Source organism: Pseudomonas putida (genome assembly GCF_050990305.1).
GTDB classification, from domain to species: domain Bacteria; phylum Pseudomonadota; class Gammaproteobacteria; order Pseudomonadales; family Pseudomonadaceae; genus Aquipseudomonas; species Aquipseudomonas putida_AH.
In genome coordinates this window covers 4,580,876-4,805,375 of the sequence record NZ_CP158817.1, presented here as the reverse complement: position 1 = coordinate 4,805,375, position 224,500 = coordinate 4,580,876, and the positions used below count along the sequence as shown (strand labels likewise).

222 protein-coding genes and 1 tRNA gene (2 of these 223 cut by a window edge) are annotated in these 224,500 nt (G+C 58.8%); 105 read left to right on the top strand and 118 right to left on the bottom strand.

From position 1 onward, the window contains the following. Positions 1-1,813: the 5' portion of a carboxy terminal-processing peptidase gene (locus tag ABTV22_RS21595; RefSeq protein ID WP_433736505.1), read on the bottom strand. It extends 269 nt beyond the left edge of the window; 1,813 of the gene's 2,082 nt are visible here — the first part of the coding sequence; it begins with the start codon at positions 1,811-1,813; its stop codon lies beyond the left edge, outside the window. 138 nt (positions 1,814-1,951) lie between these two features. On the opposite strand from ABTV22_RS21595, the gene ABTV22_RS21590 reads away from it, so the two are divergent. Beyond that, positions 1,952-2,914, top strand: coding sequence for a zinc-binding dehydrogenase (locus tag ABTV22_RS21590; protein WP_433736504.1), 963 nt, complete (start codon positions 1,952-1,954; stop codon positions 2,912-2,914). Positions 2,915-3,028: 114 nt separating this feature from the next. Here the strand turns inward: ABTV22_RS21590 and ABTV22_RS21585 are convergent, their stop codons facing one another. The 6 genes from ABTV22_RS21585 to ABTV22_RS21560 form a co-directional block, all read right to left on the bottom strand. After that, entirely contained in the window at positions 3,029-3,682 is a 654-nt protein-coding gene (locus tag ABTV22_RS21585) for an HAD family hydrolase (protein ID WP_433736503.1), read from the bottom strand. A gap of 34 nt (positions 3,683-3,716) precedes the next feature. Continuing rightward, positions 3,717-4,706: an ABC transporter ATP-binding protein gene (locus ABTV22_RS21580; protein WP_433736502.1), complete on the bottom strand. Its 990-nt coding sequence runs from the start codon at positions 4,704-4,706 to the stop codon at positions 3,717-3,719. Next, positions 4,703-5,503 (bottom strand): ABC transporter permease, encoded by an 801-nt coding sequence (locus tag ABTV22_RS21575; protein ID WP_433736501.1) that lies wholly within the window; start codon positions 5,501-5,503, stop codon positions 4,703-4,705. The genes ABTV22_RS21580 and ABTV22_RS21575 overlap by 4 nt, the downstream gene beginning before the upstream one ends. Then, positions 5,490-6,326: an ABC transporter permease gene (locus ABTV22_RS21570; protein WP_433741467.1), complete on the bottom strand. Its 837-nt coding sequence runs from the start codon at positions 6,324-6,326 to the stop codon at positions 5,490-5,492. Before ABTV22_RS21570 ends, ABTV22_RS21575 begins: the two co-directional genes overlap by 14 nt. 5 nt (positions 6,327-6,331) lie before the next feature. Continuing rightward, positions 6,332-7,138 (bottom strand): alkaline phosphatase family protein, encoded by an 807-nt coding sequence (locus ABTV22_RS21565; protein ID WP_433736500.1) that lies wholly within the window; start codon positions 7,136-7,138, stop codon positions 6,332-6,334. A 133-nt stretch (positions 7,139-7,271) separates the two neighbouring features. Further along, entirely contained in the window at positions 7,272-8,336 is a 1,065-nt protein-coding gene (locus ABTV22_RS21560) for an ABC transporter substrate-binding protein (protein ID WP_433736499.1), read from the bottom strand. A gap of 362 nt (positions 8,337-8,698) precedes the next feature. Between ABTV22_RS21560 and ABTV22_RS21555 the strand changes: the two genes are divergently transcribed. Beyond that, the gene (locus tag ABTV22_RS21555; RefSeq protein ID WP_433736498.1) at positions 8,699-9,412 is read left to right on the top strand and encodes a UTRA domain-containing protein; all 714 of its coding nucleotides are present in this window, start codon (positions 8,699-8,701) and stop codon (positions 9,410-9,412) included. Between the two features lie 85 nt (positions 9,413-9,497). On the opposite strand, the gene ABTV22_RS21550 is transcribed toward ABTV22_RS21555, so the two are convergent. The 8 genes from ABTV22_RS21550 to minC form a co-directional block, all read right to left on the bottom strand. After that, positions 9,498-11,657, bottom strand: coding sequence for a mechanosensitive ion channel family protein (locus ABTV22_RS21550; RefSeq protein WP_433736497.1), 2,160 nt, complete (start codon positions 11,655-11,657; stop codon positions 9,498-9,500). Positions 11,658-11,733: 76 nt separating this feature from the next. Next, entirely contained in the window at positions 11,734-11,910 is a 177-nt protein-coding gene (locus ABTV22_RS21545) for a hypothetical protein (protein WP_433736496.1), read from the bottom strand. A gap of 151 nt (positions 11,911-12,061) precedes the next feature. Continuing rightward, positions 12,062-13,351: a M18 family aminopeptidase gene (locus ABTV22_RS21540; RefSeq protein ID WP_433736495.1), complete on the bottom strand. Its 1,290-nt coding sequence runs from the start codon at positions 13,349-13,351 to the stop codon at positions 12,062-12,064. A 102-nt stretch (positions 13,352-13,453) separates the two neighbouring features. Then, a complete protein-coding gene (locus tag ABTV22_RS21535) occupies positions 13,454-14,296 on the bottom strand; it encodes a lipopolysaccharide kinase InaA family protein (RefSeq protein WP_433736494.1) in 843 nt (280 codons plus the stop codon). A 150-nt stretch (positions 14,297-14,446) separates the two neighbouring features. Beyond that, positions 14,447-15,082, bottom strand: a complete 636-nt coding sequence (locus ABTV22_RS21530) for an RluA family pseudouridine synthase (RefSeq protein WP_433736493.1) — start codon at positions 15,080-15,082, stop codon at positions 14,447-14,449. A gap of 191 nt (positions 15,083-15,273) precedes the next feature. Continuing rightward, positions 15,274-15,528: a cell division topological specificity factor MinE gene (gene minE, locus ABTV22_RS21525; protein ID WP_007974947.1), complete on the bottom strand. Its 255-nt coding sequence runs from the start codon at positions 15,526-15,528 to the stop codon at positions 15,274-15,276. Positions 15,529-15,531: 3 nt separating this feature from the next. Then, positions 15,532-16,344 (bottom strand): septum site-determining protein MinD, encoded by an 813-nt coding sequence (gene minD / locus ABTV22_RS21520; protein ID WP_433736492.1) that lies wholly within the window; start codon positions 16,342-16,344, stop codon positions 15,532-15,534. Between the two features lie 200 nt (positions 16,345-16,544). Next, positions 16,545-17,282, bottom strand: a complete 738-nt coding sequence (gene minC / locus ABTV22_RS21515; protein WP_433736491.1) for a septum site-determining protein MinC — start codon at positions 17,280-17,282, stop codon at positions 16,545-16,547. A 117-nt stretch (positions 17,283-17,399) separates the two neighbouring features. Between minC and ABTV22_RS21510 the strand changes: the two genes are divergently transcribed. Both ABTV22_RS21510 and ABTV22_RS21505 read left to right on the top strand, forming a co-directional pair. Further along, the gene (locus ABTV22_RS21510; protein ID WP_433736490.1) at positions 17,400-18,332 is read left to right on the top strand and encodes a lipid A biosynthesis lauroyl acyltransferase; all 933 of its coding nucleotides are present in this window, start codon (positions 17,400-17,402) and stop codon (positions 18,330-18,332) included. Between the two features lie 165 nt (positions 18,333-18,497). Next, positions 18,498-19,652, top strand: a complete 1,155-nt coding sequence (locus tag ABTV22_RS21505; RefSeq protein ID WP_433736489.1) for a patatin-like phospholipase family protein — start codon at positions 18,498-18,500, stop codon at positions 19,650-19,652. An 87-nt stretch (positions 19,653-19,739) separates the two neighbouring features. Here ABTV22_RS21505 and ABTV22_RS21500 read toward each other — a convergent pair whose 3' ends face one another. The 9 genes from ABTV22_RS21500 to puuE form a co-directional block, all read right to left on the bottom strand. Beyond that, positions 19,740-20,525: an outer membrane protein OmpK gene (locus tag ABTV22_RS21500; protein WP_433736488.1), complete on the bottom strand. Its 786-nt coding sequence runs from the start codon at positions 20,523-20,525 to the stop codon at positions 19,740-19,742. Next, entirely contained in the window at positions 20,506-20,898 is a 393-nt protein-coding gene (locus tag ABTV22_RS21495) for a hypothetical protein (RefSeq protein WP_433736487.1), read from the bottom strand. Before ABTV22_RS21495 ends, ABTV22_RS21500 begins: the two co-directional genes overlap by 20 nt. A gap of 1 nt (position 20,899) precedes the next feature. Then, entirely contained in the window at positions 20,900-21,685 is a 786-nt protein-coding gene (locus ABTV22_RS21490; protein WP_433736486.1) for an outer membrane protein OmpK, read from the bottom strand. Positions 21,686-21,858: 173 nt separating this feature from the next. Beyond that, a complete protein-coding gene (locus tag ABTV22_RS21485) occupies positions 21,859-23,211 on the bottom strand; it encodes a nucleobase:cation symporter-2 family protein (RefSeq protein ID WP_433736485.1) in 1,353 nt (450 codons plus the stop codon). Positions 23,212-23,350: 139 nt separating this feature from the next. Next, on the bottom strand, positions 23,351-24,652 hold the full coding sequence (locus ABTV22_RS21480; protein WP_433736484.1) for a urate hydroxylase PuuD: 1,302 nt from the start codon (positions 24,650-24,652) through the stop codon (positions 23,351-23,353). Positions 24,653-24,703: 51 nt separating this feature from the next. Continuing rightward, entirely contained in the window at positions 24,704-25,207 is a 504-nt protein-coding gene (locus ABTV22_RS21475) for an ureidoglycolate lyase (RefSeq protein WP_433736483.1), read from the bottom strand. A 119-nt stretch (positions 25,208-25,326) separates the two neighbouring features. After that, the gene (gene alc, locus ABTV22_RS21470) at positions 25,327-26,322 is read right to left on the bottom strand and encodes an allantoicase (RefSeq protein WP_433736482.1); all 996 of its coding nucleotides are present in this window, start codon (positions 26,320-26,322) and stop codon (positions 25,327-25,329) included. A 90-nt stretch (positions 26,323-26,412) separates the two neighbouring features. Continuing rightward, positions 26,413-26,928: a 2-oxo-4-hydroxy-4-carboxy-5-ureidoimidazoline decarboxylase gene (gene uraD, locus ABTV22_RS21465; protein ID WP_433736481.1), complete on the bottom strand. Its 516-nt coding sequence runs from the start codon at positions 26,926-26,928 to the stop codon at positions 26,413-26,415. Further along, positions 26,925-27,851 carry an allantoinase PuuE gene (puuE, locus tag ABTV22_RS21460; RefSeq protein WP_433736480.1) on the bottom strand — a complete coding sequence of 309 codons (927 nt, stop codon included), beginning with the start codon at positions 27,849-27,851 and terminating at the stop codon, positions 26,925-26,927. The genes uraD and puuE overlap by 4 nt, the downstream gene beginning before the upstream one ends. 433 nt (positions 27,852-28,284) lie before the next feature. Here puuE and uraH point away from each other — a divergent pair, with 433 nt between their 5' ends. Further along, positions 28,285-28,638, top strand: coding sequence for a hydroxyisourate hydrolase (gene uraH / locus ABTV22_RS21455; RefSeq protein WP_433736479.1), 354 nt, complete (start codon positions 28,285-28,287; stop codon positions 28,636-28,638). A 136-nt stretch (positions 28,639-28,774) separates the two neighbouring features. On the opposite strand, the gene ABTV22_RS21450 is transcribed toward uraH, so the two are convergent. The 5 genes from ABTV22_RS21450 to ABTV22_RS21430 all read right to left on the bottom strand — a co-directional run bounded on the left by ABTV22_RS21450 (position 28,775) and on the right by ABTV22_RS21430 (position 36,766). Then, positions 28,775-30,388, bottom strand: a complete 1,614-nt coding sequence (locus ABTV22_RS21450) for a hypothetical protein (RefSeq protein WP_433736478.1) — start codon at positions 30,386-30,388, stop codon at positions 28,775-28,777. Between the two features lie 43 nt (positions 30,389-30,431). Further along, positions 30,432-33,791, bottom strand: a complete 3,360-nt coding sequence (locus ABTV22_RS21445) for a calcium-binding protein (RefSeq protein WP_433736477.1) — start codon at positions 33,789-33,791, stop codon at positions 30,432-30,434. Between the two features lie 192 nt (positions 33,792-33,983). Then, on the bottom strand, positions 33,984-34,613 hold the full coding sequence (locus ABTV22_RS21440) for a LysE family translocator (RefSeq protein WP_433736476.1): 630 nt from the start codon (positions 34,611-34,613) through the stop codon (positions 33,984-33,986). A gap of 67 nt (positions 34,614-34,680) precedes the next feature. Continuing rightward, positions 34,681-36,030, bottom strand: coding sequence for an NCS2 family permease (locus tag ABTV22_RS21435; RefSeq protein WP_433736475.1), 1,350 nt, complete (start codon positions 36,028-36,030; stop codon positions 34,681-34,683). A 292-nt stretch (positions 36,031-36,322) separates the two neighbouring features. Then, complete coding sequence (locus ABTV22_RS21430; protein ID WP_433736474.1) at positions 36,323-36,766, bottom strand: MarR family winged helix-turn-helix transcriptional regulator; 444 nt, start codon at positions 36,764-36,766, stop codon at positions 36,323-36,325. An 81-nt stretch (positions 36,767-36,847) separates the two neighbouring features. Here ABTV22_RS21430 and ABTV22_RS21425 point away from each other — a divergent pair, with 81 nt between their 5' ends. Further along, on the top strand, positions 36,848-38,014 hold the full coding sequence (locus ABTV22_RS21425; RefSeq protein WP_433736473.1) for a PLP-dependent aminotransferase family protein: 1,167 nt from the start codon (positions 36,848-36,850) through the stop codon (positions 38,012-38,014). Positions 38,015-38,186: 172 nt separating this feature from the next. Here the strand turns inward: ABTV22_RS21425 and ABTV22_RS21420 are convergent, their stop codons facing one another. The 5 genes from ABTV22_RS21420 to ABTV22_RS21400 form a co-directional block, all read right to left on the bottom strand. Further along, positions 38,187-38,558, bottom strand: coding sequence for a glutathione S-transferase N-terminal domain-containing protein (locus tag ABTV22_RS21420; RefSeq protein ID WP_433736472.1), 372 nt, complete (start codon positions 38,556-38,558; stop codon positions 38,187-38,189). A gap of 105 nt (positions 38,559-38,663) precedes the next feature. Then, positions 38,664-39,209 (bottom strand): GTP cyclohydrolase I FolE, encoded by a 546-nt coding sequence (gene folE, locus ABTV22_RS21415; RefSeq protein WP_003204506.1) that lies wholly within the window; start codon positions 39,207-39,209, stop codon positions 38,664-38,666. A gap of 77 nt (positions 39,210-39,286) precedes the next feature. Next, positions 39,287-39,844, bottom strand: coding sequence for a Smr/MutS family protein (locus tag ABTV22_RS21410; RefSeq protein ID WP_433736471.1), 558 nt, complete (start codon positions 39,842-39,844; stop codon positions 39,287-39,289). 89 nt (positions 39,845-39,933) lie between these two features. Next, on the bottom strand, positions 39,934-40,254 hold the full coding sequence (locus ABTV22_RS21405; RefSeq protein WP_433736470.1) for a hypothetical protein: 321 nt from the start codon (positions 40,252-40,254) through the stop codon (positions 39,934-39,936). A 131-nt stretch (positions 40,255-40,385) separates the two neighbouring features. After that, positions 40,386-40,976 (bottom strand): cysteine hydrolase family protein, encoded by a 591-nt coding sequence (locus ABTV22_RS21400; protein WP_433736469.1) that lies wholly within the window; start codon positions 40,974-40,976, stop codon positions 40,386-40,388. A gap of 239 nt (positions 40,977-41,215) precedes the next feature. Between ABTV22_RS21400 and prmB the strand changes: the two genes are divergently transcribed. Further along, positions 41,216-42,124, top strand: a complete 909-nt coding sequence (gene prmB / locus ABTV22_RS21395) for a 50S ribosomal protein L3 N(5)-glutamine methyltransferase (RefSeq protein ID WP_433736468.1) — start codon at positions 41,216-41,218, stop codon at positions 42,122-42,124. 124 nt (positions 42,125-42,248) lie between these two features. Here prmB and ABTV22_RS21390 read toward each other — a convergent pair whose 3' ends face one another. Both ABTV22_RS21390 and ABTV22_RS21385 read right to left on the bottom strand, forming a co-directional pair. Further along, positions 42,249-43,040, bottom strand: a complete 792-nt coding sequence (locus tag ABTV22_RS21390; protein ID WP_433736467.1) for a hypothetical protein — start codon at positions 43,038-43,040, stop codon at positions 42,249-42,251. 89 nt (positions 43,041-43,129) lie between these two features. Then, complete coding sequence (locus ABTV22_RS21385; RefSeq protein ID WP_433736466.1) at positions 43,130-44,128, bottom strand: alpha/beta hydrolase; 999 nt, start codon at positions 44,126-44,128, stop codon at positions 43,130-43,132. 84 nt (positions 44,129-44,212) lie between these two features. Here ABTV22_RS21385 and aroC point away from each other — a divergent pair, with 84 nt between their 5' ends. The 5 genes from aroC (at position 44,213) to mtnC (ending at position 48,432) form a co-directional block, all read left to right on the top strand. Continuing rightward, positions 44,213-45,304 carry a chorismate synthase gene (gene aroC, locus ABTV22_RS21380; protein ID WP_433736465.1) on the top strand — a complete coding sequence of 364 codons (1,092 nt, stop codon included), beginning with the start codon at positions 44,213-44,215 and terminating at the stop codon, positions 45,302-45,304. A 29-nt stretch (positions 45,305-45,333) separates the two neighbouring features. Next, positions 45,334-46,482, top strand: a complete 1,149-nt coding sequence (locus ABTV22_RS21375) for an MFS transporter (protein WP_433736464.1) — start codon at positions 45,334-45,336, stop codon at positions 46,480-46,482. Then, positions 46,479-47,099, top strand: a complete 621-nt coding sequence (locus tag ABTV22_RS21370; protein WP_433736463.1) for a methylthioribulose 1-phosphate dehydratase — start codon at positions 46,479-46,481, stop codon at positions 47,097-47,099. Before ABTV22_RS21375 ends, ABTV22_RS21370 begins: the two co-directional genes overlap by 4 nt. Positions 47,100-47,198: 99 nt before the next feature. After that, complete coding sequence (locus tag ABTV22_RS21365; protein ID WP_433736462.1) at positions 47,199-47,744, top strand: 1,2-dihydroxy-3-keto-5-methylthiopentene dioxygenase; 546 nt, start codon at positions 47,199-47,201, stop codon at positions 47,742-47,744. Between the two features lie 4 nt (positions 47,745-47,748). Further along, on the top strand, positions 47,749-48,432 hold the full coding sequence (mtnC, locus tag ABTV22_RS21360) for an acireductone synthase (RefSeq protein ID WP_433736461.1): 684 nt from the start codon (positions 47,749-47,751) through the stop codon (positions 48,430-48,432). Between the two features lie 111 nt (positions 48,433-48,543). Here the strand turns inward: mtnC and ABTV22_RS21355 are convergent, their stop codons facing one another. After that, a complete protein-coding gene (locus tag ABTV22_RS21355) occupies positions 48,544-48,822 on the bottom strand; it encodes a DUF3509 domain-containing protein (RefSeq protein ID WP_433736460.1) in 279 nt (92 codons plus the stop codon). A 345-nt stretch (positions 48,823-49,167) separates the two neighbouring features. Between ABTV22_RS21355 and ABTV22_RS21350 the strand changes: the two genes are divergently transcribed. From ABTV22_RS21350 to ABTV22_RS21305, 10 genes are all read left to right on the top strand, one after another. Then, positions 49,168-51,006 carry a long-chain-acyl-CoA synthetase gene (locus ABTV22_RS21350; protein ID WP_433736459.1) on the top strand — a complete coding sequence of 613 codons (1,839 nt, stop codon included), beginning with the start codon at positions 49,168-49,170 and terminating at the stop codon, positions 51,004-51,006. Positions 51,007-51,102: 96 nt separating this feature from the next. Next, on the top strand, positions 51,103-51,621 hold the full coding sequence (locus ABTV22_RS21345) for an ankyrin repeat domain-containing protein (RefSeq protein ID WP_433736458.1): 519 nt from the start codon (positions 51,103-51,105) through the stop codon (positions 51,619-51,621). A gap of 170 nt (positions 51,622-51,791) precedes the next feature. Further along, positions 51,792-52,322 carry a hypothetical protein gene (locus tag ABTV22_RS21340; protein ID WP_433736457.1) on the top strand — a complete coding sequence of 177 codons (531 nt, stop codon included), beginning with the start codon at positions 51,792-51,794 and terminating at the stop codon, positions 52,320-52,322. Between the two features lie 82 nt (positions 52,323-52,404). Continuing rightward, positions 52,405-52,596: a PLDc N-terminal domain-containing protein gene (locus tag ABTV22_RS21335; protein ID WP_433736456.1), complete on the top strand. Its 192-nt coding sequence runs from the start codon at positions 52,405-52,407 to the stop codon at positions 52,594-52,596. A 238-nt stretch (positions 52,597-52,834) separates the two neighbouring features. After that, positions 52,835-53,710 (top strand): polyamine aminopropyltransferase, encoded by an 876-nt coding sequence (gene speE / locus ABTV22_RS21330; protein WP_433736455.1) that lies wholly within the window; start codon positions 52,835-52,837, stop codon positions 53,708-53,710. Between the two features lie 216 nt (positions 53,711-53,926). Then, on the top strand, positions 53,927-54,160 hold the full coding sequence (locus ABTV22_RS21325) for a hypothetical protein (RefSeq protein WP_433736454.1): 234 nt from the start codon (positions 53,927-53,929) through the stop codon (positions 54,158-54,160). A 212-nt stretch (positions 54,161-54,372) separates the two neighbouring features. Continuing rightward, on the top strand, positions 54,373-54,717 hold the full coding sequence (locus ABTV22_RS21320; RefSeq protein ID WP_053157306.1) for a ribonuclease E inhibitor RraB: 345 nt from the start codon (positions 54,373-54,375) through the stop codon (positions 54,715-54,717). Between the two features lie 362 nt (positions 54,718-55,079). Continuing rightward, on the top strand, positions 55,080-56,489 hold the full coding sequence (locus ABTV22_RS21315; RefSeq protein WP_433736453.1) for a circularly permuted type 2 ATP-grasp protein: 1,410 nt from the start codon (positions 55,080-55,082) through the stop codon (positions 56,487-56,489). 12 nt (positions 56,490-56,501) lie between these two features. Next, entirely contained in the window at positions 56,502-57,452 is a 951-nt protein-coding gene (locus tag ABTV22_RS21310; protein WP_175390617.1) for an alpha-E domain-containing protein, read from the top strand. Next, the gene (locus tag ABTV22_RS21305; RefSeq protein WP_433736452.1) at positions 57,449-58,252 is read left to right on the top strand and encodes a transglutaminase family protein; all 804 of its coding nucleotides are present in this window, start codon (positions 57,449-57,451) and stop codon (positions 58,250-58,252) included. Before ABTV22_RS21310 ends, ABTV22_RS21305 begins: the two co-directional genes overlap by 4 nt. Positions 58,253-58,351: 99 nt before the next feature. Here the strand turns inward: ABTV22_RS21305 and ABTV22_RS21300 are convergent, their stop codons facing one another. Continuing rightward, positions 58,352-59,173: a c-type cytochrome gene (locus tag ABTV22_RS21300; protein WP_433741465.1), complete on the bottom strand. Its 822-nt coding sequence runs from the start codon at positions 59,171-59,173 to the stop codon at positions 58,352-58,354. A 676-nt stretch (positions 59,174-59,849) separates the two neighbouring features. Here ABTV22_RS21300 and ABTV22_RS21295 point away from each other — a divergent pair. From ABTV22_RS21295 to ABTV22_RS21285, 3 genes are all read left to right on the top strand, one after another. Continuing rightward, positions 59,850-61,055 (top strand): acetyl-CoA C-acetyltransferase, encoded by a 1,206-nt coding sequence (locus tag ABTV22_RS21295; RefSeq protein ID WP_433736451.1) that lies wholly within the window; start codon positions 59,850-59,852, stop codon positions 61,053-61,055. 26 nt (positions 61,056-61,081) lie between these two features. Then, a complete protein-coding gene (locus ABTV22_RS21290) occupies positions 61,082-63,226 on the top strand; it encodes a 3-hydroxyacyl-CoA dehydrogenase NAD-binding domain-containing protein (protein WP_433736450.1) in 2,145 nt (714 codons plus the stop codon). A gap of 94 nt (positions 63,227-63,320) precedes the next feature. Beyond that, the gene (locus ABTV22_RS21285; protein WP_433736449.1) at positions 63,321-64,043 is read left to right on the top strand and encodes an amidotransferase; all 723 of its coding nucleotides are present in this window, start codon (positions 63,321-63,323) and stop codon (positions 64,041-64,043) included. Between the two features lie 134 nt (positions 64,044-64,177). Here ABTV22_RS21285 and ABTV22_RS21280 read toward each other — a convergent pair whose 3' ends face one another. The 3 genes from ABTV22_RS21280 to ABTV22_RS21270 form a co-directional block, all read right to left on the bottom strand. After that, positions 64,178-65,149, bottom strand: a complete 972-nt coding sequence (locus ABTV22_RS21280) for a magnesium and cobalt transport protein CorA (protein ID WP_433736448.1) — start codon at positions 65,147-65,149, stop codon at positions 64,178-64,180. Positions 65,150-65,473: 324 nt separating this feature from the next. Then, positions 65,474-66,196, bottom strand: coding sequence for a lysophospholipid acyltransferase family protein (locus ABTV22_RS21275; protein WP_433736447.1), 723 nt, complete (start codon positions 66,194-66,196; stop codon positions 65,474-65,476). 214 nt (positions 66,197-66,410) lie between these two features. Then, the gene (locus tag ABTV22_RS21270; RefSeq protein ID WP_433736446.1) at positions 66,411-67,100 is read right to left on the bottom strand and encodes a crotonase/enoyl-CoA hydratase family protein; all 690 of its coding nucleotides are present in this window, start codon (positions 67,098-67,100) and stop codon (positions 66,411-66,413) included. A 306-nt stretch (positions 67,101-67,406) separates the two neighbouring features. On the opposite strand from ABTV22_RS21270, the gene ABTV22_RS21265 reads away from it, so the two are divergent. Both ABTV22_RS21265 and ABTV22_RS21260 read left to right on the top strand, forming a co-directional pair. After that, positions 67,407-67,496, top strand: a tRNA-Ser gene (locus ABTV22_RS21265). Between the two features lie 207 nt (positions 67,497-67,703). After that, a complete protein-coding gene (locus ABTV22_RS21260; protein ID WP_433736445.1) occupies positions 67,704-67,922 on the top strand; it encodes a hypothetical protein in 219 nt (72 codons plus the stop codon). Between the two features lie 773 nt (positions 67,923-68,695). Here ABTV22_RS21260 and ABTV22_RS21255 read toward each other — a convergent pair. Next, complete coding sequence (locus ABTV22_RS21255; RefSeq protein WP_433736444.1) at positions 68,696-69,295, bottom strand: recombinase family protein; 600 nt, start codon at positions 69,293-69,295, stop codon at positions 68,696-68,698. Between the two features lie 694 nt (positions 69,296-69,989). Here ABTV22_RS21255 and ABTV22_RS21250 point away from each other — a divergent pair. After that, positions 69,990-70,400, top strand: a complete 411-nt coding sequence (locus ABTV22_RS21250; protein WP_433736443.1) for a response regulator — start codon at positions 69,990-69,992, stop codon at positions 70,398-70,400. Positions 70,401-70,755: 355 nt separating this feature from the next. After that, positions 70,756-71,211, top strand: coding sequence for an Hsp20 family protein (locus ABTV22_RS21245; RefSeq protein WP_272605997.1), 456 nt, complete (start codon positions 70,756-70,758; stop codon positions 71,209-71,211). A 486-nt stretch (positions 71,212-71,697) separates the two neighbouring features. Here the strand turns inward: ABTV22_RS21245 and ABTV22_RS21240 are convergent, their stop codons facing one another. Then, positions 71,698-72,060: an NUDIX hydrolase gene (locus tag ABTV22_RS21240; RefSeq protein WP_433736442.1), complete on the bottom strand. Its 363-nt coding sequence runs from the start codon at positions 72,058-72,060 to the stop codon at positions 71,698-71,700. Between the two features lie 253 nt (positions 72,061-72,313). Continuing rightward, positions 72,314-73,129 (bottom strand): diaminopimelate epimerase, encoded by an 816-nt coding sequence (gene dapF / locus ABTV22_RS21235; protein WP_433741463.1) that lies wholly within the window; start codon positions 73,127-73,129, stop codon positions 72,314-72,316. Positions 73,130-73,468: 339 nt separating this feature from the next. On the opposite strand from dapF, the gene ABTV22_RS21230 reads away from it, so the two are divergent. After that, a complete protein-coding gene (locus ABTV22_RS21230; protein ID WP_433736441.1) occupies positions 73,469-73,783 on the top strand; it encodes a hypothetical protein in 315 nt (104 codons plus the stop codon). A gap of 79 nt (positions 73,784-73,862) precedes the next feature. Here the strand turns inward: ABTV22_RS21230 and ABTV22_RS21225 are convergent, their stop codons facing one another. From ABTV22_RS21225 to ABTV22_RS21190, 8 genes are all read right to left on the bottom strand, one after another. Further along, positions 73,863-75,026: an Arm DNA-binding domain-containing protein gene (locus ABTV22_RS21225; RefSeq protein ID WP_433736440.1), complete on the bottom strand. Its 1,164-nt coding sequence runs from the start codon at positions 75,024-75,026 to the stop codon at positions 73,863-73,865. Positions 75,027-75,135: 109 nt separating this feature from the next. Next, a complete protein-coding gene (locus ABTV22_RS21220) occupies positions 75,136-75,303 on the bottom strand; it encodes a hypothetical protein (RefSeq protein WP_433736439.1) in 168 nt (55 codons plus the stop codon). A gap of 324 nt (positions 75,304-75,627) precedes the next feature. Continuing rightward, the gene (locus ABTV22_RS21215) at positions 75,628-75,921 is read right to left on the bottom strand and encodes a hypothetical protein (protein ID WP_433736438.1); all 294 of its coding nucleotides are present in this window, start codon (positions 75,919-75,921) and stop codon (positions 75,628-75,630) included. A 15-nt stretch (positions 75,922-75,936) separates the two neighbouring features. Further along, entirely contained in the window at positions 75,937-78,735 is a 2,799-nt protein-coding gene (locus tag ABTV22_RS21210; RefSeq protein ID WP_433736437.1) for a toprim domain-containing protein, read from the bottom strand. A gap of 5 nt (positions 78,736-78,740) precedes the next feature. Then, entirely contained in the window at positions 78,741-78,974 is a 234-nt protein-coding gene (locus ABTV22_RS21205; protein ID WP_433736436.1) for a hypothetical protein, read from the bottom strand. 71 nt (positions 78,975-79,045) lie between these two features. Next, positions 79,046-79,411 (bottom strand): hypothetical protein, encoded by a 366-nt coding sequence (locus tag ABTV22_RS21200; protein WP_433736435.1) that lies wholly within the window; start codon positions 79,409-79,411, stop codon positions 79,046-79,048. Then, positions 79,408-79,887, bottom strand: coding sequence for a YmfL family putative regulatory protein (locus ABTV22_RS21195; protein ID WP_433736434.1), 480 nt, complete (start codon positions 79,885-79,887; stop codon positions 79,408-79,410). The genes ABTV22_RS21200 and ABTV22_RS21195 overlap by 4 nt, the downstream gene beginning before the upstream one ends. Before the next feature lie 29 nt (positions 79,888-79,916). Then, positions 79,917-80,117 (bottom strand): DNA-binding protein, encoded by a 201-nt coding sequence (locus ABTV22_RS21190; protein WP_204931786.1) that lies wholly within the window; start codon positions 80,115-80,117, stop codon positions 79,917-79,919. 92 nt (positions 80,118-80,209) lie between these two features. On the opposite strand from ABTV22_RS21190, the gene ABTV22_RS21185 reads away from it, so the two are divergent. Continuing rightward, positions 80,210-80,557, top strand: coding sequence for a helix-turn-helix domain-containing protein (locus tag ABTV22_RS21185; RefSeq protein WP_433741462.1), 348 nt, complete (start codon positions 80,210-80,212; stop codon positions 80,555-80,557). A 340-nt stretch (positions 80,558-80,897) separates the two neighbouring features. On the opposite strand, the gene ABTV22_RS21180 is transcribed toward ABTV22_RS21185, so the two are convergent. The 3 genes from ABTV22_RS21180 to ABTV22_RS21170 form a co-directional block, all read right to left on the bottom strand. After that, positions 80,898-81,158: an ogr/Delta-like zinc finger family protein gene (locus tag ABTV22_RS21180; protein WP_433736433.1), complete on the bottom strand. Its 261-nt coding sequence runs from the start codon at positions 81,156-81,158 to the stop codon at positions 80,898-80,900. Positions 81,159-81,245: 87 nt separating this feature from the next. Beyond that, the gene (locus tag ABTV22_RS21175; RefSeq protein ID WP_433736432.1) at positions 81,246-82,088 is read right to left on the bottom strand and encodes a phage portal protein; all 843 of its coding nucleotides are present in this window, start codon (positions 82,086-82,088) and stop codon (positions 81,246-81,248) included. Next, entirely contained in the window at positions 82,015-84,054 is a 2,040-nt protein-coding gene (locus ABTV22_RS21170; protein WP_433736431.1) for a terminase large subunit domain-containing protein, read from the bottom strand. The genes ABTV22_RS21175 and ABTV22_RS21170 overlap by 74 nt, the downstream gene beginning before the upstream one ends. A 161-nt stretch (positions 84,055-84,215) precedes the next feature. Between ABTV22_RS21170 and ABTV22_RS21165 the strand changes: the two genes are divergently transcribed. From ABTV22_RS21165 to ABTV22_RS21065, 21 genes are all read left to right on the top strand, one after another. Further along, positions 84,216-85,088, top strand: a complete 873-nt coding sequence (locus tag ABTV22_RS21165; RefSeq protein ID WP_433736430.1) for a GPO family capsid scaffolding protein — start codon at positions 84,216-84,218, stop codon at positions 85,086-85,088. Next, positions 85,088-86,128, top strand: a complete 1,041-nt coding sequence (locus tag ABTV22_RS21160) for a phage major capsid protein, P2 family (RefSeq protein ID WP_433736429.1) — start codon at positions 85,088-85,090, stop codon at positions 86,126-86,128. Before ABTV22_RS21165 ends, ABTV22_RS21160 begins: the two co-directional genes overlap by 1 nt. Beyond that, positions 86,125-86,895: a phage terminase small subunit gene (gene gpM / locus ABTV22_RS21155; RefSeq protein WP_433736428.1), complete on the top strand. Its 771-nt coding sequence runs from the start codon at positions 86,125-86,127 to the stop codon at positions 86,893-86,895. Before ABTV22_RS21160 ends, gpM begins: the two co-directional genes overlap by 4 nt. A gap of 110 nt (positions 86,896-87,005) precedes the next feature. Then, positions 87,006-87,458, top strand: coding sequence for a head completion/stabilization protein (locus ABTV22_RS21150; protein ID WP_433736427.1), 453 nt, complete (start codon positions 87,006-87,008; stop codon positions 87,456-87,458). After that, on the top strand, positions 87,458-87,904 hold the full coding sequence (locus tag ABTV22_RS21145) for a phage tail protein (protein WP_433736426.1): 447 nt from the start codon (positions 87,458-87,460) through the stop codon (positions 87,902-87,904). The genes ABTV22_RS21150 and ABTV22_RS21145 overlap by 1 nt, the downstream gene beginning before the upstream one ends. Continuing rightward, complete coding sequence (locus ABTV22_RS21140; protein WP_433736425.1) at positions 87,894-88,586, top strand: phage virion morphogenesis protein; 693 nt, start codon at positions 87,894-87,896, stop codon at positions 88,584-88,586. Before ABTV22_RS21145 ends, ABTV22_RS21140 begins: the two co-directional genes overlap by 11 nt. Positions 88,587-88,596: 10 nt before the next feature. Next, the gene (locus tag ABTV22_RS21135; RefSeq protein ID WP_433736424.1) at positions 88,597-89,835 is read left to right on the top strand and encodes a DUF2586 domain-containing protein; all 1,239 of its coding nucleotides are present in this window, start codon (positions 88,597-88,599) and stop codon (positions 89,833-89,835) included. 3 nt (positions 89,836-89,838) lie between these two features. Further along, complete coding sequence (locus ABTV22_RS21130) at positions 89,839-90,294, top strand: phage protein (RefSeq protein ID WP_433736423.1); 456 nt, start codon at positions 89,839-89,841, stop codon at positions 90,292-90,294. Between the two features lie 70 nt (positions 90,295-90,364). Continuing rightward, the gene (locus ABTV22_RS21125; RefSeq protein WP_433736422.1) at positions 90,365-90,616 is read left to right on the top strand and encodes a hypothetical protein; all 252 of its coding nucleotides are present in this window, start codon (positions 90,365-90,367) and stop codon (positions 90,614-90,616) included. Between the two features lie 3 nt (positions 90,617-90,619). Next, positions 90,620-90,907, top strand: coding sequence for a putative phage tail assembly chaperone (locus tag ABTV22_RS21120; RefSeq protein WP_433736421.1), 288 nt, complete (start codon positions 90,620-90,622; stop codon positions 90,905-90,907). Positions 90,908-90,930: 23 nt separating this feature from the next. After that, positions 90,931-91,071 carry a DUF6890 family protein gene (locus ABTV22_RS21115; RefSeq protein WP_433736420.1) on the top strand — a complete coding sequence of 47 codons (141 nt, stop codon included), beginning with the start codon at positions 90,931-90,933 and terminating at the stop codon, positions 91,069-91,071. 30 nt (positions 91,072-91,101) lie between these two features. After that, positions 91,102-93,159 carry a phage tail tape measure protein gene (locus tag ABTV22_RS21110; RefSeq protein ID WP_433736419.1) on the top strand — a complete coding sequence of 686 codons (2,058 nt, stop codon included), beginning with the start codon at positions 91,102-91,104 and terminating at the stop codon, positions 93,157-93,159. Beyond that, a complete protein-coding gene (locus ABTV22_RS21105) occupies positions 93,156-93,473 on the top strand; it encodes a DUF2590 family protein (protein WP_433736418.1) in 318 nt (105 codons plus the stop codon). Before ABTV22_RS21110 ends, ABTV22_RS21105 begins: the two co-directional genes overlap by 4 nt. Further along, positions 93,470-94,645, top strand: a complete 1,176-nt coding sequence (locus tag ABTV22_RS21100; RefSeq protein ID WP_433736417.1) for a baseplate J/gp47 family protein — start codon at positions 93,470-93,472, stop codon at positions 94,643-94,645. The genes ABTV22_RS21105 and ABTV22_RS21100 overlap by 4 nt, the downstream gene beginning before the upstream one ends. Further along, positions 94,638-95,186, top strand: coding sequence for a phage tail protein (locus ABTV22_RS21095; RefSeq protein ID WP_433736416.1), 549 nt, complete (start codon positions 94,638-94,640; stop codon positions 95,184-95,186). The genes ABTV22_RS21100 and ABTV22_RS21095 overlap by 8 nt, the downstream gene beginning before the upstream one ends. Beyond that, the gene (locus tag ABTV22_RS21090) at positions 95,174-97,168 is read left to right on the top strand and encodes a phage tail-collar fiber domain-containing protein (RefSeq protein ID WP_433736415.1); all 1,995 of its coding nucleotides are present in this window, start codon (positions 95,174-95,176) and stop codon (positions 97,166-97,168) included. Before ABTV22_RS21095 ends, ABTV22_RS21090 begins: the two co-directional genes overlap by 13 nt. Next, entirely contained in the window at positions 97,168-97,776 is a 609-nt protein-coding gene (locus tag ABTV22_RS21085; RefSeq protein ID WP_433736414.1) for a tail fiber assembly protein, read from the top strand. Before ABTV22_RS21090 ends, ABTV22_RS21085 begins: the two co-directional genes overlap by 1 nt. A 449-nt stretch (positions 97,777-98,225) precedes the next feature. Then, complete coding sequence (locus tag ABTV22_RS21080; RefSeq protein ID WP_433736413.1) at positions 98,226-99,140, top strand: hypothetical protein; 915 nt, start codon at positions 98,226-98,228, stop codon at positions 99,138-99,140. Then, entirely contained in the window at positions 99,137-99,673 is a 537-nt protein-coding gene (locus ABTV22_RS21075; RefSeq protein WP_433736412.1) for a DNA-binding protein, read from the top strand. The genes ABTV22_RS21080 and ABTV22_RS21075 overlap by 4 nt, the downstream gene beginning before the upstream one ends. Further along, positions 99,670-100,359, top strand: a complete 690-nt coding sequence (locus tag ABTV22_RS21070) for a hypothetical protein (RefSeq protein ID WP_433736411.1) — start codon at positions 99,670-99,672, stop codon at positions 100,357-100,359. Before ABTV22_RS21075 ends, ABTV22_RS21070 begins: the two co-directional genes overlap by 4 nt. Next, complete coding sequence (locus tag ABTV22_RS21065; RefSeq protein ID WP_433736410.1) at positions 100,347-101,300, top strand: hypothetical protein; 954 nt, start codon at positions 100,347-100,349, stop codon at positions 101,298-101,300. Before ABTV22_RS21070 ends, ABTV22_RS21065 begins: the two co-directional genes overlap by 13 nt. Positions 101,301-101,470: 170 nt before the next feature. Here ABTV22_RS21065 and ABTV22_RS21060 read toward each other — a convergent pair whose 3' ends face one another. Beyond that, positions 101,471-102,397: a restriction endonuclease gene (locus tag ABTV22_RS21060; protein ID WP_433736409.1), complete on the bottom strand. Its 927-nt coding sequence runs from the start codon at positions 102,395-102,397 to the stop codon at positions 101,471-101,473. A gap of 1,206 nt (positions 102,398-103,603) precedes the next feature. Here ABTV22_RS21060 and ABTV22_RS21055 point away from each other — a divergent pair. From ABTV22_RS21055 to ABTV22_RS21040, 4 genes are all read left to right on the top strand, one after another. After that, entirely contained in the window at positions 103,604-103,924 is a 321-nt protein-coding gene (locus tag ABTV22_RS21055) for a YbjQ family protein (RefSeq protein WP_433736408.1), read from the top strand. 147 nt (positions 103,925-104,071) lie between these two features. Beyond that, complete coding sequence (locus tag ABTV22_RS21050) at positions 104,072-104,260, top strand: hypothetical protein (RefSeq protein ID WP_433736407.1); 189 nt, start codon at positions 104,072-104,074, stop codon at positions 104,258-104,260. Between the two features lie 325 nt (positions 104,261-104,585). Beyond that, positions 104,586-104,954: a glycine zipper 2TM domain-containing protein gene (locus ABTV22_RS21045; protein WP_433736406.1), complete on the top strand. Its 369-nt coding sequence runs from the start codon at positions 104,586-104,588 to the stop codon at positions 104,952-104,954. A gap of 317 nt (positions 104,955-105,271) precedes the next feature. Continuing rightward, the gene (locus ABTV22_RS21040; RefSeq protein ID WP_433736405.1) at positions 105,272-105,580 is read left to right on the top strand and encodes a class I SAM-dependent methyltransferase; all 309 of its coding nucleotides are present in this window, start codon (positions 105,272-105,274) and stop codon (positions 105,578-105,580) included. A 33-nt stretch (positions 105,581-105,613) separates the two neighbouring features. On the opposite strand, the gene greB is transcribed toward ABTV22_RS21040, so the two are convergent. From greB to ABTV22_RS21025, 3 genes are read right to left on the bottom strand one after another with little or no spacing between them, the layout of a single operon-like run. Continuing rightward, the gene (greB, locus tag ABTV22_RS21035) at positions 105,614-106,111 is read right to left on the bottom strand and encodes a transcription elongation factor GreB (protein WP_433736404.1); all 498 of its coding nucleotides are present in this window, start codon (positions 106,109-106,111) and stop codon (positions 105,614-105,616) included. 34 nt (positions 106,112-106,145) lie between these two features. Further along, on the bottom strand, positions 106,146-108,650 hold the full coding sequence (locus ABTV22_RS21030) for an ABC transporter permease (RefSeq protein ID WP_433736403.1): 2,505 nt from the start codon (positions 108,648-108,650) through the stop codon (positions 106,146-106,148). Continuing rightward, the gene (locus ABTV22_RS21025) at positions 108,650-109,333 is read right to left on the bottom strand and encodes an ABC transporter ATP-binding protein (RefSeq protein ID WP_433736402.1); all 684 of its coding nucleotides are present in this window, start codon (positions 109,331-109,333) and stop codon (positions 108,650-108,652) included. Before ABTV22_RS21025 ends, ABTV22_RS21030 begins: the two co-directional genes overlap by 1 nt. A gap of 10 nt (positions 109,334-109,343) precedes the next feature. Between ABTV22_RS21025 and ABTV22_RS21020 the strand changes: the two genes are divergently transcribed. From ABTV22_RS21020 to ABTV22_RS21010, 3 genes are all read left to right on the top strand, one after another. Then, positions 109,344-109,949 carry an arylesterase gene (locus ABTV22_RS21020; protein ID WP_433736401.1) on the top strand — a complete coding sequence of 202 codons (606 nt, stop codon included), beginning with the start codon at positions 109,344-109,346 and terminating at the stop codon, positions 109,947-109,949. 56 nt (positions 109,950-110,005) lie between these two features. Continuing rightward, a complete protein-coding gene (locus ABTV22_RS21015) occupies positions 110,006-110,299 on the top strand; it encodes a hypothetical protein (RefSeq protein ID WP_433736400.1) in 294 nt (97 codons plus the stop codon). Positions 110,300-110,401: 102 nt separating this feature from the next. Beyond that, on the top strand, positions 110,402-111,373 hold the full coding sequence (locus ABTV22_RS21010) for a L,D-transpeptidase family protein (protein WP_433736399.1): 972 nt from the start codon (positions 110,402-110,404) through the stop codon (positions 111,371-111,373). A 124-nt stretch (positions 111,374-111,497) separates the two neighbouring features. Here ABTV22_RS21010 and oprI read toward each other — a convergent pair whose 3' ends face one another. After that, complete coding sequence (gene oprI, locus ABTV22_RS21005; RefSeq protein ID WP_011335311.1) at positions 111,498-111,749, bottom strand: outer membrane lipoprotei OprI; 252 nt, start codon at positions 111,747-111,749, stop codon at positions 111,498-111,500. Positions 111,750-112,385: 636 nt separating this feature from the next. Between oprI and ABTV22_RS21000 the strand changes: the two genes are divergently transcribed. Then, positions 112,386-112,673, top strand: coding sequence for a GNAT family N-acetyltransferase (locus tag ABTV22_RS21000; RefSeq protein ID WP_008057026.1), 288 nt, complete (start codon positions 112,386-112,388; stop codon positions 112,671-112,673). Between the two features lie 71 nt (positions 112,674-112,744). Here the strand turns inward: ABTV22_RS21000 and ABTV22_RS20995 are convergent, their stop codons facing one another. Then, complete coding sequence (locus tag ABTV22_RS20995; protein ID WP_008009435.1) at positions 112,745-113,821, bottom strand: 3-deoxy-7-phosphoheptulonate synthase; 1,077 nt, start codon at positions 113,819-113,821, stop codon at positions 112,745-112,747. Positions 113,822-113,967: 146 nt separating this feature from the next. Continuing rightward, entirely contained in the window at positions 113,968-114,411 is a 444-nt protein-coding gene (locus tag ABTV22_RS20990; protein WP_433736398.1) for a PilZ domain-containing protein, read from the bottom strand. Here ABTV22_RS20990 and ABTV22_RS20985 point away from each other — a divergent pair. From ABTV22_RS20985 to cysB, 5 genes are all read left to right on the top strand, one after another. Then, entirely contained in the window at positions 114,410-114,796 is a 387-nt protein-coding gene (locus ABTV22_RS20985) for a thioredoxin family protein (RefSeq protein ID WP_433736397.1), read from the top strand. The two genes, ABTV22_RS20990 and ABTV22_RS20985, sit on opposite strands and share 2 nt — an antisense overlap. Continuing rightward, positions 114,793-115,749 carry a putative 2-dehydropantoate 2-reductase gene (locus ABTV22_RS20980; RefSeq protein ID WP_433736396.1) on the top strand — a complete coding sequence of 319 codons (957 nt, stop codon included), beginning with the start codon at positions 114,793-114,795 and terminating at the stop codon, positions 115,747-115,749. Before ABTV22_RS20985 ends, ABTV22_RS20980 begins: the two co-directional genes overlap by 4 nt. Positions 115,750-115,774: 25 nt before the next feature. Beyond that, entirely contained in the window at positions 115,775-116,680 is a 906-nt protein-coding gene (locus tag ABTV22_RS20975; protein WP_433736395.1) for a 5'-nucleotidase, read from the top strand. A gap of 94 nt (positions 116,681-116,774) precedes the next feature. Further along, positions 116,775-117,281 (top strand): universal stress protein, encoded by a 507-nt coding sequence (locus ABTV22_RS20970; RefSeq protein WP_433736394.1) that lies wholly within the window; start codon positions 116,775-116,777, stop codon positions 117,279-117,281. Between the two features lie 113 nt (positions 117,282-117,394). Next, positions 117,395-118,369: an HTH-type transcriptional regulator CysB gene (gene cysB / locus ABTV22_RS20965; protein WP_008057010.1), complete on the top strand. Its 975-nt coding sequence runs from the start codon at positions 117,395-117,397 to the stop codon at positions 118,367-118,369. A 16-nt stretch (positions 118,370-118,385) separates the two neighbouring features. On the opposite strand, the gene ABTV22_RS20960 is transcribed toward cysB, so the two are convergent. Both ABTV22_RS20960 and ABTV22_RS20955 read right to left on the bottom strand, forming a co-directional pair. Further along, complete coding sequence (locus ABTV22_RS20960; RefSeq protein WP_433736393.1) at positions 118,386-118,868, bottom strand: GreA/GreB family elongation factor; 483 nt, start codon at positions 118,866-118,868, stop codon at positions 118,386-118,388. 2 nt (positions 118,869-118,870) lie between these two features. Further along, complete coding sequence (locus tag ABTV22_RS20955) at positions 118,871-119,281, bottom strand: hypothetical protein (RefSeq protein ID WP_433736392.1); 411 nt, start codon at positions 119,279-119,281, stop codon at positions 118,871-118,873. 124 nt (positions 119,282-119,405) lie between these two features. Here ABTV22_RS20955 and earP point away from each other — a divergent pair, with 124 nt between their 5' ends. Together earP and ABTV22_RS20945 are read left to right on the top strand one after the other, a co-directional pair. After that, positions 119,406-120,563, top strand: a complete 1,158-nt coding sequence (gene earP, locus ABTV22_RS20950) for an elongation factor P maturation arginine rhamnosyltransferase EarP (protein WP_433736391.1) — start codon at positions 119,406-119,408, stop codon at positions 120,561-120,563. A gap of 48 nt (positions 120,564-120,611) precedes the next feature. Beyond that, entirely contained in the window at positions 120,612-121,181 is a 570-nt protein-coding gene (locus ABTV22_RS20945; RefSeq protein ID WP_137806769.1) for an elongation factor P, read from the top strand. Between the two features lie 189 nt (positions 121,182-121,370). Here the strand turns inward: ABTV22_RS20945 and ABTV22_RS20940 are convergent, their stop codons facing one another. From ABTV22_RS20940 to ABTV22_RS20925, 4 genes are all read right to left on the bottom strand, one after another. Continuing rightward, complete coding sequence (locus ABTV22_RS20940) at positions 121,371-122,381, bottom strand: alpha/beta hydrolase fold domain-containing protein (RefSeq protein ID WP_433736390.1); 1,011 nt, start codon at positions 122,379-122,381, stop codon at positions 121,371-121,373. Between the two features lie 36 nt (positions 122,382-122,417). Then, complete coding sequence (locus ABTV22_RS20935) at positions 122,418-122,837, bottom strand: organic hydroperoxide resistance protein (RefSeq protein WP_027613448.1); 420 nt, start codon at positions 122,835-122,837, stop codon at positions 122,418-122,420. Positions 122,838-123,133: 296 nt separating this feature from the next. After that, a complete protein-coding gene (locus tag ABTV22_RS20930; RefSeq protein ID WP_433736389.1) occupies positions 123,134-123,595 on the bottom strand; it encodes a MarR family winged helix-turn-helix transcriptional regulator in 462 nt (153 codons plus the stop codon). Between the two features lie 69 nt (positions 123,596-123,664). After that, positions 123,665-124,621 carry a LysR family transcriptional regulator gene (locus ABTV22_RS20925; RefSeq protein ID WP_433736388.1) on the bottom strand — a complete coding sequence of 319 codons (957 nt, stop codon included), beginning with the start codon at positions 124,619-124,621 and terminating at the stop codon, positions 123,665-123,667. 112 nt (positions 124,622-124,733) lie between these two features. On the opposite strand from ABTV22_RS20925, the gene ABTV22_RS20920 reads away from it, so the two are divergent. Continuing rightward, positions 124,734-125,483: a sulfite exporter TauE/SafE family protein gene (locus ABTV22_RS20920; RefSeq protein WP_433736387.1), complete on the top strand. Its 750-nt coding sequence runs from the start codon at positions 124,734-124,736 to the stop codon at positions 125,481-125,483. Here ABTV22_RS20920 and ABTV22_RS20915 read toward each other — a convergent pair. Beyond that, positions 125,473-126,327: a LysR substrate-binding domain-containing protein gene (locus ABTV22_RS20915; RefSeq protein ID WP_433736386.1), complete on the bottom strand. Its 855-nt coding sequence runs from the start codon at positions 126,325-126,327 to the stop codon at positions 125,473-125,475. The genes ABTV22_RS20920 and ABTV22_RS20915 overlap by 11 nt on opposite strands. 95 nt (positions 126,328-126,422) lie before the next feature. On the opposite strand from ABTV22_RS20915, the gene ABTV22_RS20910 reads away from it, so the two are divergent. After that, complete coding sequence (locus tag ABTV22_RS20910) at positions 126,423-126,638, top strand: DUF1127 domain-containing protein (RefSeq protein ID WP_433736385.1); 216 nt, start codon at positions 126,423-126,425, stop codon at positions 126,636-126,638. Positions 126,639-126,702: 64 nt separating this feature from the next. Then, positions 126,703-127,932 carry a winged helix-turn-helix domain-containing protein gene (locus ABTV22_RS20905; RefSeq protein WP_433736384.1) on the top strand — a complete coding sequence of 410 codons (1,230 nt, stop codon included), beginning with the start codon at positions 126,703-126,705 and terminating at the stop codon, positions 127,930-127,932. 94 nt (positions 127,933-128,026) lie between these two features. Here ABTV22_RS20905 and ABTV22_RS20900 read toward each other — a convergent pair whose 3' ends face one another. After that, positions 128,027-129,373: a class II 3-deoxy-7-phosphoheptulonate synthase gene (locus ABTV22_RS20900; protein ID WP_433736383.1), complete on the bottom strand. Its 1,347-nt coding sequence runs from the start codon at positions 129,371-129,373 to the stop codon at positions 128,027-128,029. Between the two features lie 149 nt (positions 129,374-129,522). Between ABTV22_RS20900 and ABTV22_RS20895 the strand changes: the two genes are divergently transcribed. Further along, positions 129,523-130,278, top strand: a complete 756-nt coding sequence (locus ABTV22_RS20895; RefSeq protein ID WP_433736382.1) for a spermidine synthase — start codon at positions 129,523-129,525, stop codon at positions 130,276-130,278. Positions 130,279-130,391: 113 nt separating this feature from the next. Here the strand turns inward: ABTV22_RS20895 and ABTV22_RS20890 are convergent, their stop codons facing one another. Next, positions 130,392-131,183, bottom strand: coding sequence for a crotonase/enoyl-CoA hydratase family protein (locus ABTV22_RS20890; RefSeq protein ID WP_433736381.1), 792 nt, complete (start codon positions 131,181-131,183; stop codon positions 130,392-130,394). A 421-nt stretch (positions 131,184-131,604) separates the two neighbouring features. Here ABTV22_RS20890 and ABTV22_RS20885 point away from each other — a divergent pair, with 421 nt between their 5' ends. Beyond that, entirely contained in the window at positions 131,605-133,278 is a 1,674-nt protein-coding gene (locus ABTV22_RS20885; RefSeq protein WP_110964179.1) for a DEAD/DEAH box helicase, read from the top strand. 154 nt (positions 133,279-133,432) lie between these two features. On the opposite strand, the gene ABTV22_RS20880 is transcribed toward ABTV22_RS20885, so the two are convergent. Further along, positions 133,433-134,200: a DODA-type extradiol aromatic ring-opening family dioxygenase gene (locus ABTV22_RS20880; RefSeq protein ID WP_433736380.1), complete on the bottom strand. Its 768-nt coding sequence runs from the start codon at positions 134,198-134,200 to the stop codon at positions 133,433-133,435. Positions 134,201-134,303: 103 nt separating this feature from the next. Between ABTV22_RS20880 and ABTV22_RS20875 the strand changes: the two genes are divergently transcribed. Then, complete coding sequence (locus ABTV22_RS20875) at positions 134,304-134,960, top strand: thiopurine S-methyltransferase (RefSeq protein WP_433736379.1); 657 nt, start codon at positions 134,304-134,306, stop codon at positions 134,958-134,960. Positions 134,961-135,154: 194 nt separating this feature from the next. Here the strand turns inward: ABTV22_RS20875 and htpX are convergent, their stop codons facing one another. Both htpX and ABTV22_RS20865 read right to left on the bottom strand, forming a co-directional pair. Further along, positions 135,155-136,045, bottom strand: a complete 891-nt coding sequence (gene htpX, locus ABTV22_RS20870; protein ID WP_433736378.1) for a protease HtpX — start codon at positions 136,043-136,045, stop codon at positions 135,155-135,157. A 318-nt stretch (positions 136,046-136,363) separates the two neighbouring features. Then, the gene (locus tag ABTV22_RS20865; protein ID WP_007983502.1) at positions 136,364-137,575 is read right to left on the bottom strand and encodes a pyridoxal phosphate-dependent aminotransferase; all 1,212 of its coding nucleotides are present in this window, start codon (positions 137,573-137,575) and stop codon (positions 136,364-136,366) included. A 225-nt stretch (positions 137,576-137,800) separates the two neighbouring features. Between ABTV22_RS20865 and msrB the strand changes: the two genes are divergently transcribed. The 3 genes from msrB (at position 137,801) to ABTV22_RS20850 (ending at position 139,326) form a co-directional block, all read left to right on the top strand. Beyond that, a complete protein-coding gene (gene msrB / locus ABTV22_RS20860) occupies positions 137,801-138,196 on the top strand; it encodes a peptide-methionine (R)-S-oxide reductase MsrB (RefSeq protein ID WP_433736377.1) in 396 nt (131 codons plus the stop codon). A 186-nt stretch (positions 138,197-138,382) separates the two neighbouring features. Continuing rightward, positions 138,383-138,868 (top strand): glutathione peroxidase, encoded by a 486-nt coding sequence (locus ABTV22_RS20855; protein WP_433736376.1) that lies wholly within the window; start codon positions 138,383-138,385, stop codon positions 138,866-138,868. After that, a complete protein-coding gene (locus tag ABTV22_RS20850; RefSeq protein WP_433736375.1) occupies positions 138,865-139,326 on the top strand; it encodes a MarR family winged helix-turn-helix transcriptional regulator in 462 nt (153 codons plus the stop codon). The genes ABTV22_RS20855 and ABTV22_RS20850 overlap by 4 nt, the downstream gene beginning before the upstream one ends. On the opposite strand, the gene ABTV22_RS20845 is transcribed toward ABTV22_RS20850, so the two are convergent. Beyond that, the gene (locus ABTV22_RS20845) at positions 139,310-141,673 is read right to left on the bottom strand and encodes a response regulator (protein ID WP_433736374.1); all 2,364 of its coding nucleotides are present in this window, start codon (positions 141,671-141,673) and stop codon (positions 139,310-139,312) included. The two genes, ABTV22_RS20850 and ABTV22_RS20845, sit on opposite strands and share 17 nt — an antisense overlap. 123 nt (positions 141,674-141,796) lie before the next feature. On the opposite strand from ABTV22_RS20845, the gene ABTV22_RS20840 reads away from it, so the two are divergent. Together ABTV22_RS20840 and ABTV22_RS20835 are read left to right on the top strand one after the other, a co-directional pair. Further along, positions 141,797-142,687 carry an ATP-binding protein gene (locus tag ABTV22_RS20840; protein WP_433736373.1) on the top strand — a complete coding sequence of 297 codons (891 nt, stop codon included), beginning with the start codon at positions 141,797-141,799 and terminating at the stop codon, positions 142,685-142,687. Next, complete coding sequence (locus tag ABTV22_RS20835) at positions 142,684-143,166, top strand: GAF domain-containing protein (protein WP_433736372.1); 483 nt, start codon at positions 142,684-142,686, stop codon at positions 143,164-143,166. The genes ABTV22_RS20840 and ABTV22_RS20835 overlap by 4 nt, the downstream gene beginning before the upstream one ends. A 7-nt stretch (positions 143,167-143,173) precedes the next feature. Here the strand turns inward: ABTV22_RS20835 and ABTV22_RS20830 are convergent, their stop codons facing one another. The 9 genes from ABTV22_RS20830 to ABTV22_RS20790 form a co-directional block, all read right to left on the bottom strand. Further along, positions 143,174-146,119, bottom strand: coding sequence for an HD domain-containing phosphohydrolase (locus ABTV22_RS20830; RefSeq protein ID WP_433736371.1), 2,946 nt, complete (start codon positions 146,117-146,119; stop codon positions 143,174-143,176). 48 nt (positions 146,120-146,167) lie between these two features. Continuing rightward, a complete protein-coding gene (locus ABTV22_RS20825) occupies positions 146,168-149,806 on the bottom strand; it encodes a transporter substrate-binding domain-containing protein (RefSeq protein WP_433736370.1) in 3,639 nt (1,212 codons plus the stop codon). Between the two features lie 8 nt (positions 149,807-149,814). Beyond that, positions 149,815-150,441 (bottom strand): response regulator, encoded by a 627-nt coding sequence (locus ABTV22_RS20820; protein ID WP_433736369.1) that lies wholly within the window; start codon positions 150,439-150,441, stop codon positions 149,815-149,817. 191 nt (positions 150,442-150,632) lie between these two features. Continuing rightward, entirely contained in the window at positions 150,633-151,073 is a 441-nt protein-coding gene (locus tag ABTV22_RS20815; protein WP_433736368.1) for a response regulator, read from the bottom strand. Positions 151,074-151,252: 179 nt separating this feature from the next. Continuing rightward, a complete protein-coding gene (locus tag ABTV22_RS20810; RefSeq protein ID WP_433736367.1) occupies positions 151,253-152,581 on the bottom strand; it encodes a deoxyguanosinetriphosphate triphosphohydrolase in 1,329 nt (442 codons plus the stop codon). Positions 152,582-152,749: 168 nt separating this feature from the next. Next, positions 152,750-153,913, bottom strand: a complete 1,164-nt coding sequence (locus tag ABTV22_RS20805; RefSeq protein ID WP_433736366.1) for an EAL domain-containing protein — start codon at positions 153,911-153,913, stop codon at positions 152,750-152,752. Between the two features lie 145 nt (positions 153,914-154,058). After that, the gene (locus ABTV22_RS20800) at positions 154,059-154,400 is read right to left on the bottom strand and encodes a hypothetical protein (protein ID WP_433736365.1); all 342 of its coding nucleotides are present in this window, start codon (positions 154,398-154,400) and stop codon (positions 154,059-154,061) included. Further along, the gene (locus tag ABTV22_RS20795) at positions 154,397-154,786 is read right to left on the bottom strand and encodes a phage holin family protein (protein WP_433736364.1); all 390 of its coding nucleotides are present in this window, start codon (positions 154,784-154,786) and stop codon (positions 154,397-154,399) included. The genes ABTV22_RS20800 and ABTV22_RS20795 overlap by 4 nt, the downstream gene beginning before the upstream one ends. A 2-nt stretch (positions 154,787-154,788) precedes the next feature. Next, entirely contained in the window at positions 154,789-155,103 is a 315-nt protein-coding gene (locus tag ABTV22_RS20790; RefSeq protein ID WP_433736363.1) for a DUF883 family protein, read from the bottom strand. 325 nt (positions 155,104-155,428) lie between these two features. On the opposite strand from ABTV22_RS20790, the gene ABTV22_RS20785 reads away from it, so the two are divergent. The 5 genes from ABTV22_RS20785 to ABTV22_RS20765 all read left to right on the top strand — a co-directional run bounded on the left by ABTV22_RS20785 (position 155,429) and on the right by ABTV22_RS20765 (position 158,837). Then, a complete protein-coding gene (locus ABTV22_RS20785; protein WP_433736362.1) occupies positions 155,429-156,637 on the top strand; it encodes an ammonium transporter in 1,209 nt (402 codons plus the stop codon). Positions 156,638-156,722: 85 nt separating this feature from the next. After that, positions 156,723-156,959: a glutaredoxin family protein gene (locus tag ABTV22_RS20780; protein WP_433736361.1), complete on the top strand. Its 237-nt coding sequence runs from the start codon at positions 156,723-156,725 to the stop codon at positions 156,957-156,959. A gap of 166 nt (positions 156,960-157,125) precedes the next feature. Then, positions 157,126-157,443 (top strand): transcriptional regulator, encoded by a 318-nt coding sequence (locus ABTV22_RS20775; protein ID WP_433736360.1) that lies wholly within the window; start codon positions 157,126-157,128, stop codon positions 157,441-157,443. A 71-nt stretch (positions 157,444-157,514) separates the two neighbouring features. Continuing rightward, positions 157,515-158,405: a pseudouridine synthase gene (locus ABTV22_RS20770; protein WP_433736359.1), complete on the top strand. Its 891-nt coding sequence runs from the start codon at positions 157,515-157,517 to the stop codon at positions 158,403-158,405. A gap of 150 nt (positions 158,406-158,555) precedes the next feature. Beyond that, complete coding sequence (locus ABTV22_RS20765) at positions 158,556-158,837, top strand: hypothetical protein (RefSeq protein ID WP_433736358.1); 282 nt, start codon at positions 158,556-158,558, stop codon at positions 158,835-158,837. 70 nt (positions 158,838-158,907) lie between these two features. Here ABTV22_RS20765 and ABTV22_RS20760 read toward each other — a convergent pair whose 3' ends face one another. Further along, entirely contained in the window at positions 158,908-159,129 is a 222-nt protein-coding gene (locus ABTV22_RS20760; protein WP_433736357.1) for a YgdI/YgdR family lipoprotein, read from the bottom strand. 78 nt (positions 159,130-159,207) lie between these two features. After that, positions 159,208-159,810 carry a molybdenum cofactor guanylyltransferase MobA gene (mobA, locus tag ABTV22_RS20755; RefSeq protein WP_433736356.1) on the bottom strand — a complete coding sequence of 201 codons (603 nt, stop codon included), beginning with the start codon at positions 159,808-159,810 and terminating at the stop codon, positions 159,208-159,210. 81 nt (positions 159,811-159,891) lie between these two features. On the opposite strand from mobA, the gene moaB reads away from it, so the two are divergent. Continuing rightward, positions 159,892-160,431 carry a molybdenum cofactor biosynthesis protein B gene (moaB, locus tag ABTV22_RS20750; protein WP_433736355.1) on the top strand — a complete coding sequence of 180 codons (540 nt, stop codon included), beginning with the start codon at positions 159,892-159,894 and terminating at the stop codon, positions 160,429-160,431. After that, positions 160,415-161,641, top strand: a complete 1,227-nt coding sequence (locus ABTV22_RS20745; protein WP_433736354.1) for a molybdopterin molybdotransferase MoeA — start codon at positions 160,415-160,417, stop codon at positions 161,639-161,641. The genes moaB and ABTV22_RS20745 overlap by 17 nt, the downstream gene beginning before the upstream one ends. A 64-nt stretch (positions 161,642-161,705) precedes the next feature. Here ABTV22_RS20745 and ABTV22_RS20740 read toward each other — a convergent pair whose 3' ends face one another. Beyond that, entirely contained in the window at positions 161,706-162,017 is a 312-nt protein-coding gene (locus ABTV22_RS20740) for a hypothetical protein (protein ID WP_433736353.1), read from the bottom strand. Between the two features lie 229 nt (positions 162,018-162,246). Here ABTV22_RS20740 and yegS point away from each other — a divergent pair, with 229 nt between their 5' ends. Further along, positions 162,247-163,164, top strand: coding sequence for a lipid kinase YegS (gene yegS, locus ABTV22_RS20735; RefSeq protein WP_433736352.1), 918 nt, complete (start codon positions 162,247-162,249; stop codon positions 163,162-163,164). On the opposite strand, the gene ABTV22_RS20730 is transcribed toward yegS, so the two are convergent. The 3 genes from ABTV22_RS20730 to ABTV22_RS20720 all read right to left on the bottom strand — a co-directional run bounded on the left by ABTV22_RS20730 (position 163,148) and on the right by ABTV22_RS20720 (position 165,670). Further along, a complete protein-coding gene (locus tag ABTV22_RS20730; RefSeq protein ID WP_433736351.1) occupies positions 163,148-163,804 on the bottom strand; it encodes a response regulator in 657 nt (218 codons plus the stop codon). The two genes, yegS and ABTV22_RS20730, sit on opposite strands and share 17 nt — an antisense overlap. After that, positions 163,801-164,694 carry a sensor histidine kinase gene (locus ABTV22_RS20725; RefSeq protein ID WP_433741460.1) on the bottom strand — a complete coding sequence of 298 codons (894 nt, stop codon included), beginning with the start codon at positions 164,692-164,694 and terminating at the stop codon, positions 163,801-163,803. Before ABTV22_RS20725 ends, ABTV22_RS20730 begins: the two co-directional genes overlap by 4 nt. 505 nt (positions 164,695-165,199) lie before the next feature. After that, the gene (locus ABTV22_RS20720; RefSeq protein ID WP_433736350.1) at positions 165,200-165,670 is read right to left on the bottom strand and encodes a hypothetical protein; all 471 of its coding nucleotides are present in this window, start codon (positions 165,668-165,670) and stop codon (positions 165,200-165,202) included. 466 nt (positions 165,671-166,136) lie between these two features. On the opposite strand from ABTV22_RS20720, the gene ABTV22_RS20715 reads away from it, so the two are divergent. Further along, positions 166,137-167,072 carry a chemotaxis protein CheV gene (locus ABTV22_RS20715; protein ID WP_433736349.1) on the top strand — a complete coding sequence of 312 codons (936 nt, stop codon included), beginning with the start codon at positions 166,137-166,139 and terminating at the stop codon, positions 167,070-167,072. 194 nt (positions 167,073-167,266) lie between these two features. Continuing rightward, positions 167,267-168,073 (top strand): MOSC domain-containing protein, encoded by an 807-nt coding sequence (locus ABTV22_RS20710; RefSeq protein ID WP_433736348.1) that lies wholly within the window; start codon positions 167,267-167,269, stop codon positions 168,071-168,073. Positions 168,074-168,145: 72 nt separating this feature from the next. Here the strand turns inward: ABTV22_RS20710 and ABTV22_RS20705 are convergent, their stop codons facing one another. The 8 genes from ABTV22_RS20705 to ABTV22_RS20670 all read right to left on the bottom strand — a co-directional run bounded on the left by ABTV22_RS20705 (position 168,146) and on the right by ABTV22_RS20670 (position 177,502). Then, positions 168,146-168,430 (bottom strand): pyrimidine/purine nucleoside phosphorylase, encoded by a 285-nt coding sequence (locus tag ABTV22_RS20705; protein WP_433736347.1) that lies wholly within the window; start codon positions 168,428-168,430, stop codon positions 168,146-168,148. 61 nt (positions 168,431-168,491) lie between these two features. Beyond that, positions 168,492-169,043, bottom strand: coding sequence for an exonuclease domain-containing protein (locus ABTV22_RS20700; RefSeq protein WP_433736346.1), 552 nt, complete (start codon positions 169,041-169,043; stop codon positions 168,492-168,494). Positions 169,044-169,114: 71 nt separating this feature from the next. Then, a complete protein-coding gene (locus ABTV22_RS20695; protein WP_433736345.1) occupies positions 169,115-171,076 on the bottom strand; it encodes an acetyl/propionyl/methylcrotonyl-CoA carboxylase subunit alpha in 1,962 nt (653 codons plus the stop codon). Positions 171,077-171,172: 96 nt separating this feature from the next. Beyond that, a complete protein-coding gene (locus ABTV22_RS20690; RefSeq protein ID WP_433736344.1) occupies positions 171,173-171,970 on the bottom strand; it encodes an enoyl-CoA hydratase/isomerase family protein in 798 nt (265 codons plus the stop codon). Then, positions 171,967-173,124, bottom strand: coding sequence for a citronellyl-CoA dehydrogenase (atuD, locus tag ABTV22_RS20685; protein ID WP_433736343.1), 1,158 nt, complete (start codon positions 173,122-173,124; stop codon positions 171,967-171,969). Before atuD ends, ABTV22_RS20690 begins: the two co-directional genes overlap by 4 nt. Positions 173,125-173,182: 58 nt before the next feature. Beyond that, positions 173,183-174,799 carry a geranyl-CoA carboxylase subunit beta gene (gene atuC / locus ABTV22_RS20680; protein ID WP_433736342.1) on the bottom strand — a complete coding sequence of 539 codons (1,617 nt, stop codon included), beginning with the start codon at positions 174,797-174,799 and terminating at the stop codon, positions 173,183-173,185. Between the two features lie 3 nt (positions 174,800-174,802). Continuing rightward, the gene (locus ABTV22_RS20675) at positions 174,803-175,687 is read right to left on the bottom strand and encodes an SDR family oxidoreductase (RefSeq protein ID WP_433736341.1); all 885 of its coding nucleotides are present in this window, start codon (positions 175,685-175,687) and stop codon (positions 174,803-174,805) included. Positions 175,688-175,699: 12 nt separating this feature from the next. Continuing rightward, positions 175,700-177,502 (bottom strand): acyclic terpene utilization AtuA family protein, encoded by a 1,803-nt coding sequence (locus ABTV22_RS20670; protein ID WP_433736340.1) that lies wholly within the window; start codon positions 177,500-177,502, stop codon positions 175,700-175,702. A gap of 177 nt (positions 177,503-177,679) precedes the next feature. Between ABTV22_RS20670 and ABTV22_RS20665 the strand changes: the two genes are divergently transcribed. The 3 genes from ABTV22_RS20665 to ABTV22_RS20655 all read left to right on the top strand — a co-directional run bounded on the left by ABTV22_RS20665 (position 177,680) and on the right by ABTV22_RS20655 (position 180,392). Then, positions 177,680-178,306: a TetR/AcrR family transcriptional regulator gene (locus tag ABTV22_RS20665; protein WP_433736339.1), complete on the top strand. Its 627-nt coding sequence runs from the start codon at positions 177,680-177,682 to the stop codon at positions 178,304-178,306. A gap of 92 nt (positions 178,307-178,398) precedes the next feature. Beyond that, a complete protein-coding gene (locus ABTV22_RS20660; protein ID WP_433736338.1) occupies positions 178,399-179,202 on the top strand; it encodes a substrate-binding periplasmic protein in 804 nt (267 codons plus the stop codon). A gap of 185 nt (positions 179,203-179,387) precedes the next feature. After that, positions 179,388-180,392 carry a GNAT family N-acetyltransferase gene (locus ABTV22_RS20655; protein WP_433736337.1) on the top strand — a complete coding sequence of 335 codons (1,005 nt, stop codon included), beginning with the start codon at positions 179,388-179,390 and terminating at the stop codon, positions 180,390-180,392. Between the two features lie 113 nt (positions 180,393-180,505). Here ABTV22_RS20655 and ABTV22_RS20650 read toward each other — a convergent pair whose 3' ends face one another. Continuing rightward, complete coding sequence (locus tag ABTV22_RS20650; protein ID WP_433736336.1) at positions 180,506-181,054, bottom strand: RNA polymerase factor sigma-70; 549 nt, start codon at positions 181,052-181,054, stop codon at positions 180,506-180,508. A gap of 398 nt (positions 181,055-181,452) precedes the next feature. Between ABTV22_RS20650 and ABTV22_RS20645 the strand changes: the two genes are divergently transcribed. Next, positions 181,453-194,448 carry a non-ribosomal peptide synthetase gene (locus ABTV22_RS20645; RefSeq protein ID WP_433736335.1) on the top strand — a complete coding sequence of 4,332 codons (12,996 nt, stop codon included), beginning with the start codon at positions 181,453-181,455 and terminating at the stop codon, positions 194,446-194,448. A gap of 120 nt (positions 194,449-194,568) precedes the next feature. On the opposite strand, the gene dsbG is transcribed toward ABTV22_RS20645, so the two are convergent. The 4 genes from dsbG to ABTV22_RS20625 all read right to left on the bottom strand — a co-directional run bounded on the left by dsbG (position 194,569) and on the right by ABTV22_RS20625 (position 198,863). Further along, positions 194,569-195,336, bottom strand: a complete 768-nt coding sequence (dsbG, locus tag ABTV22_RS20640; RefSeq protein WP_433736334.1) for a thiol:disulfide interchange protein DsbG — start codon at positions 195,334-195,336, stop codon at positions 194,569-194,571. After that, positions 195,312-196,166 (bottom strand): prolipoprotein diacylglyceryl transferase family protein, encoded by an 855-nt coding sequence (locus tag ABTV22_RS20635; protein ID WP_433736333.1) that lies wholly within the window; start codon positions 196,164-196,166, stop codon positions 195,312-195,314. The genes dsbG and ABTV22_RS20635 overlap by 25 nt, the downstream gene beginning before the upstream one ends. Then, positions 196,166-197,908, bottom strand: coding sequence for a protein-disulfide reductase DsbD (dsbD, locus tag ABTV22_RS20630; protein WP_433736332.1), 1,743 nt, complete (start codon positions 197,906-197,908; stop codon positions 196,166-196,168). Before dsbD ends, ABTV22_RS20635 begins: the two co-directional genes overlap by 1 nt. A gap of 109 nt (positions 197,909-198,017) precedes the next feature. Further along, positions 198,018-198,863, bottom strand: a complete 846-nt coding sequence (locus tag ABTV22_RS20625) for a tetratricopeptide repeat protein (RefSeq protein WP_433741459.1) — start codon at positions 198,861-198,863, stop codon at positions 198,018-198,020. 352 nt (positions 198,864-199,215) lie between these two features. Between ABTV22_RS20625 and ABTV22_RS20620 the strand changes: the two genes are divergently transcribed. The 5 genes from ABTV22_RS20620 (at position 199,216) to ABTV22_RS20600 (ending at position 203,672) form a co-directional block, all read left to right on the top strand. After that, complete coding sequence (locus ABTV22_RS20620; RefSeq protein ID WP_433736331.1) at positions 199,216-199,896, top strand: response regulator; 681 nt, start codon at positions 199,216-199,218, stop codon at positions 199,894-199,896. Then, positions 199,893-201,218, top strand: coding sequence for an ATP-binding protein (locus tag ABTV22_RS20615; RefSeq protein WP_433736330.1), 1,326 nt, complete (start codon positions 199,893-199,895; stop codon positions 201,216-201,218). Before ABTV22_RS20620 ends, ABTV22_RS20615 begins: the two co-directional genes overlap by 4 nt. A 199-nt stretch (positions 201,219-201,417) precedes the next feature. Further along, positions 201,418-201,939: a GNAT family N-acetyltransferase gene (locus ABTV22_RS20610; RefSeq protein WP_433736329.1), complete on the top strand. Its 522-nt coding sequence runs from the start codon at positions 201,418-201,420 to the stop codon at positions 201,937-201,939. Positions 201,940-201,978: 39 nt separating this feature from the next. Continuing rightward, on the top strand, positions 201,979-203,385 hold the full coding sequence (locus ABTV22_RS20605; RefSeq protein WP_433736328.1) for an aspartate aminotransferase family protein: 1,407 nt from the start codon (positions 201,979-201,981) through the stop codon (positions 203,383-203,385). 59 nt (positions 203,386-203,444) lie between these two features. Next, positions 203,445-203,672, top strand: a complete 228-nt coding sequence (locus ABTV22_RS20600; RefSeq protein ID WP_433736327.1) for an MbtH family protein — start codon at positions 203,445-203,447, stop codon at positions 203,670-203,672. A 674-nt stretch (positions 203,673-204,346) separates the two neighbouring features. On the opposite strand, the gene ABTV22_RS20595 is transcribed toward ABTV22_RS20600, so the two are convergent. The 9 genes from ABTV22_RS20595 to ABTV22_RS20555 form a co-directional block, all read right to left on the bottom strand. Then, positions 204,347-205,249 carry a metal ABC transporter substrate-binding protein gene (locus ABTV22_RS20595; protein WP_433736326.1) on the bottom strand — a complete coding sequence of 301 codons (903 nt, stop codon included), beginning with the start codon at positions 205,247-205,249 and terminating at the stop codon, positions 204,347-204,349. Beyond that, positions 205,250-206,149, bottom strand: coding sequence for a metal ABC transporter permease (locus ABTV22_RS20590; RefSeq protein WP_433736325.1), 900 nt, complete (start codon positions 206,147-206,149; stop codon positions 205,250-205,252). It lies immediately after the preceding gene. After that, positions 206,149-206,994: a metal ABC transporter ATP-binding protein gene (locus tag ABTV22_RS20585; protein WP_433736324.1), complete on the bottom strand. Its 846-nt coding sequence runs from the start codon at positions 206,992-206,994 to the stop codon at positions 206,149-206,151. Before ABTV22_RS20585 ends, ABTV22_RS20590 begins: the two co-directional genes overlap by 1 nt. After that, positions 206,991-207,917 carry a metal ABC transporter substrate-binding protein gene (locus tag ABTV22_RS20580; protein WP_433736323.1) on the bottom strand — a complete coding sequence of 309 codons (927 nt, stop codon included), beginning with the start codon at positions 207,915-207,917 and terminating at the stop codon, positions 206,991-206,993. Before ABTV22_RS20580 ends, ABTV22_RS20585 begins: the two co-directional genes overlap by 4 nt. A 35-nt stretch (positions 207,918-207,952) precedes the next feature. After that, positions 207,953-208,525: a DUF6162 family protein gene (locus ABTV22_RS20575; RefSeq protein WP_433736322.1), complete on the bottom strand. Its 573-nt coding sequence runs from the start codon at positions 208,523-208,525 to the stop codon at positions 207,953-207,955. Further along, the gene (locus ABTV22_RS20570) at positions 208,522-208,851 is read right to left on the bottom strand and encodes a hypothetical protein (RefSeq protein WP_433736321.1); all 330 of its coding nucleotides are present in this window, start codon (positions 208,849-208,851) and stop codon (positions 208,522-208,524) included. The genes ABTV22_RS20575 and ABTV22_RS20570 overlap by 4 nt, the downstream gene beginning before the upstream one ends. Continuing rightward, positions 208,848-209,390 (bottom strand): thiamine pyrophosphate-binding protein, encoded by a 543-nt coding sequence (locus ABTV22_RS20565; protein ID WP_433736320.1) that lies wholly within the window; start codon positions 209,388-209,390, stop codon positions 208,848-208,850. The genes ABTV22_RS20570 and ABTV22_RS20565 overlap by 4 nt, the downstream gene beginning before the upstream one ends. Then, positions 209,387-210,586 (bottom strand): PepSY-associated TM helix domain-containing protein, encoded by a 1,200-nt coding sequence (locus ABTV22_RS20560; protein ID WP_433736319.1) that lies wholly within the window; start codon positions 210,584-210,586, stop codon positions 209,387-209,389. Before ABTV22_RS20560 ends, ABTV22_RS20565 begins: the two co-directional genes overlap by 4 nt. Before the next feature lie 275 nt (positions 210,587-210,861). Then, the gene (locus ABTV22_RS20555) at positions 210,862-211,320 is read right to left on the bottom strand and encodes a VOC family protein (RefSeq protein WP_433736318.1); all 459 of its coding nucleotides are present in this window, start codon (positions 211,318-211,320) and stop codon (positions 210,862-210,864) included. A gap of 307 nt (positions 211,321-211,627) precedes the next feature. On the opposite strand from ABTV22_RS20555, the gene ABTV22_RS20550 reads away from it, so the two are divergent. From ABTV22_RS20550 to ABTV22_RS20540, 3 genes are all read left to right on the top strand, one after another. Further along, positions 211,628-212,851, top strand: a complete 1,224-nt coding sequence (locus ABTV22_RS20550) for an SfnB family sulfur acquisition oxidoreductase (RefSeq protein ID WP_433736317.1) — start codon at positions 211,628-211,630, stop codon at positions 212,849-212,851. Positions 212,852-212,853: 2 nt separating this feature from the next. Beyond that, positions 212,854-213,519, top strand: a complete 666-nt coding sequence (locus ABTV22_RS20545; RefSeq protein WP_433736316.1) for a methionine ABC transporter permease — start codon at positions 212,854-212,856, stop codon at positions 213,517-213,519. 82 nt (positions 213,520-213,601) lie between these two features. After that, positions 213,602-214,372: a MetQ/NlpA family ABC transporter substrate-binding protein gene (locus ABTV22_RS20540; protein ID WP_433736315.1), complete on the top strand. Its 771-nt coding sequence runs from the start codon at positions 213,602-213,604 to the stop codon at positions 214,370-214,372. Between the two features lie 49 nt (positions 214,373-214,421). Here ABTV22_RS20540 and soxR read toward each other — a convergent pair whose 3' ends face one another. Then, the gene (gene soxR, locus ABTV22_RS20535; RefSeq protein WP_433736314.1) at positions 214,422-214,877 is read right to left on the bottom strand and encodes a redox-sensitive transcriptional activator SoxR; all 456 of its coding nucleotides are present in this window, start codon (positions 214,875-214,877) and stop codon (positions 214,422-214,424) included. Between the two features lie 94 nt (positions 214,878-214,971). Here soxR and ABTV22_RS20530 point away from each other — a divergent pair, with 94 nt between their 5' ends. Then, on the top strand, positions 214,972-215,343 hold the full coding sequence (locus ABTV22_RS20530; RefSeq protein WP_433736313.1) for an antibiotic biosynthesis monooxygenase: 372 nt from the start codon (positions 214,972-214,974) through the stop codon (positions 215,341-215,343). 5 nt (positions 215,344-215,348) lie between these two features. Here the strand turns inward: ABTV22_RS20530 and ABTV22_RS20525 are convergent, their stop codons facing one another. The 4 genes from ABTV22_RS20525 to msuE form a co-directional block, all read right to left on the bottom strand. Next, positions 215,349-216,452 carry a sigma-54 interaction domain-containing protein gene (locus tag ABTV22_RS20525; protein ID WP_433736312.1) on the bottom strand — a complete coding sequence of 368 codons (1,104 nt, stop codon included), beginning with the start codon at positions 216,450-216,452 and terminating at the stop codon, positions 215,349-215,351. Positions 216,453-216,476: 24 nt separating this feature from the next. Then, a complete protein-coding gene (locus ABTV22_RS20520) occupies positions 216,477-217,664 on the bottom strand; it encodes an acyl-CoA dehydrogenase family protein (RefSeq protein ID WP_433736311.1) in 1,188 nt (395 codons plus the stop codon). A gap of 103 nt (positions 217,665-217,767) precedes the next feature. Then, positions 217,768-218,907, bottom strand: a complete 1,140-nt coding sequence (gene ssuD, locus ABTV22_RS20515; protein WP_433736310.1) for an FMNH2-dependent alkanesulfonate monooxygenase — start codon at positions 218,905-218,907, stop codon at positions 217,768-217,770. 10 nt (positions 218,908-218,917) lie between these two features. Further along, positions 218,918-219,481, bottom strand: a complete 564-nt coding sequence (gene msuE / locus ABTV22_RS20510; protein ID WP_433736309.1) for an FMN reductase — start codon at positions 219,479-219,481, stop codon at positions 218,918-218,920. A 406-nt stretch (positions 219,482-219,887) separates the two neighbouring features. Between msuE and ABTV22_RS20505 the strand changes: the two genes are divergently transcribed. The 4 genes from ABTV22_RS20505 (at position 219,888) to ABTV22_RS20490 (ending at position 224,112) form a co-directional block, all read left to right on the top strand. Then, positions 219,888-220,157, top strand: a complete 270-nt coding sequence (locus ABTV22_RS20505; protein WP_433736308.1) for a hypothetical protein — start codon at positions 219,888-219,890, stop codon at positions 220,155-220,157. Positions 220,158-220,258: 101 nt separating this feature from the next. Next, on the top strand, positions 220,259-220,873 hold the full coding sequence (locus tag ABTV22_RS20500) for a LysE family translocator (protein ID WP_433736307.1): 615 nt from the start codon (positions 220,259-220,261) through the stop codon (positions 220,871-220,873). Positions 220,874-221,078: 205 nt separating this feature from the next. Next, complete coding sequence (locus ABTV22_RS20495; RefSeq protein WP_433736306.1) at positions 221,079-222,236, top strand: aminotransferase class V-fold PLP-dependent enzyme; 1,158 nt, start codon at positions 221,079-221,081, stop codon at positions 222,234-222,236. Positions 222,237-222,303: 67 nt separating this feature from the next. Further along, a complete protein-coding gene (locus tag ABTV22_RS20490) occupies positions 222,304-224,112 on the top strand; it encodes an aminopeptidase P family protein (RefSeq protein WP_433736305.1) in 1,809 nt (602 codons plus the stop codon). Here ABTV22_RS20490 and ABTV22_RS20485 read toward each other — a convergent pair. Further along, positions 224,105-224,500, bottom strand: partial view of a LysR family transcriptional regulator gene (locus ABTV22_RS20485; RefSeq protein WP_433736304.1) — the 3' end only. 501 nt of this gene lie beyond the right edge of the window; the window shows 396 of its 897 coding nt (coding positions 502-897); the start codon falls outside the window, past its right edge — the gene reads right to left on this strand; the stop codon is at positions 224,105-224,107. The genes ABTV22_RS20490 and ABTV22_RS20485 overlap by 8 nt on opposite strands.

The window sequence follows — 224,500 nt, the reverse complement described above, 5'->3', positions numbered from 1 at the left end:
GAGCCAGGGCCAATTTGTCGCGGATAAACACGAACTCCGCGTCCTTGGCCGTACGCACATCATGCTCGGACTTGAGCTGGGTGATGTACGGTTTGAACGGGTCGACCGCAGGCTTGATCGCCGCGCGGATGGTGTCCCACGGCATGGCTTCCGGCAGGGCGCTTTCGCCGATTTCCTTGGTGTCGATGATCGACGGGTAATCGATGTCCGGCAGTACGCCCTGATGCTGGGTGCTCTGGCCGGAAACCCGGTAGAACTTGGCCAGGGTCAGTTTCAGTTCGCCATGGTTGAGCGGTTGGATGGTCTGCACGGTGCCTTTGCCGAAGGTCTGGCCGCCGATGATCAATGCGCGGTGGTAGTCCTGCATGGCACCGGCAAAAATCTCCGAAGCCGAGGCGGACAAGCGGTTGACCAGCAATGCCATCGGGCCTTTGTAGAACGCGCCCGGGTTTTCATCTTCAAGTACATCGACGCGGCCATCGGCGTTACGCACCAGGACGGTCGGACCTTTGTCGATGAACAGGCTGGTCAGCTCCGTGGCTTCCTGCAAGGAGCCGCCGCCGTTGTTGCGCAGGTCGATGACCACGCCGTCGACTTTCTCTTTCTGCAGTTCGGTCAGCAGTTTCTTGACGTCGCGGGTGGTGCTCTTGTAATCCGGATCGCCGGCACGGAATGCCTTGAAGTCCAGATAGAACGCCGGGATCTCGATGACGCCGAGTTTGTAGTCCTTGCCATCCTGCTTGAGGTTGAGCACCGACTTCTTCACGGCCTGGTCTTCAAGCTTCACCGCTTCGCGGGTGATCGGCACGATCTTGCTGGTCTGGTCGTTCGGCGCATTGCTGGCCGGGATCACTTCCAGGCGCACCACGGTGCCTTTCGGGCCGCGAATCAGCTTGACCACCTCGTCCAGTCGCCAGCCGACCACGTCAACCATCTCTTTGTTGCCCTGGGCAACGCCGATGATCTTGTCGGCCGGGGCGACCTGCTTGGTCTTGTCCGCCGGGCCTGCCGGCACCAGACGTACGACTTTCACTTGGTCGTTATCGCTCTGCAACACGGCGCCGATGCCCTCCAGGGACAGGCTCATGTTGATGTCGAAATTTTCCGCGTTATCCGGCGACAGATAGTTGGTGTGCGGGTCGTAGGACATAGCGAAGGTGTTGATGTACGCCTGGAAGATGTCTTCCGCGCGGGTCTGGTCCAGACGCGTCAATTGGTTCTTGTAGCGCTTGGTCAGGGTTTCCTGGATCTGCTTGGAGTCCTTGCCGGCAATTTTCATGCGCAGGACTTCGTCCTTGACGCGCTTGCGCCACAGGTCGTCAAGCTCGGCGTTGGATTTGAGCCAAGGGGCATCCTTGCGGTCGACCAGCAAGGTTTCCTTGGTGGTGAAGTCGATCTTGTCGACGCCCTTGTTCAGCTCGGCAAGGGCGAAGTCCAGACGCGCCTTGACGCGGTCCAGATAGCGCTTGTAGATGGTGAACCCGGCGTTGAGGTCGCCGCTCTTGAGGAAGTCGTCGAACTGAGTCTTCCACTTGTCGAATTCGGCAATGTCGCTGGCCATGAAATAGCTGCGCGAGGGGTCGAGCAACTTGAGGTAGCTGTCGTAGATGATCACCGAGCGCGCGTCATCGAGTGGCGGCTTGCTGTAGTGGTGGCGCTTGAGCAGCTCCACGACGTTCAGGCTGGCGATGACTTCGTCACGATCGGGTTGAAGTTTGTCCCAGCTATTGGCTGCGAATGAACTGTTCGACAGCGGCAAAAGGCCGATACCGATGAAAAGAGCGAGGGCGGTGCTGGGGAACAAACGCTTCATGTTGATTCGACGCGGGGACAATTGATAACGCATATTAGGCCGTCTTTGAAGTCGCCGGTTCCACAAGGGCCGGTCGCAAAATGCAAAAAGCCCGGCGCTAGCGCTTCGGGCTCAGTCCAGACTCACTATGGAGGCACTGTGAAAGCATTGCAAGGCGTTGACGGTCAAGTGGAGTGGGTTGAAGAGCCAAGTCCTGCCTGTGATGTAGGGCAAGTTCGTATTCGGGTGGCAGCTGCGGGACTCAATCGCGCCGATTTGTTGCAGAAGGCCGGTCTTTATCCGCCGCCGCCGGGGGCCAGTCAGGTGCTCGGTCTAGAGTGTTCGGGGGTGATCAGCGAGGTCGGCCCGGGCTCTTCGTGGCAAGTCGGTGATCGGGTTTGCGCCTTGCTGGCCGGGGGTGGGATGGCCGAAGAGGTGGTTGTCGACGGACGGCATGTGTTGCCGGTTCCCGACGAAATGTCATTGGCCGAAGCCGCAGCGTTGCCGGAAGTGTATGCGACCGTTTGGTTGAATCTGTTCCAGCTCGCCGGGCTCAAGCCTGGTGAAAAAGTTTTGCTGCACGCCGGAGCAAGTGGAATTGGTTCAGCGGCCATTCAGCTGTGCAAGGCGTTCGGCAATCCGTGCTGGGTCAGTGTCGGCTCCGCGGATCGTCTGGCGTACTGCGAAGCACTCGGCGCCCAGGGAGGCGTAGTGCGCACCAGCGATCTGGAAAGCCTGCGTGATCTGGGGCCGTTCGATGTCATTCTCGATCCGGTCGGCGGCAACTACGCGGCGTTGAACCTGAAACTGCTGGCCGGCGACGGTCGTTGGGTGCTGATCGGTCTGATGGGTGGCCGTGAGGCCAAGCTGGATCTGGCGCAGGTGCTGGCCAAGCGCGTGCAGCTGCTGGGTTCTACCCTGCGCAGCCGTGACGATCAGTTCAAGGCGGATCTGTTCAGCGATCTGAGCCAGCACGTCTGGCCGCTGTTTGCCGAAAAACGCCTGAGCCCGCAACTGGCCAAGGTCTTCCCGATCAAGGATGCGGAAGCTGCGTTTGCGGAGTTGGCGAGTAACACGGTGGCGGGGAAACTGGTGCTCTTGATTGATGAGAGCCTGACCTGACCACACAAAACCTGTAGGAGCGAGGCTTGCCCACGAAGGCGATCTGTCAGTCAACATAGTTGTTGAATGTTAGTCCGTCTTCGCGGGCAAGCCTCGCTCCTACACAGTTACGGGCTACTTCCAGAGATGGATCGGCCAGCCGGCTTTTTCAGCCTGTTCGCGCAATACCGGATCCGGGTTGACCACGTGTGGGTAGTCCACCTTCAGCAACAACGGAAGATCATTGCGTGAGTCGGAATAGAAGCTCGCGCCTTCCAGGTTTTCCTCTTCGGCATCCAGCCACTCCAGCAACCGGGTGATCTTGCCTTCGCGGTAGGTCAAGGTACCGACGGTATTGCCGGTATAAACGCCGTGCGCCACTTCCAGTTCGATCCCGAGAATCTCGTCGATACCCAGGCGTTCGGCAATCGGTGCGACCAGGTGCACGCCGGACGCGGAAATCACCAGGATGCGGTCGCCGGCCTTGCGGTGGGCGGCAATGGTTTTGGTGGCGTCGCTGAAGATGATGGGTTCAATGACGTCTTCCACCCACGGAGCGACCAAGTGCTCCACTTCTGCTTGTGTGCGACCGATCAACGGTTCGAGACTGAAGGCCATGTACTCTTCCATGCGCAGCTTGCCATGGCCATAGGCGTCCATCAGTTCGTTGTTTTTGCGCATGAAGGACTCGGGATCGACCCAGCCCAGGCGACCCATTTGTTCGCACCAGAGGGTGGCGCAATCGCCGTGGATCAGAGTGTCGTCCAGATCAAAAATTGCCAGGGCCATCAGTGCAGTTCTCTCGTAAGCGCAAGCGAAGCCATCAGGCTACCTCACGAAGGGCGGTTGGATCGATGGAAAGCGCCAGGCGCTGACCATCGGGATGCAGGTCGGCACCCGAGCGGTTGAGCACGTCCACCACCAGCTCCACGCCCCGGGCTTCGACCCGGTAACGGATCACGTTGCCCAGCAGGCTGTGGCTGCGAACCTGTGCGTCCAGTTCGCCGTTCAAACTCAGTTGAATGGCCTCCGGGCGAATCGCGATGCGATGGTTGATCGGGCGCTGCAGAAGTTTGGTCGCGCTCTCGGCGTCCAGCAGGTTGTAGTTGCCAATGAACCCTGCGGCGAACACATCCACGGGGGCGGTGTAGAGCGTTTCGGCGTCGCCGCTTTGTACGATTTTTCCCTGATTCATCAGGAAAATCCGGTCGGACATGGTCAGGGCTTCTTCCTGATCGTGTGTGACGAAAATCGTGGTCAGGCCGAGTTCGCGCTGGATCTGACGGATCTGTTCGCGCAAATGCTTGCGAATCCGTGCATCGAGGGCCGACAGCGGCTCATCCAGCAGCAACAGTCTTGGCCGGGTCACCAAGGAGCGGGCGAGGGCGACGCGCTGGCATTGGCCGCCGGACAGTTGATGCGGATAACGGGCGGCAAAATCCTGCAGCTCCACCAGTTTCAAGACTTCAGTGACGCGCTTCTGGCTGTCGTCAGCGTTGACCTTTTGCATACGCAAACCGAAGGCGACGTTTTGTTCGACGGTCATGTTGGGGAACAGTGCATAGCTCTGGAATACCATGCCGATTCCGCGTTTTTGGGGGCTTAAGGGCACGATGTCGACGCCATCGAGCAGGATCTTGCCGCCATCCACCGGCGTCAGGCCGGCGATGCAACGCAGCAGCGTCGACTTGCCACAGCCGGACGGGCCGAGCAAGGTGACGAATTCGCCTTTCTGAATTTCACAGTTGATGTCGCTGAACACCGTGGTGCCCGCATAGTCCTTTTTAAGATGTTGGACGCTGACATAGCTCATTCGCTTTTGTCCCTGTTCAAGATATTGGCCGCCCAGGTCATAACCAGCACGAAGAAAAAGTAGGAAATTACCAGCGCACTGGTGAAGTGGCCGCTGCTGTTGCGCATGTTGTTGAGGTAGACCTGCAGGGTTTCGTAACGGGTACCGACGAGAATGTTGGCGAACACGAACTCGCCGAACAGGAACGAGAACGACAGCAGCAACGCCACCATCAAGCCCTTGCGCAGGTTCGGCAACACCACCAGGATCGCCGCTTGAAAGGTGCTGGCACCGAGCAGTTGAGCAGCGTCCATCAGGTCACGCAGGTTGATTGCTTGCAGGTTGTTGGTGATCGCGCGGTACATGAACGGCAGTGCCACGGTGAAGTAGCAACCAATCAGAATCCACGGCGTGCCGACCATGGCGAACGGCCCTGATCCGTAGAGCTGCAGCAGCCCCACCGACGACACCACTGGCGGCACGGCAAAGGGCAGCAGGATCAGGATGTTCATCAGCGCATCGAGTTTCGGGAAGTGGTAATGCACCACGAACAGCAGCGGCAAAATCAGCACCACCGACAGTAGCAGCGCGCCGATGCAGACCAGCAGCGACTGGCCGAAAGCGCTGAGAAAGCGCGGGTCGCTCCACAGCTGCACGTACCATTTGATACTGAAACCGCTGGGCAGAATGGTGGCCGACCAACTGCTGGAAATCGAATAGATAAAGGTGCCGAGCAGCGGCAACAACAAAATGGCAAACAGCAGGTAAACCACTACCCGATGATAGATGCCCACGGGACCCAATTCAGCGCGAGACATGGTAGCTCCTCTTCAATAGCAGCTGATGCACGATGGTCACCAGAGTCATCAATGCCACCAGCACCACGGCCAAGGCGCTGGCCAGGTTCGGGTCCAGGGAGATATCGCCTGAGACCATGGCCGCGATACGGATCGGCATGACGTTGAAGTTGCCGGTAGTCAGGGCATACACGGTGGCGTAGGCGCCAAGGGCGTTGGCCAGCAGAATCACGAACGTGCCCAGCAGTGCCGGGGTCAGCACCGGCAGGCCGATGTGGCGCCAGAACTGCCAGCCGTTGGCACCGAGCAGCGCGGCGGACTCGCGCCAGTCTTCACGCAAGGCGTCGAAAGCCGGGTAGAGCAGCAGCACGCCAAGGGGAATCTGGAAGTAGGTGTAGAGGATGATCACGCCGGTTTTGGAGTACAGGTTGAAGTCCTGAATGAGTCCGGCCTGCTTGAGCATGATGGTGAAGCTGCCGTTGAAGCCCAGCAAAATAATGAACGCGAACGCCAGGGGCACGCCGGCGAAGTTGCTGGTCATGTTGGCGAAGGCGTTGACGAAGTTACGCAGTTTCGAGTCGACCCGGCGCAGGGAGTAGGCACCAAGCACCGCGATGATGATCCCGAATACGCTGGACCAGAAGCTGATCTCCAGGCTGTACTGGATCGCCTGCATATAAAACTTCGAGTTGAAGATCCTGGTGAAGTTGGCCAGTCCCCAACCGAACTCTTCCGATTCCAGGCTATTGATCATCACCCACATCAACGGGGCAATTTCGAACACGAAAAAGAACAGGGCGAAAGGCACGAGGCACAGGGCTGCCAGCCATTTGCCGCGTGTCATGGGGGTCACTTGAGCAGCTCCCTGCATACGGGTTTGTCGTGGGGTACGCCGAGCAGTTCGCAGACAGTGCCGCAAATCTCGGTCTGTTTTGGCGCCGCGTTGGCGTTGAAACTGAAGGCATCGCCGAGCACGAACAACGGCACTTCGCGTTCTTCGGGCAACAGGCCGTTATGGGAACGGTCGTTGTTCATGCCGTGGTCGGCCGTCACCAGCACCTGGTAACCGGCGTCGAGCCAGCCTTGCAGGTAGTCGGCGATGATGATGTCCACTGAACGGGCGCTGTTGCGGTATTGCGGCGTATCGAGACCGTGCTTGTGCCCGGCGTCGTCGATGTTCATGGGGTGCACCAACAAGAAATTCGGCGCATGGCGCAAGCGCAGGTTTTCGGCGTCGGCGAACAGGTGCGAATCGGGGTAGTGATCGTTCCAGTAGAAATGCCCGTGCTGAATCGGTAACTCAGGGGCGTCGGTGTGACGATCCCGGGCCGCCACGAATGGCGAACGGTTATACAGCTCACTGACCCAGTGATAGGCCGCCGCAGCGGTTGTAAGCCCGGCGTCGGTGGCGTAGTGGTAAATGCTGCGCTGGTTGGACAGGCGCGAGACGTGATTGTGAACGATGCCGCTGTCGATCGGCGTGACGCCGGTCAGGATGCATTCGTAAAGCGGTCGGGACAGGGCCGGCAGCTCACACTCCAGTTTGTAGAGCGCTGCGCGTTCTGCGCTGACATAGGCCTGCAGGTGCCCCATGGTGTGGCGTGCGACTTCGTAGTTGAGGCCGTCGAGCACGACAAGGATGACGTTGTGTTTCATAGGGGCGATGACTCCGAAAACGAGACTCAAGGTGATCGTTGTAGGAGCTGCCGCAGGCTGCGATCTTTTGATCTTGCTTCTTAAAAGCCAAGTCAAAAGATCGCAGCCTGCGGCAGCTCCTACGGAAGAAGCATTACTTCATTTCTACGATGACTTCTTCGTTCCACTTCTGAGGCAGGGCCTTGGAGGTCTTCTCCCAGGCATCCGCGTCCTTGATCGGCGTGACCTTTTTGTACTGCTCGTTTGGCAGCAGCTTGGCCTGTACCTCGGCTGGCAGGGTCAGGTGTTCAGCGCGGATCGGACGGGCGTTACCCTTGGCCAGGTTGATCTGGCCGGCGTCACTGAAGATGTACTCGCGGGCCAGTTTGGCGGCGTTCGGGTTCTTGGCGTATTTGTTGATGATGGTGGTGTAACCGGAGATCACCGAGCCGTCGGATGGGATCAGCACCACGTAGTCATCCGGATTGGCCATCTTGGCCTTGTAGCTCAGGCCGTTGAAGTCCCAGACCACGCCGACTTCAATCTCGCCTTTTTCCATGGTGGCGATGGTTGGGTTGGCCATCGACAGGCGGCCTTGCTTGGCGATATCGGCAAACAATTTCAGCGCGGGCTCGATGTTTTTCTCGTCGCCCCCATTGGCCAGCGCGGCAGCCAGAACGCCGTTGGCTGCTTGGGCGGCGGTGCTTACGTCACCGATGGATACCTTGTATTTTCCGCCTTTGAGGTCAGCCCATTTGGTCGGGGCTTCAGAACCGTGCAGCAGCTTCTTGTTGACGATGAATGCGATAGTGCCGGTATAGGCCAGGGCCCAGTGACCGTCCTTGTCTTTAGCCCAGGTTGGCACCTGGTCCCAAGTGGATGGCTTATAGGGTTGGGTAACGCCCTGTTTCGTCGCGATCGGGCCAAAGGCCGCGCCGACGTCGCCGATGTCGGCGCTGGCGTTGTCTTTTTCAGCGGCGAACTTGGCGATTTCCTGAGCCGAACTCATGTCGGTGTCGATGTGTTTGAGGCCATAGTTCTTGGCCAGGTCCGCCCAAGTGTCTTTCCAGTTGGCCCAGTCATCGGGCATGCCGACACTGTTGACCGCGCCTTCTTGTTTCGCAGCGGCTTCCAGGGTTTTCAAGTCATCGGCCGCCATGGCGGCCGTGCACATGGCGATGGTCGAACCTAACAGTGTTGCCAGGAAAAGCTTTTTCATTCCGAAGCTCCTATGGGCGTTTTCAACGCTGCGATTGCGGTTGTGTTGGTCTAGGTCAGCAATACCTGAGCCAATCTAAGGACGCTCGATGACACTTTGATGTCGTTCGTCGCCCGGCCAAGGCTTTATTTTCCCGGTGCTGGCGGGTGTCCGGTAAGCGTAGACCATCGGCAAAGGCCCGCTGCGCAAGGGACTTGGCCAGCGTATTGCAGGTTTTGAAAGCGACATTTCAGGCGACCGTTCGGTCCCTTGTCATCTCACAGTCATCTGCACTGCCTACGCTTGCAGGATGTTCAAAGTGCTGGTTTTTCGTGCGGTTGGGCCCCGAAACAGTGCTGGTCTAGTCCAGATAGGTAGCGTCGATGCGTGATGAGGCAACAAAAGCGGTAACAGCCATTGGCCAGGTGCTGCAGGAGCAGCTCGATCACGGGTTGCTAGCACCGGGGAGCAAACTGCCGGCCGAGCGCAAGCTCAGTGAATTGTTCCGGACCACGCGGATCACTGTGCGCGAGGCATTGCTGCAATTGGAGGCACAGGGGCAGATTTATCGCGAAGAGCGGCGGGGCTGGTTCGTTTCGCCGCCACGCCTGGCCTACAACCTGATGCAACGCAGTCACTTTCACGCGATGGTCAGCGCACAGGGGCGAGTGCCGTCCACCGAGGTGATTTCTGCGCGATTGCAGCCGGCATCGGCGGCAGTTTGTGCCTGGTTGCAGTTGCCGGCGTTATCCAGCGTGATTCAGATTTGTCGCTCCCGGCGCATCGATGGGCGGCTGGTGTTGTACGTGGAGCACTATCTGAACCCGCAGTATTTTCCCGGGATTCTGGATTTCGATCTGAATCAGTCGATCACCGAACTGTATGCGCGGCACTACGACCTGCATTACGGACGGGTGCGGTTCGAGATCGTGCCGACGGCTTTGTCAGTGGACGCAGCCGCGGCGTTGCGAGTGTCGGTGGGCAGTCCAGGGTTGCGCATTGCACGGGTCAATTACGATCAGCACGAGCGTCTGATCGATTGTGATCTTGAGTTTTGGCGGCATGATGCGATTCATGTCGGAGTGGATGTGGTCTGATTTCATGTAGGAGCTGCCGCAGGCTGCGATCTTTTGATCTTGCTTTTAAAAAACAAAATGAAAAGATCGCAGCCTTCGGCAGCTCCTACGCAGGGCGTTCTGGCGTGCTGCCGGCGGTGATCACCTGTACGCTCATCCGTGGCGTCGCCAAGTCCATCCCCGCTTCATCCAGATGCCGTTTCAGTGACAGGTTGAACGCCCGTGAAACCTCCCACTGTTTGATCGGCGCAGTCTTGAACCGGGCGCGCAGGATTGCGTTGCCGGATTCGAAACTTTCCACTCCTTGAATTTCCAGTGGCGACCAGATGTTGCGCCGTTGCAGCGGGTCGGTGCGCATTTTCTGGCCAACTTCACGCATCAGTTTGATCGCGTTGTCGATGTCCATGTTGGCGGGTACGGCCACGCGGAAGATCGCGTAGCCGAATTCCCGGGAGTAGTTCTTGATGCTTTTGATTTCGCTGAACGGAATGGTGTGAACGATGCCGTCGATGTCCCGCAGGCGTACCGTACGGATGGTCAGGCCCTCAACAGTGCCGAGGTGGCCGCCAACGTCCACGTAGTCATCGATCGCCAGGGAGTCTTCGATGATGATGAACAGGCCGGTGATCAGGTCGGCTACCAGCGACTGCGCGCCAAAACCGATGGCCAGACCGATCACGCCGGCACCGGCCAGCAGTGGCGTGACGTTCATGCCCATGTTCGCCAGGGCGACGATCAGCGCAATGATGAAGATCGCCACGAACAGCACGTTACGGATCAGCGGCATCATCGTTTGCGCACGGGCATTGGCCACGCCTTTGCGTGAGCGGGTGAGGGCGTGGTGAACGGCCGTGTCGCTGAGGATCCAGATCAGCCAGGCAAAGATCAGGGTGCCGCCAAGGCTGAACAGTTTGACGCTGACCTCATGGCCTTCACCCTCGGTGAACGCAATCAGTGACATGCCCCACACCCGCAGGCCGAGTTCGATGAAGGCCAGCCAGACCAGCAGGTGGGCGAGGGTGTAGAAGAAGCTTTTCAGGCGTTCGGAATACAGCGCGTGGCGTTTTGCGCCGCGCTGCGGCTTGAGGGAATGGCGGCGCACCAGGCCGTTGATGACCATGCACAGCACCAGCAGCACGGTGCAGATCAGCGACTGCCGCAATGCAGTGCTGGTATCGCCGGCCGAAATGAACGTTGCGAATAACGAAATGCCCACCAGCACAAGCGCCGGTACGTACCAAAAGGTGCCGAGAATTTCGATGGTATCGCTGAGGGCGCGGCGGGTCAGGCGCCGGGACAGCGGTTGGTTGCGGATCAAATGGGCAATCGGGCGGCGAAAGCGCAGGATGAACAACCCGGTGGACAGCGCTGCCAGGACGTTGGCTACGGTGGCGGCAGTATGGGCCAGATGCGCGCCCAGGCTTTGGATCAGGCGCGGGTCGTTCAGGGCTTCACCGAAAGCGGCGAAGCTGCCGATCAGCCAGAGCGGACGAAAGGCCTGATGCCGCAAAATGTATAAGGCGCGATGCCGGTGGGGGCCGTCGAGCAGGGAAAAGGCGATGACGCAAATCGCCGAAAAACAGGTGCCGACCACCAGTGCATAGGCCAGCACCATGGCCAGGCTCTTGCCCAATGACGAAGGCAGCGCATAGCTCATGTACACCGTGATGACCAAGGCAATCAGCCACGGACCGAGCTTGCGCAGGGCAAATCGCAACATGTCCAGGGCCTTGGGGTGTTGCGGCAGTTCTTCGGTCAGGCCGAAACGCATGCGTACTCGATGGCTGACCCAGATCAGCGCCGCCGCCAGCAGGCTCCAGACCATCAGGATCATGGCAAAGGCAAAGATGATCGGCAGCCATTCGTTGGCGGGCAACACCAGCGCTGTCAGTTCATCCTTGGCCTGGTCGAACTCGTTGGACCAACGCGTGAGCGGGCTGTCGGCACCGGTAAATTGTTTCTCGAAACTGGCCAGGGTCCCGCCGATCAAACCCAACACGCCCTGTTCGGTCGTTGGTTGGGCCTTTTTCGTGGCGTCGCGCAGTTTCTTCAGATCCGCCAGCAATTTGGTCCGTTGCTGATCGTTTTCCAGGGACTTGATCACTTCGTCCAAGGATTGCCCAAGGGGTTCCTGCGCCTCCGGCTGGGTCTTGTTTGAACCGTTGAGCAGGCTCGGCAAACCGGCTGCCTGGGCCGACGCCATCGGCACCAGCGTCATCAGGCAGACAAGAAAAAAGCAGGGCAAGGCAAAAAGACGAGCGAGCACTGGGCGGTCAACCTCGGAGTGAGCGGGTCGACCGAGTGTACGAGCCCGTCATATGCAATGCGAGTCGGGGGCGGATTTATTCGTTGAGCTTGGCGAGGATCTTGATCACCACCGTGGCGAGGATCGTCAGCATCCCGATCCACATGGCGAACACCCCGGCGTTCTTGTCGCGAAAGTTGAAGCCGATTGCCAGCAGGATCATACCGGCGAGAATCGGGATAAGCATGCCGTGGAACGAAGACAACGAGATCATGGGACAGCCTTGTCGAGTGAGGTGGTTGGAGTTTAGGTGCGTTTTTACCGACCGGTATTGATGTGTGTAGGAGCTGCCGCAGGCTGCGATCTTTTTAGTCTTTTTTAAACAAGATCAAAAGATCGCAGCCTGCGGCAGCTCCTACAGGGGATTACGGCAAGTCGTGGCAGGCGTAGAACGCGCTCAATACCTTGACCAGGTGCGCCAGGTCATGGCTGCCGCACAGTTCGCGGATCGAGTGCATGGCGAAGGTCGGCAGGCCGATGTCCACGGTGCGCACACCCAGGTGGCTGGCGGTGATCGGGCCGATGGTCGAGCCGCAGCCCATGTCGCTGCGCACCACGAAGCTCTGCACAGGGACTTCTTCGGCCATGCACAGGTGGCGGAAGAACCCGGCGGTTTCGCTGTTGGTGGCATAGCGCTGGTTGGTGTTGACCTTGATCACCGGGCCGGCGTTGAGTTTCGGGCCGTGGTTTGCATCATGTTTTTCGGCGTAGTTGGGGTGCACGCCATGGGCGTTATCGGCCGAAACCAGCAGGGATTTCTGGATGGTGCGTACGAATTCATCACCTTCTGGCAACAGGCGACGTAGCGTCTGCTCCAGCATCGGACCATCGGCGCCGCAGGCCGAGCACGAACCGACTTCTTCATGATCGTTGCACACCAGCACACAGGTTTCGTCGGTGTCGGTGGTCAACAGCGCTTGCAGGCCGGCGTAGCACGACAGCAGGTTGTCCAGGCGCGCACCGGCGATGAAGTCGCCATGCAGCCCGATCACTGCAGCGCTTTGCGTGTCGTAGAAGCTCAGCTCGTAATCGAGCACCACATCGGCGTTCAAACCGTGTTCGCGGGCCAGTTGGTCGGTGATCACGGCACGGAAGTCCACGCGCTCGTCGCCGGCAAATTGCGCCAGGACCGGTGGCAACTCAGTCTGGGCATTGATCGCCCAGCCCATGTTGGCTTCACGGTTGAGGTGGATGGCCAGGTTCGGAATGATTGCAATCGGTGCCTTGAAGTCGATCAACTGGCTTTCGACTTTGCCGTCACGACGGAAGGTGACACGCCCGGCGAGCGACAGGTCGCGGTCGAACCACGGTGCGAGCAGGGCACCGCCATAGACTTCGACTCCCAGTTGCCAGAAGCCGTGGCGTTGCAGCTCCGGTTGCGGCTTGACCCGCAGGCACGGGCTGTCGGTGTGGGCGCCGACCAGGCGAATCCCGCCGTGCAATGGCGAGTGACGGCCCATTTTGATCGCGACGATGGAGGAGTCGTTACGGGTGACGTAGTAGCGACCATTGGCCTCGGTGTGCCATGGCTCGCGTTCGTCGAGGCGTTGATAACCCGCCGCTTCCAGACGCTGAACAAGGCTGGCGGTGGCATGGAACGGGGTAGGGGAGGCCTTGAGGAAGTCGATCAGGCCTTGGTTCAACTCTTCGCGCATAAGTAGCTCCAGACAGCAATGGCGCCAGTTTAACGTATTGGCCCACGGCATTGCAGACACAATGCCGTGTGGTGCTCGGGAGCGAATGGCGAGAGTACTGGATCAACCGGTGATCAGGTTGCCATTGAGGAACACATCACGACGTTGCTTGCGACCGACGTGCTCATGCTTGCTCGCGCGGTACACCTGATCGAACTTGTTCCGGGAGAGGCTGCAGAACTGTCCGAGGTACTCATCGACCAGCCGATCGTAATCCGCTTCCGTGATGAATTTATAAATCTCCCGGCGGTAGAAAAAACCGAGCTGGAAGCCGAGGGTTTCGCTGAAGTGCGGCGTAGAACCGGCGAAGCAGTTTTCAAAGTCGATGGCTTTGAGCGGTTTCTTCGTCGATTTGGGGACCATGATGTTGCCGATCCAGAAATCCATGTGCGTGATGTCCTTTCGGGACAAGGAACCCAGCAATTCGAACGCTTTGAGAATGAAGGTTTCCACGTGTTCCGGATGGCGCTTCAGCCATTGCACGCCGTCGATATAGTCTTCGAGCAGGCGCGTCAGAATGAAATATTCCTGGGTCAGGCCCAGTCGGTCACGGGTGTATCCAAAACCTTGCAGCGGCGGCATTTGTACACCGCGGCGCTGAGCTTCAAGGGTATTCATCAGTTCTTCCAGTGGCCAGTCGAATCGGCCATTACGCTGAGGTTTACCCAGGGTTACCCGGACCTTTGCCTTGAGCGTGTCCAGCGGCTGAACCTTGGCAAACAGCGGTGTATCGCCCGAGGCCAGCGGCGCACTGGCGCGGGTAAGCTTTTGGGCGCGCCGTTTGTTGATCAGTTGCTCCAGGGATTGTCGGGCTTCGACACTGGGCTGCTCTGTCAGGTGAAGGGTGGTGTTGCCGAAAATGAACGTGATGGGGTAGTCGCTTTGAAGCGTTTTACTGCTGAGCACGGGGGCTTCCTGCCTGATATCTAATTGCCATCATTTTATATTTTATTACAGTTTTATGACAATATTTTCACACCTTTTTTATGCTTGCTCGACTGTAGCTACAGATGAAAAAGCCCTTCAAAGGAAGGGCTTTTTCAAGAGCGAAATTGTTCAAAAAGGCGCTGGGCACTCAAAGCGCAAGCGTTCACCGGTCTGAGGATGGGTGAAGCTGAGCATGCTGGCGTGAAGGCACAGGCGCGGCCAGGCGGCCAAGGCTTGTTCGTGAGCATAGAGGCCGTCGCCCAATAGCGGATGGCCGATCGACAGCATGTGCACGCGTAACTGATGGGAGCGGCCGGTGATCGGCGTGAGCTCCACGCGGCACCAGTCGCCGCAACGTTCCAGCACGCGCCAGAACGTCAGGGCATGTTTACCGAACTCATGGTCCACCACATGGCGCGGCTTGGTCGGTGGATCGTAGCGCAGCGGCAGGTCGATGCTGCCGCTGTCCAGTTCGGGTTGGCCCCAGCACAGTGCGGTGTAGGCTTTTTCTGTTTCGCGGTCGTGGAATTGCCGGGACAGTTCACGGTGCGTATCAGGATCGCGGGCCAGCAGGATGATGCCGGAGGTTTCCCAGTCCAGGCGATGGACGATTCGCGCTTCCGGGTAACCGTTTTCCTGCAGGCGGGTAATCAGGCAGTCCTTGTTGTCGTCGGCCCGACCAGGGACGGAGAGCAACAGGGTCGGTTTGTTCACCACCAGTATGGCGGCGTCCTGATAAATGATGTGGACGTTGGACAACGGCATTAAAACAGCCTCGTAACAAACGCCAACGGCGGCTCGATCACTCGTATCCCCTTTTTTGTAGGAGCCGGCTTGCTGGCGATGGCATCAATGCGTTGTATCTGATACAGCGCGTTGATGCCATCGCCAGCAAGCCGGCTCCTACAAGGTAGGGTGGCAAGTGATCGAGCCGCCGTGGCTCCAGCCGGATCGACTCAGCGATCTGGCAGGGTGATATTGAGTTCCAGAATCGAGCAGCTGCCCTGGCTTTCCAGTGCGACATGCACGTCATCGGACCCGATATTGACGTACTTGCGAATCACCTCGACCAGTTCCTTCTGCAAGGCTGGCAGGTAGTCCGGGGTGCTGCGTTGGCCGCGTTCGTGCGCCACGATGATCTGTAGACGCTCTTTCGCTACCGACGCGGTGCTTTGCTTTTTGTTGGCACGAAAGAAGTCAAAAAGGTTCATTGCTTAGTTGCCTCCAAACAGGCGCTCGAAGAATCCCTTCTTCTGTACATCAAGGAATCGATGTTCCACGGTTTTGCCCAGCAGACGGTCTACGGTATCGCTGTAGGCCTGGCCGGCATCACTCTGGTCGTCGAGAATCACTGGAACGCCCTGGTTGGATGCCTTGAGCACCGCCTGGGATTCAGGGATCACGCCGAGCAGGGCGACCGAGAGGATTTCCTTGACGTCTTCTACGCCGAGCATTTCGCCTTTGCTGACACGCTCAGGGTGGTAACGGGTAATCAGCAGGTGTTCCTTGATCGGGTCTTCGCCGCGCTCGGCACGGCGGGACTTGCTGGCCAGCAGGCCGAGCATGCGGTCGGAGTCTCGAACCGAGGACACTTCCGGGTTGGTCACGACAATCGCTTCATCAGCGAAGTACATGGCCAGGTGGGCGCCTTTCTCGATACCGGCCGGAGAGTCGCAGACCACGAATTCGAACTGCTCCTTGAGCTCCATCAGGACTTTTTCCACGCCTTCCTGGGTCAGCGCGTCTTTGTCGCGGGTCTGGCTGGCGGCCAGCACATAGAGGTTTTCCAGGCGCTTGTCTTTGATCAGGGCCTGCTGCAGGTTGGCTTCGCCGTTGACGACGTTGACGAAGTCGTACACCACGCGGCGCTCGCAACCCATGATCAGGTCGAGGTTACGCAAACCGACGTCGAAGTCGACGATCACTGTTTTGTGGCCGCGCAGAGCGAGGCCGGTACCGATAGCGGCGCTGGTGGTGGTCTTACCCACACCACCCTTGCCGGATGTAACCACGAGAATCTTGGCCAAGGTGTTTCACCCCTAAGGAAAAAGGACTTTTAGCCCCTGAAAATCATCTCTTGAAAACTACTGCAGTCGGACAGCCTTGGCTGGAATTCGGTTCTGGGCGGCGTTTACCCCCGGTAAACACTGCTTTTGGCCTGTTTCCTACTTCGTTTGAGCCGTTTTCGCTACGTTTTAGAGATGTTTGGAAAATGCGGCAGTATCCGTTAAAGCCGAATGATGTTCAACACATCGCCCGACAGGCTGACTTGCACGCCCGAACCCCACAAAGGGTCGCGACGCAGATCTTCAGACACTTTGTAATGACCGGCGATAGAGACCAGTTCAGCGCTCATTTGCTGACAGAAAATCCTGGCTTTCGTGTCGCCTTTCACTCCAGCCAATACACGACCGCGCATGGGGCCGTATACATGGATGTTGCCATCGGCGAGAAGTTCCGCCCCCGGGCTGACCGAGGAGATCACCACCAGATCGCTGCCCTGGGCATAAATCTGCTGCCCGCCACGTACTGGCGAAGTGATGATTTTCGTGGGTTTGATCGTGGGCTCCGGCGGCTTTTCCGGTTTTTTCGCAACCGCGCCTTCATTCAGGTCCAGCGAACGCTCACGGGCACCGGACGGTGGCAACACCGGCAAGTCGACGGCAATGGCGGCCGCGATGTCTTCGATGCGGCTGGCTCGGATCGCCAGGGTTCGCAGGCCGTGTTGGCGGCAGACACGCATCAGGCCCGGCAGATCAACCACGCCTTCGTTCGGCGACAGCTTGTCCAAGGCCAGTACCAGCGGTGCATTGCTGAAAAAACCAGGGGCTTGGGCGACCTTGGCGGCCAACTGTCGATCAAGGCTTTCGAGGTCGTTACGGGCCAGTTCCAGCACCGTAATGGCGAGCATGCTGCCCTTCAGCTGGAACACGGGATCTTGGTCTAGCGGTTCGGTTTGGCTCATGGTCGGCATACAACGACTTGTCACTAAAAGTGCCGAGACTTATAACGAGAACGCCCGCGGGCCGCAAGCCGGGTCGAACGATGTAGAATGCGCGGCCACTGTCTTTGGGAAGCTTCAATGGATCGCCCGAGCTTTAGAACATCCTTTCTATCTCCACGTTTCTGGCCGCTGTGGTTGGGCCTTGGGCTGTTGTGGCTGATTGTCCAGCTGCCGTACCCGGTCTTGCTATGGATCGGTCGTGTCCTGGGCGCCTTGATGTATCGAGTGGCTGGCGACCGACGGCGCATTGCCAAACGCAATCTGGAGCTGTGTTTCCCTGAAAAGTCCGCCGCCGAACGTAAGCGCCTGCTCAAGGAAAACTTCGCCTCGACCGGCATCGCGTTTTTCGAAATGGCGATGAGCTGGTGGTGGTCGCGCGAGCGCCTGGCAAAACTGGCCCATATTGAAGGCTTGGAGCATTTGCAGCAGGCCCAGGGCGAAGGCAAGGGTGTGATCCTGATGGCCGTGCACTTCACCACCCTGGAAATCGGTGCCGCGTTGCTGGGCCAGCAGCACACCATCGACGGCATGTACCGCGAACACAAAAATCCGTTGTTCGACTTCGTCCAGCGTCGCGGTCGCGAGCGGCACAATCTCGATTCGCTGGCGGTGGAGCGTGAAGACGTGCGCGGCATGCTCAAATTACTGCGCTCTGGCCGGGCGATCTGGTACGCACCGGACCAGGATTACGGCGCCAAGCAAAGCATCTTCGTGCCGTTGTTCGGCATCCAGGCCGCCACCGTGACCGCCACCAGCAAGTTTGCACGGTTGGGCAAGGCATTGGTGGTGCCCTTCACCCAGGAACGCTTGGCCGATGGCAGCGGCTATCGTTTGGTGATCCATGCGCCGCTCGAAGGCTTCCCGGGGGAAACCGAAGAGGAGGACTGCCTGCGCATCAACCAGTGGATCGAAGGCGTGTTACGCGAGTGCCCGGAGCAATACCTGTGGGCTCATCGCCGCTTCAAGAGCCGTCCACCCGGCGAGCCCAAGCTGTACGCCAAACGCGGTTGATCTATCCAGCCCTGTGTAGGAGCGAGCATGCTCGCGATGAACCCGAATACGCAGCGGGGTATCAGGCCGCCAGCGTTATCGTTGACCACCATCGCGAGCAGGCTCGCTCCTACAAGGAAGAGGTTGGAGCAATGAAGTCCCATCAAGCGGCATGGAGCGTTGTGCATGAGTCCTGCTGAACCGGTTACAGGGTTGATTCTTTCCGGCGGTGGGGCTCGGGCGGCCTATCAGGTCGGTGTGCTGGCGGCGATAGCCGAACTTTTGCCATTGGGTGCGGACAATCCGTTTCCGGTGATTGTCGGCACCTCCGCCGGGGCGATCAATGCGGTCAGCCTGGCCAGTGGGGCGATGGATTTTCGTGACGCTATCCAGCGCCTGACTGCATTCTGGCAGGGCTTTCGCAGTCATCTGGTGTTGCGTAGCGACTGGCCTGGAGTGATCCGCCAGGCCAGTCGCTTTGTCAGTCACAGTTTGCTCGGCCTTGGCGCACACGTCCCCGTGGCGCTGCTCAACAGTGCTCCGTTGCGCGGTTTGCTCAACGATAAATTGCACATGAACGGTATCGCCGAAGCCATCGCCCAAAAGCAATTGCATGCGGTGGCGGTCACGGCGTTCGGCTACGAGTCCGGGCAAGCTGTCACCTTCTATCAGGGCGGCGGCACCATTGATGCCTGGTTGCGTCATCGTCGAATCGGCGTTCCTACCCAATTGTCCGTCGAGCATCTGCTCGCCAGTTCGGCCATTCCACTGTTGTTCGCCCCGGTGAAAATCGGTGAGGAATATTTCGGCGATGGTGCGGTGCGCCAATCGGCGCCAATCAGCCCGGCACTGCACCTGGGCGCCAGCCGTGTACTGGTGGTGGGTGTCAGCGGCAACCCGCGTGGCATCGATCCTGAGCAACCGCTGCAACGTGCCTACACCGGCCAACAGCCAACCCTGGCGCAGATTGGCGGGCACATGCTCAACAGTACGTTCATTGACAGTCTGGAAAGCGATATTGAGCTCTTGCAGCGCTTGAACCAGTTCAGCCACCTCATGCCCGATGGCGCACCGATCCGTACGCTGGGGGTGGCGCCTGTGGAGGTGTTGGTGATTTCGCCGAGCCAGCCGATCGATGAGATTGCCGCACGTCACCGTCAGGAATTACCGGCGGCGCTGCGCCTGTTCCTGCGCGGGCCGGGGGCGACGAAGACGAGTGGGGCAGGGGTGTTGAGTTATTTGCTGTTCGAGGCGGGGTATTGCAGCGAGTTGATTGACCTGGGGCGGCGGGATGCGTTGGCCAAGAAGGACGAGTTGTGCCGGTTTCTCGGGTTGCCATAGGGCAAAAGATCGCAGCCTGCGGCAGCTCCTACATTGGAATGCGTTCCCTGTAGGAGCTGCCGCAGGCTGCGATCTTTTAATTTCAAATCAGAAGTGAACCTTGACCAGGAAGCTGGTCACGCTCTGATCGGTCTTGAAGCCCTCGCTGTCTTCGATACCGTATTTGTTTTTCCAGTAGTCATATTCGACACCGACGTACAACTGCTTCGCACCCAGATTCAGAGCCTTGCCCAAGTCGTACTTGATCTGTGGATTGAAGTGCAGGTTGGCGTGATACTCGCCTTTGCTGTTCACGTCATTGTCGACGACCCAGTCCATGTAACCGTCGATGAGCATGTCCGAACGACCCATCGGGATGGTGTAGGACCAGACCGGGGTGACTTGCCAGACGTTGTCGCCCGGACGGTCGCCTTCGGTATGCCGGTTGTAGAAGTTCAACTGGAAGTAGTCGAAGCCCGGGATTGCCAGGTCAAAGCCTGGACCGATCAGGTAGGACTCGGTGTCGTTCTCGCCGAACTCGTAGGTCATGGCCAGCAGCACGTCCTTGATCGGGCCGAACTCCAGCTTCTGATCAAAGATCTTGCCGAACGACAGACGCGGGCTGAATTCGCCGTAGTACGAATTGTTGCCGGCGAAGGCGTCTGGCTTGCCGTTGTAGAAGATCTTGTCGACGAAGAAGAAGTTGTCGCCGTATTTCCAGCCATCAGCGTGTTCGAAGGTCACCGTCTGCTGGATGCGCGGGTTGACCTGGAAGTCCTTGCCATAGAGGTAGGTCAGGCTGTTGTTCTGCCATTGCAGCAAGTCGCCGGCCATGGCCTGGCCCCCCGCCAGCATTGATCCCGCCAGCATCAGGCTAGTGCACGTGCGTTTCATTCGGTTGCTCCAAAAAGTAGTGGTGAAACGGTATTTTTTTAAGGTCGACGCTCTGGTGTGGCGTCTTGTTCTCAAGCGGTAAAAAAGTCATCCATTCGGTCAGCTTCAGTGCTGTCAGCAAGTGCTGCGCCAAGGTTTCAAAAAACAAAAAAACTCCCGCTCGGCTGCTCAAAAACAGTCGATTGAGAGGTGTTTGGGGATGCCTTGGTACCGTCCAGAGCCGGGATAAGTTGGCTTTCTGGTCAGGAATTAAATCCGGGCTTTTTTTTAAAGCGGATTCAGGCGGCCGCGGAGAATACTGACTCCTTGGCCAGGTCTCAAGTGCCCCGCAACAGCGCACCGACGACAGGTTTGGGGCACGGTTGCGGGCCATCCTAGAAATGCACCTTCACCAGCAGGCTGGTGGTGTTTTCATTGGTGTCGAAGTTGCTGGTGTTTTCGATGCCGTACTTGTCTTTCCAGTAGCTGTATTCGATGCCGGCATACACCTGCTTCTCACGCCAACCCAAGGCTTTGCCCAGGTCATATTTGACCTGCGGGTTGAAGTGCAGGTTGGCGTGATAGGTGCCGTGCGAGTTCTGGTCATTGTCCGTCACCCAATCGATGTAGCCATCGATCAACAGGCTCGAATTGCCCAGAGGCAGGGTGTAGGACCAGGCCGGTGTGATTTGCCACACGCCATCGCCGGGTCGCGAGCCCTCGGTAAAACGCTGGTAGATGTTCAGGGTGACAAAATTGAAGCCGGGCACTTTCAGATCAAAACCGGGACCGATCAGATAAGCCTCGGTGTCGTCTTCGCCATTCTCATAGGTCATGGCCAGCAACACGTCCTTGATCGGGCCGAGCTCCAGTTTTTTATCGAAGATCTTGCCGAACGACAGGCGCGGGCTGAATTCGCCGTAATAAGCGTGGACGCCTTTGTTCCGGTCTTTCTCGCCGTTGTAGTAGGTGCTGTCGATGAACATGAAGTTGTCGCCGTACTTCCAGCGGTCGGCGTGTTCGAAGGTGATTGTCTGCTGGATGTGCGGGTTGACCACGAAATCCTTGCCATACAGGTAACTCAGGCTGTTGGTCTGCCACAGCAGTAAATCCCCGGCCATGGCCTGGGTGGCGGCCAGAAGGCCAGCGCCCAACAGCATGCTTGTCTGTGTCCGAATCATCTGTTGCTCCTTCTTGTTTTTATATTGTTCAAGGCGCAGGCAACCCCGGCCCCTGTAGGAGCGAGCCTGCTCGCGATGGACTAAAAGGCGCCGCGTTTATCCAACAAATACGCGTTATCGTTAGCGACCATCGCGAGCAGGCTCGCTCCTACAGGGTTTCGTGTCTTTGCCTGTCAGTGGGCGTGACAGTCGTTGGCGGCGGCGCGTTCGGCTCCGCCAAGGATGTTGAACAACAGGTTCAGCGTCAGGGCGCTGAGGGTGGCCATGGCGATACCACTATGGGTGATCGGGCTCATCCACATCGGCAGGTGAGCAAAAAACTCCGGGCGCACCACAGGAATCAGGCCCATGCCGATGCTCACCGCCACCAGCAGTTGGTTGCGACGGTCACCGATGTCGGTTTCCTGCAGGATCTTGATCCCGGTGGCGGCGACCATGCCGAACATCGCAATGGCTGCGCCGCCGAGCACCGCCGGTGGAATCGAGGCCACCAGGAACGCGGCCTTGGGCAGCAGGCTCAGGACGATCAGCAACCCACCGGCAACGATGGTCACCGAACGGCAGCGCACGCCGGTCATTTGCACCAGGCCGATGTTCTGCGCGAACGAGGAATGGGTGAAGGTGTTGAAGAAACCGGCGAAGAACGAAGCACCGGCATCGCACAGCAAGCCGCGTCGCAGCATGCGCGGGCAAACATCCTGACCGGTGATCTTGCCCAACGCGAGGAACATCCCGGTGGACTCGACAAAAATGATCACCACCACCAGGCACATCGACAGGATCGGTGCCAATTCGAACTTCGGCATGCCGAAATGCAGCGGGGTGACGAATTGCAGCCAAGGCGCCTGGGCCATGCCGCTGAGGTCGACCATACCGATCAGGCCGCAGAGCACGTAGCCCAGGCACATGCCGATCAGAACGGAGATATTGACCCAGAACCCGCGCATGAAACGATGCACCAACAGGATGGTGCCCAGCACCAACGCGGCAATGGTCAGGTAGATCGGGGAGCCGAATTGAGTGGCCTGAGCGCCACCGCCGGCCCAATTCACGGCCACGGGGAACAGCGATAAGCCGATCGAAGTGATAACCGTGCCGGTCACCAGTGGTGGGAAGAAGCGTACGACTTTTGACATGAACGGCGCGATCAACATGCCGAAGAATCCGGCGGCGATAGTGGCGCCGAAGATCCCTTGCAAGCCAACACCGGGCATTCCCGCCATCGCGACCATGCTGCCGACGGCGGCGAAACTGGCGCCCATCATCACCGGCATGCGGATACCCGCGGGGCCGATGCCGAGGGATTGCACGATGGTGGCGATGCCGGCGACCAGCAGGTCGGCGTTGATCAGGAAGGCGATTTCTTCACGGCTCAGGCCAGCGGCCTGTCCGATGATCAGCGGCACCGCGATGGCTCCGCCGTACATCAGCAGAACGTGTTGCAGGCCAACCAGGATCAGTTGCAAGAGGGGTAAACGCTGAATGGCGGGTGCGTCGGGGATGCGTGCTTGGGATAGCTCGGACATGCAACACCTCGGATCTTTTTATTCTTGTGATTTTTTGCATCAGGCAACCGCTGCGCGGTTGATCGCCAGCAAGCCGGCTCCTACAGGCTTTGGGTGGATAAATCCGTAGGAGCCGGCTTGCTGGCGATGCTTTTATTGCTTAATTGGTCGGAGCGCCCTGAACGATCCAGGCGCCAATCAGGTCACGTTCCTGCTGGGTCATCTGGGTGATGTTGCCCAGTGGCATGATCTGGGTGGCGACGGCTTGAGCCTGGATCCGCGCAGCGTTCTGGCGGATCTGCTCAGGGGTGTCGAACATCACACCGGCCGGGGCCGCGCTGAACAGCGGGCTGGTCGGTTTGGCGGAGTGGCAGACGGCGCAACGTTCCTGGATCACGCTATGCACCTTGTCGAAGCCAGGGCCTGCGTTGGACGCTTGCGCCGGTGCGGCTGCCGGAGCTTCTGCAGGTTTTGCTTCTGCCGGTTTCAAACCACCGCCCAACGCCGTTTCCGGCAGTGGCTGGTATTCGATCTTCGCCGGCGCCTTGGCCACTTCAGGGCTGTTCATCGGCGCAGGGCCGGTGACGTAAGCCAGGCTGATCATGCCCACCGCTGCCACGGGCAGGGTCCAGGCAAACTTGTGGCTGTCATGGCGGGTGTTGAAGTAGTGACGCACCAACACCGCCAGCACCGCGATCCCGGCCAGGATCAGCCAGTTGTACTGGCTGCCATAGGTGCTCGGGAAGTGGTTGCTGATCATGATGAACAGCACTGGCAGGGTGAAGTAGTTGTTGTGGCGTGAACGCAGCAGGCCCTTGGCTGGCAGTGCCGGGTCCGGCGTGCGGTTCTCGGCGATGGCCGCGACCAGTGCCCGTTGCGCCGGCATGATGATGCGGAACACGTTGCCGACCATGATGGTGCCGATGAGCGCGCCGACGTGCAGGTACGCACCACGGCCGCTGAACACCTTGCTGAAGCCATAGGCCGCGCCGATGATCAGCACGAACAGGATTGCACCGAGCAGGGCAGGGTGTTTGCCCAGGGCCGAGTCGCAGAGGAAGGAGTAGACGAACCAGCCGATGAACAGCGAGCCCAGACCGATGGCCACGCCTTCAGGGCCGCTCAGGGTGCTGCCCGGAGCCAGCAGGTAGAGCGTGGGGTTGGAGTAGAACACCACGCACAGCAGCGCGATACCCGACATCCAGGTGAAGTAGGCTTCCCATTTGAACCAGTGCAGGTTGTCCGGCATGGTCGGTGGGGCCAGTTTGTATTTTTCCAGGTGGTAGATACCGCCACCGTGAATTGCCCACAAATCACCGGCCAGACCGCTTTTCGGGTTGACCCGATTGAGGTTGTTCTCCAGCCAGACGAAGTAAAACGATGCGCCGATCCAGGCCACACCAGTAATCATATGAACCCAGCGCACGCTCAGGTTCAGCCATTCCAACAGATGTGCTTCCACAGTCTTTACCTCTCGCCTGTCACTCTTGTTGTCGAGTGATCAGACCTTCTCTTATTGGTGGGGGGCGAGGATCAAACGTTCATCCTCTTTGAAAAAATGCTCATCGCAGTTATTGCCTGTGCCACTGCGATCAACCACCAGGAAGTCATCCCGCTTTTCGATCGTCAGCACCGGGTGGTGCCAGACGCCGCGATGGTAATTGATGCCCTGCCTGCCGTTGGTAACGAAGGCGCGGACCAAGCCTGATACAGGTTCATCGCCAAGTGGCGCGACCACGATCAGAAAGGGGTTGCCGAGCAGCGGAATGAAAGCCTGGCTGCCCAGCGGATGGCGCTCCAGCATGCTGACGGTCAGCGGCATGTCCTGCACGTCGGCGCGGAAAATGCTGATGATCGCGTTGTCCTCTGGCGTGGCGGTTTCGACCGTCGCCAGTTTGTGAAAGCGCATGGTCGAACCGTTGTTGATCATAAAGTGATCGCTGCCGTCGGTTTCGATCACGTCACCGAAAGGGGCGAAGGCTTCTTTTGTCAGCGGTTCAATCGTCAGTGTGCGCATGCTGTTCTTCTTATCCGAATTCGTTGTTGTGTAGCTTTTGTAGGAGCCGGCTTGCTGGCGATAGCGGCCTCACTGGCGCCATCGCCAGCAAGCCGGCTCCTACAGGTTTTCATCTGCCTTTATTTAGCGACCTTGCCCAGGACGCGCAGGCGGCTCACACCACCGTCCGGGAACACGTTCAGGCGGATGTGGGTGATTGGGCCCAGCGCCTTGATCTGCTCGGCGAAGGTGTGTTCGGCATGCATTTCCAGCTTCTGGCTTGGCAGCAGTTCGCGCCAGAACAGCGATTGGGTTTCGATCTGGCTGTCGGTGCCGCCTTTGACGAACGCGCCCTGGATCGAGCAGCTATCCGGGTAGTTGCCCTTGAAGTGCAGGGTGTCAACGATGACTTTCTCGACTTCACCGGCATGGCCCAGGGCGACGATCACCCAGTCATTGCCAGGGGTACGACGACGCGCGGTTTCCCAGCCGTCGCCCATGTTGATGCCGCGGCCCGGGTTGAGGATGTTGCTCATGCGGCCGAAGTGTTCGTCGGAGCACGCCAGGGCGCGACCGCCGTTCAGGGCAGCAGCCAGGTCGACCTGTTCGTTGTCGCCAACCTCCGACCAGTCGCGGAACGGCACGCCGTACACACGCAGACGGGCCACGCCGCCATCCGGGTAGATGTTGAAACGCAGGTGGCTGAAGGCCTGGTCGTTGCTGATTTCGTGGTAGTGATGGCTGTTGCCTTGCAGCTCGACGGCGGACAGCACTTCAACCCACTGGGTATTTTCGTTCGGCTCGCCTTCGGCCAGGAAGCAGGCTTCCAGGGAAGCCGATGGCGGGAAGTTGCCGGTGAAGAATGAAGTGTCGATGTCCACGCCCTTGATCGAGCCGGGCACGCCCAGGCGGATCACTGCGCTGTCATAGCCTTCGAAGCGCTTGCGGCGCGATTCCCAGCCATCCATCCACTTGCCGTTGTCATCGAACACGCCCTCCTTCCACACGGCCGGGGTCGGTTGGAACAGACGGTTGGCGTCTGCGAACCAGTCATCGGTGACCGAGATGATTTTGGTGCCCAGACGGGCGTCGGCCAGGTTGACGAACTTCTCGAAAGGTACGGCGTAAGCTTTCATTCTTCTTGTCTGCCTTTAATAAGTTGGCTTGGGATGCTCTCGGGGCCCTGGGTTCGTTCGGCGTTCTTGAATGAACTCGGGCCAGGATCGCTATAGGGTCAGTAATCGGAACAGGGCAATCTTGTTGATCTCCGCCAGCGCGCACTTGAACTCGGTGTCGACCGGGTTGTGGATGCGCGTTTCGAACGCTGCGAGGATCTGATGCCGGTTGCTGCCTTTTACCGCCATGATGAAGGGAAACTTGAACTTGGCCTTGTAGGCGTCGTTCAGCTCGGTGAAGCGCTGGAACTCTTCGGCCGTGCATTGGTGAATACCGGCGCCAGCCTGTTCATTGGTGCTGGCTTCGGTCAGTTGCCCCTGGACGGCGGCTTTGCCGGCCAGGTCCGGGTGAGCGTTGATCAGGGCCAGTTGGCTTTCGTGATCGGCGCTCAACAGGATGTCGCTCATGCGCTGGTGCAGGGTTTCGATCTGGTCGATCGAAGCGTCCTGGCCCAGGTCGAAGGCCTTTTCGGCCACCCATGGCGAATGTTCGTAGATGTCGGCGAAGGCGTTGACGAAGGCGTCGCGGCTCAGGGTCGATGGTTTCAATGTCTGGAAGGCGCTCATTTCGCGGCCCCTTGGTACGGGTGGGTTTCGTGCCAGTGGCGTGCAATGTCGACGCGACGGCTGAACCACACCTGCTCATGACTTTTAGCGTATTCGATAAAGCGCTTGAGCGAAGCCAGACGCGCCGGACGGCCGATCAGGCGGCAGTGCAGGCCAATCGACAGCATTTTCGGTGCCTCGGCGCCTTCGGCGTACAGCACGTCGAACGCATCCTTGAGGTATTCGAAGAAGTCGTCGCCCTTGTTGAAACCCTGGACCTGGGTAAAGCGCATGTCGTTGGTGTCCAGAGTGTACGGGATCACCAAGTGCGGCTTGCCGGCCGGGTTGTTCGGTTCCCAGTAGGGCAGGTCGTCGTCGTAGGTATCGCTGTCGTAGAGGAAACCGCCTTCTTCCATCACCAGGCGACGGGTGTTCGGACCGGTGCGGCCGGTGTACCAGCCCAGCGGACGCTCACCGGTGATTTCGGTCAGGATGCGGATCGCTTCAAGCATGTGCTCGCGTTCCTGGGCTTCGTCCATGTACTGGTAGTCGATCCAGCGGTAGCCGTGACTGCAGATCTCGTGGCCGGCATCGACCATGGCGCGGATCACGTCAGGGTGACGCTGGGCGGCCATGGCCACGGCGAAGATGGTCAGCGGAATGTCGAATTCCTTGAACAGTTTCAGAATCCGCCAGACACCGGCGCGGCTGCCATACTCGTAAAGCGATTCCATGCTCATATTGCGCGCGCCTTGCAGGGGCTGCGCCGAGACCATTTCAGAGAGGAACGCTTCGGATTCCTTGTCGCCGTGCAGGATATTGCGCTCGCCACCTTCTTCGTAATTGAGCACGAAGGACAGGGCGATCCGAGCATTGCCCGGCCAGTGTGGATGCGGAGGGTTACTGCCGTAACCGGTCAGGTCGCGTGGGTAGTCAGCGCTCACTGCAGTCTTCCTTCTTATTCGTGTTGACAGGTTGTGTGATGCGCCGGCGAATGTTGAGTGAGGCTGGCGTCACAGCGATGGACTGATTGTATACAACTTTATATTCACTTTGTAAGCCTGATTTTTTGCATTTTTCGCTAACGGTCATCTTCACGTGCTACCAGGATGAGCCTGCAAGAAATTTGCCCGGTCGGTCAGCTAACGGCTGTGAGGTCCAGCTATAGTGTGGTTTGGCAGCAAATTGGCAGGAATTCAGTCGATGAAAGCGCTGATCGTAAAAATGTCGCTTTTATTGTGTACAATTTTTTTGAAAAGTGTCTTAATCAATCGCTCGCCGCATCTTTTCGTGGTCCGAAACGGTGCGGTCTCCTTTTAACTGACTTCGGGAGGCGCGAGGTCTGACTGCTTCCTCGCAGGCAGGCGCGCAGAATCAATGGGACGTTTGACTACACACGTTTTGGACGCTGCACACGGTTGCCCGGGCAGCTCGATCAAGGTCGAGTTGTACCGCGTTGAAGGTTCGCACCTGGAATTGGTCGCCACTGCGACAACTAACAGCGATGGCCGTGTCGATGCACCACTGCTGCAAGGCGATGACTATCGCACCGGTGTCTACCAGGTTCAGTTTCATGCGGGCGATTACTACCGCGCCCGTGGGGTTCAATTGCCAGAACCTGCGTTCCTGGATGTGGTGGTGCTGCGTTTCGGCATCTCGGCGGAACAGGATCATTACCACGTACCGTTGCTGATTTCGCCCTACAGCTATTCGACATATCGCGGCAGCTGATCCCCCAAGCAGCTGCCTCACCCTGGAAGCGACTGCGCATATAGCTTCTTTGGTCTTTCGCCCGCTCACACTGCGGGCTTTTTTTTCTGTGAGCCCGTGCACTCGCCGGTATGGCCGGCGAGTGCACGGGTGGCTGTCAGCCTTCTCTGATGATGAACACCGACTGCCATCCGGAACTGGTTGTCTGGGTGCCGCCCAGCAGCCATATCACTTTGTTCTGGTCGTAAGCGGTGAGCAGTGTGGTTCGGGCTCGCTCGCCAATCCGGGCTGTAAGGTGCGGGTCGGAAAGCTCATTGCCCGGTGGGGTGATGTCTCTGATCGCATGGCCGTCAACGCGGCCGAGTTTCATGAAGAAAACCGCATCGTGGTTAGCTCGGGTGAAAACCAGCGTGGGGCCGCGGTGTTCGTGCGTCAGCGGAAAAACGTCATAGCCGTTGCGCACCAGCACGCTGCCCACTAGCCGCTTGAGGTTGTAGTTGGAAGGGGTTGCGGTGTAATTGTTCCACTCCGTGGAGAAGTGGTGTGGGGCGAAATCCAGCCGTCGCAATGTTCCAGCGGCATCGGAAGGCGTCAGTGCCAACCAGCCAGTGTCGGTCGTTCTGGTAATGACCGGCAGCATCAGGAGCGGGTCGGCCAGTTCCCTTCGCGGGATGCGGGCAGTGCTTGGATCCGCCCAGTTGCGAAAGGTCTGCTTCAAGACCATAAGGCCTGAGGCGTTGATGACGTTGGAATGATCGGCTTGGTTGAACACGCTTCTTGCAACGTCATTTAACGAAGCATCCGAGAAATCCCTGAAGGTTTCAGCGACATAAGCGGTCAAGCTCTTTTCGAATGGAAGGGGGTTGTCCAACACTTCCCACTGACCATTTTTTCTCACGGCCCATCGGGGTTGCAACGATGGATCGTCATGCAGCATCTGTTCGAAGTCGTCATAACGCGAGGGTGAAAACCGAGGGTGTTGAAGAAAGGCGATTTCAGTGCTGCGCAGAGATCCCGGGGGCACGACTCGATAGTGAAGGCCGTTGATCTCAAGGGACTCTGCCGATTGGGGTTTTGTCGAACTCCCCCAGTTTTTCCATAGTGCAGAAGACAGGTCTATGGGAGAAGAGGGCTGTGCGAGCAGGTTTGAGAGAAGGGGATACTCTTCGGCCAATAGGTTGGCGTCTTCATCCAAACGTGGCCGCTTGGACGTGCTGGGTCCGGGTTGTTCGTCTGTCGAACTTCCGGGCTGCGGGTTGCGACCAGGGTCGTCGGCAATACCCGTATCTTTCCTGCGCCAGAATCCTGTACCAGCGATTCTTTCAAGTATCGGACCTGAAGCTTTCAGCTCACTGGCCGATGAGGCCTGGTACTCGCCGTCATCTCTACGTCGCACCAGTGTGACGCCTTCATTTTCAACTTCTGCATACGTCGCGTTGCGTTGGCCATGCCGTAATCCGTTGGCATCGGGCGCGGATAATCTCGGTACCAGCATGGAAGGCAGAAAGTTGATGTCGGATGTGGTGCTGGTGGGGGGGATGACGGCCGGCCCGGGTGTGGAAATGTCGACCACCATAATCTGGGGTTGCTGCGGAGTATTGTCCGCGTCTACTTCAGGTCGTCGGCTTCCCGGCAATTCGATGGAAGGTCCGGGAGTGCTGGAATCAGGCAAGTTGAACCGGGGTGGTAAACCGTCCTCGGCTCCGTTGTTTCTAACAGGTTGGTCTGTGTCCGGGGTGCCGGGCCTTGGGACTTTTCTTGGTGGCTTCATGCCTTTTTTGCTCCATTAATAGCAATTAAATATTTGGGTGTTTTCAAGTTAAAGCGGGTCGAATAAAGCACTCAATTAAACTGAAGTGAATATCCATCGGGTTGCAGTGTTGTGGGTGGTAATTATGTAGTTTCATAGGGGTTGGTTTTTTTTTTGAGTGCATATAGACCTGCTCGAATAAGAGGTCGACTGCATAAGTGTCACCTGATGGAGTAATGACATATAACACTTCAACTGGAACGTTTTCGTCCTTGTAGTCTGGGAGGTGGATAATAAGATTGCGTCCGGCCATCAACTTGCCTTTCGATAATCGTATAAAGCCAGGGTGGTCGTCTCTTGAGTGGAAATACCAGGTCGAAGCGTCGGACGTTTTTGTGAATGCACCCGGCGTGAAAATTCGCAGAATGGCGTCAGCGGCGAAATACACATGATAGGTGGAGCCGCTCCCCTCAAGCGACACCACCGTATTGCGCAGTTGAAACGGGAAATCGATACGCTGTGGACGAGGGGGCAGCAAGATGGGGCTGCTGTCTGGCGGATCAATGAATAGATAGTTACCCGCCCGCTTTTTCAGCATTTGCCATCCGCTCAATTGTTTGACGCCAGGGCTTTTTACATCATTAACGTAGTCGGGCGAGGGTGCTTGAATTTTGTAAGACACACCGTCGCGCATCGTCAGGTTTATCGCCTGGTTCAATACCAGCTCTTTGACCTTGTAAGACGTATCTTTGATGTTGAAGTAACCGCCTGGCGCAGAGGCTGCCATGTCACGAAAGGTTATGGTTTTTCTTTGCAGCGTTAGTTCAAGGTTAATATCGCTGTACGTCAGATAGTGATTGCTGTGCTGGTTGTCCACTCGAACGGTGTAACTGGCTCGCGCTTCGGTTATTTCCGTGCTGTCGCAATCGATATAGAGGGTTTTTACCGTGTTGGAGTTTGTTTTTTGAAGGGTGAAAGATCTGATGTCGAAATCGCGGTCGATGAAATAACTTGAGTGTCTGGTGTCAGACATTTCATGTGAGCGATGGCTGATAATCAGAGGTGTTGGCTGTTTGCCCGTTGTCAGCATCAAAATTTCAATGCTGTGATTGCCGGGGCCGTCCAGTTCATCAGGAAAGTCGGGGGTGAGTTGAAATCCATCCTGGGTCAAGAAATGCAGTTTCTGCTCTTGAAACACGCGCTTGTTCGCCACTTTTTTATAAACGTCTTTGATGATCAGCTGACTGTCTGGCCATTCTCCATCTTTTCCGCAGCGCGACAGGATCACCAATGAGGTGTCGTCAACGAACCATTGGAGAATGTTTTCAAGCGACCAGTCCATGATGATCACGCTTTCTTCTCCCGCGTTCTCCCTGAGAGTGACCGCACCGCTTTTGTGAGCGATGAAATACTGGTCTTTTCCTGCATCGCCCGCGGCCTCCCCATAGCCGCTCATCAGGTAGATTGCGTCATCGCCAGCACCTGCGTTGATTTGATCATTGCCTCTGGAAACGATGCGATTTGCACTATCTGACCCTTGTACGACGCTGTTGGCGCCGGCCAGTGTTGCGACGTTTTCAATACTTTCCAGCGCGGCGTGGAGCGCCGAGGGATCATGCATAGAGTCGCCGCGCACGTGTACCCAACCTGTATCCAGGGCGATAAAAAAACCGCTGTAGGCGGTTTGGTCACGGCTATCCATTTGGCCATGGAACACCAGTGTGTCGTTGCCGCCTCCCCCGAAAACATAATTAAGAGGTTCAGTACGCCGCAGAGTCTTGAGTGCCTGTGAGGCTCCCTCGAACAGGAAATGATCGTCCTTTGCGCCACCGGTCAGGTGTTTAGTGCCTGTACCGTAGCTGAAATGGTTGGGTTTTTGTTCGATGCCGATAACGGTGTCTTTCCCGCCGCCCAGTAACCAGAGCGTCGCCTTCGATTCGCCGACGGTTCCCTTCACCACCCCGGAAAGTTCCGCAGGCACTCCGTTGCGGGCGTCAATGGTGTCGTCTGCGTCTTGAATCATTGGCACCTTGATTTCCTCGGAGTCTATTGAGTCACCTCCTTGGTTATCCTGCTTGAACCAATACACCTGAGCGGCCTTCAGAGACACCTCTGCCTTGCCATTCACAATGGCCTCGACACTGTCCTTCATTTGCCCGTCGAGCCATCTTCGGGCTCTGTTGGTGAGCATTTTCGAGTGCTGGTCTTTGGTGAAGGCGATGTCGAAGCGCTCCTGAATGCGTTGCGGTGGGCTTTGGTTCAGAAACGCAAGAAATCCAGTGACAAGGCGTTCGTCGGCGCTCAGTTCGATATAGTCGTCGATGTCGTCTACCTGGCGAACGGCGCTGTAGATCTGGGATCCGGTGATCAGAATGGCTGCTGCTGCGATTCCCAGTGGGCCGGCGTGGGCGAAGCCTGCCAGGGCGGCTGTGCCGAGAATTAGCGTCAATGCGGCGCTGGTCAGGTTCACGCCAGCAGCGACGTAATGGTCCAGGGCCTGCTTGCCGGTAGTCAGGGAAGCCTCGTTCAACGCATTTATCGCGAAATAGATGTCGAAGGGGAGAGTTAACGCACCTGCAATCAATCCTGCGCCGCGCGACAGGTGTAGACCAAATCGGGTCTTGGCAAAGCCCTGGTAGATGTGGGCGCTGTTTTCAATCAACTCTTGGGCGGTTTTCACCAGGCCTCGCTCAATGATCAGCGAGCCAAGCTCCGTTACCACTGCGCCAGCACTGACGGCCGCTTCGGTACGATCACCTTTTTTGATGGCATCGCTGATGCCCATCAAGCCACTGTAGATACCGAATGCTTGCAGCCCGACCCCCATGCTGTTCGCGACCTGGCTTTTTTGCTTGTTGACCCAACCGGGGACATTTTCGGGTAAGCGGGTATCGCGAATGTCCAGTTTCTGGGCTGAGCGCAAAAGCCTGTCGATTTTTTGCGTGTGGGTGCTTTGTGCTTCGCTGAACAGGGGTGGTGCGCTGACCGAGCGATGGGTGGCAATTTCGAACAGCAGGGTCGGTATTGTGTAGTCACCAACGTTGCCGCTCGCCCGGATACGCCTTTCAACATCAGTCGGGTTCAGTTGCAAGCCGTCAATGAATGCCTGGCTTGGCTGGCGAAAGTTGGTGTTGTCGATGTCCAGAGGCTTGCCGTGTACCAACGCTTCCATTAGGTGAAGCTCTACACGGCTGACCGTAAATTGGCCAAGGCGCAGCGGTCCATAATGCCGATCAAGCGCCCTCAGGACCCGTTCACGCTTGTTGGCTGATCGGGGGCGTTGCTCCTTTTCGGTCGACGCAGCGTTACTGCGAATAAAGTCGGCTATCTCCTGATCGGCTCCAGCCAAATCAGGTGGATCAATATCCGAGACTTTGACGGCGTCGTGGTCTGAGGGATCGAGTGATGTGAAGAGATGGGACATTACAGGCTTCCTTGTCGGGCAGTTTTGATAAACGTCGGCCCAAACTTTAGGTAAGCGTGATGTGCGTACTGCGATAAATATGTAGAGCGTGTGTGTCTGCCGATGACGTTGCGTCCGGCGCTCTATCACGCGAAGTGTGCGATTGCCCATCCGCGGCATCACTGTGCCGGGATGGGCGAGCGGGGAAAGGTATTAGTGGCCGCTCAACAGAGAGGCAGCACCTGCGCCACTGAATAAACCGGCACTGATCCGGTTGAACCAACTCTGGCCTTTACCCGAGCGCAGGTACCGGGCCGCACCGTGCGCACCGAGTCCGTAAGCGACCTTGCACAGCAAATCCAATACGGTCCAGGTCGCAATCATCACCAGCAACTGCGCCAGGAACGGTTGTTCGGCGCTCAGGAATTGGGGCAGGAATGCGGCGAAGAACAAGATGTCCTTCGGATTGCTGGCACCCAGCATGAACGCTCGCCCAAACAATGCGCGAAAGCGTGGTGCTGGCGCAGCCTGAGGCACTTCAGCCCCGTGGGATGGCTGGCGCGATTGCTGCCAGCTCTGCCAGGCGAGGTAGAACAGGTACAGCGCACCGACGATTTTCAAGGCGCTGAACAACTGCTCCGATGCCAGCAGCAATGCGCCAAGGCCCAGCGCCGAAGCGCTCAACAGGCAAATCGAGGCTGTCACGCCACCGAGAAACGCCGGATAGGAACGGCGCAGACCGTAATTCAGACTGTTGCTGATCATCAACAACGACAGTGGTCCCGGGATCAGGATTACCACCAGTGCAGCGCCGCTGAACAGCAGCCAGGTTTCCAGACTCATCACTTTCCTCCATTTGCACAAAAGCCCCACCCGACGGGGTGAGGCTGTTTCCGAACGTGTACCGCGATTACAAGAAGATGAACTTGGCGATGAAGATCGCGCAGAGCACCCACAGGCTCACGGAAATTTCCTTGTACTTGCCGGTGCCGGCCTTCAACGCCACGTAGGTGATGAAGCCCAGCGCAATACCGTCGGCTACCGAAAAGGTCAGGGGCATCATGATCGCGGTGACGATTGCCGGAATGCTGTCGGTCGCTTCGTCCCATTCAATGTGCGCCATGCCGCCCATCATCAGCATCGCCACATAAATCAGCGCGCCGGCGGTGGCATAAGCAGGGATCATCCCGGCCAGCGGGGCGAAGAACATGGCTGCAACGAAGAGCACACCTACGGTCACGGCGGTAAGACCCGTCCGACCACCCGCCGCGACACCCGCGGCACTTTCCACGTAGCTGGTGACGGGAGGAACACCGACCACGGCGCCAAATACGCTGGATGCACTGTCGGCTTTCATGGCGCGGGAAAGGTTTTCGATCCGGCCGTCAGCGCCCACCAGATTGGCGCGCTGGGCAACGCCCATCAAGGTGCCGGCGGTGTCGAACATGTGCACGAACAGGAACGCCAGCACCACGCTGATCATGCTGACGTTGAACACGCCGGCAACATTCATGGCCATCCAGGTCGGAGCCAGGCTCGGCGGGGCGGACATGATGCCCTCGTAGTGCACCAAGCCCAGACCCCAGCCGGCCAGGGTTACGGTAATGATGCTGATGAGGATTGCGCCGAATACCTTGTGGTAGCTGAGGATCGCGATCATCAGGAAGCAGACGGCGGCCAGCAGTGGGCCTGGCTCGCGCAGGGAACCGAGTTTGATCAGGGTTGCCGGGCTGTCGACGACGATGCCAGCGGTTTTCAAGCCGATCAGCCCCAGGAACAGACCCACGCCGGCGCCCATGGCAAAGCGCAAACTGACCGGAATACTGTTGAGCAGCCATTCACGGATCCTGGAAAAAGTCAGGATCATGAACAGCACACCGGACACGAATACCGCACCCAGCGCCGTTTCCCAGTTGTAGCCCATGGTGCCGACCACGGTGTAGGTGAAGAACGCGTTCAAGCCCATGCCTGGCGCCAGGCCGACTGGCCAGTTGGCGTACAGGCCCATCAACAGGCAACCCAGTGCAGCGGCGATACAGGTGGCGACGAACGCCGCGCCATGGTCGATCCCGGCGTCCGCCATGATGTTGGGGTTGACGAAGATGATGTAGGCCATGGTGATGAAGGTTGTCAGACCGGCAATCAGCTCGGTCTTCACCGTGGTGCCATGCAAGCTGAGTTTAAAGATGCGCTCCAGCCAGCCAGTGCGTAAAGGCGGCGAGAGATCCAGCGTCGATGCTTCGGATTTGCGGCTTTCCACAGCGAGTACTCCTCAAGAGTTTTATTTTTATTTCCAGGGCCGGACCCGAGGGGGTGGCAGCAGCCCTTTGAGGCACTTGCGAATTTGTTGACTTGTTGGTCAGGAACTCGCACGAAGTGGATTATGCTTTTGTATACAAAGAAAGCAAATAATGTTTTTGATTTTGTCGACGAAAATTCTGGAAATAGGGATATATCGTCTGTTCGGACGTCTTCGCGAGCAAGCCTCGCTCCTACGGATATGCGCTTAACCTGTAGGCGCGAGGCTTGCCCGCGAAAGCGGTCTGGAGAAATCACATCTTTTGCTGGTTCTCACCAAGGGCCAGATTCACTGCCAACCACCCATTCACCGCCGCCTCCCCGGCTTCGGCAAACACCCGCTCCAGCAATTTCACCTGCTCACGGCGCAGTGCCTGTTCAAATCGTGCACCGTCATCGGTCAGTTCCAGCAGCCGTTTACGTTTGTCGGTCTCGGACGCGACGCTGTTCACCAGATGCATTTCCACCAACTGCCGCAATGGCATGTTCAGCGCCTGCTTGCTGACGCCAAGCAGTTCGAGCAGCTCCTTGACGCTGAGGCTCGGATAACGGGCGATGAAAAACACGATGCGTTGATGCACTCGGCTCAGGCCACGACGCTCGAGCATTTCATCGGCTTTGGCGGTGAAGGCCTGGTAACCGAAGAAAAAAGCTTCCATGGCCTGTTGTTGGGAAATCGGGCTTTTAAGGTCAAGCATGTTGACGTATCCGCTTGGGCTGTCGTAATTTTGGTCAACAAGTTTGACTCATTTTCCTTTGGCCTCGCTACCGGTGATCCCATGGCTTTTTCCGAACGTGTCTCACGCCTTAAAAGTTCTCTGATCCGTGAAATCCTCGCCGCTGCCCAGCGCCCGCAAGTGATGTCGTTCGCCGGTGGCTTACCGGCCGAAGCCATGTTGCCCAAGGTCGAGTGGGCCGACATGCCGGTGTCCATGGGCCAATACGGCATGAGCGAAGGCGAGCCGGCGTTGCGTGAAGTTCTGGCGGCCGAGGCGCGGGCCTTGGGCTTGCCATGTGAGGCGAGTCAGGTGCTGGTGGTCAGCGGTTCCCAGCAAACCCTCGATCTGGCGGCCAAGCTCTACATCGACAAAGGCACCGAAATCGTCCTCGAGGCCCCGACCTATCTGGCGGCGTTGCAGATTTTCCAGCTGTTCGGTGCCGATTGCCTCACCGTACCGCTGGAGGCGGATGGACCGAACCTGACGCAATTGCGCTTGCGCCTGGAGCAACACCGCCCAGCGTTCATCTACTTGATCCCGACTTTCCAGAATCCGTCGGCCGTACGTTATAGCGAGGCCAAGCGCGAGGCCGTTGCGGCTTTGCTCGATGAGTTTGGCGTGACCTTGATCGAAGATGAGCCCTATCGCGAACTGACTTTCGATGGCGGCAGCGCCAGACCCATTGCCGGGCGCCTGAAAAAATCCAGCTGGATCTACACCGGTACGGTCTCGAAAACCCTGATGCCGGGGTTGCGCGTGGGTTACCTGATCGCCAGCCCGGATCTGTTTCCGCACCTGCTAAAACTCAAGCAGTCGGCGGATCTGCACACCAATCGGGTCGGTCAGTGGCAAGCATTGCAATGGATCGGCAGCGCGTCCTATCAGCAGCATCTGAGTGAGTTGCGTGATTTTTACCGGGAACGTCGCGATGCGTTTCAGGCTGCGCTGGAAAAGCACTTTTCCGACCTGGCGGATTGGGACATGCCACAGGGCGGGCTGTTTTTTTGGTTGACGCTCAAGCATCCGCTGGACACCCGAACCTTGCTGAACGGGGCGTTGGCCAACGATGTGGCGTTTATGCCGGGGGAGCCGTTCTTTCCCGAGCCGGATAACCATCATGGGCATTTGCGGTTGAACTTCAGCCACATCGACCCGGCGCGGCTGGATGAAGGGCTTGGGCGATTGGCGGCTGTTGTGCGGCAGGCTCAGGCGGCGAAAGCGGCGTGAGGGCAGGGTAGAAACGAATAAACCGGCTCAAGGGCCGGTTTATTTTTGTCTTGGAGTTTTCGGTGTTTGTGCTGGCCTCATCGCGGGCAAGCCTCGCTCCTACAAAAGATCACGTGTCCCTGTAGGAGCGAGGCTTGCCCGCGATGAGGCCATCAATCACACCACAAAACCATCAGACCGCTGCAAAGCGCTTATCCAGATAATCAATGATCACCTTGGACTCATACATCCAGGTGGTCTTTCCACCTTCTTCGATACGCAGGCAAGGCACCTTGATCTTGCCGCCTTGCTCCAGCAGGGCCTGGCGATCCTGCTCGTTGTTCTTCGCATCACGCAAGGCCACCGGCACGTTCAGGCGGCGCAGGGTACGGCGGGTCTTCACGCAGAACGGGCAAGCGTGGAATTGATAAAGGGTCAGGCCCTTGGCGGCGGCTTCGACCTGGGCTTGAGCGGCGGCGGGGCGCTGCTTCTTGCCAGGGCGAGTGAGAAAGTCGATGAAAATGATCAGTTGGCCGAGGCCGACACGAAGCGCTTTGACGAACACGTTGTAAGCCTCACGGGGCGAATGAAGAAAGGCGCGCAGCTTACCTGATTTTTCGCAGACGAAAAAAAACCGGCGATGAATGCCGGTTTTTCTTTGTGCAGCAAATTACTTGATGAGGCTGAGGAATTCGCTGCGGGTCGCGGCGTTCTCACGGAACTCACCGAGCATCACCGAAGTGATCATCGACGAATTCTGCTTTTCCACACCGCGCATCATCATGCACATGTGCTTGGCCTCGATCACCACTGCAACGCCCAGGGCGCCGGTGACTTGCTGGACCGCATCGGCGATCTGGCGGCTGAGGTTTTCCTGGATCTGCAGGCGGCGGGCGTACATATCGACGATCCGCGCGACTTTCGACAGGCCCAGCACTTTGCCGCTCGGGATGTAAGCGACGTGGGCCTTGCCGATGAACGGTAGCAGGTGGTGTTCGCACAACGAGTACAGCTCGATGTCCTTGACCAGTACCATTTCGCTGTTGTCGGAGCTGAACAAGGCACCGTTGGTGACTTCTTCGAGAGTCTGTTCATAGCCGCGGCAGAGGTACTGCATGGCTTTGGCGGCACGTTTTGGCGTGTCGAGCAGGCCTTCGCGGGACACGTCCTCGCCCAATTGGCCGAGGATCGCGGTGTAATTCTGTTCCAGGGACATGAAACTACCTGTGGGATTTTACGCAAAGAACAAGGGTACGGTGGCGGACACGGCGCTGCAAGCGTGACGCATCAGCTTTACTCGTCGCGACCTTCCATCATGGTGCGTTTGAGCATCACATAAACCGCTCCGGCCCCGCCATGTTTTGCCTGGCAGGAGGTGAAGCCAAGCACCTGGGGATGCTGGCGCAGCCATGTGTTGACGTGACTTTTGATCATCGGCCGCTTGCCGTCCAGGCGCACCGCCTTGCCATGGGTGACGCGCACGCAGCGGATTTCGAATTTGGTCGCTTCGGCCAGAAACGCCCAAAGCGTTTCCCGGGCCTTTTCCACGGTCATGCCATGCAGGTCGAGGCTGCCCTCGAACGGAATCTGTCCGATCTTGAGCTTGCGCATCTGGCTTTCCTGCACGCCGTCACGGGCCCACATCAGTTCGTCTTCAGGGCCGACATCGATGACGAACTGATCAGACAGTCCGTCGACGGTGGTGGTCTCGGTGCGCACGGTGGCGGCCTGCCGCAGCTTGGCGATCTGTGCGCGGTCGGCTTTGGGTTTGCCGGTTTCGGCGCGATCGTGCTTGATCGGCTTGACGCCTTGGATCGCGTTTTTGAAAAGGGAAAAATCGTCGTCTTGCATGTCAGCCTCCGCGAAGGGCGGCCAGTTTACCCAACTCGAGGCGAATGGGCGCGTAACAAAGTGCACAGCGTTCGGCTGCGACTTTGGGCTCAGTCGTGTTTTTTCATCAAATGCGGGGACATGGCTAGCTCCGCCGATTGACGCGAGCGACGCCGGCAGCGGCGCCATAACCATACGCCGAGGTACAGCACGAACAGGCCAATCGCCAGAATCACTGCTGCACCGGCGCGGTTGGTATTCATCTCGCCCAAAGCAGGCGCGTGGCCAAGCAGGCCGGCAACTCCGGCCATGGCGAGCAAAACACCGCACGTTGCCAACAACGCAGCGAACGCTGCGCCGATTCGAAAACGCCAGTTGCGTTGGCCTTTGGGCCGCAAGCGGCGAGCGTCAAAACCATCGGATAACTTCATTCCGACCTTCCTCAATGGGTATCGGCCCTTCGACCGGAAGTTGACCGGGATGTTCCTGAGGCTAAGACAATTGCAGCTATCGCGAGGCTTTTGCGGATGAGCGGCGCTATAGGCCGCTCATTAATCGTTGATCAGACCAGCACGTTGGTCAGGGCGACGGCGGCAAAGTTGTCCGCCATGATCGCCATTTCGGTCTGCTGCACATGCTCGGCGCTCAGGACACCGCCCTTGTATGGCAGATCGCGGGTGGCGCAGGCGTCTTCCACCAAGGTGCAACGGAAACCGAGGTTTTTCGCCGCGCGTACCGTGGTGCTGACACTGGAATGGCTCATGAAGCCGCAAACCACCAGGTCCACCGATCCCAGGTCCTCCAGGCGTTTTTTCAGGTCCGTGCCGTGAAATGCGCTTGGCAGGATCTTCTCGATCTTGATTTCACCGGCCAGCGGCTCCAGCCCTGGAATGAACTGGCCGCGCTCGCCGCGTGGATCAAACAGACCGCCGACGGTGCCGAGGTGGCTGACATGCACGATCGGCCGGCCGGCCGCACGGGCCGCGGTGACCAATTTCTTGATGTTCGCGACAGCCGCATCCATGCCGCTCAGGGCCAGGGGACCGCTGAGGTATTCTTTCTGGGCATCGATAATGATGAGGGTCGCATGACTCAGTTTGGCGGCTGGATAACCGCGGCCGCTGAGTTGAAACATCGTTTGTGGAACGGACATTCTGGGGCTCCTTGGAGTGGGGCTTTTGCGACATTGTCCTCTGGCTGAGCGCTTCTGTGAATCGCTACCATCGTAGGCACCGTCGTTACTGGCGTGCAGCGTTGTCAAGTGGTCCGTTTTGTTCAATCCCGAGCTAGAAAAAGAGAATAGTCCTACATCTGCCCCCGTGTTTTTCGTGCGTCGTCGTGGCGACGTTTGGCTGGTAGAATCGCCCGTCGATTTTTCTGGAGTTTGCCGTCGTGATCACTTCCCGCCTTCGTACCCTGCGTGACCATATCCGTTGGGCCGTCAGCCGCTTCCATGGGGAGGATCTGTTTTTCGGCCATGGCACCGACAATGCCTGGGACGAAGCCCGTCAACTGGTGTTGGGTGCGTTGCATCTGCCTTGGGAAATCTCCGACAGCTACCTCGACTGCAATCTGGAGGAAGACGAAATTGTCCACCTGCAGCTATTGCTCAAGCGCCGCATCGAAGAGCGCGTGCCCACGGCTTACCTGTTGGGCGAAGCCTGGTTCTGCGGCATGTCGTTCATCGTCGATGAGCGCGTGTTGATTCCGCGTTCGCCGATTGGCGAGTTGATCGAAAACCGTTTTACCCCATGGCTGGGTACCGAGCCGGCACGAATTCTCGACCTGTGCACCGGTTCGGGCTGCATCGGTATCGCCTGCGCCTACGAGTTCCAGAACGCCGAGGTGGTGCTGGCCGATTTGTCGTTCGAAGCGCTGGAAGTGGCTAATCAAAACATTGAGCGCCATGGCGTCGATGAGCGGGTGTACACGGTACAGGGCGATGGTTTCGATGGCCTGCCAGGGCAGCGTTTTGACCTGATCGTCTCGAACCCGCCCTACGTTGATGCTGAAGATTTCGCTGACATGCCGGACGAATACCAGCATGAACCGGAGCTGGGCCTGGCCTGCGGTGACGATGGTTTGAACCTGGTGCGACGCATGCTCGCTGAAGCGGCGGATCACCTGACCGAGAAGGGTTTGCTGATTGTCGAGGTGGGCAACAGCCAGGTGCACGTCGAGGCGTTGTACCCGGAAGTCGACTTCGCCTGGCTGGAATTCGAACGTGGCGGGCATGGCGTGTTCATGCTGACGGCCGAACAGTGCCGGGATCACCAGGCACTCTTCGCTTCTCGCGTCTGACCTTTAAAACATTCGCGGGCAAGCCTCGCTCCTACAGGTTTGTGTTGTCGCATCCGTTGGGTACGACACAAATCCTGTGGGAGCGCGGCTTGCCCGCGAATGGCGGCGCCTCGGTCTTGAAACGTTACCGGTGTGTCGCAATCCAGATCAACAACCCTGCCTGAAACACCGCAAACGCCACCAAACAGGTGATGGTGAACCGCAGCCCGGCGTCTTCGCGTTTGTACTTGCTGACTTTTTCTTCGTGCTTCTTGAGTTTGACTTCCTGCTCGGCCAGGTTCTGCTCGGCCTGCTGGAGCATCTGCGCGGCTTCGAGAATTTCCACGATTTGCAGTTTTTCCGTATTCCAGTCACCTAGCAGGTCGCCGACCTGAACCTCTTCGACACGACCCTTCAAGTGTTGGGCGTCGGCGTAAACCACATCGAAACCGTGAACGCGCAAAAAGTGATCGCGGCGCAGGCGCGTGTCTTCGTTCAGGGCGTCCTTGTTGTTCAAGTCGAAGCCGTCGACGGTGTAGCCGGGCCAGCGCTTCTTCGCCCAATTGATGCCTTGCGCCGCCATGAAGCGACCGATGCCGCGGTTTATCGGTTCGATCTGCAGGCCGCTGTCCGGACCGAAATGCACGCGTTTTTCACTGTGGTCGACCCACACGTCCAGATGATTCTGTTCCTTGCGCACACGCTGGCCGGGCAGGGAGATAGACATGCGCATCAGGCTGCGCTGTTTGTCATTGCGTTCGGCGTAACCGAATTCGACAAAGCGCAAGGGCCGCGCGCCGGTGTTGCGATCGGTCGTAAGCGGCGCCAGGCGGAGCATCTTGTGGTGCTCGACGCGCACGTCCGCCCATGGCAGCTCGACCGCTGGCGGTGCGTCTTTTTCAGCGGTGGTGTCGGGTGAAGTCGGGGTATCGGTCATAACGGCGAGATCCTGTCCAAGCTCTGCTTGTCGCCAGCCAGTGCGCTGGCGACAAAGGCTTATCGGCCGTTTTTTTCAGGACTGGAGGCTTAACTGGCGCGAAGTTCGTCAATAAACCCGAGAATGCGTGAACCCAGTTCTGCCGCCAGCGGCAAGTTCGGGTCTTTATAAGACGCCAACTGGCGTTTGACGTCGTTGGGCACGATGCGCATGACATGGTTCATGCCTTCGATCAGCGCCAATTCGGCGTCCGGCTTGGCCGCCTTGAGCAGGCGGGCATCGTTGACACCGACCTGGATATCGTTGCTGCCCTGGACGATCAGCGCCGGCATTTTCAAGCGGGCGAAGGCCGCCGCCGGGTCCTGGCGAAACAGTGAAATCAGATAAGGCTGCACGCTGGGGCGAAAAATCCCCTGCAAGGGTGGCGGTACGTTGTCGTCGGTTTTTCCGGCCTTGAGGCTGTCGAGCAGCTCGTTGCTGCGCAACATGAGCGCTGGCGGCAAGCTGCGAGCCAGTTGCTGGCGCAATACCTGATCGACCGGCCGGGCGCTGCCGGACAGGGATATCACTGCCGCCGCATCGGCGCCTGGCGCTGCGAGGCTGGCGATCAATGCGCCTTCGCTGTGGCCCAGCAAGATCAGTTTGCCAAAGCGCGGATCGGCCTTGAGCTTGCGACCCCAGGCCTCGGCGTCGGCGACATAGGCCTCCACCGTCAGGTTGCGTTCGTCCGGGGTAGCGGCCAGGCTCGCCGCCACGCCACGTTTGTCAAAACGCACGCTGGCAATGTTGTGTTTGGCCAGGACCCAGGCCAGGCGCTTGAGGCTGTCATTGCGCCCTCCGTCCGGGTTGTTTCCGTCACGATCCGTAGGGCCGGAGCCGGAAATGATCAGGACAACCGGTACCGGTTGGTCGGACTTTGGCAGCAATAGCGAACCGAAAAGCTCGCCGGTGCCGGTGTCCAGGGTGATGGGTCGTTGCAGGACAGTCGCCTGGGCGAAGCCGGATATCAGGGTAAGGGTCAAGATCAAAACTCGCAGCATCATCGCGCCATCATTCACAGGATGCCGGTTGGACTCGCAGGCACCCATAAGGTTCGAGGATGAACTACTTGGGTAGCCTGCGTATACTGGCGGCCATTACGTATTTGGGTTCGATTTCACGGAGCGTCCTGCATGTCCGGCAATACCTACGGCAAGCTGTTCACTGTCACCACCGCTGGCGAAAGCCATGGTCCGGCGTTGGTCGCCATTGTCGATGGCTGCCCGCCGGGCCTCGAGATCTCGCTGGAAGACCTGCAGCGCGACCTGGATCGGCGCAAGCCCGGCACCAGCCGTCACACCACCCAGCGCCAGGAAGCCGATGAAGTCGAAATCCTCTCCGGCGTGTTCGAAGGTCGCACCACCGGTTGCGCCATCGGCCTGTTGATCCGCAACACTGACCAGAAGTCCAAGGACTACTCGGCGATCAAGGACCTGTTCCGCCCGGCCCACGCCGACTACACCTATCACCACAAGTATGGCGAGCGCGATTACCGCGGCGGCGGCCGCAGTTCGGCCCGCGAAACCGCCATGCGCGTGGCCGCTGGTGCCATTGCAAAGAAATACCTGGCCACCCAGGGCATCGTTATTCGTGGCTACATGAGTCAGCTTGGCCCGATCGAAATCCCGTTCAAGACCTGGGACTCGGTGGAACAGAACGCTTTCTTCAGTCCTGATCCGGACAAAGTGCCGGAGTTGGAAGCCTATATGGACCAGTTGCGCCGGGATCAGGATTCGGTTGGTGCGAAGATCACCGTGGTCGCCGAAGGCGTGATGCCGGGCTTGGGCGAGCCGATCTTCGATCGCCTCGATGCTGAACTGGCCCATGCATTGATGAGCATCAACGCGGTGAAAGGTGTGGAAATCGGCGCCGGTTTCGCCTGTGTCGCCCAGCGCGGTACCGAGCACCGCGATGAAATGACCCCTGAAGGTTTCCTCAGCAACAACGCGGGCGGCATTCTCGGTGGTATTTCGTCCGGCCAGCCGATCGTCGCGCACCTGGCGTTGAAACCGACGTCGAGCATCACCACGCCGGGCCGCTCCATCGATATCCATGGCAATCCGGTGGATGTGATCACCAAGGGTCGTCACGACCCATGTGTCGGCATTCGCGCCACACCGATTGCCGAAGCGATGATGGCGATCGTGCTGATGGATCACCTGTTGCGCAACCGTGGGCAAAATGCCGATGTGCGCGTGACCACGCCGGTGCTGGGCCAGCTCTGAATGGCTGACTTGAAAAGCGCCGCAGTCTGATGGCTGCGGCGCTGCCGTACTGGCGGCTCTCCAGTTTCTACCTGTTCTATTTCGCCTTGCTCGGTTCGACAGCGCCGTTTCTGGCGCTGTACTTCGATCACCTGGGTTTTTCCGCCGCACGCATCGGCGAGCTGGTCGCGATTCCCATGTTGATGCGCTGTGTGGCGCCGAACATCTGGGGCTGGTTGGGTGACTACACCGGTCGACGCCTGGCCATCGTGCGCTTTGGTGCCGTCTGCACGTTGCTGACGTTCTCGCTGATTTTCGTCAGCAAGACCTACGCCTGGCTGGCGATGGTCATGGCCTTGCACGCGTTCTTCTGGCACGCAGTGTTGCCACAGTTCGAGGTCATCACCCTGGCGCATCTGCAGGGGCAGACTTCGCGCTACAGCCAGATTCGCCTGTGGGGCTCGATCGGTTTCATCATCACTGTGGTCGCGCTCGGTCGCCTGTTCGAATGGCTGAGCCTGGATATTTACCCGGCCGCATTGGTGCTGATCATGGCCGGGATCGTCCTGAGCAGCCTGTGGGTGCCGAACGCTCAACCGGCACAGGGCAATCGACCATCGGGGGAGGGCTTTCTCAAGCAGTTGCGCAGCCCCGGTGTGTTGGCTTTTTACAGTTGCGTGGCGCTGATGCAGATGAGTCACGGGCCGTATTACACGTTTTTGACCCTGCACCTTGAGCGCCTGGGGTACAGCCGTGGCGTGATCGGCATGCTCTGGGCCGTCGGCGTGGTGGCCGAGGTGCTGATGTTCATGGCCATGAGCAGGATCTTCGCGCGCTATTCCTTGCGCCGGGTGTTGCTGGCGAGTTTTCTGCTGGCGGCGCTGCGTTGGTTGCTGCTCGGTTCACTGGCCGAGTTCCTTTGGGTGCTGTTGTTTGCGCAAGTGCTGCACGCAGCGACCTTCGGCAGCTTTCACGCCGCTGCCATTTCCTTCGTGCAACGTAGTTTCGGTGCGCGCCAGCAAGGGCAGGGCCAGGCGTTGTACGCCGCACTGGCCGGCACCGGCGGTGCGTTGGGCGCGTTGTATTCCGGCTACAGCTGGAATGCCCTCGGCGCGGCATGGACCTTTAGTATTGCCAGTCTCGCAGCCGTCGCGGCTGCCGTTATCATTGCCACACGTATGCAAGAGGACAGGCCATGAGCCTTACCCGTGAACACCTCGCCCAGGAAATCATCGACGCCGGGCGTTTTCTGTATGGCCGCGGCTGGTCGCCGGCCACCAGCAGCAATTATTCGACCCGATTGTCGCCGACCGAAGCCTTGCTGACGGTGTCCGGCAAGCACAAGGGGCAATTAGGCCTGGACGATGTGCTCGCCACGGACCTGGCGGGCAACAGCCTGGAGCCGGGCAAGAAACCGTCCGCCGAAACCCTGCTGCACACTCAGCTGTATAGCTGGCGCCCGGAGATTGGCGCGGTGCTGCACACGCACTCAGTAAACGCCACGGTGCTGTCGCGCCTGACGCCGGGCGATTTCATCGAGTTCGAAGACTACGAACTGCAAAAAGCCTTCAGCGGCGTGTCGACCCACGAATCCCGGGTGCGAGTGCCAATTTTCGACAACGACCAGGACATTGCGCGGCTTGCCGCCAAGGTGCAGCCTTGGCTCGACGCCCATCCCGATTGTGTCGGCTACCTGATTCGCGGCCACGGCCTCTACACCTGGGGCGCGAAGATGAGCGACGCACTGCGGCAGATCGAGGCTTTTGAATTCTTGTTCGAATGCGAGTTGAAGACCCGCAGCGTGTTGAACCGTTAACGGCAGACTTATCCACAAGTCGCCCATCGCCTGATGCAACGCTGCGCCCGACCGGTGTCCACAAACCGGACGGCGCGGCCGAAACCGAGGAATCGCCCCATGAGCAGCCTGTCCGTCTATCACGTCTCCAGCCCTGAGATGCCCAACAAGGTGCTGACCCATTTCGAAGATATCGCATCGACCTTGGCCGAGCAGGGCGTGCGCTTCGACCGCTGGCAAGCCGCCGCGAAGATCCAGCCTGGCGCCAGCCAGGAAGAAGTCATCGCGGCTTATAAAGAGCAAATCGACAAGCTGATGACCGAGCGTGGCTACATCACGGTCGATGTGATCAGCCTGAACAGCGATCACCCGCAAAAAGCCGAACTGCGCGCCAAGTTCCTCGAAGAACACCGTCATGGTGAAGACGAAGTCCGCTTTTTCGTCGCCGGTCGTGGTTTGTTCACCCTGCACATCGATGACTACGTCTACGCCGTGCTCTGCGAGAAAAACGACCTGATCTCGGTGCCGGCCGGCACCAAACACTGGTTCGACATGGGCGAGCATCCGCATTTCGTGGCGATCCGCCTGTTCAACAACCCGGAAGGCTGGGTCGCCAACTTCACTGGCGAAGACATCGCCAGCCAGTTTCCGCGTCTGGAGGATTGAGTCGATGCCGATCAAAGCGATTCTCACCGACATCGAAGGCACCACCAGCGCGGTGAGTTTTGTGTTCGACGTGCTGTTTCCCTACGCCGCCAAGCATCTGCCGACCTTCGTGCGCGAACACGCCACGCGCGCAGACGTCGCCGAACAACTGGGCGCCGTGCGCCGGGACAGCATCGAACCCAATGCTGATGTCGAGCGCGTGATCGACATTCTGCTGGGCTGGATCGCCGAAGACCGCAAGGCCACGCCACTCAAGGCACTGCAGGGGATGGTCTGGGAACAGGGCTATCAGGCCGGGCAACTCAAGGGGCATGTGTACCCGGATGCCGTTGAAGCGCTCAAGCGCTGGCATCAGGACGGTTATCAACTGTTCGTGTATTCCTCGGGTTCGATCCAGGCGCAGAAACTGATCTTCGGCTGCTCGGAGGCTGGGGACCTGACGCCGCTGTTCAGTGGCTACTTCGACACCACGTCGGGACCCAAGCGTGAAGCGCAGTCATACGCCAATATCACTCAGGCGATGGGGCTTGGTGCGTCGCAGATTCTGTTCCTGTCGGACATTGTCGAAGAGCTGGACGCGGCGCGCGCGGCGGGGATGGCGACTTGCGGGCTGGCCCGTGAGGGTGGCGAGCTGGCGGGGCATGTCACCGTGGACAGTTTTGCGCGGATCGATCCTTCTACTTTTTAAACCCCCATACCCTGTAGGAGCAGAGCTTGCTCGCGATGGTGTGTCAGCCAAAAAGATGTCACTGACACACCATCGCGAGCAAGCTCTGCTCCTACAGGGGCTGCGTTGTTTCTAGGCCGAATGATAAGTCGGCAACGCAAACCGCTGCTGGCTCTGCAGCATGGAAATTTGCGGCAGTTCGCTGGCCTGTTCGGCGAGGTCGCGGCGAATCGCGCTGATGACCCACGACAGTTGATCGCCATTGTGCAGTTGCTGATAGGAAATCGAACGTTTGAAGACTTTGTCTTCGCCGCCTCGCAATGTCAGCAGAATCCCGCCGTCCGGGCGAGATTGCGTGGTCACTTCGAAGTTGGAGAACAGGGATGCAAACTTTTCCTGAATCAGGTTCATGTCTTTCAGCTCCGTGATGACTTGAATGGCAAGCGTGCACAGAACGTTGCAGTGATTGTGCCAGTACCTGATTTAGTAAAATATCCTTTAAAAACAATAACTTAATTTTTTGATTGATTTTCGGATTCGTGCAATTTGCAAGAATGGCCATCGTGCATCCTGCATTTTGCGTGGTCGTCGGCGATTCGATGGAACCTTTGTGCGTGCCCGTGCTCGCGATTTCCAACGGTACTGTCGTAGATACAAAACATTTCAAAAACCGCGTGTACAGCTCAAGAACCGTTGACGTATTTTCGGGCTTCAATCAGCGCCGCCCGACTATAAAAAGAGCGAACGGGAGCCATCATGAGCCGCACGCCAAGCGACACGATTACCTGGGGCATGATGCTCCGCAAACTGCCTTCTATTGCCAAAGCCATCCCGCGCGTGGTCAAGGGTATGAAAGCTGCCAACGTCAAGGACCCGACCCAATCGTGTGGCCTGGGCTGGAGTTTCGAACAGGCGACGCTGCGCAACCCAGACGGCCCGGCATTGCTGCACGGCGAGGTTTCACTGAGTTATGCACAGGTCAATCGTTGGGCCAATCGGATTGCCCATCACCTGATCGAAAAAGGCATCGGCAAGGGCGATGTGGTGGCAGTATTCATCGAAAATCGCCCTGAACTCTTGGTGACGATACTGGCGGTGGCCAAGGTCGGTGCCATCAGTGCCTTGCTCAATACTTCACAGACCCGAGATTCCCTCGTCTATAGCCTGAATCTGGTAGCGCCGGTTGCGATCGTGGTCGGCGAGGAACTGGTCCCGGCGTTTCTGGCGGTGCGTGAGCGGGTAGAGATCGAGAGCACGCGCACCTGGTTTGTCGCCGATCAGGACACCTACGACCATCCAGGCATCGCTCCCGAGGGCTTCATCAATCTGATGACTGCCAGTGTCGACGCCGACAGCGACAATCCGACCAGCAGCGCACGGGTTTTCTTCGACGACCCCTGTTTCTATATCTATACCTCCGGCACCACCGGGTTGCCCAAGGCCGGGGTGTTCAAACACGGGCGCTGGATGCGCAGTTCCGTGAGCTTCGGCATGATCGCGCTGGACATGCGCCCGCAGGACATCGTCTATTGTCCCTTGCCGCTGTATCACGCCACTGGTTTGTGTGTGTGCTGGGGCTCGGCCATCAGTGGTGCATCGGGATTTGCCATCCGCCGAAAATTCAGTGCGAGTCAGTTCTGGAGCGATGTGCGCAAGTACCGCGCGACGACCATTGGCTACGTCGGCGAGTTGTGTCGTTATCTGGTCGACCAACCGCCCAGTGCCGACGACAACCGCCACGGCGTGATTAGAATGATCGGCAATGGCTTGCGCCCTGGCGCGTGGCGCGCGTTCAAGACGCGCTTTGGCGTCAAGCACATCTGCGAGCTGTATGCCGCCAGCGACGGCAATATCGGTTTCACCAACATTCTGAACTTCGACAACACCGTCGGTTTTTCGCTGATGTCCTGGGAGCTGGCGGCGTACGACCACGACAGTGGTGCGCCGACCCGCCAAGCCAATGGCTTCATGCGCAAGGTCGGCAAGGGCGAGCAGGGATTGTTGCTGGCGAAAATTGACGACAAGGCACCGCTGGATGGGTACACCGACCCACAGAAAACCGAGAAAGTCGTCTGCCACGATGTCTTCGTGAAGGGCGACCGTTACTTCAACACCGGCGACTTGTTGCGCAACATAGGTTTCGGCCACGCACAATTTGTCGATCGTCTGGGCGACACTTATCGCTGGAAGGGAGAAAACGTCTCGACCACCGAAGTCGAGAACGCGCTGCTCAAGCATCCACAAATTTCCGAAGCCGTGGCCTATGGCGTGGAAATCCCCAACACCAATGGCCGGGCCGGGATGGCGGCGATAACGCCGGCCGAGTCCCTCGCGACCCTGGATTTCAGCGAATTGCTGGCGTTCGTCCGGCAACAGATACCGGCCTATGCGGTGCCGCTGTTTCTGCGGCTGAAAGTGAAAATGGAGACCACCGGGACATTCAAGTATCAGAAGGTCCGTCTTAAGGACGAAGGCTTTGACCCGCAGAGAACTGGCGATGACCCGATCTACGCTTGGCTGCCGGGCTCCGACACTTATGTACAGGTCACCGCGCAGGTGCTTTCGGACATCCGGGGTGGACAGTACCGTTATTGAATCTGGCTATGGCCCCACATCAGAAAAAAGAAGTGACAGTACCGGGGCTGCTCGGGAAACTGTCGGCTTTGCGAATAACTGAAAGTGGAGCGTTCAATGTCAGACAAAAGCCGCCAGATGACCCCCGAAGAAGCCGCTGAATTTGCCGAACAGGTATTCAACAAGGCACGGGAGGGCGATGCGGCCATGATGGCTGCGCTACTGACCAAGGGCCTGCCGCCGAACCTGCGCAATCACAAGGGCGACACCTTGCTGATGCTGGCCGCGTACCACGGTCATGTGGACACCGTGAAAGTGTTGCTCGAACACAAGGCTGACCCGGAAATCCGCAATGACAACGGCCAGAGCCCGATCGCTGGCGCGGCCTTCAAGGGTGACCTGGCCATGGTCAGGACGCTGGTCGAGGGTGGCGCGCAAGTTGACGGTTCGTCTTTCGACGGTCGGACTGCACTGATGATGGCGGCGATGTTCAACCGCGTCGAAGTCGTTGACTACCTGATCAGCAAAGGCGCCGACCCGAAAGCCAAGGACGCCAACGGCGTTACGGCGCTGGAGGCGGCCAAGACATTGGGCGCTGCCGACACCATTGCGCAGCTGGAGAAACTGCTGGGCTAACCCCTAAACCTGTAGGAGCGCGGCTTGCCCGCGAAGAACGATAACGCGGTCTACTTCTAAACCGCATAATCGTTCTTCGCGGGCAAGCCTCGCTCCTACGAAAAGCAAAAGCAGGGCGCAATGCGTTATCCTTCGCGCCCTCAAAATTCCCTCGCTACAGGATCCTCCCCATGAAAGCCGCACTCGTCGAACTCATCAGCAAAATCAGCTCCGGGTGCATGGGCGAAGACGAAATCCTCAAGGTGGCTGACGAGGCGGCCCAGGCTTACGCCGATCCACAGGGTTTTCTGACAGCCAACCCGGACATCAACTTCGACGACACCTTCCCGATCCCGCTGGGCGAGTGGGTGGTCGTTGGCAGCCTGCCGGACACCGTGCTGTTCCAGGCGGACACCTACATGGACCTGTTCGCCCAGATCGTTGCGTCGTTCGGTCCGGGTGTCGAGTTCAACCTCAAGCCCAAGCAGTTGGCCAAAACCGAAGCCCTGACCGCGCTCAATCGAATTCAGGTGCAAATGAGCAGCCTGAACAAGGAGAACGGTGGCTATGTGCTGATGAACTTCAGCCAGTTGCTCGACGACGAACTGCAAGTGGTGTTGGTCTACGGCAATGATGTGCCACGGGTGCTCGAGCTGTGCGCTGAAGTCGGCATCGCCGCTGCGCCTGCCCTGGAAGCCCTAAAAGTGGCGATCCACGTCTGAGGCGCTAAAGCTGTCAATTAAAAGGAACCCTCGCCACGGGCGGCTATCCTAAGGGGGCATACCACTCTTCGGGAGCGTCACCATGGGTTCCACCTTTAACAGCCTGGTCGGCTTGGTCATTCTGGCCCTGGACATCTGGGCCATCATCAACGTGCTGAAAAGTGGCGCCGAAACTGGGATGAAGGTCCTCTGGATATTGTTGATTGTCCTGCTGCCAGTGTTGGGCCTGATCATCTGGGCCATTGCCGGGCCGCGGGGGAACATCAGAATTTGATGCAGCCTGTAGGAGCAAAGCTTGCTCGCGATGACGTCAGTTCATTCACTGATGTGGCGCCGGATGCACCGCCATCGCGAGCAAGCTTTGCTCCTACAGGTCGGCGTGTTTCAGAAGGTTCGACCTGTCATGTTCCGCAACGTAGAATGCGCGCCTTTCCCGGGCAATCGAGGCATTCGATTGGCCATCATGGGCGGGTAACCGTCCGTTGCCACCCGCATTCATCGGAGCACTTCCCATGAGCATTACCCCAACCAACGACTACCTGGAAACCCTGTACGAAGGCTACGGCCAGCGTTTTCGCATGGACAAACTGCTGCACGAAGTGCGCACCGAGCACCAGCACCTGGTCATCTTCGAAAACCCACGCATGGGGCGGGTCATGGCGTTGGACGGCGTGATCCAGACCACCGAAGCCGACGAGTTCATCTACCACGAGATGCTCACCCACGTGCCGATCCTCGCCCACGGCCGCGCCAAGCGTGTATTGATCATCGGCGGTGGCGACGGCGGCATGCTGCGTGAAGTGGCCAAACACCGCAGCGTCGAGCACATCACCATGGTCGAAATCGACGGCACCGTGGTCGACATGTGCAAGGAGTTCTTGCCAAACCACTCCAAGGGCGCCTATGACGACCCGCGCCTGAATCTGGTGATCGACGACGGCATGCGTTTCGTCGCCACCACCACCGAAAAATTCGACGTGATCATTTCCGACTCCACCGACCCGATCGGTCCGGGTGAGGTGTTGTTTTCGGAGAACTTCTACCAGGCCTGTCACCGCTGCCTGAACGAAGGCGGCATCCTGGTGACCCAGAACGGCACGCCGTTCATGCAGATCGAAGAAGTCAAAACCACCGCCGGTCGCCTGCGCAGCCTGTTCCCTGACTGGCACTTCTACCAGGCGGCGGTGCCGACCTACATTGGTGGTTCGATGACCTTCGCCTGGGGCTCGACCGATACCGCTTATCGCCAACTGTCCCGTGAAACCCTGCAACAGCGTTTCGCTGGCAGCGGTATCGTCACGCGCTACTACAATCCGGAAGTACACATCGGTGCGTTCGCCTTGCCGCAGTACGTGCTGCAGGCTGTGGGCAAGCCAAGCAACGATTGATGGCTGACGCATGACCCCTGTAGGAGCCGAGCTTGCTCGCGATGGCGGTGTATCAGTCACTATCTCAATTGACTGATACACCGCCATCGCGAGCAAGCTCGGCTCCTACGGAGTGTGTGGTTGTAGGCAAAGATGCGGTATCAGGTTGAACGATCAATCAGTCTAAAAGTCGAGATAGGTGTAAGCCCATTTACGGGTTTGGTTGAGGAGGCTCCAATGTCAAAGTGGAAAGTCACTTTCGTGGATGATCATGGTGAAACGATCGACGAACTCTTCGAGTGCGAGCAATGCCCGAGTCATGAACAGGCCGCCAAACTCATCAAGGAACGGTTCCTTCCTGTCGCCGCCAAGCTGGATCTGAACGATCTGGAAGGGCGAACCGCTGATGCGACGGTTAAAAGCTTAAAAGCGCAGTACAGCATTCAAATCCTCGGCATCACGCCAATCTGAACATCTCCTGACACATTCTCAACCAGGCCTTGGCAGCGGCTCTGTCCTGGGGCTACTCTGCAAACGAGATCAGCGAACGGATCGCTAAGGTCTGGTCTTCACAGCTTCATGCTTGTTTCCCGCCGGCATATCGATTGCCGAAACGCCTGCACCCAAGGTTGCTCGCGCAGGGAGTACGGAAAGTCTATCCATCGGTTTGAGGAGGACGTTTCATGAGCACAGCCTATCAAGAAGACATCAGCAGCAGCGTGCTGCGCCGCATGAAAGAAGGCGGTTTCGATTTTTCAAGGTTCCATCCCATCGAGTTCTACGCCATTTTCCCGGACGAGGAGCGGGCACGCAGGGCGGCAGGTCATTTCCATCGAGGCGAATCCCTGAATGCGCAGATCAGTGTGCGTGATGACGGCGCATGGGCGCTGGAATTGAGCAAGGTGATGTACGCCACTTATGACGACATTGGCGATTTCGAGCAGGGTTTTGAAGCCGTGGTCGAGCCATTGGGCGGCATCATTGAGGGCTGGGGTGTCAAGCAGGAGGTACGAGGGCGACTCGCATAACCTCATGAACAGCAGCAACCGGCAATAACGGCTGACCTTCGGGTTGGCCGTTTGCGTTTGAGCAGATGTGAAATCGAACACGGACCTGTAGGAGCTGGCTTGCCAGCGAAGAAGGCAGTCCAGTCAACAATGCAGCGCCTGATACACCGGCTTCGCCAGCAAGCCGGCTCCTACGGGCTATGCTCGTGATAGGCAGCAACATTGCCTTGCAATGAAGCGGGGGCGATCAGGTTGGGGCAGTTACCGCACAGGAATGGTGCGGTGCCTGCGTATTGATTATCCAACCGATTGATATCAAAGCGTTTATGCCGATGGCGCGGGCCTTGCAGAGGCCCGTACGTCCGGGTGACAAGGAGTACGGCATGATCCGCACCTATTTTGATGAGATGTACGATGCCGGCGGCCAGGTCCGCCCGCATTATCGGGAGTTTGCCCGTTGGCTGGCCGAAACGCCTGACGAGCTTTTGGCACAACGGCGACGCGAGGCCGATCTGTTATTTCATCGCGCCGGGATAACCTTCACGCTCTACGGTGATGAGCAAGGGACAGAGCGCCTGATTCCCTTCGACACCATTCCACGCAGTATTCCAGCCAGCGAATGGCGCGTGGTCGAGCGCGGCTGCATTCAGCGGGTCAAGGCGTTGAACATGTTCCTCGCCGACCTCTACCACGAGCAGCGGATCATCAAGGCCGGCATCATTCCGGCCGAACAGGTGCTCGCCAACGAGCAGTATCAGTTGGCAATGCAAGGGCTGGACCTGCACCGCGATATCTATTCGCATATCTCCGGTGTCGATCTGGTGCGCGACGGCGACGGCACCTATTACGTGCTCGAAGACAATCTGCGTACCCCCAGCGGTGTCAGCTACATGCTCGAAGACCGCAAGATGATGATGCGCCTGTTCCCCGAACTGTTCGCGGCACAACGCATCGCGCCCATCGATCATTACCCGAATCTGTTGCTCGACACTCTCAAAAGCTCCAGTCCGATCGACAACCCGAGCGTCGTGGTGCTGACGCCGGGGCGCTTCAACAGTGCGTTCTTCGAGCACGCATTTCTGGCGCGGGAAATGGGCGTGGAACTGGTGGAGGGCGCGGACCTGTTCGTGCGTGACGACAAGGTCTACATGCGCACCACCGACGGGCCGAAAGCAGTGGATGTGATTTACCGTCGCCTCGACGATGCCTTCCTCGATCCATTGGCATTCAACCCGGAGTCGATGCTCGGCGTACCAGGGCTGCTGTCGTCCTACCGCTCCGGCAATGTGGTGCTGGCCAATGCCATCGGCACCGGCGTGGCAGACGACAAATCGGTGTATCCGTTCGTCACGGACATGATCCGTTTCTATCTTGATGAAGAGCCGATCCTGAAGAACGTGCCGACCTGGCAGTGTCGTAATCCCTCTGAGCTTTCCCACGTACTGGCCAATCTGCCGGAACTGGTGGTCAAGGAAACCCAGGGCTCCGGCGGTTACGGGATGCTGGTAGGACCGGCGGCAACCGCTGCGGAAATCGAAGCCTTCCGTGCACGCATCATCGCCAAGCCCCATGCCTACATCGCGCAACCGACGTTGTCGCTGTCGACGTGCCCGACCTTTGTCGAAAGCGGCATCGCGCCGCGCCATATCGACCTGCGTCCGTTTGTATTGTCCGGCCGCGAAACCCGGGTCGTGCCCGGCGGTTTGACCCGTGTCGCCCTGCGCGAAGGCTCCCTGGTGGTGAATTCCTCCCAGGGCGGCGGAACCAAGGACACCTGGGTGGTCGAGGATTGAAGGAAGCCTGTCATGTTAAGTAGAACTGCCTCGGATCTGTATTGGATGTCGCGTTACCTGGAGCGGGCGGAAAACCTCGCACGGATGCTCGACATCAGTTATTCGTTGTCTCTGATGCCACAGGATGGCCGTGGTAACGGTCTGCACGAACTGGCCATGCCGCTGCTGATCACTGGCACCCTGGACGATTACCTCGAACGCCACGGCGAGTTGCACGCTGAACGGCTGCTGCATTTTTTCGCCCTGGATGCGGCCAATCCGGCGAGCATTTACAGCTGCCTCGGCGCGGCGCGGGCCAGTGCTCACGCGGTGCGTGGGCGAATCACCGCCGACATGTGGGAAAACATCAACGCGACTTGGCTGGAAATTCGGGGGATCGCCGAGCAGGGCCTCAGCCGTTACGGTATGAGCCGTTTCTGCGAGTGGATCAAGGAACGTTCCCACCTGTTTCGCGGCGCGTCCTACGGCACCATCATGCGCAACGACGCATTCCGCTTCATTCGCCTGGGAACCTTCATCGAGCGAGCCGACAACACGTTACGCCTGCTCGATGCCCGCTACGAAATGGCCGGTGATCAGGCCGAAGCGGTCAGCGACGGCACAGCCCACGCCTACTACCAGTGGAGTGCGTTGCTGCGGGCGCTGTCGTCGTTCGAGGCGTACACCGAAATCTACCGCGACGCCCCTGGCGCCCGACACGTGGCCGAGTTGCTGTTGCTGCGCGCGGATGTGCCGCGCTCCCTGCGCGCCTGCACCGAAGAGATCGACCAGATCCTCGCCCAACTGCCGGGGGCCAATGGCCGTCCCGCACAGCGTCTGGCGGCGGAAATGGACGCGCGCCTGCGCTACACCGGTATCAACGAAATCCTCGACGAAGGCCTGCATGCCTGGCTGACCGAATTCATCCCGCTGGTACGCCAGTTGGGCAACGCGATTCACAGTTCCTACCTGGAGGCCGCATGAGACTTTCCATTAGCCACGAGACCACCTATCACTACGAAGATCAGGTACGGGCGAGCATCCAGTATTTGCGCCTGACACCCCACGACAGCGAGCGCCAACATGTCCTCAGCTGGCAGCTCGACCTGCCGCGCCCGGTGCGCGCGCAACTCGATCCCTTTGGCAATATCTTGCATGTGTTGACCATGGACGAACCCCACGAAGCGATCGTCATCGGTGCCCGTGGCCAGGTCGACATCGACGAGCTGCGCGAAGCCGAGCACGAGAGCCAGTCGGCGTTACCGTTCCTGCGCTTCACTCGCCTGACTGAAGCTGACGCGGCGTTGCGTGCGTTCGCCGAACAGGCGTGCAAGCAACGTCGGGACCGCACGGCACTGATCGACTTGATGCATGGCCTGAATCAGTACATGACCTATACACCGGGCGCTACCGAAGTGGACACCAGCGCCGCCCAGGCTTTTGCCGGGCGTTCGGGGGTGTGCCAGGACCACACCCATGCGTTTCTCGCCTGTGCTCGCAGCCTTGGCGTTCCGGCGCGGTATGTGTCGGGGTATCTGTACAGCGAAAACAGCGAGCACCTGGCCAGTCACGCCTGGGCCGAAGCCTGGCTTGAAGACGCCTGGTACAGCTTCGATGTGACCAACGAACTGGCCCGTCCCGAGCGTCACCTGAAACTGGCGGTGGGCCTGGACTATCTGGATGCCTGCCCGGTGCGCGGAATGCGCAGAGGCGGTGGGTGTGAGCAAATGCATGCCAAAGTGTTTGTCTCGCCGACGCCTGTGCTCTCTGTCCAACAACAGTAAATACCCGGATGCTCTTTGTAGGAGCTGCCGAAGGCTGCGATCTTTTAAAGCAAAATCAAAAGATCGCAGCCTTCGGCAGCTCCTACAAGGGCATCAATGTCAGGGTTTAACCTTGCGCCCCGCCATATGCTTCAAATACCCCACCAACATCCCCAGGTCCTCATCCGGCAGCACCTCGGTCGAGAAGCCGGGCATTTTCGCCTGCGGCCACTGGCGCAAACTCTGTGGATCGCGGATGTAGCGCTTGAGAAAGTCCTCGCCGAAATATTCGGTTGGGTTGTAGGGAATATTCAGGTCCGGCCCGAACTGCGCATCCCCGGCACCGTTCAACCGGTGGCAGGCCAGGCAGTTTTTCTGAAACAGCGCAAAGCCCTTATTCACAGGGTCGTCCGCCTTCAAGGCGGGATCCGGCAGCAGGGCAGGGAAGCGCTCGGCCACCGGCGCCAGGCGCTTGATGCTGGCGACTTCGAACGGCCATTGTTCCGGGCTGATGTTGCCCGCCTGCGGATCGGTCCAGACCAGGTAAAACGGCCCGGCGCTGTGTTTGCCTTCTGCTAGCGGCGGCCAGGGTTTCGTCGGATCTTCAATCGCCAGCCAAGCGCGCGCGCCCTGAGTATTGAGCAGCGGTGCCGCCGATAACTCCGCGGCAAAACCGTCGAGCGCAACAGCCTGCAAATGATCGTCAGGTTTAACGCCGGTCAACAACGCCGACAAGGGTACTGCGCGATAACTCATGTCGCGCTTGTAGGACACATCATTGGGGATGGTGATGGTCTGGGCCTGAGGATGCTTGAGCAATTCCTCGGTCTGCCAGGTGCGACCGTTCTCGCCCAGCTCCAGGTTCAGCTGTGCGGCAGACAGAGGCGTGCTGAGCAGCAAGGCCCCGAATAGAATGAGCGTTTTCAAGTGATCGCCGTCCATGTCGTGGAAGTGCCCAAAGATTGGCACAGCCACGCTGGCCCGGGTAGCGAGCCAGTCACATTTTTAACGTGGCGATATTAAAGTACGGGTGCCGTGTTTTTATACCGACTAACCGATCACCTTGGTCAGGTTGGGCAAGATCAACAACAGTGTGGTGGCGAAGAGAATGAGACCTGCTTGACGAACTTTCGATTGTTTGAACATGGCTGACCGCCTTTTTTTTGTTATTTCCTGATGCCTGCCTGCACGACTCCATGACGGCAAACGTTGCACTTCCTGTAAGACGAGCGCCTCGGCAAAACCCGACGACAACTTCGTACATGTTCACCTTAGAGGCCGCGTCACCCGTGGTTTAGATCCATTTAGTATGGTGCTCTTACTCAATGCTATTAAAAAAGCATGAGGCCTATTGCCAGCTTCTTGGGCGGCCTTTTGCTAGACACCTGCGCGTCAATAAATGGTTTGCCCGATTGTTGACGACCGTCCGTCTGAGCGTGGGCGTCAATGCCGGTGAGCGTTGCGGTCATTGAATCCCCGGCGGCTCGGAATCAAGGTGACAGTTCTTTAAAGATCAAAAGATCCCAGCCTGTGGCAGCTCCTACGAAGAGCGCGATTTGCTGTAGGAGCTGCCGCAGGCTGCGATCTTTTGCTTCACAACAACAAGATCGAGGACGTCATGACCCAAGCTATGATTTTCGACGCATTACGCACGCCCCGTGGCAAAGGCAAGGCCGATGGCGCCTTGCACAGCGTCAAGCCGGTGAATCTGGTGGCCGGGTTGCTCAGGGCGTTACAGGATCGGACAGCCCTAGACACCCGTCAGGTCGACGACGTGGTGCTCGGTTGCGTGACGCCCATCGGCGATCAAGGCGCGGACATCGCGAAAACCGCCGCTCAAGTCGCGGATTGGGATGTCAGCGTGGCCGGCGTGCAGATCAATCGCTTCTGCGCATCGGGCCTGGAGGCGGTGAATCTGGGGGCGATGAAAGTGCGTTCCGGCTTCGAAGACCTGGTGGTGGTCGGTGGCGTCGAGTCCATGTCACGCGTCCCCATGGGCAGTGATGGCGGGGCGTGGGCGCTGGACCCGGAAACCAATCTGCACAGCCACTTCACACCGCAAGGCGTGGGCGCCGACCTGATTGCCACCCTCGAAGGCTTCAGTCGTCAGGACGTCGATGCTTACGCGCTGTACTCGCAGCAAAAAGCCGCCCGGGCGCGGGCCGATGGTTCGTTCAGCAAGTCGTTGGTGCCGGTGCAGGATCAGAACGGCATTGTGCTGCTCGATCACGATGAGTTCATTCGTGCGCAATCCACCATGGAGGGCCTGGGCAAACTCAAGCCGAGTTTCGACATGATCGGGCAGATGGGCTTCGACGCCACCGCGCTGCGGGTCTACAGCCAAGTGGAGCGGATCAACCATGTCCACACCCCCGGCAACAGCTCGGGGATTGTCGACGGTGCGGCGTTGATGCTGATCGGCTCCGAGGCCAAGGGGCGGGAGCTGGGGTTGCAGCCACGGGCGCGGATCGTCGCCACGGCAGTGACCAGCACCGACCCGACCATCATGCTCACCGGCCCCGCGCCGGCCACTCGCAAGGCGTTGGCGAAGGCTGGGCTGCGGGTTGAGGACATCGACCTGTTCGAGGTCAACGAGGCGTTTGCCTCGGTGGTGTTGAAGTTCATCAAGGACATGGCCATCGATCCGGACAAGGTCAACGTCAACGGCGGCTCCATCGCCATGGGACACCCGTTGGGCGCCACCGGTTGCGCGATCCTGGGCACCTTGCTCGATGAACTGGAAAATCGGCGCCTGCGCTATGGCCTCGCGACCCTGTGTGTCGGCGGCGGCATGGGCATTGCCACCATCATCGAACGCCTCTGAGCTCCCCGACTTCAAGGAAACCTTCCATGTCACAAGCCATTCGTTACGAAAAGGGCCAGGACCGTATCGTCACCCTGACCATCGACATGCCTGGCCAGAGCGCCAACACAATGAATGCGATGTACCGTCAAGCCATGGCTGACTGCGTGTCCCGCCTGGAGGCTGAAAAGGACGACATCGCCGGTGTCATCATCACGTCGGGCAAGAAAACCTTCTTTGCCGGTGGTGACCTCAATGAATTGATCAAGGTCGGCAAATCCGACGCCAAGGCCTTTTACGACAGGGTGCTCAGCCTCAAAGGGCAGTTGCGCACCCTGGAAACCCTCGGCAAGCCCGTGGTCGCGGCAATCAACGGCGCAGCGCTGGGCGGCGGTTGGGAAATCTGCCTGGCCTGCCATCACCGCGTGGCGCTGGACAGCCCATCGGTGCAACTCGGCCTGCCGGAAGTGACTCTCGGTCTGCTGCCGGGCGGCGGCGGGGTGGTGCGCATGGTAAGAATGCTCGGTCTGGAAAAAGCCCTGCCGTATCTGCTCGAAGGCCAAAAGGTGCGGCCGCAACAGGCGTTGCAGGTGGGGTTGATCGATGAAGTGGCGGCGGATCGCGAAGAACTACTGGCCAAGGCGCGGGCCTGGATCGTTGCTAACCCGACCGTTGCGCAGCGTTGGGACGTGAAGGGTTACCAGATTCCAGGCGGCACGCCGTCGAACCCGAAAGTCGCACAGATGCTGGCCATTGCGCCGTCGATCCTGCGCAGCAAAACCCAGGGCTGCATGCCGGCCCCGGAGAAAATTCTCTGTGCTGCCGTCGAAGGCGCGCAAGTGGATTTCGACACCGCACATTTGATCGAAACCCGCTATTTCACAGAACTGGCCACCGGCCAGGTCGCGAAAAACATGATCGGCACGTTCTGGTTCCAGCTCAACGAGATCAATGCCGGCGGCTCTCGACCACAGGGCTTTGCCCCTTGTGCCACCCGCAAAGTCGGCGTGCTCGGCGCCGGGATGATGGGCGCGGGCATCGCTTATGTCAGCGCCTCGGCCGGCATCGACGTGGTGCTCAAGGACATCAACCTCGCCGCTGCCGAAAAGGGCAAGGCGCATTCGGCTGCGCTGTTGGACAAGAAAGTGGCGCGCGGGCAGATGAGTGTCGAGCAGCGCGAAACAGTTCTGGCGCGCATTCTTGCCACTGAAAGCGATGGTGATCTGGCCGGTTGTGATTTGATCATCGAAGCCGTATTCGAGGACCGCGAGCTGAAGGCCAAGGTCTCATTGGCCGCGCAAAAGGTTGTCGGCACTGACGCCGTGATCGCCTCCAATACCTCGACCCTGCCGATCAGTGGCCTGGCCACAGCCGTGCCGGACCCAAGCAAGTTCATCGGTCTGCATTTCTTCAGCCCTGTGGACAAAATGCCGCTGGTGGAAATCATCAAGGGCGCCCATACCAGTGACGAAACCCTGGCCCGCGGCTTTGATTTCGTACTGCAGATCAAAAAAACGCCGATTGTGGTCAACGACAGTCGGGGCTTCTTTACCTCGCGAGTGTTCGGCACCTTTACCAATGAAGGCATCGCGATGTTGGGCGAAGGTGTGAGTGCACCGATGATCGAGACCGAGGCGCGCAAGGCCGGGATGCCCATCGGGCCACTGGCGATCTCCGACGAAGTGTCCCTGAGCCTCATGAGCCATATCCGCCAGCAAACCGCCAAGGACCTGCAAGCCGAAGGCAAACCGCTGCCCGAGCATCCGGCCTTTGCGGTGATCGACTTGCTGCTCAATGAGTACAAACGTCCGGGCAAAGCCGCGGGCGGAGGTTTCTACGAGTACCCGGCAGGTGGCCAAAAGCATCTATGGCCGGAACTGAAAAAGCGCTTTGAAAAGGCCGACGGGCAGATATCGCCTAAAGATGTGCGGGACCGTCTGCTGTTCGTGCAAGCGATCGAAACCGTGCGTTGCGTGGAGGAGGGCGTGCTGACCTCTACAGCGGACGCCAACGTCGGCTCGATTTTCGGCATCGGTTTCGCTGCCTGGACCGGCGGTGCCTTGCAGTTCATCAACCAGTACGGGATCAAGGACTTCGTCGCCCGCGCCCAGTACCTGGCCGGGCAATACGGCTCGCGCTTCGCGCCGCCGGCATTGCTGCTGGAGAAAGCGGCCAAAGGGGAGGCGTTTTAGGGATCGGTGACACCTGGCGGGGCTTGCCTTGATGCGGTGTTTCGAGGCAGGCTCTGGGGTGTGCATTATTCCCATCACGTGTCAGGTATTTTTTATGTCGTTACGCATCTGCATTTTGGAAACCGACAACCTGCGTCCGGAATTGGTCGACCAATATCAGGGCTACGGGCAGATGTTCAAGCGCCTGTTTTCGCAGCAACCCATCGCCGCTGATTTCACGATCTACAACGTAGTGCAGGGGGACTACCCCAGCGATGACCTGACCTTCGATGCTTACCTGGTCACGGGCAGCAAGGCCGACTCCTTCGGCACCGACCCATGGATCCAGACCCTCAAGCAATACCTGCTGACCCGCTACGAGCGCGGCGACAAACTGCTGGGCGTCTGCTTCGGCCACCAACTGTTGGCGCTGTTGCTGGGTGGCAAGAGCGAGCGTGCGAGCCAGGGCTGGGGCGTTGGCACGCACAATTACAAACTCGCTGCCAAGGCGCCGTGGATGAGCCCGGTGCGCGAAGAGCTGACCCTGTTGATCAGTCACCAGGATCAGGTGACCTCACTGCCGGAGAACGCCACGGTGATCGCCTCCAGCGATTTCTGCCCCTATGCCGCGTACCACATCAACGATCAGGTGCTGTGCTTCCAGGGGCATCCAGAGTTCATCCACGACTATTCTCGAGCCTTGCTGGAGATTCGTCAGCAGGCGCTGGGCGAGCAGGTTTATTCCAAAGGCATCGCGAGCCTGGACAGCGAACACCACGGCACCACCGTGGCCGAGTGGATGATGCGGTTTGTGGCGCACAAGCCAGAGGCCGTATAACACGGATCCTCCTGCGAACGCGGTGTCCTGTAGGAGCTGCCGAAGGCTGCGATCATTTGATCTTGTTTTAGAAAATCAAAGGATCGCAGCCTCGTTGCACTCGACAGCTCCTACAAAGGAATGCGAGTTCGCTCCTATAACCACCCCGATTTCTTGAAACTCGCCCACAAGCTCACACACCCCACCGTAATGAGCCCCAGCACCCCGAAATAACCGTAATGCCAGGCCAGCTCGGGCATGTTCTGGAAGTTCATCCCGTAAATCCCGGCCACCGCCGTCGGGAATGCCAGGATCGCCGCCCACGCCGCGAACTTGCGCTGCACCACGCTCTGGCGTGACGCCTCGAGCAACACCCCAACCTCAATGGTCTGGCTGGCAATGTCCGCCAGTGTGGCCAAGTCCTCCATCTGCCGGGTGACATGAATCTGCACATCGCGGAAGTAAGGGCGCATGGTCTTGTCGATGAATGGAAAGCTCAGCCTTTGCAGTTCTTCGCCGATCTCCACCATGGGTGCCGCGTAACGGCGCAGGCGCAACACATCACGGCGAAGGCCGTGAAGGTCCTGGATATCGCGTTCGTTCAGCGTGCCGCACATGACGTTGCGTTCCAGCTCATCGATCTCGGCGTGGATCGCTTCGCCCATCGGCTGGTAGTTCTCAATGACGAAGTCGAGGATGGCATAGAGTACGAAATCTTCCCCGTGCTCCAGCAGCAGTGGACGCGCCTCACAGCGTTGTCGGACATAGGCGTAGGACGCCGAGTGACCGTTGCGCGCAGTGATGATGTAGCCGTTGCCGGCAAAGATATGTGTCTCGATGAACTTGAGCTTGCCTTCTTCCCGGATTGGGGAGTACGTGACGATGAACAGTGCGTCGCCGAAGGTTTCCAGCTTCGGTCGACTGTGTTTTTCCAGGGCGTCTTCGATGGCCAGTTCGTGGAGGTTGAACTGGCGTTGCAGGTTGTAAAGTTCCTCGGCGTTCGGCTCTTCAAGGCCGATCCAGACAAAGTGACCGGGCTTTGCAGCCCAGGCCGCGCCTTCGTCGAGGGTGATATTGGTGACTTTCTTGCCAGCGCTGTAAACCGCAGCAGCAACAACTCTACCCATGATGGTGATTCACTTCTTATTAGCAGGCGTTCATTAGCAAAAAGTAGCGAGCGATACTCAGCTTAGCCTTGTCTGCTACTGGAGCGTCAGTGAAATCTGTGCGGTTCAAGGGCAAAAGAAAGGTTACCCGAAATTCATGGTTTACCAGCAATCCCTGTAGCAGCCGGCTCGCTGGCGATAACGGTGTAACAGTCGACGTTAATGTTGAATGTCCGACCGCTATCGCCAGCAAGCCGGCTCCTACAACAGCGTGTTTTTACTGTATTTGTGTTTCCCGGGATTCCGTGAAGAATCAAAAGAAAACCCGCACAGGGCGGGTTTCGTTCAAGCGGCTTGCAGTTGCCGGTCCATCGAGTCGATGCACTCGCGCATCTGTTCGCGACACTGGGCAATCAGCATCGGCATGTCATCGAGCGTCAATCCCGCCGTAGGAATGGCCGGCAGCGATCGGATCAGAATGTTCCCACTGCGCCAGCGGTTCAAGCGCATGTGCTTGACGTAACTGCTTACACACACTGGCACGATAGGTACGCCGGCCGCGATGGCCATCTGGAAGGCGCCTTTCTTGAACGGCAACAACGCTTCGCCCAGATTGCGCGTGCCTTCCGGGAAGACCCAGATCGAGGTGTCTTCGTTTTGCAGGGTGTGGGTGGTGGTCAACATCGACTGTCGGGCTTTCTGCGCATTGCCACGGTCGATCAACACATTACCGGCCAGCCAAAACAACTGACCGAACAATGGCACCCATTTCAGGCTCTTCTTGCCGATGCACACGGTGCGACGGGGCACCACGTTGCCGAATACAAACAGGTCGTAGTTGGACTGGTGGTTGGCGATGATCACGCAGCTGTCGGGTTTATCCATCAACGGTCCGACATCGGCCTTCACTCGCAAACGTAGAATGCACATCGCCGGCCAGGCATAGAGGCGCGCGCACAGACGGCTGTTGTCCGGATTGAACGGGCGGCACAGCCCGAGAATCACACCCAGCACGCCCGCGACCATAAAGTGCAGGCCCATCAATGACATACGTAAAGCAAACAGCATTTTCAGGCCCCACCGGGACAAAAGGTGGCGCAGTGTACGGATGTGCACTGTTTTCGGCAATTGCCGCACAAGAAGCGGGAGATAGCCGATGTTTAAGTACATGTTTCCGACTGAAGGGTCAGGTGTGGGCTAGAGCGGTTACGGCATTTTCTACATCGTACGTAAGAAAAAGCCCGACGCGACGGTCGGGCTTTTCGTAGCGAAAGGTTTGGGCTTACCCCAAATGCTCCTGATCCTGGATGATCGCGTTGTCCAGGGTTTCCAGCAGCGCTTTGCGCACTTTCAGCTTGGTGTTCTTGTGGGCGGTCATGTTGATCTTCTTCAACTGACGAGCCACCGCCAATGCTGCACCTTGCAGCTCCTCGGCCGACACGACCAGGTCGAGGAAGCCGGCATCCACGGCGCTCTGCGGATTGAACATTTCACCGTTGATCACCGAGCGGTGGAACGCCGACTTGCGCAGTCGATCACGGGCCAGCTCGATTCCGGCGTGGTGCATGGTCATGCCGATCTGCACTTCGTTCAGGCCGATGCTGAAAGGGCCGTCGACACCGATGCGGTAATCGGCCGATAGCAGCAGGAACGCGCCCTTGGCCACCGCATGACCAGGGCACGCCACAATCACGGGAAAGGGGTGCGCCAGCAGGCGACGGGCCAGGGTCGAACCGGACGTTACCAGCGCAACGGCTTCTTTTGGGCCGGATGTCATGACTTTCAAATCGTAACCGCCGGAGAGAATTCCAGGCTGGCCGGTAATGATCACCACTGCGCGATCGGTTACTGCCTGATCCAGCGCCGCGTTGAAGGCAGCAATCACGTCCGGAGAAATGGCATTGACCTTGCCATTGCTCAGGGTCAGGGTCGCGATACCGTCTTCGAGATGGTAAGAAATCAACTCACTCATGACGCTATTCCTTTCAATAAAGTTGGGCAGAAGTTACCCACGGCCACTGGCCAGGTAAAGCGCTGTGACTGACCCGCCGGTCACCCTTTGCCTGCTCGACACGCGTAGCCCGCCGTGCCAACGGCACATTGCCCTCTTTATAGAGGCGCAGGCTGAACCAGAGATTGGCCGGTTTGCCATGACTCGACCGGCTTGAAACGACCAATTGCGTTAAGCGCATGAAAATTCTGAAAAAATATTTGCCATCGGAAAAGCTTTCGACTACATTAGCGCGCCTCGACAGACAGAACATGTTTGAAGAGATACGGTGAAGTGTCCGAGTGGCTTAAGGAGCACGCCTGGAAAGTGTGTATACAGGAAACTGTATCGAGAGTTCGAATCTCTCCTTCACCGCCAAATTTTTAAAACGCAAACCCCTGATTTTCCTAGAGAAAGTCGGGGGTTTGTGGTTTTTGGCGTCTGAAAAATAGCCAGATGGGACTGATATGGGACTGGCGCACTATTCTGGTGTGAAAAAATGAGCCTAATGAATGAGTGTTAGGGCCAATCTACTCCGGTCGCATGGACTAGGCTTTCCAAGCTCCCAGCTCCAGGACGGATCCCATGCCAGATAACTCAGACTCCAACATCGCCACGGCAGATGCTCTGACGTTGCTTCTGCACAACCAGCATGCAATCGGTGCGGCTATAGATGAGGTCACGAAATGGCTTTCAGAGAATGGCGTAGAGGATGTAGCCGGTAACGCAATCGTGGCCATGGAAACTCTGGACACAAATGCAAAAGCTATTGCTGATGCGATTATGCGACTACGTCAATTCTAGGGAGTCGTCCTGGCAGGCAGTAATCGGCCAAAGGTGGCCACTCGAAATCCTTTTCAATTCCGAAGCTGCTGCCGACGACAACTGTTTGTGTTGAGGGATTAAGCGACTTGGTTTGCTTTATGCCTATTGGTTATCTCACCCCCATTGAAAAATGATAATGCTCGCGGCCAATCCGAATAAAAGAATCACAAATCCACAGAAGATTCCTAGTAGCAGGGCATGTTTCCACAAGGCGCTATCTCCAGAATCGATCAACGAACTGTTGAGTACGAGCAGTTGAGCAACAACCAAACCACCCAGCTAGCATGGCCAGGCCTAGGCTTCTTGCCTGCGAGGGATCCCCACATAAAGTACAGAGCTCCCGAATATGGTGCCCACAATCGGGGGAGCATTCGGCCAGTAGCAGCCTCTCGCGAATGTCTTTAATGGTCGACTTGCGCCTAAACGGAATTCAACTAGACTCGTAAGCAGCTGATGGATCAGCACCGTTCGTTGCACCCCGAGCCCGCCCATGCGGGCTTTTCCATTTCAGTCAACAGCATCCAGAAGGATTAGCTGTTTGGGGTCTGTTTTGCCTGTCGCCATCATCACTTTTGGGGCTATTTCGGCCAGAGCACCGTGCACATTGTCGACGTGAAGCTCACACTGACAAAACGTCGTGTGTCGAGGGGGCGTAAATCGAAGAGATATGTCCGTCCGGGTTTCTTCGTCCAGAGATCAAAGCGACGCCGTAACCAGCGTTGCAGTCGAAATTCGCATCACTATATGAAAACCTACCTTCTAAGTGTACCTGCGGCCCTCGCCCTATCACGTATCCGCATGATGGTCTGTCGAGAGGTGTTGAACGTCTTCGCAAGCATTGGAACGGATGTGCCAGCAGAGAGTTGAGCCAACACCGCCTCCCGTTTTTCCGCTGACAACGCTTCTGGTCGTCCTATTCTCAAACCTTTTTCCCGGGCTCGGGATTGCGCCGTTAGGGTTCGCTCAACAAGCATGTCTTTTTCGAACTTGGCGACTGCCGCCAAAATTCCCATCGCCATTTTTCCTACTGGACTGGTTAAGTCCATTACGCCTAACGCTAGGCAATGCACGCCAATATCTTTGCTGGCTAACCGTTCAATCGTGGATAGAAAATCCGTGAGGTTCCGGCCCAGATCGTCCAGTTGAGTAACGATCAAAGAGCTGCCCGACTCCATACGATCCATGAGTTTTGAGAACCCCGATCGTTCATGCACTGCTACGCTGCCACTGATGCACTCGACAACAAGTCGGCGTTCGCTCACGGTAAATCCCGCAGTTTCGACTTCCCGAACCTGATTCGCGGGGGACTGATCCGGGGTACTGACGCGTACATACATGAAAGTGCGAGACATTAAATTCCCCCATTGAACGACGCGTATGGCTATAGCCGGCACTCCGTTGCCATCCTAACCGCGAGCGTCATCTTAACTCTCATTGGGGCCGTTTTCACTTTTAGATCAACCTGGGCGCGAGGTCCGATCGTTCAAGGTAGAACCAGATGAGCTTCAGTCCATGAATGTCAGCACTGAGTCGATCTGCGCCCTTCGCTAAGGGCGGCTTTGGGTCGGTTTCAGCAGGTCGTGGCAGGCAGAAAGCGGCCAGAAGCGAACGCTGGAGCAGGTCTTTTATTCGGGTTCACGCCAACGACTGCACGCTACTTGGGGTCGTTTGGTTATCTCAGCTGCCACTGGAACAGGATAAAGCTCGTGATCAATCCAACAGCGAGGATCGTAATTCCACATGTGATGCCTAGAAGCAGAGGATGTTTCCACAAGGCTCTAATCTCCAGTCGATCAACAAGTTGTTGAGCACGAGCATCTGAGCAATATCCAAGCCAGCCATCCGGCACAGTCAAGCCTAGGCCTCATGCCTGCGACAATTCCCCAAAAGCGGGGGAACTTCCTTACATACGGTGCTGAGTTCCCAGATTTGGTGTCGACATCGGGGCTATCTATCCAAGGCAGCAAACAGGGACAGCTCCGGAATAATGCCTACACTAAGACAACCGCAATCAATGCCTTGGTAGTACCTGAGTAAGGATCGAGCATGAAGGCAAAGTGGGAAAAACTCTTACCGCTAGATGGATGGGCCATCGTTGTCGAGAACGATCCCACGCAGAGGATGTTGATGGTGAACACTCTGGCCGAGATCGGACTTCACTCCTTGGATTTCCAGTCTGCCAACAATGCTTTGATCTACTTACTGGGAATGCCAGATGGTTGCCCGCTGGTGATCGTTGATCACGGCCTACCTGACCAGCTTAAGGGTGTAGATTTCATTAAGTTAGTAAAAATGAAATGGCCATCCACCGCCGCCGTTCTTACATCTGGCTACGAATCCGCCCCCTCAACTGTGCCCGACTCAACAATCTATTTACAAAAGCCTTGGACAATAGATGAACTGGTGATTGCGGTAGCGACGCTGGTTCAACCTAGTCATCCCATCAGCAAGACCTAAACAATAGAATTATTGAACGGCTGTTTCGAACCGACTTCTGCCCATGGCCAGCGGCAGCTATGGGTCGTTTTCTGCCTGTCGCGACCGGCTCAAAACGACCCATTGCTGCCAGTCATTTGCGTCTACAAAATCAGGGGCGATTCAAACCAGTCAGCTTTCGAAACTATAAAGGGCGTGCCAAGCCGATGCCTTTGGCCAATATAAATGACCTCGTTGATGCCTTCGTCTTTTGAGAATAAAAAATTATTTTTGATCCTCTTGAATCGTTTTTCTCACATCGCTATATATTTTTGTACGCGATGCCGAAACCGGGTCGCGCCATAAATCACTTGGAGAAATCTCAGGAGATTTAGCTATGGCTACTACCGTTTCGTTGGCCCCACTGTTCCGTCAGTCGGTAGGCTTTGATCGTTTCAACGACCTTTTTGAATCCGCGCTACGCAGCGAGGCGGCCTCGACTACCTACCCACCTCATAACGTCGAGAAGCACGGTGACGATCATTATCGAATCGTCATAGCGGCGGCAGGTCTGAGTGAGGAGGATTTGGACATTCAAGTCGAGAAGGAGGTTTTGACCATCGCCGGTGGCAAGCGAGAAAGCGATAAGGAGGCGATTTACCTTCATCAGGGAATCGCTCAACGTGCATTTCGACTGTCTTTCCGTTTAGCGGACCATATTGAGGTTCAAAATGCATCGTTGTCCAATGGGCTGTTGAGCATTGATCTGCTGCGAGTTGTACCAGAGGAAGCCAAGCCTCGGCGCATCAACATTGATGGCTCGGGGAAGTCTGATCTGAAACAAATCAACTGATAGCAGCAAACGAGGCGCTCTTCGGAGCGCCTTTCTTAATTGCAGAATCGGCCAATAGAAGACATTCTCTGGCCTCTCAAAAGATATCCCACGAATATCTCCTAATTGAACGATTCCACGAGCATAGTCTAGCTTTACGAACCACCAGATTGGAGTCGATGGCCTGGCAGATCAGGATGAATCGGTCCCGATATCGTAGATGCCATATGAGAGGCAGCTTTTGGCCGATTGTGTTGAAAAAGTCGACCCGGCCTGGCTACCCATGCATTGAGCGGTGAAAACGCCTTTTTTGCACGCCGCTACGTCAAATCTGAGCCCTGAGCCTTCTGCGCAAAACACGGATTTCAATCTCAGACGCGTACTTTTCTGCCGTGGAAACCGAAGCCGACTTTTTCAACACAATCGGCCGTTTTCTGCCCATCGCGACCGGCTGAAAACGACCCAATACGGCCACTCGGAATGCTGCAATGGAATGATTCAAGGGAGCTAAAGGCGTCGTAGAAATGATCTGACAATAGATTTTGTAGCTTCGCTTGTGTCTAGGTCATGAAACGTACTCAAAGAATGCCAAATGCACTCAATGATCTCGTTTTGAGGTGTGGCGCTTGCGGCATCTGGAACAGAAGCCTCAAAAACATGGTGCCGTGTGCTGCCTGCATCGAGCTCAAAAATGTACAGGAGTTGATCAGCGTTTAACCCAGTTTCTTCTTGAAGTTCTCGAGCGGCAGCTTCAGCGATAGCTTCGCCAGCCTCTACCTTGCCACCAGGCAAAGACCATTTTGACCTCCGCTTGCGAACGAACAAGATTTCCCGATCTCTTTCGCATATGACTGTAGCTCTAACTCTCATCTTCTAGCCCGAAATGCTTGTCATTGGATGGTGACGAAAATGTCATTTTCAGGGCGAGCATCTCGACGAATCAGACATATAAAGCCAGCCTAACTCAAAAAAGTGCCAGATTGCCTTGGCAATCAGTGATTTTGATGTGTCCGTAGCGAACGTCCGATTTTGGCCGTTCTCTGCCGGTCGTTACCGGCAAAAGTCGACCCAAAGCAGACGCTTGCGACAGCTAGAAGTCGGTCAATAGCGGCCTGCCTGAAAATCAAGCTTTCAACAAAGCATCCGCGATTATTCCTGAAAAACTCGTCTCCACCGGCCCGGTTAGAAAGACTGATCCCACGCCATCCCATTGAACTGTTACAGCTCCGCCGTCACATTCAACCTCAACGCAATTGTCTAACAAGCCACGACGAATGCCGTTAACCGCGGCGCCACAAGAGCAGGAGCCGGAACCCAGCGGGATACCACCCCCGCGCTCCCAAATTCGCAACCGGATGTTTTTTCGGTCAATGATCTGGACGTAATGCACGTTTGTCCTGAGGGGAAACAAGGGATTGGTTTCAATTGTCGGTCCAATCGTCGCTATCTCAATGGCTGTCAGGTCATCCACAAAATAGGTGCAGTGCGGATTTCCCATGCTGCAAGCTGTTGGGGCACCGGCAAGTGGCAATACTAAAGTGTCCATTTCCTGGGCCAGAGGAATATCTGACCAAGCCGAAAGCGGCTTTCCCATGTTGACAGAAATGGCGCCGGTTAAAGTTCGTTCGCAAGTCAGCAGGCCTCGATTGGTTCGCAGTGCTACCGAGGTCATGTTGGATTCGCGCATCAGCATATCCGCGGCACCCCGCGTTGCGCTGCCGCAAGCGTCCAGCGTTGAGCCATCTGCATTCCAGAATATCAAACGCGCATCTGCATCATCGCAATCGAGCACCACCGCGAGTTGATTGAAGCCGACTCCTCGGTTCCGATCTCCCATTCGTCGAGCCACATTGCTGGTGATGGGATTGGGTGAGTTTCGCGAGTCCACGATAACGAAATCATCGCCATTGGCGTGCATTTTATGAAAGCTCAGCGGCATAAACAGACCTGGTAGCGAGAAATATTGCGAATGAGGTTCCAAGCGAACTATCCCTATTCGCATGACTTTTGCAAGTTGTGCGAAAACTCATTGGGCGATCGTGTTAGACAGACTGGGCACATCGTTATGTCTGATTCATCACCGGCTGCTTTTGGCCGATTGCGGCTTTAGGACGACGGGTAGACGGAACGCGTTATATGTTGAATAGGCCCCCACACTTGAGCGAGTTGTGGGGGCCTTTTTTGTGGTCGAGGTAACCACCACCCCCTAGACTGGTGGACCAACCCCCGGCCTTTGGTTTTACGCACGGGGGCACTTACTCGAAACGGACTTGAACCTATGACCCCGCCACTGACCAATCCCTACGACTACCCACCAGCCGAGCGAGCAATAGCCTGGCATCAGGTGACTGCAGCCCTTGAACAGCTTTCGCTGCCAATTGGAATCGCTCTGCACCAACGCATCACTGATGTCACCCAAGCCCCGGCCCCCGGTAATTTTGTCGACGCCTTGGGAGAGTTGGAAGGTTACTTGGCCGCCCTGGACGACGCCAAGATGTTGAGCTTTGAGCACCAACGCCTGATCAAGGATTACGTGTTGCGCGGCTGGACAGCCTGGCGGGCGAGCTTTGCTATCGAGGCGAGGGAGCAATGAGCATGGGCTGGTTCGGTCAGGATCAGCGCTATGGGCAGGCAAGGTGCGATACGCCAATCAAGACGCAATAGCTGAACCTCTATAGCTTCAGTGCTATTTGCAACATCCCGACGACATCCGGCCCGTCCTCGTTGATCCATGTCCCATAGTGCTGGCGGATCATGTTTCCGTTGGTGTGGCCCATCTGCTCGGCAATCCAGTCGATCGACGCTATGCCTGTCGTCAGCAACTGGCTGGCGTAGGTATGACGGCACTGACCAGGTCCGCGATAGCGAACCCCGGCCGCGAGCAAGTGAGCCTTGAAGAACCGGTCACGTACTACGAAATCATTGACGTGCGGCAGGCCGCTTTTTGTGTTCAGGAAGACGAAGTGCAAATTGTGTTGCCGCACGGTCTTGTTGTCCCGCTCAACAATATCCACCGTCTCTGCCTTCTTTATCCGGTTCAGTGCATCGATTTTGCGCAGTGCATCCCAGGCGGGTGCCAGCAGGCGAACCTTGCGCGTTGAACGCCGGGTTTTAGTTACACGGTACGCGCCGCGTACTTTGGACCTACGAAATGTCACAGTGCCCAGTGTCAGATCGACATCCTCCCAGGCCAGGGCAATGGTTTCTGAAACCCGAGGTCCGGCCCATATCATGAACTGAACCATCAACAACTCTTGTGTGCGGTTGGTCGGCGTTTCGAGGATCTGTTTGATTTCCGCCCTGGTGAAAGGGTCCGGTGCCTCGGAATCTGGCAGACGAACCATTAAGCCCTCGGTCGGGTCGTGCGCGACCTTCATGCGGGTGCGGTACAACCTGAATACCTGCCGAACGTTGCTGATGATGTCGCGGATGGTCTTGTTTTTGAGCGTTTTGGACAGCGTTCCCTGGATCCATTCCTGTAGATCCAGGTGATCGATCTTGTTGATCTGTACTTTTCCCCAGCGCGGCCGTACGTGGACTTCGGCTTTGTTTGCATAACCTCGATAGCTTGATGCCGCCACGCTATTGGCCTTGATCTTCAACCACAGGTCCAGATAGTGGCCGAAGGTGTTTTCGACCAACTTGGAAGAGTTGGGGAAGTGCCTTGCGTAATCAAATGTACCGGCCTGGATCTCGTATTCGATGATGTCGACCAGGCGTCTTGCTTGGGCCACGATGGCAGGTGTGTTGCCCCCCGGAATTGATTCCCGGCATTTTTCCCCGTTGTGTTGAAAATAGATTCTCACGGAATTACCGCGAGCTTCGACACCACTCATGTGAACCCCTAAGGCTGTGCTTGTGTATCGACAGTCTGACGACCGGAAACAAAAAGGCCCGTTTCCGGGCCAAGTATCTTGATGTGCATCTTCTAGTGGACGCGGTTCATTACTTCGGCCGTTGCTTGCGAAGATGGGTATTCTTCAATTGGCGTTGCCGGCTGCATTTCATATGGCTGCCCTGGGCGCGCCACCTGCCGCACTGGTCGCAAAGACTGGTGTAGTCGATGTTCCAGGGGAAACGCTTTCCACTGATCTCGGCGAAGCTACTAGACATGGTGTTCAGTCCCCACGTCAGTGGTACTGGGCCATCGGGATGGTATGGCGAGCAGTTGGGCTACTAAAGCCGCATCCCTTTCACTCAGTTCGCCCAAGGTGTTGGCCATCTGACTTAGGCTTTCGAGGCGCGTCCGTGATTCGGGCGTTTTGTGTACCAGGTACCCGATCACTGCAGAGCCGATGATCGCGGTGGCCACTAGGTGCCGCGCCGGTGTGTTAGCCTTCGTGCCACTGCTACTTTGGTGCTGTGCTTGCATGGTGTTGCCCTCTGTGGTGGTTGGTGTCGGGGAGGTGCAACTCCTCGACACCGCATTCATTTCGGTCAGTCCTTGCGGGCCAGGTGGATCACCAAGCCGTCAAAATGTGGCTCGTCCTCGACACGCGATTGCCACTCCAAAACCCTCAAGATTTGCTGTCTGCTGCAGTCGTCCACCAGGATCTCGCGCTGGCCACCTGCTGCCCGGACTTCCAGGATCTCCAGCAAGCCATCCTCTCCATAAGCGCCCGCCTGGATAATCGGCGCGCTTTCTCCCGTTAAGTCCAGACGGTCCTGAACTGCCTGTAGCTTGCTTGTCTTGCCGTCGCCGGCATTGCCAATAAACACTTGGATTTGCATCGGTCTTGCTCTCCTTTACGCCTTGAAAGTCCAGCACTTCACTGTGGTCGGCCGGGGTTGTGAGCATGGATTGCGATTGTTGAAAGCGGCGCGTACGGCGCTGTGTACTGCCTTGTTGCTATCCAGGAACTTGCGGGAACGGGATTCTTTGAGCAGATCGCGCAACGTGGCCACGTCGGCCAGCTTCTGTTTGTGTTCGGCGGCACGTTCACAGAATTCGTTGAGGTTGATGGCGATCACGGTGGGGTCGCTGCTGTGGTCCACCACCGGATCCTCGCTCAAGGATTCGAGGTAGTCGTAGACCTCCCAAAACTCGGCCACGGCCGCATGGTCGGAGCTGATCGACGCCTGGCGCTCGATGGCCATCCGTACGATCTGGCGCTGGGTAGCAGCGACCTGAGGATCACTCAGTTTGAGAACCAAGCGAAGGCCGTCCAGCAGCGATAGCAGTTGTGCGTGGTTCTTGCTGATCCGCTCGACACGGATGTACCCGCGCAAGTCATAGCCGCAACTACTGCAGTTGCCCTGGTCGCTGGTATAGGCCGTGCTGCAGGCGAAACAGTGGGTATGCAACCGGCGCAGTTTCGCTTCGTGTTCGGACATACGTTGGGCGAACAGTTCAAGCACCGCGGACTCTTTGCCCACTGCTCGCAACAGGAAATGGCTGAGGGTACCGCCGTCCAGTGCGTTGAGCTGATCAGCCGCAGCACGGCTTTCCGGTGTGACGGTCGGGCGGACAAAGTGCAGTTTCACAATGCGTGTCATGATCGCTTCATGGGCCACCACTGCCGCGTTTTGACTGATAGCGATGGATCCCCTAAATGGTGGCTCGTACGTCTCGTTGCCGGCCGTCTTGACGCCTTTCGTGGCTAACGTACCGCCGCCGTAAAAGTCTTTCAGTTCGTCCCACTCAAATGTTTTCGCGTGTGCCCGATCTTCGCTATGGCGGTCGGCTTCCAGGAACACTACCGGCATGCCGGAAACCTGGCCCATTAGGCGAGAGCGCCCGGCCTTGGTGGATTTCATAGGGTCGAATCCTTCATAGCCTTCGCGTCCGAGTAGTTTCCAGAGCAGGTTCAGCAGAGTTGTTTTGCCGGCGCCGGCTTCACCGGTGGCTTCCAAAAACGGGAATGATTGGTAGCGGGCGCGGATCTGTTCGCAGAACAGCGAGCCGAAGAAGAACAGCAGGGCGACGAAGCCCTGGGCGCCGAAGCAGGTCCACAGCAGTTGCACCCACTTCTCGTCAAAGCCCTTTGCTTCGCGCTGCAGCTTGATGGGGACGCCCTTCTGCAGGGTTTTCAGGCGCAGCTTGCCGAACTCGAAATAGTCTTCACTGTTGACCTTGTAGGTGGTGCCGTCCTTGATCGCGATATCGCCGTAGACATAGCAGGTGTACTCCTTGCTGTAGCCCACGTAGTCAATCGTCGAAACGGTTTTGATGCCGAACAGTTGGTCTTTCATGAGCTTGTCGAGCTGCTGGCCACTGCCGGTAAACATTGCACCTGCCGCCATGCCGAGCAGCCGCTTTTTGAATTCGCTTGCGGCCGACAGCTGGCCGCTGGTGAAGGTGTTTTTCACGCTTTCGGAGTCGTGCGGGAAGTCCACGCGCAGGTAGTACCAGGACTCGTCCGTTACCTCGTTGCGCTGGAAATACAAGGCTTGCGGGTAGCAGTTGGCAATCTCTACGACGCTGCCGGACTGCTGCAGGGCCTTCTCGCGCTGTTGCGACTGGTTCAGCAACTGATCGTCGTGGTTCTCGCTGTCCTCGATGTCGGACATAGCCCGGTTGAATTTCTCCATGTCCAACTTGAACCAATACAGGCGACTCCCAAAGCCCAGGTGAAATTCCCCGCGCTTGTTCCAGTCGTACATGAGCAAGGCCTTTTCCGCCGCGCTCTCTGCCAGCAGCAATGCTCCTTGGTGGCGAGCTTGCTTGAGGTCGGTGGCGATCTGTTCGGCACGTTTAGTGTCGTCTTGGATGAAGCTCCAGCGCTGATGGAGATCGTTCCAATCAGCCTTACGGCCGTCGCGTTGCGGGATCTGTGCTGACTCGCAGACGAAACCAAGGACCCGGGCTTCGCGCACCCAACGCCGGGTGTATGCGTTAGCGCTGGGCTCGTTATCAAGGGCCCACACCAACTTAGGCAGCTTCCCTCCCTCGTAGGTCTTAACCAGCGCCTTGAGCGAGTCTCCAGGGAACGCTGTCGAGGACATGGCCGATACGGCCGCGATTTCGTTGTGTACCAAAGCGATGGCGTCGAAGATCCCTTCGACGATCCAGATTTCCTTGGCTTCAAGAAGGTCGACGCAGGGAGGGCACCACCAGACCCCGCGATAGCTGTCCTTGGATTTGAAGCGGGCCTTCATCTTGCCGAAGCGGTGCGGCTGATCGATCAGGCGTTCCCACCAGCCGCCTTTTTCCAGCGCGAAGCGCACAGTGGCGCTGCCGGCGTTGTGTTCAGGGGAGTAGAAGCTTTCCTGAGTGAACCAACCCTGGATCAGCTCAAACCGAAAGCCCCGGGCGAACTCCAGGTAGGCACGCGCAGTGGCGTTCGGGTGCTGATCTGTAGCCGGCGCACGCTTGCTCCAGTCTTCGAACAGATCGTCGTACAGCTCTTTAACGTGCAGGGTGTGGCCACACTTTTCAGGTCGGCCACAAATCACCATCCATGGGGTATCGAACCTGGAGTACAGCTCTTTCTTTTTGCACTTGGGGCAAGTGCCGCCGCGCATGTAATCGGTGCCTGTGCGATGTTTCAGACCGAAGTCGGATTGGAGGCGCTGCAGCACATCGTGGCGAAGATCTTCTTTCATGGGGGTTACTTCACTGCTTTCAGGCTGTGGGTTAGGGCTGCCATAAGGCTTTTTTGCGCAGCCATTGCCGGGACGTGAGCGAGAATTGCGCCGTGGTGCAGACCGTCCGCAACGAAACGGAATTGATCGGCATACCAGTGTTCATTGAGGCTCAAGCGATATTGCTCACGCAGGGCTACCAGCAGTGCTTCAGCCTCGACGGGTGTCAGTTTCGCGTTGATGTTCATGGCGTTTTCCATCGTCAAACCTCAATTTTGGGCGCAGCTCACCCAAACCCACGGCGGTGGGACAGGCGATTTGTTGGGGGGTATTACGAAGCGGTGACGCGGAAGCGCCCGTTATCAGGGGCGATAAGAATGCGTTCGTAGATCAGGCTGACTGGGATTGCCCAGGCTTTTCCGGTGGCAGTGTCGAAGATGACGGTGTGCGTGGACGTGCTGCTGGCAATGTCAATTCGTTGCCGATTGCTGGCTGCCGCCATTTCACTGCTGGCCAGGTGCACCAGCTTTTCGGCTGTCCGAGTCAGGACATCGTAATCCGCAACCAGATGTTGCACGGCACGGTCAAACAGTTGCTGATTGTCGCCGAGGTGTTCGCACCGATGCCGCTCAAGGAATACGAGAGCTGCGGCTTGAAGCGTGTCCTGATACTCCTGTACTGCGGGCAGGTTGTTCACTGGGCTTTCCCCGGTTTTACGCGGTATAAGTCGATGGCTGCCAGTACTTCGGCGTGTCGTGCGTCCATGTGTAGCTTGTGAGCGTGGAGAATAATTTTGGCCTCTCCCTCGTTGATCAAACCATCCTCCAGTGCTTGGGCAATTGCCTGGTCAACACAGCCGCGTTTGGCTGAAACCTGAACTGATCGCGCATACAACTCGACGTTATCCAGCGTTTCAGGGTCGGCGATCGGTACAAACAACCCGCCGTACATGTGCGCAACAAAATTCGGCAGATGATAGGTGCCGCATTCTTTTTCCAGTATGTGAACCTGAACATCGCTGAGCGGACTGCAGCTCGCATTTTCATAAGCATGGTTATCGAACTTTTTGACGTTCATTCCCAAACGAGCTGCAGCGCCTTCGCGTCCATCTGGGAAGCTACGAATGATGTGGCGTATAACTTCCTTGCGAGTCTCTAGAACTAGGCTTTTCATCTTCTACTGTTCTCCGTTTGTCAGCGCCGTTACCCTTCGATAACGCCGTCTTTGATGTTGAGCAGTACGGCGGCGCGATGTGCCTCCCCACGGCGACCTTTGATCCGACCGTTCAATAGGTCGCTGACTAAATTTTTGTTCAATCCGTTTTTCCGGCTGAACGCCGCAATACTCATTCCTTTGCGATCCAATGCCTCTCGGGCTTGCTCGGGTGTAACGGTGGCGGGCATAGTGCGTACTCTGTTCGGTTGTGTTTACTTGTGTTTCTCTGTGGTGATTCTTGGTCAAAAAAATGATCAAGTCAATGGTGGTGACTAAAAAAATGCTCATAGCGGATCGAGTGGGTGAACGTCTAAAGGAAGAGCGCGAGCGTTTGGGTCTGAATCAAACAGAGTTTGGAGTGCTTCTGGGGGTAAGCCGGGGATCACAAAAAAACTATGAACTGGGAGCGAGTTCGCTTGACCTTCGCTATGTTGCAGCGCTTGAGGAACACGGCGTCGATGCAGCGTTTGTACTGACTGGGCGTCGTTCGACGCCGCTTGGCCAACTGTTCACAGCGGCTGAGGAGGAACTGATAAATCAGTTCAGAAGCATTGCGGAAGAGGACCGAAAGGCGATCCGCCGTTTTCTTGAAGCCATGGCCGCCGATGCTGCGAGGAAATCGAATTAATTTGTAACAAAACCCACATGGCATTAACAGTCTTTACGTTTTACCGCTGATTACCGCCCCGATATCGTCGATTCAGCAATGCACTTTACGGAGTAGTTAGCATGTTGGATCGCACAGTAGGCGACGTTGGGGCGGTTGAAATATCGGATATTGAATGGCATCCATTGACGAAAGTTGAGCGTCGTCTGATTTGTTTCCATCGACAGTTAACCGATGAGGAACAGCGTCAACTATATCGATTGGCCGAGCTTTTGTTTCAGACCAGAGAACCCGCATAATCTGGTCAGAACTCGTCGGGTATAACAAGTCGCCGACTCTATAGGGGCAGGGGGCTTGTATCTTACGCAACGGCAGGTGACGCGAGTTGCTCAAACAATTCTCGCTGTTTAGCCCTCGGCATATCACGAAGGCGATCAAATAAGAGACGGTCGACTACTTCCGCAGACGGTCTCAAGGTGTGAGAGAAGGTTAGGGTGGTCACCCAGGTGTGACCACAGCTAACGGATAAGCATTGACAGTACAGCCTGGCAAATTCCAACGACAGCTCTTCACGCGAAGCAATCCGACCTTTCCCGCTACATTCCCTACAGTAAATTCGCATAGCCCCACCCACCGTATTCACAGGAGGGTATTTTGCCATACAACATCTGGTGGTTGTGTGAATCTTAAGATACTAACTGTTGTGAAATTAGGCAGTGGAGGCAGGCTCAGCCCACGCAATATGACGGTCAGCCCTCAAACAGTCATTAACCTGGAGGAATAGCTGGCAAATTGGTCGAATTTCGTTGTTGGTGTAGATCCTGTCGATCTTTTCGATATCCCCAAACCCACCTGCGTTCTCCGGTATCACGCCAGCCAGGGCCGGGTGCATGCGCCAGGCGGCAATTACGTCGTTACGCGTGATGTTCTTTATCCGTTCAAATTCGTCCTTGGTGGCAACATCTCCTATCGGAATAATCTGAATGGCTTTCTCCGCGCCGCCGGGAATGTTCACAAACATCGAGCGAAAGTTACCCACACCCTTGGCGCCTTGAATCTGAGTTTTTAAACTAATTTCATCCTTTTCGGATAAGTCAGGGTCATTGGTATAAAAGATAAACCCAGCATGCGCACCGTTGTTGTAATAACGGCGACGAAACAAGGTGGCCGATTCGTTCAACAATAAAGCGTGTATGCCGCCCAAGTAATCGGGCACGCCATAAATATTCTGCTCCACGTCGTAATCCATGACGTGCTCCACTTCCTCCTCTTCAAAGTGCAACTCCTTGGCATTGGGTAACAGCATCATAAAACCTCCCCCCACCTTGCGCCGCATGTTGAGCGCCGGTAAGTGCTGCAACTCAATCACCTGGCCGATGACGTTGCGGATGCGCAAAAAAAACGCATCACCAAACACCATGAAGTCCAACCCGGCACGGCCCATGGCCTGCCGGCTGCACCCGGCCGAGGGGATGAAGTCACGCAGCAGCATGTTGCGTTTGAAGCGCGGAATGGTGCCGTGGTGGGCGTTGGCCCGCAGCAGCTTGGCCAACCCCGTGCGCGACACAGGCGGCACATAGACCCGTCCGTCGCTGGTTGAGAACACGCCCAGGTATTCGCCGACGTTGCTGGCCAGCACCGACTCTGGATCGCCGAAGCTGAACGCCTGCACTTTGTGAGGCTGGGGTTTGGGCTGTTCGAGTTCGTTCATGGCTGCCTTCTAAGGTTGACCAGCGGCTGCGCCGCTTTTTATTGACGTTGAGGGGTTCGTTGGCCAGTGCATGCATCACCGCCCAGGCGATGTCGGCATGCCCCGTGGCGTCGGTACGCGAAGCGCTGTAGGTGATTTGGCCGCTGCTGGTCGCGCCACGCTTGATCGTCAGGAAGGCAGAGGCGATGTCGTTCCAGTCGGCGTCCCATTCGATCCGCCGCCCTTGAATGGTGTCCTGGGCTTTGAGGACCAGGGTGTTTTTGGTTTCCAGGCTGTAATGGATCGGTGTCACGCGTGGGTAGAAATCGCGCACCAGGTCGAACACGCCATAGCCCACGCCGGTGATGTCGATGCCAATGTGCTGGACGTTGAAACGCTCGGTGATCTTCTTGACCTGCGCTGCCTGGTAGGTGAACGAGTGCCCGCGCCAGGAGTATTTTTCCAAGATCCGAAACTTGCCGCCTTGCTCCAGGGGCGGGGCGACCACCACGCACGTGGCATCGTCGCGGGTACGGCTGGGGTCGTAGCCGACCCACACCGGGCTGTTGGCGAACGGCCGTAGCGCCTTGGGGTCCGCGTCGTAGTCGGTCCACAACAGGCGATCCGAATAACAACGCTCCAGATCCGCCAGGGCAAAGGCGCTCTGGGTGCTGTCGATAAATTTGCACAGATAGAGCTGGTTGAATTGGTCGTCGGAGTTTTCCAGTTGCAGCTGCTCGAGGTCGAACAGATCGCAGCCGCCGGCAATGGCATCGTGAATGGTGATGATCTTGCGCCACTGCCCGTCCGGGCACAGCACACCCTGGCGTAACTCGGCTTCGCAGGGGAACGGCAGACTGGCCTTCTTGTGTTTGCCACGCTTGAAGGCATCGCCGGTCCAGAATGGGTACGCCTGATGGCTGACCGCGCTGGGCGTGGAAAAGTAGGTTTTGCGCCACTTCTTGTGAGTGGCCATGGCCCCCGACAGGGTGTTGAGTTTGTCGAAGTCACGGATCCAGAAATATTCGTCGACGTAGACGTGGCCATGGTGACCTTGGGCGGTGCTGCTGTTGGTGCTGAGAAAGCGCAGCTCGGCGCCATTGCTCAGGATGATCGGGTTACCGGTCAGTTCCAGGCCAAACCACTCGCGGGCAAACTTGATGATGTAGTTACGGAAAATCTCGGACTGGGCGCGGCTGGCGGACAGGAACATCTGGTTGTCGCCGGTCAGCACCGCGTCCATGAACGCTTCGCCGGCAAAGTAATAGGTCAGACCGGTCTGGCGAGCCTTCAGCACGTTGCGAATGCGCCGTGTCAGCGGGTTTTGCTTGGCCTCGAACAACTCTTTTTGATAGCCGAACAGCTTGCTGGTGAACTTGTCGAGAAAGTCCACTTCAGTCAGGTGGCTGATGTCGTTCTTCGGCGCTTTGGGTTTCTTCTTGCCCTGGCTGTCAGCGTCGCGACGGCTGGACTTATCCCCAGGCACTCGTCGCTCGCCACCGGTGCCGGCGGGCGGATCCTCGGGAGAACTGTGGGCCGGTTTGATCGCCTGCTTTTGCAAGCGCTCGCGCACGCTGAGCAGCCGGTCGAGTTCGTCCAGCTCGGTTTTCCCCAGCGTCTCGCCCTTCTCCAGAATCAAGGTGATGCGCCGGCTGACCGCCGTCAGTGGTTCCTCGTCCGTCAGCAGATCGTCCCAGCTGCCCTTGGCAATCCAGTAGTACACAATCCGGATGTTCGGCAGCTTGAGTTGCGCCTGTATCTCGCGGGGCTTGTAGCGGCGCAAATAGAGCTTTCGGGCCGCGTCTTTGACTTCTTGTAAGTAGGGCATGAGCCGCAGTTTATGCAGCTCCACCCGCATAAACCCGCCCTTAAATTCCTACTGATTCCTATTTCTTGAATATAGGAATTTCCCGGAATGAAACCGTTTGTTCGGGCTGTTGCAGGTGCCTATCGTGGCGGCCACTGCACCGAATCGAGCGACTTTTCCCCATGTCCCGCACCCTTGTTTCTGACTGGAAACGTGTCGCTACCAGCGGCAAAACCGTTGATGGCCGAACCATCGAAGCCCAGGACCTGCGCGACATGGCCAGCGCTTACGATCCGGCCACTTATACCGCGACCATCTGGTACGAACACATTCGCTACTTTGGCAGCCTGGGCACTGTTGCCGAGGTGAAAGCCGAAGAGGTCGACGGCGGCAAAGTGGCCTTGTTCGCCAGGCTCCAGCCCAACGACCGCCTGTTAAGCCTGAACAAAGACGGCCAGAAGCTGTTCACCAGCGTGGAGATTCAGCCGAACTTCGCCGACACCGGCAAACCCTACCTGCGCGGCATGGCGGTGACCGATGACCCGGCCAGCCTCGGCACCGAGGCGTTGCACTTTTGTCGTCGCGCTGAGGCCGGCAACCACTTTGCCAATCTGGAGCCCCTGGACGACCTGACCACGGGCCACAGCGACGAGGCCATGGCCCTGTCGTTCTTCGCCCGTGCGTTCGCCGCCATCCTGGGCAAAGGCGGCATCGAAGCCCCCGCATACCCCATAGAAGAGAACACCCCCATGGATCAAAAAACCGTGCAGGCCTTTGCCGCAGCGGTGGACAAGCTCGGCACCGTGGCTTCCAGCCTGGAAACGAGCGCGGCCACCTTTGCTACGCAGAAACCGAGCGAACCAGACACCGCACTCACCATCGGCAAGGTCGAAGGTGAGCAAACCACCGGTATCACTGTCGATCAGTTCAACGCTTTGAAAGGCTCGCTGGACGCACTCACCGAAAAATTCAACACCGCGCTGAATCACGGTAAGAAGCAAGAGCTGCCCCACACCACCGGTGTCCTAGGTGATCAGCCAGAGGCCGTCTACTGATGAATCTGAGTAATGCTGCCCGGTTGAAATTCAGCACACTGGCACTGGCGATTGCGTCCACCTATGCCGTGGCCTCGGTCCATGAAGAATTCAACGTTACGCCGACCCACGCGCAGACCTTGAATGAAAAAGTCACCCTGAGTTCGGCTTTCCTGCAACGTATCAACGTGCTGGGAGTGACCGAGATCAAGGGCGAGAAGGTCATGATCGGGGTCAGCGGCACCGTCACCGGCCGTATCAATACGGCGACCAACGACCGAGTCGCCCGTGACGTGCTGGGACTCGATGGCCTCGGTTACGAGCTGTTCGATACCCAAAGCGACGTGGCGCTCAAATACGCCACCATCGACGCCTGGTCCAAGTTCCCCGACTTTGCGCAGAAATACGCTGCTGCCGTGCAAAAGCAGATCGGCCTCGACCGCATCATGATCGGCTGGAACGGCACCAGTGTTGCGCCCAACACCGACCGCGTGGCCAATCCGTTGTTGCAGGACGTCAACAAAGGCTGGGTGCAGATCGTTCGCGAGCAAGCCCCGCAACAGATTCTGGTTGAAGGTGCTGTCCCCGGAAGAATCCAGATCGGCGCCGGCGGCGACTACGCCAACCTGGACGGCCTGGTGTTCGACGTCTCGCTAATGATCGACGAAGAATTCCGCGACGGTGGTGACCTGGTTGCCATTATCGGTCGTGACCTGTTGGCCTATGACAAGGGCAAACTGTACGCCGCGCAAGGCGACACACCGACCGAAAAAGAGCGCGTCGAGATGGCTCAGGTGGTCGCCACTTATGGCGGTCTGCCTTCGTACACCTGCCCGCACTTTCCGAGCAAAGGCGTGGTGGTCACCAGTTGGGACAACCTGTCGATCTATTTCCAGGACAGCAGCTGGCGCCGCCAGATTGTCCAGAACCCGAAACGCTCGCAGGTTGAAGACTACAACGCTCGTAATGAAGGCTATGTGGTCGAGCAACTGGGCAAGTTCGCCGGCATCGAAGCGGCCAACGTCGAGTTCGTCACTGCCACAGTGCCGCCAGTAGCATGAGCCTCGCCCTCAATCACAAAAAGCGCCTGCTTGAACAGGGGCCGGCCGCTGACCCAAAACCCTACACCTCGGCCACGGCCTTGGCGGGGCCGGCCAACGCGCAAAAACACCTGGCGCTGATGAATGCGGCGCTGGCTGAAGATTGCGGCCGACTGTCGGAGCTGAACTCGCTGGAAGCCCGTCAGCGCTTGAAGCGCGACGAGCTGTTGCCCAAGTACCTGGAGTACGTGCAGCGCTACCGCGACTCCGGTCTGAACCACCCGAACCTGGTGCTGATGCAGGTTATGGTCTGGTTGTTCGACACCGAACAGTTCGAGCCGGCCCTGGAACTGGCGGACTTTGCCATCGAGCAAGGCCAGGCCATGCCAGAGCGCTTCCGCCGTGACATTCCCACCTTCGTGGGTGACACGGTGGTCGAGTGGGCCGAGGCGCAACACAAAGCCCAGCGCAACCCGCAACCGTATCTGTCGCAGCTGTTGTTGCGTGTGGACGGTCATTGGCCAGGCCACCGCGATCCCCGTGATGGTGATCCTCGCGAGCTGCCACCACCAGCCGCTTCGTGGGAGCTGTTCGAGAAGATCCCGGCGCGCTACCACAAGCTGCTGGGCATCCTCGCCATGGAAGACAAACGTTGGGCCAACGCCTGCGCGCACTTTTACCGGGCCAACGAGCTGTATCCCGAGATCGGTGTAAAGACCCGGATGGACGATGCCAGCAAGGCCCTGCGCAAGCAGGAAGCCGAAGCCGACAGATCCGGTACCGAATAAACGACTACCCCCCCCCAGCGGGGGCCTGCCGAGGTGAAGGCCCTGTGCCAACCACCTGACGCAGTCACCCCCGCATCTATTCCGTAACCACCAGCAGAGGAGGTCAGCACATGAGTTTTGGCGGTAAGCCGACCACCCTGGTGGATTGCACAATACCCAACGACGGTTTCTGGCCGGACCTTGAACTGGCCGAATTCCAAGCGTCGTACCGGCTGCCGGCGGAGTACTTGCCGGAGATGATGGTCGAGGGGCTGACGCTCGCCATGGGTGAAGTCAACCTGGACCTGGCCAAGCGTAAAACCGAATGGCAAGACATGGGCTACCTGTCTTTGGAAGGCTCCGGTATGGAGCTGGAAAGCTTCTACCTGGCGAGCTACCGGCGTGCCGTTTACTGCCGCGCCAAATCCTTTTTGCTCCAGCAGTTCGCCACGGTCAACCGCCGCGAAAGTGCCGAGAACCTGGGTAAAGAATCCCCGGAGCAACACGAACTTTTTCTGTCCTACAGTCAGCAGTCCGTGCGCGCCCTGCAAGGCCGTGGGCGTGTCACGGCGGAGTTGCTCTAATGGACAAGCTCCGCGCCCTGACCAAGTACCTGATCGAGCACCGCGTGGTGGTCGCCGAGCAGCTCGACAGCTGGGCGGAGCAGGTCACCTTGTCGCTGATCTGGAAGCCTGAAGAACTCGGCTTGCACATGGGCGACATGCGCTACCGTGCCGTTATCGTGCTTGAGCGTTTTGCTGACCACCCGGGACGGCTGATGGCCTTGCTGGGCACCTGGTTGGTGAATAACGACCCCGACCGGCACCTGGACGAACTGCCGGCGCCGACGTTTGATATCGAGCAGATGGACCCCGATTCGTCGGACGTGGAAATCACGGTCGAGTTTATCGAGCCGTTGCACCTGACCGAATCCCCGGACGGTGAATTCGAAGCCTTTGGCACCACCTGGGCCTTCGAACCGTTCGACCTCTGGATTGCCGAGCATGGGGAGGTGCTGTATGGCGCGTAAGCAAGCCATTAGCCTGACCGTCGAGGGCCTGCTGGATGTACAAACCCAGCTGGCCATGCTCAGCCTGCCGCCCAAATTACAAGCGCGTCTGATGAACCGCGTTGGCCTGCGTCTGCGCAGCCAATGGCGGCAACGCGTGCGCCGACAAAGCGACCTGAATGACAGTCCTTTCCAGCCCCGCAAGTTTCGCAAGCAAGGGCAGAAGAAACGCATGCTCACCGGCCTGGCCAAAAGCATGGGCGTCAAACGCCTGGTCGGCAACGCCGCTGAGGTGGGTTGGGGCAACGCCAAAACCGCCATGATCGCCAGCGTTCATAACGCCGGCATGACCCTGCGTGGCGGTGCCGACCAATTGCGTCGGCAAAAGAGCAAAAACACCCTCATGGCCACGCGTTTTCAGGCCAAACGCCTGCGCATGCTGGGCTACAAACGCGCCATTGCGAACCCGGATAAAAAACGCCGCAAACCCCGCTACATGCGCCCCGGCGTGGCGTGGATCGAAGCGAACCTGAGCTACGACCAGGCCGGTCTGCTGATCCGTTTGCTCAAGGGCGACGACCCCGGCCCCGCCAAGTGGAACATCAAACTCCCTGGCCGTGAATTTTTCGGTATTGCCAGTCAGCGCGAAGTCAACGAACTGGTGGCGTACCTCATTCCACAAATCCTTCATTCACCGCGATAGAGGCCCTTCCATGGCTCTTGGCAACGTAAGTGTCAACAACCTGAACCTCGGCCAAGGCCCGGTGACGGAGATCGAGCGTTACTTTCTGTTCATTGGTCCAGCGTCCGCCAACGTCGGCAAGCTGGTCGCACTCAATACCCAAAGCGACCTCGATGTCGAACTGGGGGTCGATGACTCCGATTTGAAAACCCAGATCATCGCCGCGCAATTGAATGGCGGTGATCGCTGGGCCTGTATGGCGGCTCCGATTACAGCGGACGATGACTGGGCCGAGGCCCTGGACATGGCCATGCAGGCCGGTATTTCGGTAGAAGGGGTGATCATCACCACGCCCGTGACCACCGGTGTCGAGCTGACGGCGATGCAAGACAAAGCGACTGAAATTCAGAACGTGTACGGGCGCCGGGTGTTTTTCATGGCGGCCTCCAGGGGCATCGACGTTACGCCGGTACCCCCCCCGTTACAAATGGCCGCATCGAAAGCCCCGGACACCTCCGTGAAAGGCCCACGCGCTACCCCCAAGGCGGTTCAAACCACCGAAGGGGAAACACCAGCTCCGCATATCCCCGAAGACTGGTCGGTCTACCTGACGGCCCAGCGTCTCATCACCGCCGGCGTGGCCGCTCAGCGAGTCATGGTCGTGCCACAGCTGCACGGGAATGACCAGGGCGTGTTGGCCGGACGCCTGGCTATTGCCATGGTTAGCGTGGCCGACAGCCCGATGCGGGTGGCCACCGGCCCGTTGCAGGGGCTGGGGCCAGTGCCCGTCGACGCCACCGGCGTGCCATTGCCGGTGAGCGTCCGTAAAGAGCTGGATAAAGCTCGATTTTCCGTGTCGCAAACCTACCCGGATTACCCCGGCGTGTTTTGGGCAGACGGCAATACGTTGGACGCGCCAGGCTCCGACTTCCAGGTGATCGAATACCTGCGCATCGCCGACAAGGCCGCGCGCCGTATCCAGGTGCTGATGATTCAACGGGTCGCGGATCGCCGGTTGAACAACACGCCCAACAGCATGGCCACCGCCACGTCGGCATTCATGCGCCCACTGCGCGATATGGCGCGTTCCGTCACGGTGAACGGTCAGGTGCAACCCGGCGATATCGAATCGCCCAAAGACGGCGACGTCACCATTTTCTGGAAGAGCAAAACGGCCGTGGAAATCTACTTCAAGGTCACCCCGTTCAACTGCCCTAAAGAACTGACGGCATACATTGCCCTGGACCTGTCCAACGGCGAAGAGGAGTAACCCATGGGTGCGCGCATTGGCGGCAAAAACTTCGACGTGAACATTGGCGATTTGCAGATTCACGTCGAAAAAATCAGCTTGGACATCACCGATAACACCACCGTAGCGCAAACCGGTGGTGTCCCGGATGGCTACGTGGACGGCGACGTCGCAGCCAGTGGCGAGATGGAGCTGGACAGCGGCAACTTCTCTTTACTGATGGACGCTGCCCGCCAGGCGGGCAGCTTTCGGGCGCTGGAACCCTTCGACAGCGTGTTCTTTGCCAAGACGCCCACCGAGGAACTGAGGGTGGAAGCGTTCGGCCTGAAACTGAAGGTGTCCAACTTGCTCGACATCGATCCGAAGGGTGGCGAAAAGAGCGTGCACAAGGTGCCGTTCGACGTCACCTCGCCGGACTTTATTCGCATCAACGGCGTGCCGTATCTCGACCCAAGCGAGATTGAAGGCCTGTTCGGCTGATCAAACCCTGCCCGTGCGCACACCGCTCGATGGTCGTGCGTATCGGCGCCCCTGATAACTGGAGACGTTGATGGATCTTTCACCCGCCAGCGTCAGCGTGATGCTGCTGCTTACCGACTTGCTGGTGACCGGCGTGCTGGGCTTCCAGGTGTACCTGTTCCGGCAAATCAGCTTCGCCCGCCGTGAGCACCTGGAGTTTCGCATCAAGATCGCTGAGGAGTACGTGCGCGATGAGCACCTGGACAAGGCGCTGAGCAAGTTGGAAGAGAACCTGGAGCGGCGTCTGACCGCACTTTTAAACACTTCAAATAAACGGAACTGAGCAATGAGCGAACGACGCGAAATCACCCTGGAAGTCGGCGACAAAGAGTTCACCTTTGCCCTGACCCCGGTCGACGTGAGCAAGTACTTCAACCACCTGACACAGAGTAACAAGGTGGCCCCGGCCAACAACCTGCTGACCCAAACCGTCCTGCAGGAACAATTGGCCAGCCTGCGCCCGCTGCTGGCCAACCCGGTGGTCACGTTGCAACTGGCCGGCGCGCTGCTGGAGGAATACACCCCAGACATTGAGATCACCGTAAAAAAGCGCTCGCCCGAGCCGAGCGCTTAAACGAAGACGCCCTGAGCCAGCTGATGACGCTGGTCAGCCGTTGGCTACCGGGTGAAGAGCCCACGACGGACAACATGGGCACCGCCAAGTGGCTGGAAGATCAGTATTGGAGCCGTATGGAGATCGCCGTCGCCAACGGCATTTCCCGCGCGTTCAAGGGATAACCGCCAGGCACCTGACCCACGGAGAGTTCCATGGCTGACAACAACGCCAAGCTCAATTTCATCGTCGCGCTGACCGACCTGGTCACCGGTCCCCTAGGCAAGGTGAACGCCAGTTTTACCGACCTGGCCACCGGTGCGCAAAAGGGCCTCGCTCAGATGGGCGCGGGGGCGGCTGGTATGGTCGCCACCGGCTATGCGTTGCAAGCCGCCATGGGGCCCGCGATTGACCAGCAGCGGGCATTGGGCGAAGTGAAGTCGCTCGGCGTCGCTGCTGAGAGCCTGGACCTGCTCAACCAAAAGTCCCTGGAGTTCGCCATCAATTACGGCGAAAGCTCTCAGGCTTTTGTCCGCTCGGCCTACGACATTCAGAGCGCCATCGCCGGGCTCACTGGCACCCAGTTGGCCACCTTTACCAATGCGTCCAACGTGCTGGCCAAAGCCACCAAGGCCGATGCCGCGACCATCACCGATTACGTCGGCACCATGTACGGGATCTTTCAAGACGATGCCGAGGCCATGGGTAAAGGTGCCTGGATTGAGAACCTAGCCGGACAAACAGCCACCGCCGTGCAGATGTTCAAGACCACCGGCAAGGGGATGAGTGATGCCTTCTCCGGGATCGGGGCAGCCGCCCAATCGGCCGGCATTGGATTGAGCGAACAGTTAACCATCCTCGGCATGCTGCAAGCCACCATGAGCGGTGGCGAAGCCGCGACCCAATATAAGGCGTTCTTATCTACCGCCGCCGGCGCGGGAGGAAAGCTCGGCCTGAAGTTCACCGACAGTGAAAACCGCCTACTGCCTATGGTGGAAATTCTCGACAAGATAAAAGGCAAGTTCGGTGACACGTTGGATGAGGCGGAGAAACTTACGCTGAAAGACGCATTCGGCACTGATGAAGCCGTAGCCCTGGTCACTGGCCTCATTAGCAAAACCGATGACTTGACCAGCAACATGAATGCTCTGGGCAAGGTCAAGGGCATGGAACAAGCCCAGGCCATGGCCGAGGCCATGATTGATCCCTGGGCTCAACTCGCCAGCACGATCGAAGTGCTGCAAATCGCCTTCGGCCAACTGATTGGTCCTGCACTGACGCCTTTGCTGAAGATGCTCACCGAGGGCGGCGCGAAGCTTCTGAAATGGACCAAACTGTTCCCGCACCTGACCAAAGTGATTGGCATGACCGTGCTCAGCGTCATTGCGTTGATCGCCGCTATCTCACTGTTCACTTTGGGCATGGGGATGGCACGCACGGTGATGGTCGGCTTCATCGTCATTCAGAAAATCTTCCGGTTGGGCTGGCTGCTGACCAAAGCGGCAGTGATGTCCAACATCGTGTTCGGCGTCCTGTACGTCGCACTACTCGGCGTCATGGCCATCGGCATGGGCACCGTCAGTGCCGTGATGATGATTTGGCAAGGGATCATCTGGCTGGTCAATGCCGCGATGTTGGCCAACCCCATTCTGTTGATCGTCGCCGGCATTGTCGCCCTGGTCGCGGTCGTCATTGCGGCCATTTACTACTGGGACGAATGGACGGCAGCGCTGCTCAACAGTGCCGCGTTCGCCTGGCTGAGTGAACAGTTTCAAGTGCTAACCGGCTGGTTCGCCTCGTTCGGCATCATGGCCACCGAAGCCTGGAACACCTTCACCGCCGCCTGGAGCAACCTGTCGGTATTCGATCTATTGGGAGAGGCTGCCAACGGCTTCATCGAGCTGCTGAACCAGATTCCTGGCATCAACATCGAAACCCGCTTTGGCACCCCGACCGCCCCAGGCACTCCCGATTCGATGGTTCCCGGTACTTCCAAAGCCCTGAATGCCGCCATGGCCCCCGGTACTCCCGAGGCGATGCAGGCCGCTGACCAAGCCAACATGGCCACCAAGGCACAACAGACCATCAACGCGGCCATTCCCAGCTTGTTGCCCTCGGCCCCCCGCGAGGTGCCCCCTGGCGGTTTGATGCAGTCGTTCCAGAACACCAACACCCGAAACAAAGGCACGCAGATTGGCAAGGTCGAGATCCACACCAGCCAACCCCTGACGCAACACGAACTCGACAAAATGCTGGAGATGGCCGCCGGATGAGCGAATACGTCGATTTACTGATCACCGCCAACGACCTGGTGCTCGATCCCTCGAACCAACCCGTGGAGATCGAGGACCGCGCCAGTATTGCCCAAGACATTGCCCACATGATCCGGGAAAGCGGCCTGCTGGTGACGTTGGTCGCCGAACGTAACAGCCTGCGTCAGCGTGACTGCATCCAGCAGCTGGAGCTGATGGTGGAGGCCGACGAGCGACTGGTGCCCGGTACGGCGCGCATCACCCAACCCGATTATGGGCAGTACCTGATCGAGGCCGACACTATTAAATTTGGCAGCATTGAGGTGGCGTTTTGAGCGACGTAGATTTTCGTCAGGCGTTATCCGATGCCGGCATTCCGACCACGCAGGAAGAGTTGCAGGCCGCATGGGAAAGCGAGATCGCCGAACAGGGCAGCCGCTTGAGCAACACCAGTGCCTGGTCACCATTCTGGCGGGTCGTTACCGCCATCGTGACCGAGCCGGTGATGTGGTTCATCGACTTTATGGTTGAAGTCTCGCTGCCCAACGCCTACGTCAAAACTGCCGAAGGTGAGTACCTGGAAATGCTCGCCTGGGCGGTGCAGGTGGAACCCATGGGGGCCACCAAAACCGAAGGCAATCTGCTGTTTACCCGCTCCAGTCCAGTCGGCTCGCTGGAAGTCGACGCCGGCACACGGGTGCAGTCCGGCGCCATCAACGGGCACGTGTACGAACTGTTAACCAGCTTGCCTGGCACGTTCACCGACGGCCTCACCCAGATCCTGATTCCGGCCATCGCCGCCGAACCGGGCAGCGGTTACAACCTGGCGCCCGGTTATTACGCCATCTTGCCGGAACCGGTGCCGGGCATCGTCAACGTGGTCAACCTGGACGGCTGGATGACCGTACCGGGCACCGATAAGGAGTCGGACGAAGACCTTCGACTGCGCACGCGCAACCAGTACTCGGCCATCAACCAATGGAACACCGACGCGGTGTATCGGGCGCTCATCACCACCTTTCCCGGCGTTCAACCGGACGGTGTGTACTTCGAACACGAAGCCCCACGCGGCCCCGGCAGCGCCAATGCCTTCGTGCTGTTTGAAGCCAACGTGCCGGCGGATAGCTACCTGGAAGAAATCAACGACTACATCCGCGACCAGGGCAACCATGGACACGGCGACGACATGCTGGTCATGGCCATGCCCGAAACCCTGCATGACATCGGCGTCACGCTGTGGCCGGTGCTGAACCTGACGGAGGAGCAGTCCGACAAGCTGTTTGCCGATGTCGAGATGTTCATCCGCACGGCCTTTCGGGAAAGCACCCAAGCCGACTATCAGCCGACGCTGACCTATCCCCAGTCGCGATTTTCCTTCAGTCGCCTGGGCGAAGAGCTGCACCAAAAATTCCCCGAACTCGACTCGTTGCATTTCGACACCCTCGACATCGTGTCTGACCTGAACATTCCCCGGATTCAGACGCTGGAGGTGGTGCCCGGTGTTTAACCTCAAACTGCCGTTTTGGCTCGACGGGCCGGAGCTGGCCAAACTCAAAAACGCCGCGCAAGCCTGGTGGGCCAACGTTGAGGGCTGGCTGAACTGGCCACTGCATCAGATCGACCCCGACATCTGCCCGCTCTCTTTGCTCGACCTGCTCGCCTGGCAACGCGATATCACCCGCTTCCCAGGGGAGGCGGAAAGCCTGTACCGCCTGCGGATCAAACACGCCTACATCAATGCCGTGGACGCCGGCAGTACAGCGGGCCTGAAAAGGATTCTGATGCGCCTGGGCGTCGGTCGCGTCGAGATTCAAGAGCGCATGGAGGACCGCGACTGGGACATTGTCTTCGTCAAAATCACCGACGAACAGAGCGCGCTGCACTCTGATTTGTTGCGCGTTCTGCTCCGCAGTTACGGCCGCACCTGCCGCCGTTACGCATTTCTGACCGTCACCCCGCTGGATAACCTGCGGGTATTCGCGGTGGAGTTCAACGACGACCAGCAAACCCTGATTGCCAGTTACGAGGAGGCCACATGGCCGCAATAACCATCGCCGGTGAAAACCTGATCGCCGAGAAGCAAGCCGCTCTGGAAGTGCTGGTCGTGAGCAAGTTTCTTTACGCCATGGTGCCGGGGCAGGACCCAACCACACCGGTGGACCGCTATGCCGGAAAACCCCCTCCCGAGCAGATGATGTACGAAACGGACATCACCAAAGGCGGGTATGTGGACCCTAACCAAGTGGTTTACAGCAGCATGATCGGCTCCAATGTCGGCGACTGGGACTTCAACTGGCTGGGTTTGGAAACTGCTGAAGGCGTGCTGTTAGCCGTGGCTTACACGCCGGTGCAGCAGAAGCGTAAAAACATTCCCAACCAGCAGATCGGCAACAACATCACCCGCAACATGTTGCTGGTGTTCGACGGCGCGCAGTCGGTCACCGAGCTGACCATCAACGCCGACACCTGGCAGGCTGACTTCACCGTGCGTATGGCGGGCATGGATGAACGCGAGCGTCTGAGCAACCGCGACATGTTTGGGCGAGCCTGTTTCTTTGGCGACAGCTTGGCGCTGGTCTATCAGAACGAGCAGTTCACCATCCAACCCGGCACCGCCTACGTGGAAGGTTTGGCCGTCCATCAGCCCGCCGGCGCAGTTATTACGCCGCCAGCGTTCCCCTTCACCTTGTGGTACGACATTTCGCTGCAAGGACAGTTGAGCGAGGTGAACGTGGTGCTGGCCGCCAGCTACGGCGACGACTTGGTGGACTTTGCCGACACCAACGGGGTGTGGCACTACCTGGTGCCGGTGGCCACGGTTGTCAGCGCCACTGAGATCACCGACCTGCGTAGCGCCGTCGAACCGATAGCCGGGGCCTTGATTCAGCACCTCGCGGCGCGCACTGGCGACTATCAAAACCTGCGGGCTCGCGGAACCACCAAAGACGATGTCAATCTGGGCAACCTGCCCAACGCAAAAAGTGATGATCCCGACTCGAATGACAGCGAAATTCTGGCCACCACCGCCGCGCTGCATGCCGTAAAGACGAGCATCGAGGCCGACCTCGATGCACTAGGTTCAGCCGCGTACCTTGATGCGCAAACCAGCCTGACCGATGCGACACTAGATGCATTGATGAAGGTGGGCGCCTTCGGCTTGGGTGGTACTGGTATTGAGATACCCACCGACACGAACATTGATACAGTGATTCTCGGTGGCTTATACCGTCTGAATAGTGGTGGTGGCATACCGGCTAATGCGAATTACAGTCCGATGTTGGTAGTGCGATCTACAGATACAGTTGCGCAAATCATCATTAATTACTCAACAGGCAACATTATATCCCGAGGGGCTAGTGGTATCGGCAGTGCGCCGGTTTGGGGTGCATGGGTTACAAGCTGGGATACCTCTAACTTCAACCCTGCCGCGTACCAACCTGCTTTGGGCTTTACGCCGGTACAGCAAGGCACCGGAGTTGGTCAGTCGACCAATACCGTCAAGATCGGCTGGGGTACTGATGGCCAATTGCGTTGCACAGTTGATGCTTTGGATCTAGGAATGTTCTGGAACCAATACAACTTCAACCCATCGTTAGGGGCCATACCTATTGGTGTCCCTATTGCGTGGCCTACGCAGTGGCCGCCGGGGAATTACATGCCGATGCAGGGCCAAGCCTTTGACGTAAACGGCTTTCCAGCTCTTGCGCAGCTTTATCCGGGGGTTCTACCAGATATGCGCGGAGAGTGGATTCGTGGTTGGGATGGCGGCAGGGGTGTTGATCCAGGTCGCGGTTTGTTGGTGCCACAAGGACCCGTAGACAGCTTCCTCGCTGAAGTGAAGGGTACAGGGAGTGTTCCCGGCGTTCCTGAGCAGGGAACTATTGCCGTGCCGGGTGATGGCAACTGGTCGGCGTCGCTCTATTCAGGATCAACCACTGGCACCCAAATGTCATTGCAGTTCAGAAACTCCGGCGGCGGTGAAGCTCGTCCGCGTAACGTTGCCTTTTACATTATTTGCAGGGTGTACTGATGGTTGAATTTATAGATGGACTAGCGACAAGTCCTGGTGAGGTTCCCGTATACCGGTTTAGTGAGTTGAACGGTGAGTATATGGGTTCGGACATCGAGCATGTGTTAGCGGGTTTTGGGTTGTCGGCTGGAGCAACTGCCATTCAGCCACCTACACCTACACCGGAAACGGTTGCCATTTGGAGTGGGGCCGCCTGGACCTTGGAACTTGATAATCGAGGTCCGGTTTACAGCACTACTGATGGGGCAATGACTGAACTCAAAGTGCTGGGATCTATTCCGAACGGCTTTACCGAATTAGCTCGACCTACGGCCGATTACATCTGGTCGCAGGATGCATGGGAGTTTGACCAAGCCACAGCTGATGCTAATGCTATCTCTGCGCAGATGGCTGTGGAGAAAGATGTGTTGTCGCAGCTTGATCAGTACTTAGCCGAGGCGACCTTACGTATGGGGCCGTTGCAGGACAGGGTTGATTTAGGTATAGCCACGGGCGAGCAGAGCGAACAGTTGAATGCCTGGAAGCGCTACCGCATCGAGCTGAGCGAAGTGCCGCAGCAGGCGGGGTGGCCATGGACGATGGAGTGGCCGGTCACACCGGTTCAGTAGCATAGAAAAAGCTCCTCTAGGCCCTGCTGAAGGCATTAGCGGTCAAGGAGTGCGTGTTGAGTACAGCACAAGTAAGCCATTATTTTGCAGCGGTTTGTTTCATTCTGCCCCCGGTGCTTTGGTCGAAGGGGGTGCCTTGGCCTTTACCGACGCGGAAGCAATATCCGCACATGGCAGCCCAGCCGGAACATGGCAACTCATGGGTGGATTGAAAAATGCAGACGGGCAAACGGCCGATTCGGTCAGTATTTATTTGAGGGTTGCATGATGAATTACACCAATGTATTGGCCCCGCAATGGGGGAATGCAGCCCACACAGCTATTAATTTGATACTGGTCACTGAAGAGTTGGGCGCCATCCCCTTCACGGCCACACCTGACGACTCGACTAGTTACGGCCCGGAGATCTACGCGCGTGACCGCCCTACGGCGCCAGACGGCACACCGCAATGAGCTGGGCGCCGGTCACCATGCAGTGGCCCAGTGAGGCCACGCAATGGGTCGAAGGACTGGATGAGGCCAAAGGCCTGGCCAGCTCTGAAAACGCCAAAACGGAAGAGCGCCTGGCCGGGATGACGGCCACCACCAACCCCGGCCCCGTGGGTTCCGCCGCGCAAGAAGCGATCGAGGTAGGGCGGACGGCCATGACCGAGCAACTGGCCACCGCGCCGGCAAGTCTCGTGGTGACACCGTTCCAAAGCGGCATGGGTCAGGGCCGGGGTTATCAAAAGTTTCTCTCGGCACCCAACCTGCTCGAGGCGCTGGCTAACAAACTCATCGACGTCGATACCGGCCGCCCAGCGGGGGAACAGTATGGTTTGTGCGTGCTGTTCCTCTCGACGCGCTTCGACCAGTTCGCCGCCACCCTCGGCCGCTTCAATGCCTTGCTACCCACCCCCGATCTGGAGCGCGCCGAACGCCGCGCTGCGAACATCGCACGCCTGGAGGCGGAGAAGTGGACGCTGCCCACGGCCGAGACACTGCCGCGCTGGGGAGCCTTGCCACTGGAGCGTTGCACGGTGACCCGCGTATCTCAGCAGACGCTGAACAGTCAGCTGGCCATCTTTGAAAGCTATGCCGCCGACACGTCCCCGATGGCGGACTTGAGCGCCTTGGCGACCCGCAAGGCTGAGCAACAGGCCGCCTGTGATCAGCAGCTGAGTGACCTGCAAAACGCGCTGGCCAACGGCTTGCCCGATGCCACGATGCAGGCGCGCATGATCGGCCCCGGCGATGCCGCTGAATTACGCCGGCAACTGCTCGAAGCCCCCACGCCTGGTTATGAGTGGGTGCTTTGCGCCGGCCTGTTGTTGCTCGGCAGTGAAGAGAGCCTGAGCTTTGTGCAGGAGCTGATTGGGCTATGACGCTGCTACTCAACGGGGAGAAAGTTCAGGGCAAGGGCCTCAAGGTCACGGCCACCCTGACCATTGAAAGCGAGGACTTGTCCGGGCAAACCAGCAATACCGCACAGGCGCACAAGGGCTTTAAACCCAAGACCCTCAGCGTCACGTTGATGATTCCCTACCGTGATGAGTCCGACTTGCGCAACTTGATGCGCTTGGCCTGTTCCACCGCCGGCGGTGGTCAGCTCACGGTCTATCGGATCGTCAATCGCACGGCCTCGGCCTTCGGTGTGCGCGAGGTACAGTTCCGCGACAGCGTGAATGCTAATGAAGACGACAGCCTGCGAGCCTGGCGCGTGCAATTCAATCTGATTGAAAAACTGTCGATACCGGAACGTGTGGAGCAGCGTAACCCGAGTAATCCAGTCGTGAAGCAGAGTGCACCAGGGCAACCCGTCGCCGGCACAGAGAGTGGGAGTACGCCGGCCGAACTGGACGGATTTGAGAAAGTCCTGCAGTCCGTCGACGACTGGCTAAAGCCGGTCACTCCATGAACCTGCACAAAGTGTTGACCGTCGACGGCGTGTCCTACCCGCTCTGCAAAGATGAGACGCGCCTGGACCTTCATGCTCCCGGGCGGGCCAGTTTCACCATCACCGCCAGCGAACCCGTACACGGGTTGGTGACCTTCGACATCGGCTACAACGACAGCCCACTCCAGCGGCATTTTTTGGGTTATGTGGAACGCTGCACCGCCGCCAACAGCCAGCAACAAGTGCTGCTTTGTCGGGAGCTGTCCGCCGCCCTGGAAATCCCCCTGCCGCTGAACCTGCGTCATGCGGACCTGCACGCCGTCCTGGCCGCGATCAGTGAGCGCAATGGCCTACGTTTTCGGGTGCCCGACCAAGCCTACGCCCACACCAAAACCGCGTTTTTCTTCAACCTGGCCAACGGCGTGCAAGCCATCGACAGCCTGGGCAAAGTGTTTTCGATCCCGGATTTTATGTGGCAGCAGCAGGGCGACGGCGAAATCTACGTGGGCAGTTGGGCCGACAGTTTTTGGGGCCAGCGCCAGCCGCTGCAACTGCCCCGCGAACTCTTTGACAGCTACAACAGCAACCAGAGTGCCGTCATTGCCGCACTGCCTGGGATTCGTCCTGGTGCGCCGATTAACCAGGGCGAGCGCATCACCGCCGTGACCCTCACCGAAAGCCAGATGAGCATCAAATGGAAGACGTAATCCGCCGCGTGGTTGATCGCCAATACCCCGAACTGACCGGCGGCTACCACCTGCCGCGCTTTGCGCGGGTGGTGGCCATTCCAGACCCACCCACCAACGCGGGGCTGTGTGACGACTTCCGCCCACGCTTCGCCGCTGACCTTGAGGTTTTGGGGCCGGACGGCGAGCCCGATACGGCATTGCCACTGCTTCAGGGCGTGCCGCTACCCTTGCCAATGGGTGGTGAGTCCATGGGGATCTACGGCCTGCCCGATGAAGGCACCATGGTCGTGGTGTCGTTTGCCTACGGCCTGCCGCACAAACCCTTTGTCCTGGCCATCCTGCCCCAGGGCTTGAGCCTGCCCAACCTGCCCAAAGGCGATCAGGTCTGGCAGCACAGCGAGGCGGTACAGCAGCGCGTCGACGCCGATGGCAACTGGCTACGCCAGACCGATGGTCAGATCCATGATCAGGCCAGCGAGCGCCGCGTGGAGGCGCTGGAAAACACGGAGCATTACCAGCGCCACAGCGTAACCGTGGATGACCACAGCATCGAGTCCGTGGGGGGCATCAAAAAGATCGAGGCCTTGGGCTCGCTCAAGCTGCTTTCAGGCGGCTCCGCCAGCCTGGCGGCCGTGGACGACCTGCACCAGGCCACCGGGCGCGACCTCAATCTGGTTGTGGGGCAAAAGCTCAATGCTTCGGTGGGGGGGGATATGGACGAGCGCATCGCCGGCCTACGACGCAGTGTGGCGGAAAAGACCTGGATGGGATCGGAAGGGGTGAACGTGCTGCAGATCCTGTGTGACCTGCTCGATCTGGTGACGGCGATGAACACGCAGCTGGCCGGCCATACGCATGTACCTGGACCGGCGCCGAGTCCGAGCGATGCGGGGGCCTTCACCGATAACGCGGTACAAGCCACCGCTCTGGTCGCTCAGTTAAAACCTATTACCTTGTAACTCCAGATCTTCGGGCCTGCACCATCTCTGGCTCTGGCTCTGGCTCTGGCTCTGGCTCTGGCTCTGGCTCTGGCTCTGGCTCTGGCTCTGGCTCTGGCTCTGGCTCTAGGTCTTGGCAAGGCACTGCAACCGACCCGAAGCAACAGGCCCGCAGCTATCGTTATTCAGTTCTAACGGTCAGTAGGGACGATCAATCGACCCTCAGTATTAAAATCGAATTCCCGTAATTTTTCGTCAGTGAGAATTCTCACTGGCGTCCCTGTCTCGTCGAGCACCACAAGCCGATAAACACTGTTGTCGGTGATCTCGAATGATGTCTTGTGTATTTCATACGGCACCTGGTATTCGAGTCCGCAGATGGCGGCAAGGACCCCATTGACCTTAACATAATGGCCGGGCAGCCAATAACACCCCCGGCTCACCCCATCTGCCCCACGTTCACCGTAGCCACCCGACGTAAGCTCGAACATCGAGGTGATCTTGTCCCCGTTAGAATCGAAGATGTCGTCAATAGCCCAGGTCAATTCAATCGTTTTCTCACCATCGGGAATGAGCGCGAGCAAACTGGCTCGTCCTTGTGACGACCAATGAGTTGTCCAGATTGCCTCGTCTAACTTTGCAATGTAGTAAGTGCCGTTGATGCAAATAGTCTTGACGAATCCTTGCTCATCAAAACGCGTGCTCTCTCTGAGGCCCCTAAGGAGAATTTCCTTGCCGACCATTGCCTTAGCTGCCTGGGCGTACTGTCGAGCGGGTTTCGTGTAGTCCGTAGCGGACCAAAAAACACCCTGCGTTACATCCGAAAGATCTACAAGTGCGCCTGCAAGCTTCTGTAAATCAGGGCGGCCGACCTTCCCCCCACGATCTGAATAATCCTTCGCTTCCCCCATCGTTTTTGCTTCGGCCCGTTGGTGAAGGACATCTACCTGATAGCGGCTGCCAGAGTGCGTACCCTTCAAAGCGGCATCGTGTGTGACATGCCCATCTTCTTCAGTTACGTAGGTAGCTATTGCTGCAAGACGTTCGAAGGCGGTCCCGGCTTTGGTTGGAACCGATCCGTAAATCATCCGGTAAAGCTCATCAATTGGCGAGGGCATCTTCTCTCTCTAGGCAGTGGCGGTTAAAGACAGCACCGCTCGCCGAGCAGGATACTCCAGCCTGGACTTCGCGCCGGGAAAACTCGCGCTCCGAAAAAACCGAGGGAAGGAACGCACTTTTCCCCCTCCCGCCGACAGGCTTTGCGTTCCTTTTTTGTGCAAAGGCGAGTGGGGGGCAAACGATGGCTCCGCCCAGGCCCGCTGCGGGGGCTGAGGGATGTTTCGCAGTTGCACGGAGTGCAAGGTTTTGCAAAGTAGTGCATCAGCCTTGCATAGTGCTATGGGGCGCTGGCGAATTGGTCGGGGGAGTGAGACGCCCGGTTTACAAGGGCCACGGTTGCGAAAATCAGCTGCAGACGGAGTTTTCGATTTCGGAACCGTTCGCACCAGGTGCGAATCAGTCACTGCCCAGCACAATAGCAAAGCGGCTGTGAGGTGCAGCCCGTGCGGCTTTCTGGTGTTCTGTGGCATTGCACAGCATCACCACGAATTTCCTGGCTGTCAGTACCGATTTGGAGGGCGTGAAAAACGCCAAATCGGATGGCGCATGGCCATTTTTTTCAGAGGTGGGGTGGGAAAAGGGTAATTTTAGTAAGCGAGGGATCAAAACGGGCTGGAGCCCTTATAGATCGTGGCGTTCACCAATTACCTCAGAGGGTAATTTAAGGTAAGGGGAAGGGTAATATTTTGTTCAAGCCCATATTTTACTGGGTTTGATAGCGGATGGGGATTACTTGTACTGAAAGTAATTTCATAACCATTTACTTACCTTATTATTACCTCTATAAAACTATATCAATTATCTGATTTTATTAGGTTTTTTACGGATTTCGGCAACTCATTACCAAAATTACCTTTTTCCCATGGCTCAACATAAAACGGGGAAAACACCTGTCACGGCCGTGTTCAGCAACCTGGTGCGTCTAAACTCTGGGACAACACTGGGACAGATCCTACGCACACCGCCAGGCTGCAGCCCTTGTAAACCGGGGGGGTAGGTTCAGAAAGTCGCTCACGGGTAGTTTCGAATCTCTCCTTCACCGCCAAATTCGATGTAAACAAAACCCCTGGTTTCGAAAGAAGCCAGGGGTTTTGTTGTTTATGGCGCTTAATTTTTTGCAGTTTGTTTGGAATGCACAACGAGGCCAATGATCGCGTTACATTGCCGGCGTTTGATGCACTGGCCCTGAACAACAAGGAAATCCGATGATCACGACCACGACCCACACGATTGAAGGCCGACACATCACCGCTTACCTGGACATTGTCAGCGCCGAGTCAGTACAGGGCATCAACGTCATCCGCGATGTGTTCGCCGGGATGCGGGACTTTTTCGGTGGGCGTTCTCAAACGCTGGAGCGAGCATTGAAGGAGGCGCGTATCCAGGCCACTGACGAGATCAAGGAGCGGGCGAGGGCACTTCAGGCCGATGCCGTGGTGGGGCTCGATTATGAGATCAGCATGCCGTCCGGAAAGGGAGGAATGGTGGTGGTGTTTGTGACCGGAACCGCAGTCAAGCTGAGGTGATTGGTTAGGGGCCATTCGTCGGGCGTTCGGTATTCTGAACCGCAGGTCCAGTAATGACTGGCTAGTCTCAAAAGCCTTGGTGATCGATATTTTTTCGGGCAGACAGGCTTGCCGGTGTCGATCCCGCTTTTGAAGAGGGGTGAAGAGATGACTGATCCGTATATCGAAGACGATGGTGCAGAGTTTCCGATCAACAACTACGTACGGTGTGGACAGACGGCGTATGTGGCCAGCTTTGGCGAAGACCAGACCGAAGTCGACAAGATCAAGACCCGAGCGTGTCGAGCACAGAAGGGGAAATTTCTCCCCAAGGTAGCGGCACCGGTCAGGAAGTAATGAACCCGCCAGCGAACCCCGTCATCGAGCGTTTTTTTGTGCCCGGGATGCTGTGTCTGAAGATTTTCTGAACGATTATTTAACCTGTGTTTTTTTCACGAAGTTTTCACGGGTGCCTACGTAGGCTCAAACCATCCGTTAGAAAGCAACATCCTGCCCGTTCCCCAGCGGGCTTTTTTTTGCCTGCCATAAAACCTTTTCTATAAATGCTGTCCAACCGTCGCCGATAACGAGGTTGCGCACGCGCATGTCTGGACTTTGTCTGCTTTAAAGCATTCAATCCCGACCCTTTTGATTTTCATCCCTATTTTTTGAGGTTTTTGTCATGCGTTTCACACTGCCTGCTGTGGTTCTGGGTCTTCTGGTCGCTCAAGGCGCAATGGCTAGCGACGGTACTGCCGCAGTCGGCGGCGGTTTGGGCGGCGCGCTGGGTAACGTTGTGGGCCAGAGCATGGGCGGTAGCACCGGTGCCGCCATTGGTGCTGGCGTAGCAGGCGCGGCAGGCAGCGCGGTTGCCGCCAAAAAGGGCCACCGTACCAGCGCTGCGATCGGCGGTGGCGTAGGTGCTGCAGGTGGTTCGGTGATCGGTAACAGCCTGGGCGGCAAGACCGGCTCCACCATCGGTGCGGGCCTGGGTGGTGCATTGGGTGGTGGCATTGGCAACAACATGGCCAAAGGTCACAAGGGTCACTGATCCTGAGCGATCCATGAAAAATGCCCGAATTGCAAGATTCGGGCATTTTTTTCGTTTTTTTCAAAGTCCCGGCTGGATTGTGTTTTACACAGTCTGATTGTGAGGGGCTTTTTTGTTGAGCACCATTCTTGACACTCTCCGGTCAGCTTCTCTAGGATGCTGCTCATGCGCCGATTTAAACAGCTACTTGCGGGGCGCCAGGTGACTCATTCAGTTGCCGATAGAAGCTTGAAACAGGCTTCGAAATACCGCTAAAGCGCTGGTTCGGTGTTGCCTCTCACCTGCCATGCAGACTTTTGAGGCAGAGACACGACACGATGAATGCACTAAGCCCCGTTGTACGTCCCGCGCCGATCACGGCACACCTCACCCAGCGCAACCCAAAAATCCTGCTTGGCGGTAAGCATCAGCCGACGCTCTTGCGTTACCTCGATGGCTGGCCGCGTCGCACCGGCGGGCCCGCAGCTTTCCTGATCCAGTTTGTCGAAGACGGTGAGTCCCTGGCTCGATTTGCCAGCGACAGTTTTGATCTGGCAGTGATTCAATCGCCCAGCGCCGAAGACGCACCTGAAGTGATCAAACAATTGACCCGCGTTGCCCGACAAGGGCTGATTACCCGTCGCTGAAACGCAGAGAGCCGCGGCTAACGGTGCTGCGGCTCACACATACTCGATCGCCACGATGTACACGCACTGTTCACCGGTCGGTGTCTGGACCCGTACTTCGGCGTCCAGTGCCTTGCCGATCAAGGCACGGGCCAGAGGCGAATCGATGCTGATCAGGCCTTGTTTCAAATCCAGTTCATCCGGCCCGACGATGCGATAGCGTGATTCTTTGCCATCCTCGTCTTCGATGGTGACCCAGGCGCCGAAGTAAACTTTGTTCGGATCGCTGGGCTTCTCGCTGACGACCTTGAGTGCTTCCAGGCGTTTGGTGAGAAAGCGCACGCGGCTATCGATTTCGCGCAGCATCTTCTTGCCGTAGGTGTATTCGGCGTTTTCTGAACGATCGCCCTGGGCCGCCGCTTCGCTGACTGATTGTGTCACCTGCGGTCGCCGTACGTGCCAGAGTTCATGAAATTCGGCGCGCATCCGCGCTTCACCTTCGGGGGTGATCAGCGCGGTGCCAGCGGTGCGGGGAGGGCGGTAACGGCTCATGGCGATTTCTTTGATCTGTGAGGGGCTGAGTTTATCAACCCTCACGCAGGACTGTCAGTGGGCTGGCGTTCAGGGCGCGACGGGTGCCGAACACCCCGGCACCGCCAATCAACACCGCTCCGATCAAGGGCAGGACCAACAGCCATGGATGGGGCTGCCAGGGGAGATCAAGCGCGTAGCGGTATAGCACAAGGCTCACGACTTCCGTGCCCAGCGCAGCCAGTAAACCGCTGACCGCACCGAGCAAGCCGAACTCAATACGCCGCGCTTTGACCAGCAATTGCCGTTCCGACCCCAGTGCTCGCAACAGTGCACCCTGGCGGATACGTTCATCCAGTGTCGCCTGCAAGCCGGAAAACAACACAGCCATTCCCGCCGCCAACACAAACAGCAGCACGTACTCCACCGCCAGGGTGACCTGGGCGAGGATGCTGCGCAGCTGCGCCAGCAAGGCTTCGACTTGAAGGATGGTCACCGCCGGAAAACTGCGGGACAGATCGACAATCTGCTGGTCATGACCGGCCGCCAAATAAAAGCTGGTCAGGTACGTCGCCGGCAGATCCTTCAGGGTGCCGGGCTGGAAGATCATGAAAAAGTTCGGTTGGAAATTGTCCCAGTTGATGTCCCGCAAGCTGGTGACTTTCGCCTCGCGATTGGCTCCGCCAACGGTAAAGACCATGTGGTCACCGAGTTTGAGCTTCAGACTTTCCGCGACCTTTCCTTCCACCGACACGCCGGGGATTTCATCGGGCGGTTGCTCGGGCCACCAGTCGCCAGCGGTGATTTTGTTACCCGCTGGCAGGTCGGCTGCCCACGTCAGGCTCAGATCCCGCTGGACCGCCCGGTCACCCGCAGAATCCTTGCTGACGATTTGCTGCACCGGCTCGCCATTGATGCTGATCAAGCGTCCCGGCACCACGGGATACAGGGGCGCCGATTGTGCCGAGAGTGAGATCAGGCGATCGGTGAACGCCTGCTTGTCCGCTGGCAGGATGTTCAGGGCGAAATAATTCGGTGCGTTTTTCGGTAGCTGGTTCTGCCAGGTATCCAGCAACTCGCCGCGCAACAAGGCGATCAATGCCATCGACAGCAGGATGAGGCCGAATGCCAGGGATTGCCCGGCGGCGGCCAGTGGGTGACGCAGTAATTGACCCAATCCCAGGCGCCAAGGCAGCGGGGCGCGGGCAAGCATTCGCCGCAGGCTTTTCAGGAGCAATAGTAACAAGCCGCCCAATACCAGGGCTGCAATTACGCCACCGCCAAGCAGGGCGAAGGTCAGCACCAGGTCCAGGCTCAGACGCCACATAATCAGCCCAAGGGCGCCTAGCGCGGCTCCGTAGACCACCCAGGTGCTGGAGGGAATGGGTAGCAGGTCGCGACGCAACACCCGCAACGGCGGAACCCGACCCAGCGCCGCCAGAGGTGGCAAGGCAAACCCGGCCAGTGCCACCAGTCCTGTACCGATTCCGGCGATGGCGGGTAACAGGCCGCCCGGAGGCACGTCGCTGGGCAACAAATCATGCAGCAAGGCAAACAGTCCAAGCTGCGCCAGCCAGCCGATGAAGGCGCCGCTAGCGCTGGCGAGCAGCCCGAGGGCGGTCAGTTGCAGGCTGAACAGCACCATGGTTTCCCGACGGGACAATCCCAGGCAACGCAACAGCGCGCTGGCATCGAACCGGCGCGTGGCGAAGCGGGTTGCCGACAGTGCCACGGCCACTCCGGCCAACAAAACCGCCACCAGACTGGCCATGTTCAAGTAGCGCTCAGCCTTGCCCAGTGCACCCCCAATCTGCCGGTTGCCATCCCGGGCATCCTGGAGGCGCTGGTTGGCAGCCAGGCCCGGCTTGATCAACTGCCGATAAGCCTCCAGTGCGTCGGCCTTGCCGCGCCAGAGCTCGCGGTAACTGACCCGGCTGCCGGGCTGCACCACGCCGGTGGCGGCGAGATCATCGAGGTTGATCAGTACCCGAGGTGTCAGGCTGTAGAAGTTGCCGGCGCGGTCGGGTTCGTAGGTCAGCACTCGCGTAAGCTTCAGGCTCTTCATGCCGACGTCGATGCTGTCGCCGATTTTCAGGTCAAGCGCTGTCAGCAGTCGGGCTTCGACCCAGGCTTCGCCGGGTTTCGGTCCGCCGCCGGACTCTTGTGGTGCAAAAGGAGCCGGGGCGCTTTTCAGTTCGCCGCGTAGTGGGTAGGCGTCATCGGCCGCCTTGATGCTGGACAACTGGATGCCGTTGTCAGTAGCGATGACGCTGGAGAACTCCACCACTTGTGCGTGTTCCAGACCCAGCTCGGTGCCGCTTTTTATCTGTTCGGGGCGTGCCGGTGAGCTGCCTTCGAGCAGCAGGTCGGCGCCAAGGAACTCGGTGGCACGCAGCATCATCGCGCCGTTCAGACGGGCACCGAAGTAGCCGATGGCGGTGCTCGCCGCCACGGCCACCAGCAGGGCGAAGAACAACACGCGCAATTCACCGGCGCGGGCGTCACGCAGCAATTGGCGGATGGCGAGGCTGAACAGGCGCAACAGTGGCAAGCGTGCCATCAAGGCTCCAGAGGGGCGACCAGCAGGCCGGCTTCAAGGCGGATCAGGCGCCGGCAACGATGTGCCAGGCGTTCGTCGTGAGTCACCAGCACCAGGGTCGTGCCGCGCTCCTTGTTGAGTTCGAACAATAAATCGCTGATGCGCTCACCAGTGTGGCTGTCCAGGTTGCCGGTGGGCTCGTCTGCGAACAGCACATCGGGTTCGGCAGCAAACGCCCGGGCAATCGCCACGCGTTGTTGCTCACCGCCAGAGAGCTGACGCGGCGAGTGGCTCAGGCGCTGCCCCAGGCCGACCCGTTGCAGCAATTCGGTGGCGCGCCCGCGGGCATCCTTTCGGCCATCGAGCTCCAGGGGCAGCATGACGTTCTCCAGGGCATTGAGGCTGTCGAGTAGCTGAAATGACTGAAAGACAAAGCCCACGTGCTCGGCGCGGATGCGCGCCCGCTGGTCTTCGTCGAGATTGCTCAGGCCTTGCCCGGCCAGGGTGACTTCGCCGCTGCTCGGCAGGTCGAGACCGGCGAGCAGGCCCAGTAGAGTGGATTTTCCGGAGCCGGACGCGCCGACAATGGCCAGGCTGTCGCCCTTGTTCAGTTCCAGGTTGAGTTCGTGCAGGATGGTCAGTTCACCTTCCGCGCTGGGAACCACTTTGCTAAGGTTCTTCGCGGTGAGAATGCTTGCGCCCATGGAGAATCCGATGCGTGTGTGGTTTTTGAGTGCTGGCCTGGCCTTGATGTGCATGGCCCAGAACGCAGCGGCGGGAACAGTCCTGATCGTTGGCGATAGTATCAGCGCCGGTTTCGGACTGGATACCCGGCAAGGGTGGGTGTCGCTGCTCGAACAACGGCTCAAGCACGAAGGTTTTGACGACACGGTGGTCAATGCGTCCATCAGTGGCGACACCAGTGCCGGAGGCCAGGCGCGGCTGCCGGCGCTGCTTGCAGAGCACAAGCCGGAGCTGGTGATCCTCGAGTTGGGTGGCAATGACGGGCTGCGCGGGTTGCTGCCTACACAATTGCAACAAAATCTTGCGTCGATGATCGATAGCTCCCGTGCCAGTGGTGCCAGGGTGCTGCTGCTTGGCATGCAATTACCCCCCAACTATGGCGCGCGCTACACCAAGGCTTTCGCCGAGGTCTATAGCAATGTCGCCGAAGAGAAAAAAATCCCGCTGGTGCCATTTTTCCTCGACGGCGTGGGCGGTCATCCCGACCTGATGCAGGCCGATGGCATACACCCGGCAGCCGGGGCTCAGGACAAGTTGCTGGAAAATGTCTGGCCTACCCTAAAACCGCTGTTATGACACTTTTCTACGCGCGGGCTTTCGGCTAAGGTGGCGCCCCCGATTTGGAGCCCCCGATGCCGCGTCCCGCCTGGTCACTATTTGCCTATCAACTGATCGAGCCTGACGAACAGCTGGATCTGTTCGCCTGCCAGGAAGTGCGGGTGCATCTGGTGACCCGCCAGCTGGAGTTGGGCGGCTCGGCGGACCGGACCTTGTGCGGCGGTCTGCTGCCGGCGCAGCCACGCTGGTCGAGCGTCGATCGCAAAGTGTTTCAAGATCAGCGGCTGTGCTCGTTGTGCCGGGCCATTCTGGAGTCGCAAAAACGCGGTACTTCGCCGATCTGGCCGGAGCTGCGGTTCGAGCTTTGAACCATCAAAGATAGCAAGCTATCGGCTAGCTCCCCGAAATAACGGGCGGCGGTGTACAATCCCCTTCTTATATCTCTGTTGATCATGCGAAGGATTTTCCGGATGTTGCCGCGCTTTCCTGCCGTCACCCGCTGCCTGTCTCTTGCCGCCCTGTGTGTGGCCGGTCCCGTTGCTGCATTGGAGTTTCCCCTGCCACCGCCTGGTGAAGACATCATCGGCCAGGTGCAGGTGATCAAGGCCAAGTACGAAGATACTTTCGCCGACTTGGGCACCGCCTACGATCTGGGCTACTCGGAAATGGTCGCGGCCAACCCGGGCGTCGATGCCTGGTTGCCGGGCGCTGGCACCGAGATCGTGCTGCCGACCCGTTTCATCCTGCCACCAGGGCCTCGTGAAGGCATCGTCATTAACCTGGCCGAATACCGCCTTTACTATTACCCGAAAGGCAAGAACGTGGTGTACACCTTCCCGCTGGGTATCGGCCGTGAAGGCTGGGGCTCCCCGATTGCCCACACCAGCATCACCGCGAAAACGCCGAACCCGACCTGGACTCCTCCAGCGTCGATCAAGGCCGAGCACGCCGCTGACGGTGATCCGCTGCCCAACGTGGTGCCGGCAGGCCCGGATAACCCGCTGGGGCCGTTTAAATTCACTTTGGGCACCCCTGGCTACCTGATCCACGGTTCGAACAAGAAGTTCGGCATCGGCATGCGTACCAGCCACGGTTGCTTCCGCATGTTCAACAACAACGTGCTGGAGATGGCGGGCATGGTACCGGTCGGTACGTCGGTGCGTATCATCAACGACCCGTACAAGTTCGGTGTGAGTGGTGGCAAGGTTTACCTGGAAGCGCACACACCACTGGACGACAAGGGCAATCCGTCGGTGGTGGACAAACACACCGCCGTGATCAACGCGATGCTCAAGCGTGAAGACATCACCAACAATCTGCGGATGAACTGGGATGTGGTGCGTGATGTAGTTGCCGCTGAAGACGGCCTGCCGGTGGAAATCGCCGTGCCGAACACGGCCGCTCCGATGGTGAGCAGCGCGCCACTCGATCCTTTGCAGTAACCCTTGAAAAGAACCTGCCGGTGCTGGTCGCGTCGGCGGGTTTTTTTGTGCCTGCACGAAAGGGCAGGCAATAAAAAAGCCGACCCAAAAAATGGGTCGGCTTGATAATAATCCCGAGGGATTATTACTTGCGGCTAGCTTTTTCCAGCATGCGCAGAGCACGCTCGTTAGCTTCGTCAGCAGTCTGTTGTGCTTTTTGAGCAGCAGCCAGAGCTTCATCAGCTTTACGGTAAGCTTCGTCTGCACGAGCTTGGGCGCGAGCTGCTGCGTCTTCAGTAGCAGTCAGACGTGCTTCGGTTTCTTTCGATGCGCTGCTGCAACCGGTAGCCAGAACTGCGGCCAGAGCCAGAGCAGAGAATTTCAGAACGTTGTTCATCGTGTTCCCCTTCAAGGACTTTCTATTAAGTAGCTGTCTCCTCCGATTGAGGAAATAGCCGGCGTACATACTACCCATTACTTGTCGTAAGTAAACTGACGTAAAGCAAGAAGCAAAAAAAATTGTAGGCGTTGATTCTTTTTCGAGCAACTTTTAACTGCACTGTTTAAAAAATATCCAGCTAGGAAGCCCGAGATGAGCGAGCCGGCGAGGAAAAGTTCCCTGTGCAAATAGCACTTTTTCCCGCCTTGGCTAAAGTGTGTCTAGATGGATTCGTCTACACTTTTGTTCGGATTTTGCGCGGCGCCTCTCATATCTTTCTCTATGTTCTGGTGACTTTAACAACGGGCGTTCGTCTCAAGTCTCAACATCCGGCAATGTTCAGGCTACCGACCGTTGGGGCGCTTCGGTCGAGCCGTACCTGCGTAACCCGGGGCAGCACCCACCAACCTGCATGATGACGAGCGCACCTTGAGCATTTTTGCCAATGGTGCCTACTATTTGTACGTGCACGATTGCGCGAGTCGGTGTAGCTCTTCTCGGTGTCCTTTCAGGCACGGGGTGGCGTAGATGTTCCTTCGCCGGAAAAACATCGGTAAGGTAGGGGTCGGAATTCAAGACCCGCGAGGAGTAGTGATGAGCGAGGCGTTGTCCATCCACCATGACCAGGCTGGTCATCAGTTCGAGACCAATGTGGACGGTCATCGTGCCTACCTGACATATATGGATCTGGGGAAACAGACCCTGGATATCTATCGCACGTTCGTGCCCAACGCATTGCGCGGTCGTGGCATAGCTGCGGCGCTGACCGAGAAGGCGCTGGAATACGCCGAGGAGATGGGCTACACAGTCATCCCATCGTGCTCCTATGTCGAGCGCTACATGGAGCGTCATCAGCGGCATGCGGCCAAGCTGAGTCAGTGACCTTCAGCAAATCGAATACATAAAAAAACGCCGGGCTCAGCCCGGCGTTTTTTTATGCGCTAAAAAAGCGATCAGCTGCGATCACGTTTAGGCAGTACATCCTTGAGCTTGGCATGCATGCTGCGCAAGGTGTTCTCGGTCGCCGTCCAGTCGATGCAGGCATCGGTGATCGATACACCGTATTGCAGGTCGGCGAGGTCCTTTGGAATGGCCTGGCAACCCCAGTTCAGGTGGCTTTCGACCATCAGGCCGATGATCGACTGGTTGCCCTCGAGGATCTGGTTGGCGACGTTCTCCATCACCAGCGGTTGCAGGGCCGGATCCTTGTTGGAGTTGGCGTGGCTGCAGTCGACCATGATGTTCGGCTTGATTTTCGCCTTGTTCAGCGCTTGCTCGCAGAGCGCGACGCTGACCGAGTCGTAGTTCGGCTTGCCGTTGCCACCGCGCAGTACCACGTGGCCGTAGGCATTGCCCTTGGTGGTGACGATCGAGACGCCGCCTTCCTGGTTGATGCCCAGGAAGCGGTGAGGGCTGGAGACCGATTGCAGGGCGTTGATCGCCACGGTCAGGCCGCCGTCGGTACCGTTCTTGAAACCGACTGCCGACGACAGGCCGGAAGCCATTTCACGGTGAGTCTGGGATTCGGTGGTGCGCGCGCCAATAGCCGACCAACTGATCAGGTCCTGCAAATACTGCGGCGAGATCGGGTCAAGCGCTTCAGTGGCGGTTGGCAGGCCCATTTCGGCCAGGTCCAGCAACAGCTGGCGACCGATGTGCAGACCGTCCTGAATCTTGAACGAGTCGTCCAGGTACGGGTCGTTGATCAAGCCTTTCCAGCCGACCGTGGTGCGTGGCTTCTCGAAATACACGCGCATGACCAGATACAGGGTATCGGACACTTCCGCGGCGAGGACCTTCAGGCGCTCGGCGTACTCGTGGGCGGCTTTGATGTCGTGGATCGAGCAAGGCCCGATGACCACGAACAGTCGGTGGTCGGTGCCATCAAGAATATTGCGAATGACTTCGCGGCCCTTGGTGACGGTGCGCAGGGCGGCGTCGCTCAGAGGAATATCACGCTTGAGCTGATCGGGAGTGATCAGCGTCTCGTTGGAGGCGACGTTTAGGTCGTTGATCGGTAAATCAGCCATCGTTTACTCGTCAGGTCACGGGTGCCGTCCGCCAGCGAACCCGCGCGGCGGAGCACAGCAAATTAAGCGCGTCGGGGAGCCGAACCTTAGCGCGTTACACCGTGGCTCGACAATGGGCGCGGCGGGGAAACTCATGCAGAACACCCCTAATCCTGCATTGAATGCGCAAATGCCCTGTGGACCGTGTCGTGGGAGAACTCGTCGGCATGCCGCTGTACCCACTCCAGCGCCAGTGCCTGGATTTCCTGCAGATCATCATGAGCGTCGTGCTGTCGACAGTAGCGTTCTATCTGGCACACCTGCTCGCCCATGCGCGCACTGAATAACGTTTGTTCGTCAACAAAGGCAATGCCAACCAGATAACCGTGCTTTCGGCGCAGACACCAGGCCACATAACCCAGGAAGCGAAGATCGGGATTGAGGGTGGGCATGCGCACTTCCAGTGCCGTGCCGTAGCGCCATGCCCGGTGATAATTGCAAGCCATGCCCCCGAGGCTGATAGTGTGCAGTTGTTGCCGCGAAATACACTCGGGCTTATGTAGCGTTAATTCGACGGGTACATCGTCAGGATGAGGAATGAATCGTCCCATGAACACGGACTCCATGTGTCGGCCATCTGACATTGTTTCCCCCAGTATAGTGGTCGAATTGGAACTGACCGATTTCGACGCCGACCAACGGCTACTGACAATGAACGGCGTATCGCTGGTTATTTTCACCAGCATCGGTTGCTCAAGCTGCCGGTTTGCCCGCGAGCAATTGCCGCTGCTTGACCTGGCTGTCGATCGACTGTGCTGGATCGATGCCGGGAACAATGGCGGGGTGGTCGAGCGATATCAGGTCTTTCATTTGCCGGCGCTGTTTGTGGTGCGCGACGGCGAGTTCTTTGGGACATTGCATTCGCGCCTGACCGGCACCGAACTCAATCGGGCGATACATCAGGCGTTGAGTCGAACAGCAGAGGAGTTGCCATGATGGGGGCAGTTGCCAAGCCGACGATCGGCATTATCGGCACCGGGGCGATCGGTGGGTTCTACGGGTTGATGCTGGCGCGTGCCGGCTTTGATGTGCACTTTCTGTTGCGCAGTGAATTTTGCGCAGTGGCCGAGCGCGGGCTGCAACTTCGCAGTGCGGTACACGGCTCACTGGCGTTGAACCCGGTACAAGCCTATGCGGCGGCCGAAGACATGCCGCCGTGCGACTGGTTGTTGGTGGGGGCGAAAACCACCAGCAATGCAGACTTGGCCCCGGCCATACTTCAGGCCGCAGCGCCGAATGCCAAGGTGTTGCTGTTGCAAAACGGTCTGGACGTTGAAGACAGCCTGCGCGATTTGCTGCCTGATTCGCTGCATGTGCTAGGCGGGCTCTGCTACATCTGTGTTCATCGCGAAGGGCCGGGTGTCGTGACCCATCAGGCGTTGGGGGCGGTGCATGTCGGCTATCACAGCGGTCCCGCCGCCGATGGGGCGGTGCGCGCCGCGATAGTGGAGGAGGGCGTCGGGCTGTTCCGCAGCGCCGGTATCGACTCCCAGGGCATGGCGAATTTGCACCAGGCACGTTGGCAAAAACTGGTCTGGAATATCCCCTACAACGGCCTGTCGGTGTTGCTGGGGGCGAGCACCACGCCCTTGATGGCCGATGCCGACAGCCGTGAGCTGATCAAGGCGCTGATGGCCGAAGTCGTCCAGGGCGCAATCGCCTGCGGCCACGAAGTGCCGGCGGGCTATGCCGAGCATTTGTTCATGGTGACCGAGAAAATGCCTGATTACTGGCCTAGCATGTACCACGATTTCCTGCACAAGCGACCGCTGGAGTTGGACGCGATCTACGCCCGACCTCTGGCAGCGGCAAAGGCTGCCGGCTGCGAATTGCCACGGATCGAAGCCTTGTATCGCAGCCTGGGTTTTATCGATCGGCGCAACCGATAAGGCGATCAACCTGAGGGGGAAGGGCATGGCAAAAACCATCGATGACAAACTGGTGCTGGCGATTTCGTCCCGTGCGCTGTTCGACTTGAGTGAAAGCCATAAGGTCTACCTGTCGCGCGGCGTCGAAGCCTATCGGCAATACCAGATCGAGCATGAGGACGAAATCCTCGAGCCTGGCGATGCCTTCCCTCTGGTGCAAAAACTGCTCAATCTCAATGCTCACCTCGGTCGCGCCCGGGTCGAGGTGATTCTGGTATCGCGCAACAGCGCCGACACGGGCCTGCGGGTGTTCAACTCGATCCATCACTATGGGCTGGCGATTTCCCGCGCGGCGTTTGTCGGCGGGCGCAGCCCTTATCCGTATCTCAAGGCGTTTGGCTGCGACCTGTTTCTGTCGACCCATGCCGAAGACGTCCGCAGTGCGCTGGACGCGGGGTTTGCGGCGGCGACCATCTTGTCGGGAGGCGCGAGCCGCGCCGCCAGCGATGAATTGCGCATCGCTTTCGACGGCGATGCGGTGCTGTTTTCCGACGAATCGGAGCGCATCTATCAGGCCGGTGGTCTGGAAGCGTTTCAGGCGAGCGAGCGCGAATCGGCCCGTGAGCCGTTGCGTGGCGGACCTTTCAAGGGTTTCCTCGCGGCCCTCAATCTGTTGCAGCGCGAATTCCCCGATGATGCCTGCCCGATCCGCACGGCGCTGGTGACAGCCCGCTCCGCGCCGGCCCACGAGCGGGTGATTCGCACCTTGCGCGAATGGGACATCCGGCTGGACGAGTCGCTATTTCTGGGGGGGCTGACCAAGTCTGCATTTCTCGAAGCGTTCGCCGCCGATGTGTTTTTCGACGATCAGGCCGGTCATTGCGAACTGGCTCGGGAAGTCGTCGCCACCGGTCATGTGCCCCATGGCATAAGCAACGAGCAAAAGGTTTAAGCCCGCCGATCAACGTGTTGCACCGAGCGTCGTACTCCTCAAGGCACTGCTAAGCTGAATCAATCCCCGCCATGTTGGCATTCGAGGAGGTCATATGATTCGCTCGATGCTCTATGCCACTGACCTCGGTCTGTACGCACCGTTGGTCATGCAGCACGCCTTGGCATTGGCCCGGACATTCAATGCCGACCTGTACGTGGTGCATGCGGTTGAACCCATGGGGCTATTCGCCGAGTCGGTGCTTCAGAGTTACCTGGACGAGCAGGCGCTGAACGAGTTTCACAGTCAGGGGCTGAACACCGTCATTGCCAGTATCGAGCAGCGCGTGCTCGACAGTTTTCGTGAAGAACTGGAGGGTGGGGAGGGTGAGCGGGATCTGGAGCGGATTCAGGCCGTGCGGGTGTTACAGGGCGATCCGTCTCAGGTGATTCTCGAGCAGGCGCAGAAACTCTCCGTGGATTTGCTGATCGTAGGTAGTCATAGCCATGGTGCTGGTGCGGAAACGCCGTTGGGCCGAACCGCCGCGCGCGTGTTGCAACTGTCTCAGGTGCCGGTATACCTGGTGCCGCTGGTGCAGCGTCGTCGCCAAGGGGATCTCTAGAGCACGAATAGTGGCGTTCTGATAAAAAAGTTCTAGATTTATTCTTCAAGCCATTAATATAGTTATATACCGTCGCTGATGCCCGTGGCGTCTATCTGCTTTGAGGGATTCATATGAAGCTTCAACAATTGCGCTACATCTGGGAAGTGGCGCACCACGACCTCAACGTTTCCGCTACAGCCCAAAGCCTTTACACCTCGCAACCGGGCATCAGCAAACAGATCCGCCTGCTGGAAGACGAACTGGGCGTCGAGGTCTTCGCTCGCAGCGGCAAGCACCTGACGCGTGTCACCCCGGCCGGTGAGCGCATTATCACCACCGCAGGCGAAATCCTGCGCAAGGTTGAAAGCATCAAGCAGATCGCCCAGGAATTCTCCAACGAGAAGAAAGGCACCCTGTCGATCGCCACCACCCACACCCAGGCACGTTATGCATTGCCACCGGTGATCAGCAATTTCATCAAGCAATACCCGGATGTTGCCCTGCACATGCACCAGGGTTCGCCGATGCAGATCGCCGAAATGGCGGCTGACGGCACCGTGGATTTCGCCATCGCCACTGAAGCTCTGGAGCTGTTCGGCGATCTGGTGATGATGCCGTGCTATCGCTGGAACCGCTGCGTGGTCGTGCCGCAGGGGCACCCGTTGACCAAACTGTCGAAACTGACTCTCGAAGCCTTGGCCGAATATCCGATCGTAACTTACGTGTTTGGCTTCACCGGCCGCTCGAAGCTCGACGAAGCCTTCAGCCACCGTGGTCTGACGCCGAAGGTGGTGTTTACCGCCGCCGACGCCGACGTGATCAAAACCTATGTTCGTTTGGGACTGGGCGTAGGTATCGTGGCGAAAATGGCTGTGGACACCAAGCTCGACAATGACTTGGTGGTGCTGGATGCCAGCGAACTGTTCGAATCCAGCGTGACCAAGATCGGTTTCCGTCGCGGCACTTTCCTGCGTGGTTTCATGTGCGACTTCATCGAGAAATTCGCGCCGCACCTGACCCGCGAAGTCATGGCAAAAGCCATTCAGTGCCACAACAAACAGGAACTGGAAGAACTGTTCGACGGCGTCGAACTACCGGTTCATTGATCGATAAACCTGCGGTCTAGAGCACCTCGGTGACAGCGAACTGTTGCCGAGCACCCGCCACCAGAATCTCCACCTCATCACCCTCGAACTTGCCCAGCAGGCCTTTGCCCAGCGGTGAGCGCGGGGTGATGACGGTGATCGGTTGCCCCACCAGATCGACCTTCAGGCCCGCCGCATCCGGCGCCAGGAACAGCCACTGTTCACGACCTTTTTCGTCTTCCAGGCCGAGCAGTGCGCCGACTTCAATACCGCGCCGCTCGTCATAAGGACGCAGCGTCAGGTTTTGGCAAAGCGCAAGTGACTGTCGAATTTCCTCGACGCGCCTGGCCTGTCCGGCTGCCAGATAGGAGGCCTCCAGACCCAGCGTGTCGTACTTGTTTTCGGCGATGTTTTCTTCGTGGGTGGCAGTTTCGTAAGCGGTCAGGGCTGCGCGCTCGGCAATGTCGAGGTCGATGCGCAGCTTGTCGAGAATCAGTTGGTGGACAATCTGTTTGTTCATGATTAATCGCAGAATTGCAGGACGTTGGTGCGGCTTTTTTCGCTCGGTGCTGTCTGGTCCTGTTGCAGCCAGAACTGGCATTTGGGGTTCGACAGATTGCGGTTGCTGCTGCGTGCCTGATCGAGGCGTTGTGCCTGCTCGTTCTTGCGCAGGTTCTCTTCGTATTGTTCGAACAATGGGCTCTGCGGTGGAGTATCCGGCACCGGTTGCGTCACGACTGCAGGCTTGGTCAGTTGCTCCACGGCGGTGGCAACAGGCGCCAATTGTTCGTTGAAGAACAGGCGAGTGACGAGCCAGCAGGTCAGCGCAATGGCGATGAACCCCAGCCACAAACCGAGGGCAATGCTGCCGGTCAGTTGCAAGGCGTTGAGCTGGATGGGCAGCGGGCGGCGCGGATTGGGACGATAGGGCATGGCTGCCTCCTGGCGGTGGGTCGCGGGCGAGTGGCGATTGTCGCATGAAGATTAATCGCCGTCGGCTCTTCTGCACGGGGTAATTTATGCGGACAATCGCTGCCTTTGCCAACGGGAGCCTGGAATGCCTGTACTGCCTCAAATGAAAAAAACCGGGCGCTGGGATATTTTTTGCACCGTGGTCGACAATTTCGGCGACATCGGTGTGACCTGGCGTCTGGCCCGGCAATTGGTCGCCGAGCATGGGCTGGCGGTGCGTTTATGGGTCGATGACCTGCGAGCCTTCGAGCGGATGTGCCCGGAGATCGATATCCACACCCCGCAACAATGGCAGCAGGGCGTCGAGGTGCGTCACTGGGCGGCCGACTGGCAGCCAGTCGAAGCCGCAGACGTAGTGATTGCCGCGTTCGCCTGCCAATTGCCCCATGCCTACATGGAGGCCATGGTCGAGCGGGAAAAAACGCCGCTGTGGATGAACCTGGATTACCTGAGTGCCGAGGATTGGGTGATTGGCTGCCACGGTTTGCCGTCGGTGAAATACAAACACGTGCAGAAGTTCTTCTTCTTTCCGGGATTCCAGAAGGGGACCGGCGGCCTGTTGCGTGAAAGTGGATTGCTGGAGCGCCGTAGGCAGTTTCAGCAAAATCCCGCCGCTCAGCGAGCATTCCTGCAAGCTCTGGGAATCGATCGCGCGCCGGATGCGCAGTTGATTTCACTGTTTGCCTACGAAAATGCGGGGTTGGCCAGCTGGCTGGACGCATTGGCGAGCGATTCGACACCCACGCACCTGCTGGTGCCGGAAGGGCGGATTCTCGGCGACGTCGAGCGTTGGTTCGGGGTCAGTGGGCTGGCCGCCGGTGCGCGGCATGTACGCAACGCCTTGACGATGCAAGTGCTGCCGTTCGCCCGACAGGATCAGTACGACCGGTTGCTGTGGTGCTGCGATTTCAACGCCGTGCGCGGTGAAGACTCTTTTGTCCGCGCCCAGTGGGCGGGCCGACCGTTTCTCTGGCACATTTATCAACAGGAAGAAGACATCCATCTGGACAAACTGGAGGCCTTTCTCGCGCTTTATGTCAACGGCCTGTCAGAGCCTGCGCGCGAGGCGATCAGCGGTCTCTGGCGGGCGTGGAACGCCGGTGAGAGAATGTCCGATTACTGGCAATCGACCCGCAAACATTGGCCAGAACTGCAAAAACACGCCGAGACGTGGTGTCTGGAACAGGGCTCGCAGCCCGATCTTGCCGCAGCGCTGGTACAGTTTTATGTAAATTGGCTATGATACGCGGCCTAGATTTTTGTAAATCCCATCCAAATTCGGATATTCGTAATGAAAACTGGTAAAGAACTCAAACCCGGTACCGTGATCCGTATCGACAACGATCCTTGGCTGGTTCAGAAAGCTGAATTCACCAAGTCCGGTCGTAACAGCGCGATCATGAAGACCAAGCTGAAAAACCTGCTGACCGGCTACAAGACCGAAACCGTATACGGTGCGGACGACAAGCTGGATGACGTGATCCTGGATCGCAAAGAAGCGACCCTGTCCTTCATCAGCGGTGACTCCTACACGTTCATGGACACCACCGACTACACCATGTACGAGCTGAACGCCGAAGACATCGAAAGCGTTCTGCCATTCATCGAAGAAGGCATGACCGACGTTTGCGAAGCCGTGTTCTTCGAAGGCCGTCTGGTTTCCGTAGAGCTGCCGACCACCATCGTGCGTCAGGTTGACTACACCGAAGGTTCCGCCCGTGGCGACACCTCCGGCAAGGTGATGAAGCCTGCCAAACTGAAGAACGGTACCGAGCTGTCGGTTGCTGACTTCATCAATATCGGTGACATGATCGAGATTGATACCCGCGAAGGCGGTTCCTACAAAGGCCGTGCTAAATAAGCACTGCTTGAGGAATGAAAAAGCCCGACCATTGAGTCGGGCTTTTTTGTGCCTGAACGAAACACGCAGATCCCTGTAGGAGCGAGCCTGCTCGCGAAGGACGCCCAGACAACGCGTATATTCAGATAGCCCGCGTTATCGTTAACGACCATCGCGAGCAGGCTCGCTCCTACAACAAGGTAGGTGGTGTTATTTCAGGTGCTCCTTGAGTTCTTGCGAAGCCTGCAGCATCGCCGAACGTACCGCCGGCACCTGGCTCACCACGTTGAGCAAACCGTAGTCGTGGATCATGCCGTTGTAGCGAACCGAGGTTACCGGGACGCCGGCTTCGTCGAGCTTGCGAGCATAGGCTTCACCTTCATCGCGCAATACATCGGCTTCGGCAGTCTGTACCAACGCCGGTGGCAAGCCCTTGAGTTGCGCAGGGGTTGCCCGCAGCGGTGAGGCGTAGATCTCGTTACGCTGCTTGGCGTCGGTGGTGTAGTTGTCCCAGAACCATTTCATCATGTTGCGGGTGAGGAAGTGCCCCTCGGCATATTGGTTGTAGGAACCAGTGTCGAAGTTGGCATCGGTCACCGGCCACAGCAGTACCTGGAACTTGATAGCCGGCGTGCCTTTGTCTTTGGCCATCAGCGCAACCACCGCCGCCATGTTACCGCCGACACTGTTGCCGGCCACGGCCAGGCGCTTGCCATCAACGTTGATCTCTTTACCGTGTTCGGCCACCCATTGGGTCGCGGCGTAAGCCTGGTTGATCGCCACCGGGTAATGCGCTTCCGGCGACGGTGTGTAATTGACGAACACCGCTGCCGCCCCTGAACCGGCTACCAGATCACGAACCAATCGCTCATGGGTCGGGAAATCTCCCAACACCCAGCCACCACCGTGGAAGAACATGAACACTGGCAGCTCGCCCTTGACCCCGGCCGGACGGACGATGGTCAGGCTCAGCGGCTGGCCATCGACCTGGATAGTCTTCTGGCTGACGTCGGCTTTTGGCAGCGTCAACTTCACCCCGGCCTGCGCACCCACCAGTACGGCGCGGGCATCTTTAGGCGTCATCTGTTCCATCGGCTTGCCGGTGCCGGCATTCAACACATCAAGGAAAGCCTGGGTGTTGTGTTCAACGTCACCGGCGAATGCGCTGTGGACGGACAGGGCGAGAAGGGTACCGGTCAAGACTTTGCTGAAAGTGTTCATGTTCATTTCCTGTTCGGGCCTGAGTGGTTGGCAGGGTTAGACGGTCACGTGCAGGCGCACATCGACGTTGCCACGGGTGGCATTGGAGTACGGGCAGACCTGGTGGGCGGCGTCGACCAGGGTTTGGGCATCGGCTTGCTCAAGGCCCGGCAGGCTGATGTGCAGGTCGATGTCCAGACCGAAACCACCAGGAATCTGGCCGATACCGACATGAGCGGTGATCGAGGCGTCGTCCGGGATTTTGCGTTTGGTCTGGCTGGCGACGAACTTCAGGGCGCCGATGAAGCAGGCGGAGTAGCCGGCTGCGAACAGTTGCTCGGGGTTGGTTGCCGCACCGCCAGCACCGCCCAGTTCTTTCGGCGTGGCGAGTTTGACGTCGAGGATGTTGTCGCTGGAAATCGCACGACCGTCACGGCCACCGGTGGAAGTTGCGATTGCGGTGTAGAGCGTTTGCATGGCGAAAGCCTCATTCGGGTTTGATTTGTTTGCGCTAAATGTTTGCGCGCTAAGTAAGTGCGAGATGAATGTACCGCGCAAATATTTTGCGCGCAAGATAAAATTTTGAAAAAGTTCTAGCTCAACGAATGATTGGCATGACTGACTTGGTTGGGGACGCTGAGGTAGAGCCTTTGAGGAGGGATTTTTTCTGCAGAAAATTTTTCAGAAGGGAGGACGATTTTGCCGGAGTGACACTAAGCAAATGTGGGAGCGGGCTTGCTCGCTCCCACAGGGGGATTTGTAGTGGATTGGAGTCAGAGGCTGTCTTGCAGGTGCCGCCGCAGCGCTTGCAGCTCCGCTTGCAGCTTTTGCAGTCGCTCCAGGGTCATGCCGCTGGCGCCAAGAATGCACTGGGGAATGTCTCGCGCCTTGTCGCGCAGGGCGCGGCCTTGCTGGGTGAGTTCGACGATCACCACGCGTTCGTCTTCACGGCTGCGGGTTCGGCTGAGTAAACCTTCGGCTTCCAGGCGCTTGAGCAACGGCGTGAGCGAGCCAGGATCGGTCAACAAACGAGCGCTGATTTCACCAACGGTCAAACCGTCCTGTTCCCACAGCACCATCATCGCCAGGTACTGTGGATAAGTCAGGCCCAACGCCTGTAGCAAGGGCTTGTAGACCTTGGTCATCATCAGCGAAGTGGAGTGAAGGGCGAAGCAAGCCTGGTTGTCCAGCAGCAGGTCGTCGCAGGTGTCCGGGGTGTTGCGCTCGGTGGTCATTTGGAAACCTTGATCAGTGAACATCATGAATCTAGCGGGCAAATCTTTAATGCACCAGGCAATTCTAGACTAGTGGCGAGCCAATTGGGTTTGTAGCACCAGATCCCAGGGAGGGATCGGGCTGAAACGGGTTTTCAGGTACTCGAGTAATAAACGGCTGCGAGAATTGGGTTGCTGTTCCAGGCGCAAGGCATAGATCCCGGCGCTTTCCGGTTTGGGCAGCCCGTTTTCGCAGAACAGCGGCAGCAATTCGCCGCGCAACAGGTATTCGCTGGCCAGCCAGGTCGGCAAGTGCGCGACGCCTAAGCCAGCCAGCGCGCCGCAGACCAGCGCTTCGGCATTGTTAGCGCTCATTCGCATGCGCGAGGGGCGATGCAGTTGCAGTTGACCTTCACGTTCGAATCGCCAGGCGAACGGTGGCGCCAGGCCATCCCAGTCCAGACCGTCATGCTCGACCAGTTGTGTCGGATCATTCGGCACGCCTCGCCGCTGCAAATAATCGGGACTGGCGCAGGCGATGCGCACCATGCTTGCCAGCGGTGTGGCCACCAGGCGGGTGTCGGCCAATTGCCCGGCGCGCAGCACCAGGTCGACCTTGCCCAAGTTCAGGCCTTGCATGTCGACAAAACTGTCGATCAAGTGCAGCTGCACATCGAGGCCGGGGTAGAGCATCAGAAAGTCGGCAATTACCGGCGCCAGGTGCCGTCGACCGAACGCCGCCGGCGCATCAATCCGTATCAGGCCTTCCGGTGCGCTGCTCAGGGAAACGGCCTCGGCCCTGGCCAGACGCAGTTCGGCGACGATCCGCCGCGCCCGCTCGGCGAACGCCAGACCTGCCGGAGTCGCGCGAACCGCATGGGTGCTGCGAATGAACAACTGGCTGCCGACTGCGTTTTCCAGGCTATCGATCCGTCGTGCCACTGCCGAAGGTGTCAGCGGATGGCGACGCGAGGCGGCGGAAAAACTGCCGGTTTCCAGCACGTCCAGAAACAGGCCCAGTTGATCGGTCAGTTGATTGGGGTTCATGGTCTGCTCACTGTCTGTGCGAGTTTGGCATAGCCATTGTGCGTTGCTGTGCGTTTCCGTGCCAGAACCAACTGCGTAGGATGAAAGGCCTGACGTAGTGGGGAAAATCGCTGTGATTGAGTTTTTGATGTACCTGGTCTTCGGCGCTGCCTTGGGCACCCTAGGCGGCATCTTCGGCATCGGTGGCGGGTTGATCGCCATTCCGTTGCTGGGCGTGCTCTGTGGCTTGGATCAACAAATCGCCCAGGGCACCGCGCTGGTGATGGTGGTCCCGAACGTAATGTTGGCGCTGTGGCGTTATCACCAGCGCAACCGCATTGAGTTGCGCCATGCATTGCCGCTGGCGTCGATGGGGTTCTGCTTTGCCTGGATCGGCTCGATCTGGGCGGTAGGCATTGACGCGCAAACCATGCGCCTGGGGTTCGTGGCGTTCCTGGTCGCGCTGTCGGCTTACAACCTGGTGCGCATGTTCTACGCCAGTGCTCCGGCTTCGGCGCAGATGAACTATTCATGGCCATGGCTCGGGGTGCTTGGCGCTGCATCCGGCACCATGGGCGGTCTGTTTGGCGTGGGCGGAGCGGTGGTCGCGACGCCGGTGTTGACCAGTCTGTTCGGCACCACCCAGGTGGTTGCCCAAGGCTTGTCGCTGGCGCTGGCCCTGCCGAGCACCGGCGTCACCTTGGTCACTTATGCCGTGCATCATCAGGTGGACTGGATGATCGGCGTGCCATTGGCAGTCGGTGGCCTGATGAGCATCAGTTGGGGGGTGAAGATCGCCCACGCCATGCCCGAACGCATGCTTCGTGCGCTGTTTTGCGGCTTTCTGGTGTTCTGCGCGGTGATGCTCGCCTTTAAAGTTTGAAGCCCTCGATGATGTGTTCGGCCAGGCATTCGGTGATCGGTGACGGGTTGTGCAGGTTGCGCAGCAGCATGATGCTCGCCTCGGGCAACACCGGCAGGTCTTCTGCTTCACCGAGGATGCGCATGTCGGCTGTGACCAGGCTTTCCAGCTGTGCCGTCACCGCCAGGCCGGCACTGACCACCGCCATGATGGCCGATAGACTGTCGCTGTTGTAGGCCACGCGATAATCACGGCCTATGGCGTCCAGGGCATTGCAGGCCCACAAGCGGCAGAAGCAATCGCTGTTGAACATCGCCAATGGCAGGGGTGTCTGCTCGTGAGCGCTATAGCATTGTGCCTCGGCCCAGACAAAACGCTCCTTGCGCAGCAACTGACCGATTTCATTGCCTGGCTCGCGGGTGACAATGGTCAGGTCCAGATCCTGGCGCAGCAGCAACTGTTTTGATGATTCGCAGTGCACCTCGATCTGGATCAGCGGGTAGGACTGGGCAAAACGCCGCAGAATCCCCGGCAAAAAACGCATCACGTAATCGTCCGGTGTACCGATGCGCACCATGCCGACCATGTGTGGCTCGCGCAGGGTGTTGAACACCTCACTGTGCAGCTTGAGGATGCGCCGGGCGTACCCCAGTAAGACCTGGCCTTCTGCCGTCAGCCGCACCTGCCGGCCGTCGCGCTGGAACAATTGCCGCTGCAACACATCTTCCTCCAGCCGCTTCATCTGCATGCTTACGGCCGACTGAGTTCGGTTGACCTGTTCCCCGGCCCGGGTAAATCCACCCTGGTCGGCGATGGCGACGAAGGTACGCAACACTTCGGTATCGATACTCGGGTAGGCAGACATTCATCAATCTCCGAGATATGTGACATCAGAAACATTCGTTGGATTGATCTTAGGCCTGGGCAGAGACTGAAGCCATCCAAACGGAGGGCAACAAGATGAAAGGTCAACATGAACATCCAGCAGTAGAAGCACACTCTCATCATCTGGTATCGGACCTGTTGCACAAGTTCAGCCGCTGGTACGAACTGCACCGGGAACGCGAGTTGTTGGCGAGCCTGAGTGATGAAGCGTTGAAGGACATCGGCATGAGCCGTGCAGACGTGGAGCATGAATCGGTCAAACCCTTCTGGAATGACCCGATGCACAAATGAGCAACACACAACTACACAAACCAACTTTCGGTGAGGTAGGTTGCGAGCAGACAAGGAGATGCCCATGCCCGCAACACAGTCCTTTTCCCTCAAACAGGCTCGGCGTCTGGCGCTGGCTGCCCAAGGATTCAACGGGCGCCAGCCGCCGGCGCAGGTCAAAGCGGTTCAGCTCAACCGTCTGATCGAACGGCTGGGTATTCTGCAGATCGACTCTGTCAACGCCGTGGTGCGTTCGCATTACCTCCCGCTGTTTTCCCGCCTCGGCAACTATTCATCCGACTTGCTCGACCAGGCAGCCTGGAGTCAGGGCCGGCGTCGCACGTTGTTCGAATATTGGGGGCATGAGGCTTCGCTGTTGCCCTTGTCGATGTACCCGCTGATGCGCTGGCGCATGCAACGGGCGAGGCAGGGTGAAGATATTTATCAACAACTGGCGCGCTTCGGTCGTGAGCAACAGGACACCATTCGCCGAGTGCTGGCCTGTGTCGAGGAGCAGGGCGCACTCGGCGCGGGTAGTCTGTCGACTCGCCAGGAGCGGGCTGGGCCTTGGTGGGACTGGAGCGCGGAAAAGCATGCGTTGGAATGGCTGTTTGCCGCCGGTGAAGTGACGGTTGCCGGACGACGCGGGTTCGAACGGCTCTATGACTTGCCGGAACGGGTGATCCCCTCGGCGATCCTGGCGCAATCGATGCTTCCCGAGGCTGAGGCCCAGCGTGGTTTGTTACTGCATGCCGCTACGGCCTTGGGCGTTGGCACCGAGAAAGACTTGCGCGACTACTTCCGCTTGAACCCCGCCGACAGTCGGCCGCGTCTGGAGGAACTGGTCGAGGCGGGCGAGTTGCTCACCTGTGAGGTTCAGGGTTGGCGCCAGCCGGCGTACTGCCTGCCCGAGGTGAAAGTGCCGCGCAAGGTCGAGGCCAGTGCACTGCTTTCTCCTTTCGATTCGCTGATTTGGGAGCGCAGCCGAACCGAGCGCTTGTTCGATTTTCGCTACCGGCTGGAAATTTATACGCCACAGCACAAGCGGGTCTTTGGCTATTACGTCCTGCCGTTTTTGCACAACGAACGGATTGCCGCGCGGGTTGATCTGCGTGCGGAGCGGGCAGCAGGGCAGTTGGCAGTGCATGCGGTGCATGAGGAGGAGCAGGGGCTGGATGAAGAGGGGATGCTGGCGCTGGCGGTGAGTTTACGGCGGATGGCCAATTGGCTGGGGTTGGAACGGGTGCAGTTGAATTGTGCGCGGGCGAGTGCGGTGAAGTTGAGGGTGGCATTGGCCGAAACTGATGGCGACTGAACTGGCGCCTTGTAGGAGCTGCCGAAGGCTGCGATCTTTTGATCTTAAAAAATCAAAATCAAAAGATCGCAGCCTTCGGCAGCTCCTACATCGCTTATCGCCGGACTTGTTTCAGGGTTTCGGCAATCAAAAACGCCAGTTCCAGCGACTGATCGGCATTCATCCGCGGGTCGCAATGGGTGTGATAGCGATCCGACAAGCCGTCTTCGGTGATCGGTCGTGCACCGCCGATGCACTCGGTGACGTTCTGCCCGGTCATTTCGATATGGATACCGCCGGCATAACTGCCCTCGGCTTCGTGCACCTGGAAGAACTGCTTCACTTCCCCGAGGATTTGCGCGAAATCCCGGGTCTTGTAGCCGCTGCTGGCCTTGATGGTGTTGCCGTGCATCGGGTCCGAACTCCACAACACCTGCTTGCCTTCCCGTTGCACGGCGCGGATCAGTTGCGGCAGGTGATCGCCGACCTTGTTCGCGCCCATGCGTGCAATCAGGTTCAGGCGACCCGGATCGTTGTCCGGGTTGAGAATGTCAATCAAGCGGATCAGGTCGTCGGTATTCATGCTTGGGCCGACCTTGACCCCGATCGGGTTGTTCACCCCGCGCAGGAATTCGACGTGGGCACCGTCGAGCTGACGGGTGCGGTCGCCGATCCACAGCATGTGCGCCGAGCAATCGTAGTAATCGTTGGTCAGGCTGTCACGACGCACGAAGGCTTCTTCATAGTTCAACAGCAGCGCTTCGTGAGCGGTGAAGAAGCTGGTTTCGCGCAGTTGTGGCGAGCTGTCCATGCCGCAGGCACGCATGAAGGCCAGGGTTTCATCAATGCGGTCGGCCAGGTGGCTGTACTTTTCCGCCAGGGCCGAGTTGGCGATGAAATCCAGGTTCCATTTGTGCACTTGGTGCAGGTCGGCAAACCCGCCTTGGGCGAAGGCGCGCAACAGGTTCAGGGTGGCGGTGGACTGGTGATAGGACTGCAGCAAGCGTTCCGGGTCAGGTACGCGGCTTTTTTCGTCGAAACCGATGCCATTGACGATGTCACCCCGGTAGGCCGGCAGGGTCACGCCATCGATGGTTTCGTCGTTGGCCGAGCGGGGCTTGGCGAACTGCCCGGCCATGCGCCCGACCTTGACCACCGGGCAGGCGGCCGCAAAGGTCATGACGATCGCCATTTGCAGCAGTACTTTGAAGGTGTCGCGTATTTTCGCGGCAGAGAACTCTGCGAAGCTTTCAGCGCAATCGCCGCCCTGCAACAGAAACGCGCGACCCTGGGTTACTTCGGCAAACTGACGGCGCAATTCCCGGGCCTCACCGGCAAACACCAGCGGCGGATAGCTGGCCAGTGTTTGCTCGACGTGCTGCAAATGCGCCATGTCGGGGTATTGGGGTTGTTGCTGGATCGGCAAGGCGCGCCAGCTGTCGGGACTCCAGGGTTGGCTCATCACGGTCTCTAATGTTTTACGCTCGGACAACCATGTTATCAGCAATTAGTGCGTGACCTGTTCCCGACGCTTGGCGGACAATCGCGCCTTTGCCGCCGCTTGTTTGCGGTGTTATTGATTGCCGCGCGTGGTAACGATCGGGAGATGAAATGACTGAGGAGCGCGTCGAGCATTTGCTCGCCGAGGTGCAGGACGAGTTCGGTGTGATTCGCGTGCTGGAAGTGGCCGATTACCGGTTTCTCGAATTCGGTGATGCCATCGAGCAAAGTTGTGTTTTCACGGCAGATCCGAGTTGGCTCGAATACGATTACACCCGGGCGATGCTGATCGGTGCGCTGTGCCATGAGCAACCGGAAAGCGCGCTGTTTCTCGGTCTCGGTGCCGGTACGCTGACCCAGGCTTGCCTCAAATTCCTGCCACTGGAAGACGTCGAAGCCATCGAGTTGCGCCCCGATGTACCGCGTCTGGCCATTGAGTACCTGGGGCTGGATGACGATCCGCGTCTGTATATTCGTGTGGGGGACGCGCTGGAACTGCTCGACACCGCAGAGTCTGCCGACCTGATATTTGTCGACCTTTATACCGACGTCGGTCCGGGTGTCGGGCATCTGGCCTGGACCTTCCTGGAAAACTGCCAGAAACGCTTGAATCCGGGGGGGTGGCTGGTCATCAACCAATGGGCCACCGACGACGGCAAGCCGCTGGGCGCCGCATTGCTGCGCGGCCTCTATCACCGGCATTACTGGGAGTTGCCGGTGAAGGAGGGCAACGTGATTCTGATCGTGCCTTCTGATTTGGACCAGGCGCTGGACATGGACGGGCTGATTGCCCGGGCCGAAGCCTTGGCGCCACGGTTGGGGTATTCATTGGAGTCGTTGATCAAAGTGATTCGCCCGGCGACATAAGTCTGTGCCTGTCATGGCCACTTCGCGGGCAAGCCTCGCTCCTACAGGTGATTACGTCTGATCCGTAGGAGCGAGGCTTGCCCGCGAAGGCAATCTGCACATCGACACAAACCTCAAACCCCTTTGAAAACCCCGGGCCGCCGCTCCAACAGTGACCGCACACCCTCCTGGGCATCCTCACTGCTCAGCAGCTTCTTCGCCAGCGCCGGCAATCCTTGGGCCGCGGCGGTTTCCCCTTCGTAGCGCGCTTGCCGGGCGGACATCAACGTCGCCTGGACCCCCAGCGGTGCCTGCCGTGCGATGCGCTCGGCCAACTCGATCGCCCGTGGCAGCAAGTCTTCGCTGGCCATGACTTCCTGCACCAGACCCAGGTGCAAGGCGTCATGGGCATCGAATTCATCACCTGTCAGCATCCAGCGCATGGCATTGCCCCAACCGGCCACTTGATGCAGGCGCAACGTGGCGCCGCCGAAGGGAAAAATGCCACGCTGCACTTCCAATTGCGCGAAGCGGGTGTTGCTGGCGCACAGGTTGATGTCGGCGGCGAGCATCAATTCGATGCCGATGGTCAGGCAGTAGCCCTGCACAGCGACGATCACGGGCTTGGTGACGCGTGGACCGGCGAACACTGCCCAAGGGTCGCAGCCACCGGCTGGTGCCTGCCAGCCTTCGGCCAGCGCCGCGCTGGCGTTCACCAGGTCCAGTCCGGCGGTGAAGTGGTCACCATGGCCAAACACCACTGCCACCCGCGCATCGCTGTCGGCTTCGAACTCACCGTACGCCAGGCTCAATTGATTGAGCAGTTCGAGGTCGAAGGCGTTGCGTTTGGCGACCCGGTCCAGTCCGATCAACAGAACATGACCACGTTTTTCACGGCTCACACGGCTGTTGTCGAGCGCTTTCATGGGGCATTTCCTCGGACGGGAAAGGGAGTCGGACCGACGGTCCGTGTGTTTCAGGTGAAGCGTTTTAGCACCATAGCCCGCAGGGCTGGGCCTTTGAAAAATAGACGCTCGTACGATTATCCGCAAAGCCTGTGACAGAACGCCGTGTGCGGGCGTTTTACGTTAAAAAAAGGCTCCCTTTTTTGGCAAATTCCGGTATAGTGCGCGCCGGCCTTTAGCCGGGCCGCGTTTAGGTAGCGCAATTCCCCGAAGTCAACTTCGGTTGCACGTTCGCTCTGCGAACTCTTCCTTGACGATTCTTTTCATTCATTCGTTTTCGCAAATCCCCGCCGACAAAGCTGCCAGGGCGACTCTTGAGTCTCAACACGGCATGCGCAGCTTTGGAGCATGGGTCTTTGCGGATGCACTTAGAGGCAGACCCATGACCCAGGAAATCGGCGGCTTCGCCGCTCTTGAACTTCATCCCAATATTGTCGCTGCAGTAGTCGCTACCGGCTATGAAGAGCCTTCGGCCATTCAGCAGCAGTCGATCCCGATCATTCTCGCCGGTCACGATATGATTGGTCAGGCGCAAACCGGTACCGGTAAAACCGCTGCCTTTGCCCTGCCTATTCTGCACCGCATTGATCCGTCCAAGCGCGAGCCGCAAGCTCTGATCCTGGCCCCAACTCGTGAGTTGGCGCTGCAAGTTGCAACCGCTTTCGAAACCTACGCCAAGCAAATGCCGGGCGTGACTGTTGTGGCTGTCTACGGCGGCGCGCCGATGGGCCCACAATTGAAAGCAATCCGTAATGGCGCACAGATCGTTGTCGCCACTCCGGGCCGTCTGTGCGACCACCTGCGTCGCGACGAAAAAGTGCTGCAGACAGTGAACCACCTGGTTCTCGACGAAGCAGACGAAATGCTCAAACTGGGCTTCATGGACGACCTGGAAGTCATCTTCAAGGCCATGCCGGAAACCCGTCAGACCGTATTGTTCTCGGCCACCTTGCCGCAATCGATCCGTGCCATCGCCGAGCGTCATCTGCGCGATCCGAAGCACGTGAAGATCCAGAGCAAAACCCAGACCGTTACCGCGATCGAACAGGCTCACCTGTTGGTTCACGCTGACCAGAAGACTTCTGCCGTTCTCAGCTTGCTGGAAGTGGAAGACTTCGATGCGCTGATCATGTTCGTGCGTACCAAGCAAGCGACCCTGGATCTGGCCAGCGCCCTGGAAGCCAAAGGCTACAAAGCCGCTGCGCTGAACGGTGACATTGCCCAGAACCAGCGTGAGCGGGTGATCGACTCCCTCAAAGATGGCCGTCTGGACATCGTTGTGGCGACCGACGTTGCTGCCCGTGGCTTGGACGTTCCTCGCATCACTCACGTGTTCAACGTTGACATGCCGTACGATCCGGAGTCCTACGTTCACCGTATCGGCCGTACCGGCCGTGCCGGTCGCGAAGGTCGTGCATTGCTGCTGGTGACGCCACGTGAGCGCCGCATGCTGCAAGTGATCGAGCGTGTAACCGGTCAGAAGGTTGCTGAAGTTCGTCTGCCAGACGCTCAAGCCGTCCTGGATGCACGCATCAAGAAGCTGACCAACAGCCTGTCGCCGCTGGTAGCTGACGCCGAATCGACCCACGGTGATCTGCTCGATCGCCTGACCGCCGATATCGGTTGCAGCCCGCGTGCCCTGGCCGCAGCCCTGCTGCGCAAGGCAACCAACGGTCAAGCGCTGAACCTGGCCGCTATCGAGAAAGAGCGTCCACTGGTGCCGAACAGCGCGCCACGTGGCGATCGTCCAGAGCGTTCCGGTGATCGTCCTGAGCGTGGTGATCGCGAGCGTCGCGCTCCGATGCCGCTGGCTGAAGGCCGTGCTCGTTGCCGTACCGCGCTGGGTGCGCGTGATGGTATCGCTGCCAAGAACCTGCTGGGCGCCATCCTCAATGAAGGTGGCCTGGCCCGTGAAGCCATCGGTCGCATCCAGGTGCGTGACAGCTTCAGCCTCGTCGAGCTGCCGGAAGATGGTCTGGAGAAGCTGCTGACCAAGCTGAAGGACACTCGCGTTGCTGGTAAGCAGCTGAAGCTGCGTCGCTACCGCGAAGATTGATCCGCTTTCGGGCTGATTGATCGAACATAAAAAATCCCCGACTGGTTCGGGGATTTTTTTGGCCTGCAAAAAAAGATCGCAGCCTGCGGCAGCTCCTACATGGGAACGCATTTCTCCGTAGGAGCTGCCGCAGGCTGTGATCTTTTGCTTTAAATCAGCCGAAGCGATAGATATCCATGCCCAATGCACCCAGGGTGAACCCCTGGTGCGCAACGCTGAACGCGCCACCGGCGGCGCGGGCAAAGTACAGCGGCAGCAGATGTTCATCGCTGGGGTGATTGCGTACAGCGTTTGGTGCTTGTTGACGATAATCGTGCAAAGCCGCTTCGTCATTGGCTGCCAGTCTCTCAATCATCCAGTCGCGGAACACCCGCGCCCAGGGTTCGACGCTCTCGGGGCCGGCATGCCAGTCCAGTTCCCGAAGGTTGTGGGTAATGCTGCCAGAGCCAATCAACAGCACGCCTTGTTTGCGCAGGCCGGCCAAGGCATGACCGACGCGGGTTTGCAGGGCGGGGCCGCCGCGGGTGGGCAAGGACACCTGAACAATCGGAATATCAGCCTGCGGATACATCAATGACAAGGGCACCCAGACACCATGGTCGAGCGGCCGCTGGGTGTCGAGGCGTGCAGGTAGATCCGCGGCGTTCAACAGCTCGGCAACCTCTGTCGCCAGTCGTGGCTCGCCAGGCGCCGGGTATTGCACTTCAAAAAGGGCCCTTGGAAAGCCACCGAAGTCGTGCCAGGTTTCGGGGTGGGGATTGGCGCTTACCAAGAGTTCATGGCTTTCCCAGTGTGCGGAAACAATCACGATGGCTTTGGGTTTCGGTATTTCTGCTGCCAGGCGAGCAAGGGCTGGCCCGCTGGCGCCGGGTTCCAGGGCGAGCATGGGGGAGCCATGGGATATGTACAGGCTGGGGAACATGAATGAGCTCCTGAGAGTTAAGATGACACCATCTTCAGTCAGATCATTGATCTAAATCTAATATAAGTTTTAGGGTGTTTTGATCGAATTTTCGGGGTTATTTATGCAACCGGAGTTTTGGCACAAGAAGTGGGCGTCGAATCAGATCGGCTTTCATCTGCCGCAGGTGAACCCTTATCTTCGACGGTTTTGGCCACAGTTGGGCCTTGAGGAGAGCACGCGGGTGCTGGTGCCGTTGTGCGGCAAGAGCCTGGATTTGTTGTGGCTGGCGCACCAGGGGCATGAAGTCCTGGGGGTCGAGCTGTCGGAAAAAGCCGTGGAGGACTTTTTCGGTGAGCATGGTTTTGATCCTGCCATCAGCGAACAGGGGCCGTTCAAGGTCTATCGGGCGGGTTCGATTGAGCTGTGGTGCGGGGACTTTTTCTCGCTGAGTGCCGGCGATGTGGCTGATTGTTCCGCGCTTTATGATCGTGCGGCGCTGATTGCATTGCCGCCGGCGATGCGTGAGCGCTATGCGGACCACTTGAAGCGGATACTGCCCAGGGACTCCCTCGGTCTCTTGATCACCCTGGATTACGATCAGGCACAAATGCCCGGACCGCCATTTGCTGTGCTCGACGATGAAGTACGACGGTTGTTCTCGGCTTCGTGGGTATTGAAGATTCTGGAGGATCAGGATGTCCTGAGCGAGAGCGGGAAGTTTCTGGAGGCCGGTGTAACGCGGCTTGAGGAGCGGGTGTATCGGGTGTCCAGTCGGTAGATTGCTCTGGCCTCTTCGCAGGCAAGCCCGCTCTCACACGGTTTGAGGTGAACTCAACGTGTAGGAGCTGCCGAAGGCTGCGATCTTTTGATCTTGATCTTAAAATCGAAAGATCGCAGCCTTCGGCAGCTCCTACAAAAGCCAATAAAAAAGGCCCGCATCGCTGCGGGCCTTCTTGTTTGCTTCCGAGCTACTCAACCCCGGCGGCGAGCCAGCGCGTCGATACGCTCTTCCAGCGGTGGGTGGCTCATGAACATGCGAGCAAATCCTTGCTTGATGCCGCCGTTGATGCCAAAGGCATTCAGGGTGTCGGGCATGTGCACCGGCAGGCCCTGTTCGGCGCGAAGGCGCTGCAAGGCGCTAATCATCGCGGCTGTACCGGCCAGGTTCGCCCCAGCTTCGTCGGCACGGAACTCCCGTTTGCGCGAGAACCACATGACGATGGCGCTGGCCAGGATGCCCAGGACCAGTTCGGCAAAGATGGTTGCCACGTAGTAGGCCATGCCCTGGCCTTCTTCGTTCTTGAAAATCACTTTGTCGACAAAGTTGCCGATGATCCGTGCAAAGAACATCACGAAGGTGTTCACCACGCCCTGGATCAGCGCCAGGGTCACCATGTCGCCATTGGCCACATGGCCGATTTCGTGGGCCAGAACGGCTTTCACTTCATCCGGCGAAAAGCGTTCGAGCAAGCCTTGGCTGACCGCGACCAGCGCGTCGTTCTTGTTCCAGCCGGTGGCGAAGGCGTTTGCTTCGTAGGCCGGGAAAATCCCGACTTCGGGCATCTTGATCCCGGCTTCACGGGACAGTTGCTCGACGGTTTGCAGCAGCCATTGCTCGTGGCGAGTCCGTGGCTGGGTGATGATCTGGGTGCTGGTACTCATTTTCGCCATCCACTTGGAGATGAACAGCGAGAACAGGGAACCGGCAAAACCAAAGACCGCACAGAAAATCAGCAGCTGATTGAGGTTGAGATCAACCCCGTTGGCCGCCATGAACCCGTTGAAGCCGAAAAGGCTCAGGGTGATGCTGGCAATCAGCACGACCGCCAGGTTAGTGGCCAAGAACAGCAGGATGCGCATCATGGTTGTAGAAATCTCCTTATGCTAAAGATGTAGCGTACTGCGGGGTATATAAGGTGCTGCACCGGGGTATTCAACCGGGTGACTATTTCAAACTGTGTCCTACGGCAATAGCTTAGCTGCTTGCAGGACATTTCCGATATTGAACTGGGAAGTGTTTGAAAGACGCCACGGGCATTGCAGGCCGCGTCGTTGTTAGGTGAGCACCTGTTGAATGTGATCAGACGGGGGGCAAAGCGGTGAATTCCGGTAGAGCGTAAGCATGTGTTGCTGAATAAATCACCGTGCGACGGCTTTTGGCGTCGCACGGTGAAAGCCCGCTTATTGGCGATAGGACTTGAGGAAGTTACCGATGCGTCCGATGGCCATGTCCAAGTCATCGACACGGGGCAGGGTCACGACGCGGAAGTGGTCCGGCCATGGCCAGTTGAAGGCCGTGCCTTGCACCACCAGCAGCTTTTCCGAGAGCAGCAGGTCCAGGACGAATTTCTCGTCGTTGTGAATTGGGCAGACCTTCGGGTCGATGCGCGGAAACGCATACAGTGCGCCCATCGGCTTGACGCAGCTCACGCCCGGAATGTCGTTGAGCAGTTCCCAGGTGCGGTTGCGCTGCTCCAGCAGGCGCCCTGGCGGCAGCACCAGATCGTTGATGCTCTGGTAGCCCCCCAGCGCGGTCTGGATCGCGTGCTGGCTCGGTACGTTGGCACACAGGCGCATGTTGGCCAGCATGTCGATGCCTTCGATGTAGCTCTGGGCATGGTGTTTCGGACCGGAAATGGCGATCCAGCCAGAACGGAAACCGGCGACACGATAGGACTTGGACAGACCGTTGAAGGTCAGGCACAGCAAGTCCGGCGCCAGGGAGGCGGTGCAGATGTGCACGGCATCGTCGTACAGGATCTTGTCGTAGATCTCATCGGAGAACACCACCAGGTTGTGCTGACGGGCCAGTTCCAGCATGCCCAGCAGGACTTCCTTGGAATACACCGCACCGGTCGGGTTGTTCGGGTTGATGATCACCAGTGCCTTGGTGTTCGGGGTGATCTTGGCCTTGATGTCGGCCAGGTCCGGCCACCAGTTGGCCTGCTCGTCGCACAGGTAATGCACCGGGTTACCACCCGACAAGCTCACCGCCGCGGTCCACAGCGGATAGTCCGGCGCTGGCACCAGGACTTCGTCGCCGTTGTTGAGCAGGGCCTGCATCGACATCACGATCAACTCGGAAACGCCGTTGCCCAGGTAGATGTCTTCAATGCCGACGCCTTCCACCTGCTTTTGCTGGTAGTACTGCATGACGGCCTTGCGTGCGCTGAACAGGCCCTTGGAGTCGCTGTAACCTTGTGCGGTCGGCAGGTTGCGGATGACGTCCTGGAGGATTTCATCCGGCGCTTCGAAACCAAAGGGCGCCGGGTTGCCGATGTTCAGCTTGAGGATGCGATGGCCTTCCTCTTCCAAGCGCTTGGCGTGCTTGAGCACCGGGCCGCGAATGTCGTAGCAGACGTTGGCGAGCTTGTTCGATTTGCTGACCTGCATGGCGATGTGTTCCCGAAAATGAACGATCCAGGCGGCGTATGAACAACCGCACTGGGAATCCTGCGTAATCACACAGGCCTGACGCCTTGAGAGCAGCACCCATAAATCCGTTTGAATGCGCGTGGTCTGGCTGCCAGACTGGCGTTTGACGAGGCGCAATCATACGTGCCGCCCGATCCGTGGAAAAGGTACAGATCGGGCTTTTTCAGCCGCCGAGGTGTGAAGATGGAAAAGTTGGAAAAAACCCTGGAAGAATGGAAAGCCATGCTCGACCCCGAGCAGTACAACGTGTGCCGTCTCAAGGGCACCGAGCGGCCGTTCTCCGGTAAATACAACGACAGCAAGGTCGACGGTGTTTACCACTGCATCTGCTGTAGCGAGCCGCTGTTTGACTCCAAAACCAAATTTGATTCCGGGTGCGGCTGGCCGAGCTTCTACGCGCCGATCGGCGACAGCGCCATGGTCGAGATCCGCGACACCAGCCACGGCATGATCCGTACCGAAGTGGTCTGCGCCAAATGCGATGCGCACCTGGGGCACGTGTTCCCGGATGGTCCGCCGCCCACCGGTCTGCGTTATTGCATCAACTCGGTGTGCCTGGACCTGGTGCCACGCGAATAATGCGAGCCCTGTAGGAGCTGCCGAAGGCTGCGATCTTTTGATCTTGCTTTTCTTTAGGTTGGGCAAGATCAAAAGATCGCAGCCTTCGGCAGCTCCTACAGTTGGTCAGTGTGTCTTTATTTAAATTGCGCACAATTCAATTGCTCGCTATGTTTAGCTGATCTACCCGAATCCGGAGCCATTCTCATGAGCGACAGCCTGCTAAGCATCCCGTGTACCACCATCAAGGGTGAGCAAAAGACCCTGGCTGATTTCGCCGGCAAAGCCGTTCTGGTGGTCAATACCGCCAGCAAATGCGGTTTCACCCCGCAGTACAAAGGCCTGGAGGAGCTGTGGCAGACCTACAAGGATCAAGGCCTGGTGGTGTTGGGCTTTCCCTGCAACCAGTTCGGCAAGCAGGAGCCGGGCAATGAAGGTGCCATCAGCGAGTTCTGTGAGCTGAACTACGGCGTTAGTTTCCCGCTGTTCAAGAAAATCGAGGTCAACGGCACCGATGCCCATCCGCTGTTCGTGCAGTTGAAAAAACGTGCACCGGGCGTTCTCGGTTCCCAGGGCATCAAGTGGAATTTCACCAAATTTCTGATCGGCAAGGACGGCAAGTTGGTCAAGCGGTTCGCGCCGGCGACCAAACCTCAGGACCTGACCAGCGAGATTGAAGCCCTGCTCAAATGAACACTTTGTCCGTCGATTCCCTGAACCTTGACAGTCAGCTCTGCTTCAAGCTGTACGCCGCTTCCCGGGCGGTGATACGGGCATATAAACCGATGCTGGATCAACTGGGCCTGACCTACCCGCAGTACCTGGCGATGCTGGTGTTGTGGGAGTGGCAGGAAACAGTGCCGGAGCAGCCAACCGTCAAGGCCTTGGGCGAGCGCCTGGCGCTGGATTCCGGCACGCTGACGCCGTTGCTCAAGCGCCTTGAGCAGCTGCAACTGGTGCAACGTCAGCGTTCAGCCCGGGATGAGCGCGAGGTGCACTTGAGTCTGTCGCCAACCGGTCTGGTGCTGCGTGATCAGGTCGGACCGTTGAAAGCTCGACTGTTGTGCGACAGCGGCGTGGATCTGGATCGCCTGAATCAGTTGCGCGACGGCCTGGATCACCTGTTGGGGCAAATCAAGGCGCTGTCGTAACCGGTATCCAGACATCCAGCAGGGCGGCCAGTTCTTCCCGGCGGAAAGGTTTGGCCAGGTAGTCGTTCATGCCCGCGGCCCGGCAACGTTCGCGCTCTTCGGACATGGCATTGGCAGTCAGGGCGACGATGGGCATTTGCGGCCAGCGCCCGCTGCGGCGGATTTGCCGACTGGCTTCGTAGCCGTCCATCACCGGCATGTTGCAATCCATCAATACCAGATCGAAATCGCTGCGTTCCAGTTGATCCAGGGCCTCGACGCCATGAGCGGCGACGATCACGTCACAGCCGAGTTTGCCGAGCATGCCCTTGGCCACCAATTGATTGACCGGATTGTCTTCGACCAGCAGCACTCGCGCGCGGCGCGGCGGAGATTGAGTGTCGATCGGGGTGTCGTTGATGGCGGCCATCTCGGGTTGCAGGACGCGCCGCAGGGTCTGGTAAAGCGCATTGCGTGCCAAGGGGCGAGCCTGCTGTTGCAAGGGGGCGAGGGCATTGACCTGTTCGCCGGGCATGAAACTGCCGTAAGCGGTGACCAGCAAGATCGGCGCGCTGAAGGTAGGGCGCAGGTTGAACAGGCATTCGGGGCAATCGGTGATCAGTACATCAGGGTCCAGACCAATCAATGGCTCGTCGACAGCACGTTGTTCATACACCACCCCCCAAAAGGGCAGCACACTACCGAGCATTTCGGCTAGGCCACTGCTGGCGGCAGTGATGGCAATGACCTTGCCCTGCAGGGACGGCGGCGCAAGAGCCCGGGTATGGCGGGGCAGTGGCAATTGTGCACAGAACTGACTGCCAAAACCCGCCTCGGAGCTGATGGTCAGGCGGCCTTGCATGGCTTCACAAAGGTTATAGGTCAGGGCCAACCCCAATCCAGTGCCGCCAAACTGGCGGGTAATCCCGGCGCCGGCTTGGGTGAAGGGCTGGAAGATCTTGACCTGGGCGTCCTGGGGAATACCGATGCCGGTGTCACAGACCTCGATTCTGACGCCGTCGCCAAAGGTCGTCAGACGCACGTCGACCCGTCCGAAACGCGTGAACTTGAGCGCGTTGGACAGCAGGTTGCTGACGATCTGCCGGACTCGGGTCGGATCACCGAGCACCAAGGCCGGAAATAGCGGATCGATCAGGCACGTCAGCTCGACGCTCGGTGCTGCGTTCTGCGACAGCAGGTTGGCGGTGTCTTCGACCAACGAGCCCAGGTCGAACGGGATGTGTTCGAGTTCGAGCTGACCGGCATCGAATTTCGACAGATCGAGAATATCGTTGAGTAACTCCACCAGCACCTTGCCCGAGTCATGGGCGATGGAGAGTTGTTGCTGCTGCTCGGCAGTCAACGGCCCGTCAAGTGACAAGGCGATCATCCCCAACAGGCCATTGAGTGGCGTGCGGATTTCATGGCTCATGTTGGCCAGGAATACCGAGCGGGCTTCGGCCATGTCCAGGGCGGTGCTGCGGGCCACTTCCAGTTCCTGGTTGGATTGGCTGAGCCGGGCGTTGATGGCCTTGAGCTCGGCGGTTCGCGCCGAGACGATGTTTTCCAGTTGGCTCAGGTAATCGGTGAGGCGATTTTCCGCGTTGCGTCGCTGCTGGATTTCAGTGGCGACGTTTTCGAATTGTTGGTTAGCGACTTTCACCAGCACGCCGATTTCATCGTTGGCGTGGCCGGCCGGACATTCCAGGGCGGTCGGTTCAACGCTGCGTGAGTCGCGACCGCTGAGTTCGCGAATGAGCCGCACCAGCGGTTTGGTCAACATCACATAGAACAGCGCCAGCAATATGCCGGACAGGAGAAGGCTGCGGGCGAAACCGTTGAGCAAGGTCACTTCGGCGCGACGCAGGAAGCGATACCCGAACGAATAGGTGTCGACGTCCAGTTGCAGCGTGCCGAGGGATTCGTTCGGCAAGTGGTTCAGATAAAGGCGATCTTCAAACTGTCGGTCGGCACCGAACAGCATGTCGCTGAGCACGCGATAGCCGCTTTGCAAGCCCGGCCGCTTGACGTTGGCCAGGACGTTGCCGTTGTTGTCGGTCAGTTTCGCGCCAATGATGGCCGGGGAGCGCAGCAGGCCCAGGGTCAGCTCCTGAGCGAGTTCAGCGTCGATGTTATAGGCGATGCGGGAGGCAGGGTTGTGGCTGATTTCCAGCAAAGACAGGATTTCACGGTTGATGGAGGCGTCTTCACTGGCATAATCGATGCCTATTTGCAGCAGGCTGAGCAGCGTGCCCAGAATGAAACCGACCAGCACGGTGAGCCGGGCTTGCTTGTAGGACAGCCGGTTGGTGAACTTGATATCCATGGAGTGCTGGACCACTTCCGTTTCCCTTCGCTGCTCAAGCATAGCCGATCATGCATGGAAGCCGATGCTCTCGCGAGCCCCTGTAGTGGAGCTGCTCGGGTCATCGAACGCTGTGTTTTGTCGCTGTATCGCCATCATTACTGTGAACGTGCCCGAGGAGAAGACGTGGATTCCCGATTGAATGCTTTTCTTGAACGCGCCGATGCCGTTCTGGCCCGCATCGAACCGCTGCTGCCCACCCCTCGGCAAGCCATCGACTGGACAACCTGCCTGGCTGCACGCTGGCAACGCGAGGGGCGCAACGGTTTTCTGCTGCCGCTACAGGTCAGTCTCGACATGCGCCTGTCCGACCTGATCGGTGTTGACCGGCAAGTGGAACAACTGGGGCGCAACACCCAGCAGTTTCTCGATGGCATGCCGGCCAACCACGCCTTGCTCTGGGGTTCGCGTGGTACCGGTAAATCCTCGCTGGTTCGTGCCTTGCTCGCCGAACATGCCGACGCCGGTTTGCGCCTGATCGAGATCGAGCGCGATCACCTGGCGGATTTGCCACGGGTGGTCGAACAGATTGCAAAACTGCCACAGCGCTTCGTTTTGTTTTGCGATGACCTGTCTTTCGAGTCGGGCGAGGGCGACTATCGCGTCCTCAAGAGCGTTCTCGACGGCTCGCTGGAACAGGCACCGGACAACGTGTTGCTGTACGCCACTTCCAACCGTCGCCACTTGGTGCCGGAAAAGGAAAGCGATAACGAAAACTGGAAACGGGTCGATGGCGAATTGCATCCCAGCGAGGCGGTGGAAGACAAGATCGCCCTGTCGGATCGCTTTGGCCTGTGGCTGTCGTTTTATCCGTTTACCCAGGAACACTTCCTCAACGTCGTCGAACACTGGATCGGGCAACTGGCCGACAAGGCCGGCTTGCCGTGGCAGCGTACCGAAGAGCTGGACATCCTCGCGGTACGCTGGGCCACGGGACGCGGTAATCGTAACGGCCGTTGCGCGTATCAATTTGCCCGCTATTGGGTTGGGCTGAAACTGTTGGAGCACAAGGCATGATCGATTTACAAAAGAGCGGCCAGGGCCTCGAAGGCTACGGCATGCTGCACGCGCAGCTGGAGTCGCTGTTGGCGGACGAGCGGGATTTCATCGCCAACGCCGCGCAGTTTTCGGCGTTCCTGTTCAACCAGCTTGACGATCTGAACTGGGCCGGTTTTTACCTCAATCGCAACGAAGAGCTAGTGTTGGGCCCGTTCCAGGGACAGATTGCCTGCGTGCGGATTCCGTTCGGCCGGGGCGTGTGCGGCACGGCGGCGGCGACCTTGCAGACGCAGTTGGTCGAAGACGTGCACGCGTTCCCCGGGCATATTGCCTGTGACAGCGCGTCGAACAGCGAAATCGTGGTGCCGCTGGTCAAGGACGGTCGCCTGATCGGAGTGCTGGACCTCGATAGCCCGAAGCTCGCACGTTTCACCGCGCAGGATCAGGCCGGAATTGAACAACTGGCAGCCATTTTCCTGCGCCTGACCGACTGCTGATTGTTGATCAAACCGACAGACCGGCCTTGATCAGCAGGCCTGTCGGGTCTATCGCATCGATTTGCTGTGGGTCGAGGAACCGCTCGGCGTACTGAAGATAGATTTGTGCCTCGATGAACAACCGGAACAACGCCGGGTCGATGTGGGCATCCCGGCACATGAAGGCCATGATGCCCAGCGCTTCGCTCAATGACTTGGCTTTCTTGTAGGGCCGGTCGGCAGCCGTCAGCGCTTCGAAAATATCGGCAATCGCCATCATCCGCGCCGGCAGGCTCATTTCCTCGCGCTTCAAGCGTTTGGGATAACCGGTGCCGTCCATTTTTTCGTGGTGACCACCGGCGATTTCCGGAACGTGGCGCAGTTGGCCGGGGAAGGGCAGGTGGTTAAGCATCAGGATCGTCTGCACGATGTGATGATTGATGATGTAGCGTTCTTCGTTCGTCAGGGTGCCGCGACCGATGCTCAGGTTGTAGAGTTCGCCGCGGTTGTACTTGTAGCGCGGTACATCGAGTTTGAATCCCCAGGGATTATCCGGCTCGATCAGTTCGGTTTCGGCGCGTTCGAACAGGTGTTCGGGTTTGTCCGCCAGCAGCGACTCGGTGACCGGCAGTGTCGGTGACGGGGTGCGGGCCTGACGTCGGTTCTCTTCCCAGGAGACACCCAGCCGGTCATCCAGGGTTCGTATCCAGGTGCGCTGGCCGATGCTGCGCAAGCGTTGCAGGTCTGCCTCGGCCATGGCCTCGCCCCCCAGGTTGCAGCGGGCAATAAAGGTGAAGTCATCGTCCAGCCCCGACAATGCAGCATCACGCGTCTGCGCCAGCGACTGCTCATCGCCACCTTCGGCGACCGCTTGCCAGTAGCTGATCCAGGCGTCGCGCTTGAGCACTTCGAAACGGGTGCGGATTTCATGGATGCGGTCGTTCAGGGTTTCCAGTTTCGTGGCTTTGTCTACGACGTATTCCGGGGTGGTGATCTTGCCGCAGTCGTGGAGCCAGGCTGCAATGTGCAGCGCTTCCCATTCATCATCGTTGGGCTGATAGTTGCTGAAGGCCGGGTCCTGGCTGGCCGCGGCAGCTTGCGCGAGCATCAGGGTCAGCGCCGGTACACGCTGACAATGCCCACCGGTGTAGGGGCTCTTGGCGTCAATCGCACCGGCCAGCAGCTTGATGAAAGCATCCAGCAGTTGTTTTTGCCGGTCTTGCAGGCGCTGGCTTTCGATACTCACCGCGGCCGCGCCGGACACGGCTTGCAGGAAGGCGATGCGATCCGGGCGAAGCTTTTCCAAGTCGCTCTGTTGGCCACTGTCGGCCAGCAGAAAAACCAGCAGGCCCACGGTTTCGTTATGGCGATTGTGCAGGCGGATGCCGATCAGATGAACCCTGGGACACTCCAGTGCCAACAGTACTTTCTGCAAGTCCCCGGCCTGCTCGAAACCGAGATTGCTGACGACATTGTCGGCGGATGACAGCTGCCGAAGCCAGTCAGGGCTCTGCGGGTTTTGAAGTTCGTGGGAGCCGATATCGAATGACGACAGAGCCTGCGCAGTGTCGTTAATGACCAGGCCGTGGGGCTCCATGCGATCGCCGTCACCTTCACGCAGATAGATCAAGCCGGCCTGGGCCTGGCCGATTTTCACGGTTTCAAACAACACGCGTTGCAGCAGCGGGGCGAATCGGGTTTCGGCGCTCAGGCTGTCGGTGATCTGGAAGAAACTCGCCAAAGTATCTTTCATGCGTGCCATCGACACACTCAGTTGGTCGACTTCCAGCACCGGGGAGCGACGCGATAACGGGAAGTTGAAATCGAAACTGCGAATCGCATCCGCTTCACGCACCAGTGCGCGAAGGGGCCTGACCAGGATTCGCGAGGTCAACCAACCCAGCGGCAGGCACAACAGCAGTGTCGCCAGCGTAATCAACGCACCCTGCCAGCGCATACGGTAGGCATCGACGAGCAATTCATCTTCCGGCACCAACATCGCCAATTGCAGTCCCTGTGGCCCACCTTCCTGCATGCTGCTGCGGGCCACGATCCATTGGCGTCCCCCCGCATTCAGGCGATGACCTTCAGGAGGGTTGTCGAGCAATGTTTCCAGGCTGGGACTCAAGGCGGACGCCTTGGCCAGGCGGGCGGTCTGATCGTCGATGATCAGTCGGCTGGCATCGGGGTAGGCAACTGCATTGCCCTGAGCATCGAACAGCACTATTTCAGTGGAGGGCGTCACCACGTGTTTGGCCAAGGTGGCACTGAGTTCGGCCAGGGTCAGGTCCGCGCCCATCACGACGCGCTCGCCACTGCGTCGGGCCAGTGTGGTGCCGACGTCGCGGGTGGAGAAAAAAATATAGGGTTCGGTGGTGATTTGATCGTTGTCGCGACTGGCGCTGGTAAACCATGCGCGACTGCGTGGGTCGTAAGGGTCGTCGGGGTTGTCCTTTCGACTGATGAGGGTCAGGTTCTGGTTGAAGAACAAAAACTGGGAGTGCACCTGACCACTGCGGTTTCGCTCGATGCTCCAGACTTGATAAGCCGCATCCTCCGGGGCTTTGAGCCGCGACTTGAGGGCGGCGTTTCGCAACGGGCGAACCATGAAAAAATCACCGTCGTCGTAGCCCAGATACAGCGACGCCAGGTCTGGGTTGTCGGTAAGCGACTGGCTGAAGGGTTTGAGCAGTGCCAGGCGTTGGTCCAGGTCCGACGCCTGGACCGCGGGGTTGACGACTTGCAGACTCAACAGATGACGGATCGGCTCATAGGTCGCCTTCAAATCGAGGCGCACGTCCTGCTCTATGCGATTGAAGAGTTTTTCGCTGCTGGACAGGATGATCTGTGTGGTTTGTCGATAGTGGAAAATGCCTAGCACCACACCCGTGAGCAACAGCAGGCAGGTAAACATCACGCTGATATGTACGTGCAGGGAAAACCGCCGTTGATCCGGACGCAGTGGGTTGGGCATGCAGGTCACTCCGTGATGGTTAACACACTGCTCCGCGTCCAAGCATAGTTAAGCCTCTGTCATTCTGCTTTCGTCGTTTTTCCCGATTTGCTGCAGCAGGGCCTGATCAAGTTCCAGCAAGGCACGCTCTACGGCTGCACAGCATTCGGCCACTTTGTCGGGGTTGAATGGGGCGCGGCAGGTGGTTTCCAGTGACTCGCAGCTGTCAATCAATCGAGCGGCCTGAGCGATTCGGGCGGCCCCCTTGATTTTGTGGGCCATGTCGAGAAAAGCCTGCGGGTCTGTGGAACCGCTGAGCGCGAGCAAACCCTGGCAATCCTGGCGGTTGCTGCTCAGCAGTTCACTCAACAAGCGCTGGTTCAACACCGGGTTGCCACCGGTCAACTGCTGCAGCCCCTCCAGGCTGAAAGCCGGTGTGAGTGATGGCGGCGAGAGGCCTCCAACCCATTGGCTCAGCGCACTCAGCGTCAGGGGTTTGAATAGGCAGTCATCCATACCCGCACGCTTGCAGCGTTGAACCTCTTCCGGTTGTGCATTGGCGGTGAACCCCAGAACAGTGCATCGCGGGCGTAGCGTTTGTTTTTCGTATTGACGAATGGCTTGGACAAGTTCGTACCCATTCATGACCGGCATGTTGCAATCGGCGATCACCAGATCGAACGCATCGGCTTTCCATGTTTCGAATCCTGCCTGACCCTCGTGTGCGACGCTGTAACGATGGCCCAGAAATTCCAGTTGCTGGCACATGAGCAGGCGATTGGCCGCGTGATCATCGACCACCAGAACGTTCAATTGGGCCGTGGCGAGCTGTATATGTGTATCGGTTTTTTCCATGGCGGACGTTTGTGGCAGTGCCGGCAGAAGCAGCGATATCCGCACCTGCGTGCCGACACCGAGTTGACTGCTCATTTGCAGGCTGCCGCCCATGATTTCGCACAGGCTGCGGCTGATCACCAGGCCAAGTCCGGCACCCCCTCGGGCCGTTTGTCCCGCGTTATCAGCCTGGGCAAAGGGTTCGAACAAGCGTTGTTGATCCTGTGCGCTGATCCCGATACCGCTGTCCTGGACGTGCAGCTGCATCTGTACCTGATCGGGTTCGATGGTTGGGCGCAGGTCGACGGTAATGATGACTTCCCCCCGTTCGGTAAACTTGATGGCGTTGCTGACCAGATTGGACAGCACCTGCTTGAAGCGCATCGGGTCGAGCAGAACATCGGGTGGATTGTCCGGTTTGAAGTCCAGTTTGAGTTCAAGCTCTTTTTGCCGGGCCAACCCGTCGAAGATACGTACCACCGACGCCACGATTTCTCGTGGATTGACACGTTCCGGGCTCATGCTCAGGTGCCCGGACTCGATGCGTGCGATGTCCAGTATGTCGCCGATCAGTTCCAGCAGATCCTTCGCCGAGTTGTAGGCCACATCGATGGCGGGACGATCGGGATGTTGGTGCTCGATGCGCTTGAGCGTCAGCTCGAGCAAGCCGATGACCGCATTCATTGGCGTGCGGATCTCATGGCTCATGGTGGCCAGAAACGTGCTTTTGGCCCGGTTGGCTTCATCGGCACGTTCTTTTGCGCAACGCAGGTCGTCGAGCAGTTGCCGGCGTTCGCTGATGTCTATCCAGCCACCGATGATGCCTTGCACTTCACCGCTTGAGTCACGGTAGGGCAGTATCCAGTGGTAGATCGTCAACCGGCGACCGCCAATGTGCAATGGACGGTCGAGAACCAGCGGTTTGCCCTCGGCCACGACGCGTTGGTAGTCAGCCTGGTATTCCCGGGCTTCAAAGGCATTGCTCAGGGTGCCCTGGATGACGCTTTTGCCGATAACGTCTTCGCGTCTCGCATTGAAGGCTTGCAGGTAGCTGTCATTGCAGCTTTGCAGCAAGCCCTGGCGATCTCGGACATAGATGGGATGAGGCGTGCCATTGACCAGCGAGCGCATGAATTCGAACTGATCGTTCAAGGCGAGCTCGGCGGCTTTGCGTTGATTGATCTGGCGGCGCATGTAAGCGTTCCAGGCCCCGGAAATCAGCAACAGCACAGCGGCACCGATGACGATCTGATAGAACAACCGCTGATAGTTGCGCCAGGTGCTTTGCGAAGATGCCGAATAGCCCCGCCAGCGGCTGTTGATGATGCCCAGTTCCTCCGGTGCAATGCTCAGTAGTGCCTTGTTGAGGATGTCATGCAGTTCCTTGTTCCCCTGGTTCGTCGCCAGGGAAAAGGCGGCCTGCTCGGTACCAATGGTGGTACTGATCTGCAAGGTAGGTTCGAACAGCCGTGATGAAATGAAGTAATTGGCAATCACCAGTGAACTCACTACACCCTCTGCCTGGCCCTCGGCCAGCAGCTCCACGGCGCTGAACGTGTCCGGGGTTTCGATGAGCTTTATTTGCGGGAATTCGCTGCGCAGATAAGGCATCAGAGGGTGACCTTGGGCGAGAGCCAGGCGTTTGCCCTCAAGCTGCACAAGATTGTTCGGGCTGTCTGCGGACTTGCGCGACAACAGGACAAAGGAGTTTTGCAGGTACGGGCGACTGAAGTTCAGCAGCGTGTCACGTTGAGCACTTGGGAGCACAGCGGCGATCAGGTCGGCCTGGCCATTCTTGACGCGCTGGACCATTTCGCTATCGCTTCGGCTGCGCTGGATGTCGAAACGCAAGCCGGTGCGCAAACGGATCAGCTCAAGCAGATCCGCGGCAACGCCACGAAAGTTGCCGGCGCTGTCGAAAAATGTCAGCGGTGCGAAGGCTTCATTGACGATCACACGGACGACTGGATGTTGTGCAAGCCAGCGTTCTTCGTTGTAACTGAGTTCCAGTTTGTGATCCGTGAGCAGCATGTCACTGCCGGCGCTCCAGCGTTTGGCGATGTTTTCTCGAGCGCTGACGGGAATGGCCATGAGCATGGCGTTGATGATACCGAGCAATTGCGGTTCGCTTTTGTGCACCGCGAAACTGAAACCGTGGGCTTCGTGTTTGCCGAAGCTCGCCATGCGGATGTTGTTCAGGTGGCCCTTGTTGATCATGTAATGGGTCGAAATGGTGTCACCGAGAAACACATCAGCCTGCTCGAAGGCGACGGCATTGATTGCGTTCTGATAGGACGGATAGGACGTAATGATCGCCTTGGGATACAGGGCCTTGACTTCCTCCAGCGGTAAATAGTGATACACCATGCTCAGGCGCATGTCGGCCAGTCCATCGGTCAAGGAGCGGGATTCGCCTTCACGGGTCACCAGGACCGGTTGGTCGACGGCATAGGGGGCCGACAGTAGGATGTCAGGATGGCGGGCTTCGAATCCGTTGGCGGTGCCCAGCAGGTCGACCTCGTTGTTTTCAAGCGCTTCAATGGCCGCTCCACGGGATGGGAAGCGCTCAACTCTGATGGGCAAGCCGGTGGCCTGGCCGAGTATACCCGCGTAGTCAGCGGTGAAACCCTCATAGTCGCGGCCGCTGAGGGTCAGGTCGAAGGGGGGGTAGTCTGGTGCCGAGGTGCCAAGGATCAGTTCTTGTTTGTTCTCGAGCCACTGCCGTTGCGAGTTGTCGAGTTGGATCTCGAACTGCCCGACCACCGAGCGACTCAGCAACGCGTAGTTATCACTGCTTTGTGCCGCGAGCGATGAAGTGCTCAGGCATAGGCCCACGGTCATCGTTATCACATAGTCCTTTAAACGACTGGGCATCCTGTCTCTCACACCAATGCGTTACGTTTTGCCAATTCGATGAGTTCAACCAACGATTGGGCTTTGAGTTTTTGCATGAGGCGTTTTTTATAAGTGCTGACAGTCTTGTTGCTCAGAAACATGCCTTTGGCAATTTCCTTATTGGTACGGCCTTGAGCAAATAGTTGCAAAACCATCAGTTCCCGGTCATTGACCGACTTGAATAATTCCAGTTCGGCGCAACGCATTTCATCGCCTTGAGCCGGGTTCAAGGCTTCACTTGGGAAGTAATTGTAACCTGACAATACTGCCTTGATGGCACTGACCAACTCGCTTAGGTCTTCTTGCTTGCAAACATATCCCGAAGCACCGGATTGCATGCAACGGATACCAAAAAGGGTCGGGCATTGCGCCGTCAGTACCAATGTTTTCAGGGGCGTATTCATCGAGTTGAAACGGGCGAGCACTTCCAGACCATCCAGTTTGGGAATGCTGATGTCGAGAATGACCAGGTCGGGCATGCACTCGCGAATCATCTGCATGGCGTCGACCCCATTGTCAGTTTCACCGATGACTTTGTAGCCTTCGTGTTCGAGCAACATACGAACGGCAAGTCGGATGACAGGGTGATCGTCGACAATAAAAACGGAGTTCATAATCAAATCTCATGCGAGCTGAATAAAGCGCGCACCTTAGCTCAGATAGTTGAGGTGACGTATGAACTGACGCACCTGTGGCAGCAATATAGGAATATTCCTACAAGCAAAAAGGAATAGGCTTACGAGTCAACTAGGTTTTTTATGAGGAAGGGTGAAAGTTGTTTTTATTTGATTGGGCTTTTGAGGTGTTAACTCATGAGGTCTTTTTGTTTTTCGAATAATGTTTTGTGGCTGTTTGTTTTTGGTGTTGAGGTCAGTAGTTTCATGAGTTCGATCTTATTCAGTGGCTTTGTCAGGCAGCCCAGCAATGGGAGTTGATGAGTGTTTGCCACACTTTCAAGTTCCTCCAGTTCAGTGAGCGTCAGGCTACTTAGTAAAATGGCTTTTTTGATCATCCCATGACGACTGGCAAATCTAACTAAATCAACCCCGGAAATATCGGGCAGGCATTGATCGCACAAAAGAATGTCGAAAGGTTGCTCGGAACCCAGCATTTTTTGCAAGGCGCCTTGGGCGCAGTCAGTTGTAGTCAAATGGGTGAAGCCATAACTCTCGAGCAAACATTGTGTTGCCCTGAGCTGAAAGGGGTGGTCTTCGACCAGCAGGATGCGCAGATTGTCCTTGATCATATTATTCACGCTGCTTTTATTGAACAAAGGAAGCGTGATTGTTTCGCGCCAATAGTGGGCAATCGATCAGTTCCCTCGACGTCAGTTGTAGGGGAATTCAGCAAGCGTTGAGTGCACTTGGTTTTTTGGAGACTGATCGGCCATTACAGGTGGCGTAATGGCTGATCAACCGTTACTTGTCAGTGACTGGAGCGCCCAGTCATTTCCAGCGCCATGTCGCTGGCATAGCTGTCCGTCATTCCGGCAATGAAATCGATCATGCGCAAAAATGAGGTGTGTAAGGAGCCATGGGGGTCGGGTGCATTGTTGCCCAACAGGTCGAGTGTTCGTCGACTCTTGAAGGATGGCGTGCGACCGTTGTGTTGTTCCAGGGCCGCACCACAGAAGGTGTTGAGCAATATTTCCAGCGTGGTGTAAGCACCGATTTCGTGCAGGGTCTTGCGTTTGTCCTGGAAGATTTTTTTGCGTGCCATGTCTTTTGCATTCAGGACACAACGTTTGGCCGGGCCGTGCATGTGTTCCACCAGATCGCCGGGCAATGTACCGGCCAGCAAAGCATCCTGCTGCTCGACAAAGGCGCGTGCTGCGGCGTTGGTCAGGTGTTCGATGGCTTTGCCACGCAAGATTGCCAGCTTGCGTCGGCGAGAATCCCCGGGGCCGAGTTGACGATAGGTTTCCGGCAAATCGTCACCCACCAGATCCAGCAGCAGCGATTCGACTTCAGCGTAATCCAGCAACTCCATTTCCAGGCCATCTTCAAGGTCGATCAACGCGTAGCAGATGTCATCGGCCGCCTCCATCAGGTACACCAGCGGGTGACGCGCCCAGCGCTGTTCTTCGAGTTGCGGCAGGCCCAGTTTCTGAGCGATCTGTTCGAGCAGTGGCAGTTCGCTCTGGTAGCAGCCGAACTTGTGTTTCTTGTATCCAAGCGAATCGGCGTGTCTTGCCGTCCACGGGTACTTCAGATAAGTGCCGAGGGTGGCATAAGTCAGTCGCATGCCACCGTCGAACTGGTGGTACTCCAGTTGGGTCAGTACTCGAAAACCCTGGGCGTTACCTTCGAAGTTGAGAAAGTCATTGCGCTCGGCCTCGCTCATCGCGTCGAGCCAGCCACGACCGGCGGCTTGCTGGAACCAGTGACGGATCGCATCTTCGCCGGAATGGCCGAACGGTGGATTGCCGATGTCATGGGCTAGACAGGCCGATTGCACCACCATCCCCAGGTCGCTGGGTTCGCACCAGTCGGGCAGGGCGCTGCGAATGGTTTCACCGACGCGCATGCCTAGCGAGCGGCCGACGCAACTGACTTCCAGCGAGTGGGTCAGGCGCGTGTGGATATGGTCGTTGCTGGTGACCGGATGTACCTGGGTCTTGCGCCCGAGACGGCGAAAAGCCCCCGAGAAGATGATGCGGTCATGGTCTTTGTGAAAAGGGCTGCGGCCGAGTTCTTGCGAGCTGTGCAGAGGCTTACCAAGGCGTTCGCGGGTAAGCAGGGTGTGCCAATCCAAGGCAGTCTCTCCGTCGGGTGACTTGAGTCTCTAGCTTCCCGGTTCGCATCGGGACCTGCAAGGGGGAGCTGCAACGCATTCTTTCAAGCAGCCGTGTTTTCGCTGACGTCCATCGCGAGCAAGCTTCGCTCCTACAGGGACGCATGTTTTCACTTCGACGGTATCACCCTAGAGCCCAACCGCATCGATATCAATGAGCAACAACCGCTCGCCATTGTCGAAAAACTGCCCGGCGGTGAGGCAGTACTGATTGCTGGTGGCATCGCGATAGGTGTTGGAGAGGGTCAGGCGCCGTTCATCCCAGCCCTCTGCCAGCAAGTGATAGAAGTAAGGACGCCAGGACCAGTTATGGCCCAGGTAGCGATTGTCAGCGACCCAGCCGCTGTTGCGCCATTCCAGATTCGGCGTCAATTGTGTGCCGTGGCGGTCGCATTGATAGAAGCGTAACAGCCAGGGGAAGGCATCGAGTCGGGGCAAGGCGCTGAGCGGGGCGCGGGCCAGGGCCCAGGCTTGCAAGATTTCCATCAGTTCGCCGAGTTGCTGGCGCATGGTCATCAGGCGACCGCGCTCGGCCAGTTTCTGCTGAACGTAGCGCTGACGCAGTTGTGCAAAGCGCTCGACGAACGCATCACTGGGAAAGAAGTGTTCTTGTGCCTCGGCGAATAGAAAACCCTGCACATAGCGTGAGCCGCACTCCAGCGCAAAATTGAGCTGAGCGTCGGTTTCCACGCCTTCGGCGATGATCCAGCAGCCGGTTTTTTCAGCCATTTGCGCCAGGGCCTTGACCACGTCGCTGCTCGGGCCGCCCAGTGCCGCCGCCTGAAACAGGCGCATGTCGAGTTTGAGGATGTCCGGTTGCAGCGCCAACACGCGATCGAGTTGGGAATAGCCGGCACCGAAGTCATCGATGGCGATCCGCGCACCGGCCAAACGGTAACGCGCGACCACTTGGGCAAGGCGCTGGATATCCCCCCCTAATTCGGTGATCTCGAAGACGATTCGTGTTGGGTCGATACCGTATTTGCTCAGTTGCTTGAGGCTTGGCAGCGGCTGCTCCGGGCGCAAGCGGTTGATCCAGCGCGGGGAAATGTTCAGGCTCAGAAACCAGTCACAGGGCGCCTGGTGCAGACGGCTCAAAGCGTCATCGCGCAGTTGGCGATCCAAGTGGCGCAGGGCCACGGCGTTCGTTCGCGGGTCGCAGAACAACGGCCCCACCGATGCCAATTGACCGTTTGCCTGAAGCACCCGACCCAGCGCCTCCACTCCCGCGATGCGGCCGGTAGCGGTATCGATGAACGGCTGAAAACAGGCGATCGGTTCCCCGTCGATCACAAAGCCTCCTTGGTTGATCTTGTTTTTGGATTAAACCTGAGGACCGGGCAGTGCCTGAAAGGCACATTAGTCACGCAGGATTGAACCTCTCGATAAAGAGGTTCATCCCATGGGTATTGCAAGAATGTAGCCAGAAAGTGACAGCTCAGGGTTTGCGCGAGGTGCCTTGCATCACCAGTTTGATCAGCGGTCCCAGCGTGGCGCCAAGCTGAAGCAGCCGAGTCAGACGACTGATGCCGCCGCCCCTGGCACCTTTGCCGGTCAGAAACCCCAGCAGCGTGACTGCCGCCACGCCCCAGAGTGGAGCGTGTTTGATGCCGAAGCCTTCTTGCAGGTTTTGCGTTAAACCGCGAACACGCTGCAGGGGTTGCAGCAGGTGCGCGGATTCGTGGCGGATTTCCTGGCGATGCATTTCCATGCGCAGACGGATCAACGTCTTGCGCATTTCGGTGCGCGAGCTGTTGCGTGGCAGTTCAGGCAGGTTCATGGCAGCAGGCGCTCCCTGTCGTTGGCCAGTTCTTCCAGGGTGCCATGGAAGGGCGAGGACTCATCGAAAACCGCCGCTCTCAAGCGAAGGCCGCAGAAGATCGCCGCCAGGGTATAGAACACGCAAAGTCCAATAATGGCCGCAAGGCGATAGCTGTCCCAAAACAGGATCAACACCAGCGTCGATAATCCCACCAGCAACAGCAGGGCAAACACAAGTGCCAGGCCAGCAAACAGCAGCAGACTGACGGTGCGTGCCTTTTGTTCCTGCAATTCGATGCCGAACAATTCGACATGGCTGTGAAGCAATCCAAGCACGGCTGCACCCAGGCGTCGCGATGAGGAACTGGCGCCCGTCGTGGACGAATCGAAATCTTCGCTCGCCATGATCAGCGCCGGCTTGCCAGCAGGCCGATAAGGAAACCCACGCCGGCGGCAATGCCGACCGATTGCCATGGGTTGGCTTGTACATAATCCTCGGTGGCGGTGACGGCAGCCTGGCCGCGTTCGCGCAGCGAGTCTTCGGTCAGCTTCAAGGTTTCCCGGGCACGCAGCAGGCTCTCGTGGATCTGCTCGCGCAACTCATCGGCCTGATCACCGGCCAGAGACGCCGTGTGTTCCAGCAACCGTTCAGTGTCACTGACCAGTGTCTGAAAATCGTTCATCAGGATTTCTTGAGCAGTCTTTGCCTTGGTGCTGGCCATTGGTGATCTCCATGGGTGGCGTCTGAATCGTTCGAGTATGAGCCTTGTGTGAAGGTTCAGTACAAATGACTGGTACAACTTTTGCTGTGTCCTGGTGCGCCAGCCTGCGTCGCTGCGCTGTTGCTGGGCATGATTGTCGCAAGACTTACCTCAAACAATCAAAACCCGAGCCGATGTCTCGGTCGTGACTGGCCTTGACGAACCCTGTGCGCCAAAGCGGTTCATCGGGAGTGACGTACTCCGCTCGAGACGTCACAACTTGGTGCATGGATTGCCCGCGCGAACTGCTTTGGTGCTTTTTTCAGCCTTAAGGTCTGCCTAATCCATGGAAAATCTGCAAAGCGCTGTGGACAGCCTGGTCCATAGTTCCAATACGTTGTTCATTCTGATCGGGGCGGTCATGGTGCTGGCCATGCATGCCGGCTTTGCCTTTCTGGAAGTCGGTACGGTTCGGCAAAAAAACCAGGTCAATGCGCTGTCGAAGATCCTCAGCGACTTCGCCGTTTCGACCCTGGCTTACTTCTTTATAGGCTATTGGATTTCCTATGGGGTGACCTTTATGCAACCGGCAGCTGTGATCAATGCCGATCACGGTTACGGGCTGGTGAAGTTTTTCTTTTTACTGACCTTTGCCGCGGCGATCCCGGCGATCATTTCCGGAGGCATCGCCGAGCGTGCCCGATTCGTTCCGCAACTGTGCGCGACCGCGATGATCGTGGCGTTCATCTATCCCTTTTTCGAAGGCATGATCTGGAACGGAAACTTTGGCTTGCAGGCCTGGTTACAGGGGCGTTTTGGTGCCGGCTTCCATGATTTTGCAGGCTCTGTGGTAGTCCATGCCATGGGCGGCTGGCTGGCGCTGGCGGCGGTGTTGCTGCTGGGGCCGCGTAATGGTCGATATCGCGAAGGGCGCCTGGTGGCGTTCGCGCCGTCGAGTATTCCGTTTTTGGCGTTGGGCTCGTGGATCCTGATCGTCGGTTGGTTCGGCTTCAACGTGATGAGCGCGCAAACCCTGCAAGGAGTCAGCGGCCTGGTCGCGGTGAACTCGCTGATGGCCATGGTCGGTGGCACTGTGGCGGCCTTGATTGTCGGGCGCAATGACCCGGGTTTCCTGCACAACGGCCCGCTGGCCGGACTGGTGGCGATCTGCGCCGGCTCCGACCTGATGCACCCCGTGGGCGCACTCGCGACAGGGGCGATTGCCGGGGCGCTGTTTGTCTGGTGCTTTACGGCCGCTCAAGGCAAATGGCACATCGACGATGTGCTGGGTGTCTGGCCATTGCATGGTCTGTGTGGCGTGTGGGGCGGGATTGCCTGCGGTATCTTCGGCCAGAGTGCATTGGGAGGACTGGGCGGGGTGAGCCTGATCAGCCAGTTGATTGGCACGACACTGGGCGTGACCGTGGCATTTTCCGGAGGATTGGCCGTGTATGGCGTGATCAAGGCTTTGCATGGCTTGCGGCTGAGTCAGGAAGAAGAGTATTACGGGGCGGACTTGTCGGTGCACAAGATCGGCGCGGTAAGCCAGGATTGAGCAGCGCTGCCTCGGTTTGCCTCGGTGCTCGACGGTTTTTGGGGGGCGGCCTAGAATAGTCACTCAATTTTTTGGTTGAGTGCTCATGCCTCCTGAATGTCAGTTGTTCGGCACCCTGGGGTGCCATCTCTGTGAAGTGGCTGAAGCCATGCTGATGGAGTTCGTCGAGCGCGGTCTGCTGGTGGAACTGGTGGACATCGCTGACGACGAATCATGGTTCGCCGCCTACAGTCTGCGTATTCCAGTATTACGCAGGGTCGATACGGGCGCTGAGCTGGGCTGGCCGTTCGGCTCCGACGATGTAGTGGCCTTCCTGCGTTAGATTTTTTGCGATGACGGGACTTCCGTCGGTCGAACTTTGCGATTGATCCCCTTGGCTTAAATGTGGCGATTCGGATACTGTATGCGTATACAGTTATCCGGATTGCTGCATTGTTGTCCCTGAGACCAGGGTTGTGCAGCCACATCCGGGGTGAGAGGGAAGAATCGTGGTCAACGTCGAACAATTGAAGAGCAGCGTAAACGGTATGTCGGTGGACGTGGTACGCGAGGCCGTCCTCGAGTTGCGTCTGGACGGGCTGGTAACGGAAGGAAAAACGCCTTTCAACAAACTGCACTTCAATACCTGTTTCGCTGAAATCGAAGCGTTGTTCCAGCGCGCAGGCTACCACCGGCAACTGGACGTCGTGGGCTATCAGGGTTTGTTGTATGCGCTGTACGACCCAAGCCGTTGGGAGGCGGTCGATGTACTGCGCTGGCTCAAGGAGTACACCGAAGCGGCGGCACGCACACAAATACCGGCATGAGGATTCTGCGCTAGGTTCGTTCCCCGCGCTGTTGGATAATGTCGCCCTGTATCGAGGGTTAGAGTTTTCGTATGTCCAGTTCATCTTTTTCCGCTGCACACAGCCAGGCCAGTACGCTGTACTTGCCGCCCGGTTCGTGGCAGACCGTTTTCGATTGCCTGTGCGAGCATTTCAGCGCCATTGGTCGTGAACAGTGGCTGGACCGAATTGCCCGTGGTCGTGTTCTCGACGGGCAAGGTGCGCCCATCGCCCTCGATTTGCCTTACAAGGAAGGCCTGCGCATTCACTATTTTCGCGAAGTGCCGGACGAAAAACCGATCCCGGTGATCGAATCGATCCTGTATGCGGATGAGCATCTGGTGGTGGCGGACAAACCGCATTTTTTGCCGGTGACACCAGCAGGTGAATACGTTGAACAGACCTTGCTCAGGCGGCTGATCCACCGCCTGGACAACCCTCACCTGGTGCCATTGCATCGCATCGATCGGCATACGGCGGGACTGGTATTGTTTTCAGCCAATCCCCTGAGTCGATCGGCGTATCAGTCGTTGTTTCCTTCGCGACAGATCGAAAAGCGCTATGAAGCCATTGCCCATGCCTTGCCTGAGCTTTCGTTTCCGCTGGTCCATAAAAGTCGACTCGTTGACGGCGAGCCGTTCTTTCGTATGCAGGAAGGTCCTGGCGTGCCCAATACCGAAACGGCTGTGGAAGTCCGGGAGAAAAAGGGTGAGCTCTGGCGTTATGGCCTTTACCCGGTGACGGGCAAGAAACATCAATTGCGGGTACACATGGCAGCGTTGGGCGCGAGCATTTGCAACGATCCGTTTTATCCACAGGTACTCAAGGATGTGGAAGATGACTACGCCAATCCTTTGAAGCTCCTGGCCCAAGGGCTGAAGTTTGTAGATCCGATCACGGGGCAGGAAAGAGAGTTCGAGAGCACGATTACGTTGCAATGGTGATCTGGCGACAGTGTGTTGTCTGGATAAATCGAATTTTTGGGCGGGTTCGCAGTCATTTGAACGGGCCCCACGAACGTGGCGTTCAAAAGACCTCGGTATTGCCGCCAGATCATTCGGTGGCGCCGGGACCTTCCATGCAAGGAGATACCCATGAAACGTACCGCTTTCGCTGGAGTCTTCATTTGTGCGGCACTGTTGGCTTCCCCGGTATTCGCTGCAGGGGAGCACGACCTTTGCACGATCAAGCTCCAGGAGCTCAGGGATAAGGTCGCCAGCCTGCCGGCTACGCCCGAAAACGCCACCATGGAAGTCAAACGCATGCAGGCCAGTGCGGAAGCGGCGAACTCGGCGAACGACGACAGAAAATGTATTACCGAAGCCACGCAGGCATTGACGCGAGTGGGTAACCTTGCGAAAGAACCGAACCCATAATTCACGGTGCCAGACAAGAAAATGCCCCGACAAGTCGGGGCATTTTTGTATCCGGTAGTCGCCGCGCAGATTACAGCTCTTTAACGGTGCGAACCTGATCCTTGTTGATGCGAGTTTGCTTGCCATCCAGTTGTTCGAATTCGTAGAAGCCCGAATCCTTGTCAAAGTGTGGCGTGTCGACGGCCTGGATTTCGCGACCGTCATTCAAGGTGATCACTGTTGGCGATGAGCAACCGGCGAGGGTAGCGAGGCCCAGTGCAAGCATGAAAGTGGCCAGCGTCCGTTGAGTCATGGGGTATGTCTCCGAATTTGAATACTTTGGTTACTGAGCTTCAGACGTATGCAACACGTGCAAGTTCCTCGGGTGCAGTCAGTCTGACACAGTGTTGTGCGCGCTTAACAGTTCTGGTGTATTGAGGTTGGCCAAGCGCGGGTCGTTGTCTAAACACTGTAGTGCAGTTGCGCCCAGCTTTCGCATGAGTCGTCCTGGGCTGCGCTCGCCCTCGCTCCAGGCGCTGTCGAACGCCTTGCGAAGTGCCACGGGAATCACGCATAGCAGCGGTTCCCAATGGTCGCCGTGGCGCAGCATCAAGGGCTTGTCGGGGTGTTGGCTGGCGGTTTCGCGCATGCTGGCGAGCAGGGCGTCATCAATGCGCGGCACATCGCAAGGCAAGACCAGCAGATGCGTATGGCGAGCCGCCTTCAGGCCTGCGCGAATACCGGCCAATGGCCCAGGAAAATCCCCTTCATCGTCATGAACCAATTGGTCGGCATAGGGTGCGTATTTTTCCAGGTTGCGGTTGCAGGAGATGATCAGGTCATCGCTCAGTGAGCGCGTCTTGCGATGCAGGTGTGCGATCAAAGGCTCACCGTGCCATTCCACCAACCCTTTATCCTGGCCGCCCATGCGCTGCCCGCGACCACCCGCCAGGAGGAGAATGGAGCACGGCGGTAAATCCGAGTTAGAGGTCATGCTGTGCCTCCATGGGGGCGGCGGATAAATAGGGCGCTGTGATATAACACCGGGCTGTTTCTCCTACAACTGGATGAGCCTATGAAAGCCAAGGCTGATGTACCTTTCGTCCCGCTGAACATCGCGGTGCTGACGGTCAGCGACACCCGTACCCTTGAAACCGATACCTCAGGACAAGTCTTTGTCGACCGATTGACGGCTGCCGGCCATCACCTGGCTTGCCGGGTGTTGCTCAAAGATGATCTCTACAAAATTCGTGCGCAAGTCGCTAACTGGATTGCCGACGATGTCGTACAGGTGGTGCTGATTACTGGCGGCACCGGTTTCACCGGGCGCGATAGCACTCCGGAAGCGGTGAGCTGCTTGCTGGATAAACAAGTCGATGGGTTTGGTGAGCTGTTCCGACAGATTTCGGTGGCGGATATCGGCACGTCGACCGTTCAATCCCGCGCTCTGGCCGGGCTTGCCAATGGCACGCTGGTATGCTGTTTGCCGGGTTCGACCAATGCTGTGCGCACTGGTTGGGACGGTATTCTGGGCGAGCAGCTGGATTCGCGGCATCGTCCCTGCAACTTTGTCACTCATCTGAAACAGGCGGCTCCCTGTGAATCCCGCGGGTAAGCCAGGCAAGACCGGCAGCCTGATGCCGGTCGAAGTGGCGCTGGCGCGATTGCTGGAAATGGCTCACGCCTCAAGGATTGTCGACCGCGAGCGCTTGCCATTGGCACAGGTTCAGGGGCGGGTGCTGGCCAATGATCTGGTGTCGACGCTGGACCTGCCACCGTGGCCCAACAGTGCCATGGACGGTTATGCCCTGCGCATGGCCGACTGGACAGGAGAGCCGCTGGCCGTAAGCCAGAAAATTTTCGCCGGGCAGGCGCCTGACACACTGCAACCGGGAACCTGTGCTCGAATCTTCACGGGTGCTCCCGTTCCAGCGGGCGCCGATTGTGTCGAGATGCAGGAAAATGCCGAAGTACAGGCGGATGAGCGAGTACGTTTCACCGAAACACTGACCATTGGGCAAAACATTCGTCCACAAGGCCAGGAGACCACGGTTGGTGAATTGATTCTTCCGGCAGGTACGCGTCTGGGGCCAATTGAACAAGGCCTGGCCGCTTCGCTGGGGTGTGCCGAGCTGGATGTGATTCGCAAGGTTCGCGTTGCGGTTTTGTCGACCGGAGATGAGTTGATTGAGTCTGGGCAGGCACTAGGACCAGGTCAGATCTATAACAGCAATCGTGTTTTGCTCTGCAGTTGGTTGCAGCGTTTGGGTTGTGAAGTCATCGACGCTGGCATTCTTCCAGATGATTTGGTCGCCACGCGTACGCGACTTGGTGACTTGAAAGATGTCGATCTGATTCTTTCAACCGGTGGCGTGTCGGTGGGGGAGGCTGATTTTCTAGGCATTGCCTTGCGCGAGGAAGGGGAGCTGAGTTTGTGGAAGCTCGCCATCAAGCCTGGCAAGCCTCTGACATTCGGGCATTTTCGCGGCGTGCCGGTCATTGGCCTGCCTGGGAATCCAGCATCAACCTTGGTGACTTTTGCCTTGTTGGCCAGGCCTTATCTTTTGCGTCGTCAGGGCGTCATGCAGGTGGAACCGTTGAAGGTGCAGGTGCCAGCAGGGTTTGACTGGCCCGTGGCCGGGAATCGACGTGAGTACTTGCGTGGTCGCCTGGAGAACGGAAGCGCCATCATCTACAAGAATCAGAGTTCCGGGGTGTTGCGCAGTGCCGCCTGGGCCGATGGATTGGTAGAAGTGTTGGAAGATCGGACGCTGGTTGCTGGAGATTGTGTGTACTTCATTCCACTGAGTGAAGTCATCAGCTAACCCTCTCGACCGTGTTGCCACGCAAGCCCGGTTTATCGAACCGGGTTTTTGCGTTCATGGCTGATCAATGAGCCAGGAGCAGTGTCACGACCTGGTCGAAACGGCTGTTGGCGATCCAGCCAAGTAGTCCGAGTACCACGGCTGCGCCGCCAGCGGCATACGCAAGCCTGTGCTTGATGGATCTGACGTCACTGCGAACTTCTTCCATGTTTTTGCGGATGTATTTGAGGTGGGTCTCCAGCTCAACGGCACGAGGCTCCATATCGACTTCTCCATTGGGTTTTACGTTGTTTTTGATTTCAGTCTGGTGATCGGTCTGTTTCCCTGCGGGCGGTGCGACGGGAAATACCGGTAGCTTAAGGTCATGGCTCTGCATGGCACGTCCTTGTGTGAGTCCTGCTGATCACTGAAAACCACAGGCACCAAAGTGGACCAATCACACTTTTGGGTCAATTGAGCCGATTCCTCACGTTTTGTAAGAAAAATCGCGCCGTGTAGGACTTAAGAGTGCTCAATTCGATTTAATTCCAACGCCTGCGAATTTTTATCAAGTCCTGCGAGGTCAACATTTCCCATATGCCATTCAATCCTGGGAGTGACCATCAATGAGTGATCGCAAGGCGCTGTTGATTTTGCACGGCAAGCAAGCCCTCAACGAAGTAGTTCGCAGGGCCGTCGAAAACCGGCGTGAACAAGGCTGGGAGCTGGCCGTCCGGTTGACCTGGGAAGCCGGTGACGCCCAGCGTCTGGTGGATGAAGCACTGGCCGCAGGTTTCAAACAGATCATCGCCGGTGGCGGTGACGGCACTCTGCGTGATATCGCCGAGGCCATGACTGCGCATTCGACGCAGGCCAGTCTGGTTTTGATGCCGCTGGGAACAGCCAACGATTTCGCGCGTGCCGCCGGGGTGCCTCAGGAGCCGGACAAGGCACTGGATTTGTTGGACGTGACGCCGACCGCCATTGATTTGGGGGAGGTCGGTGGGCAAGTGTTCTTGAACATGGCCACGGGCGGATTTGGCAGTCGGGTGACGGCCAATACTTCCGAGGAGCTGAAAAAGGTGCTCGGCGGCGCCGCTTATTTGTTCACTGGCCTGTCACGCTTCAGCGAGTTGCACGCCGCTTACGGCGAGCTGCACGGCCCGGATTTTCACTGGCGTGGCGATCTGTTGGCGCTGGGCATCGGCAATGGCCGGCAGGCGGGCGGCGGTCACGTATTGTGCCCGCACGCATTGGTTGACGACGGGTTGCTCGATATAAGCATTTTGCCAGCCCCCCAGGAAGTGGTCGGCACCTTGAAAAACCTGCTGGCCGATGGCTTCGGTATCGATAGCCTGTTCGTGCGAGCCCGCCTGCCATGGGTCGAGATCAAGGTCAGCGAAGGTCTCTATATCAACCTCGATGGCGAACCACTGGAGGGTGACAGTTTGCGTTTTACAGCGCGGCCAGCAGCGCTTCGGGTGCACTTGCCTGAAGGCTCGGCGCTGTTGGCTGCGACGGAATCTGTCAGTCGTCCAGACTGATGATCTGCTCGCGCACGGCGAACAGTACCAGGCCTGCCACATCAAAGATCTGCAAGCGCTTCATGATCTGTGAACGGTGGGTTTCAACGGTTTTGACGCTCAGGCCCAGGCCGTTGGCGATTTCCCGGGTGGATTTGCCACGAACAATCAAGCGCAGGATTTCCAGTTGGCGGGCGGTCAAACCATGCGAGTCTGCCGGTTCAGGGGTTTTCTGGCTTCGGGTCAGTGCCTGTGTGATGACGGTATGGGCAATGGCCGGGCTCAGGTAGCGTTCGTTGTTACGCAAAGCTTCCAGCGCATGTTCCAGTTCGGTGGCCGTGGTGTCCTTGAGCAAATAGCCATGAGCCCCGGACTCCAGCGCCTGCATGATCAGCGCCGGGTCGGTATGCATCGACAGGATCAGCACCTTGCTTTGTGGACGGATCCGCTTGAGTTGCTGCAAGGCTTCAAGTCCGCCGGTCTGCTTCATGGAGATATCCAGCAGCACGATATCCGGGGACAAATGCTCGACCATGTCCAGCAACTGCGAACCGTCATTGGCCTCGCCAACAACCGCGTAACCAGGAAGATCCAGCACCAGGGCGCGCACGCCTGCCCTGATCAGCGAGTGGTCATCCACCAGAAGTAAGTTACAAGTCAATGCATAACCTTATTCGTACAGGCCCGTTCGAGCGCGCGGGGCGCCCAGGGGAAGAGAGCTTCGATTTGAGTGCCTTTACCCGGTTCACTGGTAACGGTCAGGGTACCGCCCAGTTGATTGATCCGCTCCGACATCCCGGCCATGCCGCGCTGTCCCTCACGACCCGGATCTGTGGCCGGGGCGAATCCCTGCCCGTCGTCACTGATCGATAGTGACAGGCCTTGCGGCAAGCGTTGCAGGCAGATCAGAAGATTCTTTGCCTGGGCATGCCGCAGAATGTTGGTGACGGCTTCCTGGGTAATGCGAAAGGCGGCCACCGCCATTTCTTCGGGTATCCCGGTCAGGCGTTGATGGCATTCCAGGCTCCAGTGCACGGAGGTATTGGCCAGCGTCTTGAGTAAATGTGCACGCAGACTGGCTTCCAGCCCGAGGCTGGTCAATTGCCGGGGATTGAGGATGGCTGATACATCGCGGACTTTGGCAAGGGTTTCTTCCAGGGTGTCGCACAGAACGGAGCATTGCCCCTGGAGTTCTTCAGGCATTCGGCGTCTGAGCCAGTCGCTTTGAAGCTTGGCAGCCGTCAGTAACTGGCCGATATCGTCATGCAGTTCCCGACTGAGTCGGTGACGTTCGTTTTCCTGGACCTGGAGCAAGCGATCGGCCAGTTCCTGCGGCTGAAACTTGATCGACTTGCGCGACAGGCGATATTGGACCCAGACACAACTCAGCGCCGCGATGTTGAGCACCAGTAAAGCCAGCGGCAGGTGAATGGATAAACCATAGGTCAGCAGGTTGCCGAACGTAGAGCAGGCGCATAGCACCAGCGTGAACCGGCGCGCGTTTTCTCGGGAAGGTGGCCACGTGGCGATTGACTTGAAGCTGGCGTACATAGCGGATGGAGCCAATGGATGTTCGCTGCGGGCAGACCGGTCATGCTCGCTGACAGGCCTCTGTTTTGTAATGTTGTACATTGAAATCAATGGCGCATAGTTTCCGTACAAGAGTTCCAGCATGAAACTTGATCGGACAACCGACTGGCAGTCAAGTTGCCATTAATTGACGTCAACTAATGGGCGGCATAGTACCACTTAAGATACCGTTGGTCGCGCATCCGATATATGTCCGTGGAGTCAGGAAACAGCGCGTTCCGGGCGTCAATCCCCCATTGGGACAGTGTACTTGTCGACGCCGTTGAGAAAATGATCAGCCATGGATCACTGCCCTTTGATACCAGGAAAAGCCCTAGTCATGACAGGCATTCAAGTGCCCGGAGGAATGGATATTTATTTGAGGTTGTCGTTATTGGATATGTATTAATCAATTGCGACATGAGTGCGTTCAAGTTACCGCGCAATCTTGGTTATAAAGTGTGAAGTTAGACACAGTTCTGTGGATCTAAGCCTGCCGTTCCAGGTAGGGAACGAGTGTGAACGGTTTGGAATTAACAGGGAGTTGGAACTGGCTTTGTCCGACCTGAAAGGCAAAGGCTTCGATCAGGGTCGTCTGTTCGGTTTCGTCGAGACTCAGTTGGCCGGTTTTCTGGTCAATCAGTTCAAGTTGCCAGGCGATCAACGTCAGGCAGTCTTTCAACGCATTCAGGGCTTCGTCGTGCAGTTCCATGTGGTTGTGCGCGTGGTTCAGCAAACCATGAATGTGCAGCGAAAACTCCGAGACGGCCGCCAGCGCAAGGGCGTCCGCCTTGCTGGCGAGTTTGAGCAGGGTGCTGAGCATGCAGTCGATGGCGTCCTTGTCATTGCTGATCAGTTGCAGATGACTCAGGCACTCCTCGGTCTTGGCCAGCAGTGATTCGGCTTCGACGAGAAATTCGGGGACCCGCTTCGCCCACTCTTTACGATTGTCCGGCATGCTTATCTCCACAACGTCATGACTGATGGGGGAATGTCGTGTGTGTCGACGAGGACGATGGGCGTCCCGACGTAACCATTTCGTCGTGAGATCGCGTTCCGGCCCGCCTGAACCGAGGCTGTGGAACTGCTTGAGGGGGTGGTTGGCCACTGACCGGCGATCGCACACAAAAGCCTGACTCCATTCATGCAATGAGAATGGCGTCACATTAATGGCTATTGGATATCGCGAATATCAGGTTGTGCCTGATTGTCGGTAGGGGAATCCCTTACGCGACGGAACCTATGGCGCAAACAGTGGTCGCGCCGAAGATAATGTAGCAGATGAAAATCACAGCGCCAGTAAAGCATGATGTTAATGTGACATCAATCGTTGCGCGTGGCATTTCACGAGGGGTCAAGATCCGGCGGAAACAGCCGATAACCCTCTACTAGTGAATTCATCAGTTAAAGCCCTGGAGTCATTAATGGCTGGCATTCTCGATACGGTAGACCAACGTACGCAACTGGTGGGTGAGAATCGCCTGGAAATTCTCATGTTCCGGCTCGCCGGGCGGCAATTGTTCGCGATTAACGTATTTAAAGTGCAGGAAGTTTTGCAACTGCCAAAACTGACGCTCATGCCTCAACGCCATCCGTTCGTTTGCGGCGTGGTCAACCTGCGTGGTCAGACTCTGCCGGTGATCGACCTGTCCCAGGCCATTGGCATGCGCCCGCTGGTGCCGGGGCCGAACAGCACGATTATCGTCACCGAGTACAACCGCTCCGTGCAGGCGTTCCTGGTCGGTGGCGTGGACCGTATCGTCAACATGAACTGGGAAGCCATTCTGCCGCCACCGGGCAGCGCCGGTCGCCAGCATTACCTCACGGCCATCAGCAAGGTCGACGATCAGTTGGTGGAAATCATCGACGTGGAAAAAGTCCTGGCCGAAATCGTCCCCTACAACGCCAAGGTATCTCGCGAAAAACTGGCCGACCCGGTACTGGAGCGCGCCCGTGGCCGTGAAGTGCTGTTGGTGGATGACTCCAATGTGGCGTTGGCGCAATTGCGCGACACCTTGGGTCAGTTGGGGGTGAAAATGCACATCGCCAGTGATGGTTTGAAGGCGCTGAACATGCTCAAGGCCTGGGCCGACACGGGCGTGCACATGACCGATAAATTGCTGATGGTCTTCACCGACGCGGAAATGCCGGAGATGGATGGTTATCGCCTGACCACGGAAATCCGCAACGATCCGCGTCTGCGTGGCCTCTATGTGGTACTGCATACGTCCCTGTCCGGCAGCTTCAACGACTCGATGGTCAAAAAGGTCGGCTGCGACAACTTCCTCTCCAAGTTCCAGCCGGACAAATTGGTCGACGTGGTGCGCCAGCGTTTGATGCTGGATGCCGTCCCTGCATAAAGCCGCTTACCCTCCTGTGTGGGAGCTGCCGCAGGCTGCGATCTTTTGATGTTGGTTTTTTAGATTAAAAGATCGCAGCCTCGTTGCACTCGACAGCTCCTACGCAGCTCCTACACAGCTCCTACGCGGGTTCGCACTTTTGATTCGGTGTTAAAGCTCGTATAGGGTGACGCTTTGCCCACAGGGAGCTGGCCATGCTACGTCTGAGCGCGCTTTACCGTTATCCGTTGAAATCCGGCAAGGGCGAGACCTTGCAACAGATTGGCCTGGACAAGCTGGGACTGGACGGAGATCGGCGCTGGATGCTGGTGGACGAGGCCAGCGGACGCTTCCTGACCCAGCGCGCAGTGGCGCAGATGAGCCAACTGTCCGCATTGTGGAATGCCGAAGGTGGCCTGACCCTCGATGCCCCCGGCCATTCACCGATCGACATTGCGCTTCCGGGCAGTGACGCGCCACTGCGCGGCGTGACCATCTGGCGCGACACCTTGCGTGTACCGGACGCCGGCGACGCAGCGGGCGCCTGGGTCAGTGAATTCATTGGCAAGCCGACGCGATTGGTGCAAGTGCCGCTGGATCGCGCACGGATGACCGAGGCGGGCTATGGCAAAGACGATGATCAGGTGGCGTTTGCCGATGGTTTCCCGCTGTTGCTGATCGGCCAGGCGTCGCTGGAAGATTTGTCGCAAAAGGTCGGGCGCCCACTGGAAATGCTGCGTTTTCGCCCGAATCTGGTGATCGAGGGCAGTGAGGCTTATGCCGAAGATGGTTGGAAACGCATTCGCATCGGTGACGTCGAGTTCCGAGTGGTCAAGTCGTGTTCACGGTGCATCCTGACCACCATCGACCCGCAAACCGGTGTTCGCAGCGAAGATCGCGAGCCCTTGGCGACCTTGCAGAAGTACCGCGCCGAGGCCGATGGCGCGATGTTTGGCCAGAATCTGGTCAATGACGGCATTGGCCGACTTGAGGTCGGTATGCCGGTGACAATCCTGGAATAATCGCCCTGAAATGAAAAACGCCCGTGTCTTCAAAGACACGGGCGTTTTTTGTCGCCATGAAAACCCGAGGGTTTAACCGCGGTATTCGCACAGGTAAGCGGTGTCGACGGCCACTTTCAGCTGGAACTTGCTGTTGGCGGGCACGTTGAACTGGCTGCCGGCGGCGAAGGTTTCCCAGTCGTTGCTGTCAGGCAGCTTGACGGTCAGGGCGCCGGACACCACGTGCATGATTTCACGCTGGCTGGTGCCGAATTCGTATTCGCCCGCGGCCATGACGCCGATGGTCGCCGGACCTTCAGCGGTGCCAAAGGCGATCGACTTGACGGTGCCGTCGAAGTACTCGTTGACTTTAAACATGGGCGATTCCTCGAAAAGGGCTAAAAAGGGCCGGCCAGTATGCACAAGGGGGCCGGCGTCGTCACCTCTCCAAAGGAGGGAGAATCTGCGGCAGGAGCCGCGCGGTATTGCGCGCATCTTCCAGCGCCCGGTGTTGTTGCCCGGTAAATTGCAGGCCCGCCAGTTGCAGCGCGCCGTTGAGCCCCAGCGGGCGCTCCAGCCGGCGGGCCTTGGCAAAGCGTTGTTTGAGGTTGATGTGCGGTACACGGCTCAGGAAACTGTCGAGTTGCAGGCGCTGCCATTCCTGGATGAGCTGCTGGCGATCGTAATCGCCCCAACTGACCCAGCCTTCGAGTTGTGAATGGTATCGCCCCAGCCATTGCTCGAATGACGGCCAGATATCGCTGAGCGTCGGTGCTGTATCGACATCGGTCTGGGCGATGTGTGTCAGTTGTCGACAAAAAGGCGTCAGCAGCGGCCGCCGCAAGGGCCGCACAAAGCACTGGAAGTGATCCAGTTCGTGCCCTTTGCGGTCCACCAGGGTGGCGCCGATTTCGATGATTTCCATTTCCGTTACTGGCCAGCCACCCTCATCGGTGGTGGCTTCCAAATCAATGACCAGCCATTGAGGCATTGCAGGGTTCCTAGTATCGGCATACTGATAGTTTTTGAGCGTAGCCAAACCCGGCAGTTCCGCCTAGCGGCTTATTCAACCTCCAACAATACCTGACGATTCTTGACCTGATCACCGACCCGCACTTGCAAACGCTTGAGTACGCCGTCGATACCCGATTTGAGCGGATGCTCCATTTTCATGGCCTCCAGTACGACCAGCAATTGACCCTTGCTGACCGGGCTACCCTCGCTGACCAGTACATCGACGATGGCGCCATCCATCGGGGCCTTGAGGGTGCCGGTGCTGACAGTCGCCTGGCTACTGACCAGGGCCTGGGTCCGGTCCTCCAGGCGAAGGCTGCCCGGACGGGTAAACAGATAGAGCTGATCGGCTTGCAGTCGGTAGGCACAGCGTTGACGGATGCCGTCGATGACCAAGGTGGCCCAATGTCCATCGCAGTCAAGGATCCTCAGTTCCAGGCGGCGATCGGCCACTTGAATCCGGAAGGCCTCGCCCGGTACGGCGTCCAGGCTCACCGACCACTCCTGATTCTGCGCGCCGAGTCGATAGTGCAGCGGCACGCTGGCGTTGTTGCGCCAACCGGCCAACGCACCGCGATGGGCTTGTGCCGATGCCTGATAGAGCAGGGCCACGGCAATCGCCAGCTCTTCGGCGCTCGGTACGTGAGCCTGCAGGCATGGATGGTCGGCGAAGTGTTGTGCGATGAACGCGGTGCTGAATTCGCCGCTGATGAATTGCGGGTGTTGCAACAGGCTGGCGAGCAGGCGCTGATTACTCTGCACCCCCAGCAACACACTGTCTTGCACAGCCCGCAACAGCTTGCGACGGGCTTCTTCACGGGTGGCACCATGGGCAATGATCTTGCCCAGCATCGGGTCGTAAAACGGACTGATGTCCCCGCCTTCGATCAAGCCATCATCGGTTCGCACGCCGCTTTGCAGTGCCGGTTCCCAGGCGGCGATACGCCCGGTTTGGGGCACAAACCCTTGGGTCGGGTCCTCGGCATACAGGCGCACTTCCATGGCATGACCCTTGAGTTGCACCTGCTCCTGGCGCAGTGGAAGCGCTTGTCCTTCGGCGATGTTCAGTTGCCAGGCCACCAGGTCCAGACCGGTGATCAGTTCAGTGACGGGGTGTTCCACTTGCAGGCGGGTGTTCATCTCCAGGAAGTAAAACCGACCGCTTGCATCGAGCAGGAACTCCACGGTGCCGGCGCCCACGTAGTTCACCGCGCGACCGGCTTTGAGCGCTGCTTCTCCCATGGCTTGGCGCAACGGCTCGGTCATGACCGGACAGGGGGCTTCCTCGATGACTTTCTGATGGCGGCGCTGGATCGAACAATCACGTTCGCCGAGGAAAATCAGGTTGCCGTGCTGGTCACCAAACAATTGAATTTCGACATGCCGCGGCTCGATCAACGCTTGTTCAAGGATCAGTTCATCGCTACCGAAACCGTGCAGGGCTTCGGAGCGCGCGGTGCGAATGTGTTCGAGCAACTCACCGGCATCGTGCACCAGCCGCATACCGCGCCCGCCACCCCCGGCACTGGCCTTGATCATCAGCGGATAGCCGATGCGTTCGGCTTCGCGGCTCAGGCTCGCGTCATCCTGATCGGCACCTTGGTAACCCTGAATGCACGGCACGCCGGCCTCGATCATGGCGATTTTCGACAGGCGTTTGCTGCCCATCAGTTCGATGGCTTCGGGGCTGGGCCCGATAAAGGTAATGCCGGCAGCCTGGCAAGCGCGGGCGAACCCGGCGTTCTCCGAGAGAAATCCGTAGCCCGGATGGATCGCGTCGGCGCCTGTGCGGCGGGCCGCGTCGATGATGGCCGGGATGTTCAGATACGACTGTTGCACCGCCGAAGGGCCAATGTGCACGGCTTCGTCGGCCATTTGCACATGCAGCGCATCGGCATCGGCGTCGCTGAACACGGCGACGGTGCGATAGCCCAGGGCCTGGGCCGTGCGCTGGATGCGGCAGGCGATTTCACCGCGGTTGGCGATGAGGATTTTTGTGAGTCCGGGCATTGGGTTATCCCTTTGGATTTGCGGTGGATGTGTGGGCCTCTTCGCGGGCAAGCCTCGCTCCTACAGATCGTGTGAAATCCCGTAGGAGCGAGGCTTTTAAGGGGCCCACCCCGGTTTTCTTTTTTGCAGAAAAGCCATGGTCCCCTCGACGCCTTCCGCGCCCGTCACCGCCTCGCTAAACCACTCGGCCGCCTCATCCAGCAATTCCCCCGTCGGCTGCACGGCACTGGCCAACAACAGTTTCTTGGTCGCCGCATTCGCCCCCGGCGCACAACACAACACATGGGCCAGCACTTCATCGAGGCGCTCGGCCAATGCCTGCGGATCCTGTTCGACAAAATGCACCAGGCCCATTCGCCGCGCCTGGGTGCCATCGAAGCGTGCTGCTGTCAGAGCCAGGCGTCGGGCCTGGGACAGGCCGATGCGCTGGACCACGAATGGCGCGATCTGCGCCGGCAACAGGCCGAGGCTGGTTTCCGGCAAACCGAATTGCGCCTGATGATCGGCCATGGCGATATCGCTGACGCACGCCAGACCCAAGCCACCACCCAATACCGCGCCTTGCAACACGGTGATCACCACCTGCGGCGCTTGCTGGGTTTCTTCCAGTAGCGCACCGAAGGCTCGGTTCAGTTCGCGGTACGCCGTTGCACCCTGAGCGCGGGCGTTGGCCATGTCCTTGAGATCGCCGCCGGCACAGAAGTGTCCGCCGACGCCGGCGATCACCAGGGCGCGAACAGCACGGTTATCGCGTACCGCCGTCAGCACCGCGCGCAGTTCGGTAACCATCTGCAAGCTCATGGCATTGCGGCATTGCGGGCGATTAAGGGTGATGTGCAGCACACCATTGTGCTGGTCCAGCAACAGTGTCTGGCAATCGGGCAGGTGGCTCATTTCTTTTTCCCCGGCAGGATACCCATGAGTTTGCAGATGATCCCCAGCATGATTTCGTCGGCCCCGCCGCCGATCGACACCAGCCGCACATCGCGATAGGCGCGGGCCACCGGGTTGTCCCACATGAAGCCCATGCCGCCCCAATATTGCAGGCAGCTGTCGCTGACCTCGCGACCCAGCCGACCGGCCTTGAGTTTGGCCATGGAGGCCAGGCGCGTGACGTCCTGGCCTTTGACGTATTGCTCGGTGGCCTGATAGACCAGCGCCCGCAGGCATTCGATTTCGGTCTGCAATTCGGCCAGGCGAAAGTGAATGACCTGGTTGTCGATCAGGGCACTGCCGAAGGTCTTGCGCTCCTTGCAGTACTCGATGGTGCTGTCGACGCAATATTCCAGGCCCTTGATCATGTTCGCCGCGCCGAACAGGCGTTCCTCCTGAAACTGCAGCATCTGCATCATGAAGCCTGCGCCTTCATGGCCGATGCGGTTGCGTTGGGGCACGCGCACGTTGTCGAAAAACACCTGGGCGGTTTCCGAACTGCGCATGCCGAGCTTGTCCAGGTGCGAGCTGAGGCTGATGCCGGGGGTGTTCATCGGCACCATGATCAGCGACTTGTTGATGTGCGGTTTGTCGTCGGAGGTGTTGGCCAGCAGGCAGATGAAGTCGGCGCTCGGCGAGTTGGTGATCCACATCTTGCTGCCGTTGATCACATAGTCGTCACCGTCCTTGCGTGCCGTGGTTTTCAACCCGGCCACGTCGGAACCGGCCCCGACCTCGGAGACGCCGATGCAGCCGACTTGCTCGCCGCTGATCGCCGGGCGCAGAAACTCGTCACGCAGTTCATCGGAGCCGAAACGTGCCAGGGCTGGGGTGCACATGTCAGTCTGCACGCCGATGGACATCGGGATGCCGCCGCAATGAATGGTGCCGAACTCTTCGGCGGCGACGATCGAGTAGCTGTAGTCGAGCCCCATGCCGCCGAATTTTTCCGGTTTGGAAATGCCCAGCAGGCCGAGGTCTCCGGCCTTGCGAAAAATCTCATGGATCGGAAACCGCCCGGCTTTTTCCCATTCCTCGACGTGCGGGTTGATGTCGTGGTCGACGAATTGGCGGACGGTGCGGCGCAGTGCTTCGTGTTCCTGGGTGAAGATCATTTTTATTGTTCTCCTGACAAACCCGCTCGTTCCCACGCAGAGCGTGGGAACGATCAAATTAAAAACGCGCTACGCCAAAACTATTGGCTTGCAGTGGCCGCACCTCGGCCTCATGACAGATATCCAGCAGATAACCGAGCAAGGTTCGGGTATCGCGTGGATCGATCAAACCGTCGTCCCACAGGCTGGCGCTGCCATAGAGCGCCGTGGACTGGGCGTCGAGTTTCTGCGCGGTGACCTGTTCCAGCATGTCGAGCATTTTCGGGTCGGGTACCAGGCCGTCCTTGGCCTGTTTGGCCTCTGTGACAATGCGCAGCACCTTGCCGGCCTGGGCGCCTCCCATCACCGCCGTGCGGCTGTTGGGCCAGGCGAAGATGAATCGCGGATCAAGGCCTCGGCCGCACATCGCGTAGTTGCCGGCGCCATAGGACCCGCCCACCACGATGGTGAGTTTCGGCACTCGGGCATTGGCCACCGCCTGGATCATCTTGGCGCCATGCTTGATCACGCCTTGCTGCTCCGACTCGGTGCCGACCATGAAACCGGTGGTGTTGTGGAAAAACAGCAACGGTGTCTGGCTCTGGTCGCACAGTTGAATGAACTGTGCGGCCTTGCTTGCCCCCTTGGGGGTGATCGGGCCGTTGTTGCCAATGAAGCCGCAGGTGCGACCCTGGATTTTCAGATGACCGCAAACGGTCTGCTGATCGAACTCGTTCTTGAAGTCGAGAAAGTTCGAGCCGTCGGCAATACGGGCAATGATTTCACGCACGTCGTAGGGCTTTTTCGGGTCATCCGGAATCAGCCCCAGCAGTTCATCGATAGGGTAGAGCGGTTCTTCCCATTGCGGTTCGGGGCGCCATGGCAACTGATCGTTCCATGACAACAGGTTGACGATCTCGCGCACCTGACGCACGCCGTCAGCATCGTTTTCAGCCAGGTATTCGGCGGTGCCGGCGGTTTGCGCGTGCATCTGGGCACCACCCAGTTCTTCGTCAGTGGCGACTTCGCCGGTGGCCGCTTTCAACAAGGGGGGGCCGGCGAGAAACAGCTTGGCCTTGCCACGCACCACCACTACGTAGTCCGACAAGCCCGGCTGATAAGCGCCGCCTGCCGTGGCCGAGCCGTGCACCACGGTGATCTGCGGCAGGCCCATGGCCGACATCCGCGCCTGATTGGCAAAGCTGCGCGCGCCTTCGACGAAAATCTCCGCCGCGTAGTTGAGGTTGGCACCGCCACTTTCGGCGAGGGTGATCACCGGCAGTTTGTTTTCCATGGCGATCTGTTGCAGGCGCAGGGACTTTTTCAAGCCGCTGGGGGAAATAGTCCCGCCCTTGATCGCACTGTTGTTGGCCACGATCAATGCCCGCACGCCGGACACATAACCGATCCCCGCGATCAATCCGCCACCGGCCGAACTGCCATCCTTGTCGTCGTGCAGTTTGTAGCCGGCCAGGCTCGCCAGTTCGAGGAACGGTGCGCCGGGGTCCAGTAGCAGGTTGAGGCGTTCGCGGGGCAGCAACTGCCCGCGTTTATCGAATTTGGCTTTGGCCTCGGCAGCCTTGTTCAACAGATTCTGTTCAAGTACCCGGACCTGTTCGATCGCGTCCAGCATCGCCTCGCGATTGCGAGTGAACTGTTCGCTGTGGGGATCGAGTTGCGACTGAATCACCGGCATGGGTTATTCCTTGTCCTTGAGCACGTCGGGCTGCAGTACGTCGGGTAAATAGGCGCGGTGGAAGCCGTTGTACGACTCACTGTTGGTCGCCTTGTGAATCGGCCAGGCCCGCCCGCCGAGACTGGCGGCGCCGTCGATGCGCAAGGTGCTGCCGCTGATAAACGCAGCGGCCGGGCTGAGCAGGAACACGATCGCCGCACTCACTTCAGACTCGGTACCGATGCGCTTGAGGGGCACGTGTTCACGCAGGGTCGGGATCACCGCCTTGAAGGCGCCTTCGTAGGTGTCCATGCCGCTGGACGCGATCCAACCCGGCGCCACGGCGTTGACCCGCACCCCGGCGTAACCCCATTCGAAGGCGGCGGTCTTGGTCAGGTTGTCCATGCCCGAACGCGCAGCGCCGGAGTGGCCCATGCCGGGCATGCCGCCCCACATGTCGGCGAGCATATTGACGATGGCCCCGCCGTGCTTGCTCATGGACTGGTTGAACACTTCCCGGGCCATCAGGAAACCGCCCACCAGATTGGTGCGCATCACGGTTTCGAAACCCTTCTGGTTGATCGAGGCCAATGGCGACGGGTACTGCCCACCAGCATTGTTGACCAGACCGTGAATCGGGCCGTGCTTTTTGATCAGCTCGCCGACGCGATCCTTGACCGCGTCTTCATCACGGATATCGCAGACGATCCAGTCGGCCTTGCCGCCGTCTTCGGCAATCTCGGCGGCGACGCTTTTTAGTTTGTCGGCCTTGCGCCCGACCAGCAGCACATGGGCACCGAGGGCCGCCAGTTCATGGGCGGTACAGCGGCCGATACCACTGCCGCCACCGGTGACGATGATGGTCTGGCCCGCAAACAAATCGGTTTTGAAAATCGAATCGTAAGCCATGACAACAATCCTCTAATTGACCTGGTCGGCGATGCGTTGCGGCACCGGAATCTGGATCTCCAACAACTGCTGGGCGAAGGCCTTGCCTTGCGGATCGATGCGCAGGCTGGCAACTCCACCGCCGCCGAGGGCGTTTTCCAGGAGGAAATTCAGGCTGTGGGTGGCGGGTAGATACCAGCGTTCGACACGCCCATGGAGCGGGTCGAGGACATGGCTCATCCAGTCGACGATCACGGCCGGGGTCAACGCCTCGGCGATCCATGGCAAGTACTCGGGCCGGCGAGCCATGACCCCAATGTTGCTGTGGTTGCCTTTATCACCGGAGCGGGCCACAGCGAGTTTGATCAACGCCACGCTGGCGTCGGCGGGGCCCTCGGGCTGGGGTGGTTCGAAGGGCGTGGGCAAATCGTCGGTATCGAGTGCATCCAGGGCGGGGAGGGCGCAAGGGTAGCGTTCGCCAGCCAGCTCGATTTCCAGGGGGCAGGCGCTTTTGTCGATGAGGAACGAATACAGCCGGATCAGCGGATACACCGTAGGTCGACCGCCGACAATGCCGGTCAACCCCGGTGCCATGCCAGTGGCGGCCTGGGCGATTTCCCGGGAGAACACAATCAAGGCTTGTTTGTCGGGATGGCGCACAGCGAGCTTGATCACCACTTCGCGGCTGTCCCGGCGCTGGCCGTGGGGGCCGTAAGTGGTTTCGCTGCCGAGCAGTTCGAGGCTTACTTCACTGTAGGGCGCCCAGCCGCGCCGCGCGAACATTTCCGAGGTCTTGTTGATGATCGCTTCGCCGACACGCCGGGCCTTGTCGACCGCATCGATACCGGCAATCAGGCAACTGGCGGTACAGCGGAAACCGTCCGGATAGGTGGCGCTGACCTTGTACTGATCGGTGGGTGGCAACCCTTTCGCACCGTGTACCTGAACGGCGTTTTTACCTTGCTGCACCAGTTTGACTTGAGTGAAATCACACACCACGTCCGGCAGTAGATAGGCCTGCGGATCGCCAATCTCATAGAGCATTTGCTCACCCACCGTCAGTGGCGTGACCAGGCCACCGGAACCTTCGGGCTTGCTGACTATGAACTGGCTGTCGGCGCTGACTTCGACGATGGGAAAACCAATGTGCTCGTAGTCGGGCACGTCGCGCCAATCGGTGAAATTGCCCCCGGTGCACTGCGCACCGCATTCGATGATGTGCCCGGCGAGTGCTGCCTGGGCGAGCTTGTCGTAATCGTTCCACGGCCAGTTGAACTCATGCACCAACGCGGCGCTGACCACGGCGCTGTCGACCACGCGCCCGGTGATCACGATGTCCGCGCCCAGGCGCAGGGCTTCAACGATGCCAGGCGCGCCGAGGTATGCATTGGTGGAGACGCACATGGGCGGCAGTGGGGCGCCGCTGAACATTTCATGAATGCCGCGAGTGGTGAGTGGCTTGAGTTGCGGTTGCAGGTCATCACCCAGCAGCACGGCGATCTTCAAGGCCACTCCGGCCTTGTTGCACGCCGCTTGCAAGGCGGCGGCGCAAGCCTGCGGATTGACCCCGCCGGCATTACTGATGACGCGAATTTTTTGTTCTTCGAGTTGCGTGAGCAAAGGGCTCAAGACTTCGACAAAGTCGTTGGCGTAGCCGGCCTGGGGATCTTTCATCCGTGCGCCGGCCATGATCGACATAGTGATTTCGGCCAAGTAATCGAAGACCAGGTAATCCAGGCGTCCGCCATCGACCAATTGTGCGGCGGCGGTCGAGGTGTCGCCCCAGAACGCGCTGGCGCAACCGATGCGAATCGTTTTGGGTGCAGTCAACTCCATAACCACCTCCGACAGATATGTATCGAGACTACCAAGCAAGCGCTTGGTTTGTAAACGGTTGAAATATCTTCGGCCCGAGCGCTTGCTTGGTTGCCAATGCCAGCTTAAATTGCCCGCGCAAGTCCGCCGTTTTGGTGGGATCGGCGTTGGTGATTGATCGACTGTAGGAGAGAACGGGTGGACGAGCAAAAAGCCCTGAGGGTCATGCGTGAATTGGTCGACAACGGCCAGTTGACCGATCCGGACAGCGCCCGTGGCAAGCTGCTGCAAGTGGCGGCCCACCTGTTTCGCAACAAAGGCTACGAGCGCACCACCGTGCGTGATCTGGCCGGTGCCGTGGGCATTCAGTCGGGCAGTATCTTCCATCACTTCAAAAGCAAGGACGAAATCCTGCGCGCCGTGATGGAGGAGACAATCCTCTACAACACGGCCTTGATGCGCGCGGCCATCGCCGAGGCCAGCAATGTGCGCGAACAGGTGCTGGCGCTGATCCGCTGTGAATTGCAGTCGATCATGGGCGGCAGTGGCGAGGCCATGGCGGTGCTGGTCTACGAGTGGCGCTCGCTGTCCGAGGAAGGCCAGGCAAAAGTCCTGGCGTTGCGCGATATCTATGAAGACATCTGGCTGCAGGTGCTGGGTGAGGCCAAGAGCGCCGGCTACATTCGTGGCGATGTGTTCATTACCCGGCGCTTCCTCACCGGGGCGCTGTCCTGGACCACCACCTGGTTTCGCGCCGATGGCAGCATGAGCCTCGATCAGTTGGCCGATGAGGCGCTGATTCTGGTGTTGGAGGAGAAACAGTAAGCGTGTGTTGGTCGGCAGGAAACTGGCTAACTGGGCGAAACCGCCTAGCTTGAATGCATTGATGCAGTATTTTCGGGGAGTGGGTAGTTTTGATGTTTTCGCCAAATCGGACGGTTTCACGGCTTGTGCTGGCAACGCTCACGGCGCTACCCATGTTGCCGTCCCAGGCCGCACAACTGGTGCGCATTGGTGCTGCACACTTTCCGCCCTACACCGTACGCCCGGAAAATGGTGCCGATACCGGTTTGCTGCCGCAACTGGTCGAGGCGCTCAACGTCCTGCAAAGCGACTATCAATTCGTGTTGGTTCCCACCTCCATTCCCCGGCGCTTCGGTGACTTCAAGCAAGGCCGGATCGACATGGCGATCTTCGAAAACCCGGCCTGGGGCTGGCAGGACATTCCTCGCACCGATGTCGACATGGGCCTGGAGGACGCCGAGATTTTCGTCGCGCAGCGCCAACCCGAAGGCCAACCGGTGCGCCAGCAAGACTATTTTGCCGATCTGGCGGGCAAGCGCCTGGCGCTGTTCAGCGGTTATCACTATGAGTTCGCCAACTTCAATGCCGAACCCAAATACCTCGCCCAAAACTACAACGCCACGTTGACCTACTCCCACGACAGCAACCTGTTGATGGTGCTGCGTGGCCGCGCGGACATTGCCCTGGTCACACGCTCATACCTGAGCGACTACTTTCTGCGCAATCTGCAAGTCGCCGATCAGTTGCTGATCTCCGATCGCATCGATCAGGTCTATCACCATTACGCCATCCTGCGTCCGGCCGCGCCGATCACAGGAGAGGCGTTCGGCAAGCTGCTGCAAGGGTTGCGGGACAATGGCCAGATGCTGAAGATTTTTGACCCGTACAAGATTGCGGTAGTGCCGATCCCGCACTGACCGATCCAGTTCATGTGGGAGCGGGCTTGCTCGCGAAGGCGCAGTGTCAGAAAAAGAGACATTGATTGACACACCGCTTTCGCGAGCAAGCCCGCTCCCACAAGGGGATCGAGGTTTCCCTTAAATTTCCTGCCCCGGCACACGTCCCATCGTTGAACTGTCGACGATTATCGTGAGCCCCTTCCATGCCCAATCCGAATGACCTGACGACGTTGGCTCTGCCCACAGGCCGCCGTCTTGTAGCCGATGAAACCGAAAACCGACTGAGCCTCAGCCTCGACGGTCAACCGCTGATCCAGCTGCGGCTGAGCCGCGAAGCCGAACTGCTGGTGCAGCCTTTGGGGCACTCGGACAACCTCGCGCTTTGGGCGGCCAGTTACTGGCTGTTCGCCCGTGACCCGGCCTGTCAGCAACTGAACTGGCAACTCGATAAAGTCCCAACGGAGGCACTGCTCAGCGGTCTGCTGACTCTTACGGAAAAGGCTGGCCTGTATCGCTGCGAGCGCACCCTGTTCTGGCAACAGCCCCAGCCTTGGCTGGGACAGGCGCTGACCGGCAGTTATCCACAGCAAATGGTCATCAGTGGCGGCAAGCGTCATCCGCTGCGGCCGTTGAAGCCAAAAGGCGAGGTCTACCGGCGTTTCGATGCGCGTCTGGGGATGTGGATTTCCCTGCGTACCCTGGACATCGACCTGGATCTGGCCCGTTTCAACCGTTGGCAGAACAGCCCGCGGGTCGCCAGTTTCTGGCAGGAGGAGGGCAGCCTCGAGCAGCATCGCCAGTACCTGAGCAAACTTGACGCCGACCCCCACACAGTGACGTTGATCGGCTGCTTCGACGACCAGCCATTTGCCTACTTCGAAGCCTACTGGGCCAAGGAAGATCGCATCGCGCCGTTCTACGAGGCCGGTGATTACGACCGTGGCATTCACATGTTGGTGGGTGAGGAAAACCACCGAGGCCCGCACAAGGTGGCGAGCTGGTTATCGGCGTTGACGCATTTCCTGTTTCTGGATAATCCGCGTACCCAGCGAGTGGTCGCCGAGCCTCGGGCCGACAACGCGAAGATGATCGGGTACATGCAGGATCAGCGTTTTCATTGCGAGAAAGAGTTCGACTTTCCCCACAAGCGCGCGGCATTGATGGTGCTGGGGCGTGAGCGGTTTTTTGAGCGGTGTGAGTTGGCCTGATGCGGTCTTGAGTCAGTCATCGCGGGCAAGCCTCGCTCCTACGGGATTCGAGTTAAATCACAAAAATGTGACCGAAACTGGACCCGTAGGAGCGAGGCTTGCCCGCGAAGCTTTTAACGTCGGACACCGGTATCGGCCCGGCTGCCCGACACCTTGCGGCAGTGCACCAGCGCATCGCGAATCATGAAGTTGACCAGGGTCGGCGAGACGCCGAGTTCCTTGGCGATGTCCTTTTGCGGCACGCCGTGCAAGCGGTACATCTCGAAGGCGTAGCGGGTGCGGCTCGGCAGTTCGGTGAGCGCATCGGCGATGTTTTCCAGGGTGGAAAAATTGATGTGCGAGGTTTCCGGTGACGCCCCCTGAATCACCACGTTCAGGCCTTCCTCTTCGGGACCTGCATATTTCTGTTCCAGGGCCTGCTTGCGGTAGTGATCGATCGCCAGGTTACGCACGATCTGGAACAGGTAGCTGAGCTGGGCCTTGAACGAAGAGGTGATCTGCGGTGCCGATTGCAACCGGAAAAACGCATCCTGCACCACATCCTCGGCACGGGAGCGGCAGCCGGTGATGCGGGCTGCGATCTTGACCAGGATCAGCCGATTGTCGACGAAGGCCTGAAGTAGCGGTGAATCGCACCTGCTTGTGGACACTTGTTCCGTCATGGAAATCACCTTGCTGCCAAAAGGTTAGTGGGACGCCAGGAAGAGGGGGCGTCCGACATATCGAGCGACAAATTATGCTTAATGATAATTATTGTCAAATGAGAAGGAGAAGTAATGCGCCTTGTCGGTGCGGACTGAGAACGGCGACACGTTGACTCACTTCAATCCGGTTGGCGTTCGATCCAGCTGACTAATTAATTCAAGACTTCATCCGTTCTCATTGGTGAATGGCACAGCCCAACCCGCATACCCCCTGTAGGAGCGAGCCCGCTCACGATGGTCGTCAACGATCACGATGGGCGCCTGACTCCCCGTGGCGTTCTCCGGTTTTTCGCGAGCAGGCTCGCTCCTACAGGGATCTCGTGACATCCGAAAACCGAATTCAGGCAGGAAACCTCATGACCGACGCGTTCGAACTCCCCAGCACACTGGTCCAAGCCCTTCAGCGCCGCGCAGCCCTGACGCCGGATCGGGTGGCCCTGCGTTTTCTCGCCGAAACCCCGGATCAGGCTGTGGTGCTCAGTTATCGCGAACTGGATCAGCGTGCACGAACGATTGCCGCTGCGCTGCAAGCCGAAGCCGAATTGGGCGATCGCGCGGTGTTGTTGTTTCCCAGTGGTTCGGATTACGTCGCGGCCTTCTTCGGTTGCCTGTATGCCGGCGTGATCGCCGTGCCGGCTTATCCACCGGAGTCGACCAAGCGTCATCATCAAGAGCGCCTGCTGTCGATCATCGGCGATGCCGAACCGCGCCTGCTGCTGACCAGCGCGGGCCTGCGCGATGCGTTGCAGCAAATAGAAGGGGCGCCGCCGCTGCTGTGCGTCGACACCCTCGACAACGCGCTGGCCGAACGCTGGGTCGCGCCGGAGCTTGCCGGCGAGCACATTGCCTTTCTGCAATACACCTCCGGTTCCACCGCGTTGCCCAAAGGCGTGCAAGTCAGCCACGGCAATCTGGTGGCCAACGAGTTGCTGATTCGTCACGGGTTCGGCATTGATCTGAACCCTGACGATGTGATCGTCAGCTGGCTGCCGCTGTACCACGACATGGGCCTGATCGGCGGCCTGTTGCAGCCGATTTTCAGCGGTGTGCCTTGCGTGTTGATGTCGCCGGCGTATTTCCTGGGCCGGCCGTTGCGCTGGCTGGAAGCGATCAGCGAGTACGGCGGCACCATCAGCGGCGGACCGGACTTCGCCTATCGGTTATGCAGCGAGCGAGTCAGCGAATCGGCGCTGGAGCGGCTCGACCTGAGCGGCTGGCGTGTGGCGTATTCCGGCTCCGAACCGATCCGTCTCGACACCCTGGAGCGCTTCGCCGAGAAGTTCGCCCCCTGCGGTTTCACCCAGGACAGTTTCATGGCCTCCTATGGCCTGGCCGAAGCCACGCTGTTCGTCGCGGGTACTCCGCGAGGCCAGGGCATCGGCCACCTGCGTGTCGACGATCAGGCGCTGACGCACAACCGTGCCGAAGCGGGCAAGGGCAGCGCCATCATGAGTTGCGGCATCAGCCAGCCCGATCATGAGGTACTGATCGTCGACCCGGTGTCGCTCGATGAACGGGCGGACAACGCCGTCGGCGAGGTCTGGGCCAGCGGTCCGAGCATCGCCCATGGCTACTGGCGCAACCCCGAAGCCACCGCCAAGACCTTCGTCCAGCACGCTGGCCAGACCTGGCTGCGCACCGGTGACCTGGGCTTTATGCGCGGCGCAGAACTGTTCATCACCGGTCGCCTGAAAGACATGCTGATCGTGCGCGGGCACAACCTTTATCCACAGGACATCGAGCAGACCATCGAGCGTGAAGTGGAGGTGGTGCGCAAAGGTCGCGTGGCGGCTTTCGCGGTAAACATCGACGGTCAGGAAGGCATTGGCATCGCTGCGGAAATCAGTCGCAGCGTGCAAAAAATCCTCGCGCCTGAAGCGTTGATCAAAGCGATTCGACAAGCCGTGGCCGAAGCGTATCAAGAGGCGCCGGGCGTGGTGGTGTTGCTCAACCCCGGCGCGTTACCCAAGACCTCCAGCGGCAAGTTGCAACGCTCGGCGTGCCGTAATCGCCTGGCCGATGGCAGCCTCGACAGCTATGCGGTATTCCCGACGACCACTGTTGAAGACCACGACTCGACTGCGACGGCCTCTGAGTTGCAAGCGCTGATCGGTCAGATCTGGGCCGAACACCTGAACGTCAAACAGGTCGCTGGCGACGATCATTTCTTCCTGCTCGGCGGCAACTCCATCGCCGCCACGCAAGTGATTGCCCGAGTGCGTGAAAAACTGGGGCTGGAACTGAACCTGCGCCTGCTGTTCGAAGCGCCGACCCTGGCCGCCTTCACCGCCGCCGTGGCGCAGCAGCAACAGGACGGTGGCAGCGCCCAGGGCGACATCACGGTGTTGTCGCGCACCGAGGCGATGCCGCAATCCCTGGCGCAAAACCGCCTGTGGATAACCTGGCAACTCGATCCACAGAGCAGTGCCTATAACATTCCCGGGGCCTTGCGCCTGCGTGGCGAACTGGACGAAGACGCCTTGCGTGCCAGTTTCCAGCAGTTGATCGAACGTCACGAATCCCTGCGCACCCGTTTCTTCGAACGCGATGGTGTGGCGTTACAACAGGTCGAAGCAGCGGGTGAGTTCAACCTGCAAATGATCGACATCAGCGATTTGTCGCCTGCCGAGCGCGAAGAGCGCGCCCGGCAAATCCGCGAGGACGAAGCCCGCACCCAGTTCGATCTGGAAAAAGGCCCGCTGCTGTGGGTCACGTTGGTGCGTCTGGACGACGAAGACCATCAGCTACTGGTGACGATGCACCACATCATTGCTGACGGCTGGTCGATGAATGTATTGATCGACGAATTCTCGCGCCTGTACGCCGCGGCTGCCCAGGGCCAGTGTGCCGAACTCGCGCCGTTGCCGACTCAATATGCCGATTACGGCAGTTGGCAGCGTCAATGGCTGGCCCAAGGTGAGGGCGAGCGGCAACTGGCTTACTGGAAAGCGCAATTGGGGGGCGAACACCCGACGCTTGAGCTGGCAACCGATCATCCGCGTTCTGTCAAACAAACCCACAGCGCCACCCGCCACACCGTGCGCTTGGGCGCGCCCCTGAGCGAGGCGATTCGCAAGACTGCCCAGGCTCACGAATCGACATCCTTCATGCTGTTGCTCGCGACCTTCCAGACCCTGTTGCATCGCTACAGCGGTCAGCGCGACATCCGTATCGGTGTGCCGAACGCCAACCGTCCACGTCTGGAAACCCAAGGGTTGATCGGCTTCTTCATCAACACGCAAGTGTTGCGCGCCGAACTGGATTCGCGCACGCCATTCATTGAGTTGCTGGGGCAAACACGCGAGGCGACGCTGGGCGCGCAGGCGCATCAGGACCTGCCGTTCGAGCAACTGCTCGAAGCCTTCCCGCAGGCCCGTGAACAGGGTCTGTTTCAGGTCATGTTCAACCATCAACAGCGCGACCTCAATGCCCTGAAACGCCTGCCGGGATTGCTCGCCGAAGAGCTGCCGTGGCACAGCCGCGAAGCCAAGTTCGACCTGCAATTGCACAGCGAAGAAGATCGCAACGGTCGCCTGACGTTGTCTTTCGACTACGCCGATGAACTGTTCGAGGCCGTGACCATCGAGCGTCTGGCCGAACATTTCAGCCAACTGCTGCAAGCGGTTTGCGAGCAGCCGGGCACCGCCCTCGGCGACCTGCCGTTATTGACGTCATGCGAGCACGATCAACAACACGTCTGGAGTGTCGCACCCTGCGATCCGGCCCGACAGTGGCTGCCCGAGCTGCTTAACGAACAGGCGCGCCAGACGCCGGAACGCACCGCGTTGCAGTGGGAGGTGGGACGCCTGAGCTTTGCCCAATTGCACACCCAGGCCAATCGCCTGGCCCATTACCTGCGCGACAAAGGCGTCGGCCCTGATGTGTGCGTGGCCATCGCCGCCGAGCGTTCGCCGCAATTGCTGATCGGCCTGCTGGCGATCATCAAGGCCGGTGGCGCCTATGTGCCGCTGGACCCGGATTACCCTGCCGAACGCCTGGCTTACATGCTCGGCGACAGCGGCGTCGATTTGCTGCTGACCCAGACTGCATTGCTCGACCGCTTGCCGACCACTGAAGGCGTCAGCGTGATCGCCATGGATGCCCTGCATCTGGAGAGCTGGCCCAGCCATGCGCCGGGCCTGCATTTGCATGGCGATAACCTGGCGTATGTGATCTACACCTCCGGCTCCACCGGCCAACCCAAGGGCGTCGGCAACACCCACGCCGCGTTGGCCGAGCGCCTGCAATGGATGCAGGCCACCTATCGCCTGGACGACAGCGATGTGCTGATGCAAAAGGCGCCGATCAGTTTCGACGTGTCGGTGTGGGAATGCTTCTGGCCGCTGATCACCGGGGCACGATTGCTGATTGCCGGCCCCGGCGAGCACCGTGATCCGCACCGTATCGCGCAGCTTGTTCGCGAGCATGGCGTGACCACGCTGCACTTCGTGCCGCCGCTGCTTGCACTGTTCATCGACGAACCGCTAAGCGCCGAATGCACCAGCCTGCGCCGTGTGTTTTCCGGTGGCGAAGCCTTGCCGGCCGAACTGCGCAACCGCGTTTTGGCGCAATTGCCAGCGGTGCAATTGCACAACCGCTATGGCCCGACCGAAACCGTGATCAACGTCACCCATTGGCAGTGCAGCGTAGCCGATGGTGAACGCTCGCCGATTGGTCGTCCGCTGGGCAACGTGATTTGCCGTGTACTCGACAGTGATCTCAACCCCGTCCCGGCCGGCGTGCCCGGCGAACTCTGCATCAGCGGCATTGGCCTGGCCCGCGGCTACCTCGGCCGCCCGGCGTTGACCGCCGAACGCTTCGTGGTCGATCCATTGAGCGAGCAGGGCGCGCGCCTGTATCGCACCGGCGACCGTGCGCGCTGGACCGCCGATGGCGTGATCGAATACCTCGGTCGTCTCGACCAGCAGGTCAAGCTGCGCGGTTTTCGCGTCGAGCCGCAAGAAATCGAAGCGCGCCTGCTGGCCCAGGGCGGCGTGGCCCAGGCCGTGGTCGTGGTGCGCGAAACCGCCGCCGGTGGACAACTGATCGGCTACTACACCGCCACCGATGCCACTGAAACCGAGGACGCTCAAACCACGCGCCTGAAAACCGGGTTGGTCGCCGAGCTGCCGGAATACATGGTGCCGGCACACCTGATGCGCCTGGACGCCATGCCCCTGAATCCCAGCGGTAAGCTCGATCGCCGCGCTTTGCCCGAGCCGCAGTGGCAAGTGCGCGAACACGTCGAGCCGGTTACTGAACTGGAACAGCGGATTGCTTCGATCTGGCGCGAAGTGCTGGGCCTGGAACAAGTCGGCCTGCGCGACGATTTCTTCGCCCTTGGCGGCCATTCATTGCTGGCCACGCAAATCATCTCCCGCACCCGTCAGGCCTGTGACGTCGAGTTGCCGCTGCGTGCGTTGTTCGAGAACAGCGAACTGTGCGAGTTTGCCGAACAGATCCGCCTGATTCAGGCCAGCGGTCACACCAACAAACAGCCGCCCATCGAACCCGTTGACCGCAGCTTGTCGGTGCCGCTGTCCTATTCCCAGCAACGCATGTGGTTCCTCTGGCAGATGGAGCCGGACAGCCCGGCGTACAACGTCGGCGGCATGGCGCGCCTGCGCGGGGGGCTGGATGTCGGGCGTTTCGAGGCGGCGCTGCAAGCGCTGATCCTGCGACATGAAACCCTGCGCACCACCTTCCCGAGCATCGACGGCGTGGCCCGTCAGCAGGTGCATGCCGAAACCGGTGTGCGCATGAATTGGAAGGATTTCTCGACACTGGCCCCCGATGTACGTGAGCAACACGTGCAACAACTGGCCGACGAGCAAGCGCACCTGCCATTCGATCTGGAAACCGGCCCGCTGCTGCGCGCCTGCCTGGTCAAGACCGCCGAGCAAGAACATTACTTCGTGTTGACCCTGCACCACATCGTCACCGAAGGCTGGGCGATGGACATCTTTGCCCGGGAACTCAGCGCAATGTATGAGGCCTTCGTCGACGACCGCGAGTCGCCGCTGGCACCGTTGCCAGTGCAGTACCTGGACTACAGCGTCTGGCAGCGCCAGTGGCTGGAGTCCGGTGAACGTCAGCGTCAGCTCGACTATTGGACGACGCAATTGGGCCGTGAACATCCGCTGCTGGAACTGCCGTCGGACCGTCCTCGCCCTCCGGTGCAAAGTCATCAGGGCGAACTGTACCGCTTTGACCTGAGTGATGATCTGGCTGCACGGGTCCGCGCCTTCAATGCGCAAAACGGTCTGACTCTGTTCATGACCATGACCGCCGCGCTCGCCACCTTGCTATACCGCTACAGCGGCCAGTCCGACCTGCGCATCGGTGCGCCAGTAGCCAACCGCATCCGCCCGGAAAGCGAAGGGCTGATCGGTGCGTTCCTCAATACGCAGGTGCTGCGCTGCCAGCTCGACGGCCAGATGTCGGTGGAGGAGCTGTTCGAGCAAGTGCGTCACACGGTGATCGAAGGCCAGTCCCATCAAGACCTGCCGTTCGATCATCTGGTGGAGGTTTTGCAGCCACCGCGCAGTGCAGCCTACAACCCGCTGTTCCAGGTGATGTGCAACGTTCAGCGTTGGGAATTCCAGCAGAGCCGTACCCTGGCCGGCATGACGGTCGAGTACCTGGCCAACGATGCCCGCGCGACCAAGTTCGACCTCAATCTGGAAGTCACCGACCTCGACCATCGCCTGGGTTGCTGCCTGACCTACAGCACCGACCTGTTCGACGAGCCGCGCATCGCGCGCATGGCCAAACATTGGCGCAATCTGCTGGAGGCGTTGATTACCGATCCGCAACAGCGTCTGAGCGAGTTGCCATTGCTCGATGGATCGGAACAGCAACAACTGCTCGACAGCCTGGGCGTCGAGCTGGGCGAGCATCGCCTCGACCAATGCATCCATCACCTGTTCGCCGAGCAGGCGCTGGTGCGCCAGGACGCGCCGGCCCTGACCTTCGCCGGGCAGACCTTGAGTTATACGGAGCTCGACAGCCGTGCCAATCGCCTGGCCTGGGCGTTGCGCGAACGGGGTGTTGGCCCGCAGGTGCGCGTGGGCCTGGCGCTAGAGCGTTCGCTGGAGATGGTCGTCGGTCTGTTGGCGATCCTCAAGGCCGGTGGCGCCTACGTACCACTGGACCCGGAATACCCGCTCGACCGCCTGCATTACATGATCGAAGACAGCGGCATCGGCCTGCTGTTGAGTAATGCGGCGATGTTCAAGGCATTGGGTGAGTTGCCGTCCACCGTGGCGCTTTGGTGCCTGGAAGAAGACGCCGTCACATTGGCCAACTACCCGGGCACCGAGCTGCCCTTCATCCGCCTGCCGCAGCATCAGGCATACCTGATCTACACCTCGGGCTCCACCGGCAAGCCCAAAGGCGTGGTGGTGTCCCACGGTGAAATCGCCATGCATTGTCGCGCGGTGATCGAGCGCTTCGGCATGCGCGCGGACGATTGCGAACTGCACTTCTATTCGATCAACTTCGACGCCGCCACCGAGCGTTTGCTGGTGCCGCTGCTCAGCGGTGCGCAGGTTGTGTTGCGTGCGCAAGGTCAGTGGGATGCCGAAGAAATCTGCGGCCTGATCCGCCGTCACAACATCAACATCCTCGGCTTCACGCCGAGCTACGGCAGCCAGTTGGCGCAATGGCTGGCCACACAAAATGAAGTCCTGCCGGTGCGCATGATCATCACCGGCGGTGAAGTGTTGACCGGCGAGCATTTGCAGCGAATTCGCGCGGCGTTCAAACCGAGCCTGTTCTTCAACGCCTATGGTCCGACCGAAACCGTGGTCATGCCCTTGGCCAGTCTCGCACCCGAGGTCCTGGAAGAGGGCGCCGGCAGCGTGCCGATCGGCAGCGTGATCGGCGACCGTGTGGCCTACATCCTCGATGCCGATCTGGCCCTGGTGCCGCAAGGGGCGACCGGCGAGTTGTATGTCGGTGGCGCCGGTCTGGCCCAGGCCTATCACGACCGCGCAGCGATCACGTCCGAACGCTTTGTCGCCGACCCGTTCACGACCGGGGGCGGGCGCATGTACCGCACCGGCGACCTGGTGCGCCAGCGCGCCGATGGGCTGGTGGAATACTTGGGGCGGATTGACCATCAGGTGAAGATTCGTGGTTTCCGCATCGAGCTGGGCGAGATTGAAACCCGTTTGCTGGATCATGAATCGGTGCGTGAAGCGGTTGTGCTGGCGCTCGATGTGCCGAGCGGCAAGCAACTGGTTGGCTATCTGGTTACCAAAATCGCCGAGCAGGACGAAGCGCAGCAAAGTGCATTGCGCGAAGACCTCAAAGCCCACCTCAAGGCACAGTTGCCGGACTACATGGTGCCTGCCCACCTGATCCTGCTGGCCAGCTTGCCGCTGACCGCCAACGGCAAGCTCGACCGCCGCGCACTGCCGGCGCCGGACCCGGAGCTGAACCGTCAAGCGTACGTGGCGCCGAGCAATGAACTTGAGCAGACGCTGGCGCAGATCTGGTGCGACGTGCTCAACGTCGAACAGGTCGGCCTCAACGACAATTTCTTTGAACTGGGTGGCGACTCGATTCTGTCGATTCAGGTGGTCAGCCGAGCGCGGCAGCAGGGGATTCACTTCAGCCCTCGCGACCTGTTCCAGCACCAGACCGTGCAGACCCTCGCCACCGTGGCAACCCGCACCGAGCAGGTCACCGCCGAACAGGGTTTGGTCTCGGGTGAGTCGCGCCTGACCCCGATCCAGCACTGGTTCTTCGACACCGACATCCCGCAGCGTCAGCATTGGAACCAGGCATTGCTGCTGCAACCGACCCTGGCACTGGAGCCCCATCGCCTGGAGCAAGCGCTGCTGGCGGTGATCGAGCATCACGACGCCCTGCGTTTGCGTTTCAGCCAAGCTGCCAACCAATGGCAAGCCGAACATCAGGCGATCTCCGAACCGCCGGTGTTGTGGCAGGTGCGCGTGTCTTCCATGGACAAATGCGCCGCCCTGTTCGACGACGCCCAGTGCAGCCTCGACCTCGAAGAAGGTCCACTGATGCGGGTATTGCTGGTCGATGGTCCCGAGGGGCAGCAACGGCTGTTCATCGCCATTCACCACTTGGTGGTGGACGGGGTTTCGTGGCGCGTGCTGCTAGACGATCTGCAAACGGTCTATCGCCAACTCGACACGCAGCAGTCGGTGAAGCTGCCGGCGAAGACCAGCGCATTCAAGGACTGGGCCGCACGCTTGCAGGCGTATGCCGGCAGCGACTCCCTGCGTGAAGAACTAGGCTGGTGGCAGACGCAGTTGGCCGGGCCGAGCGGCGAACTGCGCTGTGATCGACCTGAGGGCGGTCGGCAGAATCGGCATGCGCAAAGCGTCAGTGTGCGCCTCGACAGTGAACGCACCCGGCAACTGTTGCAGCAAGCGCCAAGCGCCTACCGTACCCAGGTCAACGACCTGCTGCTGACCGCGCTGGCCCGTGTGCTGTGTCGTTGGAGTGGTCACGGGTCAGCATTGATTCAACTGGAAGGCCATGGCCGCGAAACGCTGTTCGACGAGATCGACCTGACCCGCACCGTCGGCTGGTTCACCAGCGCCTATCCATTGCGCCTGACGCCCGCGCAAGAGCAGGGCGCTTCGATCAAGGCCATCAAGGAACAACTGCGCGCCGTGCCGCACAAGGGGCTCGGTTACGGCGTGCTGCGCTATCTTGCCGACGAGTCGTGCCGCCAGGGCATGGCGGTGTTGCCGCAGGCGCCGGTCACCTTCAACTACCTCGGTCAGTTCGACCAGAGCTTCGGTGCCGATGCGTTGTTCCGTCCGCTGGATGAAGCCATCGGCGCCGCCCATGATCCACGGGCATCGCTGCCCAATGAGTTGAGCGTCGACGGTCAGGTCTACGGCGGTGAACTGGTGCTGCGCTGGACGTTCAGTGCCGAGCGCTTTGATCCGTCCACCATCAGTGAGCTGGCTGACGCTTACGTCTGTGAGTTGCAGAGCCTGATCGAACACTGCTTGCGCGACGACGCGGGCGGCCTGACGCCGTCGGATTTTCCGTTGGCAAAACTCAATCAGGCGCAACTCGATGCACTGCCGGTTTCGGCCGCAGTCATCGAGGACGTCTACCCGTTGACCCCGATGCAAGAAGGCATGTTGCTGCACACCTTGTTGGAACCGGGCACCGGCCTGTACTACATGCAGGATCGCTACCGCATCAACAGTGAACTCGACCCGCAGCGTTTCGCCCAGGCCTGGCAAGCGGTGATCGCCCGTCACGAAGCCTTGCGCGCCTCGTTCTGCTGGAACGTCGGCGAAGACATGTTGCAGGTTATCCACAAGCCGGGCAGCACACCGATCGAGTATCTGGACTGGAGCGAGATCGCCGAAACCGAACAAGAGGCTAAGCAGGAAGCCAGGTTGCAAACCTTGCTCAAGACCGAGCGCGAGGCCGGGTTCGATCTGCTCAACGAGGCACCGTTTCACCTGCGCTTGATCAAGGTCGGCGCTGCACGTTACTGGTTCATGATGAGCAACCACCACATCCTCATCGATGCCTGGTGCCGTTCGCTGCTGATGAATGACTTCTTCGACATCTACAGCGCCCTGGGCGAAGGTCGGGACGCGCAGTTGGCGGTGCCGCCGCGTTATCGCGATTACATCGGCTGGCTGCAACGCCAGAGCCTGGCCGAAGCGCGGCAATGGTGGAAAACCAACCTGCAAGGTTTCGAGCGGACCACACCGATCCCGAGCGATCGGCCGTTCCTGCGCGAACACGCAGGCGACAGTGGCGGCATGATCGTTGGCGACCGCTACACAAAACTTGATGTTCGCGACGGCGCGCAACTGCGTGAGCTGGCCCAGGCCCATCAACTGACCATCAACACCTTTGCCCAGGCGGCGTGGGCGTTGGTGCTGCGCCGCCTGAGCGGTGATCGCGACGTGCTGTTCGGTGTCACGGTGGCCGGGCGTCCGGTGGACATGCCGCAAATGCAACGCACTGTTGGCCTGTTCATCAACAGCATCGCGCTGCGGGTGAAGATGCCGCAGGACGGCCAGCGTTGCAGCGTTCGGCAATGGCTGACGGGTTTGCTCGACAGCAATATGCAGCTGCGTGAGTACGAGTACCTGCCGCTGGTGAACATCCAGGAGCAGAGCGAATTGCCTAAAGGCCAGCCACTGTTCGACAGCCTGTTTGTGTTCGAAAACGCCCCGGTGGAAGTCTCGGTGCTGGACCGCGCGCAAAGCCTCAACGCGACTTCGGACTCGGGCCGTACCCACACCAACTTCCCGCTGACGGCTGTCTGCTATCCGGGGGATGACCTGGGCCTGCACCTGTCGTACGACCAGCGTTATTTCGATGAGGCTACGGTCGAGCGCTTGCTCGGCGAATTCAAGCGTCTGCTGCTGGCGCTGGTCGAAGGTTTCCACGGTGACATGGCTGATCTGCCGTTGCTGGGGGCCGAGGAACAGGATTTCCTGATCCATGGCTGCAACCAGAGCCAGCACGACTACCCGCTGGATGAGAGCTACGTGGCACTGTTCGAAGCGCAGGTGGCCGCGCATCCACAGCGCGTTGCCGCCAGTTGCCTCGATCAACAACACAGCTATGACGCGTTGAACCGGTGCAGTAACCGCCTCGGGCATGCCTTGATCGCTGCCGGTGTCGGGTTCGATCAACCGGTGGCGTTGCTGGCTGAACGCAGCCTGGATCTGCTGGGCATGATTATCGGCAGCTTCAAGGCGGGGGCGGGTTATCTGCCGTTGGACCCGGGGCTGCCGAGTCAGCGCCTGAGCCGCATCATTGACCTTAGCCGCACGCCATTGCTGGTCTGCACTGAAGCCTGTCGCGAGCAAGCGCTGGCGTTGCTGGATGAGATCGGTTGCGCTAATCGGCCGAAGTTGCTGGTGTGGGAAGAGGTGCAGGCCAGCGATGCGTCGGTGGTGAACCTGGGTATCTACAGCGGGCCGGACAACCTGGCCTATGTGATTTACACCTCGGGCTCCACCGGTTTACCGAAAGGCGTGATGGTCGAACAGCGCGGCATGCTCAACAACCAGTTGAGCAAGGTGCCTTACCTGGACCTTAGCGAAACCGACGTGATCGCCCAGACCGCGTCGCAGAGCTTCGACATTTCCGTGTGGCAGTTCCTCGCCGCGCCGCTGTTCGGTGCGCGGGTGGATATCGTGCCGAACAGCATCGCCCATGATCCGCAGGGCTTGTTGGCTCACGTTTCGGCTCAAGGCATCACGGTGCTGGAAAGCGTGCCGTCGCTGATCCAAGGCATGCTCGGCCAGGAGCGCATGAGCCTCGACGGCTTGCGCTGGATGCTGCCGACCGGCGAGGCGATGCCGCCGGAACTGGCGCATCAGTGGCTGCTGCGCTACCCGCAGATCGGGCTGGTGAATGCCTACGGACCGGCGGAATGCTCCGATGATGTGGCGTTCTTCCGGGTCGACATGGCTTCGACCCGTGGTAGTTATTTGCCGATTGGTACGCCGACCGACAACAACCAGCTGTACCTGCTCGATGGCGCGCTGGAGTTGGTCCCGCTGGGGGCGGTGGGCGAGTTGTGCGTTGCGGGCACAGGAGTTGGGCGCGGTTACGTCAGCGATCCGCTGCGCACCGCGCCGGTGTTCGTGCCCAATCCGTTCGGTGCACCGGGCGAGCGTCTGTATCGCACCGGTGACCTGGCGCGCCGTCGCGGTGACGGTGTGTTGGAGTACGTCGGCCGGATCGATCATCAGGTGAAGATTCGCGGCTACCGTATCGAGTTGGGTGAAATCGAAGCGCGCCTGCATGAACAGCCACAAGTGCGCGATGCAGCGGTCGGCGTGCAGGATGGTGTGAACGGCAAACATCTGGTCGGCTATCTGGTCGCTGCAGATTCAGCGCTCAACCCTGCCGAACGCTTGGAGCGCATCAAGCAACGCCTGCGCACCGAGCTGCCGGAGTACATGGTGCCGCTGCACTGGCTGTGGCTCGACAAGATGCCGCTCAACGCCAACGGCAAACTGGACCGCAAGGCATTACCAGCGCTGGAAATCGGCCAGTTGCAGAGCCAGGATTATCAGGCACCACGCAATGATCTGGAGCAGACCCTGGCGTCGATCTGGACCGAAGTGCTCAAGGTGCAGAGGGTCGGCGTACGGGACAACTTCTTCGAACTGGGCGGGCATTCACTGCTGGCCACCCAGATCGCCTCGCGGGTGCAGAAAACCCTGCAAAGGGATGTGCCGCTGCGGGCGATGTTCGAATGCAGCACGGTGGAGGAGCTGGCCGGGTATATCGACGGGTTGGCGGCCAGTGACATCACTGAAGAGAAGGCGGATCGGTTGAATGACCTGATGGCGGAGCTGGAGGGGCTTTGATTCTTTAGCGTCTGTACTGGCCCCATCGCGGGCAAGCCTCGTTCCTACAGGTTGGTGTTGAGTTTGAATAACACACAATCCTGTAGGAGCGAGGCTTGCCCGCGAAGATGCCGGCTGAAATCACTTGGGCCCGAGGATTTTCACGAGTTTGTCCGGCGACGGCGCCCCTTGCTGCTGTTGCAGTTCGCCCTTGCTGTCCATGTAGAAAATCGCCGGAGTGGCTTGCAGTTCCAGGTCTTCCATCAATTGCATGTTGGCGGCGAGCTTGGCCTGAATTGCTGGCGGCACCTCCTTGAGTGCCTTGAGCGAGCTGCCCTTGCCGGCGGCTTCGTGGTCTTGCAGGGCTTTTTGCGGGTCCTTGGCGGCGAGCAGTGCGGCGGATTTGCCGGGGCTGTCTTCGCGGATGATGCCAACCATGATGTGCCGCAATTGCACCTTGCCGGCCTTCACCCAAGGCCGTGCCTGTTCCCAGAACATGTTGCAGTAGGGGCAGTTCGGGTCGCTGAACAGGTAAACGATGCGCGGCGCGTCTTTGTTGCCGTCACCGATCCAGTTGCTTGCTTCCATCTTGCCCCAGATCTCCTTGGCCATCGGTGCATACACCAGTTTTTGCAACGGTGCGCTGCTCAAGTCGTTACCTTCGGCGTCATACAGATTGCCCAGCAGTACATGCTTGCCATCCGGGGTCAGGTACAGCGCCATGCCACGGTTCTGGTACTGCGCCGCGTAACCGCGCAAGCCATCCGGCGCATCGAACTGACCGACGATTTTCGCGCCCTTGGATTGGATCTTCTTGATCGCGTCGGGCAACTCTTCGGCCTGCACCGACGGCAGGTGCAACAGGGCGGCACCCAGTGTCAGGGTCAGCAGGTGGCGGAGGCGGGGCATGGCAGTTTCCTTGAAGAAGTGGCGGGGGCGGAGTCGAAGTTTTCCAGAGCGCGGGCCAGGCTGGCTTGCGACAACTCGCCCAGATGGCTGCCCAACAGGCGACCGTCCGGGCTATAGAACAGGGTAGTCGGCAACGCCATGGAGCCGACGGCTTGGCCCAGGCGACCACCGCCGTCGAACAGCACGTTGGACAGGCTCAGGCCCTGGGTTTCCAGAAAGGTGGCGACGCTTTGCATGCTTTCGGCCTGATTGACGAACAGGAACGTCAGGTCAGGACGCTGTTGCTGGGCGTTTTCCAGCACGGGCATTTCACGACGGCACGGCGGGCACCAAGTGGCCCACAGGTTGATCACCAGCGGACCGCCCTTGTAGTCCGCCAGTTGCACGGTTTCACCGGCGGCATTGCGCAGGGTGATTTCCGGCAGGCGTGTGCCTTGCTCATAAATGCTCAGCGAGAAGGTCGCCAGCAGCCAGAACACCAGGCCGCTGGCCACGCCAAAGCCCAACGGACGGCGCAGGCCAGGACGGCGCCAGCCACGGTACAGCGTGGCGAGCACCAGCGCGATCACCCCCGGCCAGGCGAGGAAACCGCCGTCGCGCAGGTCGATGATCTGCCAGGGATCATTATGGTAGTGCGTCCAGTAGACCGCGACGAACCCGATCCGCGCCGCGAGCATGCCGATCAGGAACAGGCTGAACAGCACCGACTCGGGGTTCTCGCCACCGCGCTTGGCCACCCGCCAGCCGACGAATGTCGCCAGTGCCAATGCACTGATCAGCAGCAGATGGTTAAGTGCAATGGCAAAGGTGCCGAGGGTGAAGGTCAGCATTAACGGGCGTCTCGGGTAGTGGTCCAGCGTTGCAGGAAAGTCTCGGCATCGACCTCGCCGGTGATGCGCTGGCTGCGCCGCTCGACGCCATCGGTGCCAATCCATAGCAGACTGGGTGGTCCCGGCACTTTATAGCGGCCGAGCAGTTCGCGGCTCGCGGCATTGTCGGCGGTGACGTCCAGCCGGAGTAAGCGCACATCGCTGAGGGCCTGGAGCACGTTGGCTTTGCCAAACACCTGTTTTTCCATGACCTTGCACGACACGCACCAGTCGGCGTAGTAGTCCAGCAGTACCCACTGGCCCTGCGCTTGCGCGGCGTCGAGCTCTCGTTGCAGGGCGGCGGGGTCCTTGATGGTGGTGAAGGCGTCATGGCCCGAGGGAACCGCTGCGACCGCCGAACCGGAAGCGCGGAACACCTGTAACGGCTTGAATAGATCATCACTGCCGCCCGCCGCACCGATCATCAACAGGCTACCCCACAGACCGAGCAGCAAGGAGCTGGCCCCGAACAGTTGGGCGATGCGTCCAAAACCGTCCGATTGCTTCCAGGCGCTGTAGGCCGCGATCAACAGCAATGCGCCGCACAAGCCGACCCACAATGATTCGTCCAGCACCGGGCGCAGTAGCAACAAAGCGGTGGCGAGGAACAGGAAACCGAAGATGCCCTTGACCAGGTTCATCCAGGCGCCGGGCTTGGGCAAGAAGCGATTGCCGACGGTCACCAATAGCAACAGTGGCACACCGATGCCAATGCCCAGGGCGAACAGAATCAGCCCACCGTGCAGCGCATTGCCGCTTTGCGCAATGTAGAGCAGGGCGCCAGCCAGCGGTGCGGTCATGCACGGACCGACTAACAGACCCGACAAGGCCCCCAGTACGCCGGCGCCGATCAGGCTGCCGCCGCGCTGATTACGCGAGACATTTTCCAGGCGGTCACGCACCGCCACCGGCAGTTGCAGTTCGAAGAAACCGAACATGGGTAATGCCAGCAGCACGAATATCGCTGCGAAACTGCCCAGCAACCAAGGGTTTTGCAGCAGCGCCTGCAGGTTGGCGCCCAGCATTGCCGCCAGCACGCCCATCGCTGCGTATACCAGTGCCATGCTCACCACATAACTGCCCGCCAGGGCGAAGCCGCGCTTGGGTGAGGCGCCGCTACCGACGATCAGTCCGGCCAGAATCGGCAACATGGGTAATGAGCAAGGGGTGAAGGCCAGCAACAGGCCGAGGCCGAAGAACACCAACAGGCTCCAGCCCAGCGCCCGTTGCTGAAGGCTGCTGGCCAGGGCCTGGTCCGGTGCTTGCGTGGATGAATCCGTAGTGTCGCGGCTGCCCAGATCCACGACTTTCGTTTGCGGCGGATAACACAATCCGGCATCCGCGCAGCCCTGGAAACCGACCTTGATCTGCCCTGTGGCACCGGCCGGGATCTTAAGCTCCAAGCCTTGGAGATAGACCTGCTGCTCGCCAAAAAACTCGTCGCTGTGGGATTCGCCTTCCGGTAACGCAGGGTGCTGATCGGCAGGCAAACCGTCGAATTTCAGCCGCTTCTGATACAGGTAATAACCATCGGCAATCTGCCAGAACAACTGGGTTTCACCGGATTCAAGGCGTTCGGAAGTGAAGACAAATGCTTTTTCGACTGGGAGAAAGTCGGGTTTTGTTTCAAACGGATTATTGCCAGCCTGGGCCTGACCCAAGCTGGCAAAAAAGATTAATAGCAATGAAAGAATGTAACGCATCGACAACGCCTTGAGGTTTTCACACCGAACCCAAGATGAGGGCGCGCGATTAACCGGGTGTTAACGAAACACGTTGATGGCAGTTGGTGACAATGAGCGCCAGCCCGGATCAGACAACGTCGCTGTAGGTCAGCCTGAATTCGGACATGGGAGGGTGAGACTCCACCCATGATTGCGCGAAGGCTTTCGCGGCGGTTATCTGATCGGCCGTCATCTCCTTGGCCGTCTCCTCAAGAAACTCTCTGGCGATTGTGTGTCGGGACAGCTCTCTGGTGGTTTCGACTACCAGCCAGATCAAGCCATAGCCTTTAACCAGGTTTTTCGTGAACCCGTATTCCCTGTCGACGCCGTTATCATCCTCATAGAAACCGCAGAGCCCCAGACCGTAGTTCAGTACGCCATTGACGTCATTGAGTTCGGCGCGTTTTTCCAGCCACTCACGCCTGACAGAATGATTCTGGTTGATCGGGAAACGATTGCTGTACCAGTGCATGGCTTTCGAGAATCCTGCTTCGGCGGCGTTTTTCAGCAGTAAATCAATGGTGGCTCGGCGCAGGCTGCTGTCGGCAATGAGCGTTTCGTCCTTGTCGTACTTGACCGCAAGTATGTACTGGCCTTCCTGGGAGCCGGATTGCGCGGCTTTTTTCAGCGTTTCAATGTTCTGATCCAGTTCGTATAACTCAAACATGGCGTCTGCATTGCCTTTGTCGGCCCTAGCCTTGGCCAGTTCCTTGGCTTTTTTGAGCGACGCTTCGTCCCCCAGTCGCATCAGGGCATAAACATGATCCTGAGCGCCAGCGAGCCGATACCAGTTTTTGGCTTCGTCGGTGATGCTGCCGGCCTGGCGCCTTGTCACTTCGGCCAGTGCATATTGCGATGTGCGGTCGCCTGCGGTGGCGCCAATCGTCAGATAGACCTTCGCCTGGTTGAATTCGCCCAGGTTGTACAACGACATGCCTTTGGTGATGGCTTCTTTTGGTTGATCGTTGAGTCCGGCTATCAGAGCGCTCAAGGTGTCGCGCAGGTTGAATAGCGTCATTAAAGCGTTTACATGAGAGTACATAAAGCAAACCTGTATTGATTGGGAATGATGTCGAGTGCTACCCGAAACAGGCTATTGAGAGAGGGGAGTGTGACGGCGGTACATAGATACCGCGTTGGATGAAATCCCGGCGACGATGGCTGGCAGCAGTTAAAACGCCGATCTTGGTCAATAGAGACCCTGCTTCTCGTCTGCCGAAGCACTTGCCATAATTGCGACTTAATCCTCAGCTGTTTGACTCGGCTTTTTGCTCATGGAGCTCACGATGCACGTACTGGTTTGCGAAGACGATGAGTTGATCGCCAGCGGCATCGTCGCCGGCCTCACTGCTCAGGGCCTGACGGTTGAGCATGTGGCGACAGCATCGGCGGCGCGAGCGATGCTCAAGGTGGCGGAGTTCGACGTGATGGTGCTCGACCTGGGCCTGCCCGACGAAGACGGTCTGAAGCTGCTGCAGCAGTTGCGCCAAAACGGCTTGGAACTGCCGGTGCTGATCCTCACGGCGCGGGACTCGGTCACCGACCGCGTCGACGGTTTGCAGGCCGGTGCCGACGATTACCTGCTCAAGCCGTTCGATCTGCGCGAATTGGCCGCGCGCCTGCACACCTTGCTGCGACGGGTGGCGGGGCGCAGCGTCAACCTGATCGAACATGGCGCCTTGACCTATGACCCGAGCAGTCGCGAAACCACGCTCGCCGGCCAGCCGGTGGACCTTTCGCGTCGTGAGCAATCGCTGTTGCAGGCTTTGCTGCACAACCGTGGCCGAGTGCTGTCCACCGAGCAGCTCAAGGACAGCGTCTACGGCTTCAACGACGAGTTGGAAAGTAACGCCCTCAACGTCCACATCCATCACCTGCGGCGCAAGCTCGGCAACGGCATTGTCGAGACCGTACGCGGGCTGGGCTATCGACTGGGCCCGGCCGATGGTGGAGATCAAACGAAGTGATGAGCCTGCGTTTGCGCCTGAGCCTTACGCTCGGCGGTGCGTTTGCGCTGATCTGGGCGCTCGCCGCGGCCTGGATGCTCAGTGACCTGCGCAATCAAATGATGTTTTCCCTCGACCAGCGCCTGGTGGCTTCGGCGCGGATGGTCGCCGGGTTGATGGAGCAATTGCCGCCGGTGCCGAGCAAGGGCGAAGGCACCCATTTCAGTGCCGAACAGCTTAACATTCCGGGTGGCATGGCCTGTCAGGTCAGCTCGTTGCGCGGGGAAATCCTCGCCCGCAGTCACAGCGATCCGGGACAAACCCTGGAAGCTGAAAAACTGGGCTTCCACGATCAGATGATCGACGGCGCGCCATGGCGCAGTTTCACCCTGGCTCGCGGTGATCTGCGCATCACCACGGCGGATCGGCAGATCGAGCGAGAGGCCTTGAACATGTCGATCCTGCTGGCCGCCTCGGTGCCGGTGGGCGTGGCGCTGCTTGGTTGCCTGTGCCTGCTCTGGCTGGGGATCGGCCAAGGGCTGGCGCCGCTCAATCGCATGCGCGACGCCTTGATGCGCCGCAGTCCTGACTCGCTGGAACCGCTGCAAGTCCAGCCGTTGCCCAGCGAACTGCAACCATTGCTCGAAACGCAGAATCAGTTGTTCCAGCGCATCGGCAAGACCATCGAGCGCGAACGCCGTCTGACCGGTGACGCGGCCCATGAACTGCGCAGCCCACTGACCGCGATCAAGACCCACCTGCAAGTAGCACGCATGACTGAAGGTGCGGCGCGGGATCAATCCCTGGCCCGGGCCGAGGAGGGCGCGGACCGTTTGCACCGCACGCTCGAACAACTGCTGTTGCTGGCGCGGGTCGAAGGCAGTCTGTCGTTCGATGACGGCGTGCAGTGCAGCGCGGAGCAAGTGGCCAAACTGGCGATCCAGGACACGGCCGGCGGTGATCGCCAGCGCATCCGGTTCCAAGTGCCGGCCCGGTTGTCTCACGCCCCGGTAAAAATGCCCGCGGTGCTGTCCATCGCCGCGCTGCGCAACCTGCTGGACAACGCCCTGCGCCACACGCCGGGCGACGGGCCGGTGGAGCTGAGCCTGCAAACCACCGGCAACCGTGTGCAGTTCGTGGTCCGCGACCACGGGCCGGGCATTGCCGAAGACGATCTGCAACATTTGACCCAGCGTTTTTGGCGCAACGGCCAGAGCACCGGCTGTGGCCTGGGCCTGGCGATTGTCCAGGCCATCGTCCAGCGCTGCGGCTGCACCCTGCATTTCGATAGTCGCCCGGATGGCTTGCGGGTTGAACTGACCATGCCGTTGCAGCCGGTCTGAAAAACACAGATTCCCCCCCTGTAGGAGCTGCCGCAGGCTGCGATCTTTTGATCTTAATAGCCAAAATCAAAAGATCGCAGCCTGCGGCAGCTCCTACAGGGAGGTGGTGTTGAACATCAACGGTAACGTCTCTCCATTGGCTGCCCCGACGTCGCAGGACTATCGTTCCTCGCACTCAAAGGATTGAGGTATCAGCGCCATGGATGAACTTATTCACATCTGCAAGGCCACTGCGGCCGACGCCGGCATCATCAGCCGCATCATCGAGCGCTCTATCCGCATCGGTTGCGCGCGCGACCACCGCAACGATCCACGAACCGTTGCCATCTGGACTCACAGCAAAACCATCGAACAGATACAGCGCTGGCTTCATGACCCACGGCTTTATCTGAACATCGCGCTGTTGCAGGACAAACCGATTGGCGTCGCCATGGCCTCGATCAGTGGCAAGGTGGCGTTCTGTTACGTGCAGCCGGAATGGTTTCGCCGGGGCGCGGGGCAAGCGCTGGTGCAGGATCTCGAAAGCTGGTTGCTCGTTCATGGCTTGCAGCAGGCACGACTGAACAGTACTCGCACTAGCGAGGCGTTTTACCTTCATCTGGGTTATCAGCCATGTGCCGACGTCTTCATGGTCGCTGGGCTCCAGGCCATCCCCATGCACAAGGGGCTGTCGTTACCTTTAAGCAAAGCTGATCCACGGCCTAAATCCATGGGGCTCTGATGCGTTTCCAGAACAGGAAAACCTTATCGAGGTCCAGAGATGTCAGTCGCCACCAGCCTTATCGAAGATCAGCCGGCCCGGGTCGCCCCGACCGAGACACTTTATCAATTCAACGAATCGCCTTTGCTGGCCCGTCAAAACCAACAGGAATCCAATGCCCGCAGTTATCCGCGACGCCTTCCTTTGGCGCTCAAACGTGCCAAGGGCATCCATGTCGAAGACGTTGAAGGTCGCCGCTTCATCGATTGCCTGGCTGGCGCCGGAACCCTGGCCTTGGGGCATAACCATCCGGTGGTGATCGAAGCCATCCAGCAAGTGTTGATCGACGAACTGCCGCTACACACGCTGGACTTGACCACACCGGTCAAGGATCAGTTCGTTCAGGACCTGTTCGCTCTGCTGCCACCGGCGCTGGCCGCGCAAGCGAAGATCCAGTTCTGCGGCCCCACCGGCACTGACGCGGTGGAAGCCGCATTGAAGCTGGTGCGTACGGCCACCGGCCGCAGCACCGTGCTGTCGTTCCAGGGTGGATACCACGGCATGAGCCAGGGTGCGCTGAGCCTGATGGGCAGCCTGGGGCCGAAAAAACCGTTGGGCACCTTGCTCAGCAACGGTGTGCAGTTCATGCCGTACCCCTACGATTACCGCTGCCCATTTGGTTTGGGCGGCGCGCAAGGGGTGAAGGCCAATCTGAATTACCTGGAAAACCTGCTCAACGATCCCGAGGCCGGCGTGCAATTGCCGGCGGCGGTGATCGTCGAAGTGGTACAGGGCGAGGGCGGGGTGATTCCGGCTGATCTGGACTGGTTGCGCGGTTTGCGTCGCATCACGGAAAAGGCCGGCGTGGCCTTGATTGTCGACGAGATTCAGAGCGGTTTCGCCCGCACCGGCAAGATGTTCGCCTTCGAGCACGCGGGGATCGTCCCGGATGTGGTGGTGATGTCCAAGGCTATCGGTGGCAGCTTGCCGCTGGCGGTGGTGGTGTACCGAGACTGGCTCGACACCTGGCTGCCAGGCGCCCATGCCGGGACATTCCGCGGCAACCAAATGGCCATGGCTGCCGGATCTGCGGTGATGAGTTACCTGATCGAACATAACGTCTGCGAGCACGCCGCCGCCATGGGTGAACGCCTGAGCGAGCATCTGCGCATCCTGCAGCGCGACTTCCCGCAACTGGGCGACATTCGTGGTCGCGGCCTGATGCTGGGCGTCGAACTGGTAGATCCGGTGGGCGCACTGGATGCCTTGGGCCATCCACCGGTGTTTGCGCGCCTGGCACCCTTGGTGCAGCGCGAATGCCTCAAGCGCGGTTTGATTCTGGAGCTGGGGGGGCGGCATGGCGGTGTGGTGCGATTCCTGCCGCCGCTGGTGATCACCGCTGCGCAGATTGATCAAGTCGCCGAGATTTTCGGTCGGGCGTTAGCCGCTGCTATCGTGAGCCTTTAAATTTTTCGCGTCTTCGAACGTTCCTTCTACATACCACCCTACAGTGATGGAGAGACAGCATGACGTCAGTATTCGACCGCGAAGACATCCTCTTTCAGGTTGTGGTCAACCATGAAGAGCAATACTCGATCTGGCCTGACTATAAAGCCGTACCGCAAGGTTGGCGTACCGTGGGCAAGAGCGGGCTGAAAAAGGAATGCCTGGCCTATATCGAGGAAACCTGGACGGATATGCGTCCGTTGAGTTTGCGGCAGAAGATGGATGAGCAGGTGGCTGTGGCGCACTGATCGTTTGTGTATTGGAAAAGCCCGCTGGACTGGTGACGGTCAGCGGGTTTTTTCATATCTGGACGATGATGCAGAACTTGTGGGAGCTGGCTTGGCAGCGATGAGGGCTGATTGCCGACCTGGTTGTTGTTGAGCGAGTACATATCCATTTCTTCGGTAACGGCGACTTATGGTTTCGCCCTTACGGCGAGTCCCTTTGGCAAACGCCCCAAAGGAACCAAAGGTCTCGCCCCGAACGTACGGCCCCTCGCCAAGGCTCGGGGTTCCTTCGCTCCGGCATTCATCCGGGGGCATCGCCCTCCGGTTGGCTTCGCTGGCACCTACATGCGATGGGTTCGACTGCGTCGAACGGCGCTGCGCGCCAATCCCCGGATGAACACCTCCACTCAGCCTGCCGAGGGGGCGGGTGGATCAAAATCGGCCGAGGCGAGCTGACACTCGACCTCATGGTTGGCGCAGTCTCCTGTAGGAGCTGCCGAAGGCTGCGATCTTTTGATTTTGCTTTTAAAGATCAACAGATCGCAGCCTCGTTGCACTCGACAGCTCCTACAGGGTTTTGGGGACATCTGCCAAAGCCAAGCCGGCTGTCAGCTCTTTGTAGGAGCGAGCCTGCTCGCGATGGACGTCAACGATGACGTGGACTACCTGAATGCCCGTGTTGTCTGTATCAGAAGTTAATCCCCACTCAATCCCTGGATCACCAAATCCACATTGCCCTCCAGTTCAGCCACCGGATCTTCGGCGTCGACACTCAACTCCACCAACCGGCTTGCGCCATCGGCCACTGCCGCTTTCACGGCTTCAGATGGCTGGCGATGATGGAGTACCACCGCCACACCATTGTCCTTGAGCATTGCACTCAACGCGTTCAGCGCTTCAGGCGTCCATTCGGCATCCGACCGCGCATCTTGCCCGATCAGTTCCAGATTGAGCCCGCCGATCAGATACCCGAAGTGATCACTGAGACTCATCACGCTGAGATTGTCCGCAGCCGCCAAGCGCGCTTCGCTGTCGGCGCTGAGTTTGAGCAGGCGCTGTTTCAATGCCGCCAGGTTGGCCTCGATCGCAGGCTTGGCTGCCGGTGCCAGGCGTACCAGGTCGGCGGCCATCACATCGGCCATACGCCCCATGTTGTTGCTGGCCAGCCACGGCTGGCTGTTCAGGCCGTCGACCGGGTTGCCCGGCTGCACGGCGATGCCGGGCAGGGCGCCGTCGACCGGGCGGGCGGCGTCGACTTCGACGATGCGGATGTTGCTGCGCCGCGCCATCGGATACAGCGGGTCATCCGCCCACAGCGAACGCAGGCCAATTACCGCATCGGCTTCGGTTGCCAGCTTGGCCAGCGCCGGGGCGCCACGGCCAGTGAAGTAAGCGGATTGACGGCTGCCGGGCAGGTTGGCGGGGGCGGCGCGTTCGAGGCTGACGTCGGTGCCTTTGAGCAGTACTTCGCCCAAACCATAGGTGACGGGCAAAGAGGCCAGCACCCGCAACGGCTTGGCGCTGTCGGCGGCGAGTGCGGTGTGAGTCAGCCCGCAGAGGGCGATGGCCAGAGACAGTTTTCGCAGAGAAAAAGACATTTATCCAAGGTTCCCTTTCAGGCTGGGGACGACGCCGCGTGCGAGAGCGGACAGGGCAAAAGCGATGCCGGCCACGAGAATGATCGCAGCACCCGATGGAATCGGCAGGTCGAAGACGATGGGCGCGAGAATCCCGCACAGGGTGCTGATCGTGGCGATCAACACCGAGCACCAGAAAAAGCCCTTCAGCGACTGGCTGAGCAAACGCGCGGCCGCCGCGGGGATCACCAGCAGGGCGCCCACCAGAATCGCGCCGATGACTTTCACAGCTGCCACGGTGATCAAGGTCACCAGGATCACGAACAGATAATCCAGGGTCTTCACCGCCACGCCGCGCACGGCCGCCAGTTGCGGGTTGAAACTGGCGAGCATGATGCGGTTGTACAGCGGCAGGGCCAGGGTCATCACCAGCGAGCCGACGATGGCCAGGACCAGCAAGTCGTTGCCGTTGACCGTCAACACCGAGCCGAACAACACGTTTTCCAAAATGTGCACGTTGATCTTGCCAGCGAGGATCAGCAGCAGGCTGGCGCCCAACGCCAGGGACACCGAAAGGAACACGCCGATCAGTGTGTCCGGTGCCAGACCAGTGCGGTTGCGCAGGTAGTTGAGCAGGATGCCGAACAGCAGGCAGTAGCCGAACAGGCTGCCGTAGGGACCGGTGTAGGGTTCGCCCAGCAGGATACCAATGGCCACGCCGGTCAGTGCCGCGTGGCCCACCGCTTCGGAGAAAAACGCAAATCGCTTGACCACCACCAGCGTGCCCAAACCGCCCAGCACCGGGCCGATCAACAGGCCGGCGAGCAACGCGTTGACCACGAATCCATAGGCCAGCGCCTCGGGCAGGTAACCCGAAGAGGCCCAGCCCTGCACCATCAAACGAAAGGCTTCGTAACTCATCAGGCAAGACTCCGTGGATGGGTCGAAAACAGCGTCAGCAGGCGATCGGGCGTCAGTGCCTGTTGTGGCGTGGCATCGAACAGCACGCGGCGGTTGAGTCCGGTGACGTGGTCCGCCAGGCGCCCGACCGCTTCCAGGTCGTGCTCGATCCACAGCACGGTGATGCCAGCCGCTCGCCAGTCGCCGAGCAAGCGTTCGAATACCTGGATGCCGGCCTCGTCGAGGGCCGACATCGGTTCATCCAGCACCAATAACTGCGGTACCGGAATCAAGCCCTGAGCCAACAGCACCCGCTGGCGTTCGCCGCCGGATAGCGCACCCATGCGGCGCTTGCGTTTGTCTTGCATGCCGACCCGTTCCAGTGCCTCGCCAATCGCCGTTGCATAGTGCTTGCTCAAACCGAGAAACGCCGGGCGCCTTTGGCACATCGCGGCCATGAAGTCGTCGACGGTCATTGGCAGGCCACGGTCGAATTCCAGTGCCTGCGGCACATAGCCGATGGTGCCGGGATCGCCCGGCCATTGCAGGCTCAAGCGGCCCTGATGGGGCATCTGTCCGAGCAGGGTCTTGATTAGCGAGCTTTTGCCACCGCCGTTGGGGCCGACCAGCGCGTGCACGCTGCCGGAGCGGACCTGAAAGCTGACGTTGTCGAGGATCGTCGTGCGGCCGAGGGTCAGATAGACACCCTCCAAAACCAGAGTTGGCCCCGTACCCTGTAGGAGCGAGCCTGCTCGCGATTGCGGTGTGTCAGGCGATACATTTATTGACTGACACGCCGCCTTCGCGAGCAGGCTCGCTCCTACAGGGGATTGGGTGTCGGGCAGGAGGGTTTCTTTCGAGGTCATGCACCGGACTCCTGAATCGCTTGCACCACGGTGTTGAGGTTGCCGGTCATTTCCTTTTCGTACTTGTCGGCGGTGTATTCGCCGTAGGAAATGTGCGACAGCGGGTACAGCTTCACGCCGGACTCACGCTGGATGGTGTCGACATAGGTGGACGGGAAATCCATCTCCGAGAAGATCACCTTCACGTCCAGTTCACGCAGTTGGTCGATGGTTTTCTTCAATTGGCTCGGGCTCGGCTCGATGCCGTGGGCCGGTTCGACCACGGCGGTGACTTCCAGGCCGAATTCTCGCAGCAGGTAGTCGTAGGCCGCGTGCACCGTGGCCACCCGCAGCTCGGCGTTCGGTGCCTGGGTCAGTTTGGCCAGGGCGTTGGCGCGCATCGTGCGCAGGCGTTTGCCATAGGCCCGGGCGTTCTCGGTGTAGGCCTTGGCATTGGCCGGATCGAGCTTGCCCAGTTCCCGTGCGATGTTGTTGACCTGGGCGATCGAAGCGCTGATCGACAGGAAGGTATGCGGGTTGACCACCTTACCGGCGCCCCGTGCGGCGACGCCGGTGGCGGCCAGCAGCGGCACGTTTTCGTTGGCTTCGATGACCTTGATGTCCGGGGTTTCGCTGGCGGCGATCATGCGGTCGGCGAAGTCGTCATGGCCGACGCCGTTGAGCACGATCACATCCAGCCCGCTGATGCGCTTGATGTCTTCGGCGCGCGGTTCGTAAGCGTGAGGATTGAAACCGGCCGGGATCAGCGGCACCACCTCGGCCTTGTCGCCGACAATGTTGGCCACGTAGCTGTAATACGGGTGCAGGGTGATGCCGATGCGCAGACGCTTGGCCTCGTCGGCATTGGTCAGGGGAGTCAACAGGCAAGCCAGCAGGCCCACCAAGGTCAGGCGTAGAACAGCGCGTAGAGATGAAATGGGCATGGGAAAGCAGTCTTCTCTCGAGTGAAAGCGAGGGTTCAGTGCCGGTGCTGGCGGGTCACGCCGGCATCGAATTGCGCGACGATCTGCTGCCAGCCGGCGCTTTCGAGTGCGGCATCGGTGAGATCGGCCGGAGCCTTGATGTCGGCGCTGCGGTTCAACCAGATGTCCGGCGCATCGTCGTCAGCGGTCAGGCGCATCAGGAATGAACCGGCGACAGCGGGCGTCTTGCTCTGGCCGAAGTAGGCCTTGTCCGCCAGCATTTGCCAGGCATGAGCGCCGCGACTGACTGAACTGGCGTCCTGGGCAAACGGCGCAAAGCCTTCATCGGCGAGGGCCTCAGGGGTTGGCAGGGTTTGCTGTTCCTGGCGCAGCAGGTGAATCTCATCCAGGGTCACCCGCAGATCGGCGTAGATGCCTTGCTCGGACGCGCTCAGGTCGCGGCGGGCATCCAGTTGATGGCTAGTCAGGTGAGTGACGTCTTGTGATTCGTGGCGCCAGGCGACCACCGAGCCGGCCAGCGCCAGGATGAGCAGGCACAGCAACAACACATTGAGGGTTTCATGGCCGGCACCGGCCGGGCGGACGACGTGTGTGGTGGGCTGGCTCATGGCGCTTCAATATCCGCTTGGTCGATTTCCACCACATGGCCGGGGCCCGCATCGAACAGCACATAGAACTCCGCGCCGGGCTTTTTGAACGTCAGGCTCGAGTCGGCGCCCAGCTTGCCCGGCACCAGGATGGTTTCGTCATAGCCGATCACATCCAGGGTCACGCCCGGTGCACCACTGCCATCGGAGAAACCGCCGGTGCATTTGATCTGCTCGGCGTCGATGGCCTTGCACTCGCACATGGGGTTATGGGCTTGGACACTGACGCTGAAGCCGGTGCAGAGCACCAGCAGTGCGGCGCTTGCAGGACGAATCAGGTTATTCATGGTTTGCCTCCTTGTTGGTTCAGCCAGGCAAGGGTGGCGGGGGAGGCCTGGCTCAGGGGAACGAAAGCTTGGTGCATGGAACCGTCCCAGCCTTCCATGGTGATCCACAGTTCGGCGTCGGCGCGGGTCTTTTCCGGGACCGGCAACATGGCGCCCATGCGATACGGCGTGCCGAAGAAAATCACCCCGGCGGCGCGCAGGCTGCGGGGTTTGCCAATGCGCAGGTAAGTGGCCTTGACCTGATGGCGGCAGCGGTCGCACAGTGCGGCGTTGAAGCTTTTCATGTAGCCGGCGGGGCCATCGAGCAGGGGGGCTTCGTTGCGCAGTTCGGCCAGGCGCAGGCTCCACGGGCCGACCTGGACTTCACCGATCTCCCGCTCGCCGAGCCCGGTATCCCCGCGAAACAGCGCGGCGTCGGCGAAGTACTTTGGCATGAAACCCAGCGGCACCAGTAACAGCAGAATGTTGATGTGGAAACGCCACGTGTGCCAGAAGCGGCTCAGCTTCGACGGCGGCGTTTCAGCAGTGACCTGATTCATTGGCTGGCCTCCATGGATTCGAGGCGGGTGTCCGGCAGGCTTTCGAGGCGCGAGCGTTTGTTGCTGCGTTTGAGGGCGTTGGCCGTGGCCAGGGCGGTGCGCTTGGTCCAGATCAACAGGCCGCTGAGCACCATCATGCTCAGCAGCAGGCCGAAGAAGAACCAGATCAACTTGATCCAGATCCCGCCGAAATCACCGGTATGCAGCGGGCGCATCGACTCAGTCACCCACTCCAGGCCGGAGCGATCCGACAGCAGGCGCGTGGCGGCGATCTCCCCGGTGTACGGGTTGATGTCGGCGGTCTGGTACATCAGCGGGTACCAGCTGCGCCCGCCCACCGACAAGTAGCTGAAGGTGTTGGCGGGGAGACTGACGAAGCTTTCGTCGAGACCGGGGATGTGCTCCTTGGCCTGCTTTATCGCCGTCTCCAGACTAATCATCGGTGCCGGCGAGCCATCAGCGGTGAGCGGCACGCTTTCACGGGGCACCACGGCCGCGACCGGTGCAGTGGAGATGGAAATCTGGTTATCGAACATGAACGCCTGGATCAGGAACCAGGTGCTGGTGATGGAAATCACCGCGATAAACCAGATCGACCAGATGCCGCTGAGCCGGTGGAAATCGCCCCAGAAAATCCGTGCGCCATGACGGATGCGCAGGGTCGGGCGCAGGAAGCCTTTCCAGAAACGCTTGTAGACCACCAGCCCGGTCACCAGCGATGCCAGCATCGGCAAGCTGAGGAACGACACCAGGTACCAGCCCCAGCTATAGCCGTTGGTGAATGGCACCAGCCACCAACCATGCAGGGCGCGGGTAAAGGCCTTGAAGTCGAACTGCGGGGCGGGGCCCTGGATTTCGCCGGTGTACGGGTTGACGTACACCGTCACCGAGCGGCCGTCGGGGTAGCTAACCTCCACGTCCAGGGCAAAGTGCGATTCGTCCGGGCGGTTGATGCCTTCGACCAGCGTGTCGGGTTCAGCCTTCTTGATCGCGGCGATGATCTGGTCGTAGCTCAGGCGCGGCGCATCGTCCGAGGGCTGGCTGGCGCGCATTTGCGGGTTGGCCAACCAGACGATTTCCTGACTGACCACCGCCAGCGTGCCGGTCACACAGACGATCAGGACGAAAAACCAGATGGGCAGTGCCAGCCAGCTATGGACCAGAAACCAGATTTTTGAACGGGATTTCTTCGACATGATCAAGGGTCTTGTATCGATGAAAAGGCCTCTGCCACGGGCTTCGCAGCGATGAGGTCGATCAACGGTCCGGTCGTGGCTTTTGCCTACGCGAACGGATCGCATCTATATAGGACGGATGAGCATGGGAAATCCCGAAGCGGGATATGAAAGAAAATGTTTCTTGTTCAGAGTCAGAATTGTTTGGATAGCCAAAAAGATCGCAGCCTGCGGCAGCTCCTACAGAGGTCGGATTTTCTGTAGGAGCTGCCGCAGGCTGCGATCTTTTGCGTGTTTCAACTTTGGCTGAACATCTCCCTGGCGCGCTGTTCGATCTGCTCCTGGGTCAGGTCTTCCTTGCGCGTGGCCAGAAACCACAGATGGCCATAGGGATCCTTCAAGGTCCCGGAACGGTCGCCATAAAACTGATCCTTGACCGCTGACACCACGATGCCCCCGGCGGCAATCGCCTGCTGATAGGACTTGTCGACATCGGTGACGTACAAATGCAGGCCGACGGACGGGGATTGGTCCGGATTGCTCAAAGGCCCCTGTTCGCAGGGTGTGCCAAGCATGATCGGGCAGTCGCCGATGCGCAGTTCGGCATGGCCGACGCCGCCATCAGGCATGGACAGGCGCATGACTTCAATGGCACCGAAGGCCTTTTTGTAGAACTCGATGGCTTCGGCCGCTTTTGCAATGCCCAGGTACGGGGTGATGCTGTGATAACCCTCTGGAATAGGTTTGACGCTCATGATGATTCTCCCTGTTCTTGTGAATTGAAGACCGCTCTCCAGCCGAACAATTGTAGGAGCTGCCGCAGGCTGCGATCTTTTGATTTTGACTTTCGGCATGGGTCAAGTTCATAAAAGATCGCAGCCTGCGGCAGCTCCTACAGAGGTTCTGCGGTGTCTGTTAATCAACAGCAAAGCAACAGATTGTCTCGGCTTTGGCAGTGCCCAAGCTTGCAGAAAACGCTGAAACACCCGTAAACACTGCATCGCGCACTCAGGCACAGAAGCTGCAATGACCCTTGATAACCACTGTTATCGAGAGTCCTGTATGTCCGTCTTGCCCCCCTCTGCCGTTTATCCGATTAACCCGCCGGCCGCCCACCGCATCGTCGACGGCGCCGAAGCACTGCGCGTGGCCGAGCAGGTCGCAGCCGTCTTGCTGGAGCAGGCCGCCGAGCGCGATCGCACTCGTCAGGTGCCTGCCGAGATCGTCGATCTGTATTCCAACAGCGGTCTGTGGGGCATCACCGTGCCGAAAGCGTTCGGCGGCGCGCAGGTGTCCTATGCCGTGCTGGCCCAAGTCATCGCGATCATTTCTGCGGCCGACCCGTCACTGGGGCAGATTCCGCAAAACCACTACTGCCTGCTGGAAGACATTCGCCTGCAAGGCACGCCGGAGCAGCAAGCGCATTTCTTCGCCCTGGCGCTGCAAGGGCACCGGTTTGCCAATGCACTGTCGGAAACCGGCGGCAAGAACGTGCAGGACATTCAGGCCACCCTTCGTCGTTACGGCGATGGCTATGTGATCAACGGGCGCAAGGGCTACTGCACCGGTTCGCTTTACGCCCACTGGCTGGCGGTGCTGGCGCTGGATGAGGAGCAAAAGGGCCAGTTGGCATTCGTCAAACGCGGCACAACAGGGTTAGCCGTCGTCGACGATTGGGACAGTATTGGTCAGCGCACCACTTCCAGCGGCACGGTATTGGCCAAGGACCTGCACGTCCCGGCGTTCAACCTGTTCCCGACGTATCGCTCTTATGAAAGCCCGACCCTGGCCGGCCCGTTCGCCCAGTTGACTACCGCCGCCATCGACGCCGGCATTGCCCGCGCGGCCCTGCGCGACACCATCAGCTTCGTTCAACAGTTCGCCCGGCCATGGATTGATGCCGGCGTCGACAAGGCCAGCGAAGACCCCTTGACCATCATTCAGGTCGGTGGCCTGGAGATTCGTCTGGAAGCCGCCGAAGCCTTGCTGGAACGGGCCGGCCTGGCACTGGATGCGGCACGCCCGGCCCCCGATGAAGATAACGTGGCCCATGCCTCCCTGGCCGTGGCCAAGGCCAAAGTGCTGACCACTGAAATCGCCATCGAAGCCACCAACAAATTGTTCGAACTCGGTGGCACCCGCTCGACCCTGAAGAAACACAACTTCGATCGACACTGGCGTAATGCCCGGGTGCACACCCTGCACGACCCGGTGCGCTGGAAATACCACGTGATCGGCAACTGGCTGCTCAACGGCGTTAAACCGCCACGCCATGACTGGTCGTGATCATGGCTGAATTGTTCAAGAACATTTATTGGGCCGACATCGGCCAGGCCTGCCTCGACACCCTGAGCATGCTCGGCGCGGCTTTGGGTTTCACGGTGCTGTTGGGATTGCCGCTGGGGGTGCTGCTGTTCCTCACCGGCAAGCGCCAGTTGCATGAAGCCGTTGGGGTTTATCGGGTGCTGTCGGTGATCGTGAACATGCTGCGGTCGCTGCCGTTCATCATTCTGCTGATCGTGCTGATTCCCCTGACCACCGTGCTGGTGGGCACTTCGCTGGGCGTGCCGGGGACCATTCCGCCGCTGGTGGTGGGCTGCACGCCGTTCTTCGCCCGGCTGGTGGAAACCGCCTTGCGCGAAGTTGATCGCGGGGTGGTGGAAGCGACCCAGGCCATGGGCGCCAACACCTGGCAAATCATCCGGCACACCTTGTTGCCTGAAGCTCGCGGTGGCTTGTTGGCGGCGGTCACGGTGACCGCGATTGTGCTGGTCGATTACACGGCGATGGCCGGGGTGATCGGTGGCGGTGGCCTGGGAGATCTGGCGATCCGCTACGGCTATCAACGCTTCCAGACCGATGTGATGGTGGTCACCGTGGTGTTGTTGCTGATCCTGGTCCAGGCCCTACAAATGAGCGGCGACCGCTTGGTGGCGCGTTACAGCCACCGATGAGGATTCGATTCCTATTAATGAAATAAAAATCCGGCCCCACGTCCGCCCCACGACGGCCATCAAATCTGCCTAGGAGCACAGCATGAAAAAGACCCTGGCCGTTCTGGCTGCCCTGATTTCGTTGAGCGCTCACGCCAATGAAAAACTCACCGTCGGCGCCACCCCGGTGCCGCACGCGGAAATCCTCGAATTCGTCAAACCAACCCTGGCCAAGGAGGGCGTGGACCTGGACATCAAGGTGTTCACCGACTTCATCCAGCCCAACCAGCAACTGGCACTGAAGAACCTCGACGCCAACTATTACCAGTACCGGCCGTTTCTCGATGACTACAACAAGACCCGCCACACCGATCTGGTGCCGGTGGTTGGCGTGCACATCGAGCCGTTCGGTGCTTACTCGACCAAGATCAAAAACATCTCCGAACTGAAGGACGGCGCCACGGTATCGATCCCCAACGACCCGGTGAACACCGGCCGCGCGCTGGTGCTGTTGCACGAAGCCGGGCTGATCAAGCTCAAGGACCCGAGCAACACCCTGGCAACGCAACGGGACATCGCCGAAAACCCCAAACACCTGAAAATCCGTGAACTGGAAGGCGCGCTGCTGGCCCGTTCGGTGAGTCAGGTGGACCTGGCGTTCGTGTTCGCCAACTACGCGCTGGAAGCCGGGATCGACACCAACAGTGCGTTGATCGTCGAGAAGGGCAAGAGCCTGTACGTCGAATTCCTGGTCGCCCGGCCGGACAACATCAATGACCCTGGCCTGCAGAAACTGGCCAAGGCGTTGAATTCCGATGATGTGCGGCAGTTCATTTTGACCCGTTACAAAGGACAGATTGCGCCGGGGTTCTAAACCAAATCATCGTGGCGAGGGGATAAATCCCCTCGCCACAGGTAGGCGATCAGCTCGGGTCCAGCAGCTGCGCCCCCGGCCCTTGTTCCCCCAGCACATCGCCAAAATTTCGCAACGGACACGCTTCCATCGACAAACACCCACACCCAATGCAGCCATTGAGCTTGTCCCTCAACAACGTCAGCTGATTGATCCGTTCATCCAGATCCCGCCGCCATTGCTCTGACAACATCTGCCAATCCGCCGCTGTCGGTGCCCGATTGTTCGGCAGGTTTTGAAGTGCCTCACCAATTTCCGCCAACGGAATACCCAACCGCTGCGCCACCTTGATCAACGCCACCCGCCGCAACACTTCCCGTGGATAACGCCGCTGGTTGCCTTGATTGCGGTTGCTTTTGATCAAACCCTTGGCTTCATAAAAATGCAGCGCCGTGACGGCAACACCGCTGCGTGCGGCTAATTGGCCAACGGTGAGTTCCTTGTGCAGGTTGTCCGAGGTGATCATTTGAACAATGCTCCTTGACCTCTAGTTAACTCGAGGTTTTAACCTGCACGCCTTCGGATCGCAAGATCCGTCTTACAGGTAGTGGGGACTTTTCATGCAAGTGCCAGAGAAAAATCGCAGCTTCAGCCAATTGATCGAATTCGAGATCGAACCCGATCAGCAGCCGGCACTGGTATCGGCGCTGTCGCAACAGACCGAACGCTTGGCCCAGTGTTACTCAGGTTTCCTGAGCGCGAGCATCCAGGTCAGCGACGATGGCCGGCGGGTGCTCAATGTTCTGCAATGGCAAACCCGCGAGGCCGGGGAGGCTGCGTTTCGCAGTTTTGAAAGCGGTGAAGAGGATTTCTGGCAACTGATCCGTGCCCATCAGGCGAAGACCGTGACCTTCGGTTCGTTCCAGGTGCTGCACAGCCTGGAACGCAGCCACGATAACGCCCTGCAGTGTAATCTGGTGCAATCAAGGTAAAGCGCTTAGATCGACAAGTGCATCAGGCGCTCACCCTGTACGTTTTGCGCAGGCCGTCGCTTGTTCACTGCCAGTTCGCCGATCTTGATCAGGCGCGTGCGAGTCACGTTACGGCTCAGGCCCAGCAGGGCAGCGGTGTGCACCTGGTTGTAGTGGCTGAAGCGATAGGCGGCGCGCAACAGGGCATCTTCGACTTTCTCGTGCAGCGCGCCAGCCTGTGATTCGAAGAGCTTTTGAAAGGCCCGATCAAGCAGTGCTTCGGCGCAGTCATTGACCTGCGTGTGGTGGTCGTCCTGACGCTCGATGCGCAGGTTCGACAGGCGCAGGTCGTCGCGTTCGATCACGCCGTTGCGGCAGATCAACAGGGTGTGATGAATGACGTTTTCCAGCTCGCGGATATTGCCTGGCCAACTGTAGCCGCGCAGTTTCAGTGCGGCCTCTTTGCTGATGGTGATGCTGCCGTAGCCCAGGCGTTGGCTGTAGGCGTCGATGAAGTGACGGGTCAACGGCAGGATGTCGCCCGGACGTTCGCGCAGCGGGCTCAGTTCCAGGCTGACCACGTTGAGCCGGTAGTACAGGTCTTCGCGAAAATGCCCGGCGTTGATGGCTTTTTCCAGTTGCACGTTGGTCGCTGCCAGCACCCTTACGTTGATGGGAATGCTCTTGCGTGAGCCCAGGCGTACCACTTCGCGCTCCTGCAACACCCGCAGCAATTTGACCTGGATCGCCATCGGCAAATCGCCGATTTCATCGAGGAACAGCGTGCCGCCGTCAGCCTCTTCAAACCAGCCGGCCTTGGCGCTCAGCGCCCCGGTGAATGCGCCTTTTTCATGGCCGAACAGCTCCGCCTCGACCAGGGATTCGGAGAAGGCGCCGCAGTTCACCGCCACGAACGGCCGGTTGCGCCGCGCGCTGAGGTTGTGGATATGTCGCGCCACCAGCTCCTTGCCGGTGCCGGTTTCACCGATGATCAGCACACTGGCTTCGCTTGGGGCGACTTGTTGCAGGTGCGCGAGCAAGGCCTGGGATTTCGGGTCCTCAAACACTTGCGCCGTGGCGCGGATCGAGGTCGCCAGAGCGGGCGAGGGCGGTAAGGTCAGCAGTTGCATAAGGCACGCTCCATGGAGGGCAGGCTAGGAATAGAAAGTCGGAATCGGCAGGGCCTGGTTCAGTGCCCAATCACCCAGTTCGTGAATTTTGTAGTCCACCGGATCGTGCAGGGTCTGGGTGCGCAGGTTGCGCCAGTGACGGTCCAGGCGCAGCGAGGCGTGGGTCGAGCGCGCGCCGGTCACCTCGAACAGGCGACTGCACAGCTCCAGGCCGTTACGGGATGCGGCGACCTTGGCCGTGGCGATGGCGGTGGCCAGGTGTCCGCGCTCCTCGGCACTGAGGTCCGGCCCCTTGGCCCAAGCCTTGTCGAGCAGCGCGGCAGCACGCTCCACCAGCAAGCGCACGCCCTCGAGGGCGACCCAGAATTCGCCGTAGTGACCGAGTACATAAGGGTCCTGGCGCACCTCCCTGGCCGTGGATTTGTGCCATGGCCGGGTCTCGGTCAGGGTGTATTGCCGCGCTTCTTCGAAGGCGCCTTCGGCGATGCCGAGGAACATATGGGTGAAGGTGAGCTGGGCGATCAGCGGGCGCAGGCAGGCGAACGGCGTGCTCAACGGACCGGGATCGAGCAGCAGTTCCGATTCTTCGACCCGAACCCGTTCGAAGGTGGCGCTGCCGCTGTCGGTCTGGCGCTGGCCGATGTTGTTCCAGTCGTTGTGCAAGGTGATGCCGCTGCGACCGCTGGGGATGGCGGCGATCAAGAGCTTGCCACCGGCGCTTTCATCCACCGCCGAGGCGATCAGCATCTCTGAATCGCTGGCGCCGGAGCAGAAGCTTTTTTTGCCGGAAAACTCACGCCAACCGCCGAGGTTTTTTACCACGGTGCGGGTGTCCAGCGGGTTGAGGGCATTGCCCCAGAACCAGTTCTTGCGCGCGGTCTGCTCGAACCATGGCTGCCATTGCTCGGGCCGGGCGAACAGGCGCACGGTGGCGAGCATCAGGTGATGGAAGCCGAAGACATGGGCAATCGAACTGTCGACCTTGGCGAACTCGCGCACGATGGTCAGGGTTTCACTCCAGCTGGCGCCCAGGCCACCGAACCGGGTGGGAATGCTTAATGCCAGCAGGCCGCTGTGGCGCAGGGCATCACGCTCGGCCTTGGGGGTACCGCCACACTCGTCGCGTTCGACGGCGGTCAAGGCAAACCCGGCGGCCAATTGGCGGGCGGTCTGCAACGGAGAGATCAGGGCGCTGTGCGGTTTGGCAGTCACGCGGAGTTTCCTATGTGTGGAGGGACCCCTGTAGGAGCTGCCGCAGGCTGCGATCTTTTAAAATCAAAAGATCGCAGCCTGCGACAGCTCCTACAGGGTGGTGTCAGGCGTTGGTCGGCAGCACATCATTGGCAATCATTTCGCCAAACGGCCCGGTCAGGTTGGTGACACCGCGCCCAGCCAGGCTGGCGTACGGTTCGGGCAGTAGCGGGAACACCAGCTCGGCGAAGCGATAGGCTTCTTCGAGGTGCGGGTAGCCGGAGAAGATGAAACTCTCGATGCCCAGGTCCGCGTACTCCTTGATGCGCGCCGCCACTTGCTGCGGATCGCCCACCAATGCAGTGCCGGCACCGCCGCGCACCAGGCCGGCGCCGGCCCACAAGTTCGGCGAAATCTCCAGGTTGTCGCGGCGCCCATCGTGCAGTGCGGCCATGCGGCGTTGGCCTTCGGAGTCGAAGCGCGAAAACGATTTTTGCGCGGCGGCAATGGTGTCGTCGCTGATGTGCTCGATCAGTTTGTCCGCCGCTTTCCATGCCTCTTCGGCGGTCTCGCGCACGATCACGTGCAGGCGAATGCCGAACTTCACCGTGCGCCCATGACGCGCGGCCCGCTCACGCACATCGGCAAGCTTCTGCGCCACGGCGGCCGGCGGTTCGCCCCAGGTCAGGTAGACATCCACTTGTTCGGCCGCCAGGTCATGGGCGGCATCGGACGAGCCGCCGAAGTACAGCGGCGGGTAAGGTTTCTGCACCGGCGGATACAACGCCTTGGCGTTCTGCACCCGCAGGTGTTTGCCTTCGAAATCCACCGACTCGCCTTGCAGCACCCGACGCCAGATCTTCAGGAATTCGTCGGTCACTTCGTAGCGTTCGCTGTGATCGAGGAAGCTGCCATCTCCGCGGTTTTCATCGGGGTCGCCACCCGTCACGACGTTGATCAGCAAACGACCGTTGGACAGGCGATCGAGGGTGGCAGCCATGCGTGCCGACACGGTCGGCGAAATGATCCCAGGGCGGATCGCCACCAGATAACGCAAGCGTTCGGTCAACGGCACCAGCGCCGAGGCGATCACCCACGAGTCTTCGCAGGATCGCCCGGTGGGAATCAACACGCCGTGGTAACCGAGGCTGTCGGCGGCCTGGGCCACTTGTTTGAGATAGTTGAGCGTGACCGGGCGTGCGCCTTGTGTGGTGCCCAGATAGTGACCGTCGCCGTGGGTGGGCAGAAACCAGAAAACATCCATGAGCAAGCCCTTATGCGATTTTCAGCAGGTGGTGAGGATGGGCACCGAACAACGGCGCGGCGCGTTCTGCTGCCAGTTGAATGCGAGCCTTGAGCAGGTCACTGGTGATTTGGTAGTTGGAAAAATCGGCTTCGGTGGCGTACACCCCGATCGGCAAGGTCAATGCCTGGAAGAAACTGAACAACGGCCGTAGCTGATGATCGATGACCAGCGAATGGCGTTCGCTGCCACCGGTGGCGGCCAGCAGTACCGGCGTATTGATCAATGCATTCAGATCGATCAGGTCGAACAGATGCTTGAGCAGGCCGGGGTAGGAGCCGCGATAAACCGGCGCGGCGACGATCAGCAGGTCGGCGTTTTCAATGGCTTGCAGTTCGGTTTCGACCTGCGCACTCACTTCCTGACGGGACAGCGCCGCACCCAATGGCCGGGCGATGTCGCCCAGTTCGATCAGCCTGCTCTGGATCGGCAGTTGCGTGGCCAATTGCGCCAACAGCGCTTGGGTCAACACCAGGGTGCGGGAGGGACGCCAGGTACCGCCGGAGAGGGCGACGACGTTCAACGGACGCGACATGATCAGTTCCTTTTTAAACAGTTGCTGGGGGAGCAGTGAGTCATCACTGGGTTTATCCCCTCGGAGCAAGAGCTGTACCAATCCCTCGAAGCCACGTTTTACGGGGCTTGCAGCACATTGATCAGTCCGCGCTGTTGATGTTTCAGGGCTGTTTGTTGAATGACTGTTGCCAGGCGGACAGTTGCGTGGGCAACAGTTCGCCGGCGGACAGCGTTGTTATAAAGCTTCGTTTTTATTCCGTAAAAGAAGTTAAATTAATATTAATATCTCTTATTGGAATAATAATATTGAAGAGAATCAGATGTGGAAAACTCGATAGCGACTATCGAGAGCGTTGATTTCTGCTCATCCGAGGGCGGGAGTAGCCTGTGTTCATTGCCCCGAACCCAGATGCAGGACGCCCGCCATGAAACCTCTGATTGCCACTTTTTTGCTGCTCGCCGTGTCCGTTCTTGCCGGATGTGCCAGTCATGTTTCCCCGGAGCTGCGGCCCTACACCGCCGAAGAAACCCGTGAACTGGCGCTGGAAGCGTTGAATCGCCGAGGGTTGTCATTCGACGAATACCACGCGAAAAAGGCCGAATTGCTTGGTGAGCCGCAGAAGGTTTTCAGCTTCGACAAGCACGGCGAAATGAATGCCGAACGAACTGTACAGTTGCACGGACGCCCAAGCTGATCAAAAACTGTACTGCTCGAATTTTCGCCCAACTGTCCATGGGTTTCCCCAAGGGGGTGCGATAGGGTCATGACTTGACCGACCCTGATGGACTGCCACCCATGACACTCTCCCTCGATCTGCTGCTGGGCTTCGCCCTGTTTGCCCTTGTCACTTCGATCACGCCCGGACCGAATAACACGATGTTGTTGGCATCGGGTGTGAATTTCGGCTTTAACCGCACCATCCCCCACATGCTGGGCATCACTTGCGGCTTCTTTGTGCTGGTCGTGGCGGTCGGGTTCGGTTTAGGCGCGGTGTTCCAGACATACCCTGTGCTCTACACCGTGCTGCGCTATGTGGGCGCGGCGTACTTGCTGTATCTGGCGTGGAAAATCGCGCATTCCGGTCCGCTCTCGGACAGTCAGAAGGGTGAGGCCAAGCCCATCAGCTACCTCGGTGCCGCCGCCTTCCAGTGGGTCAACCCCAAGGCCTGGATCATGGCAATCGGCGCCATCAGCACCTACACGCCGATGCAGGGCTATTTCACCAACGTCATTGTGATTGCCGCGGTGTTTGCGATCATCAACCTGCCAAGTGTCGGTGTCTGGGCTGCGTGCGGCACGCTGTTGCGCAATGTCCTGAAGGACCGCCGCTGGTTGCGCCTGTTCAACTGGGGCATGGCCGCGTTGCTGGTGGCATCGTTGTATCCGATCCTGCTCGAAAGCTTTCGCTGACGCATTGCTTCAACCGGTTGCCGAATGCCTGTTAAGCTCGTCTTTCAGGAGCGTTCCTACGCACTTTTAATGAAGTTGTACTTCTTTAACGGCATCCGATCAGGTATTGGTAACGTTCTGAAACTTCGGCGCGGCCCATAAGGCTGCGTCTTGACGTTTACAGTCACGAGCTTCCTGATCCCGGAACACGCTCTGCGAGTCTTTTATGAATAAACGTCCGTTGTATTTCGATTACGCCGCCACCACGCCGGTGGATGAGCGGGTCATCAAAGTCATGGTCGAGTGTCTGGGGTTTAGCGGCAATTTCGGCAACCCGGCCTCCAGCTCCCACGCCTTCGGGCAACAAGCCCGGCAATCGGTCGAGCAGGCGCGGCGCCAGGTCGCCGAACTGGTGGGCGCCCTCCCTGAACAGATCGTCTGGACCTCCGGGGCCACAGAATCCAACAACCTTGCCCTCAAGGGCGTCAGCCAGGCGCGGGGCGTTGCCAGCGGTCACATCATCACCAGCCAGATCGAACACAAGGCTATTCTCGACACTGCCCGGCAGTTGCAGGACGCCGGTGTTGCGGTGACGTATCTGGTGCCGGACGCCGATGGCCTGATTACCCCGCAAGCGGTCAGCGAAGCCATGCGCGAGGACACCTTCCTGGTGTCGCTGATGCTGGTCAACAACGAACTGGGCACGGTCAACGACATTCCGGCCATCGGCCAGGTGGTACGCGAACGCGGTGCGCTGTTCCATGTCGATGCGGCGCAGGGCGCCGGTAAAGTGGCCATTGACCTGGCCGAGTGGCCGGTGGACTTGATGTCATTTTCGGCGCACAAACTCTACGGCCCCAAAGGCATCGGCGCGCTGTATGTCGGCCCACGGGCGCAACAGCGCCTGCAGGCGCAAATCCACGGTGGCGGGCACGAGGGCGGTTTGCGTTCCGGCACTTTGGCGACTCATCAGATCGTTGCCATGGGCGAGGCCTTTGCCTTGGCGGCGGCGTCGTTCGATGAAGAGAAAGCCAGGGTCGTCCGTCTGCGTGAAAGGCTGCTTGAGTCGCTGCTTGGCATTCCAGGGGCGAGTCTCAATGGCAGTCCCAGCCAACGCATCCCGCACACCCTGAGCCTGACCTTCCGTGAAGGTGAATTCAATTCGACGGCATTGCTCGCCTCCATCGCGTTTTCCGCGACCTCGGCCTGCAATTCCGCCAGCAATGCGCCATCCCATGTGCTGCTGGCCCTGGGGCATGACGCGCGTTCGGCCAGTCGCACCATTCGCTTGAGCCTGGGACGTTTCACCACCGAGCAGGACATCGATCAAGCGGCCCAACTGATTAAAGAGGCCTGCGTCAGTGCTCCGGCATTCTGGCAATAGGGCATAAAAGCGCCGGCATTGATCGGCGCTACACAACAACACTGATGAGTGGTTAGCAGGAGTCACGATGAATACGCAGTCTTCGATCAATGGATCGGTGCCCCAGCGCCTGGCGCAAACCCGCGAACTGATGAGCCGGGAGGGCATTCACGCGCTTCTGGTGCCGTCGGCCGATCCGCACCTGTCCGAATACCTGCCGGGCTACTGGCAAGGGCGGCAGTGGCTGTCGGGCTTCCATGGCTCGGTCGGTACTCTGATCGTGACCCCGGATTTTGCCGGGGTCTGGGCCGACAGCCGTTACTGGGAGCAAGCGACCAAGGAGCTCAAGGGCAGCGGCATTGAACTGGTCAAACTGCAACCGGGGCAGCCATCGCCGCTGGACTGGCTGGCCGAGCAAACCCCTGAAGGCGGCGTGGTCGCGGTCGACGGAGCAGTGATGGCCGTGGCCTCGGCGCGTACCTTGGGCAGCAAGCTCCAAGAGCGCGGTGCACGCCTGCGTACCGACATCGATCTGTTGAACGAAGTCTGGAGCGATCGCCCGATCCTGCCGAACGAACCGATCTATCAGCACTTGCCACCGCAAGCCTCCGTCAGCCGTGGCGAAAAGCTCGCCAAGCTGCGCGAAACCCTGCAAGCAAAAGGGGCCGACTGGCATTTCATCGCCACCCTCGATGACATCGCCTGGTTGTTCAACCTGCGCGGCGGGGATGTCTCGTTCAATCCGGTGTTTGTGTCTTTCGCCCTGATCAGCCAGCAGCAGGCCACCCTGTTCGTGGCGTTGAGCAAGGTCGATGCACAATTGCGCGCGGTGCTTGAACAGGACGGCGTGACCCTGCGTGACTACAGCGAAGTGGCCGATGCGCTGCGCGTCGTGCCTGCTGGCGCGAGCCTGCTGGTCGACCCGGCGCGTGTGACGGCGGGGCTGTTGGACAACCTCGACAGTGGCGTCAAGTTGATCGAGGGGCTGAACCCGACCACCCTGGCCAAGTCGCAGAAGAGCCTGACCGATGCCGAGCACATTCGTCAGGCCATGGAGCAGGACGGAGCGGCGCTCTGTGAGTTCTTCACCTGGCTCGATTCGGCACTGGGCCGTGAGCGCGTCACCGAACTGACCATCGACGAAAAACTCACCGCCGCGCGTGAACGTCGTCCGGGTTATGTGTCGTTGAGCTTCAACACCATCGCCGCATTCAACGCCAATGGCGCCATGCCGCATTACCATGCCACCGAAGAAGAGCACGCGGTGATCGAGGGCGACGGCTTGTTGCTGATCGACTCCGGCGGTCAGTATGTGGGCGGTACCACCGACATTACGCGGATGGTGGCGGTCGGAACGCCGACGGCCGAGCAGAAAGGCGACTGCACCCGCGTACTCAAGGGCGTGATTGCCCTGTCTCGCGCACGGTTCCCCAAAGGCATTCTGTCACCGCTGCTCGATGCCATCGCCCGCGCGCCGATCTGGGCTGACAACGTTGATTACGGTCACGGCACGGGCCACGGCGTCGGCTATTTCCTTAACGTTCATGAAGGTCCGCAAGTCATCGCCTATCAAGCCGCGCCTGCGCCGCAAACCGCGATGCAACCGGGCATGATTACCTCCATTGAGCCGGGCACCTACCGTCCTGGCCGTTGGGGCGTGCGCATCGAGAACCTGGCGATGAATCGCGAGGCAGGCAGCAGCGAATTCGGCGAGTTCCTGAAATTCGAAACCCTGACCTTGTGCCCGATCGATACCCGTTGCCTGGAAACGTCGCTGCTGACAGAAGAGGAAAAGCAGTGGTTCAACGCTTACCACGCGCAGGTGCGCGAGCGCTTGAGCCCGTTGCTCGAAGGCGCTGCCCTTGAGTGGTTGAACACTCGCACAGCGGCTATTTGATGGATTGCAGCGCTGGCGCTGATTCCAGTGCTAGCGCTATGTAATCGACAAAGGCTTTGACCCTGGCGGATTGGCGACGATTCGCCGGGGACACTGCGTGTATCGGTAGCGACTGCGCGATGTAGTTCTGCAAAATCGCGGTCACGCTCCCGGCTTTCAAGTCCTCGCTGAACAGCCATACCGGTGACAGCGAAATCCCCATTCCTCCCAGCACCATCTCGCGAATCGCTTCGGAGTTGTTGCTTTGCGCATTGCCCTTGATCCTTACCTCATGCCCCTTGTACGTCCATCGATCCTGGCTGCTCAGAAGATTGAACAGCAGGCAGTTGTGCTCCTTCAGTTCTTCGGGGGTTTGCGGCTGGCCGTGGCGGGACAGGTAATCCGGCGA

What these genes read in the sequence shown, in the direction of transcription:
- ABTV22_RS21585 (WP_433736503.1), bottom strand. Translation starts at nt 3,682, where the DNA reads ATGGCCCTGGCAATTTTTGATCTGGACGACACTCTGATCCACGGCGAT.
- ABTV22_RS21580 (WP_433736502.1), bottom strand. Translation starts at nt 4,706, where the DNA reads ATGAGCTATGTCAGCGTCCAACATCTTAAAAAGGACTATGCGGGCACC.
- ABTV22_RS21575 (WP_433736501.1), bottom strand. Translation starts at nt 5,503, where the DNA reads ATGTCTCGCGCTGAATTGGGTCCCGTGGGCATCTATCATCGGGTAGTG.
- ABTV22_RS21570 (WP_433741467.1), bottom strand. Translation starts at nt 6,326, where the DNA reads ATGACACGCGGCAAATGGCTGGCAGCCCTGTGCCTCGTGCCTTTCGCC.
- ABTV22_RS21565 (WP_433736500.1), bottom strand. Translation starts at nt 7,138, where the DNA reads ATGAAACACAACGTCATCCTTGTCGTGCTCGACGGCCTCAACTACGAA.
- ABTV22_RS21560 (WP_433736499.1), bottom strand. Translation starts at nt 8,336, where the DNA reads ATGAAAAAGCTTTTCCTGGCAACACTGTTAGGTTCGACCATCGCCATG.
- ABTV22_RS21555 (WP_433736498.1), top strand. Translation starts at nt 8,699, where the DNA reads ATGCGTGATGAGGCAACAAAAGCGGTAACAGCCATTGGCCAGGTGCTG.
- ABTV22_RS21545 (WP_433736496.1), bottom strand. Translation starts at nt 11,910, where the DNA reads ATGATCTCGTTGTCTTCGTTCCACGGCATGCTTATCCCGATTCTCGCC.
- ABTV22_RS21540 (WP_433736495.1), bottom strand. Translation starts at nt 13,351, where the DNA reads ATGCGCGAAGAGTTGAACCAAGGCCTGATCGACTTCCTCAAGGCCTCC.
- ABTV22_RS21530 (WP_433736493.1), bottom strand. Translation starts at nt 15,082, where the DNA reads ATGCCGTTGTCCAACGTCCACATCATTTATCAGGACGCCGCCATACTG.
- minE (WP_007974947.1), bottom strand. Translation starts at nt 15,528, where the DNA reads ATGAACCTTTTTGACTTCTTTCGTGCCAACAAAAAGCAAAGCACCGCG.
- minC (WP_433736491.1), bottom strand. Translation starts at nt 17,282, where the DNA reads ATGAGCCAAACCGAACCGCTAGACCAAGATCCCGTGTTCCAGCTGAAG.
- ABTV22_RS21510 (WP_433736490.1), top strand. Translation starts at nt 17,400, where the DNA reads ATGGATCGCCCGAGCTTTAGAACATCCTTTCTATCTCCACGTTTCTGG.
- ABTV22_RS21505 (WP_433736489.1), top strand. Translation starts at nt 18,498, where the DNA reads ATGAGTCCTGCTGAACCGGTTACAGGGTTGATTCTTTCCGGCGGTGGG.
- ABTV22_RS21500 (WP_433736488.1), bottom strand. Translation starts at nt 20,525, where the DNA reads ATGAAACGCACGTGCACTAGCCTGATGCTGGCGGGATCAATGCTGGCG.
- ABTV22_RS21495 (WP_433736487.1), bottom strand. Translation starts at nt 20,898, where the DNA reads ATGGCCCGCAACCGTGCCCCAAACCTGTCGTCGGTGCGCTGTTGCGGG.
- ABTV22_RS21490 (WP_433736486.1), bottom strand. Translation starts at nt 21,685, where the DNA reads ATGATTCGGACACAGACAAGCATGCTGTTGGGCGCTGGCCTTCTGGCC.
- ABTV22_RS21485 (WP_433736485.1), bottom strand. Translation starts at nt 23,211, where the DNA reads ATGTCCGAGCTATCCCAAGCACGCATCCCCGACGCACCCGCCATTCAG.
- ABTV22_RS21475 (WP_433736483.1), bottom strand. Translation starts at nt 25,207, where the DNA reads ATGCGCACACTGACGATTGAACCGCTGACAAAAGAAGCCTTCGCCCCT.
- alc (WP_433736482.1), bottom strand. Translation starts at nt 26,322, where the DNA reads ATGAAAGCTTACGCCGTACCTTTCGAGAAGTTCGTCAACCTGGCCGAC.
- uraD (WP_433736481.1), bottom strand. Translation starts at nt 26,928, where the DNA reads ATGAGCGCCTTCCAGACATTGAAACCATCGACCCTGAGCCGCGACGCC.
- uraH (WP_433736479.1), top strand. Translation starts at nt 28,285, where the DNA reads ATGGGACGTTTGACTACACACGTTTTGGACGCTGCACACGGTTGCCCG.
- ABTV22_RS21450 (WP_433736478.1), bottom strand. Translation starts at nt 30,388, where the DNA reads ATGAAGCCACCAAGAAAAGTCCCAAGGCCCGGCACCCCGGACACAGAC.
- ABTV22_RS21445 (WP_433736477.1), bottom strand. Translation starts at nt 33,791, where the DNA reads ATGTCCCATCTCTTCACATCACTCGATCCCTCAGACCACGACGCCGTC.
- ABTV22_RS21440 (WP_433736476.1), bottom strand. Translation starts at nt 34,613, where the DNA reads ATGAGTCTGGAAACCTGGCTGCTGTTCAGCGGCGCTGCACTGGTGGTA.
- ABTV22_RS21430 (WP_433736474.1), bottom strand. Translation starts at nt 36,766, where the DNA reads ATGCTTGACCTTAAAAGCCCGATTTCCCAACAACAGGCCATGGAAGCT.
- ABTV22_RS21425 (WP_433736473.1), top strand. Translation starts at nt 36,848, where the DNA reads ATGGCTTTTTCCGAACGTGTCTCACGCCTTAAAAGTTCTCTGATCCGT.
- folE (WP_003204506.1), bottom strand. Translation starts at nt 39,209, where the DNA reads ATGTCCCTGGAACAGAATTACACCGCGATCCTCGGCCAATTGGGCGAG.
- ABTV22_RS21410 (WP_433736471.1), bottom strand. Translation starts at nt 39,844, where the DNA reads ATGCAAGACGACGATTTTTCCCTTTTCAAAAACGCGATCCAAGGCGTC.
- ABTV22_RS21405 (WP_433736470.1), bottom strand. Translation starts at nt 40,254, where the DNA reads ATGAAGTTATCCGATGGTTTTGACGCTCGCCGCTTGCGGCCCAAAGGC.
- ABTV22_RS21400 (WP_433736469.1), bottom strand. Translation starts at nt 40,976, where the DNA reads ATGTCCGTTCCACAAACGATGTTTCAACTCAGCGGCCGCGGTTATCCA.
- ABTV22_RS21390 (WP_433736467.1), bottom strand. Translation starts at nt 43,040, where the DNA reads ATGACCGATACCCCGACTTCACCCGACACCACCGCTGAAAAAGACGCA.
- ABTV22_RS21385 (WP_433736466.1), bottom strand. Translation starts at nt 44,128, where the DNA reads ATGGGTGCCTGCGAGTCCAACCGGCATCCTGTGAATGATGGCGCGATG.
- aroC (WP_433736465.1), top strand. Translation starts at nt 44,213, where the DNA reads ATGTCCGGCAATACCTACGGCAAGCTGTTCACTGTCACCACCGCTGGC.
- ABTV22_RS21375 (WP_433736464.1), top strand. Translation starts at nt 45,334, where the DNA reads ATGGCTGCGGCGCTGCCGTACTGGCGGCTCTCCAGTTTCTACCTGTTC.
- ABTV22_RS21370 (WP_433736463.1), top strand. Translation starts at nt 46,479, where the DNA reads ATGAGCCTTACCCGTGAACACCTCGCCCAGGAAATCATCGACGCCGGG.
- ABTV22_RS21365 (WP_433736462.1), top strand. Translation starts at nt 47,199, where the DNA reads ATGAGCAGCCTGTCCGTCTATCACGTCTCCAGCCCTGAGATGCCCAAC.
- mtnC (WP_433736461.1), top strand. Translation starts at nt 47,749, where the DNA reads ATGCCGATCAAAGCGATTCTCACCGACATCGAAGGCACCACCAGCGCG.
- ABTV22_RS21355 (WP_433736460.1), bottom strand. Translation starts at nt 48,822, where the DNA reads ATGAACCTGATTCAGGAAAAGTTTGCATCCCTGTTCTCCAACTTCGAA.
- ABTV22_RS21350 (WP_433736459.1), top strand. Translation starts at nt 49,168, where the DNA reads ATGAGCCGCACGCCAAGCGACACGATTACCTGGGGCATGATGCTCCGC.
- ABTV22_RS21345 (WP_433736458.1), top strand. Translation starts at nt 51,103, where the DNA reads ATGTCAGACAAAAGCCGCCAGATGACCCCCGAAGAAGCCGCTGAATTT.
- ABTV22_RS21340 (WP_433736457.1), top strand. Translation starts at nt 51,792, where the DNA reads ATGAAAGCCGCACTCGTCGAACTCATCAGCAAAATCAGCTCCGGGTGC.
- ABTV22_RS21335 (WP_433736456.1), top strand. Translation starts at nt 52,405, where the DNA reads ATGGGTTCCACCTTTAACAGCCTGGTCGGCTTGGTCATTCTGGCCCTG.
- speE (WP_433736455.1), top strand. Translation starts at nt 52,835, where the DNA reads ATGAGCATTACCCCAACCAACGACTACCTGGAAACCCTGTACGAAGGC.
- ABTV22_RS21325 (WP_433736454.1), top strand. Translation starts at nt 53,927, where the DNA reads ATGTCAAAGTGGAAAGTCACTTTCGTGGATGATCATGGTGAAACGATC.
- ABTV22_RS21320 (WP_053157306.1), top strand. Translation starts at nt 54,373, where the DNA reads ATGAGCACAGCCTATCAAGAAGACATCAGCAGCAGCGTGCTGCGCCGC.
- ABTV22_RS21315 (WP_433736453.1), top strand. Translation starts at nt 55,080, where the DNA reads ATGATCCGCACCTATTTTGATGAGATGTACGATGCCGGCGGCCAGGTC.
- ABTV22_RS21310 (WP_175390617.1), top strand. Translation starts at nt 56,502, where the DNA reads ATGTTAAGTAGAACTGCCTCGGATCTGTATTGGATGTCGCGTTACCTG.
- ABTV22_RS21305 (WP_433736452.1), top strand. Translation starts at nt 57,449, where the DNA reads ATGAGACTTTCCATTAGCCACGAGACCACCTATCACTACGAAGATCAG.
- ABTV22_RS21300 (WP_433741465.1), bottom strand. Translation starts at nt 59,173, where the DNA reads ATGGACGGCGATCACTTGAAAACGCTCATTCTATTCGGGGCCTTGCTG.
- ABTV22_RS21295 (WP_433736451.1), top strand. Translation starts at nt 59,850, where the DNA reads ATGACCCAAGCTATGATTTTCGACGCATTACGCACGCCCCGTGGCAAA.
- ABTV22_RS21290 (WP_433736450.1), top strand. Translation starts at nt 61,082, where the DNA reads ATGTCACAAGCCATTCGTTACGAAAAGGGCCAGGACCGTATCGTCACC.
- ABTV22_RS21285 (WP_433736449.1), top strand. Translation starts at nt 63,321, where the DNA reads ATGTCGTTACGCATCTGCATTTTGGAAACCGACAACCTGCGTCCGGAA.
- ABTV22_RS21280 (WP_433736448.1), bottom strand. Translation starts at nt 65,149, where the DNA reads ATGGGTAGAGTTGTTGCTGCTGCGGTTTACAGCGCTGGCAAGAAAGTC.
- ABTV22_RS21275 (WP_433736447.1), bottom strand. Translation starts at nt 66,196, where the DNA reads ATGCTGTTTGCTTTACGTATGTCATTGATGGGCCTGCACTTTATGGTC.
- ABTV22_RS21270 (WP_433736446.1), bottom strand. Translation starts at nt 67,100, where the DNA reads ATGAGTGAGTTGATTTCTTACCATCTCGAAGACGGTATCGCGACCCTG.
- ABTV22_RS21260 (WP_433736445.1), top strand. Translation starts at nt 67,704, where the DNA reads ATGCCAGATAACTCAGACTCCAACATCGCCACGGCAGATGCTCTGACG.
- ABTV22_RS21255 (WP_433736444.1), bottom strand. Translation starts at nt 69,295, where the DNA reads ATGTCTCGCACTTTCATGTATGTACGCGTCAGTACCCCGGATCAGTCC.
- ABTV22_RS21250 (WP_433736443.1), top strand. Translation starts at nt 69,990, where the DNA reads ATGAAGGCAAAGTGGGAAAAACTCTTACCGCTAGATGGATGGGCCATC.
- ABTV22_RS21245 (WP_272605997.1), top strand. Translation starts at nt 70,756, where the DNA reads ATGGCTACTACCGTTTCGTTGGCCCCACTGTTCCGTCAGTCGGTAGGC.
- ABTV22_RS21240 (WP_433736442.1), bottom strand. Translation starts at nt 72,060, where the DNA reads ATGAGAGTTAGAGCTACAGTCATATGCGAAAGAGATCGGGAAATCTTG.
- dapF (WP_433741463.1), bottom strand. Translation starts at nt 73,129, where the DNA reads ATGCCGCTGAGCTTTCATAAAATGCACGCCAATGGCGATGATTTCGTT.
- ABTV22_RS21230 (WP_433736441.1), top strand. Translation starts at nt 73,469, where the DNA reads ATGACCCCGCCACTGACCAATCCCTACGACTACCCACCAGCCGAGCGA.
- ABTV22_RS21225 (WP_433736440.1), bottom strand. Translation starts at nt 75,026, where the DNA reads ATGAGTGGTGTCGAAGCTCGCGGTAATTCCGTGAGAATCTATTTTCAA.
- ABTV22_RS21220 (WP_433736439.1), bottom strand. Translation starts at nt 75,303, where the DNA reads ATGTCTAGTAGCTTCGCCGAGATCAGTGGAAAGCGTTTCCCCTGGAAC.
- ABTV22_RS21215 (WP_433736438.1), bottom strand. Translation starts at nt 75,921, where the DNA reads ATGCAAATCCAAGTGTTTATTGGCAATGCCGGCGACGGCAAGACAAGC.
- ABTV22_RS21210 (WP_433736437.1), bottom strand. Translation starts at nt 78,735, where the DNA reads ATGAAAGAAGATCTTCGCCACGATGTGCTGCAGCGCCTCCAATCCGAC.
- ABTV22_RS21205 (WP_433736436.1), bottom strand. Translation starts at nt 78,974, where the DNA reads ATGGAAAACGCCATGAACATCAACGCGAAACTGACACCCGTCGAGGCT.
- ABTV22_RS21195 (WP_433736434.1), bottom strand. Translation starts at nt 79,887, where the DNA reads ATGAAAAGCCTAGTTCTAGAGACTCGCAAGGAAGTTATACGCCACATC.
- ABTV22_RS21190 (WP_204931786.1), bottom strand. Translation starts at nt 80,117, where the DNA reads ATGCCCGCCACCGTTACACCCGAGCAAGCCCGAGAGGCATTGGATCGC.
- ABTV22_RS21185 (WP_433741462.1), top strand. Translation starts at nt 80,210, where the DNA reads ATGCTCATAGCGGATCGAGTGGGTGAACGTCTAAAGGAAGAGCGCGAG.
- ABTV22_RS21180 (WP_433736433.1), bottom strand. Translation starts at nt 81,158, where the DNA reads ATGCGAATTTACTGTAGGGAATGTAGCGGGAAAGGTCGGATTGCTTCG.
- ABTV22_RS21170 (WP_433736431.1), bottom strand. Translation starts at nt 84,054, where the DNA reads ATGCCCTACTTACAAGAAGTCAAAGACGCGGCCCGAAAGCTCTATTTG.
- ABTV22_RS21165 (WP_433736430.1), top strand. Translation starts at nt 84,216, where the DNA reads ATGTCCCGCACCCTTGTTTCTGACTGGAAACGTGTCGCTACCAGCGGC.
- ABTV22_RS21160 (WP_433736429.1), top strand. Translation starts at nt 85,088, where the DNA reads ATGAATCTGAGTAATGCTGCCCGGTTGAAATTCAGCACACTGGCACTG.
- gpM (WP_433736428.1), top strand. Translation starts at nt 86,125, where the DNA reads ATGAGCCTCGCCCTCAATCACAAAAAGCGCCTGCTTGAACAGGGGCCG.
- ABTV22_RS21150 (WP_433736427.1), top strand. Translation starts at nt 87,006, where the DNA reads ATGAGTTTTGGCGGTAAGCCGACCACCCTGGTGGATTGCACAATACCC.
- ABTV22_RS21145 (WP_433736426.1), top strand. Translation starts at nt 87,458, where the DNA reads ATGGACAAGCTCCGCGCCCTGACCAAGTACCTGATCGAGCACCGCGTG.
- ABTV22_RS21140 (WP_433736425.1), top strand. Translation starts at nt 87,894, where the DNA reads ATGGCGCGTAAGCAAGCCATTAGCCTGACCGTCGAGGGCCTGCTGGAT.
- ABTV22_RS21135 (WP_433736424.1), top strand. Translation starts at nt 88,597, where the DNA reads ATGGCTCTTGGCAACGTAAGTGTCAACAACCTGAACCTCGGCCAAGGC.
- ABTV22_RS21130 (WP_433736423.1), top strand. Translation starts at nt 89,839, where the DNA reads ATGGGTGCGCGCATTGGCGGCAAAAACTTCGACGTGAACATTGGCGAT.
- ABTV22_RS21125 (WP_433736422.1), top strand. Translation starts at nt 90,365, where the DNA reads ATGGATCTTTCACCCGCCAGCGTCAGCGTGATGCTGCTGCTTACCGAC.
- ABTV22_RS21120 (WP_433736421.1), top strand. Translation starts at nt 90,620, where the DNA reads ATGAGCGAACGACGCGAAATCACCCTGGAAGTCGGCGACAAAGAGTTC.
- ABTV22_RS21115 (WP_433736420.1), top strand. Translation starts at nt 90,931, where the DNA reads ATGACGCTGGTCAGCCGTTGGCTACCGGGTGAAGAGCCCACGACGGAC.
- ABTV22_RS21110 (WP_433736419.1), top strand. Translation starts at nt 91,102, where the DNA reads ATGGCTGACAACAACGCCAAGCTCAATTTCATCGTCGCGCTGACCGAC.
- ABTV22_RS21105 (WP_433736418.1), top strand. Translation starts at nt 93,156, where the DNA reads ATGAGCGAATACGTCGATTTACTGATCACCGCCAACGACCTGGTGCTC.
- ABTV22_RS21090 (WP_433736415.1), top strand. Translation starts at nt 95,174, where the DNA reads ATGGCCGCAATAACCATCGCCGGTGAAAACCTGATCGCCGAGAAGCAA.
- ABTV22_RS21085 (WP_433736414.1), top strand. Translation starts at nt 97,168, where the DNA reads ATGGTTGAATTTATAGATGGACTAGCGACAAGTCCTGGTGAGGTTCCC.
- ABTV22_RS21080 (WP_433736413.1), top strand. Translation starts at nt 98,226, where the DNA reads ATGAGCTGGGCGCCGGTCACCATGCAGTGGCCCAGTGAGGCCACGCAA.
- ABTV22_RS21075 (WP_433736412.1), top strand. Translation starts at nt 99,137, where the DNA reads ATGACGCTGCTACTCAACGGGGAGAAAGTTCAGGGCAAGGGCCTCAAG.
- ABTV22_RS21070 (WP_433736411.1), top strand. Translation starts at nt 99,670, where the DNA reads ATGAACCTGCACAAAGTGTTGACCGTCGACGGCGTGTCCTACCCGCTC.
- ABTV22_RS21065 (WP_433736410.1), top strand. Translation starts at nt 100,347, where the DNA reads ATGGAAGACGTAATCCGCCGCGTGGTTGATCGCCAATACCCCGAACTG.
- ABTV22_RS21060 (WP_433736409.1), bottom strand. Translation starts at nt 102,397, where the DNA reads ATGCCCTCGCCAATTGATGAGCTTTACCGGATGATTTACGGATCGGTT.
- ABTV22_RS21055 (WP_433736408.1), top strand. Translation starts at nt 103,604, where the DNA reads ATGATCACGACCACGACCCACACGATTGAAGGCCGACACATCACCGCT.
- ABTV22_RS21050 (WP_433736407.1), top strand. Translation starts at nt 104,072, where the DNA reads ATGACTGATCCGTATATCGAAGACGATGGTGCAGAGTTTCCGATCAAC.
- ABTV22_RS21045 (WP_433736406.1), top strand. Translation starts at nt 104,586, where the DNA reads ATGCGTTTCACACTGCCTGCTGTGGTTCTGGGTCTTCTGGTCGCTCAA.
- ABTV22_RS21040 (WP_433736405.1), top strand. Translation starts at nt 105,272, where the DNA reads ATGAATGCACTAAGCCCCGTTGTACGTCCCGCGCCGATCACGGCACAC.
- greB (WP_433736404.1), bottom strand. Translation starts at nt 106,111, where the DNA reads ATGAGCCGTTACCGCCCTCCCCGCACCGCTGGCACCGCGCTGATCACC.
- ABTV22_RS21030 (WP_433736403.1), bottom strand. Translation starts at nt 108,650, where the DNA reads ATGGCACGCTTGCCACTGTTGCGCCTGTTCAGCCTCGCCATCCGCCAA.
- ABTV22_RS21025 (WP_433736402.1), bottom strand. Translation starts at nt 109,333, where the DNA reads ATGGGCGCAAGCATTCTCACCGCGAAGAACCTTAGCAAAGTGGTTCCC.
- ABTV22_RS21020 (WP_433736401.1), top strand. Translation starts at nt 109,344, where the DNA reads ATGCGTGTGTGGTTTTTGAGTGCTGGCCTGGCCTTGATGTGCATGGCC.
- ABTV22_RS21015 (WP_433736400.1), top strand. Translation starts at nt 110,006, where the DNA reads ATGCCGCGTCCCGCCTGGTCACTATTTGCCTATCAACTGATCGAGCCT.
- ABTV22_RS21010 (WP_433736399.1), top strand. Translation starts at nt 110,402, where the DNA reads ATGTTGCCGCGCTTTCCTGCCGTCACCCGCTGCCTGTCTCTTGCCGCC.
- oprI (WP_011335311.1), bottom strand. Translation starts at nt 111,749, where the DNA reads ATGAACAACGTTCTGAAATTCTCTGCTCTGGCTCTGGCCGCAGTTCTG.
- ABTV22_RS21000 (WP_008057026.1), top strand. Translation starts at nt 112,386, where the DNA reads ATGAGCGAGGCGTTGTCCATCCACCATGACCAGGCTGGTCATCAGTTC.
- ABTV22_RS20995 (WP_008009435.1), bottom strand. Translation starts at nt 113,821, where the DNA reads ATGGCTGATTTACCGATCAACGACCTAAACGTCGCCTCCAACGAGACG.
- ABTV22_RS20985 (WP_433736397.1), top strand. Translation starts at nt 114,410, where the DNA reads ATGAACACGGACTCCATGTGTCGGCCATCTGACATTGTTTCCCCCAGT.
- ABTV22_RS20990 (WP_433736398.1), bottom strand. Translation starts at nt 114,411, where the DNA reads ATGGGACGATTCATTCCTCATCCTGACGATGTACCCGTCGAATTAACG.
- ABTV22_RS20980 (WP_433736396.1), top strand. Translation starts at nt 114,793, where the DNA reads ATGATGGGGGCAGTTGCCAAGCCGACGATCGGCATTATCGGCACCGGG.
- ABTV22_RS20975 (WP_433736395.1), top strand. Translation starts at nt 115,775, where the DNA reads ATGGCAAAAACCATCGATGACAAACTGGTGCTGGCGATTTCGTCCCGT.
- ABTV22_RS20970 (WP_433736394.1), top strand. Translation starts at nt 116,775, where the DNA reads ATGATTCGCTCGATGCTCTATGCCACTGACCTCGGTCTGTACGCACCG.
- cysB (WP_008057010.1), top strand. Translation starts at nt 117,395, where the DNA reads ATGAAGCTTCAACAATTGCGCTACATCTGGGAAGTGGCGCACCACGAC.
- ABTV22_RS20960 (WP_433736393.1), bottom strand. Translation starts at nt 118,868, where the DNA reads ATGAACAAACAGATTGTCCACCAACTGATTCTCGACAAGCTGCGCATC.
- ABTV22_RS20955 (WP_433736392.1), bottom strand. Translation starts at nt 119,281, where the DNA reads ATGCCCTATCGTCCCAATCCGCGCCGCCCGCTGCCCATCCAGCTCAAC.
- earP (WP_433736391.1), top strand. Translation starts at nt 119,406, where the DNA reads ATGCCTGTACTGCCTCAAATGAAAAAAACCGGGCGCTGGGATATTTTT.
- ABTV22_RS20945 (WP_137806769.1), top strand. Translation starts at nt 120,612, where the DNA reads ATGAAAACTGGTAAAGAACTCAAACCCGGTACCGTGATCCGTATCGAC.
- ABTV22_RS20940 (WP_433736390.1), bottom strand. Translation starts at nt 122,381, where the DNA reads ATGAACACTTTCAGCAAAGTCTTGACCGGTACCCTTCTCGCCCTGTCC.
- ABTV22_RS20935 (WP_027613448.1), bottom strand. Translation starts at nt 122,837, where the DNA reads ATGCAAACGCTCTACACCGCAATCGCAACTTCCACCGGTGGCCGTGAC.
- ABTV22_RS20930 (WP_433736389.1), bottom strand. Translation starts at nt 123,595, where the DNA reads ATGACCACCGAGCGCAACACCCCGGACACCTGCGACGACCTGCTGCTG.
- ABTV22_RS20925 (WP_433736388.1), bottom strand. Translation starts at nt 124,621, where the DNA reads ATGAACCCCAATCAACTGACCGATCAACTGGGCCTGTTTCTGGACGTG.
- ABTV22_RS20915 (WP_433736386.1), bottom strand. Translation starts at nt 126,327, where the DNA reads ATGTCTGCCTACCCGAGTATCGATACCGAAGTGTTGCGTACCTTCGTC.
- ABTV22_RS20910 (WP_433736385.1), top strand. Translation starts at nt 126,423, where the DNA reads ATGAAAGGTCAACATGAACATCCAGCAGTAGAAGCACACTCTCATCAT.
- ABTV22_RS20905 (WP_433736384.1), top strand. Translation starts at nt 126,703, where the DNA reads ATGCCCGCAACACAGTCCTTTTCCCTCAAACAGGCTCGGCGTCTGGCG.
- ABTV22_RS20900 (WP_433736383.1), bottom strand. Translation starts at nt 129,373, where the DNA reads ATGAGCCAACCCTGGAGTCCCGACAGCTGGCGCGCCTTGCCGATCCAG.
- ABTV22_RS20895 (WP_433736382.1), top strand. Translation starts at nt 129,523, where the DNA reads ATGACTGAGGAGCGCGTCGAGCATTTGCTCGCCGAGGTGCAGGACGAG.
- ABTV22_RS20890 (WP_433736381.1), bottom strand. Translation starts at nt 131,183, where the DNA reads ATGAAAGCGCTCGACAACAGCCGTGTGAGCCGTGAAAAACGTGGTCAT.
- ABTV22_RS20885 (WP_110964179.1), top strand. Translation starts at nt 131,605, where the DNA reads ATGACCCAGGAAATCGGCGGCTTCGCCGCTCTTGAACTTCATCCCAAT.
- ABTV22_RS20880 (WP_433736380.1), bottom strand. Translation starts at nt 134,200, where the DNA reads ATGTTCCCCAGCCTGTACATATCCCATGGCTCCCCCATGCTCGCCCTG.
- ABTV22_RS20875 (WP_433736379.1), top strand. Translation starts at nt 134,304, where the DNA reads ATGCAACCGGAGTTTTGGCACAAGAAGTGGGCGTCGAATCAGATCGGC.
- htpX (WP_433736378.1), bottom strand. Translation starts at nt 136,045, where the DNA reads ATGATGCGCATCCTGCTGTTCTTGGCCACTAACCTGGCGGTCGTGCTG.
- ABTV22_RS20865 (WP_007983502.1), bottom strand. Translation starts at nt 137,575, where the DNA reads ATGCAGGTCAGCAAATCGAACAAGCTCGCCAACGTCTGCTACGACATT.
- msrB (WP_433736377.1), top strand. Translation starts at nt 137,801, where the DNA reads ATGGAAAAGTTGGAAAAAACCCTGGAAGAATGGAAAGCCATGCTCGAC.
- ABTV22_RS20855 (WP_433736376.1), top strand. Translation starts at nt 138,383, where the DNA reads ATGAGCGACAGCCTGCTAAGCATCCCGTGTACCACCATCAAGGGTGAG.
- ABTV22_RS20850 (WP_433736375.1), top strand. Translation starts at nt 138,865, where the DNA reads ATGAACACTTTGTCCGTCGATTCCCTGAACCTTGACAGTCAGCTCTGC.
- ABTV22_RS20845 (WP_433736374.1), bottom strand. Translation starts at nt 141,673, where the DNA reads ATGCTTGAGCAGCGAAGGGAAACGGAAGTGGTCCAGCACTCCATGGAT.
- ABTV22_RS20835 (WP_433736372.1), top strand. Translation starts at nt 142,684, where the DNA reads ATGATCGATTTACAAAAGAGCGGCCAGGGCCTCGAAGGCTACGGCATG.
- ABTV22_RS20830 (WP_433736371.1), bottom strand. Translation starts at nt 146,119, where the DNA reads ATGCCCAACCCACTGCGTCCGGATCAACGGCGGTTTTCCCTGCACGTA.
- ABTV22_RS20825 (WP_433736370.1), bottom strand. Translation starts at nt 149,806, where the DNA reads ATGCCCAGTCGTTTAAAGGACTATGTGATAACGATGACCGTGGGCCTA.
- ABTV22_RS20820 (WP_433736369.1), bottom strand. Translation starts at nt 150,441, where the DNA reads ATGAACTCCGTTTTTATTGTCGACGATCACCCTGTCATCCGACTTGCC.
- ABTV22_RS20815 (WP_433736368.1), bottom strand. Translation starts at nt 151,073, where the DNA reads ATGATCAAGGACAATCTGCGCATCCTGCTGGTCGAAGACCACCCCTTT.
- ABTV22_RS20800 (WP_433736365.1), bottom strand. Translation starts at nt 154,400, where the DNA reads ATGAACCTGCCTGAACTGCCACGCAACAGCTCGCGCACCGAAATGCGC.
- ABTV22_RS20795 (WP_433736364.1), bottom strand. Translation starts at nt 154,786, where the DNA reads ATGGCGAGCGAAGATTTCGATTCGTCCACGACGGGCGCCAGTTCCTCA.
- ABTV22_RS20790 (WP_433736363.1), bottom strand. Translation starts at nt 155,103, where the DNA reads ATGGCCAGCACCAAGGCAAAGACTGCTCAAGAAATCCTGATGAACGAT.
- ABTV22_RS20785 (WP_433736362.1), top strand. Translation starts at nt 155,429, where the DNA reads ATGGAAAATCTGCAAAGCGCTGTGGACAGCCTGGTCCATAGTTCCAAT.
- ABTV22_RS20780 (WP_433736361.1), top strand. Translation starts at nt 156,723, where the DNA reads ATGCCTCCTGAATGTCAGTTGTTCGGCACCCTGGGGTGCCATCTCTGT.
- ABTV22_RS20770 (WP_433736359.1), top strand. Translation starts at nt 157,515, where the DNA reads ATGTCCAGTTCATCTTTTTCCGCTGCACACAGCCAGGCCAGTACGCTG.
- ABTV22_RS20765 (WP_433736358.1), top strand. Translation starts at nt 158,556, where the DNA reads ATGAAACGTACCGCTTTCGCTGGAGTCTTCATTTGTGCGGCACTGTTG.
- ABTV22_RS20760 (WP_433736357.1), bottom strand. Translation starts at nt 159,129, where the DNA reads ATGACTCAACGGACGCTGGCCACTTTCATGCTTGCACTGGGCCTCGCT.
- mobA (WP_433736356.1), bottom strand. Translation starts at nt 159,810, where the DNA reads ATGACCTCTAACTCGGATTTACCGCCGTGCTCCATTCTCCTCCTGGCG.
- moaB (WP_433736355.1), top strand. Translation starts at nt 159,892, where the DNA reads ATGAAAGCCAAGGCTGATGTACCTTTCGTCCCGCTGAACATCGCGGTG.
- ABTV22_RS20740 (WP_433736353.1), bottom strand. Translation starts at nt 162,017, where the DNA reads ATGCAGAGCCATGACCTTAAGCTACCGGTATTTCCCGTCGCACCGCCC.
- yegS (WP_433736352.1), top strand. Translation starts at nt 162,247, where the DNA reads ATGAGTGATCGCAAGGCGCTGTTGATTTTGCACGGCAAGCAAGCCCTC.
- ABTV22_RS20725 (WP_433741460.1), bottom strand. Translation starts at nt 164,694, where the DNA reads ATGTACGCCAGCTTCAAGTCAATCGCCACGTGGCCACCTTCCCGAGAA.
- ABTV22_RS20720 (WP_433736350.1), bottom strand. Translation starts at nt 165,670, where the DNA reads ATGCCGGACAATCGTAAAGAGTGGGCGAAGCGGGTCCCCGAATTTCTC.
- ABTV22_RS20715 (WP_433736349.1), top strand. Translation starts at nt 166,137, where the DNA reads ATGGCTGGCATTCTCGATACGGTAGACCAACGTACGCAACTGGTGGGT.
- ABTV22_RS20710 (WP_433736348.1), top strand. Translation starts at nt 167,267, where the DNA reads ATGCTACGTCTGAGCGCGCTTTACCGTTATCCGTTGAAATCCGGCAAG.
- ABTV22_RS20705 (WP_433736347.1), bottom strand. Translation starts at nt 168,430, where the DNA reads ATGTTTAAAGTCAACGAGTACTTCGACGGCACCGTCAAGTCGATCGCC.
- ABTV22_RS20700 (WP_433736346.1), bottom strand. Translation starts at nt 169,043, where the DNA reads ATGCCTCAATGGCTGGTCATTGATTTGGAAGCCACCACCGATGAGGGT.
- ABTV22_RS20695 (WP_433736345.1), bottom strand. Translation starts at nt 171,076, where the DNA reads ATGCCCGGACTCACAAAAATCCTCATCGCCAACCGCGGTGAAATCGCC.
- ABTV22_RS20690 (WP_433736344.1), bottom strand. Translation starts at nt 171,970, where the DNA reads ATGAGCCACCTGCCCGATTGCCAGACACTGTTGCTGGACCAGCACAAT.
- atuD (WP_433736343.1), bottom strand. Translation starts at nt 173,124, where the DNA reads ATGATCTTCACCCAGGAACACGAAGCACTGCGCCGCACCGTCCGCCAA.
- atuC (WP_433736342.1), bottom strand. Translation starts at nt 174,799, where the DNA reads ATGCCGGTGATTCAGTCGCAACTCGATCCCCACAGCGAACAGTTCACT.
- ABTV22_RS20675 (WP_433736341.1), bottom strand. Translation starts at nt 175,687, where the DNA reads ATGGCTTACGATTCGATTTTCAAAACCGATTTGTTTGCGGGCCAGACC.
- ABTV22_RS20670 (WP_433736340.1), bottom strand. Translation starts at nt 177,502, where the DNA reads ATGGAGTTGACTGCACCCAAAACGATTCGCATCGGTTGCGCCAGCGCG.
- ABTV22_RS20660 (WP_433736338.1), top strand. Translation starts at nt 178,399, where the DNA reads ATGTTTTCGCCAAATCGGACGGTTTCACGGCTTGTGCTGGCAACGCTC.
- ABTV22_RS20655 (WP_433736337.1), top strand. Translation starts at nt 179,388, where the DNA reads ATGCCCAATCCGAATGACCTGACGACGTTGGCTCTGCCCACAGGCCGC.
- ABTV22_RS20650 (WP_433736336.1), bottom strand. Translation starts at nt 181,054, where the DNA reads ATGACGGAACAAGTGTCCACAAGCAGGTGCGATTCACCGCTACTTCAG.
- ABTV22_RS20645 (WP_433736335.1), top strand. Translation starts at nt 181,453, where the DNA reads ATGACCGACGCGTTCGAACTCCCCAGCACACTGGTCCAAGCCCTTCAG.
- dsbG (WP_433736334.1), bottom strand. Translation starts at nt 195,336, where the DNA reads ATGCCCCGCCTCCGCCACCTGCTGACCCTGACACTGGGTGCCGCCCTG.
- ABTV22_RS20635 (WP_433736333.1), bottom strand. Translation starts at nt 196,166, where the DNA reads ATGCTGACCTTCACCCTCGGCACCTTTGCCATTGCACTTAACCATCTG.
- dsbD (WP_433736332.1), bottom strand. Translation starts at nt 197,908, where the DNA reads ATGCGTTACATTCTTTCATTGCTATTAATCTTTTTTGCCAGCTTGGGT.
- ABTV22_RS20625 (WP_433741459.1), bottom strand. Translation starts at nt 198,863, where the DNA reads ATGTCGTTGTACAACCTGGGCGAATTCAACCAGGCGAAGGTCTATCTG.
- ABTV22_RS20620 (WP_433736331.1), top strand. Translation starts at nt 199,216, where the DNA reads ATGCACGTACTGGTTTGCGAAGACGATGAGTTGATCGCCAGCGGCATC.
- ABTV22_RS20610 (WP_433736329.1), top strand. Translation starts at nt 201,418, where the DNA reads ATGGATGAACTTATTCACATCTGCAAGGCCACTGCGGCCGACGCCGGC.
- ABTV22_RS20605 (WP_433736328.1), top strand. Translation starts at nt 201,979, where the DNA reads ATGTCAGTCGCCACCAGCCTTATCGAAGATCAGCCGGCCCGGGTCGCC.
- ABTV22_RS20600 (WP_433736327.1), top strand. Translation starts at nt 203,445, where the DNA reads ATGACGTCAGTATTCGACCGCGAAGACATCCTCTTTCAGGTTGTGGTC.
- ABTV22_RS20595 (WP_433736326.1), bottom strand. Translation starts at nt 205,249, where the DNA reads ATGTCTTTTTCTCTGCGAAAACTGTCTCTGGCCATCGCCCTCTGCGGG.
- ABTV22_RS20590 (WP_433736325.1), bottom strand. Translation starts at nt 206,149, where the DNA reads ATGAGTTACGAAGCCTTTCGTTTGATGGTGCAGGGCTGGGCCTCTTCG.
- ABTV22_RS20585 (WP_433736324.1), bottom strand. Translation starts at nt 206,994, where the DNA reads ATGACCTCGAAAGAAACCCTCCTGCCCGACACCCAATCCCCTGTAGGA.
- ABTV22_RS20580 (WP_433736323.1), bottom strand. Translation starts at nt 207,917, where the DNA reads ATGCCCATTTCATCTCTACGCGCTGTTCTACGCCTGACCTTGGTGGGC.
- ABTV22_RS20575 (WP_433736322.1), bottom strand. Translation starts at nt 208,525, where the DNA reads ATGAGCCAGCCCACCACACACGTCGTCCGCCCGGCCGGTGCCGGCCAT.
- ABTV22_RS20570 (WP_433736321.1), bottom strand. Translation starts at nt 208,851, where the DNA reads ATGAATAACCTGATTCGTCCTGCAAGCGCCGCACTGCTGGTGCTCTGC.
- ABTV22_RS20565 (WP_433736320.1), bottom strand. Translation starts at nt 209,390, where the DNA reads ATGAATCAGGTCACTGCTGAAACGCCGCCGTCGAAGCTGAGCCGCTTC.
- ABTV22_RS20560 (WP_433736319.1), bottom strand. Translation starts at nt 210,586, where the DNA reads ATGTCGAAGAAATCCCGTTCAAAAATCTGGTTTCTGGTCCATAGCTGG.
- ABTV22_RS20555 (WP_433736318.1), bottom strand. Translation starts at nt 211,320, where the DNA reads ATGAGCGTCAAACCTATTCCAGAGGGTTATCACAGCATCACCCCGTAC.
- ABTV22_RS20550 (WP_433736317.1), top strand. Translation starts at nt 211,628, where the DNA reads ATGTCCGTCTTGCCCCCCTCTGCCGTTTATCCGATTAACCCGCCGGCC.
- ABTV22_RS20545 (WP_433736316.1), top strand. Translation starts at nt 212,854, where the DNA reads ATGGCTGAATTGTTCAAGAACATTTATTGGGCCGACATCGGCCAGGCC.
- ABTV22_RS20540 (WP_433736315.1), top strand. Translation starts at nt 213,602, where the DNA reads ATGAAAAAGACCCTGGCCGTTCTGGCTGCCCTGATTTCGTTGAGCGCT.
- soxR (WP_433736314.1), bottom strand. Translation starts at nt 214,877, where the DNA reads ATGATCACCTCGGACAACCTGCACAAGGAACTCACCGTTGGCCAATTA.
- ABTV22_RS20530 (WP_433736313.1), top strand. Translation starts at nt 214,972, where the DNA reads ATGCAAGTGCCAGAGAAAAATCGCAGCTTCAGCCAATTGATCGAATTC.
- ABTV22_RS20525 (WP_433736312.1), bottom strand. Translation starts at nt 216,452, where the DNA reads ATGCAACTGCTGACCTTACCGCCCTCGCCCGCTCTGGCGACCTCGATC.
- ssuD (WP_433736310.1), bottom strand. Translation starts at nt 218,907, where the DNA reads ATGGATGTTTTCTGGTTTCTGCCCACCCACGGCGACGGTCACTATCTG.
- msuE (WP_433736309.1), bottom strand. Translation starts at nt 219,481, where the DNA reads ATGTCGCGTCCGTTGAACGTCGTCGCCCTCTCCGGCGGTACCTGGCGT.
- ABTV22_RS20505 (WP_433736308.1), top strand. Translation starts at nt 219,888, where the DNA reads ATGAAACCTCTGATTGCCACTTTTTTGCTGCTCGCCGTGTCCGTTCTT.
- ABTV22_RS20500 (WP_433736307.1), top strand. Translation starts at nt 220,259, where the DNA reads ATGACACTCTCCCTCGATCTGCTGCTGGGCTTCGCCCTGTTTGCCCTT.
- ABTV22_RS20495 (WP_433736306.1), top strand. Translation starts at nt 221,079, where the DNA reads ATGAATAAACGTCCGTTGTATTTCGATTACGCCGCCACCACGCCGGTG.
- ABTV22_RS20490 (WP_433736305.1), top strand. Translation starts at nt 222,304, where the DNA reads ATGAATACGCAGTCTTCGATCAATGGATCGGTGCCCCAGCGCCTGGCG.